General features: G+C 73.2%; 187 protein-coding genes and 10 pseudogenes (2 of these 197 running past the window's edge). 101 read left to right on the top strand and 96 right to left on the bottom strand.

What is annotated here, in order from left to right; all coding sequences use genetic code 11:
- From AB0N90_RS01910 to AB0N90_RS01880, 7 genes are all read left to right on the top strand, one after another.
- Positions 1-699 carry the 3' portion of a sugar nucleotide-binding protein gene (locus tag AB0N90_RS01910; RefSeq protein WP_365192269.1) on the top strand. It extends 192 nt beyond the left edge of the window, so 699 of the gene's 891 nt are visible here — the last part of the coding sequence; its start codon lies beyond the left edge, outside the window; it ends in the stop codon at positions 697-699.
- Positions 696-1,238: an NUDIX hydrolase gene (locus AB0N90_RS01905; RefSeq protein ID WP_365192268.1), complete on the top strand. Its 543-nt coding sequence runs from the start codon at positions 696-698 to the stop codon at positions 1,236-1,238. Before AB0N90_RS01910 ends, AB0N90_RS01905 begins: the two co-directional genes overlap by 4 nt.
- Positions 1,238-2,035, top strand: coding sequence for an HAD family hydrolase (locus tag AB0N90_RS01900; RefSeq protein WP_365192267.1), 798 nt, complete (start codon positions 1,238-1,240; stop codon positions 2,033-2,035). The genes AB0N90_RS01905 and AB0N90_RS01900 overlap by 1 nt, the downstream gene beginning before the upstream one ends.
- A gap of 128 nt (positions 2,036-2,163) precedes the next feature.
- Positions 2,164-3,099 (top strand): adenosine kinase, encoded by a 936-nt coding sequence (locus AB0N90_RS01895; protein ID WP_365192266.1) that lies wholly within the window; start codon positions 2,164-2,166, stop codon positions 3,097-3,099.
- Complete coding sequence (locus AB0N90_RS01890; RefSeq protein WP_365192265.1) at positions 3,096-4,589, top strand: GMC oxidoreductase; 1,494 nt, start codon at positions 3,096-3,098, stop codon at positions 4,587-4,589. The genes AB0N90_RS01895 and AB0N90_RS01890 overlap by 4 nt, the downstream gene beginning before the upstream one ends.
- The gene (locus AB0N90_RS01885; protein ID WP_365192264.1) at positions 4,586-5,545 is read left to right on the top strand and encodes an aldo/keto reductase; all 960 of its coding nucleotides are present in this window, start codon (positions 4,586-4,588) and stop codon (positions 5,543-5,545) included. Before AB0N90_RS01890 ends, AB0N90_RS01885 begins: the two co-directional genes overlap by 4 nt.
- A 167-nt stretch (positions 5,546-5,712) precedes the next feature.
- Positions 5,713-7,737, top strand: a complete 2,025-nt coding sequence (locus AB0N90_RS01880; protein WP_365192263.1) for a radical SAM protein — start codon at positions 5,713-5,715, stop codon at positions 7,735-7,737.
- Between the two features lie 63 nt (positions 7,738-7,800).
- Here the strand turns inward: AB0N90_RS01880 and AB0N90_RS01875 are convergent, their stop codons facing one another.
- The 4 genes and pseudogenes from AB0N90_RS01875 to AB0N90_RS01860 form a co-directional block, all read right to left on the bottom strand.
- Complete coding sequence (locus tag AB0N90_RS01875) at positions 7,801-8,568, bottom strand: glucose 1-dehydrogenase (RefSeq protein ID WP_365192262.1); 768 nt, start codon at positions 8,566-8,568, stop codon at positions 7,801-7,803.
- A gap of 293 nt (positions 8,569-8,861) precedes the next feature.
- Positions 8,862-10,295 (bottom strand): annotated as a pseudogene (locus AB0N90_RS01870) (ATP-binding protein); the annotation flags it as partial.
- A gap of 141 nt (positions 10,296-10,436) precedes the next feature.
- Positions 10,437-12,254, bottom strand: a pseudogene (locus tag AB0N90_RS01865) (serine protease); the annotation flags it as partial.
- Between the two features lie 5 nt (positions 12,255-12,259).
- Positions 12,260-12,589, bottom strand: coding sequence for a CU044_2847 family protein (locus AB0N90_RS01860; RefSeq protein ID WP_361670003.1), 330 nt, complete (start codon positions 12,587-12,589; stop codon positions 12,260-12,262).
- A 185-nt stretch (positions 12,590-12,774) separates the two neighbouring features.
- On the opposite strand from AB0N90_RS01860, the gene AB0N90_RS01855 reads away from it, so the two are divergent.
- Positions 12,775-13,338, top strand: coding sequence for a GNAT family N-acetyltransferase (locus AB0N90_RS01855; protein ID WP_365192261.1), 564 nt, complete (start codon positions 12,775-12,777; stop codon positions 13,336-13,338).
- Here AB0N90_RS01855 and AB0N90_RS01850 read toward each other — a convergent pair.
- The gene (locus tag AB0N90_RS01850) at positions 13,310-13,615 is read right to left on the bottom strand and encodes a DUF6308 family protein (protein WP_365192260.1); all 306 of its coding nucleotides are present in this window, start codon (positions 13,613-13,615) and stop codon (positions 13,310-13,312) included. The two genes, AB0N90_RS01855 and AB0N90_RS01850, sit on opposite strands and share 29 nt — an antisense overlap.
- Before the next feature lie 271 nt (positions 13,616-13,886).
- Between AB0N90_RS01850 and AB0N90_RS01845 the strand changes: the two genes are divergently transcribed.
- On the top strand, positions 13,887-14,111 hold the full coding sequence (locus AB0N90_RS01845) for a hypothetical protein (RefSeq protein ID WP_365192259.1): 225 nt from the start codon (positions 13,887-13,889) through the stop codon (positions 14,109-14,111).
- A 639-nt stretch (positions 14,112-14,750) separates the two neighbouring features.
- Here AB0N90_RS01845 and AB0N90_RS01840 read toward each other — a convergent pair.
- The gene (locus AB0N90_RS01840) at positions 14,751-15,929 is read right to left on the bottom strand and encodes an acyl-CoA dehydrogenase family protein (protein ID WP_365192258.1); all 1,179 of its coding nucleotides are present in this window, start codon (positions 15,927-15,929) and stop codon (positions 14,751-14,753) included.
- Positions 15,930-16,001: 72 nt separating this feature from the next.
- Entirely contained in the window at positions 16,002-16,376 is a 375-nt protein-coding gene (locus AB0N90_RS01835; RefSeq protein ID WP_365192257.1) for a ferredoxin, read from the bottom strand.
- A gap of 112 nt (positions 16,377-16,488) precedes the next feature.
- Here AB0N90_RS01835 and AB0N90_RS01830 point away from each other — a divergent pair, with 112 nt between their 5' ends.
- Positions 16,489-16,854, top strand: a complete 366-nt coding sequence (locus AB0N90_RS01830) for a DUF6479 family protein (protein WP_361669988.1) — start codon at positions 16,489-16,491, stop codon at positions 16,852-16,854.
- Between the two features lie 96 nt (positions 16,855-16,950).
- Here the strand turns inward: AB0N90_RS01830 and AB0N90_RS01825 are convergent, their stop codons facing one another.
- Both AB0N90_RS01825 and AB0N90_RS01820 read right to left on the bottom strand, forming a co-directional pair.
- Complete coding sequence (locus AB0N90_RS01825) at positions 16,951-18,198, bottom strand: ANTAR domain-containing protein (protein WP_365192256.1); 1,248 nt, start codon at positions 18,196-18,198, stop codon at positions 16,951-16,953.
- 219 nt (positions 18,199-18,417) lie between these two features.
- Positions 18,418-18,783 carry a DUF3040 domain-containing protein gene (locus tag AB0N90_RS01820; RefSeq protein WP_365192255.1) on the bottom strand — a complete coding sequence of 122 codons (366 nt, stop codon included), beginning with the start codon at positions 18,781-18,783 and terminating at the stop codon, positions 18,418-18,420.
- 451 nt (positions 18,784-19,234) lie between these two features.
- Here AB0N90_RS01820 and eccCa point away from each other — a divergent pair, with 451 nt between their 5' ends.
- The 15 genes from eccCa to AB0N90_RS01745 all read left to right on the top strand — a co-directional run bounded on the left by eccCa (position 19,235) and on the right by AB0N90_RS01745 (position 57,389).
- On the top strand, positions 19,235-23,230 hold the full coding sequence (gene eccCa, locus AB0N90_RS01815; RefSeq protein WP_365192254.1) for a type VII secretion protein EccCa: 3,996 nt from the start codon (positions 19,235-19,237) through the stop codon (positions 23,228-23,230).
- A gap of 97 nt (positions 23,231-23,327) precedes the next feature.
- On the top strand, positions 23,328-24,722 hold the full coding sequence (gene eccD / locus AB0N90_RS01810) for a type VII secretion integral membrane protein EccD (RefSeq protein ID WP_365192253.1): 1,395 nt from the start codon (positions 23,328-23,330) through the stop codon (positions 24,720-24,722).
- Positions 24,723-24,735: 13 nt separating this feature from the next.
- Positions 24,736-26,214: a type VII secretion protein EccB gene (gene eccB / locus AB0N90_RS01805; RefSeq protein WP_365192252.1), complete on the top strand. Its 1,479-nt coding sequence runs from the start codon at positions 24,736-24,738 to the stop codon at positions 26,212-26,214.
- 4 nt (positions 26,215-26,218) lie between these two features.
- Positions 26,219-29,608: a hypothetical protein gene (locus tag AB0N90_RS01800; RefSeq protein ID WP_365192251.1), complete on the top strand. Its 3,390-nt coding sequence runs from the start codon at positions 26,219-26,221 to the stop codon at positions 29,606-29,608.
- Positions 29,605-33,297, top strand: coding sequence for a right-handed parallel beta-helix repeat-containing protein (locus AB0N90_RS01795; protein ID WP_365192250.1), 3,693 nt, complete (start codon positions 29,605-29,607; stop codon positions 33,295-33,297). The genes AB0N90_RS01800 and AB0N90_RS01795 overlap by 4 nt, the downstream gene beginning before the upstream one ends.
- Positions 33,298-33,451: 154 nt before the next feature.
- Entirely contained in the window at positions 33,452-33,793 is a 342-nt protein-coding gene (locus AB0N90_RS01790; protein ID WP_361669965.1) for a WXG100 family type VII secretion target, read from the top strand.
- Positions 33,794-33,854: 61 nt separating this feature from the next.
- A complete protein-coding gene (locus tag AB0N90_RS01785) occupies positions 33,855-34,142 on the top strand; it encodes a WXG100 family type VII secretion target (RefSeq protein ID WP_085563136.1) in 288 nt (95 codons plus the stop codon).
- 3 nt (positions 34,143-34,145) lie between these two features.
- Entirely contained in the window at positions 34,146-34,700 is a 555-nt protein-coding gene (locus AB0N90_RS01780; RefSeq protein WP_365192249.1) for a hypothetical protein, read from the top strand.
- Between the two features lie 91 nt (positions 34,701-34,791).
- Positions 34,792-37,896 carry a WXG100 family type VII secretion target gene (locus AB0N90_RS01775; RefSeq protein WP_365192248.1) on the top strand — a complete coding sequence of 1,035 codons (3,105 nt, stop codon included), beginning with the start codon at positions 34,792-34,794 and terminating at the stop codon, positions 37,894-37,896.
- Positions 37,897-38,029: 133 nt separating this feature from the next.
- Positions 38,030-38,470, top strand: coding sequence for a YbaB/EbfC family nucleoid-associated protein (locus AB0N90_RS01770; RefSeq protein ID WP_365192247.1), 441 nt, complete (start codon positions 38,030-38,032; stop codon positions 38,468-38,470).
- 48 nt (positions 38,471-38,518) lie between these two features.
- Complete coding sequence (locus tag AB0N90_RS01765) at positions 38,519-38,884, top strand: hypothetical protein (RefSeq protein ID WP_361669955.1); 366 nt, start codon at positions 38,519-38,521, stop codon at positions 38,882-38,884.
- Positions 38,881-55,137 (top strand): hypothetical protein, encoded by a 16,257-nt coding sequence (locus AB0N90_RS01760; protein ID WP_365192246.1) that lies wholly within the window; start codon positions 38,881-38,883, stop codon positions 55,135-55,137. The genes AB0N90_RS01765 and AB0N90_RS01760 overlap by 4 nt, the downstream gene beginning before the upstream one ends.
- Positions 55,138-55,342: 205 nt before the next feature.
- On the top strand, positions 55,343-56,335 hold the full coding sequence (dhaK, locus tag AB0N90_RS01755) for a dihydroxyacetone kinase subunit DhaK (protein ID WP_361669949.1): 993 nt from the start codon (positions 55,343-55,345) through the stop codon (positions 56,333-56,335).
- 45 nt (positions 56,336-56,380) lie between these two features.
- On the top strand, positions 56,381-56,980 hold the full coding sequence (gene dhaL, locus AB0N90_RS01750; RefSeq protein WP_365192245.1) for a dihydroxyacetone kinase subunit DhaL: 600 nt from the start codon (positions 56,381-56,383) through the stop codon (positions 56,978-56,980).
- A gap of 1 nt (position 56,981) precedes the next feature.
- Positions 56,982-57,389 carry a PTS-dependent dihydroxyacetone kinase phosphotransferase subunit DhaM gene (locus tag AB0N90_RS01745; RefSeq protein WP_037655765.1) on the top strand — a complete coding sequence of 136 codons (408 nt, stop codon included), beginning with the start codon at positions 56,982-56,984 and terminating at the stop codon, positions 57,387-57,389.
- A 28-nt stretch (positions 57,390-57,417) separates the two neighbouring features.
- Here AB0N90_RS01745 and AB0N90_RS01740 read toward each other — a convergent pair whose 3' ends face one another.
- On the bottom strand, positions 57,418-58,278 hold the full coding sequence (locus AB0N90_RS01740) for a glycoside hydrolase family 75 protein (protein WP_365192787.1): 861 nt from the start codon (positions 58,276-58,278) through the stop codon (positions 57,418-57,420).
- A 464-nt stretch (positions 58,279-58,742) separates the two neighbouring features.
- Between AB0N90_RS01740 and AB0N90_RS01735 the strand changes: the two genes are divergently transcribed.
- Both AB0N90_RS01735 and AB0N90_RS01730 read left to right on the top strand, forming a co-directional pair.
- Complete coding sequence (locus tag AB0N90_RS01735; protein WP_365192244.1) at positions 58,743-59,720, top strand: fibronectin type III domain-containing protein; 978 nt, start codon at positions 58,743-58,745, stop codon at positions 59,718-59,720.
- Positions 59,721-59,929: 209 nt separating this feature from the next.
- A complete protein-coding gene (locus AB0N90_RS01730; protein WP_365192243.1) occupies positions 59,930-60,496 on the top strand; it encodes a hypothetical protein in 567 nt (188 codons plus the stop codon).
- A 56-nt stretch (positions 60,497-60,552) separates the two neighbouring features.
- Here AB0N90_RS01730 and AB0N90_RS01725 read toward each other — a convergent pair whose 3' ends face one another.
- The 4 genes from AB0N90_RS01725 to AB0N90_RS01710 form a co-directional block, all read right to left on the bottom strand.
- Positions 60,553-61,131, bottom strand: coding sequence for a PadR family transcriptional regulator (locus AB0N90_RS01725; protein ID WP_365192242.1), 579 nt, complete (start codon positions 61,129-61,131; stop codon positions 60,553-60,555).
- 31 nt (positions 61,132-61,162) lie between these two features.
- Positions 61,163-63,178: an NADPH-dependent 2,4-dienoyl-CoA reductase gene (locus AB0N90_RS01720; protein ID WP_365192241.1), complete on the bottom strand. Its 2,016-nt coding sequence runs from the start codon at positions 63,176-63,178 to the stop codon at positions 61,163-61,165.
- A gap of 209 nt (positions 63,179-63,387) precedes the next feature.
- A complete protein-coding gene (locus tag AB0N90_RS01715; RefSeq protein ID WP_365192240.1) occupies positions 63,388-63,762 on the bottom strand; it encodes a hypothetical protein in 375 nt (124 codons plus the stop codon).
- 111 nt (positions 63,763-63,873) lie between these two features.
- Positions 63,874-64,749: a hypothetical protein gene (locus tag AB0N90_RS01710; RefSeq protein WP_361669934.1), complete on the bottom strand. Its 876-nt coding sequence runs from the start codon at positions 64,747-64,749 to the stop codon at positions 63,874-63,876.
- Positions 64,750-65,061: 312 nt separating this feature from the next.
- Between AB0N90_RS01710 and AB0N90_RS01705 the strand changes: the two genes are divergently transcribed.
- On the top strand, positions 65,062-67,137 hold the full coding sequence (locus tag AB0N90_RS01705; RefSeq protein ID WP_365192239.1) for a SpoIIE family protein phosphatase: 2,076 nt from the start codon (positions 65,062-65,064) through the stop codon (positions 67,135-67,137).
- 21 nt (positions 67,138-67,158) lie between these two features.
- Here AB0N90_RS01705 and AB0N90_RS01700 read toward each other — a convergent pair whose 3' ends face one another.
- Both AB0N90_RS01700 and AB0N90_RS01695 read right to left on the bottom strand, forming a co-directional pair.
- Positions 67,159-67,722: a GNAT family protein gene (locus AB0N90_RS01700; RefSeq protein WP_365192238.1), complete on the bottom strand. Its 564-nt coding sequence runs from the start codon at positions 67,720-67,722 to the stop codon at positions 67,159-67,161.
- 48 nt (positions 67,723-67,770) lie between these two features.
- Complete coding sequence (locus AB0N90_RS01695) at positions 67,771-68,553, bottom strand: putative protein N(5)-glutamine methyltransferase (protein WP_365192237.1); 783 nt, start codon at positions 68,551-68,553, stop codon at positions 67,771-67,773.
- A 310-nt stretch (positions 68,554-68,863) separates the two neighbouring features.
- On the opposite strand from AB0N90_RS01695, the gene AB0N90_RS01690 reads away from it, so the two are divergent.
- Complete coding sequence (locus AB0N90_RS01690; RefSeq protein ID WP_365192786.1) at positions 68,864-69,262, top strand: MarR family winged helix-turn-helix transcriptional regulator; 399 nt, start codon at positions 68,864-68,866, stop codon at positions 69,260-69,262.
- 90 nt (positions 69,263-69,352) lie between these two features.
- Here the strand turns inward: AB0N90_RS01690 and AB0N90_RS01685 are convergent, their stop codons facing one another.
- The 3 genes from AB0N90_RS01685 to AB0N90_RS01675 all read right to left on the bottom strand — a co-directional run bounded on the left by AB0N90_RS01685 (position 69,353) and on the right by AB0N90_RS01675 (position 75,670).
- The gene (locus AB0N90_RS01685; RefSeq protein WP_365192236.1) at positions 69,353-70,090 is read right to left on the bottom strand and encodes a GNAT family N-acetyltransferase; all 738 of its coding nucleotides are present in this window, start codon (positions 70,088-70,090) and stop codon (positions 69,353-69,355) included.
- 253 nt (positions 70,091-70,343) lie between these two features.
- Positions 70,344-71,222, bottom strand: coding sequence for a serine peptidase (locus AB0N90_RS01680; protein ID WP_365192235.1), 879 nt, complete (start codon positions 71,220-71,222; stop codon positions 70,344-70,346).
- Between the two features lie 5 nt (positions 71,223-71,227).
- The gene (locus tag AB0N90_RS01675) at positions 71,228-75,670 is read right to left on the bottom strand and encodes a hypothetical protein (protein WP_365192234.1); all 4,443 of its coding nucleotides are present in this window, start codon (positions 75,668-75,670) and stop codon (positions 71,228-71,230) included.
- 266 nt (positions 75,671-75,936) lie between these two features.
- Here AB0N90_RS01675 and AB0N90_RS01670 point away from each other — a divergent pair, with 266 nt between their 5' ends.
- From AB0N90_RS01670 to AB0N90_RS01650, 5 genes are all read left to right on the top strand, one after another.
- Complete coding sequence (locus tag AB0N90_RS01670; protein ID WP_365192233.1) at positions 75,937-76,542, top strand: sulfite oxidase-like oxidoreductase; 606 nt, start codon at positions 75,937-75,939, stop codon at positions 76,540-76,542.
- On the top strand, positions 76,535-77,299 hold the full coding sequence (locus AB0N90_RS01665) for a ferredoxin reductase (RefSeq protein ID WP_361669916.1): 765 nt from the start codon (positions 76,535-76,537) through the stop codon (positions 77,297-77,299). Before AB0N90_RS01670 ends, AB0N90_RS01665 begins: the two co-directional genes overlap by 8 nt.
- A 188-nt stretch (positions 77,300-77,487) precedes the next feature.
- The gene (locus AB0N90_RS01660) at positions 77,488-78,066 is read left to right on the top strand and encodes a hypothetical protein (protein ID WP_365192232.1); all 579 of its coding nucleotides are present in this window, start codon (positions 77,488-77,490) and stop codon (positions 78,064-78,066) included.
- Positions 78,067-78,171: 105 nt separating this feature from the next.
- Entirely contained in the window at positions 78,172-79,140 is a 969-nt protein-coding gene (locus tag AB0N90_RS01655; RefSeq protein WP_365192231.1) for an acetylxylan esterase, read from the top strand.
- Between the two features lie 95 nt (positions 79,141-79,235).
- Positions 79,236-80,435 carry a serine hydrolase domain-containing protein gene (locus AB0N90_RS01650; RefSeq protein WP_365192230.1) on the top strand — a complete coding sequence of 400 codons (1,200 nt, stop codon included), beginning with the start codon at positions 79,236-79,238 and terminating at the stop codon, positions 80,433-80,435.
- Between the two features lie 14 nt (positions 80,436-80,449).
- Here AB0N90_RS01650 and AB0N90_RS01645 read toward each other — a convergent pair whose 3' ends face one another.
- A complete protein-coding gene (locus AB0N90_RS01645; RefSeq protein ID WP_365192784.1) occupies positions 80,450-81,193 on the bottom strand; it encodes a class I SAM-dependent methyltransferase in 744 nt (247 codons plus the stop codon).
- Positions 81,194-81,267: 74 nt separating this feature from the next.
- Here AB0N90_RS01645 and AB0N90_RS01640 point away from each other — a divergent pair, with 74 nt between their 5' ends.
- The 3 genes and pseudogenes from AB0N90_RS01640 to AB0N90_RS01630 form a co-directional block, all read left to right on the top strand.
- Positions 81,268-81,663, top strand: a complete 396-nt coding sequence (locus tag AB0N90_RS01640; RefSeq protein ID WP_365192229.1) for a nuclear transport factor 2 family protein — start codon at positions 81,268-81,270, stop codon at positions 81,661-81,663.
- 423 nt (positions 81,664-82,086) lie between these two features.
- Positions 82,087-83,235, top strand: a complete 1,149-nt coding sequence (gene rho, locus AB0N90_RS01635; protein ID WP_365192228.1) for a transcription termination factor Rho — start codon at positions 82,087-82,089, stop codon at positions 83,233-83,235.
- A 103-nt stretch (positions 83,236-83,338) separates the two neighbouring features.
- Positions 83,339-84,253: pseudogene (locus AB0N90_RS01630) on the top strand (serine hydrolase); the annotation flags it as partial.
- A gap of 86 nt (positions 84,254-84,339) precedes the next feature.
- Here AB0N90_RS01630 and AB0N90_RS01625 read toward each other — a convergent pair.
- From AB0N90_RS01625 to crcB (AB0N90_RS01580), 10 genes and pseudogenes are all read right to left on the bottom strand, one after another.
- Positions 84,340-85,647, bottom strand: a pseudogene (locus AB0N90_RS01625) (glycosyltransferase 87 family protein); the annotation flags it as partial.
- Positions 85,644-87,050, bottom strand: a complete 1,407-nt coding sequence (mptB, locus tag AB0N90_RS01620) for a polyprenol phosphomannose-dependent alpha 1,6 mannosyltransferase MptB (protein ID WP_365192227.1) — start codon at positions 87,048-87,050, stop codon at positions 85,644-85,646. The pseudogene AB0N90_RS01625 and the gene mptB, both read right to left, overlap by 4 nt.
- 938 nt (positions 87,051-87,988) lie before the next feature.
- Complete coding sequence (locus AB0N90_RS01615; protein WP_361669899.1) at positions 87,989-88,927, bottom strand: glutaminase; 939 nt, start codon at positions 88,925-88,927, stop codon at positions 87,989-87,991.
- 63 nt (positions 88,928-88,990) lie between these two features.
- Positions 88,991-90,397 (bottom strand): aspartate ammonia-lyase, encoded by a 1,407-nt coding sequence (aspA, locus tag AB0N90_RS01610; RefSeq protein ID WP_232988344.1) that lies wholly within the window; start codon positions 90,395-90,397, stop codon positions 88,991-88,993.
- 55 nt (positions 90,398-90,452) lie between these two features.
- Entirely contained in the window at positions 90,453-91,451 is a 999-nt protein-coding gene (locus AB0N90_RS01605; RefSeq protein ID WP_365192226.1) for an asparaginase, read from the bottom strand.
- Between the two features lie 211 nt (positions 91,452-91,662).
- A complete protein-coding gene (locus AB0N90_RS01600) occupies positions 91,663-92,340 on the bottom strand; it encodes a FadR/GntR family transcriptional regulator (protein ID WP_365192782.1) in 678 nt (225 codons plus the stop codon).
- 202 nt (positions 92,341-92,542) lie between these two features.
- A complete protein-coding gene (locus AB0N90_RS01595) occupies positions 92,543-93,379 on the bottom strand; it encodes an undecaprenyl-diphosphate phosphatase (RefSeq protein WP_361669894.1) in 837 nt (278 codons plus the stop codon).
- A gap of 81 nt (positions 93,380-93,460) precedes the next feature.
- Positions 93,461-93,829 carry a fluoride efflux transporter CrcB gene (crcB, locus tag AB0N90_RS01590; RefSeq protein WP_361669890.1) on the bottom strand — a complete coding sequence of 123 codons (369 nt, stop codon included), beginning with the start codon at positions 93,827-93,829 and terminating at the stop codon, positions 93,461-93,463.
- Positions 93,826-94,212: a DUF190 domain-containing protein gene (locus tag AB0N90_RS01585; protein ID WP_361669888.1), complete on the bottom strand. Its 387-nt coding sequence runs from the start codon at positions 94,210-94,212 to the stop codon at positions 93,826-93,828. Before AB0N90_RS01585 ends, crcB (AB0N90_RS01590) begins: the two co-directional genes overlap by 4 nt.
- Positions 94,209-94,673 carry a fluoride efflux transporter CrcB gene (gene crcB, locus AB0N90_RS01580; RefSeq protein WP_365192225.1) on the bottom strand — a complete coding sequence of 155 codons (465 nt, stop codon included), beginning with the start codon at positions 94,671-94,673 and terminating at the stop codon, positions 94,209-94,211. The genes AB0N90_RS01585 and crcB (AB0N90_RS01580) overlap by 4 nt, the downstream gene beginning before the upstream one ends.
- A 297-nt stretch (positions 94,674-94,970) precedes the next feature.
- On the opposite strand from crcB (AB0N90_RS01580), the gene AB0N90_RS01575 reads away from it, so the two are divergent.
- Both AB0N90_RS01575 and AB0N90_RS01570 read left to right on the top strand, forming a co-directional pair.
- Positions 94,971-95,327, top strand: a complete 357-nt coding sequence (locus AB0N90_RS01575; RefSeq protein ID WP_365192224.1) for a VOC family protein — start codon at positions 94,971-94,973, stop codon at positions 95,325-95,327.
- 43 nt (positions 95,328-95,370) lie between these two features.
- Entirely contained in the window at positions 95,371-95,769 is a 399-nt protein-coding gene (locus AB0N90_RS01570; protein ID WP_365192223.1) for a MarR family transcriptional regulator, read from the top strand.
- Between the two features lie 15 nt (positions 95,770-95,784).
- On the opposite strand, the gene AB0N90_RS01565 is transcribed toward AB0N90_RS01570, so the two are convergent.
- The 4 genes from AB0N90_RS01565 to AB0N90_RS01550 form a co-directional block, all read right to left on the bottom strand.
- Positions 95,785-96,882 (bottom strand): hypothetical protein, encoded by a 1,098-nt coding sequence (locus AB0N90_RS01565; RefSeq protein WP_365192222.1) that lies wholly within the window; start codon positions 96,880-96,882, stop codon positions 95,785-95,787.
- Between the two features lie 105 nt (positions 96,883-96,987).
- The gene (locus AB0N90_RS01560) at positions 96,988-97,386 is read right to left on the bottom strand and encodes an SseB family protein (protein ID WP_037655818.1); all 399 of its coding nucleotides are present in this window, start codon (positions 97,384-97,386) and stop codon (positions 96,988-96,990) included.
- 186 nt (positions 97,387-97,572) lie between these two features.
- On the bottom strand, positions 97,573-99,087 hold the full coding sequence (locus tag AB0N90_RS01555) for a cytosine permease (protein WP_365192221.1): 1,515 nt from the start codon (positions 99,085-99,087) through the stop codon (positions 97,573-97,575).
- Between the two features lie 81 nt (positions 99,088-99,168).
- Positions 99,169-99,318 carry a hypothetical protein gene (locus AB0N90_RS01550; RefSeq protein ID WP_365192220.1) on the bottom strand — a complete coding sequence of 50 codons (150 nt, stop codon included), beginning with the start codon at positions 99,316-99,318 and terminating at the stop codon, positions 99,169-99,171.
- 246 nt (positions 99,319-99,564) lie between these two features.
- Here AB0N90_RS01550 and AB0N90_RS01545 point away from each other — a divergent pair, with 246 nt between their 5' ends.
- Positions 99,565-100,665, top strand: coding sequence for an NAD(+)/NADH kinase (locus AB0N90_RS01545; RefSeq protein WP_365192219.1), 1,101 nt, complete (start codon positions 99,565-99,567; stop codon positions 100,663-100,665).
- A 253-nt stretch (positions 100,666-100,918) separates the two neighbouring features.
- Here AB0N90_RS01545 and AB0N90_RS01540 read toward each other — a convergent pair whose 3' ends face one another.
- Together AB0N90_RS01540 and AB0N90_RS01535 are read right to left on the bottom strand one after the other, a co-directional pair.
- Positions 100,919-101,401: a hypothetical protein gene (locus AB0N90_RS01540; RefSeq protein WP_361669867.1), complete on the bottom strand. Its 483-nt coding sequence runs from the start codon at positions 101,399-101,401 to the stop codon at positions 100,919-100,921.
- Positions 101,402-101,450: 49 nt separating this feature from the next.
- Complete coding sequence (locus AB0N90_RS01535; RefSeq protein ID WP_361669865.1) at positions 101,451-101,966, bottom strand: SHOCT domain-containing protein; 516 nt, start codon at positions 101,964-101,966, stop codon at positions 101,451-101,453.
- Positions 101,967-102,398: 432 nt separating this feature from the next.
- On the opposite strand from AB0N90_RS01535, the gene AB0N90_RS01530 reads away from it, so the two are divergent.
- Complete coding sequence (locus AB0N90_RS01530; RefSeq protein ID WP_365192218.1) at positions 102,399-102,965, top strand: ion channel; 567 nt, start codon at positions 102,399-102,401, stop codon at positions 102,963-102,965.
- Positions 102,966-103,023: 58 nt separating this feature from the next.
- On the opposite strand, the gene AB0N90_RS01525 is transcribed toward AB0N90_RS01530, so the two are convergent.
- From AB0N90_RS01525 to AB0N90_RS01510, 4 genes are all read right to left on the bottom strand, one after another.
- Entirely contained in the window at positions 103,024-103,221 is a 198-nt protein-coding gene (locus tag AB0N90_RS01525) for a hypothetical protein (protein WP_085563090.1), read from the bottom strand.
- 100 nt (positions 103,222-103,321) lie between these two features.
- Complete coding sequence (locus tag AB0N90_RS01520) at positions 103,322-106,159, bottom strand: LuxR C-terminal-related transcriptional regulator (RefSeq protein ID WP_365192217.1); 2,838 nt, start codon at positions 106,157-106,159, stop codon at positions 103,322-103,324.
- A 99-nt stretch (positions 106,160-106,258) separates the two neighbouring features.
- Positions 106,259-106,780 carry a peptide-methionine (S)-S-oxide reductase MsrA gene (gene msrA / locus AB0N90_RS01515; RefSeq protein WP_361669859.1) on the bottom strand — a complete coding sequence of 174 codons (522 nt, stop codon included), beginning with the start codon at positions 106,778-106,780 and terminating at the stop codon, positions 106,259-106,261.
- A 123-nt stretch (positions 106,781-106,903) separates the two neighbouring features.
- Entirely contained in the window at positions 106,904-109,111 is a 2,208-nt protein-coding gene (locus tag AB0N90_RS01510) for an MMPL family transporter (RefSeq protein WP_365192216.1), read from the bottom strand.
- A 200-nt stretch (positions 109,112-109,311) separates the two neighbouring features.
- On the opposite strand from AB0N90_RS01510, the gene AB0N90_RS01505 reads away from it, so the two are divergent.
- Entirely contained in the window at positions 109,312-109,935 is a 624-nt protein-coding gene (locus AB0N90_RS01505; RefSeq protein WP_365192215.1) for a TetR family transcriptional regulator, read from the top strand.
- A gap of 160 nt (positions 109,936-110,095) precedes the next feature.
- On the opposite strand, the gene AB0N90_RS01500 is transcribed toward AB0N90_RS01505, so the two are convergent.
- Entirely contained in the window at positions 110,096-111,811 is a 1,716-nt protein-coding gene (locus tag AB0N90_RS01500; RefSeq protein ID WP_365192214.1) for a sigma-70 family RNA polymerase sigma factor, read from the bottom strand.
- A gap of 313 nt (positions 111,812-112,124) precedes the next feature.
- Between AB0N90_RS01500 and AB0N90_RS01495 the strand changes: the two genes are divergently transcribed.
- The 3 genes from AB0N90_RS01495 (at position 112,125) to AB0N90_RS01485 (ending at position 118,913) form a co-directional block, all read left to right on the top strand.
- Positions 112,125-113,891, top strand: coding sequence for a carbohydrate binding domain-containing protein (locus AB0N90_RS01495; RefSeq protein ID WP_365192213.1), 1,767 nt, complete (start codon positions 112,125-112,127; stop codon positions 113,889-113,891).
- Between the two features lie 110 nt (positions 113,892-114,001).
- Positions 114,002-116,392, top strand: coding sequence for an FUSC family protein (locus tag AB0N90_RS01490; protein ID WP_365192212.1), 2,391 nt, complete (start codon positions 114,002-114,004; stop codon positions 116,390-116,392).
- A 163-nt stretch (positions 116,393-116,555) separates the two neighbouring features.
- Complete coding sequence (locus AB0N90_RS01485; protein WP_365192211.1) at positions 116,556-118,913, top strand: SpoIIE family protein phosphatase; 2,358 nt, start codon at positions 116,556-116,558, stop codon at positions 118,911-118,913.
- Here the strand turns inward: AB0N90_RS01485 and AB0N90_RS01480 are convergent.
- Entirely contained in the window at positions 118,908-119,717 is an 810-nt protein-coding gene (locus AB0N90_RS01480; protein ID WP_365192210.1) for an alpha/beta hydrolase, read from the bottom strand. The two genes, AB0N90_RS01485 and AB0N90_RS01480, sit on opposite strands and share 6 nt — an antisense overlap.
- A gap of 146 nt (positions 119,718-119,863) precedes the next feature.
- Here AB0N90_RS01480 and AB0N90_RS01475 point away from each other — a divergent pair, with 146 nt between their 5' ends.
- Entirely contained in the window at positions 119,864-120,748 is an 885-nt protein-coding gene (locus AB0N90_RS01475; protein WP_365192209.1) for an AraC family transcriptional regulator, read from the top strand.
- A 21-nt stretch (positions 120,749-120,769) separates the two neighbouring features.
- On the opposite strand, the gene AB0N90_RS01470 is transcribed toward AB0N90_RS01475, so the two are convergent.
- The gene (locus AB0N90_RS01470; protein ID WP_361669838.1) at positions 120,770-121,231 is read right to left on the bottom strand and encodes a MarR family transcriptional regulator; all 462 of its coding nucleotides are present in this window, start codon (positions 121,229-121,231) and stop codon (positions 120,770-120,772) included.
- A 91-nt stretch (positions 121,232-121,322) separates the two neighbouring features.
- Between AB0N90_RS01470 and AB0N90_RS01465 the strand changes: the two genes are divergently transcribed.
- Entirely contained in the window at positions 121,323-121,694 is a 372-nt protein-coding gene (locus AB0N90_RS01465; protein WP_365192208.1) for a VOC family protein, read from the top strand.
- Positions 121,695-121,719: 25 nt separating this feature from the next.
- Here AB0N90_RS01465 and AB0N90_RS01460 read toward each other — a convergent pair whose 3' ends face one another.
- Positions 121,720-122,586, bottom strand: coding sequence for a methyltransferase domain-containing protein (locus AB0N90_RS01460; RefSeq protein WP_365192207.1), 867 nt, complete (start codon positions 122,584-122,586; stop codon positions 121,720-121,722).
- A 137-nt stretch (positions 122,587-122,723) separates the two neighbouring features.
- Between AB0N90_RS01460 and AB0N90_RS01455 the strand changes: the two genes are divergently transcribed.
- A complete protein-coding gene (locus AB0N90_RS01455; RefSeq protein ID WP_365192206.1) occupies positions 122,724-123,308 on the top strand; it encodes a TetR/AcrR family transcriptional regulator in 585 nt (194 codons plus the stop codon).
- A 14-nt stretch (positions 123,309-123,322) separates the two neighbouring features.
- Here AB0N90_RS01455 and AB0N90_RS01450 read toward each other — a convergent pair whose 3' ends face one another.
- Entirely contained in the window at positions 123,323-124,048 is a 726-nt protein-coding gene (locus AB0N90_RS01450) for an FAD binding domain-containing protein (protein WP_365192205.1), read from the bottom strand.
- A 258-nt stretch (positions 124,049-124,306) separates the two neighbouring features.
- On the opposite strand from AB0N90_RS01450, the gene AB0N90_RS01445 reads away from it, so the two are divergent.
- Positions 124,307-124,696, top strand: a complete 390-nt coding sequence (locus tag AB0N90_RS01445) for a hypothetical protein (protein WP_365192204.1) — start codon at positions 124,307-124,309, stop codon at positions 124,694-124,696.
- Positions 124,697-124,869: 173 nt separating this feature from the next.
- Here AB0N90_RS01445 and AB0N90_RS01440 read toward each other — a convergent pair whose 3' ends face one another.
- The gene (locus AB0N90_RS01440; RefSeq protein ID WP_365192203.1) at positions 124,870-125,739 is read right to left on the bottom strand and encodes a universal stress protein; all 870 of its coding nucleotides are present in this window, start codon (positions 125,737-125,739) and stop codon (positions 124,870-124,872) included.
- Positions 125,740-126,042: 303 nt separating this feature from the next.
- On the opposite strand from AB0N90_RS01440, the gene AB0N90_RS01435 reads away from it, so the two are divergent.
- Positions 126,043-127,983, top strand: coding sequence for a PAS domain S-box protein (locus AB0N90_RS01435; RefSeq protein ID WP_365192202.1), 1,941 nt, complete (start codon positions 126,043-126,045; stop codon positions 127,981-127,983).
- Between the two features lie 52 nt (positions 127,984-128,035).
- Here AB0N90_RS01435 and AB0N90_RS01430 read toward each other — a convergent pair whose 3' ends face one another.
- From AB0N90_RS01430 to AB0N90_RS01415, 4 genes are read right to left on the bottom strand one after another with little or no spacing between them, the layout of a single operon-like run.
- A complete protein-coding gene (locus tag AB0N90_RS01430) occupies positions 128,036-128,947 on the bottom strand; it encodes a carbamate kinase (protein WP_365192201.1) in 912 nt (303 codons plus the stop codon).
- A gap of 3 nt (positions 128,948-128,950) precedes the next feature.
- Positions 128,951-129,973 carry an ornithine carbamoyltransferase gene (gene argF, locus AB0N90_RS01425; RefSeq protein WP_365192200.1) on the bottom strand — a complete coding sequence of 341 codons (1,023 nt, stop codon included), beginning with the start codon at positions 129,971-129,973 and terminating at the stop codon, positions 128,951-128,953.
- 22 nt (positions 129,974-129,995) lie between these two features.
- A complete protein-coding gene (locus AB0N90_RS01420; protein WP_365192199.1) occupies positions 129,996-131,210 on the bottom strand; it encodes an arginine deiminase in 1,215 nt (404 codons plus the stop codon).
- Positions 131,211-131,239: 29 nt separating this feature from the next.
- Positions 131,240-132,811, bottom strand: coding sequence for an amino acid permease (locus AB0N90_RS01415; protein WP_365192198.1), 1,572 nt, complete (start codon positions 132,809-132,811; stop codon positions 131,240-131,242).
- A gap of 226 nt (positions 132,812-133,037) precedes the next feature.
- Here AB0N90_RS01415 and AB0N90_RS01410 point away from each other — a divergent pair, with 226 nt between their 5' ends.
- Both AB0N90_RS01410 and AB0N90_RS01405 read left to right on the top strand, forming a co-directional pair.
- Positions 133,038-134,627: an oleate hydratase gene (locus AB0N90_RS01410; protein WP_365192197.1), complete on the top strand. Its 1,590-nt coding sequence runs from the start codon at positions 133,038-133,040 to the stop codon at positions 134,625-134,627.
- Between the two features lie 138 nt (positions 134,628-134,765).
- Entirely contained in the window at positions 134,766-135,170 is a 405-nt protein-coding gene (locus AB0N90_RS01405; protein WP_365192196.1) for a pyridoxamine 5'-phosphate oxidase family protein, read from the top strand.
- Positions 135,171-135,176: 6 nt separating this feature from the next.
- On the opposite strand, the gene AB0N90_RS01400 is transcribed toward AB0N90_RS01405, so the two are convergent.
- The 6 genes from AB0N90_RS01400 to AB0N90_RS01375 form a co-directional block, all read right to left on the bottom strand.
- Entirely contained in the window at positions 135,177-135,971 is a 795-nt protein-coding gene (locus AB0N90_RS01400; protein WP_365192195.1) for a 3-hydroxybutyrate dehydrogenase, read from the bottom strand.
- Between the two features lie 89 nt (positions 135,972-136,060).
- Complete coding sequence (locus AB0N90_RS01395; protein WP_365192194.1) at positions 136,061-136,540, bottom strand: NUDIX domain-containing protein; 480 nt, start codon at positions 136,538-136,540, stop codon at positions 136,061-136,063.
- Between the two features lie 50 nt (positions 136,541-136,590).
- The gene (gene lnt, locus AB0N90_RS01390; protein ID WP_365192193.1) at positions 136,591-138,201 is read right to left on the bottom strand and encodes an apolipoprotein N-acyltransferase; all 1,611 of its coding nucleotides are present in this window, start codon (positions 138,199-138,201) and stop codon (positions 136,591-136,593) included.
- Positions 138,202-138,264: 63 nt separating this feature from the next.
- A complete protein-coding gene (locus AB0N90_RS01385) occupies positions 138,265-138,819 on the bottom strand; it encodes a GNAT family N-acetyltransferase (RefSeq protein WP_365192192.1) in 555 nt (184 codons plus the stop codon).
- 59 nt (positions 138,820-138,878) lie between these two features.
- Positions 138,879-139,424 carry a hypothetical protein gene (locus AB0N90_RS01380; RefSeq protein WP_085563072.1) on the bottom strand — a complete coding sequence of 182 codons (546 nt, stop codon included), beginning with the start codon at positions 139,422-139,424 and terminating at the stop codon, positions 138,879-138,881.
- A gap of 106 nt (positions 139,425-139,530) precedes the next feature.
- On the bottom strand, positions 139,531-140,325 hold the full coding sequence (locus AB0N90_RS01375; RefSeq protein WP_365192191.1) for an aspartate/glutamate racemase family protein: 795 nt from the start codon (positions 140,323-140,325) through the stop codon (positions 139,531-139,533).
- Between the two features lie 39 nt (positions 140,326-140,364).
- Here AB0N90_RS01375 and AB0N90_RS01370 point away from each other — a divergent pair, with 39 nt between their 5' ends.
- The gene (locus AB0N90_RS01370; protein ID WP_365192190.1) at positions 140,365-141,558 is read left to right on the top strand and encodes a glycosyltransferase; all 1,194 of its coding nucleotides are present in this window, start codon (positions 140,365-140,367) and stop codon (positions 141,556-141,558) included.
- Position 141,559: 1 nt separating this feature from the next.
- On the opposite strand, the gene AB0N90_RS01365 is transcribed toward AB0N90_RS01370, so the two are convergent.
- Positions 141,560-142,894, bottom strand: a complete 1,335-nt coding sequence (locus AB0N90_RS01365) for a TerD family protein (RefSeq protein WP_365192781.1) — start codon at positions 142,892-142,894, stop codon at positions 141,560-141,562.
- 304 nt (positions 142,895-143,198) lie between these two features.
- Here AB0N90_RS01365 and AB0N90_RS01360 point away from each other — a divergent pair, with 304 nt between their 5' ends.
- From AB0N90_RS01360 to AB0N90_RS01345, 4 genes are all read left to right on the top strand, one after another.
- The gene (locus AB0N90_RS01360) at positions 143,199-143,639 is read left to right on the top strand and encodes a DUF6643 family protein (RefSeq protein WP_365192189.1); all 441 of its coding nucleotides are present in this window, start codon (positions 143,199-143,201) and stop codon (positions 143,637-143,639) included.
- A gap of 43 nt (positions 143,640-143,682) precedes the next feature.
- Complete coding sequence (locus AB0N90_RS01355; RefSeq protein WP_365192188.1) at positions 143,683-144,576, top strand: MOSC N-terminal beta barrel domain-containing protein; 894 nt, start codon at positions 143,683-143,685, stop codon at positions 144,574-144,576.
- A gap of 62 nt (positions 144,577-144,638) precedes the next feature.
- Positions 144,639-145,241: a hypothetical protein gene (locus tag AB0N90_RS01350; RefSeq protein ID WP_365192187.1), complete on the top strand. Its 603-nt coding sequence runs from the start codon at positions 144,639-144,641 to the stop codon at positions 145,239-145,241.
- 222 nt (positions 145,242-145,463) lie between these two features.
- Positions 145,464-147,905: a right-handed parallel beta-helix repeat-containing protein gene (locus AB0N90_RS01345; RefSeq protein WP_365192186.1), complete on the top strand. Its 2,442-nt coding sequence runs from the start codon at positions 145,464-145,466 to the stop codon at positions 147,903-147,905.
- 24 nt (positions 147,906-147,929) lie between these two features.
- On the opposite strand, the gene AB0N90_RS01340 is transcribed toward AB0N90_RS01345, so the two are convergent.
- On the bottom strand, positions 147,930-150,539 hold the full coding sequence (locus AB0N90_RS01340) for a hypothetical protein (RefSeq protein ID WP_365192780.1): 2,610 nt from the start codon (positions 150,537-150,539) through the stop codon (positions 147,930-147,932).
- A gap of 410 nt (positions 150,540-150,949) precedes the next feature.
- On the opposite strand from AB0N90_RS01340, the gene AB0N90_RS01335 reads away from it, so the two are divergent.
- Positions 150,950-151,843, top strand: coding sequence for a DeoR/GlpR family DNA-binding transcription regulator (locus AB0N90_RS01335; protein ID WP_365192185.1), 894 nt, complete (start codon positions 150,950-150,952; stop codon positions 151,841-151,843).
- Positions 151,844-151,946: 103 nt separating this feature from the next.
- Positions 151,947-152,408 carry an SRPBCC family protein gene (locus tag AB0N90_RS01330; RefSeq protein ID WP_365192184.1) on the top strand — a complete coding sequence of 154 codons (462 nt, stop codon included), beginning with the start codon at positions 151,947-151,949 and terminating at the stop codon, positions 152,406-152,408.
- Positions 152,409-152,623: 215 nt separating this feature from the next.
- Here the strand turns inward: AB0N90_RS01330 and AB0N90_RS01325 are convergent, their stop codons facing one another.
- Positions 152,624-153,334, bottom strand: coding sequence for an SDR family oxidoreductase (locus tag AB0N90_RS01325; RefSeq protein WP_365192183.1), 711 nt, complete (start codon positions 153,332-153,334; stop codon positions 152,624-152,626).
- 76 nt (positions 153,335-153,410) lie between these two features.
- On the opposite strand from AB0N90_RS01325, the gene AB0N90_RS01320 reads away from it, so the two are divergent.
- From AB0N90_RS01320 to AB0N90_RS01300, 5 genes and pseudogenes are all read left to right on the top strand, one after another.
- Entirely contained in the window at positions 153,411-154,226 is an 816-nt protein-coding gene (locus AB0N90_RS01320) for a helix-turn-helix transcriptional regulator (protein WP_365192182.1), read from the top strand.
- 126 nt (positions 154,227-154,352) lie between these two features.
- A complete protein-coding gene (locus AB0N90_RS01315; RefSeq protein WP_365192778.1) occupies positions 154,353-154,844 on the top strand; it encodes a DUF2975 domain-containing protein in 492 nt (163 codons plus the stop codon).
- Positions 154,844-155,125, top strand: a complete 282-nt coding sequence (locus AB0N90_RS01310; RefSeq protein ID WP_365192181.1) for a helix-turn-helix transcriptional regulator — start codon at positions 154,844-154,846, stop codon at positions 155,123-155,125. The genes AB0N90_RS01315 and AB0N90_RS01310 overlap by 1 nt, the downstream gene beginning before the upstream one ends.
- A gap of 74 nt (positions 155,126-155,199) precedes the next feature.
- Positions 155,200-156,356: pseudogene (locus AB0N90_RS01305) on the top strand (NAD(P)/FAD-dependent oxidoreductase).
- 29 nt (positions 156,357-156,385) lie between these two features.
- Positions 156,386-156,760, top strand: a complete 375-nt coding sequence (locus tag AB0N90_RS01300; RefSeq protein ID WP_365192180.1) for a hypothetical protein — start codon at positions 156,386-156,388, stop codon at positions 156,758-156,760.
- Between the two features lie 52 nt (positions 156,761-156,812).
- On the opposite strand, the gene AB0N90_RS01295 is transcribed toward AB0N90_RS01300, so the two are convergent.
- The gene (locus AB0N90_RS01295; RefSeq protein WP_361669772.1) at positions 156,813-157,937 is read right to left on the bottom strand and encodes a PLP-dependent cysteine synthase family protein; all 1,125 of its coding nucleotides are present in this window, start codon (positions 157,935-157,937) and stop codon (positions 156,813-156,815) included.
- 313 nt (positions 157,938-158,250) lie between these two features.
- Between AB0N90_RS01295 and AB0N90_RS01290 the strand changes: the two genes are divergently transcribed.
- The 5 genes from AB0N90_RS01290 to AB0N90_RS01270 all read left to right on the top strand — a co-directional run bounded on the left by AB0N90_RS01290 (position 158,251) and on the right by AB0N90_RS01270 (position 162,015).
- Complete coding sequence (locus tag AB0N90_RS01290) at positions 158,251-158,574, top strand: hypothetical protein (protein ID WP_085563057.1); 324 nt, start codon at positions 158,251-158,253, stop codon at positions 158,572-158,574.
- Between the two features lie 592 nt (positions 158,575-159,166).
- Positions 159,167-159,784: an ATP-binding protein gene (locus AB0N90_RS01285; RefSeq protein WP_365192179.1), complete on the top strand. Its 618-nt coding sequence runs from the start codon at positions 159,167-159,169 to the stop codon at positions 159,782-159,784.
- Positions 159,785-159,915: 131 nt separating this feature from the next.
- Positions 159,916-160,494 carry a TetR/AcrR family transcriptional regulator gene (locus AB0N90_RS01280; RefSeq protein ID WP_365192178.1) on the top strand — a complete coding sequence of 193 codons (579 nt, stop codon included), beginning with the start codon at positions 159,916-159,918 and terminating at the stop codon, positions 160,492-160,494.
- Positions 160,495-160,537: 43 nt separating this feature from the next.
- Positions 160,538-161,116: a DUF4865 family protein gene (locus AB0N90_RS01275; RefSeq protein WP_365192177.1), complete on the top strand. Its 579-nt coding sequence runs from the start codon at positions 160,538-160,540 to the stop codon at positions 161,114-161,116.
- Complete coding sequence (locus AB0N90_RS01270) at positions 161,110-162,015, top strand: phosphotriesterase (protein ID WP_365192776.1); 906 nt, start codon at positions 161,110-161,112, stop codon at positions 162,013-162,015. The genes AB0N90_RS01275 and AB0N90_RS01270 overlap by 7 nt, the downstream gene beginning before the upstream one ends.
- A gap of 355 nt (positions 162,016-162,370) precedes the next feature.
- On the opposite strand, the gene AB0N90_RS01265 is transcribed toward AB0N90_RS01270, so the two are convergent.
- From AB0N90_RS01265 to AB0N90_RS01255, 3 genes are read right to left on the bottom strand one after another with little or no spacing between them, the layout of a single operon-like run.
- Positions 162,371-163,609, bottom strand: a complete 1,239-nt coding sequence (locus tag AB0N90_RS01265) for an ROK family protein (RefSeq protein ID WP_361669763.1) — start codon at positions 163,607-163,609, stop codon at positions 162,371-162,373.
- A 47-nt stretch (positions 163,610-163,656) separates the two neighbouring features.
- The gene (locus tag AB0N90_RS01260; RefSeq protein ID WP_365192176.1) at positions 163,657-164,379 is read right to left on the bottom strand and encodes an alpha-ketoglutarate-dependent dioxygenase AlkB; all 723 of its coding nucleotides are present in this window, start codon (positions 164,377-164,379) and stop codon (positions 163,657-163,659) included.
- 15 nt (positions 164,380-164,394) lie between these two features.
- Entirely contained in the window at positions 164,395-165,633 is a 1,239-nt protein-coding gene (locus AB0N90_RS01255; protein ID WP_365192175.1) for an MFS transporter, read from the bottom strand.
- Between the two features lie 88 nt (positions 165,634-165,721).
- Here AB0N90_RS01255 and AB0N90_RS01250 point away from each other — a divergent pair, with 88 nt between their 5' ends.
- Positions 165,722-166,705, top strand: coding sequence for a winged helix-turn-helix domain-containing protein (locus AB0N90_RS01250; RefSeq protein ID WP_365192174.1), 984 nt, complete (start codon positions 165,722-165,724; stop codon positions 166,703-166,705).
- Between the two features lie 171 nt (positions 166,706-166,876).
- Positions 166,877-168,010, top strand: a complete 1,134-nt coding sequence (locus tag AB0N90_RS01245; RefSeq protein ID WP_365192774.1) for a methyltransferase — start codon at positions 166,877-166,879, stop codon at positions 168,008-168,010.
- Here the strand turns inward: AB0N90_RS01245 and AB0N90_RS01240 are convergent.
- Both AB0N90_RS01240 and AB0N90_RS01235 read right to left on the bottom strand, forming a co-directional pair.
- Positions 167,997-168,872, bottom strand: a complete 876-nt coding sequence (locus AB0N90_RS01240; protein WP_365192173.1) for a class II fructose-bisphosphate aldolase — start codon at positions 168,870-168,872, stop codon at positions 167,997-167,999. The genes AB0N90_RS01245 and AB0N90_RS01240 overlap by 14 nt on opposite strands.
- Before the next feature lie 225 nt (positions 168,873-169,097).
- Positions 169,098-169,973: pseudogene (locus AB0N90_RS01235) on the bottom strand (SIS domain-containing protein); the annotation flags it as partial.
- Positions 169,974-170,122: 149 nt separating this feature from the next.
- Between AB0N90_RS01235 and AB0N90_RS01230 the strand changes: the two are divergent.
- Complete coding sequence (locus tag AB0N90_RS01230) at positions 170,123-170,902, top strand: DeoR/GlpR family DNA-binding transcription regulator (RefSeq protein ID WP_365192172.1); 780 nt, start codon at positions 170,123-170,125, stop codon at positions 170,900-170,902.
- A 16-nt stretch (positions 170,903-170,918) separates the two neighbouring features.
- Here the strand turns inward: AB0N90_RS01230 and AB0N90_RS01225 are convergent, their stop codons facing one another.
- Together AB0N90_RS01225 and AB0N90_RS01220 are read right to left on the bottom strand one after the other, a co-directional pair.
- A complete protein-coding gene (locus AB0N90_RS01225) occupies positions 170,919-171,317 on the bottom strand; it encodes a luciferase family protein (RefSeq protein WP_158101463.1) in 399 nt (132 codons plus the stop codon).
- Between the two features lie 178 nt (positions 171,318-171,495).
- On the bottom strand, positions 171,496-172,353 hold the full coding sequence (locus AB0N90_RS01220) for a sigma-70 family RNA polymerase sigma factor (RefSeq protein WP_365192171.1): 858 nt from the start codon (positions 172,351-172,353) through the stop codon (positions 171,496-171,498).
- A gap of 78 nt (positions 172,354-172,431) precedes the next feature.
- On the opposite strand from AB0N90_RS01220, the gene AB0N90_RS01215 reads away from it, so the two are divergent.
- On the top strand, positions 172,432-172,782 hold the full coding sequence (locus tag AB0N90_RS01215; protein WP_365192170.1) for a DoxX family protein: 351 nt from the start codon (positions 172,432-172,434) through the stop codon (positions 172,780-172,782).
- Positions 172,783-172,807: 25 nt separating this feature from the next.
- On the opposite strand, the gene AB0N90_RS01210 is transcribed toward AB0N90_RS01215, so the two are convergent.
- Entirely contained in the window at positions 172,808-173,305 is a 498-nt protein-coding gene (locus tag AB0N90_RS01210) for an NUDIX domain-containing protein (RefSeq protein WP_365192169.1), read from the bottom strand.
- Between the two features lie 158 nt (positions 173,306-173,463).
- Entirely contained in the window at positions 173,464-174,186 is a 723-nt protein-coding gene (locus AB0N90_RS01205; protein WP_361669740.1) for a GntR family transcriptional regulator, read from the bottom strand.
- A 110-nt stretch (positions 174,187-174,296) separates the two neighbouring features.
- Here AB0N90_RS01205 and AB0N90_RS01200 point away from each other — a divergent pair.
- Together AB0N90_RS01200 and AB0N90_RS01195 are read left to right on the top strand one after the other, a co-directional pair.
- A pseudogene (locus AB0N90_RS01200) lies at positions 174,297-174,670 on the top strand (hypothetical protein).
- Between the two features lie 34 nt (positions 174,671-174,704).
- On the top strand, positions 174,705-175,583 hold the full coding sequence (locus AB0N90_RS01195) for a hypothetical protein (protein ID WP_365192168.1): 879 nt from the start codon (positions 174,705-174,707) through the stop codon (positions 175,581-175,583).
- A gap of 79 nt (positions 175,584-175,662) precedes the next feature.
- Here AB0N90_RS01195 and AB0N90_RS01190 read toward each other — a convergent pair whose 3' ends face one another.
- A complete protein-coding gene (locus AB0N90_RS01190; RefSeq protein ID WP_365192167.1) occupies positions 175,663-176,097 on the bottom strand; it encodes a nuclear transport factor 2 family protein in 435 nt (144 codons plus the stop codon).
- Between the two features lie 106 nt (positions 176,098-176,203).
- Between AB0N90_RS01190 and AB0N90_RS01185 the strand changes: the two genes are divergently transcribed.
- The 3 genes from AB0N90_RS01185 (at position 176,204) to AB0N90_RS01175 (ending at position 179,530) form a co-directional block, all read left to right on the top strand.
- Complete coding sequence (locus AB0N90_RS01185; protein ID WP_365192166.1) at positions 176,204-177,373, top strand: MFS transporter; 1,170 nt, start codon at positions 176,204-176,206, stop codon at positions 177,371-177,373.
- 240 nt (positions 177,374-177,613) lie between these two features.
- Complete coding sequence (gene trpS, locus AB0N90_RS01180) at positions 177,614-178,744, top strand: tryptophan--tRNA ligase (protein ID WP_365192165.1); 1,131 nt, start codon at positions 177,614-177,616, stop codon at positions 178,742-178,744.
- Between the two features lie 42 nt (positions 178,745-178,786).
- Positions 178,787-179,530: a maleylpyruvate isomerase family mycothiol-dependent enzyme gene (locus tag AB0N90_RS01175; RefSeq protein ID WP_365192164.1), complete on the top strand. Its 744-nt coding sequence runs from the start codon at positions 178,787-178,789 to the stop codon at positions 179,528-179,530.
- A 21-nt stretch (positions 179,531-179,551) separates the two neighbouring features.
- Here AB0N90_RS01175 and AB0N90_RS01170 read toward each other — a convergent pair whose 3' ends face one another.
- Together AB0N90_RS01170 and AB0N90_RS01165 are read right to left on the bottom strand one after the other, a co-directional pair.
- Complete coding sequence (locus AB0N90_RS01170) at positions 179,552-179,950, bottom strand: MarR family transcriptional regulator (protein WP_365192163.1); 399 nt, start codon at positions 179,948-179,950, stop codon at positions 179,552-179,554.
- 62 nt (positions 179,951-180,012) lie between these two features.
- Complete coding sequence (locus AB0N90_RS01165; RefSeq protein WP_365192162.1) at positions 180,013-180,699, bottom strand: TetR/AcrR family transcriptional regulator; 687 nt, start codon at positions 180,697-180,699, stop codon at positions 180,013-180,015.
- Positions 180,700-180,827: 128 nt separating this feature from the next.
- Here AB0N90_RS01165 and AB0N90_RS01160 point away from each other — a divergent pair, with 128 nt between their 5' ends.
- On the top strand, positions 180,828-181,283 hold the full coding sequence (locus tag AB0N90_RS01160) for a nitroreductase family deazaflavin-dependent oxidoreductase (RefSeq protein WP_365192161.1): 456 nt from the start codon (positions 180,828-180,830) through the stop codon (positions 181,281-181,283).
- On the opposite strand, the gene AB0N90_RS01155 is transcribed toward AB0N90_RS01160, so the two are convergent.
- Complete coding sequence (locus AB0N90_RS01155; RefSeq protein WP_365192160.1) at positions 181,273-182,541, bottom strand: geranylgeranyl reductase family protein; 1,269 nt, start codon at positions 182,539-182,541, stop codon at positions 181,273-181,275. The genes AB0N90_RS01160 and AB0N90_RS01155 overlap by 11 nt on opposite strands.
- Positions 182,542-182,710: 169 nt before the next feature.
- Between AB0N90_RS01155 and AB0N90_RS01150 the strand changes: the two genes are divergently transcribed.
- Both AB0N90_RS01150 and AB0N90_RS01145 read left to right on the top strand, forming a co-directional pair.
- Positions 182,711-184,063, top strand: coding sequence for a dipeptidase (locus AB0N90_RS01150; RefSeq protein ID WP_365192159.1), 1,353 nt, complete (start codon positions 182,711-182,713; stop codon positions 184,061-184,063).
- A gap of 132 nt (positions 184,064-184,195) precedes the next feature.
- Entirely contained in the window at positions 184,196-184,942 is a 747-nt protein-coding gene (locus tag AB0N90_RS01145; protein WP_365192158.1) for an MBL fold metallo-hydrolase, read from the top strand.
- A gap of 2 nt (positions 184,943-184,944) precedes the next feature.
- Here the strand turns inward: AB0N90_RS01145 and AB0N90_RS01140 are convergent, their stop codons facing one another.
- The gene (locus AB0N90_RS01140) at positions 184,945-185,988 is read right to left on the bottom strand and encodes an NUDIX domain-containing protein (RefSeq protein WP_365192157.1); all 1,044 of its coding nucleotides are present in this window, start codon (positions 185,986-185,988) and stop codon (positions 184,945-184,947) included.
- Positions 185,989-186,125: 137 nt separating this feature from the next.
- Positions 186,126-186,356 carry a hypothetical protein gene (locus AB0N90_RS01135; RefSeq protein ID WP_037659384.1) on the bottom strand — a complete coding sequence of 77 codons (231 nt, stop codon included), beginning with the start codon at positions 186,354-186,356 and terminating at the stop codon, positions 186,126-186,128.
- A gap of 124 nt (positions 186,357-186,480) precedes the next feature.
- Here AB0N90_RS01135 and AB0N90_RS01130 point away from each other — a divergent pair, with 124 nt between their 5' ends.
- From AB0N90_RS01130 to AB0N90_RS01120, 3 genes and pseudogenes are all read left to right on the top strand, one after another.
- A complete protein-coding gene (locus tag AB0N90_RS01130; RefSeq protein ID WP_330258267.1) occupies positions 186,481-186,834 on the top strand; it encodes a hypothetical protein in 354 nt (117 codons plus the stop codon).
- A 30-nt stretch (positions 186,835-186,864) separates the two neighbouring features.
- The gene (locus AB0N90_RS01125) at positions 186,865-187,626 is read left to right on the top strand and encodes a maleylpyruvate isomerase family mycothiol-dependent enzyme (RefSeq protein ID WP_365192156.1); all 762 of its coding nucleotides are present in this window, start codon (positions 186,865-186,867) and stop codon (positions 187,624-187,626) included.
- 174 nt (positions 187,627-187,800) lie between these two features.
- Positions 187,801-188,295, top strand: a pseudogene (locus tag AB0N90_RS01120) (alpha-galactosidase); the annotation flags it as partial.
- 24 nt (positions 188,296-188,319) lie between these two features.
- Here AB0N90_RS01120 and AB0N90_RS01115 read toward each other — a convergent pair.
- Positions 188,320-189,267, bottom strand: a complete 948-nt coding sequence (locus AB0N90_RS01115; protein ID WP_365192155.1) for an ROK family protein — start codon at positions 189,265-189,267, stop codon at positions 188,320-188,322.
- A gap of 217 nt (positions 189,268-189,484) precedes the next feature.
- Here AB0N90_RS01115 and AB0N90_RS01110 point away from each other — a divergent pair, with 217 nt between their 5' ends.
- Together AB0N90_RS01110 and AB0N90_RS01105 are read left to right on the top strand one after the other, a co-directional pair.
- Positions 189,485-190,534, top strand: a complete 1,050-nt coding sequence (locus AB0N90_RS01110) for a LacI family DNA-binding transcriptional regulator (protein ID WP_365192154.1) — start codon at positions 189,485-189,487, stop codon at positions 190,532-190,534.
- Between the two features lie 7 nt (positions 190,535-190,541).
- Positions 190,542-191,198: pseudogene (locus AB0N90_RS01105) on the top strand (hypothetical protein); the annotation flags it as partial.
- Between the two features lie 50 nt (positions 191,199-191,248).
- On the opposite strand, the gene AB0N90_RS01100 reads toward AB0N90_RS01105, so the two are convergent.
- The 5 genes from AB0N90_RS01100 to AB0N90_RS01080 all read right to left on the bottom strand — a co-directional run bounded on the left by AB0N90_RS01100 (position 191,249) and on the right by AB0N90_RS01080 (position 195,893).
- Positions 191,249-192,547 carry an aldolase gene (locus AB0N90_RS01100; protein WP_365192153.1) on the bottom strand — a complete coding sequence of 433 codons (1,299 nt, stop codon included), beginning with the start codon at positions 192,545-192,547 and terminating at the stop codon, positions 191,249-191,251.
- A 180-nt stretch (positions 192,548-192,727) separates the two neighbouring features.
- Entirely contained in the window at positions 192,728-193,690 is a 963-nt protein-coding gene (locus AB0N90_RS01095; RefSeq protein ID WP_365192152.1) for an electron transfer flavoprotein subunit alpha/FixB family protein, read from the bottom strand.
- Between the two features lie 53 nt (positions 193,691-193,743).
- A complete protein-coding gene (locus AB0N90_RS01090) occupies positions 193,744-194,529 on the bottom strand; it encodes an electron transfer flavoprotein subunit beta/FixA family protein (RefSeq protein WP_037659364.1) in 786 nt (261 codons plus the stop codon).
- 229 nt (positions 194,530-194,758) lie between these two features.
- Positions 194,759-195,268, bottom strand: a complete 510-nt coding sequence (locus AB0N90_RS01085) for a flavin reductase family protein (RefSeq protein WP_085562938.1) — start codon at positions 195,266-195,268, stop codon at positions 194,759-194,761.
- Positions 195,269-195,485: 217 nt separating this feature from the next.
- Positions 195,486-195,893, bottom strand: a complete 408-nt coding sequence (locus AB0N90_RS01080) for a thioredoxin family protein (protein ID WP_365192772.1) — start codon at positions 195,891-195,893, stop codon at positions 195,486-195,488.
- A 209-nt stretch (positions 195,894-196,102) separates the two neighbouring features.
- On the opposite strand from AB0N90_RS01080, the gene AB0N90_RS01075 reads away from it, so the two are divergent.
- On the top strand, positions 196,103-196,834 hold the full coding sequence (locus AB0N90_RS01075; RefSeq protein ID WP_365192151.1) for a lysophospholipid acyltransferase family protein: 732 nt from the start codon (positions 196,103-196,105) through the stop codon (positions 196,832-196,834).
- A 101-nt stretch (positions 196,835-196,935) separates the two neighbouring features.
- Complete coding sequence (locus tag AB0N90_RS01070; protein ID WP_365192150.1) at positions 196,936-197,940, top strand: hypothetical protein; 1,005 nt, start codon at positions 196,936-196,938, stop codon at positions 197,938-197,940.
- 60 nt (positions 197,941-198,000) lie between these two features.
- Here AB0N90_RS01070 and AB0N90_RS01065 read toward each other — a convergent pair whose 3' ends face one another.
- The 5 genes from AB0N90_RS01065 to AB0N90_RS01045 all read right to left on the bottom strand — a co-directional run bounded on the left by AB0N90_RS01065 (position 198,001) and on the right by AB0N90_RS01045 (position 203,185).
- The gene (locus AB0N90_RS01065) at positions 198,001-199,218 is read right to left on the bottom strand and encodes a hypothetical protein (protein WP_365192149.1); all 1,218 of its coding nucleotides are present in this window, start codon (positions 199,216-199,218) and stop codon (positions 198,001-198,003) included.
- 10 nt (positions 199,219-199,228) lie between these two features.
- Positions 199,229-199,822: a transglutaminase family protein gene (locus AB0N90_RS01060; RefSeq protein WP_365192148.1), complete on the bottom strand. Its 594-nt coding sequence runs from the start codon at positions 199,820-199,822 to the stop codon at positions 199,229-199,231.
- Between the two features lie 86 nt (positions 199,823-199,908).
- A complete protein-coding gene (locus AB0N90_RS01055; RefSeq protein ID WP_128788854.1) occupies positions 199,909-200,979 on the bottom strand; it encodes a low specificity L-threonine aldolase in 1,071 nt (356 codons plus the stop codon).
- Positions 200,976-201,740 (bottom strand): SDR family NAD(P)-dependent oxidoreductase, encoded by a 765-nt coding sequence (locus AB0N90_RS01050; RefSeq protein WP_256642413.1) that lies wholly within the window; start codon positions 201,738-201,740, stop codon positions 200,976-200,978. The genes AB0N90_RS01055 and AB0N90_RS01050 overlap by 4 nt, the downstream gene beginning before the upstream one ends.
- Positions 201,741-201,787: 47 nt before the next feature.
- Positions 201,788-203,185 (bottom strand): DUF6421 family protein, encoded by a 1,398-nt coding sequence (locus AB0N90_RS01045; protein WP_128788855.1) that lies wholly within the window; start codon positions 203,183-203,185, stop codon positions 201,788-201,790.
- Positions 203,186-203,579: 394 nt separating this feature from the next.
- On the opposite strand from AB0N90_RS01045, the gene AB0N90_RS01040 reads away from it, so the two are divergent.
- Positions 203,580-204,263, top strand: coding sequence for a glycerophosphodiester phosphodiesterase family protein (locus tag AB0N90_RS01040; RefSeq protein ID WP_365192147.1), 684 nt, complete (start codon positions 203,580-203,582; stop codon positions 204,261-204,263).
- Positions 204,264-204,299: 36 nt separating this feature from the next.
- Here AB0N90_RS01040 and AB0N90_RS01035 read toward each other — a convergent pair whose 3' ends face one another.
- A complete protein-coding gene (locus AB0N90_RS01035) occupies positions 204,300-204,842 on the bottom strand; it encodes a GNAT family N-acetyltransferase (RefSeq protein WP_365192146.1) in 543 nt (180 codons plus the stop codon).
- Between the two features lie 72 nt (positions 204,843-204,914).
- Between AB0N90_RS01035 and AB0N90_RS01030 the strand changes: the two genes are divergently transcribed.
- The gene (locus tag AB0N90_RS01030) at positions 204,915-205,307 is read left to right on the top strand and encodes a VOC family protein (protein WP_361669676.1); all 393 of its coding nucleotides are present in this window, start codon (positions 204,915-204,917) and stop codon (positions 205,305-205,307) included.
- A gap of 69 nt (positions 205,308-205,376) precedes the next feature.
- Here the strand turns inward: AB0N90_RS01030 and AB0N90_RS01025 are convergent, their stop codons facing one another.
- On the bottom strand, positions 205,377-205,955 hold the full coding sequence (locus AB0N90_RS01025) for a MarR family transcriptional regulator (RefSeq protein ID WP_037659336.1): 579 nt from the start codon (positions 205,953-205,955) through the stop codon (positions 205,377-205,379).
- Positions 205,952-207,616, bottom strand: coding sequence for an FUSC family protein (locus AB0N90_RS01020; RefSeq protein WP_365192145.1), 1,665 nt, complete (start codon positions 207,614-207,616; stop codon positions 205,952-205,954). Before AB0N90_RS01020 ends, AB0N90_RS01025 begins: the two co-directional genes overlap by 4 nt.
- A 201-nt stretch (positions 207,617-207,817) precedes the next feature.
- Here AB0N90_RS01020 and AB0N90_RS01015 point away from each other — a divergent pair, with 201 nt between their 5' ends.
- On the top strand, positions 207,818-208,396 hold the full coding sequence (locus tag AB0N90_RS01015; protein WP_365192144.1) for a DUF5134 domain-containing protein: 579 nt from the start codon (positions 207,818-207,820) through the stop codon (positions 208,394-208,396).
- 71 nt (positions 208,397-208,467) lie between these two features.
- A pseudogene (locus AB0N90_RS01010) lies at positions 208,468-208,938 on the top strand (hypothetical protein); the annotation flags it as partial.
- Between the two features lie 78 nt (positions 208,939-209,016).
- Here AB0N90_RS01010 and AB0N90_RS01005 read toward each other — a convergent pair.
- Complete coding sequence (locus AB0N90_RS01005; protein ID WP_365192143.1) at positions 209,017-210,453, bottom strand: FAD-dependent monooxygenase; 1,437 nt, start codon at positions 210,451-210,453, stop codon at positions 209,017-209,019.
- A gap of 130 nt (positions 210,454-210,583) precedes the next feature.
- Between AB0N90_RS01005 and AB0N90_RS01000 the strand changes: the two genes are divergently transcribed.
- The 4 genes from AB0N90_RS01000 to AB0N90_RS00985 all read left to right on the top strand — a co-directional run bounded on the left by AB0N90_RS01000 (position 210,584) and on the right by AB0N90_RS00985 (position 214,668).
- On the top strand, positions 210,584-211,549 hold the full coding sequence (locus AB0N90_RS01000; RefSeq protein WP_365192142.1) for an Lrp/AsnC family transcriptional regulator: 966 nt from the start codon (positions 210,584-210,586) through the stop codon (positions 211,547-211,549).
- A 103-nt stretch (positions 211,550-211,652) separates the two neighbouring features.
- Positions 211,653-212,588 (top strand): M56 family metallopeptidase, encoded by a 936-nt coding sequence (locus AB0N90_RS00995; RefSeq protein WP_365192141.1) that lies wholly within the window; start codon positions 211,653-211,655, stop codon positions 212,586-212,588.
- A 544-nt stretch (positions 212,589-213,132) separates the two neighbouring features.
- Entirely contained in the window at positions 213,133-213,843 is a 711-nt protein-coding gene (locus AB0N90_RS00990) for an HAD-IA family hydrolase (RefSeq protein ID WP_365192140.1), read from the top strand.
- A gap of 156 nt (positions 213,844-213,999) precedes the next feature.
- Complete coding sequence (locus tag AB0N90_RS00985) at positions 214,000-214,668, top strand: helix-turn-helix domain-containing protein (protein ID WP_365192139.1); 669 nt, start codon at positions 214,000-214,002, stop codon at positions 214,666-214,668.
- A gap of 136 nt (positions 214,669-214,804) precedes the next feature.
- Here AB0N90_RS00985 and AB0N90_RS00980 read toward each other — a convergent pair whose 3' ends face one another.
- Complete coding sequence (locus AB0N90_RS00980) at positions 214,805-215,305, bottom strand: DUF6214 family protein (RefSeq protein ID WP_365192770.1); 501 nt, start codon at positions 215,303-215,305, stop codon at positions 214,805-214,807.
- Positions 215,306-215,499: 194 nt separating this feature from the next.
- Here AB0N90_RS00980 and AB0N90_RS00975 point away from each other — a divergent pair, with 194 nt between their 5' ends.
- Positions 215,500-216,834 (top strand): FAD-dependent oxidoreductase, encoded by a 1,335-nt coding sequence (locus AB0N90_RS00975; protein WP_365192138.1) that lies wholly within the window; start codon positions 215,500-215,502, stop codon positions 216,832-216,834.
- A gap of 26 nt (positions 216,835-216,860) precedes the next feature.
- Here the strand turns inward: AB0N90_RS00975 and AB0N90_RS00970 are convergent, their stop codons facing one another.
- Positions 216,861-217,217 carry a helix-turn-helix domain-containing protein gene (locus tag AB0N90_RS00970; RefSeq protein WP_365192137.1) on the bottom strand — a complete coding sequence of 119 codons (357 nt, stop codon included), beginning with the start codon at positions 217,215-217,217 and terminating at the stop codon, positions 216,861-216,863.
- Positions 217,218-217,355: 138 nt separating this feature from the next.
- On the opposite strand from AB0N90_RS00970, the gene AB0N90_RS00965 reads away from it, so the two are divergent.
- Positions 217,356-218,435, top strand: coding sequence for an NADH:flavin oxidoreductase/NADH oxidase (locus tag AB0N90_RS00965; protein ID WP_365192136.1), 1,080 nt, complete (start codon positions 217,356-217,358; stop codon positions 218,433-218,435).
- A 3-nt stretch (positions 218,436-218,438) separates the two neighbouring features.
- On the opposite strand, the gene AB0N90_RS00960 is transcribed toward AB0N90_RS00965, so the two are convergent.
- The 3 genes from AB0N90_RS00960 to AB0N90_RS00950 all read right to left on the bottom strand — a co-directional run bounded on the left by AB0N90_RS00960 (position 218,439) and on the right by AB0N90_RS00950 (position 225,417).
- Positions 218,439-223,169, bottom strand: coding sequence for an HAD-IC family P-type ATPase (locus tag AB0N90_RS00960; RefSeq protein WP_365192135.1), 4,731 nt, complete (start codon positions 223,167-223,169; stop codon positions 218,439-218,441).
- Between the two features lie 10 nt (positions 223,170-223,179).
- Positions 223,180-223,701 carry a hypothetical protein gene (locus tag AB0N90_RS00955; protein WP_365192134.1) on the bottom strand — a complete coding sequence of 174 codons (522 nt, stop codon included), beginning with the start codon at positions 223,699-223,701 and terminating at the stop codon, positions 223,180-223,182.
- A 951-nt stretch (positions 223,702-224,652) separates the two neighbouring features.
- Positions 224,653-225,417, bottom strand: a complete 765-nt coding sequence (locus tag AB0N90_RS00950) for a PaaX family transcriptional regulator C-terminal domain-containing protein (protein ID WP_365192133.1) — start codon at positions 225,415-225,417, stop codon at positions 224,653-224,655.
- A gap of 72 nt (positions 225,418-225,489) precedes the next feature.
- On the opposite strand from AB0N90_RS00950, the gene AB0N90_RS00945 reads away from it, so the two are divergent.
- Together AB0N90_RS00945 and AB0N90_RS00940 are read left to right on the top strand one after the other, a co-directional pair.
- A complete protein-coding gene (locus AB0N90_RS00945) occupies positions 225,490-227,151 on the top strand; it encodes an acyl-CoA dehydrogenase family protein (protein ID WP_365192132.1) in 1,662 nt (553 codons plus the stop codon).
- A gap of 248 nt (positions 227,152-227,399) precedes the next feature.
- Positions 227,400-227,855, top strand: a complete 456-nt coding sequence (locus AB0N90_RS00940; protein WP_365192131.1) for a DUF6228 family protein — start codon at positions 227,400-227,402, stop codon at positions 227,853-227,855.
- Positions 227,856-228,047: 192 nt separating this feature from the next.
- On the opposite strand, the gene AB0N90_RS00935 is transcribed toward AB0N90_RS00940, so the two are convergent.
- Entirely contained in the window at positions 228,048-228,629 is a 582-nt protein-coding gene (locus AB0N90_RS00935; protein ID WP_365192130.1) for a hypothetical protein, read from the bottom strand.
- A 281-nt stretch (positions 228,630-228,910) separates the two neighbouring features.
- On the opposite strand from AB0N90_RS00935, the gene AB0N90_RS00930 reads away from it, so the two are divergent.
- Positions 228,911-229,540 carry the 5' portion of an exo-alpha-sialidase gene (locus AB0N90_RS00930; RefSeq protein WP_361669634.1) on the top strand. Its footprint extends 459 nt past the window's final position, so the window shows 630 of its 1,089 coding nt (coding positions 1-630); it begins with the start codon at positions 228,911-228,913; its stop codon lies beyond the right edge, outside the window.

Raw genomic sequence — 229,540 nt, 5'->3', positions numbered from 1 at the left:
CGGCTGGTGCTGGTGCACGGCCCCTCCGACGTGACCTGGTGCGAGGCCGACCCCGAGCGCGCGATCGCGCTGCACAGTGCCGCGGCCCGCCATCTGACGGCGGCCGCGCGGGGCCGTCGTACCGTGCTGATCTCCACGGACAACGTCTTCGACGGCAGCGGCGCCGACAATGATGAGGCCACCCCTACGGCTCCCGCGAACGCCTACGGGCGGGCCAAGCTGGCCGCCGAACGGATCGTGGCCGCGGCCCCCGACGCCACCGTGCTGCGGGTGAGCCTGGTCTACGGCTGGGAGCCCGCGGACCGCGCCAAGTGGCTGAACTTCTTCGCCGCCTGTGCCCACGGGCTGCGCGCGGGCGAGCAGGTGGCGGCGCCCTACGACCAGTGGACCACCCCGGTGCTGGTCGAGGACGTGGCCGCGGTGACCGCCGCCGTACTGGAGCCCGGCGCACCCGGGTTGCTGCATCTCGGCGGCCCCGACCGGGTCTCGCGGGCCGAGTGGGCGGCGGCGATCGCCGACGGTCTCGGCGTGCCCCGGGCGCGGGTGACCCCGGTGCCCCGGGCGGCGGGACGGTATGCCAGCCGGCCCGCCCACACCTGTCTGACCAGCACCCTCCTGGACGAGGTGCTGCGCTGGCACGGGCTGCGGGTGCGCGGTGTCGCCGAGGGGATCCGCGCCCTGCTGGAGGCCGCGCCGTGATCCGTACCGTGCGTTCCCGGGAGGTGTACCGCAACGCGTGGATGAGCGTCCGGGAGGACGACATCCGGCGCCCCGACGGCAGCGAGGGCGTGTACGGCGTCGTGGACAAGCCGGACTACGCCCTGGTGATCCCCCGGGACGAGGACGGCGCCCTGCATCTGGTCGAGCAGTACCGCTACCCCGTCGCGGGCCGCTACTGGGAGTTCCCGCAGGGCTCCTGGCCCGCCGGGCACGCGGGCGCGCCACCGCTCGAACTGGCCCGCGCCGAACTGCGCGAGGAGACCGGGCTGCGGGCCGCCCGGATGACGTACCTGGGCCTGGTGCACGTCGCCTACGGCTACGCCAGCCAGGGCTGCAACGTCTTCCTCGCCGAGGAGTTGACACAGGGCCCGCCCGAACGCGAGGCCACCGAGGCCGACATGCGCCAGCGCCGGGCGGCTCCGGCGCAGTGGCGCGACCTCGTCTGCTCCGGACGGATCACGGACGCGGCGACCCTGGCCGCGTACACCCTGCTGGGTCTGCACGGGGGCGGGTCCTGATGACGCCCCGGTACTCGGTCGTCGCCACCGATCTCGACGGCACCCTGCTGCGCGGGGACCTCACCGTCTCCCCGCGCACCAGGGCCGCGCTCACCCGGGCCGCCGCCCGCGGCGCCCGGCACCTGGTGGTGACGGGCCGCCCGGCCGCGGGCTGCCGGAGCCTGCTGGCCCCGCTCGGCTACCGGGGGCTCGCGATCTGCGGGCAGGGAGCGCAGCTGTACGACGTCGGCGCCGACCGGCTGCTGTCCTCGGCGACCCTCGACCGGGCTGTCGTACGGGCGCTGGTGGCACGGATCGCCGAGGCGGCGGGCCCCCTCGCGCTCGGCGTGGTGACCGCGGGGCTGGCCGGGGAGTTCCTGGTCACGCCGGGTTTCGGCGAGCGGGTGCGGCACGGCTGGCGGCTGGTCGAGGACGCGGAGGGGCTGTGGGCGCGGCCCGTGGAGAAGGTCCTCATCCGCAGCCGGACGCTGGACGACGACTCCCTCGCCGCGCTGGCGCTCTCCGTGTGCGCCGGACTGATCGGGGTCACCCATTCCGGTGAGGGGATGGTCGAGCTGCTGCCGGACGGGGTGGACAAGGCGAGCGGTCTCGCCGCGGCCGGGCGGCGACTGGGCTTCGACGCCGCTCACACGGTCGCGTTCGGGGACATGCCCAATGACATCCCGATGCTCGCCTGGGCCGGGCACGGCGTCGCGATGGGCAACGCCCACCCCGAACTCAAGCGCCACGCCGACGAGATCGCGCCCGGCAACGAGGAGGACGGCGTCGCGGCCGTCCTTGAACGCCTGTTCCCCTGAACGCACGCCCCCCGGTTGACCCACTCGCTGGTGCAACTTGCTGAAAATTACAGCAAGTTCTTGCCAGCCGGGTGGGCGGCTGCTTGACTCACCAACCCGAGCGACGCGAGAGAAACGAGCCGACTGCCATGACCACCGAGACCGACGTCCTCGTCCTGGGCGGCGCGGGCGTGGACACCGTCGTCCATGTGCCGGAACTGCCGGTCCCCTACGCCGACAGCTACATGATCCGGCCGGGCATCGTGACCCGCGCCGGGCAGAGCGGCGACTTCGTCGCGCTCGGGGTCAGCGCCCTGGGTCTGCGCGCCCACCACATCGACCTGGTCGGCGCCGACCCGGAGGGCGACCTGGTGCGCGCGCTGCACCGGGACCGGGGCATCCCGCTCACCGATGTGCCCTCGGCCGCCGGCACCAAGCGCGCGGTCAACCTGGTCGGCCCGGACGGACGCCGGCTGTCCCTGTACGACGACACCCGCAGCCAGGAGTCCGACCGGCTGCCCGAGGACACCCTGCGCGCCCTCGCCGCGAGCAGCCGGCACGCGCACGTGGTCATCACCCACCCCTGCTCGTACGCCCTGCCGGTGCTGCGCGAGGCCGGGCTGACCGTCTCGACGGACCTGCACAACTGGGACGGCGCCAACCCGTACCACGAGCCCTTCGCGCTCGCCGCCGACCTGGTCTTCCTGTCCACCACGGCGCTGGCCGACCCGGAGCACACCATGCGGGACATCGCGGCGCGCGGCCGGGCCCGGATCGTCGTGGCCACCGCGGGCGCCGAGGGCGCCTACCTGCTGGTCGACGGCGAGCTGACCCGGGTGCCCGCCGTCGCCCCGCCGTCGCCCGTCGTGGACTCCAACGGCGCGGGCGACGCCTTCGCCGCCGCCTTCCTGCTGGGCTGGCTGGACGGCCTGGACCCGCTGCGCTGTGCCCGCTACGGCGCGATCGCGGGCGCCCACGCCTGCACCGTGCCCTCGACGCGCGCCGACGCCATCTCGCGGGACCAGCTCCTCGCCCGGGTCGCCGAGTCGGACACCGACGAGCAGGCCGCCAAGGTGGGCGGATGAGCCCTGTCATGGGCCACCACGATGTGCTGGTGCTCGGCGGCGGCGTGGCCGGCTGTGTGCTCGCCGCGCGGCTCAGCGAGGACCCCGCCCGCACCGTCTGCCTGGTGGAGTCCGGGCCCGACCACGGCGCCGACCCGGACGACTGGCCGCGCTCGCTGCGCGACGCGCACGCCCTGCCCCGCGATCACATGTGGGAGCGCGGGGTCGCCGTGCACCGGCTGCGCGCCCGGGTCCTCGGCGGTTCCTCCTGCGTCAACGGCTGCTGGCACACCTGGGGTTCGGCCGCCGACCACGCGGAGTGGACCCGGGCCGGCGGCCCCCGCTGGTCGGCCGCCGCCATGGCGCCGTACCGGGAGCGGGCCGTCACGGCCATGCGGCTACGGCCCGTACCCGAGCGGGAGTTCAGCCTCTGGGCGCGCGCGGCGCTCGCCGGTGCCCGTGAACTCGGATACGCGGACGTGGACATGAGTGCCCCGGGCTCCCCTGGCTGCGGCACCCCGCTGCTCAACGCGCTCGACGGGCTGCGCTGGAACGCGGCCTTCGGCTATCTCGGCCCGGCCCGCGCCCGCGCCAACCTCACCGTCCTCGGCGGCACGACGGCGGACCGGCTGGTCCTCGACGGCGGCCGGGTCGTCGGCGCCGAGGTCGTCAGGGACGGGCGGCGCGCGACGCTGACCGCCGACACCTACGTCCTCGCCTGCGGCACCTTCGGCTCGCCCGGACTGCTGCTGCGCAGCGGCATCGGACCCGCGGACGAACTGCGCGCGCGGGGCCTGCGGGCCGAGGTGGACCTGCCGGGCGTCGGCGCCAACCTGTCGGACCAGCCCGGTGTGTTCGTCCCCCTCGCCCCGACCCCGGACCTCAACGCGGCGCTGGCCGCGCGGGAGAAGGAGGGCGAGCTGTACGTCAGCCGGATGCTGATCCGGGCGGCCAGCACGCACTGTCCGACGGACGGCTGGGACCTGCACATCCTGCCCTCCGCCGGTGACCCGCTCTTCGGGAGTCTGCCGCCGGGCGAGTACGAGGCCGGGATCTCCGCGTTCCTGATGAAGCCCACCTCCCGGGGCCGGGTCCGGCTGCGCTCGGCCGACCCCGCCGAACCCCTCGACATCGACCCCGGGTTCCTCACCGACCCGGACGGCCGGGACGCGGCGGTGCTGCGGGAGGGCCTGGAGATCGTCGAACGGCTCGCCGCCACCTCGGCGCTCGCCCCGCTGGCCGCCACCTCCGGTGCCTCCGCGTCCGGGCTGACCGACGCCGAACTGCGCGCCCGGCTCGGCACCTACTGGCACCCCGTCGGCACCTGCGCCATGGGCCCCGCGGCCGACCCGCTGGCGGTCACCGACGGCACGGGCCGGGTGCACGGCGTGTCCAATCTGCGCATCGCCGACGCCTCCGTGCTCCCCTCCGCCCCCGCGGCCAACACCCAGCTCCCGGTGCTCGCCGCCGCCGAACTGCTCGCCGACGCCCTGAAGGAGGCGGCCCGTTGACGACCGTATCCACCGATCCCGCCGCCCGCGCTCCCGAGGCGCGGCTGATCTACGGCTGCATGGGGCTCGGCGGCGGCTGGGACCGGGCGCCGTACACCGCCGAGGACGTCGACCGGGCGCAGACCGCCGTGGAGACCGCGCTGGAGTGCGGGATCACCGTGTTCGACCTCGCGGACATCTACCGGTTCGGCACCTCGGAGGCCGTGTTCGGCGAGGTCCTGGCCCGGACGCCGGGGCTGCGGGAGCGGATCACCGTGCAGACCAAGTGCGGGATCCGGCTCGCCGAGGGGGACCGGCCGGGCCTGTACGACCTGCGCGGGGACTCGATACTGCGACGGGTCGAGGAGAGCCTCGCCCGGCTGCGCACCGAGGTGATCGACACCCTGCTGCTGCACCGCCCCGACCCGCTGACCGGCCCCGACGAGATCGCCGCCGCCCTGCGCGAACTGCACCGGCAGGGGCTGGTGCGCCGCTTCGGCGTCTCCAACATGAGCGCAGCGCAGATCGCGCAGCTCCAGTCCCGGCTGGAACTCCCGCTGGTGGCGAACCAGTTGGAGATGAGCCTGGCCCGGCGCGACTGGGTCGAGGCGGGGGTGCTGCTCAACACCTCGGCGGCCACGTCCAACGGTTTCCCCGAGGGGACCCTCGAAGCGTGCGTCGACCGGGGGATCCAGCTCCAGGCGTGGGGCGCCCTGGCCCGTGGCCGCTACACCGGGGACGCCGACTCCCCCACCGCCGAGCTGCTGCGCCGGCTGGCCCGGAGCAAGGACACCACGCCCGAGACGGTCCTGCTGTGGTGGCTGGCCCGCCATCCCGCCGGGATCGTCCCGGTGATCGGCACCAGCCGCCCCGAGCGGATCCGCGCCTGCCGGGACGCGGCGCTGCGCGCACCGGACCTCACCCACGAGGAGTGGTACGAGCTGTGGATCACGGCGCGGGGCACCCCGCTGCCCTGACCCACCGGCCCCTGGGAGCCGCTCCCCCCAGGGGTCCGGCTCCCCCCTCAGGTGTCCGGCCCCGCCCCTAGGGCCCCGTCCCAGGGCCCGACGCCACCGCACCGGGGCCCCCGCCCGGAACCTCTCGCCCGCTCTCCCCCGCCGTACCGACCGACGGAGTACCGACCGTGACCGCGAGCACCACCACCGACCGGGGCCGGCTGACCTCGGCCCGCTTCTACATCACCTTCCGCTGCAACTCGCTCTGCGGCTACTGCAACGTCTGGCAGGACGACAAGTTCAAGGGCTACGAGGAACTCACCCTGGAGCGGGGCCGCCAGATCCTGGACGAGCTGTACGAACTGGGGGTGCGCTACGTCGACTTCACCGGCGGCGAGCCGGTGCTGCACCCGCACATCGACGGCATCGTGCAGCACGCCAAGTCGCTCGGCATGGCCGTGGAGATCACCAGCAACGGCATCCGCTTCGCCCAGCACATCGAGGCGATCGTGCCCTACGTCGACACCATGAACGTCTCCCTGGACACCCTGCGGCCCGACCGCTACCGGCAGATCCGGGGGGTGCCCACCCTGGACCGGGCCCTCGACGTCATCCAGAAGGTCATCGCCACCGGCAGCGGCAACCTCAAGCTGATCTGCGTGGTGACCCGGGAGAACGTGGACGAGATACCGGACCTGCTGCGCTTCGCCCATGAGAACCGGACCACCGTCTACTTCTCCGGGATGTTCGAGTACTTCGACGAGCAGGACACCGTCCGCGACACCAACCGTACGGCCCGCAAGCTGAAGCTGATCGAGCAGAACGGCAAGCCGCTCGCCGACGCCACGGCGGGCCGCGCCGGACGGATGGACGAGTCGGAACCGACCGGCGGACCGATCGCCGAGCAGCTGATACGGCTGCTGCATCAGCCGTACGCACTGGTCAACCTGCACTTCCGCAAGTACATGGAGACCCTGGACCCGACCGCGCCCACCGACTGCTACGCCAACAAGCGCATCCTGACCGTCGGCCCCGACGGGCGCCTCGTCCTGCCCTGCTACCACGCCTTCGACAACTCGGTCGCCTGGGACCGCCCGCTGCGCGAACTGGTCGAGGACCCCGAGTTCCTGCGGGTGCGGGACGAGGAGGTCGGCCACCGCTCGGAGTGCCGCAGCTGCACCGTCTTCCCGTACATCGGGCTGTCGTTCAGCCACCGCTTCGACAAGGTCTTCCTCTACCAGGCGCTGTCGGAGGAGATCGCCAAGGTCAAACGGCAGTTCACCGACCCGCTCTTCCCGCGCCTGCCGCTCGACCTCGATCGACTCCACTCCCGCTACGCGGAGCTGGAGCAGCTGATCGACCAGGTGCTGCCCACGCCCCGGCCCCCGGAGTCCGCCGACCACTTCTACCGCTTCGAGACCACCGGCACCGGGGTGCGCTCCGAGTTCGCCGCCGGGGAGCTGAGCGTCGCCGAGCTGATCGGGGACTACGCGCACGGCGAGTGCTGGGGCATCCAGCGCTCCCCGCACACCTGGATCCGCCTCGTCTACCGCGAGCTGGTCCCGGCCCTGCGCGAGCTGCTGCCGCAGGAGGCGTACGAGTCGGTGGTCGCCGAGCTGTACGAGGTCCAACTCGCCTGGTGGTACGCCTATTTGACGCGCTACTACCGGGGCACCGAGGACCTCGACGGCACGGCCGCGGAGAAGACCGTCGCCGGGTTCCTCACCCGCACCGGCGCCCTGCTGCCCGACGCGCCCGCCGCGACCCGGGTCCGCGAGGTGCTGCTGCACGCGGGCTGCGTCCTCGGCCTGTCCCCCGAGACCCTGGCCCCGCTCGCCGTACGCACCCCCTTCCCCGAGGCCGCCCTCATCGCCAAGCATCTGCTGCTGATCGCCCCGGACGCCGAACTCCCGCGCTACGCCGCACTGTTGCCGGAGGAGGCCGCCGAGCCCCTGCGTCGCGCGCCGCTCGCCCCGGCCGCCGAGAACCCGGGCCCGCTGGATGCGGAGACGGCCCGCCTGCTGGGCCAGGACCCTCTCCCGGCCATCGTCGACGGGGCCACGGCGGAGAAGCTGATCGCCGCGGTGACCGCCCTCGCCCCCGAGGACCGCGAGGGCCTCGCCGCCCGCCTGCTCGCCCATGAACTGCGCACCCCGGACGCCGTGCGCCGCCGGGGCGCGGAACTGAGGTCGCGGGGGACGGCCACCGGCTGAACCGGCGGGTCGATGCGGCGGCGAGTCGGGGAACCGGTGAAGCGACGGGGGTCGAGGGGCGGGTCAGGCGCCGGGGAAGAGCGGGCCGCCCGCCATCAGGCCCCCGTCCAGGGTGAGCGTCTGGCCGGTGATGTACGTCGACCTGCCGGAGCCGAGGAAGACCACGGCGTCGGCCACCTCCTCCGGGGTGCCCGGCCGGTGCAGGGGCAGCACGGAGTTCACCGCCTCGCGCGTCCGGTCGTCCCCGGTGACCCGCTCGTACATCCCGGTCCGGGTGAATCCGGGGGCGACCGCGTTCACCCGGATGCCGTGCGCGGCGCCTTCGAGGGCGGCCGCCTTGGTGATGCCGATGACGGCGTGCTTGCTGCCGGCGTACACGGCGACCTCCGGGTAGCCCATCCGGCCGTACACGCTGCTGACATTGACGATGCTGCCGCCGCCGCGCTCCCGCATGGCACGGAACTCGTGCTTCAGGCTCAGCAGGGTTCCCTTGACGTTGGTGTCGAAGGTGGCCGCGTAGTCGTCGTCCGTGACGGCGGTGATCGGGGCGGACCGTCCCTCGGTGCCGGCGTTGTTGAGGGCGACGTCGATCCGGCCGAAGCGGTCGACGGCCTGGTCGACGAGGTCGCGGACGTCGTCCTCCAGGCGCACATCGGCCTGCACGAACAGGGCCCGGCCGCCCAGGCCTTCGAGTTCCCCGGTGAGTTCCTTGCCGGGGTCCGGGTGCCGGCCCGAGACCACGACATCGGCGCCCTGCCGGGCGTAGGCCAGCGCGGTGGCACGCCCGATTCCGCTGAGCGCGCCGGTGATGACGACCACGGGAGCTGACATGGGTGAGTCCTCTCTCGGCCTCTCCGGGCCGCTGCGGACGGTGGACCGTGGCGAAGCGTAGAAGCGCATGACGGACAAAACGCGCACACCTCGCGGCCGACTGACCCGGACAGCGCACATATGTGCCAGAAAAATCGCACAGACTGCCCACGTCGCCGCCGAGGTGCCCCGGCTGCTGCCCGAGGAGTCGCAGTCCGCGCGGGCCGACGAGTCCATCGATGTCCCCGACACCGCCACGCACCCGATCCCGCGCCGCTTCGGCCCCGTACCGCCGGTCGGACAGGACCGACTGCTCACCCCGGGAACCGGCCGCCCGTACCGCCCTGTCCGGGGTGGTACGGGGACTCCTCCAGCCATCGCCGGATCTCGGTGAGCAGATGCTGGGAGTCGACCGGCTTCGTCATGAAGCCGGAGGCTCCGCAAGCGATCGCCTTCTCACGGTCCGCCTTCATCGCGTGCGCGGTCAGCACGATGATCGGCAGCCTCGTGAACTGCGGCATCGACCGGATGGCCCTGATCGCCGCGTGTCCGTCCATATGGGGCATGGCGATGTCCATCAGGACGAGCGAGGTATCGGTGTTCCGCTCAAGGATGGCGATGCCCTCCCTGCCGTCCTCGGCGTACACCACATTCACGTTGTGGGCCTCCAGCACCGTGGCGAGCGCGAACACGGTGCGGATGTCGTCGTCGACGATCAGCACCTTCTCGCCGCCGAACGCGCCGTCACGGTGGGGATGCGGGCCGACCGCCGCAGCGGCCCTTCGGAGCAGCGGAGTCGTCGTGGCCGACGCGTGACTCGCCGGATCAGGCGCCAGGGCGCGCAGCGGCAGGAAAAGGGTGAACGTCGAGCCTCGGCCCGGCTCGCTCGTCACGAAGATCTCGCCGCCGAGCAGCCGGGCGATCTCCCGGCTGATCGACAGGCCGAGGCCCGTACCGCCGAATTTGCGGTTCGTGGTGGCACCCTGTCTGACGAGTTGGAATATGGACTCCATCTTGTCCGGAGCGATGCCGATGCCGGTGTCGGTCACCGACAACGCGATCACCGCCTCGTCCTCCGCGTGGAGCTGCCCCGTCTCCAGGAACTGCTCCCGGATCGGCTCCGGCAGATCCGCGCCCGCCCACTGGATCACCAGGTCCACCGTGCCGGCCTCGGTGAACTTCACCGCGTTCGACAGCAGGTTGCGCAGCACCTGGAGGAGCCGCTGTTCGTCGGTGCGGAAGGTGGCGGGCAGTTCGGGCGAGACCCGCACCGAGAAGTCGAGCGCCTTGCCCTCCATCAGCGGCCGGAACAGCGCCTCCAGATGGTCGACCACTTGGACCAGCGCGATCCGTGTCGGTGACATCTCCATCTTGCCTGCGTCGACCATGGACAGATCAAGAAGGTCATTGAGCAGGTGGAGCAGGTCGGAGCCGGCCCCGTGAATGGTCTCGGCGTATTCGACCTGTACGGGCGTCAGGTTCGCGTCGGCGTTGTCAGCCAGCAGCTTGGCGAGGATCAGCAGGGAGCTGAGCGGGGTGCGCAGCTCATGCGACACATTGCCGAGGAACTCGGACATGTAGCGCATGGAGACCGCGAGCTGCTCGGCGCGTTCCTCCAGGACCTGCCGTGCCTCCTCCGTCTCCGTGTGCCTGAGCTCGATATCGCGGTTCTGCCGGGCGAGCAGCTCGGAGCGCTCGCGCAATTGCTCGGTCAATTCCTGTGACTGGCTCAGCATTTCCTGGGTCCGCTGCTGCTGGAGTATCTCCGAGCTGCTGTGTTCGATCAGTTCACGGACGGCCTCGGGGATGTCGGTGTGCCGTTCGCCGAGCCAGCGCTGTGCCTCGGCCACCCGGGTGGCGGACAGCAGGTCTCCCTCGCTCGCGCGCTCCTCCAGGACCGCGAGCCACTGCTGGAAGTCGGCGTCCTCGTCGACCCAGCCGGCCAGCCGCTTCCACTCGCGGATCAGTGCCTCGTGCGCGATCTCCGCGGTGTCGGCCCCGCCCGGCCCGATCACGACCAGCCGGTGTTCGGGCTGGGCGAGGAGCTGTGCGATGAACCAGTCGCCGCCCAGGTGGGCCCGGTGGGCGGTGACACGGACGGCGCTCGCGGAACCGCCGCGGGCCCTGACCATGGACAGCAGGGCCCGGCGGATCCGCGGTTCGGGGAACTGCTCGGCCAGGAAGGTGTACACGCTCTCCGCGTGCCGGTTCAGGGCTCCGGAGACGCCGTCGACACTGTGGTAGCCGTCGAAGCTGATGTGGCGGTCCCGTTGCAGCGGCCACAGTTCCGTCAGGGCGAATTCGAGCAGGGGCAGGCTTCCCGCGGACTTGCTCGCCTCGCAGGCGATGGCCTCGGCGAGACCCGGGGTGAACGCCACGCCCGCGCGTCTCGCGGGCTCGACGATCACCGTGGTGAGCGCGTCCTCGTCCAGCGGGGACACGTTCAGCTGGCGGTCCTGGAACCGCGAGCCCACGTCGGGGAGTTCGAGGAGATCGGGCAGGAAGTCCGCGCGGAGCGTGCAGACGAGTCTGACGTCGGGGCTCGGCAGGGAGTCGGCGGGCGGGAACAGATGCCGCAGGAACGCCAGCCGCTCTCGCGCGTCCGCCCCACCACTGAACACCTCTTCGAACTGGTCGCCGATGAACACCAGGCGTTTGCCGGTGAGAATGGCCAGGCGCTCGGCGACCTTCCAGAAGCCCTCCTCTCGCAAGGAGGCGGTACGGGACTCCAGTTGGTCGAGGGTGTGGGTCGCGTCGGGGTGTTCCAGATCCAGGATGGCGCGCGCGACGGACTCGTACGGAGATGCCCCGGGCCGGAACGCGGCCGCCACCCAGCCCTCCTCTTCGAGGGCCGGCTGGAGGCCCGCGGCGACGAGCGAGGACTTGCCGACGCCGGAGGGGCCGGTCACCATGGCGAGCGGCTGGGTCCGCACCATGTCCCGCAGGCGCTTGACCTCCCAGTCCCGGCCGACGAACAGGCCGGCCTCCGCGTCCGCCGCGGTGAAGGCCTGCAGCCCCCGGTAGGGGCAGGGTGGCAGGACGCTACGGCCGAGGGTCTCGGGCCAGGCGGAGGCGATCTCGGAGAGCGGCACCGCGTAGGCGTCCGCCGCCGTGCCGTCCTTGCTCGCGATGGTGAGCATCCCTACGACGGCGTCGCCCCACCGGTCCTTGGCCACGACCGGCGATCCGCTGTAGCCCGGCTGCGCGCGCAACGCCGCCTCGCTGCCGGCGTCCAGCTGGATCAGCCCGCCGCCGACCGTGCCGCGCAGCACACATGAGGTCCAGGCGCCGTTGACCCCGCGGGCGGGGGTGCGGGGATAGCCGAAGGCCGAGACGTCCGTGTCGCGCGCCTGCGCGTCGAGGAGGCGCGCCGGGCCCGCTCTGGAGGGCAGTTCGTCCCCACCGACGACGGTGAGACCGGCGACGTCGCGTCCCTCCGAGCCCGCGGCGGAGGGCGGATCCCAGGCGCTGATCCGGCAGTTGCGCACCGGACCGCCCTCGGCGTCGCCCAGCAGCACGAACTCGACCTGGACCCGGGCGCCTTCGGGTGGCTCGCTCCGGTCGGGCCTGTGTCGTCCCAATGCCACGTTGACGACATGGGCGCAGGTGACGATCCGCTTGTCGCCGACCACGAAGCCGACCCCGACGGCCTCGTCCGAGGTCCCGCGCCGGACTTTGACGATGAACGCCTCGCGTTGTACCCGCATGCGGCTCAGGCGGGGCGACGCCAGACCATGCGGACGGCGAAGTTCACCTCTGCCGTCCCCTTGGCGATGATCACGCCGGTCTCCCCGCCCATCTTCAGCCCGAACTGGATCTCCACCTCCTGCGGCCCCAGGTCCCGCGTCGTCTCGACGACCCGCGCCAGCACGGGCCGCACCTGGTCCAGCGCCTCGGACACCGACACCCGCGCCCTGCCGACAAGGTCCCCACCGGCCGCGAGTTCGAGATCGGAGCCGGTGAGGTCACCGTCCACCTCGAAGACGGCGATGTCCTTGCCCTCGCCGTCCAGAGCCATCGTGACCAACTGGCCTTCTGCCACCGCGTCCTCCCCCACCTTCCGGTGCCAGACCCCCTGGTACCGGACCACCCATCCTGGGACACGGAGCGCTTGGTGCGCAGCGATATGCGCGGGCTCGGCTCGACCGGTGCCGTGGGTGGCCGACGTAATGCGGCGTCATGGAAAAGCCGTTGGGGACCGTGCCCGGCTCGGGCATGATCTGTTCCGTGGACGTATATCTGGAGACCGAGCGCCTGACCCTGCGCCGTTTCACGGCCGATGACGCCGATCTGCTGATCGAACTGGACGGCAATCCGGCCGTGATGCGCTATCTGAGCGGGGGCGAGGCGACCGCGCCGGAGATCGTCCGCGAACGCCACCTTCCCTCCATCATCGCCGGTTACGAGAAGTGGGGCGGCGACCTCGGGCTGTTCGCCGCGCAGGAGAGGGACGGCGGGGCGTTCATCGGCTGGTTCTGCCTGCGCCCCGAGCCGGACGGCCCGCGGCACGAGGCCGAACTGGGCTACCGGCTGCGGCAGGCCGCCTGGGGCAGGGGTTACGCCACCGAGGGCTCGCGTGCCCTGCTCCACAAGGGCTTCACCGAACTCGGAGTGCGCACGATCTGGGCCGAGACGATGACCATGAACCGCGGTTCGCGCAAGGTCATGGAAAAACTCGGCATGACCCTCACGGACCACATCCCCACTCCCCCCGACATGCAGCTGGTCGAGGGCGCGGAGCACGGGGGCGTGCGGTACGAGATCACCGCGGAGCGGCGGGACCGAGGCTGACCCCGACCGGCTGCCTGGCTGGCTGACTGGCTGACTGGCTGACTGGCTGTTGCCAGGATCGGCAGCCTCTCTGTTGATGATCCGTACGGTGATGCATCCAGAGCACCACGTCGCAGACCCGCAACACACTGACGGTCGCAGGGAGTTCGGCGGCTTGCCTCAGGGCCATCAGTTCGCGGTGCAGCGCGTGGCTGTCGGCGCGCAGCAACCGCGGCCGCGAAACGGTAGACCCGTGATGCCCGGTCGCCCCGGCTTCGGACAGATTGCGCGATCTCACGTCGCCTTCCCGCCATCGGTGTCATGCCTCTTCTTCGGGCTTCTCCGGGAGCCGCAGCGGGCCAAGGTCGTCAGTCGGTCCTTGGTGCCGCTGTCGCCGGGCCGGTATGCTGCCGGGCAGGCGGCCGCGACCGCCGTCCGCTGAAGGGGTCTTCCGCTCACGCCGGAGCCCCTGTTGGTAGGCCAAGCCGTCCTTCGACGCATCGTGCATCCGACCCTGCCTGCCTTCTGAGCGGCGTGGGCGTGAGACGCGCTGCCGTACGGAGTCAGACATGTTCTCAAACCGGCCCAGGAAGTCGCGGAAGCGCACGCGGGAGCTCCGGGAGCAGATCCGGGCCACCGGCATGCGGTACACCGAGGCGATGCGGGCGAACGACCGTACGCGCGCCGACGGCCGGCAGCTGTCGGCGCCGCGGCCCGCCCCCGACCGCACCCTGCTGCTGCCACTCCCGCAGGACGCCCTGGCCGGTCTTTCGAACTGGATGGGCTGCTCCTGAGGCTCGGAAACGTCCTGATCCTGGACCAGGACGGGGAGATGACGGATGTCATGGGTCTTGCGGGGGTGCCGGTCCCCGGAGCGCCGATCGAGGACGTCGCAGACGCGTACTTCCGGGTGCGCGACGCGCTGCCCGAGGGGACGGCGGAGTTCGCCGCCGGGATGGTGGAGGAGTATCCGCCCATGTCCAAGGCGCTGCTGCTGATCGGGCCCGACGGCGGGAGGGTGGTGCATCTGACCGCCATCGAGGTGGCCGAAGCGGATCTCGCGCTGCTCGCCGGATTCGCCGACGCACTCGACCGCGCGGCAGGCGCTGTCGCCGGTCCTGCAGTCTCCCTTCGAGGGCCCGCACGGCGCCGCCGACCACGAGACGCTGGCCAACGTGCTGCGGTACGCCGAGGGCCGGGAGAGCGTCGAGTTGGACCAGGACGAGGAGGACGCCGCCGAGCGCGTGGCGTGGCGCATGGTGCGTACGGCGCTGTCGATCTGACGGGCGCCCGGGCGGGGCAGCCGTGGCGTGGACGCTGGCGCCCGGTTCAAGGAACCGCACGACGCGCCTGGCCTTCAGCCAGTTGTCGTACCAGCCTGCTCGTCCTATTACCGTGCTCAGGTGCCGACGGACATGCTCGGACACATCCCACTAGCGCCGCACCCTCGGCATCCCCAGTCCGATCCAGGAGATGATCTCGCGCTGGATCTCGTTGTTGCCGCCGCCGAAGGTGAAGATGACGGCTGAGCGGTAGCCGCGTTCGAGTTCGCCGTGGAGGACAGCGCCCGCCGAGCCCTCTTTGAGGGGGCCGGCGGCGGCGGTGATCTCCATGAGGGCGGCGTAGGCGTCGCGGCGGGCCTCGGAGCCGTAGACCTTGACGGCGGAGGCGTCCTGCGGGGTGAGGGTGCCGTCCTCGACGGCGGTGACCATCTGCCAGTTGAGGAGTTTGAGGGCCTCGAGACGGGTGTGGGTGCGCGCGAGCAGCCGGCGTACCCAGCCGAGGTCGAGCACCCTGCGGCCGTCGGCGAGTTCGGTGCGGGCGGCCCAGTGCTGGACGTCGTGCAGGGCGCGGACGGCCATCGTGCCGTGCGCCGCGAGCGTGACGCGTTCATGGTTGAGCTGGTTGGTGATCAGCCGCCAGCCCTGGTTCTCGGCGCCGACGCGACGGGAGACGGGGACGCGGATGTTCTCGTAGTAGCTGGCCGTGGTGTCGTGGGAGGCCAGGGTGTTGATGACGGTGCAGGAGTAACCGGGGTCGGAGGTCGGCACCAGCAGCATGGTGATGCCCCGGTGCGGCGGCGCGTCCGGGTCGGTGCGCACGGCGAGCCACACCCAGTCCGCGGTGTCGCCGTTGGTCGTCCAGATCTTCTGCCCGTTGACGAGGTATGTGTCCCCCTCGCGTACGGCCCTGGTCCGCAGCGCGGCGAGATCGGTGCCCGCCTCGGGCTCGCTGTAGCCGATCGCGAAGTCGATCTCGCCGGACAGCACGCGCGGGAGGAAGTACGTCTTCTGCTCCTCGGTGCCGAACTTCATGAGGGTCGGCCCGACCGTGTTCAGCGCCATCAGCGGCAGCGGCACGCCGGCCTGCGCGGCCTCGTCGAAGAAGATGAACTGCTCCATCGCCGACATGCCCCGCCCGCCGTACTCCTCGGGCCAGCCGACGCCGAGCCAGCCGTCGGTGCCGAGGGTGCGGATCGTGTCGCGGTAGAAGCGTTTGCGGGCGGCCGGGTCGGCATACCGGGCGTAGGCGTTGTCCGGGACCAGGCGGGCGAAGTAGGCGCGCAGTTCGGCGCGCAGTCGCTGCTGCTCGGGCGTGTGGTCGAGGTGCACGGCGCCTCCAGGCTCCCCAAGGGTGGTCCTGACGGCGCACACCGTAGAACGTGTTCCAGAAATTGGGAAGCGTCAGACCAGCGTCTCCAGGAAGTCGACGCAGGCGTCGGCACACGCCCGGCAGGCCGTCGCGGCCGATTCGGCACCCGGGTACTCCTCGAAGGCGCCGGCGCCTTCGAGGCAGGTCCGGCGGCACCGGTCCACCCGGCCCCGCAGCCCCTCCTCGTCCTGTCTGCTCTCCTCGCACAGCAGCCGGCAGGTGGCGTCGCACACCTCCGCGCACATGATTCCCAGTCGGCGCACCCGCTCCTGGCAGTCGGGGCCGCCCGGATCGACCAGGCTGACCCGTACCGAGCAGGCACGGGCACACTCCGTGCACGCCTGTGCGCAGCTGAAGCGGTCCTCCAGGAACCGGTAGAGCTGCTGCGGGGAAGCCTGCTGGGTCACAGGGTGCGGGTTGCCCCGGGAGACCGGGGCAAACCCCTGCCCCTGTGCCACCCAGGTCCCATTTATTTCATTTGTTCGATTCGTACGGTTATAGGAGGGGTATCCCTGTTCTATGAACACCGCATCGATGCAGCTGGCCGCGCCGAGCGGCCTGATGAGCCTCGTGCTCTTCGTCGTGGCCGTCGGGCTGCTGGCACTGCTCGCCGGCGGCTTCTGGCTGACCTCGCGCGTCAAGTCCCGCGAGCCCGCTCGCCCACGCCCCGAGGAGCAGCCCAAGCTGCCGCCGGAGGGCGCGGTGCACGAGATCCGGGAGAACCGGGACTACCAGGAGGTTCCCAAGACACCCAAGGGCGGCCGTCCGCTCACCCCCTACGAGCTGAGCAACATGGACTCCAAGACCAGCGAGGACCAGAAGCGTCCGCGCTGGAGCAGCGGGTCCAGCGGGTCCTTCGGAGGCGGGGGGCTCGGCGCTCACTGACGATCGGTGACCGTGGCCCGCGGCGACGCGGGCCACGTTTCGCCTGTCCGGGTTCCCGCGAGGCCCGGCCGGGCTCAGGGCCTGGGGTGCCGGGGCTCAGGTCCTCGGGTCAGCCGGCGATGCAGGTGTTCGAGGGCGTCGAGGAGGACCGTGCGGTGGTACCAGGCCAGCCAGGCCGCCGTGTCGGCGGCGAGCAGGCCGAGGGCCTGCCCGGGTGGAGGTCGGCCGGTGTCCGGCGTCCGGCCAGTGCACGGTGATCAGACCGGCGCAGCAGCCCGCCGAGGACAGGACCGGGACGCACTGGACGGCCCGCGCGCCCGTCGCGAGCAGGGCGTGCCGGCTGTCCTCGGAGAGCAGCGCGTCGGTGGCCACGTCGGGCATGCTCACGCGCCGCCCGCGGGTACGGGCGACCGCCTCGGCCGTACCGTCGTCGCGGCCGCGGCCCAGGTGGTCGAGGTAGGGGTCCGTGCCGGCGCCGTACCGGGCCTCCAGGGCGAGCGCGTTCACGGCGGGATCGACGGACAGTACGTGACCGGCCGGGGCGCGGGCGATGGCGAGCGCCTCGCGGAGTACGGCGTCGATCATCTGCCCGCGGTAGCGGGGGTCGCGGTCGGTGCGGCCGAGGACGCGCAGCGGGGGCACGGGCAGCGGGCGGCGGGCCGGGAACCAGGTGGTGCCGTCCGGTGGGCGGGCCACGACAACGGCTGAGGCGAGGACCCGCAGCGGCACGTTGAACCGCTGGGAGGTCTCCCGCAGCACCCGGAAGGCGCCGCCGGTCTCGGGCAGGGCGTAGCGGGCCAGGAGCATGCCCTGGGCCATGCCGATCACCGGGGCGGTGCGGACCCGGGCGCGCAGGGCGCGGACCTCCTGGTGCAGGTCCTGGTACGACGGTCGCAGCGGATCGGCCATCGGTGAGCGCCAGGCGGGCAGCTCCTCCACCTTGGCGGCGGCGCGGGCCAGTTCGCGTACGGCCTCGTCCAGGGTGGCGTACAGCTGGACGCCGTCCAGGCGGGCCAGGCGTACGGCCTCGCGGACACCCGGCCGGGCCCGCACGATGATCAGGTCGGGGCGGCCGGTGCGGACCCGGGTCGTCTCGCTGAGGGTGCGCAGCACGGCGGCGCCGCCGAGCTGTACGTGGGCCATGTCGAGGACGGGCCGCAGGCCGGCCCGGTCCGCCTGTTCCAGATGGCCGCGCAGTGCCTGCGACCAGGCGTGGGCGCCGTGCGCGTCCAGGGTGCCGGACATGCGCAGCAGCAGCGCGCCCTCGGCGGGCAGGCCCTCCACGACGGAGGACTCGATCACCAGGGGGGCCGGTGCGCCCGGCTGCGGCGAGAAGGCTTTCATGGCATCACCCGGGCAGGTCGGGCAGAGGCCGGCGCGGCCACTTCCTGACCATGAACCTGACCTTGGACCACCCACCATGCACGGCGGGCGCCCCGCTCTCAACCGGACGCGGCGAAGGGACGGAGGACAGCCGGAGGATACGGCCGTCAGGGTGCGGCGACCCTTGTCTCCGTACGGTCGGCCCGTGCGGCCCCGACCGCGAGGCCGCCGCAGCGCGGCTCAGAGCCAGGAGCTCGCCCGTTCCCCCACCCGCCCCCGCCGACGGGCCAGCCGGCACAGCAGCCGGAACGCCTGGAAGAGGGTGAGCGGCCACAGCACCGCGAAGCACCACAGCAGCCCGGCGTCCGCGGTGCGAATGCCCATGACCGCGCAGAACGCGGAGGCGAGGACCAGCAGCAGGACGCCCGCCGGCAGCCAGATCCGCCGGTGCGCCCGGTGCGCCCGTTCACGATGGGCCCCGCCGCCCATCCGGCGGGCGAAGCCCCGGTCCTCCCGAAGACGCGCCTCGATCTCCAGCAGCGCCAGCCGCTCGCGCGGTGACAGCCGGGTCCTCTCGCGCCTGTCCCACATCTCCCAGTCGTCCACGGCGACGGCACCTCCTCCGCGGTCGGCGGCATCCAGGTCTCCGAGTTCCCCGCGCACAGGCGCCGAAGCGGCATCACGGTGTGTGTCCGAGACGTCGCGCACGGCGATGGATGCGGCAATCGCACCATGTGTCCACGTCTCCGTAACCAGAGGTTCACTTTCCTCCGGCCGTACCCCGATGAACCTCAAGCGATCATCAACAACCCCTGGATCTCAAGGGAGTGAGCGCCAGTTATCGCGAAACGAGCCAATCATCTATTTCAAAAGCCAAGCAAAATTTCCGAGTTGGCGTCCCAGGGTCGAGATGTGTTCACCCGTCTCAGCCTTCCCGCGCTTATCATCTGCCCAGTAGTGGATCACTTCCCTCCACATCGCCAAGCATCAACCCGCACCCACGCACAAGTGGTTGACCAGCCATGCCCGCGTGAGCGTTTCAGAAAGGTCCCTGCCATTGAGCACCGTGGTGGCCAAACGTTCACCGCGCGCCGAGGGTCCGCAGCTCCCCGAGGGACAGGTCGAGCTGGCGGAGCCGCCGGTTCTGGGGGAGCCCGCGAGCGCCGATTTCGGATCGGCGCTGATGTATCTGCCCATGGCGCTGGGCAGCGGCGCCATGGTGCTGATGTTCTCCATGCGCAGCGCCGGACCGACGACGTACATGATGTCCGGGATGATGGGCGTCGCCATGGTCAGCATGACGCTGACCCAGATCGGCCGGGCCGGTGCCGAGCGGCGGCGCAGGATGCGGGCCGAGCGGCGTGACTATCTGCGCTATCTCGCGCAGAAGCGCCGGCAGGCCCGGCAGGCCGCCGAGCAGCAGCGGGCCGCCCTGCTCTGGGACAATCCCGAGCCGGGTCGGTTGTGGGCGCTGGCGATGGGCGCCCGGCTGTGGGAACGCCGCCCGGCGCACGAGGACTTCGGCCGGGTCCGCATCGGACAGGGCGTACGCCGCGCCGCGTTGGAGTTCCTGCCGCCGCAGACCAAGCCGGTGGAGGACCTGGAGCCGCTGACCGCGATCTCGCTGCGCCGGTTCACCAAGGCGCACCAGACGGTGCCCCGGCTGCCGATCCCGGTCGCGCTACGGCGGTTCACCAGTGTGGAGCTGGCCGGTGAGCCGGAGCCCGCGCTCGGGCTGCTGCGGGCGATGGTCGCGCAGCTCGCCGCGTTCCACTCCCCCGACGAGCTGCGGATCGCCCTGCTGGGCGGGGCGTCGGCGCGGGCCGAGTGGGACTGGCTCAAGTGGCTGCCGCACAACGCGCATCCGCACGAGGAGGACGACGCCGGTCAGGTGCGGCTCGCCGCCGAGGACCACGAGGCGCTGATGGACCTGCTCGGCACCGACGTGCGGGACCGGCCGGACCACGACCCGGACGCCTCGCCGAGCGTGGCCGAGCCGTTCGTGGTGGTCGTGGCGCAGGGCGTGCGGCTGCCGGAGACCTCGCGGCTGACGCACGGCGGGCTGCGCAACGTGGTGCTGCTGGACGCGACGGGTGCGATGACCGGCGGCCCGAAGGTGCTGCGGCTGACCACGCGGGGCGGCAGCGTCGAATTCCCGGCCGGTGACGACACGGTGACCGCCGAGGCCGACGCGCTGAGCCGCACGGAGGCGGACACCCTGGCCCGGCTGCTGGCGCCGATGCGCACCAGCGGCAGCGTGGACCTGGTGGACCGGCCGCTGGAGTCGGACTTCGATCTCACCGCGCTGCTGGGCATCCGGGACCCGCGCGGCTTCGACGTGGCCGCCAAGTGGCGCCCCCGGGCCACCCAGTCCGCCCGTCTCCTGGTGCCGTTGGGCGTCACGGAGGAGGGCGAGGTCGTCGAGCTGGACATCAAGGAGTCGGCGCAGGGCGGCATGGGCCCGCACGGTCTGCTCATCGGTGCCACCGGCTCCGGCAAGAGCGAGCTGCTGCGCACCCTGGTGATGGGCCTGGTCGCCACGCACTCCTCGGAGATCCTCAACCTGGTGCTGGTCGACTTCAAGGGCGGCGCGACCTTCCTCGGCATGGACCGGCTGCCGCACACCTCGGCGGTCATCACCAACCTGGCCGACGAGATCCATCTCGTGGACCGGATGCGGGACTCCATCAACGGCGAGATGATCCGCCGCCAGGAGCTGCTGCGCGAGTCCGGGTACTCCTCGCTGTTCGACTACGAGAAGGCGCGGGGCGCCGGGGTGAACCTGACGCCGCTGCCCTCGCTGCTGATCATCGTGGACGAGTTCTCCGAACTGCTCGCCAGCAAGCCGGAGTTCGTGGACCTGTTCGTCTCCATCGGCCGTCTCGGGCGCAGCCTCGGGGTGCATCTGCTGCTGGCCTCGCAGCGGCTGGACGAGAGCCGCATCCACAAGGTCGAGGGGCATCTGTCGTACCGGATCGCGCTGCGGACGTTCTCCGCGATGGAGTCGCGCAGCGTCATCGGCGTCTCGCACGCCTATGAGCTGCCGTCGGCGCCGGGCAACGGCTACCTGAAGGTGGACACCACCAACCTGGTCCGTTTCAAGGCCGCTTACGTCTCCGGGGCGGCCCCGGAGCCGGTGGGCGAGGCCGAGCACTCCGCGCAACTGGCCGCCGCCGGGCAGGAGATCACCCTGTTCGGGCTGGAGCGGCAGGGCACCCTGATGTCCGAGCGGATCGCCGAGCAGCAGGCGCTGGAGGCCGCCCGGGAGGCGTCGGCCGCCGCCGAACGCAAGGCCGCCGCGCAGGCGTCGGGCGGCGACCAGAACGAGGAGAGTCTCCTGGAGGTGCTGATCGGGCACCTGGCGGAGAGCGGGCCGCCGGCCCGGCAGGTGTGGCTGCCGCCGCTGACGGAGTCCCCGAGCCTGGACCAGCTGCTGCCGGGCATCGTGCCGGACCCGGTGCGCGGCATGAGCGCGGCGGACCATCCCTCGCTCAGCTCGCTTCGGGTGCCGCTCGGCATCGTGGACCGGCCCTTCGAGCAGCTGCGGGAGCTGCTGGTCGCCGATCTCTCCGGTGCCGACGGCCACATCGGGGTGGCCGGTGCCCCGCAGACCGGTAAGTCGACCCTGCTGCGCACCCTGATGCTGTCCCTGGCGCTGACCCACACTCCCGAGGAGGTCCAGTTCTACTGCCTGGACTTCGGCGGTGGCGGTCTGGTCTCCACGGCCGGTCTGCCGCATGTCGGCTCGGTCGCCACCCGCCTCGAACGCGACCGCGTCCTGCGTACGGTCGCCGAGCTGAGCCAGCTGCTGGAGAAGCGCGAGGAGGAGTTCACCTCGCGGGGCCTGGAGTCGATGGCGGCCTACCGCAGGCTGCGGGCCACGGGCGAGATCGACGACCCCTACGGCGATGTGTTCCTGGTGGTCGACGGCTGGGGCACACTGCGCCAGGACTACGAGGAGCTGGAGCCCCGGGTCATCGAGATGGCCGCGCGCGGGCTGTCGTTCGGTCTGCATGTGATCGGTTCGGCCGTGCGCTGGTCGGAGTTCCGGCCCCGGCTGCGCGACCTGCTGGGCACCAAGTTCGAGCTGCGGCTGGGCGATTCGATGGAGTCCGAGGTCGGCTCCCGGATCGCGGCGGCCGTACCGCACCAGCCCGGTCGCGGTCTGACCGCGGGCACCCACCACTTCCTGTCCGCGCTGCCCCGGCTGGACGGCTCCGGCGAGACCGGCGATCTCACGACGGCCACCAAGTCGGCCGTGGCGGAGATCGACACCTTCTGGACGGGCCGCCCCGCCCCCGGCGTACGGCTGCTGCCGACCCGCCTTCCGGTGACCGAACTCCCGGTTTCCGAGGGCGACTTCAAGGTCTGCCTCGGCTGGGACGAGCAGCGCCTCGAACCGGTCTGGCACGACTTCACCACCAACCCGCATCTGATGGTGTTCGGCGACGGCGAGACCGGCAAGACCAACGCGCTGCGCCTGATGATCCGTGCCATCACCGCCCGCTACACCCCCGAGGAGGCGCGCATCATGGTCGCCGACCCGGGGCGCGGGCTCCTCAACTCGGTGCCCGAGGCGTACCGGGTCGGGTATGTCGTGGACAGCGACGCGCTCGCCCAACTGGCCACCAGCGCCTCGGTGTCGGTGGGCAAGCGGGTGCCGGGTCCGGACATCAGCCCGGAGCAGCTCGCCCGCCGCGACTGGTGGGAGGGGCCGCTGCTGTTCGTCCTCATCGACGACTACGACCTGTTCTCCGGGGCACCGGGCGCCCCCTCCCCGATGGCGCCCCTGGTGCCGCTGCTCGCGCAGGGCCTGCACATCGGCATGCACCTGGTCGTCGCCCGCAGCACCTCGGGATCGATCCGCGCCATGATGGACCCGGTGCTGCGCCGGCTGTGGGAACTGGGCAACCCCGGCCTGCTCTTCTCCTACCCCAAGGAGGAGGGCAAGTTCCTCGGCGAGGCCAAGCCGCGCACGCTGCCCGCGGGCCGGGCCCAGCTGGTCACCCGGCGTTCGGTACGCCTCGTACAGACCGGGCTGGTGTCGTCATGAACAGCATGAACGGCACGAGCGGCATGCGCGGCACGAACGGTGTGCGCGGCATACGCACCCTCCCCACTTCTCCCTCCCTCTCCCCAGGAGCAGTCCGATGACCACAGCCCCCGCGGTCACCGCACCCGCCTCGGAGGTCTGCCGGGTCACGGTGGTGGGCCCCACCGGCCAGGCCGATCTGGCGATCCCGCTCACCACACCGGTCTCCGCGCTGCTGCCCGTGCTGGTGCGCCATGTGACGACGGAGACGGCCGACCGCGGCACGCCCTGGGTGCTGCAACGGCTCGGCGAGGACCCGTTCGACGCCGACGCCACCCCCGCCACCGTGCAGCTGCGCCATGGCGAGGTGCTCCATCTGCGGCCCGCCGACGAGCCGTTGCCCGCCCTGCACTTCGACGATGTCTCCGACGGGGTCGCGCATGTCGTGACAGCGTTGCCAGGCGGCTGGCGCCCGGCGCTGACCCGGGGCCTGGCACTCACCCTCGCGGTGCTGGCGCTGCCCGCGGTGGCGTGGGCGCTGCTGGGGTTCGGTCCGGGGCTCGCGGCCTCGGTGGGCGCCGGGGTGATCGCCGTACTGCTGGCCGCCGGATGCGTGGCCGCCGACCGGCTCTCCGCCGACCAGGGCAGTGTGCTGGTCGCCGGACTCGGCGCGCTCGCGTTCGGCGCGCTGGCCGGGCTGACGTTCCGCCAGGGGCCGCACGGCGGGTTCGCGCCGGGGCTGCCCGGGATGCTGGCCGCGGCGGGCGGTGTCGTGGTGGTGGCCGTCGCGCTGCTGGCGCTGCGCCCGCTGCCGCTGGTCGTCCCCGGCACCGCGCTGGGCACCGCGCTCGCCGCCGCCGTGGGCACCGGGCTGATGCGCGCCACCCACTGGCACGGCGGTCAGGCGGTCGCCGTGGTCGCGGTCGCGATGTTCGTGCTCGGCCACTTCGGGCCCCGGCTCGCGCTGCGCGCCGCACGGCTGCGGGTGCCCCTGCTCCCGCACAACGCGGCCGAGTTGCAGGAGGACATCGACCCGGAGCCGCAGGAGCGGGTGGAGCGCAGGGTCAAGGCGGCCAGCTCCTTCCTGGACACCCTCAGCGTGTCCTCCGCGCTCGTCTACGCGGCCGGGTTCTGGTACATGACCCGCGAGGGCGGCTGGATCGGCTGGCTGCTGCCGCTGGTCTTCGCGGCCGCGGTACTGCTGCGGGCCCGCGGCCTGAACCGGTCCGCGCAGCGCGTGCCGACCGTGCTCTCCGGTGCCGCCGGTCTGGTCACGGTGGCGCTCACCCGGTTCGCCGCGGCGGGCGACGGCGCCCGGGTGATCGTGGTGGCCCTGCTGCTCGCCGCGGTCCTCGCCCTGCTGGTGGCCGCGTGGCGGCTGCCGACCGGCCGGCTGCTGCCGGTGTGGGGGCACAGCGGCGACCTGCTGGAGACGGTCACCGCCATCGCGCTGCTGCCACTGCTGCTCCAAGTCCTGCACGCGTACGCCTACTTCCGCGCCCTGACGAGCTGAGAGGGGCCACAGCGTGCAGACCCGACGCGATCACATGCAGGCGTACCAGTTCGCCATGGGCCGCCTTGCGACCGCCCTCGTCACCGGCGACCCCGGCCGCGGCGACAGCCCCACCAAGCGGGCCGCGCTGGGCAGTTTCTTCGGCGCAGGACTCGTCGTCCTGCTGTCCCTGGGCTTCCTGGTCTACGGCAAGCTGTCGCCGGTGACCACGGCGGCCTGGCGCGAGCCCGGCTCGATCGTCGTGGAGAAGGAGACCGGCACCCGCTATCTCTTCCTCGACGGCAGGCTGCGCCCGGTGCGCAACTACGCCTCCGCGCTGCTGCTGACCGGCAAGGGCGCCGCCGTACGCACCGTGGCGGCCAAGGCGCTGAGCGACGTACCGCACGGCGCGCCGGTCGGTATCGACGGCGCGCCCGACTCGCTGCCCACTCCGGCCACTCTGCTGACCGGGCCCTGGACCGACTGCCTGCGCCCGGATCTGCCGTCCGGCCATGTGGTCGACTTCGCGCCGGGCAGGCACGCGAGCGCCTTCCCCGCCGGGCGGCAGCTGCTGTTGAAGGCTCCGAACGGTCAGCGCTTCGTGCTGTGGCGGGGCACCAAGTACCCGGTGCCCGCGCAGTCCGCGCTGATCGCGCTCGGTCTCGACGGCGACCGGCCGGTGTCCGCGTCCGCCGCGTGGCTGGCCGCCGTGCCGACCGGGGCCGCGCTCGCCCCGGCGAAGCTCGACCGGATGGGCGAGGCGGCCGGGCAGATCGCCGGACGGCCCGCCGCCGTGGGCCAGTTGTTCACCATGAGCGCGGCGGGCGCACGGCACACCTATGTCATGACCGCCGGTGGAGTGACCCAAGTCAGCGCCACCGAGGCCGCGTTGCTGGCGGCCCGGCCCGACGCTCCGGCCACCCGCCAGGTGTCGGTGACCGACATCGCCTCCGCCAAGGTCTCCGCCCATCACTCCCTGGACAGTGGGGTGCCGGACGTGCTCGGCGCCCCTGCGGTCGACACCTCCGGGCAGGCGGTGTGCCTGCGCGAGAGCACCCAGGGCGCCCGGCTCAGCGCGGCCGTGGTCGTGGAGAGCGGCGCCGCCGCGACGGGCAAGCAGCGGGTGCTGGTGCCGCCGTCGGGCGGTGTGTACGCCGTGGACCAGCGGGAGGTGGCCGCGCAGGTGGCGAGTCCGCACACCTTCCTGATCACCGACCAGGGCATCGTCTACCCGCTGGGCTCCTCCGCCGCGCAGTCCCTCGGCATCGGCGGCGGCACCGCGACCGCGCTGCCGGAGAGCCTGCTGGTGGCGCTGCCGCACGGGCCGGTCCTCGACCGCTCGGTGGCGGCGCTGACGGTCAAGGCGGGACAGGACGGGGCGACGGCTTCGCCCTCGGCCGACTCCCACCAGCCGCAGGGCACTTCGGGTGTCGGCGGGACCTCGGGCAAGGCCCCGGTCCCCGCGGTGTCCACCGATCCGTCCCCCACCGGCTCCGCCGCACGGGTGGGGTGAGCGGATGCGCAGAGGACTGGGTACCGCCCGGACGGGCGGGACGGCGTTGCAGTGCCGGGCCGAGGGCCGGGCACTGCTGGTGCACCCCAAGGGCGAACCCGACCCGGAGGCCGCCGCGTTCGCCGCGGGGCTCGCCGCCGACCCGCAGCACACCCTGGCCGTGGTGGATCTCCCCTACGGGTCGCTGGAGGGCTCGGCGGACGCGGTGGCACGGCTGCTGGCGGGCCGGGGCGAGAGCCTGCGCCTGGTCTTCGGCCGCAGCACGCCCCAGGAGGCGCGGCGCGCCGCACAGCGGATCGCGGACCGGCTCGACCGGCTGGTGCTCGCCCCGGACGGCGCGGTGCTGCCGACCGACGGCGGCGGCCTGTTCATCCCGAGCGACCACGGCGCGGGCTGGCTGCGGTTCCGGCCCGGCCGTTCGGCGGAGCGCGACTCGCGCCGATTCCCCAAGCCCCGCTGGGAGTTCTCCACCTTCGACCGCCCCTGGACCACCAGCGGCCACGGCATCGCCGAGCCGGCGCCCTGCGGGGTGTGGGTGCGCAGCCCGCACGACCATCCCGCCGCCGAGAGCGGCCGGCGCCTGGTGGACCGGCTGCCCAGCCATCCCGACATCCTCACCGTGGTCCTCGGCAGCCCCGGCGGCCCGCCGGTGACCCTGGCGGACGTGACCCGGCTGTGGGAGACGGTCCTGCCGTCCGCCCGCTCCTGGGTGCGCTTCCTGCACCTCGGTCCCGTCGCGCTGCCCGAGGGCGCCGAGGCGCTGGGCCAGGAACTCGCCGACGCGCTCGGCCAGCAGGTGGTGCTGTACGCGGGCGTGCCCGTCGAGTCGCGCGCCGGGCTCGCCTCGCCCGAGGTGGCGGCGGTACGGCCGGACGGCACGCTCGGCCACCACCCCTTCGTCAGCGAGCTGATGTACTTCCCGCGCACCGGGAGCGCCCCCGCCCCGCCCGCCCTCTTCGGGCTGCGCCGGCCCCTGTTCGGGGTGCCGGAGATCACCACCGGTGTGTACGAGTACGCCGCCGACGCGGTGCTCGAAGTGGTGCAGAGCGGGCTGTGGATGCGCCCGCTGGCCGAGCCCGCGGACGGCGACGCGGTACGCCGCATACCGGCCGCGCCCGGCTACGCCGCCATCCTCTACGACCGCAGCACGCCCGGCGCGGCCGACCGTATGCGCTCGCTCGCCGAGGACATGCTGTGGCGGCTGGACCCCGAGCGTCGCGAGGGCTTCACGATCGCCCCGGCCGACGAACCGGGCCATGTGGTGGTGACCTCGGACGACGCCGACCTGTGGTCGGCACCGGACGCCACGGCGACGGGCCCCCGGGCGATCGCCCCCACCGCGTCCCGGGGACAGGTCCGGGCCGCGGAGGCGGCGCCCTGGGGCACGGCGGCGCAGGCGGCAACTCCGGTGGCGGAGCGTGAAGTTGTACGAGATGAGGGGTCGGGTGGGGCTTCGGCGCTCGCGCAACTGGACCTCGACGAGACGACCGTCCGGGTACGCGGGAACGCGGCACCGGCGACACCGCCCGCGGTGGCACCCCCCGCGGCCAGGATCGAGTCCGAGATGCCGGCGGCCGGGCTGCCGCGGGTCGAGTCGGCCGACGGCGTCCAGGTGAGCGGAGCGCCCGGGGACGCGGGCACGGCCGGGCGCCCGGAGACCGTCACCACCGCGTCGGCGGCTACGGCGGCCGGGGGCCTCGCGCCCGTACCCGTGCCCGAGCCGGTGCGGGAGGCCCCGCGCCCCGGGCCGGAGCCGATACCCGACGCGCCGCGCACCGACGCTCCGGCGCCGACGCCCTTGGGACAGGGACCGGTTCAGGCCACACCCGTGGTCCCGGGACCCGCGTCGCCGGTGCCCGCGCCGCCTCGGCCCGCCGCGCCCGCGCGCCTTCCGCTGCCCGACCTTCCGGCCGTGTCCGAGCCGGGGAATCCGGGCGGCCCGGGGAACCCCGGCGAGCCGCCGAGGGAGAACCCGCGCCCGGCGGACGGTCCCGACGGCCGGGGGACGGACGGCCCGGCACGGACCGACGTACCCGCGCAGCCGTCCGCCCCGGAAGCGGAGCAGGGACCCGCGCCGGCGCAAGGACCTGGGCCGGAGCGGGGGCCGGAGCCGGAGCGGGAGCCGGAGCCGGTGACGTCGGCTCCGCACGCGCCCGACTCCCCCGGCGCCGCTCCGTCGGTGCCGCCCGCCCCGGCCCCCGCCGCCGAGAGGCCGGAGCCGGAGCCGGAGCCGCAGCCGCAGCCGCAGCCGCAGCCCATGGTGCCGCCGACGGTGTCGCCGATGGTTCCGCCGACGGCGCCCTCCGCTCCCCCGGCGTCCCCCGCGCCGACGGCACCCGCGCCCGCCGCGCGGCCCGCGCCGTTGATCCGGCTGGAGTCCGACTCCCCGGCCGCCGCTCCCGTGGCGCCCGCCGACACCGGCCGGGCCGACGAGCCGACGCCGCCCGCCCCCGACGCCGTACCCGGCGCCCCGGAGGGTCCCGAGCCCTCGGCGTCCGCCCCCGCGGCCGTCCCCGGTGTCCGTGTCCAGCCCACTCCCAAGGCGTCCGCCTGTGCGGTGCCGCCCGAGCGCGGCACCGAGAAGGAGCGGGACTGGGTGCGGCGGACGCTGAGCACGCAGTACAACGCGGTCGCGGGCACGGTGTCCCGGGTGATGTCGGAGTCGCCGGGACTGCGCGGCGGCGCGCGCGGCGAGGCGGCGGACGCGCTCACCGACCTGGTGGCCGTACGGCTGTTCCTGTCCGGGGACGGCGCACAGGTCAACGCGGCCGTACGCGCCGCTGCGGTCGGTCCGCATGTGCCATTGGCCCGCTGTGTGGCGGCCGGGCTGCGCAGGCTGCCGTCCTACCGGGGCGCCGCGCTGCTGCGGGCCCGGGCGAGCGCGGCCGAGCGGGCGTGGTTCCGGGAGGGCCGGCTGGTGACGGAGTGGGCGTTCTGCACGGCGTACGGCGCCCCGCGCCCCGGCCCGCACGACGCCACCGACTTCCTCATCTGGTCGATCACCGCCCGCCGTACGAATCTGATCGACCCCGCCGAGCCGGACCGCGTGGTGTTCCTGCCCGGCACCACGTTCAAGGTGCTGCGCCCCGCGGAGGGCGAAGGCCCGGTGCTGCTGCGGGAGTTGTCGCCGTCGGAGATCGCCTCCGACGGCAAGGTGGACGTCCAGCGGGTGCCGTTGGACGAGATGGCCCTGGACGGTCTTGAGCGCGCGGCCGCCGCGCTGCGCGCCGACGACGCCGCGGGCCGGGACGAGCGGGGCGGCCAGGACGGCCTCGGGACGCCCCCGGGTCTGATCGGCGGAGCACCGGCACCGCGGCAGCGCCCGCGCGGCGCCGGTGACGGCAACGGCAACAGCGGCGCCTTGAGTGCGCCTGACGAGGGAGCGAAACTGTGACCCGGCCCGTGCTACTGGTGTCCCCGGACCGCCCCGGGGCCTACCGCGCCATCGCCGACGCCCTGGCGGACGCCACCGACGGTGCGCTGATCACCGTCGCACCGGGGCGTTACGAGGAGAGCCTGTACATCAACCGCGCGGTGACGCTGGCCGCCGAGGGCGCCGGTGGCACGGTGGAGATCGCGGCGGCCTCGGGCAGCACCCTCGTCCTGGACGCGGAGGCGGTCCGGCTCACCGGCCTCCAGTTGTCCGGCACCGACCGCGAGGCGCCGGTGCTCGACGTGCGCCGGGGGCAGGCCGCGCTGGACGGCTGCCGGATCTCCGGTGAGGCGTGGGCGGCCGTGCTGGCCTGGCAGGACGGCGTGGTCGCGCTGCGGGACTGCCAGGTCACCAACGCGCAGGGCGCCGGGATCGTGGTCACCTCCGGCGGCGCCAACGCCGTGGAGGGCACGCACATCCAGGAGGTCGGCTCGTCGGCGGTCGTGGTGGCCGAGCACGGCCGGCTGACGCTGCGCGACTGCCGGCTCGACCGGGCCCGGGGCAACGGCGTCTGCGTCAACGGACAGGCGACGGCGGTGGTGGAGGCCACCCGGATCAGCGGCAGCGGCAAGCCCGCGCTCGCCGTGGAGCAGAACGCGCGCGCCACGCTGACCGGCGTCGAGGTGAGCGGCAGCGCGGCCCTGGACGCGTATCTGACCAGCGCGGCCGAAGTCGTCCTGAACCGCTGCTCGTTCACCGGTTCCGGCGGTCAGGCGGTCCGGGTCGGCGAGGGCAGCGCGCCGGTGCTGCGCGAGTGCCTGGTCGCCGGGGCCCGGCGGGAGGGCATCCATGTCTCGGCCGGTGCGCGGCCCCGCCTGGAGGACTGCCGGATCACCGGCACCCCGACCGGTCTGCTGGTGGAGGCGGGCGGGCAGGCCGAGGGCACGGGGCTGACCGTCGAGGGCGCGGGCACGGCGGCCGTGCATGTGGCGGACGGCGCGGTGGTGCTGGACCGGCTGACGGCCGACGCGGGCGGTACCGCGTTGCGCGGTGTCGGGGCCGAGGCGAAACTGACCGTGCGCGACGCCGAGTTGGTGACGGGCATCGAGCTGTCCGAGGGCGCCGCGGCGACGCTGTCCGCGCTGCGGCTGCGCTCCGGCGGCGGTACGGGCCTCGCCCTCGCCTCGGGCGCCCGCGCCGAGGTGTCCGCCTCGGCGTTCACCGGCTGCTCGACACTGGTCGGCGCGGAGGCCGAACTCGACGCGCAGGACAGCGAGTTCACCGGGGCGGACGGCGACGGCATCCGGATCAGCGCGGGCGGTGCCCTCACCGCGGTCGGCTGCCGGGTCAACGGCGCGCGCGGCCACGGGGTGAACGTGCAGGCGTCCTCGCGGGCCGAACTGACCAACTGCACCGTCTTCGACAACGGCGGCGACGGCGTGCGCTGCAACACCGACGAACCGGTACGGGTGCACGACTGCGAGATCCGCGACAACGGCGGCGTCCCGGTGCGCCAGCTCAAGACGGGCCAGGTCTCGGTGGAGCGCGTCGACACCGGCGGCGACCCCTCCGGCCGTACGACCAGCGCCTCCGCCGCCGGCGAGTCGGGCGCGACGGACGGCGAGGCGGCGACCCGGGCGGCCGCGCACACCGGCACCGGACCCCTCGCGGAGCTGGAGGGACTGGTCGGCCTGGAGAGCGTGAAGCTGGAGGTCACCGGGCTGATCAACCTCAACAAGATGGCGCAGCGCCGCCAGGAGATGGGCCTGCCGATGCCGCCCATGAGCCGGCACCTGGTCTTCGCGGGGCCGCCCGGCACCGGCAAGACCACGGTGGCCCGGCTCTACGGCGCGGTCCTCGCCGAACTGGGCATCCTCAGCCAGGGCCATATCGTCGAGGTGGCCCGCGCCGACCTGGTGGCGCAGATCATCGGCGGTACGGCCATCAAGACCACGGAGGTCTTCAACAAGGCCCTCGGCGGTGTGCTGTTCATCGACGAGGCGTACACGCTCACCAACCAGTCCCGCGGCAACGGCCCCGACTTCGGGCAGGAGGCCGTCGACACGCTGATGAAGCTGATGGAGGACCATCGCGACGAGGTCGTGGTGATCGTCGCCGGGTACTCCGCGCAGATGGAGCAGTTCCTCGCCTCCAACCCGGGCATGGCCTCCCGTTTCGCCCGCACCGTGGAGTTCCCCAACTACAGCGCCGAGGAACTGGTCACCATCGTGCGGGGCCTGTGCGCCAAGCACTACTACGAGCTGTCGGGCTCGGCGCTCGAAGCCCTGGACCGCTACTTCCAGGACGTGCCCAAGGGCGCCACCTTCGGCAACGGACGCGTCGCCCGCCAGGTCTTCGAGGAGATGATCAGCAGGCAGGCGTCCCGGCTCGCCGCCCAACCCCCGGGCGACGACACGGAGTTGTCCCGCCTGGACGGCGCGGACGTCATCACGGTGCCGGGCGGCGCGGCGGAGCCGCAGGGCGGCCCGGCGGCCCCGCCGAGTGGCCGGACCGAGCAACGGGCCGACCGAGGCGCCCGCCCCTCGCAGCCCGCGAGCCCGGCACCCGGCCCGTCCACGGCACTCGCTGCCGCACCCCAACAGTCTCCGGGTCTGCGGAAGTTGGCCGTGATGACCGGCCTCGAAGCGGCCCGCGCCGCCCTGGCCACCCGCGTCGCGGCGCTCGCCGGTGCCCCGCGGGAGCCCGGGCGGGCGGTGTCCGCGCAGGCCAACATCGTGCTGGAGGGGCCGCAGGGCAGTGGGCGCAGGGCGCTGGCCCGGGCGTATGCGCGGTGTCTGACCGAGGCGGGCCTGCTCGGCTCGGGCACCGTGCACGAGGTACGGCTGTCCGCGCTCCCGGCACGCTTCCCGAAGCAGCCCGCCCACCGGTTGGCGGCGGCCCTGGAGGAGGCGGAGGGCGGGCTGCTGGTGCTGCGCCTCGACGACGCCCTCGGCCGCCGTTCGCCCGCCGAGCGCGCGGCGGTCCTTGACGGACTGGCCCGGCTGGCCGGTACCCCCTGCGACACGGTGCTCGCACTGTGCGGCTCACCCGCCGAGCTGCGTGCGCTGGTGGGTGAACGGGCCGATATCGCCGGGGAGTTCGCCGAGTATCTGCGGCTCGACCCGTACACCGTGGAGCAGGCCATCGAGCTGGTACGACGCCGGCTGTGGGCCTTCGGCTTCCAACTGGCCGACGACGCGGCGGAGATGCTGGCCGCCGCCTTCCATGCCGCGCCGCCGCCCGGGGGCGCCTGGGAGGCGCACCGGCTGGCGGAACGGCTCGCCGCGTCCGCGCGCACCCGTACCGTCTCCGCGACCGATCTGCCCGGCCCTCCGGCATCCGACGCGACAACGGGGTCCGGCCCCGCGGGCGCGGCGGCATCAACGGGCTCGTCGGCCTCGGCGGCCTCAGCAGGCCCGTCGGCCTCGGCGGCCTCGGCGGGCGCAGCGACTTCGGCGGGCTCTGCGGCGGCGGGACCGGCGCCTTCGGCGAACGGCGCGCAGGTGCCCGAGGCCGCACGGACTGCCGTACCGCCCGAGGCCACGCGGGCAGCCGTACCCGCCGATCCGCCGCCGCGGGCGCACGGCGCGCACCCTCCCCACCCCGCACCGGACACGGCGTCGCGGCCGGTGAGCGCCCCGCACGCGGGGGCCGGCCTGCCGGGCACCACGGAGCCGCCGCCGCAGGCGAGGCCCCTGGTGCAGACATGAGAGACGTCCGCCCCCGGCGCCGCGCACGACCTCGTGCGCGGCGGCGGACGGCGGGTGAACCCCCCACCATCCGGCGCCGGCACGCACTCCCCGTGGGTGTGACATCGCTGTCAACGGCCAAGGCCGGCGCCACAGTTCGAGAGAGGACCATACGATGGCACTGACGTCAGTCGAACTACAGGGAATGACCGCCGCCCAGGGCAGCTTCCAGACCGCCCTGGACGAGACGACCGGCTCGTACTCGCAGATGGACGGCCAGATCGAGGGCCTGCGGGCGAGCTGGAGCGGCGAGGCCGCGAACATCTACCACACGGCCATGCAGGACTGGCTGACCGACTTCGACAAGGTCAACCAGGCGCTGCGCACCATGCTGGAGAAGCTGGCGCAGAACACCCACATCTACGCCAACACCCACGAGAACACCCAGCAGCAGGCCCAGCAGGTCGCGCAGCAGATCAGCTCGGGCAGCGTCGGTCTGCCGGGCTTCCCCTCCTGACCGGTCCCCGACCGACCCACCCCTTCGTACTCGCATCCGTTCCCAAGGAGCCGGACAGCAGATGACCACGTACACCGTCCAGATGGAGCAGGTCGACTACATCGTCGGCGAGATGAACTCCATCACGCAGCGCATCAACCAGACTCTCACCGAGCTGGACAACGCGGCGAAGATGCACCTCAGCGAGTGGACCAGCGACGCCCAGCAGACCTACCAGCAGGTCAAGGCGCAGTGGGACGCGGCCGCCGCGGACATGACCCAGAAGGCCGCCTCCGCCACGCAGATGCTCGGTGAGATCAACGAGTACTACTCAAGTGGCGAGCGCCAGGGCGTTTCGCTCTGGGGGTGACCGATGGCTGACCAACCCTTGCCGATCCCGGAGCCGCACACATCGACGCCGACTCCGGACCCGCAGCACTACGACGGTGGAACGACGATCGAAGCCGGGCACGGCACCGTGACCGCGTCCACCACCTTCAACCCGCCCAACGTACCGGGCGGTTCGGGTGACTCGGGCAGCGGTACCAGTGTGGACACCCCGTCGATGCTGTTGTTCGCCGACAACATCGACAAGCTGATCCAGCCGACGCGGGACGCCGCGACGGAGCTGGGGAAGGTGCAGGCCGAGCCGGGCGCGTTCTATCACGCGAACCAGATCCGGACGAAGGTCAACGGTCCGAACGCCGACTCCGGGCTCAAGGAGTCGTACATCAAGGTGTTCCAGGACCTGGCCCAGGGCCTGGGTGATCTGCGCGACGGCGTCAAGCAGTTGGCGCAGCACTACACCACTCTGGAAGACGCCGGGCGGATGAAGGCGACTGATCTGCAGAACGCCATGCAGAGCACGAGCAGCGACTTCACCAGCCTGGTGACCGACGCCGGCGGGTCCGGCGGCGGAGCAAGTTGACGGGTGGTCGCCGCCGCCCCCGGTGCCGTACGACGGTGACCGGGGGCGGCGGGGACCCTGACAGGGGCGCAAGCGGGAGACTGGGGCAAAGATGGGCAGCCCGGACTACAACACCGGCGGGTTCAGCGACAGCGGTGACGGCATCTTCGCCGATCCCGGGAACGATCCGGGGTCGATCGACGACTACAACTCGTGGGACTGGAAGCAGATCATGGCGGCCATCAATGGCATGTCCGCCGGCACCGGTTCCGACGCCAACGAGGAGCGTGCCAAGGGCATCTCCGACCCCCAGTCCCTGATGGACGCGGCGGGCCACTTCCTGAACGCCGAGGTGGTGCTCGCCGGCATCGCCAAGAGCCTCGCCGACCAGGCGAACGCGCTGGCCGGGGAGAACGGTCCCTGGAAGGGGGCCGCGGCGGACGCCTTCTGCGACATGATCAACACCTTCTCGCGCCAGGTGAAGGCGACCGCGGACGTACTCTCCGGCGGTGAAGCGGGCAACTCGGTGCCGCAGCAGCTCGCCGACAACTCGGTCAATCTGTACAACGCCCAGGTCAAGATCGCGGACATCGACGCCTGGTACGCCGACCAGGCAGTGAAGATGGGCGTCAAGCCGATGAGCAACGGCCTGATCCCGATCCACGAGAAGCCGCAGCTGGTCGAGATGATGACCAGCGACATGCGGGCGGTCCTCAAGAGCCTGGCGGGCGAGTACCAGGTCACCATCGACTCGGTGCACACCCCGCCGCCCGTGACCAGCCCCACGGACAGCCCGGATGTGCCGGACGACGTCCCGGACGTCCCCGATCCCGATCTGACCGACCCGAACCTGCCCAATGTCGACGCGCCGGATCCGCAGGCGTTCTCGTCGCCCGACACCTCGGGCCTCCCGGACCCGGAAATGCCCGGCGTGGACCCGATGAACGCGCTCGCCATGCCCTCGCCGTACTCCGGCGGCACGGGCGTGGACGGCGACGCGCCCGGTCTGGACGGGCTTCCGGACGACGCGCTCGGCAACGACACCCTGGACCCGAGCGCCCTCGACAAGGCGCTCAACCCGTCGGCGTTCCCCGGCGGTTCCGGCCTGGACGACAATCTTCCGACGTTCGCGCCCACCTCCTTCCCGGGCGGCCTGAACACCGGTACCGGCGACGGGAAGTTCCCCACGCTGGCCGACAACCTCGCCGAGGATCCGGCCAGTTGGTCGGACGCCGGTGGGCTTCCCGAGGACTTCCCCGGTGACACGGGGGTCGGTGGCACCGGCGGCCTGAACGCGGGCGAAGGGCTCGGCGATGTCGCCCCCGAGCAGTTCCCGGGCGGCCTCGGCACGGAGTCCGGACTGCCGGAGGGGCTCGCATCGCCGTCCCTCCTGGACAACGCGCTGGAGTCGCCGGCCCTCGACGGCCTGTCGGAGGGCGAACAGGGCCTCGGCACGGGCGGGATGCCGATGATGCCGGGCATGGGCGCGGGCGGCATGCCGCAGAGCGGCGCCCTCGACCCCAGCGATGCCAGCGGGCTGCTCGACAGCGAGGCCGAGCCCTGGAGCGGTGACCCGAGCGTGGCCGACGAGATCGGCGGCAGGGGCGCCGACGCGGGCGGCGACGGCCTCGGGCTGCCGCTGGACGAGGCGGAGGCCGCGGGCTACCCCGGCGACCTCTCCACCGAGGAGGGCCTCACCGGTACCGGCGCGGGCGGCATGCCCATGATGCCCGGCATGGGCGCGGGCGGCATGCCACAGAGCGGCGCCCTCGACCCCAGCGATGCCAGCGGGCTGCTCGACAGCGAGGCCGAGCCCTGGGTCGGCGACCCCGAGGTGGGCGAGGAGATCGGCGGTGCCGGCGCCCTGGCGGGCGGCGAGGGGCTGGGGCTGCCACTGGACGAGGAGGCGGAGGCACTGCCCGGCGCGCTCGCCGCCGAGGAGGCCGAGGAGGGCTCGGCCCTGGGCATGGGCGGGATGAACGGCATGCCCATGATGCCCGGCATGGGCGGCGGCGCCCCGGCCGGGCAGGGCACGACCGATCCGAGCGACGCCTCGGGGCTGCTGGAGCCCGAGGGCGAGCCGTGGAGCGGTGAGCCCGGGGTGCCCGAGGAGATCACCGGGGGCGCCGGAGCGGGTGGCGAGGGACTCGCCCTGCCCGAGCCCACCGAGGGTGTGATGATCGGCTCGGACGGGCTGCCCATCGCGCCGCGGCCCACGGCGGCGGCTCCCGTGGCGCGCCTCGCGGACGGCGAGGAGAGCGGTGCCGCTGTCGCGGGCGAGACCGAGGCGGCAGAGGCGGGTGCCGCCGTGGCGGGCGAGGCGGGTGCCGTCGCGGCGGGCGAGGGCGTGCCTGCGATGCCCGGCATGATGCCCGGTGCGGGCGCCGCCTCCGCCGGGGCGCGGGACGAGCGGTCGGACGCGTCCGGGCTGCTGACTCCCGACGCGCACGCCTGGACTCCGGAGGCGGAGGCCGACGGCGAGCGTCCGGTCGTGGCGGCCCACGAGGGCGTGGGCGAGGGCGCGTTGCCCGCCGTGCTGCTCGGGGCGGCGGCCGGGGCGACCGCCGCGGCGGTGGCCGGGTCCGGCCTCGGCGCGGGTACGGCGGGAGCGGAGGAGTCCGCCGAACGACGGCACCGGCGTCGGCACGAGGACGACGCGGCGGCGCTGGTCGTGCTGCCGGTGGGCGGCGACGACACCGCGCGGCAGCTCGGCGAGGACCGCCCCGACGAGCCGGACCAGCCCGAACTCCCCGACGATCACGTGGCGTTGGCCCCCGCCGCCGGGGCCGAGGCGGAGGACACGGCGGCGTGGGACAGCGCGGGAGCCGCGTTCGTGCCGCTGCTGTGGTCCGTGCCGACCGAGGACGAGGAAGAGGTCCTCGCGCCCGGCTACGCGACGGAGGACGCGAGCACCTGGTCAGGCGAGGCCGGTACGGCCGAGGAGGACGCGGACGGCCCCCGGCTCTCCACCTGGCGGCCCAACCGGAGCGGGCCCACCGGCCCCGGCGAGATGGTCGTCCCGGCCGTACGGCTGCGCTCGTTCGCCGGCGACCCCTCGGAGCTCACCGCCGAACTTCCCCCGCAGGACCCGGCGTTGGACGAGACGGAGGCCGAGGAGGAGCTCGCGCAGCCGTCCCGGGGCATCGCGGACCTGCTGGTCCAGGAGGGCGACACCTGGGGCACGGCGGCCTCCGACGGCTCGGGCGCGGTGCTGTGACCGCCCCCGGCCTCCGCCGCCTGCCCGGACCCCGCCACATGCCGGCCACCCGGCGCCTGCCCACCACCCGGCGGCCGTCCGCCACCCGGCGCCGCCCCGCCGCCGCACCATCGCACGACGCAAGGAGACTCGGATGAGCAGCCCCTACGACCAGGAGATAGAAGACCTGCTGGCGCTGTACCGCAAGCAGCGCACGGAGGCCGTGGAGACGCGGCGCCGGATCAACGAGGTGACCGGTACGGCGACCGCGCCCCGGCAGACCGTCAAGGCGACCGTGAACGCGCAGGGCGAGGTCACCGCGATCGAGTTCCCCACCGGCGCCTACCACCGGATGGCGCCGAAGGAACTCTCCGAGGCGCTGCTGTCCACCATCCGCCAGGCCCGCGCCAACGCGCTGGAGGCCGTCGCCGAGGTCGGCTCGCACGGGCTGCCGGCCGGGGTGCGGCTCACCGACCTCATCGAGGGCAAGGTCGACGCCACGGAACTGCTCGCGGAGGAACCGGCCATGCCCGCCGAGGTGCGCGAGTACATCGCCGAGGGACGGCCGGACGTACGACGCGGTGGCGGCCGATGACGCCGGGCACCGCACCCCACCACGACCACGGGATCCAGGGAGGAACGCATGGCTGACGGCGAGTTCTACGTCGACACCGCCGGGCTGCGCAACCAGCTGCCGTACGTGCAGCAGCTGGCGGCGCGGTTCCGGGACATCGGCAAGGGCCTGGAGGGGCGCCTTTCCGAGCTGGGCGAGTGCTGGGGCGACGACGCGACCGGGCGGCAGTTCTACGAGCAGTACGCCACGCCCCACAAGCAGATCATCGACAGCACCGGGCAGATGGGCCAGCTGGTCGACAGCATGCACGACGGCATCCGCACGATGGCCGTCAATCTCGAACGCATGGAGGACCAGAACGTCGAGGCGACCCGGCGGTTGCACACCACCGAGGTCCAGCCCACCGAGACACGGGTGAAGAACACCAAGTCATGAGCATCGAACTGCCCCCGGAACTGGACTGGGTCGCCAAGCTGGCCGTCGGACAGGACTGGCCCAAGGGTGACGAGGACAAACTGCGCAGCCTGGGCGCGGCGTGGGACGACGCCGCGCGCCAACTCACCGCCATCAGCCGGGAGATCGACCCGGCGACCAGCGGTGTGCTGCACAGTGTCGGCGGCCAGGTCGCCGACGAGTTCACCGCCTTCACCCAGCAGTTGAAGTCCAACATCCCCGACATGGCCGACGCGGCGGGGCAGTTGGGCGAGCTGGGCCGGAACACGGGGTTGCAGGTCGAGTACGCCAAGTACATGATCATCGCCCAGCTGGTGTGGCTGGCGGTGGAGATCGCCGAACTCGCCTTCTGGGCGCCGGAGGCGATCCCGGTCCTGGTCACCGGTGTGCGGGCGATCGTCAAGATGCTGCTGAAGCGGCTGCTGATCTCGATCGCCACCGGCGTCGGGTTCATGGTGGGCATGGACGCGGTGATCCAGGGGATCCAGTTCCTCAAGGGCGACCGCACCAAGTGGGACACCGCCGCCACGCTCCAGGCCCTGGAGGGCGGCGCGATCGGCGGTGCGATCGGCGGGATCTTCTCCGGGGCGGGCTCGGCCTTCGCGCCGAAGTTCGCGTCCTCGCTGATCGGCAAGGGCCTCATCGGCGGCGCTTCCAGCATCGTCACCACCGAGGTGATGTCCGAGATCTTCGGCGGCGAGAACGACATGGGTTCCGCGCTGACCTCGGGCATCATCGGCGCGATGGGCGGCGGCGGGGGCAAGCGCAGGTTCGGCGGGGGCGAACACACCGAGGTCCACACGCCCGACATCCATCTCCCGTCCGAGCCCGACCTGCATCTGCCGAAGCTCTCCTTGGACGGCGAAGGCCCGCATCTGCCCGGCATGGAGGACTTCGACACCAAGGGGCTTGGCGGCAAGGGCGTGGGCACCGGGGGCAGCACCGGTTCCGTCGAGTCGCCGGCCACGGGCGGCAGTCGTAGCGGAGAGGAGAGCGGCGACAGTACGGCGCACACCGCCCCGCACACCACGGTCACCGAGTCCGAGGGCCCGGTCACCGGCGCCACCCAGAAGACGGCCACGACCCCGCACGTCTCCACGGAATCGACCGGGTCCACCGAGTCCACCGAGTCGACTCATTCAACCGGCTCCACCACGTCGACCGGCTCCACCCGGACCACCGACTCCACCACCTCGACCGGGCCCACCCGGACCACCGACTCCACCACCTCGACCGGCCCCACCCACTCGACGGGCTCCACCACGTCCCACCGCTCCCCCACGACGGACTACGGCCAGGACGAGGTCGCCCCCCGGGCGCCCCGCGCCCAGTCGCCCACCGGCCAGAACCAGGCCCCGACGACCGGCGGCCTGAACGAGACACCCACCACGGGCGGCCAGAACGAGACCCCCACCACGGGCGGGCAGAACGAGTCCCCCACGACCGGCGGGCAGAACCACTCCCCGACCACCGGCGGCCAGAACCCGTCGCCGACCACCACCGAGCAGCACCAGTCCCCCACGACCACCGAACCACACCGGTCCCCGACGTCCGAGCAGGCGCCCTCCTTCCCTGACGTCCCCCGGCACGAGCCCGGTACGACCCCGCACGTGGACACCGAGTCCACGGCCCCCGACGCGCATGTCACCGAGCAGCTGCACCAGCTGGACTCCGTCGTCGTGCCCACCCATGACCCGAACCCGCTCCACCAGGCGCCGGCGCCCCCGACGGCCCGGCCGGTCGCACCCGACGCCGGCATCCGGCAGCGGGTCTCGGACCTGGACCGTGCCGCGCGGGCCGCCGGGATGTCCGACGCCGACCGCTCGGCGTACACCGGTGCCGTGCACAAGGCCGCCGCGTCCGGCGACTGGCAGCGCGCCGGGGAGCACCTGTCCGACTTCCGCGCCCATGTCGAGACCCGTGCCGCCCATCAGCGCTACGGCGCGTTCCACGCGCACACGCAGGGCGGCTTCGACCGGCTGACCAATTTCACCGGGTCCAGGCAGGAGTGGCAGAGCAAGGTCGACGCGGTCGAACAGGCCCGTCGCTCCGGGGACTCCGAGCTGCTGGACAGCAGGCTCAACGAGTACTCGTCGTATGTCGAGAGCCATGTCCCCGCCGCGTCGCTGACCGGCGACGACGCTCCGCGCCCCTTCCACCAGGATGTCGAGGACCTGCGACAGCGGCTCGCCCTGACCACCGACCAGCCCACCGCCGACCGGCTGCGCGAACAGCTGGGCTCGACCCGCCAGGACGCCGAACTGCACGACCGGCTGGTCCAGTTGCGGTCCACCTCCGACCCCGAGACCACCGCGCTCCACGAACGCCTCGACAACGCCCGCACCCCGGACGAGGCGAACCAGGCGCTGCACGATCTGGAGCAGCACCGCGAGGACCAGCGGCTGCAACAGCGCCTCGATCAGCTCAAGTCGGACGAGCCGACGCCCGACCGGCCCCCGACGCCGGGCAGCGACGCCGATCTCCGCCGGCGCCTGGACGCCCTCAACGACGGCGCGGACGAGCACGAGCGCGAGCTGCGCGAGCAGGTGGACCGCGCGGCCACCCCGCAGGAGGCCGACCAGGCACTGCGCGCCCTCCACGAGTACCGGGCGGACCAGCGGCTCCAACAGCGCCTGGACCGGCTGAAGTCGGACACCCCCGACCGCCCCTCCGAGCGCGAACTGCGCGAACGCCTCGAAGCCCTGCACGACGGCGAGGACGATCCCCGCGCCGCCGAGCTGCGCCGCCGCGCCCAGGAGGCGGCGAGCGAGCCCGAGGCCAGGGCGGCCCACGACAAGCTCGACCAGCATCTGCGTCAGCGCGAACTGGACCGCCAGGACAAGGTGCGTGAACTCGGCGACCGGCTGGAGCGGTTGCGGGAGGAGCACACCGAGCAGCTGCTCGGGATCCGCGAGGGCGCTCCGGAGGACACGTCACGCCGGATCGAGGACATCCGCACGGAGTTGTCCTCCCATCTGACGTACGACGAACGCACCAGCGCGCTGCGGCAGGAGCTGACCCGGCCGACCGTCGCCCCCGAGTCCCCCGGCCACCTCGACCGGATCACCACCGGGACCGACGAGCACACGAGGACCACCGAGGACAACACCCCCGCGTCGGACGAGGGCGACGCCCTCAAGGTCCCCACGGATCACACCCCGAGCACCGACTCCAACGACTCCATCAGTTCCACCGCTCATCAGACGACTCATGGGACGAGGCCCGCCCCCGAGCCGCAGCAGCAGCCCGCTCATCAGCCCCACCAGCAGCCGCACGAGCAGCACCGTCACCAGTCGCAGGAGGACCAGCAGCTCCAGGCGCAGAAGGAGCTGCCGCAGGAGGACCCGAACCACCCCTCCCGGCAGCACGCCCCCAGCAGCGAGGGGTTGGACGACCTGCGTCGGCAGGCCGCCGCCAACAGCCCCTCGGGGCCGCCGCCCCGGATGCGGCTCGACCGCACCCCGCGCTATGTGGTGCGCTCCGGCTTCGACCAGCGGCGCTTCACCGTGGGCGAGACGTCGTACACCGATCTCACCGTGCGGGTGGCGCTGCGGGAGGACGGTTCGGGCGCGCATGACGCCGACGACACCTGGAGCCGGGCGCAGGAGGGCGTGCAGCGGTACTTCAACGGCCCGCGGTACACGCTGCCCAACGGCGACCGCCTGCACGTCACCCTGGAGCGCGTCGGCCCCGGCGACAAGCCGCATCTGACCGTCGACCTGGTGGGCGCGGGCCATGACATGGACCAGCGCACCTGGGCGCCGGGTGCCCGGCCCGTCGAGTACGCGCACGAGATCTCCCACCAGCTGGGGCTGCGCGACGAGTACGCCGACGAGACCGCGCCGCAGCGCCCGCACATCCTCGGCAGCCTGCCGGGCGACGTCCACCGGGCCCCGGAGCACGACGGGCTTCCGCACGGCGGGCTGCGCGACCGCCACATCCAGCTCCTGGGCGCCCTGACGACGGGCCATGACGACCTGCTCGCCCAGCAGGGCGGGGGGCAGCACCCCCGGCACGAGGACACCGGGGACGGTACGGCCTGGCAGCAGGCGCGGGCCGAGGCGCCCGCGGTTCCCCGGCAGCACGCCTGGGTGGACCCGGTGTCCGACCCGACCCGGCAGCCCGAGCCCAAGCCGGGCGAGGTCGACGCGCAGACCGCGCGGGAGACGTACGGCATGCCGGAGAAGAACTTCAAGGGGTTCCGGCAGATCGCCCGCGAGAAGAACCTCGTCATCGACGTCCGCCCCACCAACCCGACCGCGCCGAAGTGGCTCGACGCCGGAGCCATGGCCAAGCCCCAGGCCATCAAGGCGAAGACCATCAACGAGGCCGACGTCCACCTCGGCGCCGATCCCGAGAACATCGGACTCGTCGGCTACTTCAAGCCCAAGACCCCCGACCGGACCACCGTCCCCGACGGGGACTGGGACAAGGTCCTCTCCCGCTACAACCAGCGCTCCACCGAATACCGCGAACTCAACGCCAAGATGGCGGTGTACGAGGCGGAGCACAAGTTCGCCGTCAAGGACGGCGTGGTCTACGGCATCGACGGCGAGGGCAGGCAGCGGCCCATCACCGGCGACCACGACCTGTTCGACATCTCCACCCCGGGCGGCACCCGCATCCCGCACCCCCAGCACGACGAACTCATCAAGGAGATGCAGGCCAAGGACATCGCCGTGATGCACGGCGCCCATATGTTCTGGGACCCGCCCTCCCCCTTCAGCAAGACCGTCTTCGACAAGATCGTGGGCTCGCACCAGGGTCCCGACGGCGAACCGCTGCTGCGCTTCCGGCCCGAGAACAAGCACGCCGAACTCACCTGGACCGAGCCGCTCAAGAAGGGTGAGGTCAACTCCTATACGGCGCGGCACACTTACGGCATCCCGGAGAAGAACTTCAAGGGGTTCCGGCAGATCGCCCGCGAGAAGAACCTCGTCATCGACGTCCGCCCCACCAACTCCACCGCGCCGAAGTGGCTCGACGCCGGAGCCATGGCCAAACCGCAGGACATCAAGGCGAAGACGATCAGCGAGGCGGACATCCACCTCGGCGCCGACCCCAAGAACATCGGACTCGTCGGCTACTTCAAGCCCAAGACCCCCGACCGGACCACCGTCCCCGACGGGGACTGGGACAAGGTCCTCTCCCGCTACAACCAGCGCTCCACCGAATACCGCGAACTCAACGCCAAGATGGAGCTGTTGGCGAAGAAGAACAAGTTCGTGGTGGTCGACGGCGTGGTCCACGGTGTCGGTGCGGACGGTACGCGGCGGCCCATCACCGGGGACCACGACCTGTTCGACATCTCCACCCCGGGCGGCACCCGCATCCCGCCGGAGGAGCACGAGGCGCTGATCAAGGAGATGCAGGCCAAGGACATCGCCGTGATGCACGGCGCCCATATGTTCTGGGACCCGCCCTCCCCCTTCAGCAAGACCGTCTTCGACAAGATCGTCGGCGCCCATCACGGCCCGGACGGCGAGCCGCTGCTCCGTTTCCGCCCCGGCCAGGAGAACGCCGAACTCACCTGGACGGAGAAGCCGCAGGAGCAGCCGAAGGCCGAGGAACAGCCGAAGGCCGAAGGGGACGCGAAGTCCGAAGAGGACCCGAAGGCTGAGGACGAAGCGAAGGCGAAGGAGGAAGCGAAGGCCGAGGAACAGCCTGAATCGCAGGAGCAGCCCAAGCCCCACGAGAAGCCGAAGCCCGAGGAGAAGCAGCCGGACGCCGTCCTGGACGGGCGGCACATTCAGGGCCTCGCCGGGAAGAAGATCACCGAGGACCCGGGGCCGAACGCCGTGCGCACCCGGGTCGAGACCCTGCTCGGCGGCCACTCCAAGGACACCTCCGTCGTCCAGCGCCTGGACGCGGCCCTCGACCCCGCCAACTTCCGCAAGCAGCACGGGCAGATGGTCAACGGCGGCTGGCGCTTCACCGTGCGGGTGGACGGGAAGCCGTACGAGGTCGAGGTGAAGGCGACCGCCTCCGCCTGGCAGCTGGACCCGACGAAGGACGCGGCGAAGGACAACGACGGGGACGGCTTCGACGTGCCCGTGGAGTCGACGCACGAGACCGCCCCGCGCAAGACGGAGATGACCTCCTCCGAGGCGGGCCTGGAATTCGGGCCGACCGTCGTACGGCCCGTCAACCCCCAGCTGTCCGCCCTGGTCACGCCGTCCGGCAAGCTGGGCGGCGCCACGCACGGGCGCGAGACCACGGTCAAGTCCTCGGCGCAGACGGCGAATCAGTTCGCCTTCACCGGCAAGACCGACAGCTACACCTCCGACTTCACCTACCAGGTGAAGGTCACGGACCACGAGGGCGCCCGGCTCGACGTCCCCGGCGCCGACGGCGACATCAAGGGGCAGGTCCGCGCCGATGTGCCCCGGCCGCAGGAACTGGACAAGGACCGGCCGCAAGCCTGGCAGGGCTGGGAGTCCGACCAGGCCAAGAACCACGCCGCCCGGCCCGCCTCCGGGCATCCGGTGTCCGTCACCGGCCTCGACACAGCCCGGAACGCCGTCTACGAGGCGCTGCCGCGCGAGGCGCGCCCCGACGGCACCGCGCACCAGGACATCGAGGACTTCTTCCAACCGTCCAACGTCATCAACGAGTTCGAGCACGCCTCGGGCGCCGGCCTGCTGTCGAAGCCGCTGACACTGAGCGACGGCGGCAAGGCCCATCTGCTGCTGACGGTGGAGCCGGACGACTCCCGGGCCCTGCACACCGTGGACGACAAGGCGACGCTGGGTTCGAAGTCGTCGGGCGAGCACGGTCAGAGCCGTACCGAGAACAGCTCCTGGTCGCTGGGGCTCAGCGGCGGTGCCACGGGTGAGGTGTGGAAGGCGACGGACGGCACCAAGGAGTCCACCTGGCTGACCGGCACCGCCGGCTACACCGGCTCCAGCAACCTCGCCCACGGCGTCAAGGGCAAGAACACCATCGGCACCGAGGCCAGCCGTGAACACACCGGCAAGGCCGACCTGGTCGCCACGAAGGTGCGGCTGCGGGTCCAGCTCATCCGGCACCACTTCGGGCCGGGGCCCGACGGGCTGCGCTCCACCACCACCACGAAGATCGGCGACCACAGCCCGCCGCCGTCCGTGAAGCAGCCGACGCCCGCGCCCGGCGACGTCGTCCTCACCATCGATCCGCAGAACGGCGAGGTGCTGCGCGCCGTCCCGCACGAGCTGCCCAAGGTCACCACCGGTGACCATCCGCAGCTGGCGCCCGCCCGGCTCACCGACCCGGTCGCCGCCCCGCGCACCACGATCCTCGACGTCCCCGGCTCCACGGAGCTGGAGGACCACATCGTGCGGGAGATGCATCAGGACCATCCCGGTGTGCTGCCGCCCCCGGAGGCGATCCGTCCCCCCAGCGGCGCCGCGACCCACCCCCGGGTCACGCCCGAGGCGTGGGAGAACCTGCGCGCGCTACGGCAGCAGCTCGCGCCCTCCCGGCTGCGCGGCGGCGGCGCCAAGCTGCTGGACGGCACCTACCGGATCGCCCTCAAGAGCCCTCATCTGCCGGGGCGTTCGGGCACCACGCACGAGATCCTCATCAAGGCCGAGCCCGGCAAGGGTGATCACCTGGGGTCCGGGAAGTCGACCACGAAGGCCGTGACCAGCCGGACCACCGGGGCCGACAAGTCCGTCACCCGCAGCGCCAAGCACGTCGTCAACCTCGCCGGAAACGTGCGCAGTTCACTCGACCACCCGGATGTGACCCGGGGCTTCACCATCGGCAGCCTCGACATCACCGCCCACAACCCCTCGCACGGGCTCACCATGGGCACCGAGACCGAGGTGAAGCGGCAGTTCTCCCTGGAGGCGGACACCGACACCTACGGCCACCCGGTGACGTACCACGTCATGGTCGGCGTCGAGGACCCGAAGCAGCCGACCACGCACCTGTCCACGATCGCGCCGTCCCCGCACATGCAGCGCATCAAGCAGGTGCGGCCCGGCGGTCATCTCACGGTCGAGGTCGCGCGTGAGCCGAAGGCTGCCGACAATCCGCCCCCGGCGTCCATCCCCAAGGTGGAGGTGCTGCCGCAGCGGCACGCGATCCGCCATGTCACCGGGTCCGACGGCTTCCGGACCACGGCCGAGCAGTCCCTGGCCAGCGCCTTCCAGAAGAAGGCCGGGACGTCGCAGGAGCACACCCGTGTGCCCGAGCTGAAGGACGCCCTGGACGGACTCACCGACGAGGACCATCTGCGGTCCCTGGTCTCCGCCTCGCACAGCGGCTGGGCCAACAGCGGTGACGAGCAGGTCGGTTCGGGCCGCAACCGCGACACCATCGGGCTGTCGACGCGCACCAGGCTGAGCAATCTCCGTTTCCGCGAGACGCTGCCCGGCGAGGGCAAGCTGGAGATCGAGACCAAGTCCAGTGTGTCCACGGCGGTCGCCGACAAGAACACCCGGGCGTTCAAGGCGGGCCTGGGCTTCGACGCCGGCCGCTTCCCGTCCAAGGACAGCCCCGACGCCTCCCTCCAGGTGCGCGGCGGCTTCAAGGGCAAGGGCGGCGCCGGGCAGAACAGCGGCGAGAACATCAAGCAGAAGATGACGACCTCGCGCAAGGCCGCGTACAAGGGCACCTGGCACCTGTACGAGGCCGACGCCGACGTCACCGTCCAGGGCCGGGTCACCGACGCCAAGGGGAAGATCACCCTCGGGGATCCGCAGCAGAGCAAGCACCGGGTGCTGGTGCTGCTCTCCGACGACGACGTACGGCGGCTCGGCGAGGACGCCTCGAAGGCACCGGACACCACCGGGACCCGCCAAGCCCCGCTGCTCTCCAAGGGGTTGCTGGGCGGTGCCACCGCCGAGATCCCCCGCTCCGACGAGATCCTCGGCGAGATCGACCGGCAGATCCGCGGTCTCGACACGGTCTCCGACGTGCCCGAGAGCGCGCTGCCGTTCGCCGACACCTTCTCGCCGGAGAACCTGTCGGCCAACTACGAGGACCTCGTGGGCCGGGGCGTCCTCGACTACCACGTGCAGGAGTCCCGCACCCAGCGGGTGATCACCGAGGTCCTGGTGCGGGGCGTGCCGCGGGACGAGTGGACCGACGAGGGCGACCACTCCACCGGGGACACCACCCGCAAGGTCGGCCTCACCGAGACCGTCAAGGGCAGCGCGGGGCACAACTGGTCGCTGGGCGCCGACGGCAACTTCCGTATCTCCTACGCCCCGGTGGTCAAGCCCAAGCCCGGTGAGGACGCCGCCGCTGTCAAGGCCGAGGAGAGCAAGTCCGGTCTGGGCAGCGTGGCTTGGGCGCCGTCCGGGGGCGCCGAGGGCAGCCGGAGCAAGAGCGCAGAGACCGGGGTCACCACCAAGGTCGAGCACAAGACGTCGAAGTTCGGCGACACGGTGCGGTTCGGCAACCGTATGCGCTTCGAGGTCACCGTGACCCGGCGTACCGAGTACGGACGCTTCGTGAACCTCGTCAGGCCGCGGCCCGTGGAGCCGACCTGGCGGGTGCACGTCGACGTGCCCAAGTCCCTGACGGAGACCGCCGAACAGGCGGCCGCCCACCCGAAGCAACAGCAGCAGCCACCGAAGGCGCAGCAGCAGGTCCTGGACGGCGGCGGCACCGTCGAGATGCGGCCCGTCGTCCCCAAGGCGGACCGGGACCGCTGGCAGGCGTCGCTGGACTCCGCCCATGACCTGGTGGGCTTCGACAACCACACCGGGCTGTACGACCAGGCGCAGACGGTGCTCACCACGCCCAGGCCCTGGGGCGACGGGGTGCTGGGCAAGACGGGCGCGGCCCTCTGCTGGGGCCTGGGCTCCGCCGCGACCACGATCGGCCACTGGGCCGGGGCCATGACGCCCGACGCGGCGACCAAGCTGCTCGGCTCCTTCGTCTCCGATCCCCGTCTCGATGCCTCCCACCCCCTGGTCAGCGAGCAACGCCTGCCGCTGGAACAGCAGTTCTCGCTGCGCCGGGCCCTGGGCTCGGGCACCCTGCCCACGGTCTTCCACCAGCTGAAGGACCCCGCGAGCGGCTATCGCACGGTGCCGCTCGGCAGCGACGGCAAGACCGGTGTCGAGGTGCGGCTTGAGCCGACCGGGGACGCGGTGGAGATCTCCACCCGGGACAACGGCAGCGACGAGATCACCGTGTCCACCGAGCACGAGTCGGCCACGACCGCGAGCAACGGCGTCAACGCCAGTCTGACGCCGCTGGCCGTGCCCGTGACCACCAAGAACCCGAGCGTCGTCGTCCCGATCCCCACCAACGCCCTGAAGCTGGACCGCGACCAGACCTTCGAGAGCGGTTCCCCGGTGACCCGCGCCCCGGGCGTCCCCACCCGCACCCTCGCGCCCCCGGTGCTGCCGCACGGCAAGACCGCCACCGAGCCGGGCAAGGCCACGGTCAAGGGCGCCCAGGTGCTGATGCGCCAGCCGGTCCGGCTGAGCACGCAGAAGTACGACGAGAGCGGCACGTACGGGAACACGGCGCACACGGACGGGCACGTCTACTACTGGGCGGCGAAGAAGACCGAGGACGCGACCACGACGACGACCACCTCTACGTCCACGGACACCACGACGCCCAAGGACACCGGCACGTCCAAGAACGACACGAAGACCACGGACGCGACCACGACCACCGTCACCAAGCCGGTGAAGACGCCCGAGAAGACCGAGCAGCAGGACACGACGCACAAGCCGGCCGAGACCCAGAAGCCCGTCGACACGAACAGGCCGGTCGATACGCACGAGTCCACCAAGCCCGCCCAGGAGAAGTCCGAGGACCCCAAGTCCACCGAGGAGAAGGCCCAGGCCCTCAAGCCCCCCACACCGAAGGAGCACACCCAGCAGGACCACAGCCATCAGGAGCACAGCCAGCAGGAGCACACCCTGCAGGAGCACACCCGGCTGGACGACACCGCCGAGGACCACACCGCCGAAGCCCCGCCCCAGCCCCGTGTCCCCGTCCCCGGTGACGGCCGCTGCCTGCTGTACTCCGTGCTCGCGAGCACCCCGCCCGAGCACTGGCCGAGCGCCCTGCACGGCGGTACGACCGACCACGCGCGCACCCAGCACGGGGCCGTCGTCCACCAGATCCGCACCCAGCGGGGCCGCGTCGGCGCCGACAGCCCGCTGGGCCGGGCCGCCCGCAGTCTGCACCAGATGGTGCTGGACCGGGTGCGGTCCTCCCGACCGGAGGATCTGCCGTTCGACGTCACGGAGTTGTACCGCCGCAGCCAGGAGAGCCAGCTGCGTCAGACGCTCCAGGGCGAGTCCTTCGAGCAGTTGCAGCAGCGGCTCAACGACGCCGGCGTGGACCATGTCACCTCGCACGACTGGCTCAGCCCGCAGGCGCTGCGCACCCTCTATGTCGACACGCGCGCCCAGGAGTTGACCGGCCCTCCCCATCAACTCTCCCCGCAGGACGCGGCCGACCGCGCCGCCGCCGAGGTGCCCGAGACCACGGACGAGCAGGGCCGCTGGAAGCTCGGCGACACCGCTCTCGCCCCGCACGCCCAGTTCGCGTACGTCACCACCCACTCCGGCCCGCTGAACCTGGACTACGTCGACAGCCACGACCGCCTCGTCGGCGCCGTCGTGGACACCGCGCTGCACCAGCCGCTCACGTCGGCCGAACACCAGGCGCTGATCCGGGCCGTGCAGAACTGGGTGCCGGGCAACGACGCCTGGAACACCGACGAGGGCGAGATGTTCCCCGGGCTCGTCGCCCACACCCTCGGAATCCAGCTGCGGACGTTCCAGTCGACCGGCGACGGCACGGCCCATCTGCGCACGGTCGGCCCGCAGGGCGGCAATCGCATGGTCGATGTGTACTACAACGGCCGTAACCACTACGACGCCAGCCGCACCCCGACGCATCCGGCCGACCAGAGCACCACCACCGTGCCGCCGAAGGCCAAGCCGCCGCTGACCGACCACGAGGCCGCGCCCAAGGCACCCAAGGCTCCGAAGAACCCCGAGACCAAGACGGCATCCCCCGAGTCCACGGCGGTCAAGGCGCCCGAGTCCGCGCACCGGACCGGGTCCGTCACCGCCCCGCGCCGCCCTCTCGACCGCACCCCCCGCTTCGTGGTCCGCTCCGCCTTCGACGCCCGCGCGTTCCGCGTCGGCGACACCAAAGTCACCGATCTGACCGTGCGGGTCGCCTTCCGGGACGGCTCGGGCCATGACCCGGACACCGCCTGGCACCGGCTCCGGCAGGGCGCCGAGGAGTTCTACAACCGCCCCGGCCACCGCCTCCCCGACGGAAGCCTGCTGCATGTGACGGTGGAGCGGGTGCCCCTGGAATCCGACCCCCATCTGGTGGTCGACCTCGCGGGCCACGACCGCCCGATGGACCAGCGCACCTGGTGGCCGGACGCCGAACCGGTCGCCTACGCCCATGAGTTGGGCCACCAGCTCGGGCTGCGCGACGAGTACCGCGAGGACGGCGAGGGGCCGGGCCGGGCCCAGGTGGCGGGCAGCCTGCTCGGCGACTTCCACCAGCCCGCGCCGCACGGCCTCGCCCAGGGCGGGCTGCGCGGCCGCCACCTCCAGCTGCTCGGGGCACTCGTCGGCGACGTACCCGAGTCCGTCGTGCACACCGGCGGGGAGCGGTCGCACAGCGCCGCGCCGGAGCGGGACCCGCGCTGGCAGCAGGCCCGTGCGGACGCCGAGCCCGTGACCCGGCGGCACGTCTGGGTCGACCCGGTGACCGACCCCGACCGCGGCTCCGGTGAGGAGCACACCGCCCAGGACCCGCGCATGCCGCAGTCCGAGAGCTCCGGGGAGCACCGCGACGAGGAGGATCTCGACTGGTCGGACATCCTCCAGGAGTACACGGTGGAGCGCCGGCGCGAGTACGAATGGCTGGACGGGCTGTACGGCGAGACGCTCGACCAGGAGTCGTACGACCGCGCCCATGACGCCCTGCTCACCCTCCAGTCGATGGATCTGGCGCACCCGGCGCCGGACGCGGAGCACCGGCCGCATCTGGAGCTGCTGGCCGAACAGGTGCTCCATCTGGACGGAGCGCCGAACGCGGACGACTACCGGTATCTGCTGGCCCTCACCGCGCACGCCGGGCCCGAGTCGACGCGGGACGCCGCCGCGCTCGGCGCGCACTACCTGGCCACCGAGCACAGCGCGCTCGACCACCACACCGCGCTGGTCGACGCCTCGGGACAGGTCACCGGCCGCGACTGGACCGGCGCGCGGGCGGTGCCGCCGGACCTGACGAGCTACACGGTGTCCAGCCCGGACGGAACGGCCACCGAGCACGCGGCGCCCTGGCGGGAGCCGTACGTCGTCACCGCCCTGGGCTCGCCGGGGAACGGCCTGTCCGTGCGGGTGGACGGCCGGACGATCCAGGTGTCCGGCCCGGCGGAGTTCGCCGAGCTCGTCGCCCGCGACCCGCTGCGCGGACCCGACCAGGACATCCTGCTGCTGGTCTCGCACGCACAGGACCAGGGGCTCGCGCAGCTCGTGGCGGACCGGGCCGGTACGGCGGTGTGGTCGACCGGCGCCGAGGTGCGTCCCATGCTCGACTGGCGCACCGGCGCCGAACGCCTCGATCTGCGCGGCGGCGACGGCGGCTGGTCGCTGCATCTGGGCAGCGCGCACGGACCGCTGGACCTGTTCGACTCCGCCACCCCGGAGCCCGACCCCGGCGGCCCCGACTACGCGGCCAAACTGCTTCCGCACCCGGGCGAGCACACCTCGCCCCTGACCCCAGCCGACCTGCTGGACCGGCTGCGCGCCCGCCCGCTGACGACCAGCGACTACGAGGTGATCGGCGCCGAACCCGACACGACGCTGTTCGAAGAGCCGACCGGCATGCAGCAGACCGGCTTCGACTACGACCGGGGCTCCGGTGACGTACCGCGGCTGATCGTGCCGACGCAGGGGCACCGGCAGACCCCGGTGAGCCAGCATCCGCCGCTCCATGTGTCGGGTGACCTCTCGCTGGCGCACCGCCAAGGCGGTTACGGGCAGCAGGTGTTCGCCTCCCCGAAGGCGATCGAGTCGGCCAACCACCAACTCGCCCTCGCGGGCAGCCTGGTACGGCTGAAGCCCGACGGGATCAAGCTGCGGGTCGGCGACGGCCAGGGCGGCCGTCGCGAACTGATGCGTGTCGTACCGCAGTTCCTCACCCGGTCCGGGAAGTCGGAGGAGGAGATCTGCCGGGACTTCGCCCAGATGGTCTCCGGCAATGTCGCCGCCTCGCACGTGGTCTTCCGGGGCCCCGACGGCACCGGGCTCGCCAAGGCACCGATCAACGCCCTTGGCCGTACGGAGGTCACCGGCATCCACCACCTCGCCGAGTCCCTCACCCTGGTGGCCGACGGCCGGCGGCCCGAGGCGCTGGATCCCTCGTGGGCGGCCCGGCAGGTGCGCCGGGACGACCGGTTCATCGCCGAGAGCGACGGCCCCACCCCGGGCAAGTCCTATGGCAGCGCGCTCAGTTACGACCCGCTGGACAATCCGCGCCGCGACAACCTGTCGGAGGCGGCGCGCGAGATCGGCATCAACGAGCACGCCTGGGCGAAGGTCGGCGAGGCGTATCTGGTGCATTCGATCAACGCCCTCGACGCGGACGGCCTGCCGAGCCTGGCGCACAACTACGCCAAGCCCGGCGAGCAGGACCACAGCCACTTCGGCTACCACTTCGCCGCCGTGGTGCTCGGCAGCGAGGACGGCAGGCACCAGATCACACTGGAGAACTTCGCCCGCCGCGCCCATGTCGCCGCCATCGTGAAGTCGGCCGTGGCGCACAACCTCCGGCACGCCACCCCGGACGGCTTCCACAAGCTGCACGAGGCCATCGGCGGGGAGCTGGCGAGCGCGCGCCGGAGCGCCGCCGACGAGACGCAGGTCAAGCGGCTGGAGCGGCATCTGGCCCTCGCGGACGCGCTCGCCAGGGCGGTGGACGCGCGGGAGGCCCGGAACGCGACCACCGAGGGCAGCCCCGAGGGCGTGGCCGCCGACGCCGCGTACGAGAAGGCGGTCAAGGTGGCCGAGGCGCGCATGAAGCAGGCGTCGGAGCTGGCCAAGGGCAGCGACCTGTGGCACTTCCGGATGTTCTCCCAGCGGCCCGGCGAGTCCATGCACGAGGTCAGCGCCGACTTGCTGACGAACGAACCGTCGGCCGAGGCCAACCCGCTGACCTCCGTCATCGTGCACGGCCACCGGCTTCCGCAGGTGGACATCGGGTTCCGCGAGGGCTCCCGGCAGATCAGCAGGGACGAGGGCCGCAAGCTCAACTACGTGGCCGAACTGGCGACCCGGACCGGGCTGTGGAACCACCACAACGGTCTGCCGCTGCCCCGGATCACCGTGACCGGGCGCGGCAACGCCCGCCGTCCCACGCTCGGCGGGGTCCTGCCCGAGGCCGCGCGGCAGCGGGCCGAGGCCGTGCACGGGGAGCTGCGGGACCGGCTCGACCGGTATCTCATCAACTACCAGCACGGCATCGCGCAGCGGCGGCTGACCGCGGCGGACTTCCCGGTCGCGGTCTCCACCGAGCACCCCACGCCGGGCGGCGACCGGGAGCAGGGCCGCCGGACGACGGTCACGGTGCACGATCCCCGGCCGGAGGACACCACCACCGGCACCACCACGACCCCGCCCCCGCCCCCGCCCCCGTCCTCGTCCTCGTCCTCGTCCGAGGCGGCACCCCGGGCACCCCGGGCGGCCCAGACACACCATCAGCCCCCTGGGCAACCGCACCACCCGACCACGGCCCCGGCACCCGCCCCGGCCCCCCACCCGGCCCCGGCGCCCCCGTCGTCGTACCGCAGTGAGCGCCTCACCATCGGCGGGGTCGCGTTCGCGGACAGCTCGGTGGAGCTGACGGCGGGGCAGCGGGAGACGGTGCACCGGCTGGCCGCCGAGGTGGCATGGGCGTCGGTGGCGAACACGCGTGCGGGTTTCCCGCCGCCCCGGGTGGTGGTGGTCGGCCACGCCAACGGGATGCGCGGCGGCCTTCCCCACTTCGGGGAGGCGCTGCGGCGGGGGCAGGCGCGCGCGGACGGGGTGGCGGAGGTGTTCCGCTCGGCGCTCGCGGTCCACCTGGCACGGCTCCAGGCCGACGGGGAGACCGTCACGCTCCTGGCGGACATCGAGGTCACCACCCGCTCCGAGGGCAACGCACCGCCCCCCGGGGCACCCTCGGACCCGGACGCGGCGGCCGCGCGCCGACAGGCGTTCGTCGTGGTCGAGCTGCCCCGGCCGGGGGGAGGTGACGCGCGGTGAGCGCGCCCGGTCCGCGCCACGACACGCCCCGCCGGGGCCGGTTCGGGCGGTGCGCGGCCGGGCAGAATGCCGCAGCGCACATGACCTTCACGGCCACAAGGCCGATACTGAGGTGCAAGGCTCCGACCACCTATCCGGTCCTACCCGGCCTGAGCAGGGAGAACGCCGGTCAGGGACCACCTGCTGAGCTTTCTGGGAGACGGGCATGAAGATGTTGATCAACGTGCCGGAGACCGTCGTGGCGGACGCGCTGCGCGGGATGGCCGCCGCGCATCCGGATCTGACCGTGGACGTGGAGAACCGGGTGATCGTCCGCCGGGACGCCCCGGTGCACGGACAGGTCGCCCTGGTCTCCGGTGGCGGGTCGGGGCACGAGCCGCTGCACGGCGGGTTCGTCGGCCCCGGCATGCTCTCCGCCGCCTGTCCGGGTGAGGTGTTCACCTCCCCGGTGCCGGACCAGATGGTGCGCGCGGCGGCCGCCGTGGACAGCGGCGCCGGGGTGCTGTTCGTGGTGAAGAACTACACCGGCGACGTGCTCAACTTCGACATGGCGGCGGAGCTGGCCGAGGACGAGGGCATACAGGTCGCCAAGGTGCTGGTGAACGATGACGTGGCGGTCACCGACAGCCTCTTCACGGCCGGCCGGCGCGGCACCGGCGCGACGCTGTTCGTGGAGAAGATCGCGGGCGCCGCCGCGGCCGAGGGCCGGCCGCTGGAGCAGGTGGAGGCGATGGCCCGCCGGGTCAACGAGAACTCCCGCAGCTTCGGCGTGGCGCTGAGCGCCGTCACCACCCCGGCGAAGGGCAGCCCCACCTTCGATCTCCCCGACGGCGAGCTGGAGTTGGGCATCGGCATCCACGGCGAGCCGGGCCGGGAGCGGCGCCCGATGATGACCTCCGGGGAGATAGCGGACTTCGCGGTGCACGCGATCCTGGAGGACATGCCCCCGCACAACCCGGTGCTCGTGCTGGTCAACGGCATGGGTGCCACTCCGCTGCTGGAACTGTACGGCTTCAACGCCGAGGTGCAGCGGGTGCTGGCCGAGCGCGGGGTCGCCGTGGTCCGCACCCTGGTCGGCAACTACGTCACCTCCCTGGACATGGCGGGCGCCTCGGTGACGCTGTGCCAGGTCGACCAGGAGATGCTCGGGTTGTGGGACGCGCCGGTGCGCACCCCGGCATTGCGCTGGGGGATGTGATACGGCGGTACACGTCTCAACGCCCTTACTATGTTTGGAGGTCCAGTGCTCGACGCCGACTTCTTCCGCCGTTGGATGACGGCGACCGCCGCGTCCGTCGACCGCGAGGCGGAACGGCTCACCGCCCTCGACGCGGCCATCGGGGACGCCGATCACGGCAGCAACATGCGGCGCGGGTTCACGGCCGTGCAGGCGGAGCTGGACAAGGAGACGCCGGGCACCCCGGGCGCCGTGCTGATGCTCGCCGGGCGCCTGTTGATCTCGACGGTCGGCGGCGCCTCGGGGCCGCTGTACGGCACGTTGCTGCGCCGCACCGGCAAGGCGCTCGGGGAGGACCCGGAGGTCACCGAGGAGCAGCTGGCCGAGGCGCTGCGGACGGGGGTGCAGGGGGTGATGAAGCTCGGTGGGGCGGCCGCGGGCGACAAGACCATGGTCGATGCCCTGCTGCCGGCCGTGGACGCGCTCGGCGACGGTTTCGCCGCCGCCCGCGCCGCCGCCGAGCAGGGCGCGGAGGCGACCGTCCCGCTGCTGGCCCACAAGGGCCGGGCGAGCTACCTGGGCGAGCGCAGCGTCGGGCACCAGGATCCGGGGGCCACGTCGTCGGCGCTGCTGATGGCCGCGCTGGCCGAGACGGCGGAGGGCTGACGTGAGCGAGGCGAAGCTGGTCGGGATCGTGCTGGTGTCGCACAGCGCGGAGGTGGCCGCCTCGGTCGTGGCGCTGGCCAAGGGGCTCGCGGGCGGCGCCGCCGCGGTGCCGGTGGCCCCCGCGGGCGGCACGGAGGGCGGTGGGCTCGGCACCAGCGCCGAGCTGATCTCCGCCGCGGCGGCCTCCGTCGACCGGGGTGCCGGGGTCGCGGTCCTCACCGATCTCGGCAGCGCCGTACTGACGGTGAAGGCGCTGCTCGCGGAGGACGAACTGCCCGAGGACACCCGGCTGGTGGACGCGCCCTTCCTGGAGGGGGCGGTGGCCGCGGTGGTGACGGCCTCCACGGGCGCCGACCTGGCCGCGGTGGAGGCCGCCGCGACGGAGGCGTACGACTACCGCAAGGTGTGACGGCTCATCAGGGCGCCGACGCGGCTGGTCAGTTGTCGGTCACGAACTGCCGGGCCAGCCGCTCCCCCGTCGACACCGCCGCCTGGTGGTCCTCGATGGGGTCCGCCTTGGAGTCCTTGAAGACGATGTAGGTGACCCCGGAGGGCACCCCGCCGTCGCTGGGGCCGGGACTGATGCCGAGGCCCCGCGCGGTGGCGTAGGAGGCCTCGCCGATGAGATCGCTCGGTCCGGTGTCACCGACGACCGCGTACTGCACCCGGTCCTGGTAGACGACGGCGGCGACGGAACCGCCCCGCACTCCGCTCGCACCGGGGCTCCAGCGGCTGCTCGCGGCCGGTACGACGATATAGGGCAGGGTCTCCGCGTTCAGCGGCCGTCCGTCGGACTGCACATAGGCGGTGCTGGGCGAGTACAGCGGGTCGGCCTGGCCGTTGCAGTGGACCGTCGCCTGGCCGTCGCAGTCGATGTCGAGGTCGGCCCGCCAGAAGACGGCACCCTGGGCGCCGCAGACGGGCACGGTCGCGGGGCTGTTCGCGTCGGTGCGGTAGCGGCCGTTGGAGATCTCGGTACAGGTGCCGACCTTGGCCAGCAGATCGGCGGCGGTCACGGCGCCCTCGGCGCGGTCCTGCCCGGTCCCGGCGGCCGTGCGGGGCGGGGCGGTGGTGGTCCTGCCCCGGCTGGGGGTGGTGGCGGCCCGCTCGGGGCGCGCGACGGCAGGAACGTCTCTGCTGGCGGCGGGCGCCGGGCCGGCCCCCTGTCCGGCGCCGGCGCCCTCGCCATGGACCGCGGTCCGTGCCTCGGGCGGAAGGGCCGCGGCGGCGCCGGGCAGCGTGGCGGGGGCGATCAGGGCGACACCGGCCGCGGCCAGCGTCAACGTCGGGACACGCACACGCACGATGAGGAACCCTCTCCTCGGGGACAAGTCCAGGCCACTGTGGTCCGCGGCCCGGACGCCCGGACGCCGGGGCCACCCCGAAGCGACCGGATGGAGCACGCTTCTGACAACCCATGAGGGAATATTTTCGGCATTTGGTGCACAAAGCGCATAAACGGAAGTGAGTGTCCGGGGACAACAGGGGCCGGGGACCCGGACCGGCCTCGATCCGGGCCCCCCGGCCGCCCGCGTCGGCGCGGATTCGGCGACGACAGCGTTTCCGCGCCAGGGGCATGAACTCCCCTGCTCTCGCGGGTAGTTCAGCCGTAGGGAGGTTCAGCATACGTAACTTCCGGGCGTGCTTCGAAACGGCCCCTTGCCGTGGGCACACCGGCCGGGCCATATTGGTCCGGACCATTGCCGGGACCCGTCGATGCCGAACTCGTCATCGAATGCCGAACAGCCGTGGAGGCAGAAGCGTGCGACGCGTTCCCCTTCCGCTCGTGCTGGTCGCCGGAGCCCTGCTGCTCCTCGCGTCCTGCGGCCTGAGCCGGGCCGACGACGGCGACGAGGGCCGGATGCCGGGCGCCCCGACCGGGGTCACCGCCCAGGCCGGCAGCGCCACCACCGTGCATGTGATGTGGAACGCGGTGCCCGACGAGGGCGCCGGCATCCGCTCCTACGAGGTCTACCGGGGCAACACCAAAGCGGCCGATGTGCCCGGCGCCGAGCGCATGGTGGACGTCATCGGGCTCAGCCCCGCCACCGCCTACTCCTTCACCGTGCGCGCCCGGGACAGGGCCGGGCGCCTGGGACCGCCGAGCCGGACGGTACGGGCCCGCACCCCCGCCCGGGTCGCGGCCGACCACTCGCCGCCGACCCGCCCCGGCGCCCCCACCGGACACCCCGTCGGCAGCCGCGAGGTCCAACTGGCGTGGGGTGCCGCCCGGGACGACCGGGGTGTGGTGTCGTACGACATCGAGCAGGGCGGTGTGCAGATCCACAGCGTCGGCGGGGCGCAGACCTCGACCGTGGTCACCGGGCTGCGCCCCGGCACCCGGTATGTGTTCACGGTGCGGGCCCGGGACGCGGCCGACAACCTCTCCCCCGCCAGCGCTCAGGTGCGCCTGACCACGCCGGGCACCGACGACGGCCGGGCCACCGCGCCGACCGGCTTCACCGCCGCGACCCATCGCACGGACGGCGCCTACTATCTGGACCTGGCCTGGGACCCGCCGGACACCGACGGGGTGATCACCGAGTACTCGATCCGGCTGGACCGCGCCACCACGACCTCGCTGGAGTGGGGCGGCACCCCGCCGCGCGGCCGGGCGCGCTACAGCTTCTATCTGGGCCGTACCGCCGGGGAGGAGCACCGGGTGCGGCTGCGGGCCCGGCTGCCGGACGGCACTTGGGGCGGCTGGTCGGCGGAGCGCACGGTGACCACGGGAGGCTGACTCGCGCGCGCCCCTGACCACAGGTCGGCGCCCGGCGCATCCCGGTGGGGCGCGGCCTGCGCCGGGCGTGGGATGCCGTCACCCGGCCGGGTGCCGCCGGGGTGCGCCGGGCGCCGGGGCCGCGTTGGCTGCTGACCAGGCAGCACGGATGTTCCCCGACCCTGGGCGGCGCATGGGACGTACCGCCGGCCGTGCCGCCGGAGGCCCCGATGCGCAACTCCATATCCATGCTCCGCTTCGCTCCGACCCTGGCGGCCGCCGCCGTGCTCCCGGCCGTGCTCGCGGTGCCCTCGGCCGCGGTCTCCGGCATCTCCGTCAGCACCACGGGATCCAGCGTCTCCGTGGTCACCAGCGCGTGCACCCAGATCAACGGCAGCTGGGGCACCGCGGCCCTGCTCACCAGCAGCCAGGCGAACTTCGCGCAGGGCCGCCAAGTGGCCCTGTCGGGCACCACGATCAGCCAGTCCGCGGCCTGGTCCAAGGTGAGCCCGGGGACGTACACCGTGGTGGTGGTCTGCTCCAGCGGCAGCACGGCGGGCAGCCAGTCGGTGATCGTCTCCGCCGGTTCCTCGCCGACCCTCGCGGCGACCTCCCGGCCGGGTACGACCACGTCGACGACCAGACCGGCGCCGAACCGGGGCGTGAACGGCGGACTCGGCGGCGCCACCCGCGACTACGGCCCACTGACGCTCGGCGCCGGCGCGGCACTGGTGGGCGCGAGCGCCGTCACGACCGCCTGGTACCTGCGCCGCCGCACGAAGCCGCACCGGTACTGAACCCCTCCGGGAGCGCCGGGCCCCGGTCGGCTCCGCTCGGGCTCGGGCGGCGCTGCCTAGGAGCGGTAGGCCTCGGGTGGCTCGGGTCCGGTCGGGGGCGACGGCAGCTCGGCGAACTCCGTGAGGGCGTGGGTGAGCCACTGGGTCCAGAAGGTCTCCAGGTCGATGCCGGCCCGCAGCACCAGGTGGCGCAGCCGGTCCTCGGGGGCGTCCCGGTCCGGTGGGAAGTCGCGCTTCTCGATCCCCTCGTACTCGGCCAACTGCCGCTGATGCAGCTCCAGATGGCGGCGCAGCTCCGCCTCCAGGCCGGCCGTGCCGACCACCGCCGAGGCGCGCAGCCGCAGCAGGAGCGTGTCCCGCAGCGGCTTGGGGTCCTGCCCGGCGGCGGCCCAGCGGGCCAGTTCGGCGCGGCCCGCGGGCAGGACCTCGTAACTCTTCTTCTGCCCGCGGGACGGCTGCGCGTTCGGCAGCGCCCGGATGAGCCCGTCGCCCTCCAGCTTCCCCAGCTCGCGATAGATCTGCTGATGCGTCGCGGACCAGAAGTAGCCGATCGACTTGTCGAACCGGCGGGTCAGCTCCAGCCCCGACGACGGCTTTTCCAGCAGGGCGGTGAGGATCGCGTGCGGGAGTGACATGGTCTCATCCTAGGGATCCCCCGCAGGGGACCTACAGCGCCGCCGCCACCTCGGTGCCCTGCTTGATGGCGCGCTTGGCGTCCAGCTCGGCCGCCACGTCCGCGCCGCCGATCAGATGGGCGCTGCGCCCGGCGGCGACCAGCGCCTCGTACAGGTCGCGGCGCGGCTCCTGGCCGGTGCACAGGACGACGGTGTCGACCTCCAGGACCGTGCTCTGCTCACCGACGGTGATGTGCAGTCCCGCGTCGTCGATCCGGTCGTAGCGCACGCCCGGGACCATGGTGACGCCGCGCTGCTTCAGCTCGGTGCGGTGGATCCAGCCGGTGGTCTTGCCGAGCCCGGCGCCGACCTTGGTGGTCTTGCGCTGGAGCAGATGGACCTGGCGCGGCGGGGCCGGGCGGCGCGGCTCGGTGAGGCCGCCGGGCGCGGTGTACTCCATGTCGACGCCCCAGTTGCGGAAGTACGTCTGCGGGTCCTCGCTCGCCTTGTCGCCGCCGTCGGTGAGGAACTCGGCGACATCGAAGCCGATTCCGCCGGCGCCGAGGACGGCGACCCGCTCGCCGACGGGGGCGCCGTCGCGCAGCACATCGAGGTAACCGAGCACCCGGGGGTGGTCGACGCCCGGGATGTCGGGGGTGCGCGGGGTGACACCGGTGGCGACGACCACCTCCTCGTAGCCGGCCAGGTCCTCCGCGCCGACCCAGGTGCCGAGTCGTACGGCGACCCCATGGGCGTCGAGCTGGTGGCGGAAGTAGCGCAGCGTCTCGTCGAACTCCTGCTTGCCGGGGACCTTGCGGGCGACGTTGAGCTGCCCGCCGATCTCGCTCGCGGCGTCGAACAGGGTGACCTCGTGGCCGCGTTCGGCGGCGCTGACGGCGCAGGCGAGTCCGGCGGGTCCGGCACCGACCACGGCGACCCGCTTCTTCGTGCGGGTCGGGGAGAGCACCAGCTCGGTCTCGTGGCAGGCGCGCGGGTTGACCAGGCAGGAGGTGAGCTTGCCGCCGAAAGTGTGGTCCAGGCAGGCCTGGTTGCAGCCGATGCAGGTGTTGATGGCCTCGGGGGTGCCGGCGGCGGCCTTGGCGACGAAGTCGGGGTCGGCGAGCATCGGCCGGGCCATGGAGACCATGTCGGCACAGCCGTCGGCCAGCAACTCCTCGGCAAGGTCGGGGGTGTTGATGCGGTTGGTGGTCACCAGGGGGATCGTCACCTGGCCCATCAGCTTCTTGGTGACCCAGGTGTAGGCGCCGCGCGGCACCGACGTGGCGATGGTGGGGATGCGGGCCTCGTGCCAGCCGATGCCGGTGTTGATGATCGTGGCGCCCACGGCCTCGACGGCCTTGGCGAGGGTGACGACCTCGGCGTGCGAGGAGCCGCCGGGGACGAGGTCCAGCATGGACAGCCGGTAGACGATGATGAAGTCCTCGCCCACGGCCTCACGGACCCGGCGCACGATCTCGACCGGGAAGCGCATCCGGTTCTCGTAGGAGCCGCCCCAGCGGTCGGTGCGGTGGTTGGTGCGGGCGGCGATGAACTCGTTGATCAGATAGCCCTCGGAGCCCATGATCTCGACGCCGTCGTATCCGGCGTGCCGGGCCAGGCGGGCGGCGCGCACATAGTCCTCGACGGTCCGCTCGACATCGGCGTCGGACAGCTCACGGGGCGTGAAGGGGCTGATCGGCGCCTGGAGGGGGCTCGGGGCGACCAGGTCCTGGTGGTAGGCGTACCGACCGAAGTGCAGGATCTGCAGAGCGATGCGGCCGCCCGCGCCGTGCACGGCCTCGGTGACGACCCGGTGCCGCTCGGCCTCCGCCTCGGTGGTGAGCATGGCCCCGCCCTCGTACGGCCGGCCCTCCTCGTTCGGCGCGATGCCCCCGGTCACGATGAGTCCGACGCCGCCGCGTGCCCGGGCGGCGTAGAACGCGGCCATCCGCTCGAACCCGCGCTCGGCCTCCTCCAGGCCCACATGCATGGATCCCATGAGCACCCGGTTGGGCAGCGTGGTGAATCCCAGGTCGAGCGGGGTCAGCAGGTGGGGGTAGCGGCTCATGTCAGGCCCTCCGTGCACAGATGCGGTCGCATCTTGTTGTAGAGCACCCGCACCCGTTTATGCAACTAGTTGCACAACGATGTGATGCGCACCGCTCCCCCGCCCGCGTCCACGTCCGCCGGCACGACGGAAGCGGACGGACGCGGACGCAGTACGCCCCGGCCGGTACGGGACCGGCCGGGGCGTCGGGGGGCGTTGTCCGCGTCGGATCAGAGACTCTCCAGACGCAGATGCAGATCGCGTTCCTGGTCACCGGAGGCCGTGCAGGTCTCCTGGACGGTGAACATGGAGTCCAGGGTGTGGCGGAAGCGGTCCACGGCCCAGTAGCCGCCCTGGACGTCCGCCTGGACGGACGAGCCGAGGTGGACCGGCGGGCAGCCCTGGCGCCGGGCGTCCCCGACCTCGTAACTGCCGAGCCACACCATCGGGCGGGTTTCGTGGAGCTGCTGGGGCACCTCGTCCTTGCCCCGGTCGGATGCGAAGCACGCGCTCAGCGCCTCGAAGACGAGACGCGCGTCCTCCTTGGAGCATCCGCTGATCTCCACCATGACGGTTTCCGGATGCGACCGGTCCTCGTTCGCCATTGATCGCTCCTTTCGCGGCCGCTTTGCGCTGCCCGGAGTACCCCGCCGCGCCGCGCCCATCCCCCGCCCAGGAAAACACCGCCCCCCTTCACCCGCACGCGCTGCGCGGGATCAGCCGAGGGAGAACTTGTACGTCTTGCTGTCGGTGAGCACACAGATGCTCGGCGACACCACGATCACGCGCAGGACGCCGCTGCGCCGGTCGTAGTCGATGCCCTCCGCCTCGAAGGTGCCGGAGCACGCGCTGCGCAGCGGCAGCTGGCGCAGGGCCGTGACATGCCCGGTGACATCGGCGGAGCCGTTCGGCGGGGCCGACAGCTCGATCTGGAGCAGCGGCTTGGTGATGCCGAAGAGGCTCCCGTCGGAGTCGTCGGAGGAGCAGAGCAGGGTGGTGGGGCCGGAGAAGTCGCAGCCCTGCACATCGCTGACGGCGTGGTCCAGGTGCACCGTGGCGGCCTGCGGGAGGTTCGCCGAGGGCGAGGTGCTGCGGTTCTCGCCCGGTGTCGGGAAGACCAGCAGCCGGTTCATCGTGCCCCACTCGCCGGACAGCATCCACTGCCCGTCCGGGGTGATCGCGTCCCAGGAGTTGTTCAGGGCCTCGCCGGGGCTCAGCTGGTGCACGTACTCCGACCAGGAACCGTCGGGCGCCTGCACGCGGTACATCTTCGCGTTGCCCGAGTCCTCCTGGTAGGGCTCGATGTAGTAGCCCTCGTACGACGCGTCGGGGTCGCCGACGTGGTTCCAGCCCCGGACGGAGTCGCTGAGCGGGATGGTGCCGATGCCGGTGTAGCGGTTGGGGCTGCCCGCCGGGACCTCGATCGAGGCCAGCCCCTGGCTCTCGGTCAGCGGATCGGCGCGGTCCGAGCCGGTCTCCGTCCAGGTGCCCGCGGCAGAGGCGGGCGCGGGCACGGCGAGGGACAGGGCGGCGGCGAGGGCGCCGAGTGCGGCGAGGGCTCCGTTGCGGCGTAACCGGGCGGACGCGGGCATGACCAACTCCTCGAACGGGCGGTGGGGACACTCGAACGGCGCACAGTCTGGCGTGGCGTGATCGTCATGTACAGGCCAATGCAGCAACATGGACATGAACTCTCCCGGCGCCCCCGACCGCGCGGTACGGTCCGCGCGAGCGGTCCCGGCGCCCCTGTCGGGCGCCGGTTCGGGCGGACGCCCGCCGCCGGGTTGAGAGATGGTGGAGGTTGACGGCAACGGCGTCGGAGAGTCGGATGTGAGCGCGACAGGACGTGGGGAACGGGCACGGGGGACGGCGTGCCGTGCGGACGGGCGAAGGCGGTGCGTGGCATGAGTGCAGCCGGGGCTGCGGCGACGGAGGGCGGCGAGCCGGCCCGCGGACCCGTGCCGCCGGGCGGCCTCCTCGACGTGCTCGCGGTGGCCTCGGTGGTCCTGGACACCGACGGCCGGATCGCGCTGTGGAGCCCCCAGGCCGAGGAGCTGTTCGGCTACACGGCGGCGGAGGCGCTCGGCCAGTACGCCGCCCGGCTGATGGTGGACGAGCGGCACATGCAACTGGTCGGCAAGCTCTTCGCCGATGTCATGACCACCGGGCAGAGCTGGGCCGGCGGCTTCCCGGTCCGGCACAAGGACGGCACCACCCGTCTGGTGGAGTTCCGCAACATGCGGCTGCTGGACGCCCGCGGCAAGGTGTACGCCCTCGGGCTCGCCGCCGACCGCTCGACCGTACGGCGCCTCGAACAGGACGTGGCGCTGTCCGAGCGGATGGTCATGCAGTCCCCGGCCGGGCTCGCCGTGTTCGACACGGAGCTGCGGTTCGTGTCGGTCAACCCCGCCCTGGAACGGATCAACGGGCGCCCGGCCGCCGAGCACCTGGGACGCCGGATGGCCGAGGTGGTGCCACTGCTGGACACCGCCCGCATGGAGGCCGGCGCCCGCGGGGTGCTGGAGACCGGCACCCCGCTGATCGACGACACCATCGTCGGCCGTACGCCCGCCGACCCGGACACGGACCACTACTGGGCGGTCTCGCTGTACCGGCTGGACGACGCGGCGGGCCATGTGCTGGGCGTGGCCTGCTCGGTGGCCGACATCACCGAGCAGCACCGGGCCGCCCTGGAGGCGGAGGCGGCACGGCGCCGGCTCGCGGTGATCGCCGACGCCGGGGCCCGGATCGGTACGACGCTCGAACTGGACCGTACGGCCTGGGAGTTGGCCGAGGTCGCGGTGCCGGAGCTGGCCGATGTGGCCGCCGTGGACCTGCTGGAGGCGGTGGTGGAGGGCCGGCCCAGCACCCTGGGCCCCGCGGATGCGGCGGTGCTCCGGGCCCTCGCGCTGCGCCCCGAGGACGGCTCGGACGCCGTACGGGCCGCGGACACGCCCGGCAGGATCGCCCGGTACGCGCCCGACCGCCTGGTCACCGAGTGCGTGCGCATGGGTGAGGCGGTGCTGGTGCCACGGGTGAAGGACGAGGACCTGCCGCGCATCGCCCGCTCCCCGGAGGCGGCCGTGCTGCTGGGGCGGGCGGGGCTGCACTCCTATCTCGCGGTGCCGCTCATCGCGCGCGGCGAGGTGCTGGGCGCGCTCGACCTCAAACGGACCGTCAACGCGCGGCCGTTCGACGCGGACGACGTGCTGCTCGCCCGGGAGCTGGCGGCGCGCGCGGCGGTCCAGATCGACAACGCCCGCTGGTACCAGAACGCCCGCAACACCGCGCTCACCCTCCAGCGCAGCCTGCTGCCGAGCAGCCCGCCGGTGACCACCGGGCTCGAAGTGGCCTCGCGCTATCAGCCGGCGGGGGCCACCAGCGAGGTCGGCGGGGACTGGTTCGACGTCATCCCGCTGGAGGGCGGGCGGACCGCGCTGGTGGTCGGCGATGTCATGGGCAGCGGGATCGGGGCGGCCGCGACGATGGGCCGGCTGCGCACCGCGACCACCACACTGACGGCGCTCGGCCTGGACCCCGCGGTGCTCCTGGCGCACCTGGACAAGACCACCTCGGCCCTGGACCACTCCATCGCGACCTGCGTGTACGCCGTCCACGATCCGCGGCTGCGGCAGTGCCGTATCGCCAACGCCGGCCATCTGCCCCCGGCCCGCGTCCGCCCCGGCCACCCCCCGGAACTCCTCGACCTGCCCACCGGCGTCCCCCTCGGCGTCGGCGGCGTCTCCTTCTCCACGGTCACGGTCGACTTCGCCCCCGGCGACGAACTGGTCCTCTACACGGACGGACTGGTCGAGACCCGCCGTCACACCCTGGACGAACGCCTGGACCTCATGCTGTCCCTGCTGACCGACCCGACCCGCCCCCTGGAGGAGACCTGCGACCTCCTGCTGCGCACGCTCCACCACCCGGACAACCACGACGACGTGGCCCTGCTCATCGCACGGGCCAAAGAATGCTGACGGTACGTCAACTCCCGTCCGTCACGCCGTCGTCGCGTCGGTGATCCGCTCCCACTCCTCGCTCAGCATCCCGAACAGCACGCTGTCGTACCACCGTTGCCCCACCCGCACACTGGAGCGGCGCCGCCCCTCCTCGACGAACCCGGCCCTGCGGAAGGCGCGGACCGCGCGTTCGTTGCCGCTCCAGGTGTCCAGCTCGACGCGCCGGAACCCGCAGGCGCCGAAGAGGTGGCCCAACAGCAGCCGCAGCGCCTCGGAGCCGTAGCCGCCGCCCCAGTGGTCGCGCTCGCCGATGGTGATGCCGGCCGTGACCCGGCCGGCGAACGGGTTGACGTCGCGGTAGTCGACCATCCCGATCGGCCGGCCGTCGGCCAGGTCCTCCACGATGAACGTGCCCTCGACGCGTGGGTCCTGACGGAGCTGGGCGTCATGGAAGCGCTCCAGGGACTCCCGGGTGACGGGCCCGAAGTGCGGGTCGCCCCCGGTGGCCCAGTGCACCACCTCGGGGTCGTTGCGCCAGCGCAGCTGGACGTCCAGATCCGCGGCGCGCGGCGCCCGCAGTCGTACAAGCGTTCCCTCGATCATGTCCCGATCATAGGGAAGATGATCACGGGGCTTCGTCCCGGACGCCGATCACCGCACGCCGATCACCACATGCGCCGACCACTCCTCCGAGACCGCCACATGCGCGTTCAGGCCCGCCTCGGTGAAGGCGGCGACCGCGGCCGGGGCCTGGCGTTCGCTGGTCTCGGACAGCAGCCGGCCGCCGGGGGCGAGCCAGTCGGCGGCCTCGGCGGCAACACGGCGCAGGACGGCGAGGCCGTCCGGACCGCCGTCGAGGGCGGTGGACGGCTCGTGGTCGCGGGCCTCGGCGGGGAGCAGCGGGAGATCGGGGGTGGGGACGTAGGGCACGTTGGCCGTCAGGAGACCGACCCGGCCGCGCAGGGCAGTGGGCAGGGCGGCGTACAGATCGCCCTGGTGGGCGTGGCCGCCGTAGGGGGCGAGATTGCGGCGGGCGCAGTGGACGGCGGCCGGGTCGATGTCGGCGGCGTGCACCCGCGCCCCGTCCAGCGCGGCGGCGAGGGCCGCGCCGAGCGCGCCGGAGCCGCAGCACAGGTCCACCACGACGGAGGCGTCCGGGACTTCGGCCAGCGCCCGGTCCACCAGGAACTCGGTACGGCGGCGGGGGACGAACACCCCGGGCTCGACGGCGATCCGCAGCCCGTGGAACTCGGCCCAGCCGAGGACGTGTTCGAGCGGCAGACCGGCCGCGCGGCGGTCCACCATCGAGGCGAGTTCGGCGGCGTCACGGGCGGTGGCGAGTATCAACTCCGCCTCGTCCTCGGCGAACACGCACCCGGCGGCACGCAACGCGGAGACGACGGCGGCAGGGGAAAGGGAAGAGGGGGTGGGCATGTGAGGACGGATGCCTTTCGGGAGCGCGAGACCACAGGGCGCTCCCGCGGTCACCGCTGCCGGTGCACCGCGCCGTCACGAGGAGGGAGCACCCCGGCTGACACAGCGGATATGGGTCCCACCTCCTCGCACTCGGGGCCGCGGACCTCCGCGACCGGACGGTCACCATACCCCACCGGACCTGGCCGGGTTCGGCCCCCTGACGTCGCGAGTTGTACTCTGCAACCGGAATGCGGACCACCGCGGAACGCCGTAGGAGGGAGGTCCCGTGCACACAGCCCAGACGGCCGTCGAGACGATCCAGCGCGAGATGACGGTCTTCGCCCGCCGGGCCCGCGCCTCGGCGGGCCGTATGCACCCCGAGCTGTCCCTGGTGTCATACACCCTGCTCGGCCATCTGGAGGAGAGCGGCGGCTGCCGGGCCACCGATCTCGCGGCGCACTACGCCCTGGACAAGTCGACGGTGAGCCGCCAGGTCGCCGCGCTGGAGCGGGCGGGCCTGATCGAGCGCCGCCCGGACCCGGAGGACCACCGGGTCCAGGTGCTCCAGCTGACCGAGGCCGGACAGGAGATCCTCGCCCAGGTCACCCGGCGCCGCCGCGCCGCCTTCCGGGAGCGGCTCGCCGAGTGGCCCGAGGAGGACCTGGTGCGGTTCGCGGCCTATCTGGAGCGCTACAACGCGGGAGCCGAGGGCATCGGCGCCGACTGAGTGCTCCGTCCGGCGCCGTCCACACGTCGTACGACGAGGCCGGCGCTCACGTCGTACGACACCTCCGGCCGGTACGACGATCACCCCGCATCACCCCACCGGCACCGCAGCCCGTCCGTCCGTCAGCCGTTCCGGGGCCTTCGCCGCCAGGAACGACGTGGTCCTGCGCAGCCGGAAGCCCAGGGACTCGTACAGCCGGATGGCGTTGGTGTTCTTCGCGCTGGTGTGCAGGAACGGGGTGTCGCCGCGCTCCCGGATGCCGTGCGCGACGGCGCGGATCAGCCGGCTGGCCAGGCCCTGGCCGCGCACCGTGGCGTCGGTGCAGACCGCGCTGATCTCGGTCCAGCCCGGCGGCCGCAGCCGCTCTCCCGCCATGGCGACCAGCGCGCCCTCGCGGCGGATGCCGAGGTAGGTGCCCATCTCGACGGTGCGCGGCAGGAACGGCCCCGGCTGGGTGCGCGCCACCAGGTCCAGCATCTCGGGCACGTCGGCCGGGCCGAGCCGGACCGCCTCCGCGTCCGGCGCCGCGGCCAGACCGTCGTCCACGAGCTGGACGCCGCCCACATGGAAGGTGATCTCCCAGTCCGCCGGGACGTCCCCGCAGTAGCCGTTCAGCGGGACCTCCACGCCCGCCCCGGCCAGCGCGGCGAGGTCGGCCCAGTCCCGGGCCGCCGGCTCGTCGGGCAGCGCCAGCCACGGGGAGACGTCGACCGGGTAGCGCAGCACCCGGCCGCGCCGCTCGGCGAAGCGGGCGTGCGGGCCGGTGAGGGAGGCGAGGGCCGGGTTGTCGAGGACGTGCGAGGGGGACCGGGGACCGATGACGCTCACGCGGCCACCTCGATCACCGTGCCGGAGCCGTACGCCTTGCGCATTCTCATCCCTCGCTTCTCTCGCACCGTCCCCGGCGCACCACGGCCGGTACCGATCGCCAAGGACCGTCCCGCGCCCGGTATTCCCGCTCCCCCACGCTGTTCATACGACCGCAACGATCCACCCCGGGGCCGGGCACCGGGGCGGTGACCAGGAATGTCGCCGCTCTGGTCCCGACGCTCCCTTGCGGAGCCGCCCCTCCTTCGCGGCTTTACGGCGCGGACTCGGTGTGCGGCCCGCCCGCCGGTTCACCGGCGGCGCAGTGCGGGGCAAGCGCCGCGGCGGTCAGGCCGCAGGCGAGGTACATGTCCAATGTGTGGAAGTCGGCCGATGCCATGTGGACTTCTTCGTGGACATCGACGGGGAACCGGTCGCCGAGCCGTCGGGGAAGCGCCACGAGATCACCGGCGTCGGCGATGTTGATCCAGTGCCGGAGCCCCGGCGGACGGCTGCCGAAGCCGTCGGCGGGGGCGGGATCGAGCATGTCGAACACGGCTCCGGACAGCCCCAGCGGCGACCCCAGGGTGATGAACGACTCGACGCCGAGCCCGTCGAAGGCGTGCAGGGCCTCATAGGCGACGACCGATCCGAGGGAGTGCGCCACGACCACCTTGCCCCCGGATTCCGCTATGGCTCGGGCCACGGCTTCCCGCGCCTGCCGACGGCGGTGGGGTGAGGCGAGATACCGGTAGACCTCCGGCATGAAGGCGACGGCGATACGGGCCAGGGTCTGGGCCGCGACACCCCGTTTGCGGGCGACGAGGTCGATCGCCTGACGCAGCGGCAGGCCTCCCCAGGACTGGCCTTCCGCGGGCTCCTCCGGCATGCCCAGGGCGCCGAGCCAGTCCAGCACGGCGCTCTGCTCCACAGCCGAGAGGTCTTCCAACCCATGGGCCGTGCCCTGAGCCTCACTGTCGTGAAGCGTATGGGCGTAGTACGCAGCGGATATCTCGGGTACCGCGAGGTGTTCGAGGCGCGCGTCGCGATAGCCGGCGACGAGCTGCCGCGACCATGCGGCGGCCAGCTTGTCCGCGGCCGCGGCCGGGGAAAGGCCCCGCTGGTAATTGCGGACGCCGTGGACGACGACCATCCGACTCATGTGCCCCTCTTCCCATCGACCGGATCAGACAGTTGCGCAAGGTCAGCCCAGGTGAAGAAGGCGACGCGGCTTCCGAACCCCGTGAACACCCCCGCGTCGCACGCGCTGACGCCGGCCAGCGTCTCGGGGAAGGCGGTTGCCCCGAGAAGGGTTCCCGGGCGCCGGGGGTCCCAGATACGGATGGTGTCGTCCGTACCGGAGGACACCAGCAAGGGGATGCCGTGCGGCTGGACGAAGGCGAGTGTCCGCACCGCGCCCTCATGTGCCGGAAAGCGGTGCAGCTCCTGGCGGGTCTCCAGGCATACGGCCGCGACGAACCCTTCCTCGTCGCCGTAAACAGCCGCGGTGGCCGTGCCCCACGGGCCCACCTCCGTGCAGCCGATGTACACATCGCTCGTGGCCAGCACGCAGCTCTTACCGGATGATCGGTGCAGCGTCAGCAGCGCTGGATCTTTCGGGTTGACTTCCGCCATCCAGGAGCGCGAGGTGCCGACGACCGTGATGTCCTGCCCGCTGTGAGAATGCCGGGCATAGCAGCGGATCGCGGTTTCTTCTTTTTCGTCGGTGTCAAGTCTCGAAGTCGAGCCACCGGGCTGATAAGTGAACATTCCGGTAGGCGCCTGGACGGTCAGTTGCGGTGATCCATTGATGACGTCGATCGACAAGCCGTCCACTGCGGTGTCCCACTTCAAGGCATCACCATCGGACAAGGGATCACCGAGGTCGATGATATCGGTCCATGTGTCCTTTCCCCAGCCATGCGCCAGAGCTACGACGCTCTTGCCCGCGAGGGTCCCCGCAGCCACCGCGGTGATATTGCCGTGGTTTCCCCGCCACAGCACCGAGCCGGTCGCCGCGTTCCATGCCACGAAGCATCCATCCGCGTCCACACTGATGGCAGGTGTGATACCGGTGCTGCCCGCCTCGCCCACGGCGACCAGCTCCACTTCCGTATCGTGCCCTGTCCACGCGTGCAGCGTCCTCTCGGGACAGCCGTCCGCCTGGAAGAGGAATTCTGACCGGTACGGCGCCGACCCCACTGCGGCACATCGGGACGCCGACATCGCCAGTGCCCGAACACCAGAAATATCTTCAGGCAGCTCGTAAAAGAGGTCGGTAAGAAGAGGGCCGTCCTTGATGTCTTGAAGGACTATTCCAGCGCCCTTGCTGAAATGGGCAAGGCGGGGATTTCCGGCGTCGTCGAGCAGCGGGAATCCCGTGTCGTGGCCGACGGTCCTCAGCGGCCGGTGCGTGCCCGTACGGATGTCCCACAGCCTGCCTCTGTCTTCACCACCCGTGAACACGAACGGCCCGCCAGGCCCTTCCAGGATCTGCAAGGAATGGATCCGGCCGGTGCCGCCCGGCCAGATGCGATGGTGCCGTCCGCCGGCCTCCCAGACATGCAGAGAGCCGTCGACCGCCCCGGCAACGAAGACAGGAACGCCGTCCAGCGTGGTGGTGGCGACAGCCGTGCAGTCGTACCCCTCGATGTCCTGATCGGGTTCCCACAGGTCGCCGACGGCACCCTCGGCCTCCAGCGAGGTGAGCCATCCGCCGAGTACGTCCAGTGAGGCGACCCGTCGTCCCGACAGGTCGTAGGCGACGACTTCGCCCGCGCCACACGCGACCACGAGATCTTCGCCCGCCCACCGGACGACGCTGACGGCGACAACGGAACCGGCATCCGTTTGGATCTCCACCCGCAAGGCGCCCGTGTCGAGATCCCACACGTCGATATGGCCCTCGCCCGTCCCGGCGGCCGCCAGTGTCCCCACCGAGCTGTGCCATGTACACAGAGAATGCAGCGCGGGGCCCTCGGCGGTGTCGAGGGGGAAGAGATGCACACCGGTACGGACGTCCCAGACGTTCGCACCGCCCTCGAAATCGCTGACAACCGCCAGCCAGCGGTCCGCATGACGGATGAGTGACACCTCGTCCACATCGAACGGACCGCCGGCGCGGTCGCGGCGATCGGCCGTACCCCAGTGGAATTCCAGAACGGGGGGCTTCGAAGACCGCGCCGTGTGCTCGTCAAGCGCGTCGAGTGCCTTCACCAGCCAGGTCTCTCCCCAGACCACGGCGGTGTTGCGCAGCCACTGGCGGCGCTGCCACGGCTCATGGAGCGGGGACAGTGCCGAGTCGCTGATGATCGCCGAGATCTCGGTGCGCACCGTCCCGGCCGCCAGATACTCGCGCAGCAACTGCGGATCACAGTGGATCAGGAAAGAGGCGGACAGCAGCAACTGGTCCAGCATGCGGGCGTCGTGGGCGTGCTGCGCCGCGTGCCGCAGCACGTAGGGCAGAGCGAGCCCGAACCGGCGAGAGACCGGTTCGCCCGGGCCCGGCACCGTGTCCAGCACACGAGCGCAGATGTCACGCCGGCTGACGTGCCCGTACTGACGGCGCAGGTGGTCGACCAGGCTCTGGTGATAGAAGCGGTACAGGCGCTGTCCGTCGCTGTCCGTGTCGAACCGCAGATAGAACGAGGCCGCTTGGAGTGCCTTGCGGATGTCGTCCACATCCGGTTTCGTCGTACCGGCCGGAAGAAACGCCGTCGTGACATGCTCGATGACTTCCAGCGGCATGCCCTGGCCGTAGCCGTGCGCGATGGCAGCGAGTATGGCCGGCACGGCCGGATGCTCGCGTCGCAGCACCTCCAGGTGCAGATCCAGCATGCCCGGCAGATGGGCGGGGACGCGCTCCATCACCTGTTCCACCGGCAGGGCCGTGTCCTGATGGGCGAGGTAGTGCGCGAAGAGCGACGCCAGCAGGAAGGCGCCACGATCGTGATGCGCGCCGAGCCGTCGGGCCACGGCGGCGGCCGTGGCCTTGCGCAGATCCGCGACCGCCACCCCGCTGTACACGTTTGACGCGGCCAGCACGTCGCACAGGTAGTCGGTGAGCTCACCGGTCCGCTGCTCGACAGAGATCTCGTCCAGATCGACGAGCTGTCGAGTGCCGTCCAACTCCTCTAGCAGTCGCCCGTACTGGTCCCACCAAGGTCGTGTGCCGATGAGCACCCGGCACAGCACGGGATGCTTCCCGGGCTCCTTGTCGTCGGTCCGGCGGCGCCTGCGCGCCAGCGGAATGAGGACCTCGTTGAGGAGCGTCCGGTCCAGGGACGCTTCGTCCAGGGCGTCCACCACCACCGTGACGGGGCTTTCCCGCTGCTCCGCGATCCGGTCCAGCACCGCGCGAGTGGTCCAACCCCGGCTGGGTTCGTCGCCGAGCCCCAGTTGCGTCGCCAGCGATGACAACACCTCGCTGGGGCCCCGTTGACGGGCGTGAACGGCGGCCAGGTCCGTCATGGGCTCGGGTCTGGCGTCGCGGTCCACGACGGCCGCGATCTGCCTCGTCACCTCGCGCAGTTGCGGATGGGCCAGGCACGCCACCACACCCAGCAGTGCCGACTTCCCCGATCCCGGGCTGCCCGTGACCACGAGGAGCGAGGGCCCATCGGTGTCCTCGAGCCACTGTTTGATCGTCCTGAGCTGCTTCGCCCTGCCGGTGAAGAAACAGCCCTGCCCGAGCCCCTGCTGCTGGGGCGCGCCGGAGGCCCGCGAGATGAAGTGCAGCGGGTCGAGCCCCGGGTCCACGGCAGCCGCGAACTGCCACAGCCCGGTCTCCACCGCCTGCCGGAACTGCCCCCCGGGCGTCTCCCGGTACGAGGGGTTGAGGAGGAACGGGGGAACCGGGGCACGGGCTTCGGGATGGGTGGTGCGCAGCACGCTCTGGGGCGGACAGTCCTCGGCGGCCGCCGACCTCGCCAACTCACGGTCGATCTCTCGAGCCAGCGTCTCGACCGGCACATGCTCCACGGCCGGTGACAGGTCGAGCCACCCCTGGCGCAGCCGCTCCAGCACGGCGGCGGTCGCGGTCGTGAACCGCGCCCGGTACGTCTTCTCGTCGGGAGCGCACGCGGCGATGATCCAGGCACGCCGGTCCTCGGCCCGTACGCCGTCGAGGAGTTGCTGCACCACCGCGCGCCCGGCTCCGCACACGTCCAGCAGAAGCAGGACGGGCGACCCCATCGGGGAACTCTCGGCCTCCCCGAGCCAGGTGCTCACCTGCGGCGCGGTCGACCAGGCGTTGTTCCGGTCGGTCTCCCGGGTGGCCAGGAACAGTGTCTGGTTGCCCGGACCCGGGATGCCGTGTCCCGCGAAGTGCACGATCAGGGCTTCCGAAGAGCCGTCGCCGGACATCTCCTGGCAGGCGCCGCGCCACAGCCGGGTGAGCGTCGCCAGGTCCGGATCGTGCGATGCCCCGCCGCCCAGCACTCTCAGCCCGGGCGTCTTGCTCAATTGCACAGCCAAATGGGACACGGCAGGCGCGACAGAGGGCAGAGGGTCGAGATCCTTCGGAACGGCAAGAGGGTCCGCGCTCTCGTCACAACCGTCGCTGTCGAAGTCTCCGACACCGACGACGAGCACTTGTGCCACAGGCTGACCTTCATCTCTTCCCGTTTACCTCGCGCACATACTACGAGGCGGCGGTCGGGACAGGACCGGACACGATGGGGAAGCGACGGGGCTTCGGGGGGCCGGATCCGGCCGGCCTCCGGTGTCCGCTCCTCGTCGTGCTTGATCCCGTAGGCCTTGGCAAACTCGTCCAGGTCGTCGATCACGAAGAGATCGCTCGACCACTCGCCCGGCCGGGGCCGTTTGCGGCGAACAGGGCATCCGTCCGGACAGCGTACGGTTGAAGGATGAACGTCACGCGAGGCTTCACGGGTCGCGCGCGCGAGCACAAGCCGGGGCTGCCGCCCGGTCAGTACGACGCGCGCGAGGACTGGCCCGTCCTGTCCGCCGAGGTCACCCCCGACCTCGCACCCGCCGACTGGACCTTCCGCGTCGACGGGCTGGTCGAGCGGCCGTACACCTGGGACTGGGACACGGCGCACACGCTGCCCGCCTCGGCGTACGAGGGTGACATCCACTGTGTCACCGGGTGGTCGAAGTTCGGGGTGCGGTTCGGCGGGGTCTCGCTGGACGCCTTCCTCGACGTGGTGCGGCCCGCCGCGGGCGCCACCCACGCGGTCGCCCGCTCCCACACCGGCTACACCGCCGACCTGCCGCTGGCCGACCTCACCGGCGGCCGCGCCTGGATCGTCTGGGAGTACGGCGGCATGCCGCTGCCGGCCGAGCACGGCGGACCGGCGCGCCTGGTGGTGCCCCATCTGTACTTCTGGAAGAGCGCCAAGTGGATCGCGGGCATCACGCTCCTCGACCACGACGAGCCGGGCTTCTGGGAGGGCAACGGCTACCACGCGCGCGGCAACCCCTGGGAAGAGCAGCGGTACGCCGGTGACTGAGACGACGACCATGCCCGGTGGGACGCCCCGGTTCGCGGTGCCCGGCCGGATCGCCGTGAACGAGCAGGCCGAGTCGATGTGGCAGCAGGCCACCCTGACGGAGATCCGCCGCGAGACCCCGTACGCGGCCACGTTCCGGCTCGCGGTGCCCCGGTGGGCGGGGCATCTGCCCGGCCAGCACCTGATGCTGCGGCTGACCGCCGGGGACGGTTACACGGCGCAGCGCCACTACTCGATCGCCTCCGCGCCCGATGACAGCGGGCATATCGAGCTGACCCTGGACCGGGTGCCGGACGGCGAGGTCTCCGGCTGGTTCCACACCGTGGCAAGGCCCGGTGACACGATCGACGTACGCGGCCCGCTCAGCGGCTTCTTCGCCTGGCCCGGCGACCGGCCCGCGCTGCTGCTCGGCGCCGGTTCCGGGGTCGTACCGCTGATGTCGATGATCCGGCACCACCGGGCGCGCGCCCTCGAAGTGCCGCTGCGGATGCTGGTGTCCGCGCGCAGCCCCGAGGAACTGATCTACGCGGCCGAGCTGGGCGCGGAGACGACCCCGGTGTTCACCCGCAGCGCCCCCGCCGGGGTGCCGGTGGGACGGGTGACGGCCGCGCATCTGGCGCCGCTGCTGGCCGAGCGGCCGCCCGGCGGGTGGGAGGCGTATGTGTGCGGGTCCAACGGGTTCGCCGAGCATGTCTCGCGGCTGCTGGTCCGCGCCGGTCAGCCGGCGGACCGGATCCGCATCGAACGCTTCGGCTGAGGCGCGACACCGGCGCGTTCGCGGGGCACCTGGCTCGAACGTGCCTCAAGTGGGCCTGAACTCGCGGCTCACCGGGTGGGCCGGGTGCGCCGTACGGGGTACGAGACGGGTGAGGACGCTCGTGCGCGTACACCGGAGCGGGTGGCGGCGCGGGCGGGCGGCCGGTCGGCTTCGGCGAGGAGGCGGACATGCGGACCCGGGTGCGTGTGCGTGGCTGGCGTTGGCGGCGCAATCCGCTGCGGCGGCGCTGTGATGTCGTCGAGGCGTGGACGGTGCTGGTCGTCGCCGTGCTGCTGTTCGTGGTGGCGCCTCTGGTCGGGGCGGCCGCGGGGCTGCACACCCAGAGCCGGGACGCGGCGACCGCGGCGGCGCAGCGGGCCGCGCGCCACCGGGTGACGGCCACGGTGTCCGACGGTCCGCCCGCCGTCCGGGTCGAGCGCGGGCATCTGCACCGCACCGAGATCCACTGGACCGAGCCCGGCCGGGGGACCAGGACGGCCTGGGCGCGGGTGCCGGCCGGGGCCCGGACCGGGGACACGGTCCCGATCTGGGTCGACTCCCGGGGCCAGGTCGTCACCGCGCCGTCGTCCGGTACGGAGATCCTCCAGCACGCGGTGACCGTCGGGGTGTGCGCGGCGGCCTGTGCCGGGGGCGTGGTGTTCCTCGGGCACACCGTCGCCCGCCGGATCGCGCTGCGCCACCGGCTCGCCGAGTGGGAGCGGGCGTGGGCCCGCACCGGGCCGAGGTGGACCCAGCCCAGGGCGTGAACAACCGCGCGACGAGCCATGGTCGGCCGGCGCGCCGCCCTCATACGGTGGGCTCCCCGCACCCTGATCCCCCGCACCCTGCTCCCCCGGCGAAGGCGGTGGCCGATGGCCCTGTTCGACCTGCCCCTGTCCGAACTCCGCGCCCACCGGAGCGAGTCCGCCGAACCCGAGGACTTCGACGCCTTCTGGGACGCCACCCTGCGCGAGGCGCGCGCGCACGAACTCGCCGTCCGTTTCGAGCCGGTGGAGTCCGCACTGGCCACGGTCGAGGTGTACGACGTGACGTTCGCCGGGTTCGGCGGGCACCCGGTCAAGGGCTGGCTGCGGCTGCCGGCCGGCGCGCGCGAACCCCTGCCGCTGGTCGTGCAGTTCATCGGGTACGGCGGCGGGCGCGGGCTGGCGCACGAGGATCTGCTGTGGGCGTCGACGGGCCGGGCGCACTTCGTGATGGACACCCGGGGGCAGGGCAGCGTGTGGGGCGGCGGGGGCGGCACCGCGGACCCGGTGGGTTCCGGGCCCGCCCACCCCGGCTTCCTCACCCGGGGCATCGACGCGCCCGAGAACCACTACTACCGGCGGGTGTTCACGGACGCGGTACGGGCGATCGAGGCGGCCCGTGCCCATCCGCTGACCGACGCGGCGCGCACGGTGGCGCTCGGCCACAGCCAGGGTGGCGGCATCACCCTCGCGGTCGGCGCGCTGGTCCCCGATCTGGCCGCGGTGGCGCCGGACGTGCCGTTCCTGTGCGACTTCCCGCGCGCGATCACCCTGACGGACCGCCACCCCTACCGCGAGGTCGCCCTGTTCCTGAAGACCCACCGGGGCCGGACGGCGCAGGCGCTGCGCACCCTCTCCTACTTCGACGGCGTGCACTTCGCGGCCCGCGGCCGGGCACCGGCCCTGTTCTCGACGGCTCTGGAGGACGAGACCTGCCCGCCGTCGACCGTGTTCGCGGCGTTCAACTCCTGGGCGCACCCGGACAAGACGATCGAGGTGTATGAGTTCAACGACCACGAGGGCGGCGGCCCCTTCCATGACGCGGTGAAGATGCGCTGGCTGCGGTCGTACGCCTAGATCACCTCTTCCTCGATGCCCGACCGGTCGGTATGTTCAGGGTGCCCGGTCCGGGGCCGACGCGGGCCGGGCGTTCCCGCGACCACGGAGGGCCCATGTCAGCCACGCACGACGTCCAGCAGACCCCGCCGGCTCCGCGGGCGGCCGGGGTGCACGGCTTCTGCGATCCCCGGTTCACGGCCGTGCGCGAGGCGTTCGAGGAGAACTTCCGCACCCGGCGCGAACTCGGCGCGGCGGTGGCGGTCACCCTCGACGGGGAGACCGTGGTGGATCTGTGGGGCGGCTGGGCGGACGCGGCCCGCACCCGGGCCTGGGAGCGGGACACCCTGGTGAACGTGTGGTCGACCACCAAGGGCCCGGTGGCGCTGTGCGCGCATCTGCTGGCCGACCGGGGACTGCTCGACCTGGACGCGCCGGTGGCCCGGTACTGGCCCGAGTTCGCGGCGGCCGGCAAGGAGAAGGTGCTGGTACGGCATCTGCTGTCGCACCGCGCCGGGCTGTGCGGACTGCGCGAGCCGCACAGCCTCCAGGACCTGTACGACTGGGAGTCGACCACCGCGCGGCTCGCGGCCACGGAGCCCTGGTGGGAGCCCGGCACCCGGTCCGGGTATCACGCGGTGACGTACGGCTTCCTGGTCGGCGAGGTCGTACGGCGGATCACCGGGCTGAAGCCGGGGGCCTTCCTGGAGCGGGAGGTGACCGGGCCGCTCGGCATCGACTTCAGCGTGGGCCTGCCGGTCGAGGAGTACGGTCGGGCCGCCGAGCTGACGCACACCCCGGCCGCCTCGGACGACCAACGCTCGCCCACCTTCCGCCACTTGAACCGGCTGACGCTCGCGGCAATGGCCAACCCGGCGATCGGCGCGGCCCACGCGAACACACCCGCGTGGCGGGCGGCGGAGGTCCCGGCGGGCAACGGGCACGGCACCGCGCGGGCGGTCGCGGCGCTGTACGGCGTCTTCGCCGGGCGCGGCTCCTTCGGCGGGCGGCAGATCCTGTCGCCCGAGGCGGCGGAGCGGGTGCGCGAGGGGCAGGGCAGCTGTGTCGACCTGGTCCTCGGGGCGGGCCTGGGCGGCGAGAGCGAGGCCGGGCTCGGCCTGTGGCTCAGCGGGCCGCAGGGCGCGTACGGGCCCAATCCACGGGCGTTCGGCCATGACGGGTTCGGCGGTTCGTGCGGGCTCGCCGATCCGGAGGCGGGGGTGTCACTGGGCTACGTCATGAACCGGATGGGCCCGCGCATCATGGACGACCCCCGGAAAATGGCCGTGATCGACGCCCTGTACGGCGCCCTGTGATCAGCGGCCGGGGCTCAACTCCCCCGCTCCGGCACGGGCTTGGTGGCCACCACCAGCCGGGCGCGGGGGCTCCCGTCGTCGCGCCGCCCGAACTCGGGCAGGGCACGCAGCTCGGTCGTGAACCCGGCGCGCGCCAACTCCGCCAGCACCGTGCCCAGTCGGAACGTCCGGTAGTACATGACGAACGGCGGCCGCCACAGCGCGTTGCGCACCCGCATCACCGCGTCGAAGCCGAGCAGGGTCCAGAACGCGCGATGCTTCGCCGGGACGGGGGCGCCCAGCGGGAAGGCGAAGCCCCCGCCGGGCCGCAGCACCGAGTGGACCTGGGCGAACAGACCGGGCAGCTCGCGGGGCAGGAAGTGGCCGAACGCCCCGAAGCTGACGACGAGATCGAAGGCGCCGGCGAACGGCAGCGCCCGCGCGTCGCCGCGCACCCAGCCGATCGCGGGGCCGTCCCCGGAGCGGACCCGGCGCCGGGCGACGTCCAGCATCCCGGCACTGAAGTCGACGCCCACGGCGCTACGACGGCACAGCCCGGCCAGCACCCGGACACCGGCGCCGGTCCCGCAGCACAGGTCGAGGCCGTCGTCGAACGGTCCCAGCGGGGCGAGCGCCCGCGCCACCGCGTCGAGCACCCGGCCGGGGGTACGGAAGGGCGTGTGGTCGAACTTCGGCGCGAGCAGGTCGTATCCGTGCTCGACGGAGGACAGCGCCTGGACGGCGAGTTCGCGCAGCGAGGGGCCTTCGGGTCCGAACATGTCCGTCAGCCCGTCAACTCTCGTACCCATTGATCAGTTTCATCCGCACCGATCCAACCTACAGGGGTGATCCCATGCACGCGTTCCGTTCGGCAGTCGAGGCCGGGGACCTGGACGCCGTGGCGGCGCTGCTGGCCGAGGACGTCGTCTTCACCAGTCCCGTCGTCTTCAAACCGTATACGGGCAAGGCCATCACCGCCGCGATCCTGCGCGCGGTCTCCCAGGTCTTCGAGGACTTCCGGTACGTCCGTGAGTTCGGCGCCCCCGACTCCCCCGACCACGCGCTGGTCTTCACCGCCCGGGTGGGCGGGCGCGAGCTGACCGGCTGCGACTTCCTGCACGTCAACGAGGAGGGGCTGATCGACGACCTCATGGTCATGGTCCGCCCACTGTCGGGCGCGCACGCCCTCGCGGAGGCGATGGGGGCGAGGTTCGAACAGATCGCCGAGGAGGCGCAGGCGCGTTCCTGACGCCAGACGCGTTCCTGACGGCAGGCACGTCCCTGACGCCAGGCACGTTTCTGACGCCTGGCGGGGGCGGTCCGTACGGGGCCGCCCCAGCCGTTTTGCCGGTCCTGTGGGTCCGCCCCCGGGAATAGCCCCGCGCACCGATCTGTTGACGCCACCGAGCGCACCGGTATAGTGCGAACAGCGCATGTGCGTGCCCCTCGTACCGGCACCGATGTCGCCGTCTTCTCTCCAGCCCCTCGGCCGAGCCGTTCGCACGGCCCCGGGCTTCTTCCTCGCACCACCTCGTGACCAGGGCTTTCGCCGTCGTGTCCGGGGTGTGGTTCCCGCCGCCCGGAGGCAGGTCGTATCCGCCTCCCGCTCGCGGCCGCTCCCCCCTTCCCACGCGCTTCTCTCCGCTCTTCGTCCGCGAAAGGACACCCCTCCATGACCACCACACTCGAACACCCTCCGGTCGAGCTCCGGGCCCCGGCCGCCCGGCTCGTCACCGGCGTTCTCGACATCGACAATCACGGCAAGGGGCACCTGCGGGCCGCCGACCTCCTGCCCACCCCCGCCGACCCGCAGGTACCGGCCGCGCTGATCCGCAAGTACGGGCTGCGCAGGGGCGACCTGGTCGAGGGCGCCCGGGGTGCGCAGCGCGCGTTGACCGAGGTCGCCCGGGTCGAGGGCCGCGCGCCCGGCGACCTCGCCGCCCGCCGGAACTTCCGCGACCTCACCCCGCTGCATCCGCGCCGCCGCCTGCGCCTTGAGCACCCGGACGCCGGCCTCGCCGGCCGGGTCGCCGATCTGTTCACGCCGGTCGGCAAGGGCCAGCGCGGCCTCCTCGTGGCCCCGCCGAAGAGCGGCAAGACGGTCCTGCTGCGGCAGCTGGCCGCGGCCGTCGCCGGGAACCACCCCGAGTGCCGGCTGATGGTGCTGCTGCTGGACGAGCGCCCCGAGGAGGTCACCGAGATGCGCCGCACCGTGCACGGCGAGGTGTACGCTTCCACCTTCGACCGCACCGCCAAGGAGCACATCGCCCTCGCCGAACTCGTCGTCGAACGGGCCAAGCGGCTGGTCGAGGCGGGCGAGGACGTCGTCGTGCTGCTGGACTCGCTGACCCGGCTGTGCCGGGCGCACAACAACGCCTCCGGCGCGGGCGGCCGTACCCTCAGCGGCGGTGTCGACGCGGGCGCGCTGATCGGCCCCAAGCGGTTCTTCGGCGCCGCCCGCGAGGCCGAGGAGGGCGGCTCGCTCACCATCCTGGCCACCGCCCTGGTGGACACGGGCTCCCGTGCCGACGGCTACTTCTTCGAGGAGCTGAAGAGCACGGGCAACATGGAGCTGCGGCTCGACCGGGAACTGGCCGGGCGGCGCGTCTTCCCCGCCGTGGACCTCGAAGGCTCCGGCACCCGGCGCGAGGAACTGCTGCTCACCCCGGCCGAGTTGGGCGCCGTCCACGGGCTGCGCCGCGCCCTGCGCTCGCGCGAGGGCGGCCCGGCGGGCCTGGAGACCCTGCTGGAGCGGATGCGGCGCACCCCCGGCAACGCGGCCTTCCTGCGGCAGGTCCTGCCGACCCTGCCCACGAGCTGACCGGGTACGGCAACCGGGTTGCTCCGCTGGCATCCGGGTTGCTCCGTTGGGCCGGACGGCGCGGCCGACGCGCGCACACCACTCCCATTCGTACGTTGATCATATGATCACCAGATTCAGATATCGGGCGGTCGTACCCGCCTGTTCCCTGTGTGTGGCGGGCCTGCTGGCGTTCACCCCGGCCCTGGCCGGCGCCGCACCGGCCGCCGCGCGGCACCGGAGCGCCACGCTGCCGCGCAACGGCGAGCCCGCGCCGCCCGCGCCCCGGGCGGCCACCCCGGCCCCGGCCCTGCTCTACCGCTCGGGCACGCAGGTACGCCCACGTAAGAGCGCCCCCGAGCTGCCGGACGTCTCCGCGCTGTCCTGGCTGGTCGCCGACGCGGGCAGCGGGCAGGTGCTGGCCGCGAGCGAGGCGCACCGGCCGCTGCCGCCGGCCAGCACCCTGAAGACCCTGTTCGCCCTCACCGTGCTGCCGAAGCTGCCCAGCGGGATGCAGCACACCGTGCGCTACCAGGAGTTGGCCGACGTCGCCGAGGGCAGCAGCCTGGTCGGGGTCGAGGAGGGCCACAGCTACCGGGTGGCGGACCTGTGGCGGGGGGTCTTCCTCAGCTCCGGCAACGACGCGGTGCATGTGCTCGCCTCCCTGAACGGCGGCTGGGAGACCACCGCCAAGCGGATGCAGACCAACGCCCGCGCCCTGGGCGCCCTGGACACCCATGTGCTGTCCCCGGACGGCTACGACACCCCCGGCCAGGTGTCCTCCGCCTACGACCTCGCCGTGTTCGGCCGCGAGGGCCTGCGCAACCCCGACTTCGCCAAGTACTGCTCCACCGCGCAGGCCGAGTTCCCCGGTGACGGAGCGCCGTTCGGCATCGAGAACACCAACCGGCTGCTCACCGGCGCCGACGGCGTGGCGCCCTACCCGGGCCTGATCGGCGTCAAGAACGGCTACACCACCAACGCGGGCAACACCCTGGTGGCCGCCGCCCGGCGGGGCGGGCGCACCCTGGAGGTGACCGTGATGAACCCTCAGGCGGGCGACGGCTTCGAGGTGTACGAGGAGGCGCGCCAGCTGCTCGACTGGGGTTTCGCGGCGGACGGTCAGGTGGATCCGGTGGGCTCGCTGGACGGGCTGCGTCCCAAGCCCCGGCCGACCGCTTCGGCCGCGCCGGTGGCGGCGGCCACGTCCGGGGCGCCGGACGACGACGACTGGTCCGGCACCGCCGTCGGGGCGGGACTCGCCGGGCTGGGCGCAGCAGCGATGGCACTGGCGCTGCGGGCCAGGGGCAAGGGCAGGGCCGCGCGGGGCTGACCGATCGGCAGACCGAGCAGCAGGCCCAGGGTGATCCAGGTGTAGAGGTTGCTGCCGAGGAAGCCGTCGAGGCCCGAGGCGTCGTCGAACCACAGCCAGACCACGCTGGTGCACAGCACCGCGTACAGCGCGCCCGCGAGGCGCCGGTGCCCGGCGCGCAGCAGGACCGCGAAGGAGGGCAGCAGCCACACCAGGTGATGCACCCAGGTGATCGGGCTGACCAGGCAGGCGGCCGCCCCGGTGAGGGCGAAGGCCGCGGTCCAGTCACCGGCCAGCGCCGCCCGGCGGCCGCGCCACGCCCAGACGCACAGGGTGCCCAGCACCGCGAGCGCCCACAGCGGGCGGCCGGTCTCGCCGAGCCGGGCCAGCACGCCCTGGAGCGACTGGTTGGAGACGTAGTCCAGGCGGCCCACCCGGCTGGTGTCCCACAGCGCCCGGGTCCAGTAGAACCGGGAGGCGGCCGGGTCCACCAGGGCGGCGAGCGCGGTCACGGCGGCGGCCACGGCGGTCGCCTGCGCGGCGGCCCGGCGCCGCCCGGCGAGCAGCAGCAGCCCGATGAACAGGGCCGGCGTCAGCTTGACGGCCGCCGCGAGCCCGATCCCGGCGCCCGCCCAGCGGCCCCGGCCGCTCGACAGCAGCCGGGCGTCGGTGAGGACGAGGGCCAGGAGTACGACATTGACCTGGCCGAAGCTGAAGGTGTCCCGCAGGGGTTCGAACAGCGCGAGCGCGCACAGGGCCAGCGACCAGCGGTACCAGCCGTGCCGCCGCCAGTCGTCACCGGCCAGGACGCGCAGCACCACACCGAGGGCGGCCGCGTTCACCACCAGGGAGGCGGCGATCGCGGTGGTGCGGCCCAGCGGGGCCAGGGGCAGCATCAGGACCGCGGCGAACGGCGGATAGGTGAAGCCGTACTGCGTGCCCGGCACCCGGTAGTCGTAGATCAGGCCGCCGTGGTGCACCCAGGTGTGCACGGTGCCGTAGTAGACGCGCAGGTCGAAGAAGCCGCGCAGCAGCGGCACGGTCGCGGTGAACGCGGTCACGGCGGCGGCGAGGGCGAGGACCAGCAGCAGTCTGCCCCGCTCGGTGCGCGGGCCCCTCATGCGGCGCGCCCCGGGGCCGGGGACACGGCGGGCGCCTGGGCCGCCTGGTGGGCCTGCCACAGGACGACCACGCCGAGCAGCCCGCCGCAGACGGCGAGCACCAGCTGGCCCGCGTCGGCGGGGCCGCCGCCGGGCAGCACGGCGAGGGCGAGCACTCCGGCGAGGGCGGCGACCCGGTGCCGTACCGAGGTGCTGGGCGCGGCGGCGGCGATCAGGAACAGGCCCCACAGCACGTACCAGGGGCGGATCGCCGGGCCGAACACGGCGACGACGAGCAGGCTCAGGCCGAGCGCGTACACCGGTTTGAGACGCAGGCGCAGCCATATGAGGAGGATGGCGACGGCGGTGGCGGCGAGGCCGAGCAGCTGCCAGCCGGGGACGGCCAGCGGGGCGAGGCCGCTGCCGAGCCGGTCGAGCAGGGCGCCGGTGGCCCGGCCGAGCAGGCTGGTCAGCGCCCAGTTCTGCGGGGAGACGGGGGTGTCGAGGGCGCCGATCCAGCCGTAGCCGGTGCCGGCCGTCACGGTGGCGGCGACCGTGGTCGCGGCGGAGACGGCCGCGGTGGTCAGGGCGGCGGGCAGCGGGCGCCGACCGGCGCGGGTCTGGAACGCCACCACGGCGAGCAGACCGAGCGCGGCGGGCGCCTTGACCAGCGCGGCGAGGGTGACGAGTACGGCGCCCAGAATGGGTCTGCGGCCCCGGGCTGCGACCAGGCCGAGCCCGAGCAGTCCGAGCATCAGGGCGTCGTTGTGGGCGCCCGCGACCAGGTGCAGCAGCACCAGCGGGTTGAGGGCGCCGAGCCAGAGCGCGGCGGCCGGGTCGGCGCCGCTGTGCCGGGCGAGCCGGGGCAGCGCGAACGCCATCAGGGCCACGCCGATCAGCGCGAGCAGGCGCATGCCGATCAGGCCCGCGGGCAGCTCGCCCCGGGTGAGGCCGGACAGCGCGGAGGCGAGGCCGAGGAAGGCGGGGCCGTACGGCGCTCCGGTGTGCTGCCACATGGGGGCCACCTGGTCGGCGAGCGGACCGCCGAGGGCCGCGGGGCCCTGGGTGTAGACGTCCATGTGCGCGTCGGCCATGGCGCCCTGCGCGAGATAGCTGTAGACGTCCCGGCTGAACAGCGGCGGGGCGAGCACCAACGGGGCGGCCCAGACGGCCAATACGAGCAGCAGGGCGCGCGGCGCGGGCGGCCGCGGCCCGCGCACCAGGCGGCCCAGGAGCACCCAGGCCGCTATCAGCAGCACGACGCCGAAGTACACCGCGACCAGCCCTGTCGCCGCCTGCGCCGAGGCGGGCGCCGGCAACTCCGCCACGGGCAGCGCACCGGCGCTCTCCCCGCCGAGCGCGAGAAACGCGGTACCGACCAGCCCGAGCAGCCGACACCGACGCAGATCGAAGGGAAACGCCATGGCCAACACTGGCTCAGCGTGACAACGCCGAATGTCCACCAGACGACGACAGCCCGTCCGAACGGGGGCGGAGGTGTGGCCGGGGCGTGGTGGGCGGGGGAGGCGGGCCGGTGGCCGGGGGGCCGGGGCGGCGCCCGGCCGATTCTGCGTCCGGTACTCGGGAGATTCCGAGCCGGTGCCCAGGAGCTTCTGGGGCCGGTGGCCGGGAGTTTCCGGGGCCGGCACCCGATGGCCTCCGCGGCCGGTGACACGGATTCCAGCGTCAGTGCCCGGGAGATTCCGGGGCCGGTGGCGGGGAGACTCCGGGGCCGGCACCTGGTGGCTTCCACCGCCGCTGCCAGGCCATTACAGGGTCGGTGCCCAGCAGATTCCGAGGCCGACGCCCGGCAGCTTTCGGGGCCGACGCCCGATGGCTTCCACCGCCGCTGCCGGAAGATTCCAGGGCCAGTGCCCGAAGGATTCCGAGGCCGACGCCCAACGGCAACCGCCGCCGCTGCCAGGACATTACAGGGTCGGTGCCCGGCGGATTCTGCGGCCGATGCCCGAGAGATTCCGGGCCGATGCCCAGAAGCTTCTGGAGCCGACGGCCGGGAATTGCCGGGACCGGCACCCGATGCCTTCCACCGCCGCTGCCAGAGCATTCCAGGGCCAGTGCCCGAAGGATTCCGAGGCCGATGCCAAACGGCAACCGCCACCGCTGCCAGGCCACTACAGGGTCGGTGCCCGGCGGATTCTGCGGCCGATGCCCGGCAGGTTCCGCGGTCGGTGCCCGATGCGCTCCGCCGCCGGTATCAGGGGGGCTCCAGGGCACCGGTGTCTGTCCCCTGGCCTCCGCCGTCGCCGCCCCGGCGGATTCCGCAACCGGTGTTCGGTGACTCCCAGGACCGACGCCCGGCGGATTCCGGGATCGGCGCTCGGCGGATTCCGTTGGCGTGGGTTCAGAAGACGGAGAGGCCGGTCAGGGTGGTGAAGCGGTCCAGGGCGGCCACGCCGGCCACGGAGTTGCCGCGTTCGTCCAGGCCGGGGCTCCAGACGCACAGGGTGCAGCGGCCCGGTACGACGGCGATGATGCCGCCGCCGACCCCGCTCTTGCCGGGCAGGCCGACCCGGTAGGCGAAGTCGCCCGCGGCGTCGTACGTGCCGCAGGTCAGCATCACCGCGTTGACCTGCTTGGCCTCGCTGCGGCTGAGCAGCCGGCTGCCGTCGGCGCGGATGCCGTGCCGGGCGAGAAAGCCGGTGGCGAGGGCGAGGTCGGCGCAGGAGGCGGCGATGGAGCACTGTCGGAAGTACTGGTCGAGCAGGACCGGCACCTCGTTGTCGATGTTGCCGTAGGACGCCATGAAATGGGCGAGCGCGGCATTGCGGTCGCCGTGCGCGGTCTCGGAGGCGGCGACCTCCTGGTCGAAGTCCAGCGCGGGGTTTCCGCTCTCGGCGCGCAGGAAGCCGAGCAGTTCTCCGGCCGCGTCCCCGGTACGGGTCTGGAGGCGGTCGGTGACGACGAGCGCGCCCGCGTTGATGAACGGGTTGCGCGGGATGCCGTTCTCGTACTCCAGCTGCACCAGGGAGTTGAACGGGTTGCCGGAGGGCTCGCGGCCGACGTGCTCCCACAGTTCGTCGCCCTCGCGGGCCAGGTCCAGGGCGAGGGTGAACACCTTGGTGATGGACTGCGCGGAGAACGGCTGCTGCCACTCCCCCACCCCGTACACCGTGCCGTCCAGCTCGGCGACGGCCATGCCGAAGGTGCGGGGGTCGCACGCGGCCAGCGCCGGGATGTAGTCGGCGGCGCGGCCGCGGCCCGGTGTGTGCTCCAGCTCCTCGGCTATGCGCTCCAGGACCGGCAGGAAGGTGTGGGACGACGTCGTTGTCATGATCACCATTGTGCCTCCGTACCGCTCCCAAAGCCCACTCGCCCCTGCCCCGGAATCGTTCGTAACCGCAGGTCAGGCGGCCGGCGCCCCGCTGCCCGCGATGATCTCGGGGCGCAGCAGCGCGGCCAGCGTCCCGGCGGGCAGCAGGCCCTTCTCCAGGACCAGCTCGGCGACCCCGCGCCCGGTGGCGAGGGCCTCCTTGGCGATCTCGGTGGCCGCCGTGTAGCCGATGTGCGGGTTGAGCGCGGTGACCAGTCCGATGGAGTTCTCCACGCTCGCGCGCAGCCGCTCGGTGTTGGCGGTGATGCCGTCGACACAGCGCTCGGCCAGCGTCAGGCAGGCCCGCTCCAGATGGGTGACGGACTCCGACAGGGAGTGCAGGATGATCGGCTCGAAGGCGTTGAGCTGGAGCTGTCCGGCCTCGGCGGCCATGGTGATGGCGACGTCGTTGCCGATGACCTCGAAGGCGACCTGGTTGACCACCTCGGGGATGACCGGGTTGACCTTGCCCGGCATGATCGACGAACCGGCCTGCACCGGCGGCAGGTTGATCTCCCCGAGCCCGGCGCGCGGACCGGAGGACAGCAGCCGCAGATCGTTGCAGCTCTTGGAGAGCTTGACCGCGATCCGCTTGAGCACCCCGGACATCTGCACGAACGCCCCGCAGTCCTGGGTGGCCTCGACCAGGTTGGCGGCGGTGACCAGCGGCAGCCCGGTGATCGCGGACAGATGCCGGCGGGCGGCCTCGGCGTACCCGGACGGAGCGTTGATCCCGGTACCGATCGCCGTGGCGCCCAGGTTGATCTCATGGATCAGCTCGACGGCCTCGGCGAGCCGGCTGCGGTCCTCCTCGATCATCACGGCGAACGCGGAGAACTCCTGACCGAGCGTCATCGGTACCGCGTCCTGCAACTGTGTACGGCCCATCTTGAGCACGTCACGGAACTGCACGGACTTCCCCGCGAAGGAGTCCTGGAGCACAGCCATCGCCTTGAGCAGTCCACGGACCGCGAAGACCGTCGCTATCTTGACGGCGGTCGGGTAGACGTCATTGGTCGACTGGCTCAGGTTGACGTCCTCGTTCGGGTGTACATACATGTACTCGCCCTTGGCGCGGCCGAGCAGCTCCAACGCCCGGTTCGCGACGACCTCGTTGGCGTTCATGTTGGTCGAGGTGCCGGCCCCGCCCTGGATGACGTCCACGACGAACTGCTCGTGCAGCTCGCCCCGCCGGATCTCCCGGCAGGCGGTGACGATCGCGCGGGCCTTCTCCGGTGCCAGCAGGCCGAGTTCCTCGTTGGCGAGCGCCGCGGCCTCCTTCACCGCGGCCAGGGCGTCGATCAGATGCGGGTACGCCGAGATCGGCATGCCGGTGATGGCGAAGTTCTCGGTCGCCCGCAGGGTGTGGATGCCCCAGTAGGCGTCGGCGGGCACGTCCCGATCGCCGAGGAGATCGTGTTCGCGCCGGGTGGTGGTCATGAGAGGTGATCCGCTTTCTTGGCTTCGGGAGGGGAAACGTCGGCGAGGGGTGATCTCAGGCGGGCCCGGGCTCGTCCACCACCTGTACGGCGCCCACCGGGACCCCGCCGCCGAGCAGCGCCTGCCCCGCGAAGCCGGTCAGCAGGGCCGGGTCCACCCCGGCCCGCTCCAGTGCCCGTGCCGCGACCGGTATCCGCGCGCGGTCCGCCCCGTCCGCTATCTTCACGGCCACCGCCCGCCCGTCCGGCAGCGCGGCGACCTGGACGCCCTCGAAGCCGTCCTTGGCGAGCAGCCCCGGCACGGCCCGCATCAGCGCGGCGACATCGCGGCTGGTGCCGGACGCCATCTCCGCGTGGCCGCGCATCGCGTCGGCGACCTTGGCCTCCGCCGTGCCGGGCGCCGCCGAGGTGATCCGGGACAGCGCGCGGGCGAGCCCGTGCAGGGAGATGGCGAACAGGGGCGCTCCGCAGCCGTCCACGGTGGTGTGCGCGACCCGCTGTCCGGTGAGGTCCTCGACGGTCTCCCGGATGCTCTGCTGCAAGGGGTGCGCGGGGTCCAGGTAGTCCGGCAGGGACCAGTCGTTGAGGCGCGCGGTCCACAGCATCGCGGCGTGCTTGCCGGAGCAGTTCTGGGCGAGCCGGGAGGGCGTCCGTCCGGCGCGCACCCAGGTGTCCCGGACGGCGGGGTCGAAGGGCAGGTCGGGGACGTTGCGCAGATCGTCCTCGGCGAGTCCGCCCAGTTCGAGGATGCGCCGGGTACCGGCGAGGTGGCGCTCCTCACCGGAGTGGCTGGCGGCGGCCAGGGACAGCAGTTCGCCGTCCAGCGGCAGCCCGGCCCGCACCATGGCGACGGCCTGGAGGGGTTTGACGGCCGAACGCGGGTAGAAGGCGGCCTCGATGTCGCCGACGCGGTGGCCGACGGTGCCGTCGGCGCCGAGGACGACGACGGAGCCGTAGTGGATGCCCTCGACCACACCGCCGCGGACGAGGTGGGCGACGGGGGCGTGGCCGGGTGCGCGGACGACGGGCGCGTCGGCGGGGAAGCTGATGTCCATTTCTGCCTGCATCAAGGAGTCGGGGCGGCCGGTTCGCGGGTCACGCGGCGGCACGCCGGTCGGGGGCGCGGGATGCGGATCACACGGGGTCGGGCACGGGCGTCGTACGGACCGCGCCCGGTGCTGTGGCGGCCGGCGGCGGAGGGGCACGGTGATGCGTCCGGTGCCGGCGTCGGGGTGTCCGGGGGTCGGGGTCAGGGGTGGGCGGCGCTCATGCCTCGGGCGCGCCGCTCGTGGCCGGGTCGAGCTGTCTGGGGCGCACGATGTCGGTGAGGCTGCGTTCGACGCGGTCCAGGTGATGGCTCATGGCCGCGAGGGCGTCGTGCTCGGAGCCGTCCACGAGTGCTTCGAGGATGGCGCGGTGCTCGCGGTTGGACTGCTCGCGGCGGCCGCCCAGCTCGTTGAGGAAGGCCGACTGGCGTGCCAGGGCGTCGCGGATCTCCTCGATGACCCGGCGGAAGACCGGGTTCTGGGCGGCCTCGGCGACGGTGAGATGGAAGAGGGTGTCCATCGCGACCCAGGCGGTGGTGTCCGTCTCCCGTTCCATGCGGTCCAGCAGATGGGCCAGCCGGTCCAGGTGGTCGGGGGTGCGGCGCAGGGCCGCGTAGCCGGCGACCGGGATCTCGATGTGCCGGCGGACCTCCAGCAGGTCGCTGGCCGCGTAGTCGCCGAAGGTGGGGTCCTCCACGGCGTTGGCGACGACGAAGGTGCCCTTGCCGGTCCGGGAGACCGTGAGGCCCATCGCCTGGAGCGCGCGCAGCGCCTCGCGCAGCACGGGCCGGGAGACCTCCAGGGTACGGCCCAGCTCGGCCTCGGAGGGCAGTTTGTCGCCGATGGCGTAGTCGCCGCGTTCGATGGCGCCGCGGAGGTGGCCGAGGACCGCTTCCATCGCGCTCACGCGCCGCGGACCGAGACCACCTGTCTGGCTGTCTGACAGGTTCACGGGCCGATCCTGCGCGCCGCCCGCCCGCTCTGTCAAGACGGCCGGTTCACACCCGCGCCCGGGACGCCGAAGCTCCGCGAAACGCGCACGGGGTGCGGCGCCCGTCTTCGGGCGTCCGCACCCCGCGGGGTGGCCGGGAGGTCGCGGCTCAGGCGTTGAGCGCACCGGTGGTGAGCAGGCCGATCAGGCCCAGCCCGATGATGATGCGGTAGATCACGAAGGCGTTGAAGGAGTGCTTGGCGACGAACTTCAGCAGCCAGGCGATCGAGGCGTAGGCCACGATGAAGGAGACGAGGGTGCCGACGGCCAGCGGGGCGGCGCCCACGCCCGCGCCCAGGGCGTCCTTCAGCTCGTAGATGCCGGCGCCGGTCAGCGCGGGGATGCCGAGGAAGAAGGAGAGGCGGGTCGCGGCGACGCGGTCCAGGTCCAGGATGAGCGCGGTGGACATGGTGGCGCCGGAGCGGGAGAAGCCGGGGAAGAGCAGGGCGAGGATCTGGGAGCAGCCCACCCACATCGCGTCCTTGAAGGACGTGTCGTCCTCGCCGCGCTTGTGGCGGCCCATCTGGTCCGCGCACCACATCACACCGGAGCCGACGATCAGCGACCCTGCCACCACCCACAGCGAGGCCAGCGGCCCGTCGATCAGCGGCTTCGCGGCAAGACCCACCAGGACGATCGGGATCGTCGCGGCGATCACCCACCAGGCGAACTTGTAGTCGTGGTGGTAGCGCTCCTCGCGGTTGGTCAGACCGCGGAACCAGGCGGAAACGATCCGCTTGATGTCCTTGAAGAAGTACACGAGCACGGCGGCGATGGCGCCGACCTGGATGACGGCGGAGAACCCGACGACGGACTTGTCGTCGACGGGAATGTTCATGAGCCCCTCGGCGATCTTGAGGTGGCCGGTGGAGGACACGGGGAGGAACTCGGTCACCCCCTCGACGACTCCGAGGACGACGGCCTGACCGACAGAGATGGCGCTCATGGGATCCAGTTCTGAGGAGAGTAGGTCGACAGTGTTGTAGACAGTACTTGCTGCGCCCGGCGGGGTGCCAAGCGCCCGGGTCTACACAGCGCCGGCGAGCCAGTACCCGGCGAAGGCCGCGGCCAGCCCGGCCGCCACGCTGGCGACGACGTTCACCGAAGCGTAGAGGCCGGAGCCGGCCTCGGTCAGCCGCAGGGTCTCGTAGGAGAAGGTCGAGTACGTGGTCAGCGCCCCGCACAGACCGGTACCGAGCAGGAGTTGCAGATGGGGCCCCGCGGCCCCGGTGGCGACGGCGCCGGTGACGAGGCCGAGGACCAGGCTGCCGACGACGTTCACCACGAAGGTGCCCCAGGGGAAGACCGAGTCGTGCCGGGACTGCACGGCGCGGTCGGTGAGGTAGCGCGCGGGCGCGCCGACCACGGCTCCGGCCACGACGAGCAGCCAGTTCACAACGGTTCCTCACCTTCCGGCCCGGCCGTGGCGGGGTCCGGTCCGGGCGCCCGGCCGACGTACCGTACGACCTCGCACTCGTCCAGCGTGACCAGGCCCTCGCGGACCAGTTCGTCCAGCTGGGGCAGGAAGGCCCGGACGCGCTCCTCGGTGTCCACGACGACCACCGCGACCGGCAGGTCCTCGCTGAGCGAGAGCAGTCGGGAGGTGTGGATGCGGGAGGAGGCGCCGTAGCCCTCGATGCCCCGGAAGACGCTGGCGCCCGCGAGCCCGGCGGCGTGCGCGCGGTGCACGATCTCGCTGTAGAGGGGCTTGTGGTGCCAGGTGTCGTCCTCGCCGATGTACACGGTCAGCCGCAGCGCGCGGCCGGTGAGCGAGGTCATGCCTGTTCCCTCCTGGTCAGCACCCGGCGGACGGTGGCCGAGGCGAGCCAGACCGCCGCGAGGGCCGCGCAGGGCGTCGCCACCAGATAGACGAGGCCGATCCCGGGGCGGCCGGCCTCGACCAGGCGGCGGATGTCGACGGTGTACGTGGAGAAGGTGGTGAAGCCGCCAAGGACACCGGTGCCGAAGAAGGGGCGGACGAGGCGGTGGGCGGCCCACACCTCGGTGATGAACACCATGAACACGCCCATCACGGCGCAGCCGATGAGGTTGGTCCAGAAGGTCGCCCACGGGAAGGCGTCGGGCCCGGTGGGCCAGGCGAGGCTGAGCCCGTAGCGGGCGCAGGCACCGAGGGCACCGCCGACGGCGACCACCGCCACGACGGGACCCTGGGCACGCCACCGCGTCCGCCGGCGCGGGGCGAGGCGGGCGCGAAGGGTGTCGGCTTCGGGGGTTGTCATCGTTCTTACGTCTCCTGCTCGGCCGACCCCCGGTGGGTGATCACGGCCGGGCACCACAGTACCGCCGGATCGGCCGCGCCCCGGCCATGCCGTGGTCCGTCTGCCGAACCGTTCACCCGCCCTTCTCCGGCGGGGAACCCCACGGTCACCGCGACCGGTCGGGCCGGGGCCGAACCGGTCAGGATTCGAGAAGCCGGGGCGGGCTCCCCCGGCCTAGCGTGGGAGCACCGAAGGGGAGCCCGCCGGGCCTCGCACCCCTGACCCTTTGACTCGTATGACTCGTAAGGAGTGAGTTACATGACCGCCGGTATGCAGACGATCATCTACCCCGTCAAGGACCCGGAGCGGGCCAAGGCCCTGTTCGGCGCGCTGCTGGGCGTCGAGCCGTACGCCGACGAGCCGTACTACATCGGGTTCAAGGCCCAGGGCCAGGACATCGGCCTCGACCCGAACGGGCACGCGCAGGGCCTGACCGGGCCGGTGCCGTTCTGGCATGTCACCGATCTGCGGGAGCGGCTGGCGGCACTGGTGGCGGCGGGCGCGGAGATCGTCCAGGACGCCCGGGACGTCGGCAACGGCCGGCTCGTGGCCTCCGTGAAGGACGCGGACGGCAACATGGTGGGCCTGCTCCAGGATCCCGCCACCGAAAAGTAGTTGCACACTCAACGAGTGGCTGGATCGGTGCTACGGTGCCGGTATGGCAGTGAAATCGGCCGATGCCCGGCTCGAGGAACGCTGGCGGGACATCCTCGCCGTGCACGCCCGCACGATGTGCGGGATCGACCGTGCGCTGCACCCCTACGGGCTGGGCGCCAGCGACTTCGAGGTGCTGGACATCCTGGCCGCCGAGTCACCGCGCGACGGCGACCACTGCCGGGTGCAGAACCTGGTCGGGCGGGTGCATCTCAGCCAGAGCGCCCTGTCCCGGCTGATCGGCCGGCTGGAGAAGGACGGCCTGGTGGAACGCTCGGTGTGCGCCGAGGACCGCCGGGGCGTCTGGGTCGCCCTCACCGCCAAGGGCCGCGCCCTGCACACCGAGGTACTGCCGGTCCAACGGGCCGTCCTCGGACGGATGTTGACCGAGCCGGAGCACTAGGGCCTCTCGTCCGGGTCAGACGTCCTCCGGTGGGTCGTCCGGGCGGCGGTCCACCGGGCGGCGTGGCGGGATCGGGGTCGTCGGGAAGTCGCGGGGGCCGGTCCACAGGGACGGTACGGCGTCGCAGCGGCGGCACAGTTCATAGGCGACGGCCTCGTAGTTGACCCGCCAGCCCCGGAAGTGGGGCCAAGCCTCCTCGGGGGTGCGCTCGGCGCGGAAGCCGGTCGAGTCCAGCATCGCCACGGCCGCGTCGAACTCGGCGTAGGTGAGCCGGATCGGTGCGTTCGGCGCGGGGTCCTCCTCGAAGGGGGCTCGCACCGAGCGGGCGATGTCGCGCAGCGCGCTGAACCCGGCCCGCAGCACCAGCCGGGCCTCCGGCGGCGCGGTCTTCGGGTCCAGGGCGAGCTGAAGCGCCGCCGCGTCCATCACGGCGACCAGCCCCACCAGCCAGCTGCGGTACGGGCGCGGGGAGCGGAACGTCAGCAGCACCGGATAGGTGGAGTGGCTCTCGCCCATGTCCGAGGCCAGCCGCTCCCAGGCCCGGTACAGCTCCGGCAGCGCGGTCTCGGTGTCGACCAGCCACTGCCGGGCCAGGATCTCCGGGCCCCAGGAGGGCTCGCCCGCCCTGGCCTGGAGGAGGGTGACCTCGACCTCGCGGCGGTTGTAGGCGGCGTAGAGCGTGGGCAGGTAGGCGATCTGGAGGGCGATCAGGACCGGTCCCGTGGCCGCCGCGACGAAGTCGAGGACCGACAGCTTCCACCGGGCGCCGCTGGCGAAGCCGAGGGTGAACAGGCTGGAGCCGGCCTCGCGGAACGCGGTCGCCCAGGTCAGGGAGGACAGCGCGAACAGCAGCAGGCCGTATCCGAGCAGGGCGCCGATGAGCCAGCCGGCGAGCATGCCGATCAGCATGAGGGGCGCCAGCCAGGTCTGGGCGCGGTCGATGGCCTCGTAGTCACCGCGCGGGGTGGTCAGCCGCAGGAGTCTGCGCAGCAGCCACCACAGGCGGAAGACCAGCGTGGAGTAGAGGCCCCTCGGGACGACGAGGGTGCGCAGGATGCTGCTCAGCACGGCGAGGAGCAGCAGGGCGCCCGCCGTGCCGGCGATGTATTCCATGAGGGTATTTTGGCGCCCGCGGGGGATGGTGATCGACTTCGGGCGCGGCTGCCTGCCGGTTCGTGATGGCCTGCGCCGCGCTCCCCCGGCCCCTTGCGGGCGCCCTCAGCGGGCCAGCAGGGTCCGCACCCCCTGGGACGTCAACGTGAGCGCGTGCTCCGAGCTGCCGTCTATCGCCAGGGAGATCTCCTCGTCCGGCCACTGCGAGGCCAGCGCGCCCAGCGGGATGAGGCGGTAGCGGGAGACGAAGGGCAGGAGTTCGGCCATCTCGTTCTCCGTGGTGAAGACGGGGACGACCGGGTCTCCCCCGGGCTGTTCCAGGATGGGCAGGGCCACCGTCGTGGCGTCGGCGCCCTCGCCGTCGATCGCGTCGTCCGGCACGGGGACGAGCACGTCGCTGTGGGCGAGGGTGTCCAGGGCCCTCTGGTCCTCGGCGTTGGCGACCAGATCGTCCAGCGCCTGCTGGGCCGGCGTCGGAAGGGCGTCGTGTGCGGGTGTCTCCATGGCAGATCCCCAGGTAGCGGTGGTCGTACGGGCCACCCGGACGGACTGCCCGGGCGGGCTCCCGCCTCGCGTACCCGGTGCGGACCCGGGGCATGCGTGCGAACCGGAAGAGGCGCGGGACGGGGCATGGACTCGGGCAAATGTGCGAAATGGAGGGTGTCCGGTGCACGGGACGCGAGGCCGTGCTCAGGCCCTGAGGACCTCCTCGCCCGGCGCCGGGCTCGGGGCCAGGGCCTCCTGGGCGCGCACCCGGCGCCGGCCGAGGAGCAGGGTGCCGCAGAAGGAGAGGACGAGGGCGACCACGACGCCCAGGTTGGCGTACGCCCACGCGCCGGTACGGCCGCCGAGGCCCAGCGGTCCGAGGAGATAGCCCTGCCAGCCCAGCCAGTGCGCGGCGGTGTTGGTGACCAGGCCCCAGCCGACGGCCGTGGCGGCGAGGGTGAGCAGCGGGGGCACCAGCGGGACGTCGCCGTAGCGGCCGTGCGGGCGGAACAGGTCGCCGTCGTCGTAGTTGCGGCGGCGCAGCGCGAGGTCGGCCAGCATGACGCCGGACCAGGCGGCGATGGGCACCCCGAGCGTGGTGAGGAAGCCCATGAACTGGCCGAGGAAGCCGCCCGCGAAGAACACGATGTAGATCGACCCGGCGATCATCAGGCAGCCGTCCCAGAGCGCGGCCAGATAGCGGGGCACGCGCAGTCCGGCGGAGAGCAGGGCGAGGCCGGAGGAGTAGATGTCGAGGACGGCGCCGCCGACCAGGCTGAGCACGGCGACCACGGCGAACGGCACCAGGAACCAGGTGGGCAGGATGGTGGTCAGGGCGCCGATCGGGTCGTCGGCGATGGACCGGCTCAGCTGCGGTGAGGACCCGGCCAGCAGTACGCCGAAGACCAGCAGCAGCACGGGCGCGAGCGAGCCCCCGAAGGTGGTCCAGCCGATCACGCCCCGGCTGGAGGAGTCGCGCGGCAGATAGCGGGAGTAGTCGGCGGCGGCGTTGATCCAGCCGAGGCCGAAGCCCGCCATCATGAACACCAGCGCGCCGATCATCTGCTGCGCGGATCCGCCCGGCACCGCCTTGACCGCGTCCCAGTCGACCTGATGGGCGACGAGACCGACGTAGACGAGGGTCAGTACGCCTGTGACCACGGTGATGACCGTCTGGAGCCGCATGATCAGGTCGAAGCCGATGACACCGGCGACGACGGTCAGCGCGGCCACCACCATCAGGGCGACCACCTTGGTCTCGGTGCCGCCGCCCCAGCCGAGGCTGGTGAAGACGGTCGCGGTGGCCAGGGTCGCGAGCGAGATGAGGGCGGTCTCCCAGCCGACGGTGAGCATCCAGGAGACCACCGACGGCAGCCGGTTGCCGCGCACCCCGTAGGCGGCGCGGCTGAGCACCATGGTGGGCGCCGAGCCGCGCTTACCTGCGACCGAGACGAAGCCGCACAGCAGGAAGGAGACGACGATGCCGATGGTGCCCGCGACGAGTGCCTGCCAGAAGGAGAGGCCGAAGCCGAACGCGAAGGCGCCGTAGCTGAGCCCGAGCACGGAGACGTTCGCCCCGAACCAGGGCCAGAACAGCATGCGCGGGGTACCCCTGCGGTCCGCGTCCCCGATCACGTCGAGCCCGTGTGTCTCCACCTGGATCGGGCGGCCGGCGGCTCTGTTGTCGGTGATGCCGAGGGGGTCGTGCGGATGCGTCATCACGGCCTACCTGTCTGACGTGTCGAGATCACGCTAGGTCGGCACCGCGGGGGCCGCAACGCAAGGCACTCGGGATTATCGTCAGTCGCGGCCCTCCGCCGCGTCCTGCTCGGGGTTCTCCTCGGCGGGCCCTTCCGCCTGGGACGGAGTGGTGCGGGTCGGCTGCGCCGCCCCCATGTCCTCCGGCTCCCGCTCGCCCTCGGCCTGGGAAGGGGTGGTGTATTCGCTCATCGGGGCCTCCCCCGCCGTACGTACGTCTGTGGGCACGCCCCGAGTACCCGCCCGGCGGGGGTGTCATGAGGGGTCGGACGGGTGAACCGCTTCGCCACGCCCCCGGATCGACGCCGCCACGCGGCCCTGGGTCGGCGGGAGGTGCGCGCGCCGATGGCCCCGGCGGCGTGGCGTGCGCGAGCCCCGTGCCGTCCCCGGCGAGGATGGCGCTCGGCAGAGGCCGGCTCGGAGGCGGGTGGTGCGGAGATGACGGTGAACCGTGTCGGCCTGGTCGTGCACGGCGGGCGCGCCGAGGCGCAGACGGCCGCGGTGGCGGTGCGCGACTGGTGCGCGGAGCACGCGGTGGAGTGCACCGACATCGACGTATGGCAGGAGGGCGCCCGGCACAGCGCCCGCGCGGAGGTCGACGCGGCGGGCGACCCGGACCTGATCGTCACGCTCGGCGGCGACGGCACCTTTCTGCGCGGCGCCCGGCTCGCCGCGGAGAACGACGCCCTGGTGCTCGGCGTGGACCTCGGGCGGGTCGGCTTCCTGACCGAGGTGCCGGCCCCCGCCGTACGGGCGGCGCTGGACGCCGTGCGCGAGGAGCGGATCACCGTGGAGAGCCGGATGCTGCTCACCATGCGGGCGTCGTGCCGGCTTGAGGTGCCGGCGCAGATGGAGGCGCTGATGCGGTACGGCCGCGGGCCGATGCTGCCGCCGCCCCGGGTGCGCGTGGACTGCGCGGCGGGCGGCGACTGGGGAGTCGCGCTGAACGTCACCGCGCTCAACGATGTCGTCCTGGAGAAGCTGGCCCGGGACCGGCAGGTGTCGGTCGCGGTGTATCTGGCCGGCCGGCTGCTCGCCTGCTACTCGGCGGACGCGCTGCTGGTCGCCACGCCCACCGGCTCCACGGCGTACAGCTTCGCCGCCGGGGGCCCGGTGGTCTCGCCGCGCGCGGAGGCGCTGGTCTTCACGCCGGTGGCCCCGCACATGGTGTTCAACCGCTCGGTCGTGGCCGCCCCGGACGAGCCCGTCGCCCTGCGGGTGCTGGAACGCTCGGGCCAGGCCGCGGTCAGCATCGACGGCCAGCTGCGCGGGGTGCTGAGCCCCGGCGACTGGATCGGCGTGTACGCGGCACCCCGGCGGCTGAAGGCGGTGCGACTGGGCCCGATGGACTTCTACGGCCGGCTGCGTGAGCGGATGAACCTCACCGACGCGCCGGCCGCGCTCGCCGACGGCCGGGCCGCCCCGCTGTGGCCGGTGTCCTCGCCGCGCCCGGCCGACCTCGCCCATCTGGCCCTGCCCGGCGCACCGGACGCCACCGCCGATCCCCCTCCTGGAGGCACGCCGCCCCCTCCGGCGTGACCCGGTCGGTGCGCTCGAAGCCGCCGGCCCTCCCCGTCCGGGCAGGTCGGTTCGGTCGGCGCGGCCGTCTCCGGCAACCGGGGCGCGTGCCGCGCGGCCTCTTACACGGTCCGCCGGGCACCCTCGCGGGCGGCGTCCGCGAGCCGGTCGCGTTCCTTCGCGAACCGGGGCGCGGGCGTCGCCCGGAGGGTCCCGCCGTCCCACCGCAGGCCGGGTTGTTCCATCACGGCGCCGACCGCGCGGCGCGCGCGGTTCAGTCGAACAGGCCCTGGTTGCCTTCCTTGCGCACCACGCACAGCGCCCAGATGGTGAACGCGGCGAGGGCGATCATCACGATCGACCAGACCGGGTAGTACGGCAGGGACAGGAAGTTGGCGATGATGATCAGCGCGGCGATCACCACGCCGGCCGCCCGCGCCCAGGTCGACACCTTCATGAGTCCCAGGCCGACGATGACGGCCACGGCACCCAGGATGAGGTGCACCCAGCCCCAGCCGGTGAGGCTGAACTGGAAGACGTAGCTGCGGGTGGCGAGGAAGACATCGTCCCGGGCGATCCCCATGATGCCGCGGAAGATGTCCAGGACGCCGGTGAGCAGCAGCATCACCGCGGCGAACGCGGTCAGCCCGGTGGCCCACAGTTCCTTGGTGGTGGGCTCGCGCGTGGTGCCGGCGCCGGTGCCGGCACCGGGGCCGCTGCCAGGGCCGGTGTTGTGGTGTGCGTGGGGTGCGGTCATCGTGCCACCTCGATTCTCTCCGGTGTGCGGTAGTTCGGTGCGGGGCGGTTCAGCGCGGGGTGGTGGAGGAGACGCTTCCCGAGCGGCCGGATCCGGGGGATTCCGGGCCCGTGCCGCCGGGGGCGCCCGCCGCCGTGCCCGTGGCCGGTCCGTGGGCGGCGAACACCATGTCCTTCGCCTTGCGGAACTCGTCCTCGGTGATGTCGCCGCGGGCCTTCATCTCGGACAGCCGGGTGAGTTCGTCGGCGCTGGAGGTGCCGCCCCGGGCGGTCTCGCGGATATAGCTGTCGAACGCGCGCTGCTGGGCGCGGGCCTGCTCGACCTCGCGGCGGCCCATGCCCTTGCCGCGCGCGATCAGATAGACGAAGACGCCGAGGAACGGCAGTACGACGACGCACACCAGCCAGGCCGCCTTTGCCAGGCCGCCCATGGAGTCGTCGCGGAAGATGTCCATGACCACCCGGAAGAGCAGCACGAACCACATGATCCACAGGAAGAACACCAGCATGGACCAGAAGACACTCAGCGCCGGATAGTCGTACGCGAGGTAGGTCTGAGCGCTCATGTCGCTCCCTCCGTCCCGGGTCCGCGCCCGGTAGTCGGTCGTCCACCGTCCCCAGGCTGCGCTTGCGCGGGAGAAGGACGCTTCACCCTGCGCGGGTGAACGGCGACCGGCTCCGGGGCCCGGAAGGCTCCGGTGCGCGGTCGTCGCAGAGGTGCGGCCCCGCCGGGATCGTGCTCCGGTCCGGGGACCGGCCGTGCGGGCCGTACGGACCCGGGTCGCGCGAGGGAGGTCATGGCTCCTCCGTCCCGTGCCCGAGGCCGCTCCCGGCCGGCCGACGGGGCCTTGTGCGGGGACCTCACCAGGACAGCGTGGCTCCTGACGACCCGTACGGGATCACCCCTGGCGGGTGATCCCGTACGGGGGCCGGGGCGCTGAGGTGGGTAGCGGGCGCAGGCGGGCCCGCCTGCGGAGCAGCGGCGGAAGAGACACGCGATGACCGAGCCAGCGAGGCGCGCCCCGTCGAAGGACGCCCGGCGCTCCCTGTACAGCGGGTCGGAACGCCGGGCCGCGGCCGCGTCCTGCGCGCGCACGGCGGCCATCCTGACCGCCCTGACCGTGGCGTACTACCTGGTGCCGCTGGACACCCGCACCACCCTGGCGACGGCCTTCCTGCTGCTGTGCGGGCTGCTCGCGGTCGCGCTGGTCTTCGGCTGGGAGGCCTGGCTGATCATGAACGCGCGGTACCCCCGGCTGAAGGCGGTGGAGGCGCTGGTCGCCACGGTGGGCCTCTATCTGGTCGTCTTCGCCAGCGTCTACCACATCATCGAGCGCGACACCCCCGGCTCCTTCTCCGAGCCGCTGACCCGGACCGACGCCCTGTACTTCACGCTGACCACGTTCACCACCGTGGGGTATGGCGACATCACAGCGCGCTCGGAGGCGGGCCGGGTGGCGGTGATGTGCCAGATGGCGTGCGGACTGCTGCTGGTGGGGGTGGCCGTACGACTGCTCGCGGCGGCGGTGAACGCGGGGCTGCGCAGGAAGGGACGGGAGCCCTAGGGACTCCCCAGGGGCTGAAGGCGCCCAAGGGTAGGGGGGCCTGAGGAGGTGCAGGGGCTCACTGCGGGGCCTGGCGCATCTCCAGGACGCGCAGGCCGAGGGACTGGCAGCGGGCCAGCAGGCCGTACAGATGCGTCTCGTCCAGGACGCGGCCGAACAGGATGGTGTGGCCGGACACCACCACGTGGTCCAGCTCGGGGAACGCCTTGGCCAGCGTCTCCGTCAGCTCGCCGTCGACGCGAATCTCGTAGCGCATGAGGTGCCTTCCCCGCGTGCCGCGGACGGGCGTACCCGGCCCTCCTCCTGCGATCCTGCGCCCCCGGCACGGCGCCGGGCTTCACCCATCGCAGGTGATGTCACAGCAGGCCCAGTCCGCGGGCGCGGTGCACGGCGTCGTGCCGGCGGTTCACGCCCAGCTTGCGGTAGGCGCTCTTGAGGTGGGTCTTGACCGTGTTGACGGAGACGAAGAGGTCGGCGGCGATCTCCTCGGTGGACATCATCTCGGCGAGCCGGACCAGCACATCGCGTTCCCGGCCACTCAACTCCTCCACCATCGGCGGCGGTTCGGGCACCGCCGCGGTGCCGTCCGGGGAGCCGGCGCCGGGCAGCAGCCAGCCCTCGGCGAGCGGGCGCAGTGCCGGGGTGGCGAGCAGCGGCCGCAGCCAGGGTCCGGCCTCCTTGAAGGGGCGCCGCAGCCGGTCCCGCCGGGCCTCGCGCAGCGCCTGCGCCACCAGCCGGCGCCGGGCCTCCCGGTCGCCCTCGACCCCGGCGAGCTCCGCCTCGACCAGGGCCGACCGTACGGCGATCAGGGGGCCGGGGGTGTGCTGCGGGCGTATCCGGCCGAGCAGGTCGAGGGCGTGCCCGGGACGGCCCGCCGCCAGCTCCGCCTGGGCCGCGCCCACCAGGCACAGCGGGTCCTCGCCGGGCAGTTCCGTCAGCAGCTTGACGGCCAGCTCGGGCCGCCCGTCGGCGAGGTGGGCACCTGCGGCCACCAGCGCCGCGTGCGCCTCGGCCCAGGGCGACGGCTCCTCGGCGGCGACGGTCCGGTCGGCCGCCTCCAGAGCGCCTTCGGTGTCGCCGCGGGCGAGCAGGAGGCGCGCGGTGACCAGGGCGTGCAGCGCCTGGGTCACCGGGTCGCGCGCCGGGGGCCGGGCATCGGCCGCGTCGGGCGGCGCGCCCAGGAGCGCCTCGGCCCGGTCAAGTTCGTCGCGGTCCGTGGCGACGGCGGCCAGGACGAGGGTGGCGGGGCCGATCCCGGGGAGCGTGGAGGGGTCCGTGTGGTCGGCGGCGGCGAGCGCGGCGAGGGCCTTGCGTTCGGCGCGGCCGGGGCGGCCGTCGAGGTGGTCGAGCAGGGCGAGATGAGCGAGGCACTCCTCGCGGACCTGGGCCGTCGAGGGGCGCCCCGGTGCCACCGGGGTGCGCGTCCTGACCGGGGACGCCGGTTCCACGGCCCGTATCTGTGCCGATGCCGTCGGTGTCGTACGGCCGTGGTCCGTCACCGCGGTCAGGGCCGCGCGCGCCTGCGGGAACCGTCCGGCCCACAGGCGGGCCGCGCCGAGGTGGGCGCGCAGCAGGGCGGTCAGCTCGGGGTGCCGGTCCAGCAGCCGGCCGGGGACCTCCTGCTTCAGCTCCTCGGCGCGGTGGGCGGCGGCCTCGGCGCGCGCGGGAGAGCCGGTCAGCCGGGCGGCGAGGACGTGCAGGAGGGCGCAGCCGAGCCGGGCGGCGGCCGGTCCGGCCGGTTCCGCCGGTTCGGGCTGCTCCTGGTGCTGCTCGGGGGCGAGCCCGTCCGGGTTCCGGGTCGGCCGGTTCATGGCACTCTCCAGCTCCCGCGTGGCCCGTTCCAGATGGGGCAGGCCGCGGTCGAGGTCGCCGAGGGAGAGTGCGCGGGCGGCCCGGACGAGGTCGGTGGCCGGGGTCCGCGGCTCGGGTCCCATGGCGGCGAAGAGCGCGGCCAGGGGCTCGGCGCGCGGTCCGGTGAGGAGTTCGCCGAGGGCGAGGTCACCGACGAGGGCACCGGCGGCGGCCGCCCAGTCGCCCGCTGCGGCCGCGTGCTCCAGGGTCTCGCCGAGCGGTCCGTGGCGCCGCAGCCAGGCCGCCGCCCGGCGGTGCAGCTCGGTCTCCAGGCCGGGGTGGCGGGCCCGCAGATGGGCGCGCAGGATCTCCCGGAACAGCGGGTGCAGCCGGAACCAGGAGTGCCCGAGGTCCTCCACGAAGGCGTTCTCGCGGTGCAGCGCGGTGAGGATCAGCTCGGCGTCGGCGCGCCCGGTGAGCGCGTCGGCGAGGGCGGGGCAGAACCGGTCGAGGACGCTGATCCGCAGCAGCAGGTCCTGGGTCTCGGCGCGCTGCCGCCTCAGCACCTCGGCGATCAGATAGTCGCCGATGGTGGTGCGGTCGGCCTCGAACTCCTTCAGATACGACCGCGGGTCGCGCTCCCCCTGCGCGGCCAGGGCGCTGAGCCGCAGGCCCGCCGCCCAGCCTTGGGTGCGGGCCAGCAGCGCGCCGATCTCGTCGGGCGGCAGCCGCAGGCCGTGCAGGGCCAGCAGGTCGCCGGCCTCCTCGGGGGTGAAGGCCAGTTCGTCGTTGCGGATCTCGGTGACGGCGCCGGCCGCCCGGTAGCGATGCAGCGGCAGCAGCGGCTCGGTGCGGGTGACGAGGACCAGGCGTACGCCGGTGTCCGCGTGCCGGAGCACGAACTCCAGCTGGTCGGCGATCTCCGGGTCGGTGACCCGGTCGTACTCGTCGATGACCGCGGTCACCGGTGCCTCGCGGGCGCTGAGTTCCGCCGCGAGCCGGGTGAGCAGCGCGTCGTCCACGCGGCCCGCCTCGGCGGGCAGGCCCACCTCGGCGGACAGGGTCACCCCGGCCAGCCGCAGGGCCTGGAGGAGGTAGGCCCAGAAGGTGCCGCGGCCCTTGTCGGCCATCTGCGCGGTGAGCCAGGCGACCGGGGTCCGCCGGGTCGCGGCCCAGTCGGCGACCAGCAATGTCTTGCCCGCCCCGGCCGCCCCGCCGACCACGGTCAGCGGGGCGGCCGGGGCCCGGTCCAGCTGCCCGAGCAGCCGGTCGCGGCGCAGATAGGTCACCGGGAGGGTGGGGATCGCGAACCGTGTCCGCAGGAACGGATCCCCACAGGGATCGGCGGGCCCGCGGGGGTCCGCTCCGGTCTCGTCCGGCACGCCCATGGTGGTCACCACCATCGTCGTCGGGTCGCGGACAGCGCGCTCCGCTCCTCCCCCCAGGATCACCCCTGGGGGGCGGCGCGCCACACGAGCCGGTGGTGCCCAGTGCGGGGCGGCTCAGTCCGCGGTGGACGAGGCGCGGCGCGGCAGCTTCCAGTTCGGGCGCGGGAAGTGGCAGGTGTAGCCGTTGGGGTAGCGCTCCAGGTAGTCCTGGTGCTCGGGCTCGGCCTCCCAGAAGTCGCCGACCGGCGCCAGCTCGGTGACCACCTTGCCGGGCCACAGTCCGCTGGCCTCGACGTCCGCGATGGTGTCGACGGCGGTGCGGTGCTGCTCCTCGCCGTCGTAGAAGATCGCGGAGCGGTAGCTGCGCCCGATGTCGTTGCCCTGGCGGTCCCGGGTGGTCGGGTCGTGGATCTGGAAGAAGAACTCCAGGATGTCGCGGTAGCTGGTGACCGCGGGGTCGTACAGGATCTCGATGGCCTCGGCGTGGTCGCCGTGGTCCCGGTACGTGGCGTTCGGGGTGTCGCCGCCGCTGTAGCCGACGCGGGTGGCGACCACGCCGGGCTGCTTGCGGACCAGATCCTGCATGCCCCAGAAACAACCGCCCGCCAGTACGGCTCGCTCGGTTCCCGCTGTCATCGGTCGCTCCCTGTTTCGTCCGGCCCCGCACCCCTGTTGACGTGCCGGGGGCACGGTCATCCAGCGTAATACCGCCCGCGCGTAAGGGGCGAAGGGCCACCGGTTCGCGCGCGGGCGGCGCGATCAGGCGCGCACGCGGGGCAGCAGCCCGTCCAGACGGCGCGGTATCCACCAGTTGGCGCGGCCCAGCAGGACCATCGCGGACGGCACCAGGACCAGCCGGACCACCGTGGCGTCCACGATCACGCTGATCGCGAGGCCCAGCGCGAGCATCTTGACGACCACGGTCGGCGAGGCGGTGAAGGACAGGAACACGGCGGTCATGATCAGGGCCGCGGCGGAGATCACCCGGGCGGTGGCGGACAGCCCCTCCCCCACGGCGATCCGGTTGTCGCCGGTGCGGTGCCAGGCCTCGGCGATCCGCGACAGCAGGAAGATCTCGTAGTCCATGGACAGCCCGAACACGATCGCGAACATCATCATGGGGACGTACGACTCGATGGGCACCGGTTCCGACAGGCCGAGCAGCGCGTCGCCCCAGCCCCACTGGAAGACGGCGACGAGGACGCCGTAGGACGCGGCCGTGGTGAGCAGGTTGAGGACGACGGCCTTCAGCGGGATCACCAGGCTGCGGAAGACGACCAGGAGCAGCAGGAAGGCGAGGACCAGCACGATCCCGATGACGAGCGGCAGCCGCTCGCCGACGGTGGCGCGGAAGTCGGCCTGGCCGGCCACGGTGCCGGTGAGATAGGCGCGGGCGCCGGTGCCGTGCAGGGCCCGGGGCAGGGTCCGGTCGGAGAGGGTGTCGAGCAGGGTGCCGGTGGCGGCGTCCTGGGGGCCGGTGGCCGGGGTGAGCGTGGTGACGAGGATGTCCCCGTCGGGGCTGGCCCGTACGGGGGTGAAGGCGGCGACCCCGTGGGTGGCCCTGAGGGCGTCGGTGACCTCGGTGGTGATCCGGTCGGCGGGGGTGTGCGCCCCGCTCAGGTCGATCACGGTGACGACCGGGCCGTTCGCGCCCTTGCCGAAACCGGGTCCGTCGGCGGCCGCGATCCAGTCGTAGGCCGTACGGGTGCTGCTGCCGGGCCGGTCCGCGCCCGCGTCCACATGGCCGAGGCGCAGCGAGAGCGCCGGTGCGGCGCAGACGGCGAGGACGGCGGTGCCGGTGGCGAGGAAGAGCCAGGGGCGGCGGGCGACGAGCGCGGCGTAGCGGTTGCCGCCGGGGCGTGCGCCGGTGCCTTCGGCGACGGGGCGGCGGCGCAGCCCGACCCGGTCGATCCGGGTGCCGACCATGCCCAGGGCGGCCGGGACCAGGGTGAGGGCCGCGGCGGCGGTGACGACGACGGCGAGGGTGGCCGCGAGCCCGATCCGGCCGATGAAGCTCAGTCCGCACGCGTAGAGGCTGAGCATGGCGACGGCGACGGTGAGGGCGGCGATCAGCACCGCGCGGCCGCTGGTGCGGGCCGTGCGGGCGGCGGCGGTCACGGGGTCGTGGCCGTCGATCAGGTCCTGCCGGAAGCGGGTGGTCAGGAACAGGGCGTAGTCGATGCCCACGCCGAGGCCGATCATGCCCGCGAGGGTCATGGCGGAGGTCGCGAAGGAGACCACACCGGCGACGACGCCGACCACGCCGAGTCCTGTGCCGACGCTGATCAGCGCCGTGGCCAGGGGCAGCAGCGCGGCCAGCACGCTGCCGAAGGCGAGCAGCAGGATGACGAGGGCGGTGACGACGCCGACGCCCTCGCTGAGCCTGTCGTTGGCGGGCTGCCGTACGACCTGGTCGAGATCGCCGCCGTAGGCGACACCGAGGCCCGCCGCGCGGGCGGGTGCGGTCGCCGCGTCGAGCCGGGCGGTGTAGTCGTGGCCGAGGTTCTTCAGCTGCTCGTCGAAGGTGACGGTGGTCTCGGCGGTGCGCCCGTCCGTGCTGGTCACGGGCGCCCCGACGGCCGTGACATGGGGCAGCCCGCGCAGCTCGGCCAGGGTGCGGTCGAGCCCGGAGCGCCGGTCGGCCACGGTGCCCGTCCCGGTGTGGAAGACGACCAAGCCGCTGGGGCGGCCCGCCTGCGGCAGGGAGCGGGCGAGCAGGTCGGCGCCGGTGTGGGAGGCGGTGCCGGGCAGGCTGACCTGGTCGCTGAAGACGGGCCCGACGAGGTGCCGGCCCGCGAGGGCGGCGACGAGGATCAGCAGCCAGACGGCGATGACGGTCAGGGGACGGCGGGCGCAGCGACCGCCGAGGCGGCCGAGAGGGCCGAGGTCGGCGGGGTCCGGGGCGTTCTCAGGGGCGGTCGGGCCCGGTTCGGGGGGCGCCGAGGGTTGTGAGGTGGTTCGGGGCACCGGGTCTCCAAAGCTGTCCGGGAAAAGTGTCACGACTGACACGAACTCTAGGGAGGAGATGTCATGCATGACAATTGGCACTCATGACAGTTTAGGGAAGGTTTGCGGACGCGATCGCGCCGCGGAGGGGTCACGGGGTGGCGCGGAGGTGGCACGCGTGCCGATTGACAGTCGCGACACCCGGACGGGAGGCTTCGGCCATGACCAGTGAGACCACCCCCGCCGGACTGCGCGAACGCAAGAAGGAGGAGACGCGCCGCCTGCTGCTGGAAGGGGCCGCGCGGCTGTTCGGGGAGCGGGGGTTCGAGGGCACCACGGTCGCGGACATCGCCGCGTACGCGAACGTCTCCGTGCGCACGTTCTTCCGCTATTTCGAGAGCAAGGAAGAGGTGCTGCTGCCGGACGGCATGCAGATCTTCGCGTACGTGGAGCGGGCGCTGGCCGCGCGGCCGGCGGACGAGGAGCCGCTGGACGCGGTGTGCGCCGCGCTGCTGGAGGCGGCGGGGCCGTTCTCGGCGTCCACGCTGACCGCCCTGACCCGGCCGCTCGGGGACGTGGAGAACGTGGTCACGGCCCGGCTCGTGCAGGCCTTCGCCGACTTCGAGGAGCGGCTCGCGGTGCTGGTGCGGGACAGGCTGCCGCGGGACACACCCGACGCCGAGCTGCGGGCGGCCGTGATCGCGGGCGCCGCGCTCTCCGCGGTGCGCGCGGTGCTGCGCACCCGGCGGGCGAACCGCGCGGCGGGCGTCGAGGACCCGGAACCGGCGCCGCTGCGGCGGGCGTTCGGGATCCTGCGGGAGATCGGCGGCCGGGAGGGGGCGTGAGGGCGGGCGGGGGCGGCGGTGAACGGGCCTGACGGCGGGGCGAGCCGACCGGCCGCCGGACCGGTCCGCGACCGCGCCCCGCTCCCCCAACGGCCGTGCCGAAGCTCCGGGTCGACACCCTGGGCGGCCCCCCCGCCCAGGGGGTGTCAGCCGGGCCGGGTCACATCTTCGCGCCGAAGTCCTGGGTCCACCAGGGGCCGCCCGCGCCCTTGTGCACGCCGACACCGATGTTCTTGAAGGCGCAGTTGAGGATGTTGGCCCGGTGCCCGGAGCTGTGCATCCAGGAGTCCATCACGGAGGCCGGGGTCTGCTGCCCCATGGCTATGTTCTCGCCGTACGTCGACCACCGGTAACCGGCGGCGGTGATGCGCTGCCCGGGGTCCGCGCCGTCCGGGTTGACGTGGTCGAAGAAGTTCCGCGCGGCCATGTCGTCGGAGTGCGCCTGCGCCGCCTGCTGGAGCTGCGGATCCGCCGTCAGCGCGGAGCAACCGGCGCTCGCCCGCTCCTTGTTGACCAGCGCGATCACCTGGCTGACGGTGTCACCGGCCGGTGCCGGCGCGGTGGTGCGCACCGGGGCCTGCGGGATGGTCGGGCGCGGCGTCGGCGTGCTCTTCCTCGTCGGGCTCGGACTCGGGCTCCTGGTGGCCTTCTTCTTCGGCTTCTTCGGCTTCTCGGACTTCGAGGCGGACGGCGAGGGCGATGCCGAGGTGGGTACGGCGCTGGGCGCGGAGAGGTCGGCCACGGAGGCGTTCGCGCTCCGCTCGGCGGTGGTGTCACCGCCGCCGGAGCCGGTGTCCATGCCGAAGTACCAGAGGCCGCCGCCCGCGACACAGGCCACGACGACGCCGCCGACGACCCGGCGCCGCATGCGCCTGCGGCGGCGGGACGCGCCGCGGGTGGCGCCGCGTCCGTCGCCGGGCCCGCCCGAACGGCCCCGCGCGGCCCGCCGCCCGCCCCCGGAACCGGAGACCGAGCCCGAAGCCGAAGCCGAGCCTCCGCCCGAACCCGGACCGCCGGACCCGGCCGGCGAGGCGTCGAACGGGAAGTCCGCCGCGACCGGCGCCATCCCGGCGAAGGCGGACGCGGAGCGCAGCGCGGCGAGCAGCGCGGGCGCCGCGGCGACCAGCGCGAGTCCGGCCAGCAGCCCCTCCGCGGGCATCAGTCCGCTCCACAGCCCGGAGCAGCGCGAGCAGCCGCGGGCGTGCCGGGCGATGCGCTTGCGCCACAGCGCCGAGGGCTTGCCGTCCCAGGCGGCCAGCACGCCCCGCAGCTCCTCACAGCGCGGCCGTGCGTCGAGCGCCCGTACCACCACCCGGGCCGCCTCCAGCTGGGCCTTCATCCGCTGCACGCGGACCGCGGTGTGCTCCGGCGTCAGCTCCAGGGCGGCGGCGACCTCGGCGCGGGTCAGCTCGCCCGCGCACTCCAGCCACCACAGCGACAGCAGCCCCCGGTCGTCGGGCTCCAGCCAGCGGGTGGCGTGCGCGGTCTCCTGGCGCTGGCCCGACAGCTGGAGCTGCACCACCGTCAGGTCCACGAAGTCGGCGCCCGGGTCGGCCAGGTCGTGGGCCTCCTCCACGGCGGCGGGCGCGGACTGCCGGTCCTGCCAGTGGCTGCGGACCTGGTTCATCGCGATCGCGACGAGCCAGGAGCGGAAACGCTCGGGAGCACGCAGCCCGCCCAGGCCGTCGAGGGCGCGCAGCATGGTCTCCTGCACCACGTCATCGACGTCCACGGAGCCGTTCAGCGCCCGCCCCACGATGTTGTAGACCAGCGGCAGATAGGCGCTGATCAGGGCGTCCTGGGCCGCCGCGTCGCCCTCGCGGGCCGCGATCACCAGGGCCGCCGTCTGCACCGCGTCCGTATGCCGTGTGCTCATCAGATGTTTCCCGTCCTCGACGCCGAACGATTGTTCCCGATGACTGGGAGACCGTTCGAAGCGGCCCGGATAACAGTTGTCGGGCGGCGAATTCCGGTCGCTTCCGGCGACGGGTTCCCGACAGGGGGCGCGGGGGCGCGGCGCGGATCAACTCCGGCCGGGGGCCGCCAGGTTCACAGGTTCAAAGTTGGTCTAGTCCTCTTGACGGAGGGGGGCGGCGGCGGTTTGGTATGTACCAACATCCCCGCCGTGCACGGCACCATCACCCCACCACCCCACGCCCTAGGGGCATCCCCGAGAGGGGCACACTGTCATGCACCTGGCAAGACTGGGCGGACTCGCCGCCTCCGCCTGCGCGTTCGCGCTCGCGGCCACCGGCGCGGCCGTCGCCCTCGCCCCCGCGAGCAACGCGGCGGCGAACAACACGGTGAACAGCGCGGCGACGAGCAGCGCCGCGGGAAGCAGCGTCTACTCCGTCGCTCCCTACGTCGACATGTCGAACGGTCAGGAAGGCCTGCTCGACACCGCGATCACCGGGCACCACCTCAAGGCCTACACGGCCGCCTTCGTCCTCGGCGAGGGCTGCAACCAGGTCTGGGGCGACACGCTCCCCATCGGCAACGACTCCTACACCGACCCCGAGATCGCCAGGGCCAGGTCCGAGGGCGCCTCGGTGATCATCTCCTCGGGCGGCGCCAGCGGTCTGCCGCTCGCCTGGACCTGCACCACCCAGAGCAGCATCGACGCCGGGTACCAGGCCCTCATCGACGACTACGGCGTCACCCAGCTGGACTTCGACGTCGAGGGCGCCGCCGTCGCGGACACCGCCGCCGCGGCCCGCCAGATGCAGGCGATGAAGGACCTCAAGGCGGCCAATCCGAACCTCCAGTTCTCCATCACCCTGCCGGTGCTGACCAGCGGGCTGACCAATGACGGCGTCAACATCCTCAAGGCCGCCAAGAACGCGGGCGTCAAGATAGACGTGGTCAACATCATGACCATGGACTACTACGCCGGCACGGGCGCCGAGATGGGCCAGGGCGCGATCGACGCCGCCAAGGCCACGCTCGCGCAGATGCAGTCCGTCGACTCCGGGTACGGCTACGCCAATCTCGGCATCACGCCGATGATCGGCAAGAACGACGACGGCTCCACGTTCACGCTGGCCGACGCGCAGACGGTCGAGAGCTTCGCCGCGCAGAACGGCGTGGGGCGGCTCGCCTTCTGGTCGGTCAACCGGGACCAGCCGTGCAGCGGCAGCGCCAACTCCCTGCCCACGTGCAGCGAGATCAGCCAGAGCAGCCTGGCGTTCACGGACGCTTTCGTGCCGTACGAGGGCACTTCGGGCGGCGGGGGCGGTGGCGGCGGTACGAGCAGTGACTTCTCGGTGTCCCTCTCCCCCGGCTCCGCCTCGGTCGCCCAGGGCGGCTCCGCGACCGCGAGCGTCGCCACGGCCACCACCTCGGGCAGCGCCGAGTCCGTGGCCCTCACCGCCTCCGGCGCGCCCTCCGGCGTCACCGTCTCCTTCAGCCCGGCATCGGTGACCTCGGGCAGCTCCTCGACCCTGACGGCGGCCGTCGGGTCGTCCGTGGCCGCGGGCACCTATCCGATCACGGTCACCGGCACGGGCAGCGGCGGCACCCACAGCGCCACCTACACGCTCACCGTCACCAGCGGCGGCGGGAGCGGGGGCGGTGGGGGCTCGCTGACCAACGCCGGGTTCGAGACCGGGAGCCTCGGCCCCTGGACCTGCACCGGCGGCAGCACCCTGGTCTCCACCCCGGTCCACTCGGGCGCCCACGCCCTCCAGGTCACCCCCGACTCCGGGGGCACCGGCGAGTGCGACCAGACCGTCACCCTGTCCCCCAACCACAGCTACACGCTCACCGGCTGGGTCCAGGGCTCCTACGCCTACCTCGGCGTCAGCGGCGGCGCCACCGCCAGCGCCTGGTCGAACAGTTCGAGCTGGAACCAGCTGAAGGTCTCCTTCACGACCGGCGGCAGCGGCACCGTCACGGTGTACGTCCACGGGTGGTACGGCCAGGGCAGCGTGTACGCCGACGATCTCGCCCTCGGCTGAGCAGCACGCCCTGTAGGGGGCGTCCCCTAAAGGGGTAAGGGTCCCCCCGACCGCGCGCCCGGTGCCTGTCCGCAGGTGCCGGGCGCGCGGTGATGCGTGAGCCTGGAGGGGTGTCTGGTGTTCCCGCCGGCCGGATCCCCGCGCCGTACGCCGCCCCGGGGCGCCGGGCGGTCCAGGTGACGCTGGTCGCCGCGGCCGGTTTCTATCTCTTCCGCTACGGCCTGGACCGCCCCGTCGCCGCCACGTACGCCCTGTTCGCCGCGGTGGCGCTGGGCGGGCTCTCCAGGATCCCGGGCACCGGTCGGCAGCGCGCCGTGGTGGTGCTGCGGCTGATCCCGGTGGGCTGGCTGCTGGTGCTCGTCGGGACGTATCTGTCGGTGCGGACCTGGAGCGCCGTCGTCGGCATGCTGGTCGTCGGTTTCGCGCTGGCCTTCTCCGCCGTGGGCGGCCCGCGCCCGGCCGGGGCCGCGCCGGGGCTGCAACTCCTGTACATCCTGCCCTCGTTCCCGCCCTACGACCCCGGCCAGCTCGGCGACCGGCTGCTCGGTACGACCACCGGCATGGCCCTGCTCGTGCTCGCCGAGGCCCTGCTCTTCCCCGAGCCGACCCCGGCGCCGTACCGGGCGCGCGCCGCCCACGCCGCCGCCGTCGCGGCCCGCTGCACCGCCCTGCTCGCCGCCCCGCCGTACACCCTCTCCCGGGCCGAGATCCGTACCGCCCGCGAGGCGGGACACCGGCTGCGCTCCCTGACCGTGCCCGAGGCGGACCGCCCGGCGGGCCCGGGCGTACGGGACCGCGCCCTGTCCCACACGGGCCTGGCGACCCGGGCGCTGCTGAGCAGGCTGCCCCGGCTGTCGGCCATGTCGGGGGGCGGGGTGCGGCCACCGGCCACACCGGGCGGCGGCGATGTCCGGCCGCCGGCCGCGCCCTGCTGCCCGCCCGACGCCGTCGCGACCGCCGTACTCGACGCCGTCGCGCGGCTGGCCACCGCCACCGCGGGCTGTCTGCGCGAGGGCGCCTCGCCCCTGGCCGCGTACCAGGAGCTGGCCGCGGTCCGTGCCGTGCTGTCCGCCCGGTCCGCGGCCCACCCGGGGGAAGCCGAGACACCGGCGCCGGACGTGCTGCGGCGGCACGCGGCCGTACTGGAGGTCGCCGATGCCGCGCTGGCGATGGGGGCGGCGGCCGATCTCGCGGCGCACGGCCGGCGGGCCTCGGTGACCGGGCCGCCGGAGCGCTTCTGGTACGCCGCCACCCGGGGCCCCGCGCTGTGGTGGCACCGGGTGCGCGGGCATGCCGGACGGCGCTCGGTGTTCTTCCAGAACGCGGTGCGCATCGCCCTGGCGCTGACGGCGGCGCGGCTGGTGGCGGGCGTGGACACGCTGCCCCACGGCTTCTGGGCGACCCTTGCGACCCTGACCCTGACCCGCACCACCATGGACGAGACCTGGAGCACCATCAGGTCCGCGCTCGCCGGCACCCTGGCCGGCGCCCTGGTGACCGGCGGCACGCTGGCCCTGGTCGGCACGCACACCAATGTCTACGCCGTGCTCCTCCCCCTGTGGATGCTGTTCGCCTTCACGGTCGGACCGGTCAAGGGGGTGGGCTGGGCGCAGGGTCTGTTCACCGTGCTGGTGGCCCTGGTCTTCGCCCAGCTGGCGCCGCCGACCTGGCGGCTGGCGGAGGTACGACTGCTCGATGTGCTGGTCGGCAGCGCGATCGGCGCGGTGTTCGGGCTGCTGGCCTGGCCGCGCGGCGCCCATGACGAGTTGCGGTACGCGACGGCGGAGCTGCTGCGCAGGGCGGCCGAGATCGTGGTGGTGACCAGTGCCTCGGTGGCCCTGGAGGGGCCGCTGCGGCGGGCGGGGCAGACGCTCGTCCCGGCGGGGATGCCGGGGCACCGCTCGCTCCAGCACGCCGTGATCCTGGCGGAGTCCGCGTACGGGCAGTTCCAGAGCGAGCCGACGCCGTTCGGCGGCCGGGGACGCGGGCCGGTGCTGCCCGCGGTGGACTGGCAGGCGGCCCTGATGGCCGGGCATCACACCCTGTGGGGTTCGGAACGGCTGCTGGAGCCGCCGTGCACCGGCCTCGGCCCCGCCGCCGCGGCGGTCAGCGGTCTCGGGGACCGGGTGGCCGGACGCATGCTGCTGGTCTCGGCGGCCCTGGATCCCGGCGGCGACACCCCGACGGGTCCGGTGCCCCGCCTCGCCCGGTCCCTGGCGGGCGCCGACGCGGAACCGCCCGGAGCGCCCCGGCTGTACTACGCCACCGTGTCCTGGCTGGACTCCCTCATGGCCGATCTGTCCAGGATCGCGCGCGCGGGCGGGGAACTCGGTACGGACGAGGACGGAGCGGATGAGGGCCGACCGGGTGGTGCCGAGAGCGGTCCCGGGGACGCCGGGGACGGGGCCGCCACCACCGGAAACAGGCCCGAGGACCGCGGGGACACGGCCCGCGGTCCCCGCGGCGGTCCGGCCGGTCCCGGACCGGTTCCCCCGCACTGACCCCTACGGGCCGCTGCGGATCGCCCGTCCACGGGTAGGCGTGAGATGAGGCCCGGCCCGGTCTCATCCGCGTACGGCGCTCACCACGGTGCGTGCCCCGCCGGGCGCCGAGGGCCGGACACAACGGCGCCGGCCCGGCGGGGCGGCGGAAGGAGCGAGTGGGATGAGCGGAGGGCCGCGGCACCCGGACCCGGACCAGCCCGAGACGGAGCGGGCGGAGCCGGGGCCGGACCGTGCCGCCGAGCCCCGGCCGGACCCGGCCGCGGAGCCCCACGCCGACCGGTCCGCACACCCCCGGACGGACCCGGTCGACCCCGTTGGCCCCGTCGACGCGGTCACGGAATCCCGCGCCGACCACGCCACGGCCCCCGAGGACGACCAGGACCGGCCCGTACGGCCCCGGCCGGAGCACACCGAGGCACCGGACCAGGCCACCAGGCCCGGGACGGACCGCGCCACCCCGCCCCGGACGGACCGCGCCACGGAATCCGGGACCGAGCAGCCGACCGGCCTCTTCGACCTCCTGGGGGTGGCCGCCGTACTCCTGGAGGCCGACGGCCGGATCGACATGTGGAGCCCCCAGGCCGAGGAGCTGTTCGGGTACGACCGTGCGGAGGCGGTCGGTCAGTACGCGGCGCTTCTGCTGCTGAGCCCCGAGAACCGGGACGCGGCGATCGAGCTGTTCGCCGAGGTGATGGAGACCGGCCGGGGCTGGGCCGGGGCGTTCCCGGTGCGGTGCAAGGACGGCGGCACCAGGACCGTCGAGTTCCGCAACATGCGGCTGACCGACCATCTCGGCGATCACTACGCGCTGGGGCTGGCCACCGACCGCTCCACCCTGCGCCGGGTGGAGCGCGATGCCGCCCTGTCCGCCCGGCTGGTCACCCAGGCCCCGATCGGGCTGGCCGTCCTGGACACCGAGCTGCGGTACGTGGCCGTCAACCCCGCCCTCGCGGCCATGCACGGACTGTCCGAGGCCGACCATGTGGGCCGGCGCCTCGGGGAGCTGTTCCCCGACACGGCGTTCCAGGCGCTCGAAGGTGCCATGCGCCGGGTGCTGGACACCGGCGTCCCCCTGGTGAACCAGGAGGTGGTGGGGCGCACCGCCGCCGACCCGGGCAGCGATCACGCCTGGATGACATCGCTGTACCGGCTGGAGGACCACCAGGGGCACACGCTGGGTGTCGCCAAGGTGGCGGTGGAGGTCACCGACCGCTATCGCGCCGCCCAGGAGGCCGAGCGGGCCCAGCGGCGGGTGCGCCTGATCGCCCGCGGCTCGGCGCGCATCGGCACCACCCTGGAGGTGGAGCGCACGGCTCAGGAACTGGCCGACGTCCTGGTGCCCGGCCTCGCCGACATGGCCGCGGTGGATCTGCTGGACAGCATGCTGCGTACGGGCCGTACGGATCCGGGCGAGGGCCCCCCGCTGTTCCGCGCGCTGGCGGTGAAGACCGCCTACCCGACCGACGCGGCCGGGGCGCTGGTGCCGCCCGGACGGCTCACCGTCTACCACGCCGGTCATCCCGCGGCGCAGAGCGTGCGCACCGGGCGTCCCGTGCTGATCACCCATCTGGACAGCGGCGAGGTCGGCCGGGTGGCCGCCGACGCCGAGGCCGCCCGGCTGCTGGCCCGGGCCGGGGTGCACACCGACATGGCGGTCCCGCTGATCGCCCGCGGGCAGTGCATCGGCGTGATGGGCCTGGCCCGCGCCCGCAATCCCGCGCCCTTCGACGCCGACGATCTGGAGCTGGCCTGCGAACTCGCCTCGCGCGCCGCGCTGAGCATCGACAACGCCGTGCTGCACCAGCACACCCGCAGCACCGCGGAGGCCCTGCAGCGCAGCCTGCTGCCCCGGCTCTCGCCGCACCACCCGGGCCTGGAGATCGCCGCCCGCTACCGGCCGGCGCAGGCGATCGGCGAGGTCGGCGGCGACTGGTACGACGTCATCCCGCTGGACGGGGACCGCACCGCCCTCGCGGTGGGCGACGTCATGGGCAGCGGGATCGCGGCCGCGGCCACCATGGGCCGGCTGCGCACCGCCACCTCCACACTGGCCGATCTCGATCTCGACCCGGCGCGCGTCCTCACCCACCTCGACCGGATCACCCTCGGCCTCGACCCGTACATCGCCACCTGCGTGTACGCCGTGCACGATCCCCGGTCGGCCCGCCTGGAGGTGGCGTCCGCCGGGCATCTGCCACCCGTCCTGATCCCCTCCGACGGCCCGCCCCGGCTCCTCGACCTGCCGACCGGCACCCCGCTGGGCGTCGGCGGTGTGCCCTTCGAGTCCACCACGCTCGCACTGCGGCCCGGCGATCAACTGGTGCTCTACACCGACGGCCTGGTGGAGACCCGCGACGACCCGATCGACGCCCGCCTGGACGAACTGCTCCGGCTGCTCTCCGTGCCCTCCCCCTCGCCGGAGGACACCTGCGACCGCCTGCTGCGCGAACTGCGACACCCGGCCGGGCACGACGACGTCGCCCTCCTCATCGCCCGGGTGCTGCCGCTGGGCTCATAGCCGCCCCGGCAGGCGTGCGAGAAAGTCACCGAGGGCGGTCGCGACGGCGCCGGGGGCTTCCAGGGGGAGCAGGTGGCCGACTGCGGGGACGGTGGTGAGGGCCGCCTGCGGGAGGTGCGGCAGGAGGTGCGCGCGCAGGATGTCCGGCGGTTCCACCAGGTCGCGCGCACCGGCCAGCACGGCCACCGGGACCGCGATGTCGCGCACGGCGCCGGTGATGTCCCGCGCGATGCCGTGCTCGGGCCACTCCCGCCGCGCCTCGGCCCCGGCGGCGAGGCTGTCGCGCAGCACGGCGGCCACGACCGTCTCGGGCAGCGGCGTGGCGGTCAGGACATGGGCGAGGGCGTGCCGTACGGACTCGGGTGAGTCGTACGCGTGCGAGAGCCCCCGCCGGTACTCCTCGGTCACCGTGGCGGGCGGCTCGGGCGGTGCGGGCGCGACGAGGACCACGCCCCGCAGACCGGCCGGCCGGCGGGCGGCGAGAAGCTGGCTCACCTTGCCGCCCATCGAATGCCCGACGAGCACGAACGGCCCCGGCACACACGCCTCCACCACGCGCGCGAGATCGTCGGCGAGCCGGTCCAGGTCGTACGGCCCGGGCAGCTCCCGCGAGAGGCCCCAGCCGCGCTGGTCGAAGCGGACGGTCGGCTGTCCGGGCGGCAGGTGGCCGATCACCTCGTCCCAGGTGCCCGCGGAGCCACCCCAGTAGTGCACGAACACCAGCGTCGGACCGGTACGGCCCCCGCCCCCGATCCGTACCTCAAGAGACCCGCCCGGCACCGCAACCAGCGTTGTGTTTTCCATCGTCGTCCTCTCTCACCCGCCTGCTTCTGAGCTGACCGGCAGCGCGGCGGCCGGGGCCCGAACAAGTAATCTGACCTGCCCGTAAGGCGTACTTCGACCGTACGGCGGGCGGGATCCGCTTCCTGGTGGAAAGGAACACGGTGCTTGTGGAAAACGGACACGATGCCGTACGGCAGCTGCGCTATCTCCCCGCCGTCGGCTCGGCGCACGGCGTGGAGGTCCTCGACTTCGCCGCCCTGCGCCGCATGGACGCCCGGCGCCTGCGCGCGCTCCCCCAGCGCCCCGACTTCCATGTCCTCGCCCTGATCGCCTCCGGCACCGGTGACCACGAGGCCGACTTCCGCGACTACCGGCTGACGGAGGGCAGCGTCGTATGGATCCGGCCCGGCATGGTGCACCGCTGGCGCGACGTCGATTGCTGCGACGGCCCGCTGATCCTCTTCCGGCCCGGGTTCCTCGCCGGATTCACCGCGGCGCAGGCCACCGTCCCGGCGTGCTGGCAGCTGGACGAACAGCGGCTGCCGCTGGCCCTGTCGGCGGCCGAACACCTCGGCCGCGAGCAGGTGGCGAGCGCGCGCGACCCGCGCCTGGCGTCTCCCGCGCTGCTCGCCCACCTGCTGGCGGCACTGCTCCTGCGGGTACTTCCCGAGGCGCCCGCCCGCACCCAGACGGTCCCGCCCGGCGACCGGTCCGCGGACGTCTTCCGCGCCTACCGGGCCGCCGTGGAGGAGCATTTCACCGAGTGGCACCATGTGGCCGACTACGCCGGGGCACTGGGCTACGACGTACGCACCCTCACCCGGGCGACCCGCGCCGGCGCCGGCACCGGTGCCAAGACGTTCCTCGACCAGCGCCTCCTGCTGGAGGCCAAGAGGCTCCTCGCGCACACCGGCCTGCCGGTCACCGGCTGCGCCCGGCGCCTCGGCTTTCGCGACGCGGGCAACTTCAGCACGTTCTTCCGGCGCCAGACCGGCACACCCCCGGCCACCTGGCGCGCCGCCTATGGCACGGCCGACGCCTCCGGAACCTGAATCGCTGTCTCGGCGGGCCGGTCACGCCTCCAGGTTTCCGGTCATCGTGTCGAGGTCGGCCAGCAGCGCCGTCAGCCGACGCGCGGGGATGTTTTCGATCATGCGCTCCTCGATGGCGTACACGGCACCGCGCGCGGCGTGCAGCCGCTCCTGTCCGGCCGCGGTGAGGTGGACGGGCAGGGCCCGGCCGTGGTCGGTGCTGGTCGCCTGGGTGATCAGGCCGGCCTCCTTCAGACCGCGCAGGACGACATTGGCCGACTGCCGGGTGACGAAGGTGCCGCGCGCGAGGTCGGCGTTGGACAGGCCGGGCCGTTCGTCGAGGAGTTCCAGGCAGGAGTACTGCGGGACGGTGAGGCCGTGCTCGCGCAATGCCTTGTCCATGGCGCCGCGCAGCGCGGCCGAGGCCTTCTTCAGGCGGTATCCCACGTGCTCGGTGACGTCCTGTGCGGGATGGGGCGAGGGGACGGGGGCTCGATCTTCCATGTCAGCATTTTGACATGCCGGAGACCGGGCCTCTACTGTCGTTATGTCAAAGCTCTGACATACACACCGACAGACCACCTTGGGAGTCACCATGACCGCCACCGTCGAAGGCCCTGATTTCATCGCCCTCCAGGTGAGGGACGTACCGGCCGCGGCCGCGTTCTTCGAGGAGCGGCTCGGACTGCGGCGGGCGCCGGGCGGACCGGCGAACGCGGTCGTCTTCGCCACCAGCCCGATCCCGTTCGCCGTCCGCGAGCCGCTGCCCGGCGTCGATCTGGACGGCGCCGGACACCCCGGCCTCGGTGTCGCCCTGTGGCTGCGCACCACCGACGCCCCCGCCCTGCGCGAGCAGCTCGTCGCGGCGGGCACGGCCGACGTCACCCCGCTCCAGGCGACCCCGTTCGGCCCCTCCTTCTCCTTCACCGGCCCCGAGGGCTACCGGCTCACCGTCCACGGGGACTGACCGGGACATCCTCCGAAGGCGGACGTCAGGGCCGCTCCCCTGGTACGGCCGGGCGCACCGCCGTGACCAGCCAGGACGTGCTCGGGAGCCGGACCGTGCCGTCCTCCGCCTCATGGGGGCGCAGCCGGTCCGTCAGGATGCGGCGGGCCTCGGCGCGGGTCGCCGTGTCGGCCTGCCGCATCAGATGGCTGCCGGGGCCGGTGCCGAGCAGGAAGTCGGCGGCGTCCTCGGCTCCGTCGCCCCAGATCCCGTCCGCCCGCACCTCGTCGATCGTGACGCCGGTGAAGCCGGCCGCGGCGAGGACCTCGCGGACGCGGTCCGGGGCGGCCAGCGAGAACATGCCGGGCAGCCCCGGCCTTCCTAGGTCGCCGAACGGCAGGATGTCGCGCAGGGACGCCAGCGCCGCCACCCCGCCGTTGAGCGTGGCGTCGGCCGGGCAGACGAACGCCAGGCGGCCGCCGGGCCGCAGCGCCCGGCCGATGTTGCCGAACGCCGCCACGGGGTCGGCGAAGAACATCACCCCGAAACGGCTGATGGCCACGTCGAACGCGCCCGGTTCGAACGGGTGCACCTGTGCGTCGCCCTGCGCGAAGGACACGTTGGCGACGCCCTCCCGCTCCGCGCGGGCCCGCGCCTCGGCCAGCATCGGCCCGGACAGGTCGAGACCCAGCGCGCCGCCCCGGGGTGCGCGGAGCGCGGTGAGCCGGGTGGTCCGCCCGGCGCCGCAGCCGAGGTCGAGGATCCGGTGTGCCTCGGCGAGGGCGGCGGCTTCGAGCAGCGGCTCGTCGAAACCCTCGTTCACGGCGTTCCAGCGGTCCTGGTGACGCGCCCAGTGGACGCCTTCCGGTCCGTTCCATGCCTGCGCCTGCTCGGTGTTGACGATGTCCGGCACGGGTGCCTCCTGCGGTGGACGGCCAAGAATGGGCGTGTGCCCAAACTGTATGGGCGCGTGCCCATACCCGCAATCCCCGTTACCATCCGAGGAGTTGCGCCCTTGCGGGCGAGGGCGGCGGAGCGGAAGAGAGGCCCATGTCACCGCGTGGAGTGGCGACGCCGGATGTGCGCGAGCGGCTGTTCGCGGCGGCCGAGCGCGTCGTCGAACGGGACGGTCCCGGCGCGCTCACCAGCCGTGCCGTCACCACCGAGGCGGGCTGCGCCAAGGGGCTGCTGCACACGCACTTCGCGGGGCTCGACGAGTTCGTGGCCGAGCTGTGCCTCGACCGGTTCGCGCGGACGGCGACGAAGGCGGGGGCCCTGGCGGGGCTCGCCGGGCAGGGCACGGTGGTGCGGAATCTGGACGCCGTCGTGCTCGCGCTGTTCGACTCCGGTGGTCCGGCCCTGTCGGGTCTGGCCATGACGCGCCCCGGCGCCGCGGCCCTCATCCGCGTGGCGCTGGAGGGCGGGGCGCCGGGCTTCACCGCGATCCAGGAGGCCGTCACCGGCTATCTGGAGGCCGAACAGGGGCTCGGCAGGGTGGCGAGGTCCGTCGATCCGGGCACCGCGGCGCTCGCGATCGTCGGTACCGCCCACCACCTCCTGATGACCAGTCGGCCCGGCACACCCGACCCCCGGCCCGCGATGACCCGTCTGGTGGCCGCCCTGGTCGGCGGATAGGGCGGCTCGGCGGGCTACCGCTCGCGCGCCAGCAGGTCGAGCACCTGGGGTCGTACGACCCGCCACGCGGCGGCGGGCAGTTCGCCGAGGGCGGTGGCGCGCAGGGACTCCAGGGTCTCCTCGGGGTCGGCGCCGTGCACGGCGCTGCCCTCGAACACCTCGTAACCGTCCCGTGCGGCGACCCGGACGCCGTACCCCGTGCCGCCCGCCGCCTCTCCTGCGTGCAGGGCCGAGGCCACCACGAGGGGTGGCGGGGCGCCCGCGTCGGCGGGGAGCTTGCGGTAGGCGCAGGCGAGCGGGGCGGGCCAGCGCAGGCTGAGCAACAGGGGCCGCTTCGCGACGACTTCGGCCAGGTCCGTCTCGCGGACGCCGTCGGACTCCAGCACCGTGGCCCGTGCGTCGAGGACCAGCGCGGCCGGGAGCAGACAACGCAGCGCGCTGCCCACGAGGTTGCCGCCGACCGTCGCCGCGCGGCGCACCGCCCCGGTGCCCACCGTGCCGGCCGCGCGGCGCAGCACGTCCGGCACCCGGCCGTCCATCTGCCCGAGCAGCACGGCGGCGCCCAGCCGCTCGGCGCCGATGACATTGGCCTGCGGCAACTTCCTTAGCGACATGGCCAGTTCGGGGAACCCCTCGCGCTGCCACGTGGCCCACACCAGCGTCGCCCCGCCGACCGGGACCGCCCCCTCGGCCAGGCACTCCTGCGCTTCGGACACGGACGTGGGCAGACGCAACAGCATGGCGACCGACCTGCCTTCCTCGGAGAGACCGCAGTCTGCTCGCGTACGCGGGGGCGCGTCCAGGGCTCACGCATGCACAGGCGCCACATCATGCCGATTCGAGGAAAGTCGGCCGGTTCCGGAGTGCGGGTCCGACGGACGGGACCACCGGCCCAGGCCCCCGGGTCGGGCGGCCCTGGGGGCGGGGGCGGTGCGCGGGAGACGCTGGGTGCGCTGCACCGAACGATCAGCACGCAACGATCAGAAGGAGTGGAGCAGATGACTGCCAGGGACACCGGCGTCCGCGCCCCCGAGACCGCCGTCGCCGTCCGCGTACGGGTCGACGGCGAGATGCCCGAGGAGGACCTCGCCTATCTCCGGGAGAAGATGGACGCCGTGCTCGGCCGGCCGGGCCTGCCGCCCGTGAGCGGCGAGATCCGGGTCGGCAGGGCGGCCGCCCATCATGTCGGGCAGCCCTGGACCGCCGGTGCCGAGATCCGGGTGGGCCACTACCTCGTCGTCGTCCACGCCCGCGAGCACAGCGCCCGCGAACTCGCCGACCGCCTCCAGGACCGGCTGCGCAGCCGCACCGACCGCGTCGTCCACCGCACGCACGGCACCCGCAGGACCGCGACGCCGCCGCCGTGGCGGGGCGGCGGGACCTCGTGAACAGTCAACAGAGCAGGGGGAGTTAGACACTCACCGACAAAAGGCTTCGGGGCGCTCCGCCATACCGGCACGACACGGTACGACGGGGCGCCCCGCCGGCGCCGCCCGGGAACCCCACGCGCCCCACCCGAATGAACTCGGGTGGGGCGCGCCGCAGTTCCTGTTCGTCACCCTCAGTCGTGAGGCACCACCGCCACGGGCACCGTCGCGTGGTGCAGCACCGCATGCGTCACCGTGCCGATGTGCGTGCCGAACGACGCGGGGCGGCGGCGCCGGCCGACGACCACGAGTCCGGCACCGTGCGATGCCTCGACCAGTTGCAGGGAGGCGCTCCCGTACCCGCACTCCTCGGTGACCTCGACACTCGGGTACTTCTGCCGCCACGGCTTGAGCACCTCGGTGAGCGCGGCCTCCTCCTGCAGCGACCACTCCTGGTCGAAGGTGGGGTCGGCGGCGAATCCGTAGACGTAGTACGGCGGCATGGACCAGGTGCGCACGGCCCGTACCGACGTCCCGCGCCGCTCGGCCTCCTCGAAGGCGAACGCGAACACCGTGTCGTCCGGCGCGGTGGTGTCGACGCCGAGGACGACCGGGCCCTCGGGGGCGTCGCCGTCGGGCTGCCAGCCGGACCGCACCAGCACCACGGGGCGGCCGGCCCGCGCGACCACCGAGAAGCCGACGGAGCCGACGAGGTAGCCGCCGACCCGGCCGAGGCCCCGCGAGCCGAGCACCAGCAGCTCGGACTCCTCGGCGGCCGCCGCGAGCAACTCGCCCGGGAAGCCGTCCTGATGCTCCGCCAGCACCTCCAGGTCGGGGTGGCGCAGCCGCAGTTCCTCGGCCGTCTCGCGCGGGACCCGCTCGGTCCAGTGCCGCTGGGTCGCCACGCCGATGACCGGATCCTGCGCCATGGACTCCGTCACCGGCTCCCACACATGCACCAGGCGCAGCGGCAGACCGCGCAGCCGCGCCTCGCCTGCCGCCCACTCGGCGGCGGTACGGCTCTCGGGGGAGCCGTCGAGGCCCACGGTGACGGTGCGGGACATGACGTCCACCTCCTGTTGTCGGACATCCCGTTCGGGATCTCCTCAAGTCTCTTCGTGGCGGCCCCCTGCGGGCAGGGCCCTCAGGGTCCCTGTCCGGGGCCGATCGGCCCTGGGCCCTCCCGGGGCCGGGCACCCTGACGGAGGCGACCGCTTGTGCTCGACCGGGACCGGTCCTGCACAGGTTCGTCCGCCGTGGGGATGTGTTCCGGCCAGGACGCGACAAGTCACGGCGGTGGGAGGCCGGTTGCGCTGGGATGTCCGTAGCATCACGAGCGACATGGCGGGGTAGATATGAATGGTTGCGTGGACGAGCCGGCCTGTGCGGCGGACCCCGCGGTCCCTCGGCGGTGCCGGTGCGGAGCCCCCGCGCCGGGTGCCGGTCCTTCGACGGCCGAGGAGCGGTTCCGGGGGCTGCTGGAGGCGGCGCCGGACGCCATGGTGATCGTCGACGACACCGGTGTCATCCGCCTGGTCAACGCCCAGACCGAGGCCCTGTTCGGCTACTGCCGCGAGGAACTGCTGGGCCGCCCAGTCGAGTTGCTCGTCCCGCACCGCTTCCGCGATCACCACACCCGGCACCGCGACGGCTACGCGGCCAACCGGCAGGTGCGGCCGATGGGCGCGGGGCTCGAACTGCACGGGCTGCGCAAGGACGGCAGCGAGTTCCCCGTCGAGATCAGCCTGAGCCCGCTGGAGACGGCGGACGGACTGCTGGTCTCGGCCGCGGTGCGCGACGTCAGCGACCGCAAGGCGGCCGAGGCCCGGATCAATGAACTCGCCGCGCTCGTGGAGTCCTCCCAGGACGCCATTCTCGCCAAAACCCTCGCCGGCGAGATCACGTACTGGAACGCGGCCGCCACCGAGCTGTACGGCTACAGCGCCGAGGAGGCCATGGGCCGGCACGTCTCCATGCTCGCCCCCACCGAACTCCAGGACGACATCTGGGCGTTGCTCGAACGCCTGCGCCACGGGGAGAAGGTCGAGCACTTCGAGACGCTGCGGGTCACCAAGGACGGATCGCTGCTGGACGTCGATGTCACGCTGTGGCCGACCCGGGACACCGCGGGCAAGATCATCGGGGCGTGCGCGATCGTGCGGGACATCAGCGACCGCAAGCAGGTGGAGGCGGAGCTGACGGCCCTGCTGGAGCAGCAGCGGCACATCGCCCTCACCCTCCAGCGCAGCCTGATGGGCACACCGCCCGCGCTGCCCGGTCTGGACACCGCGAGCCGCTACCGGCCCGCCACCCAGGGCGCCGGTGTCGGCGGTGACTGGTTCGATCTGATACCGCTGGGCGCCGGCCGGGTCGGCGTCCTGATCGGCGATGTGATGGGCCGCGGTCTGGAGGCGGCGGCGGTGATGGGCCAGCTGCGCTCGGCCGCCCACGCGCTCGCCAAGACGGGCATGCAGCCGCGCCAGTTGATGCAGGCCCTGGACACCGTGGTCGGCGACCTGGATGTGCCGGACCAGTTGGTCACCTGCTGCTATCTGGTCATCGCCCCGGACGCGGGCACCGTCACCGTCTGCTCCGCCGGGCATCTGCCGACCCTGGTCGCCGGCCCCTGGGAGGGCGTCCGCGCGCTGCCCGCGCCGGTCAACGCGCCGCTCGGGGTGGGCGGTGTGCTGTACGAGCAGGCGTGCTTCGACATCGCGCCGGGCGCCACGCTCGTGCTGTACACCGACGGTCTGATCGAGACGCCGGGCAGCGACATCGAGGCGCGGGTCGGTGAACTCACCGCCGTCCTGGACTCGTTCTTCCCGCACTCCGCGAGCCTGGAGGCGGCGGCCGACCATGTGCTGGCCGAGTTGCTGCCGGACGTCGACGGCCATGACGACGATGTGACGCTGCTGTTCGCGCGGCTCCCGGCGGCGCCGCTGGCCGCCGTCACCACCGATCTGCCCGCCGCCCCCGCCTCGGTCCCCGAGGGCCGGGCCTTTCTGCGCCGGACGCTGGCCTCCTGGGAGTGTCCCGCACCGGCCGACGACGCGCTTCTGCTGCTCTCGGAGACCCTCACCAACGCGGTGCAGCACGCCGAGGGCCCGGTGGGGCTACGGCTGTGCCGTACGGCCACGGATCTCACCGTCGAGGTCAGCGACCGCAGTCCGCAGCTCCCCCAGCCCCGGCACGCCGCCGGGGACGAGGAGCACGGGCGGGGCCTGTTCCTGGTCCGTACGCTCGCCGACGGCTGGGGGGTACGGCCGACCGACGAGGGCAAGACGACCTGGTTCACGCTGAAGCTGTGAACGCCGGTGCACCGGTGGGCCGTTGGGGCACACCGGTGCGAGGGAGTGGACGTCACGGCTCGGGTCGTACCAACGTGCCCGCCCTGCCGTGGACGATCTCGTACGCCGCGTCGAGGGCGCCGATCGCGGCGAGGCCGCCGGTGCGTTCCACGAACCGGGCCGCCGCCCTTGTCTTGGGGCCCATGGAGCCGGCCGGGAAGTCCCCGGCGCGCAGTTCGGCGGGTGTGGCCTCCAGGACGGGGCGCTGGTGGGGGCCGCCGTAGTCGGCGTACACATGCGGCACATCGGTGAGGATCAGCAGGAAGTCCGCCTTGAGGTCCTCCGCGAGGAGCGCCGCGGTCAGGTCCTTGTCGACGACGGCCTCCACCCCGCGCAGCCCGCCGCGCTCGCCGTCCACGACCGGGACGCCGCCGCCCCCGGCGCACACCACGAGGGTGCCGAGGCCCAGCAGATCCTGGACGGTGCCGGTCTCCAGGATCCGCTCGGGCGCCGGGGAGGGCACCACGCGGCGCCACCCGGTGGTGTCCCGGGCGATGTGCCAGCCCCGTTCGCGGGAGAGCGCGCGGGCGGTCTCCGCCGGGTACACCTGGCCGATGAACTTCTCCGGGTGCCCGAAGGCCGGGTCGTCGGCCCGCACCTGGGTGTGGGTGACGAGCGCGGCGACCCGCCGGCCGGGCAGCGCGTCGTACAGGGCGCGCGCCAGCAGGGAGCCGATCATGCCCTGGGTCTGGGCCCCGAGCAGATCCAGCGGGTAGGGGGCGGTCAGTGCCGCGTCGGCCGCGCTCTCCATGGCGAGCAGCCCGATCTGCGGGCCGTTGCCATGGGTGACGACGACCTCGTGGTCCTGGGCGAGGGCGGCGATCGCGAGGGCCACGCGGTCGATGTTGGCCTGCTGGACGGCGGCGTCGGGGCGTTCGCCGCGGTGCAGCAGCGCGTTGCCGCCGAGGGCGATGACGATGCGCATCGGTCAGCGCTCCGCGGTGTGGGGCCGGTCCGTCAGGGTGGCGACCAGGATCGCCTTGATGGTGTGCAGCCGGTTCTCCGCCTGCTCGAAGACGAGCGAGCGGGGCGAGGAGAACACCTCGTCGGTGACCTCCAGGCCGGTCAGGCCGTAGGTGTCGCGCAGTTCGCGGCCGAGGCGGGTGCGGTCGTCGTGCAGGGAGGGCAGGCAGTGCATGAAGGCGACGTCGGGATTGCCGGTCGCGGCCAGCGTCTCGGCGTTGACCTGGTAGGGCAGCAGCAGGTCGATGCGTTCCTTCCAGGTCTCGGCGGGCTCGCCCATGGAGACCCAGACATCGGTGTGCAGGAAGTCGGCGCCGCGTACGGCGGTCTCGACGTCCTCGGTGAGGGTGATCCGGGCCCCGCTGCGCTCGGCCAGCGCCCGGCAGGTGGCGACCAGGCCGGCGGCGGGCCACAGGGCGCGGGGCGCGGCGATCCGGAGGTCCATGCCGAGCAGGGCGCCCATGGAGAGCAGCGAGTTGCCCATGTTGTTGCGGGCGTCGCCGAGGTAGCAGTAGCTGATCTCGGACAGCGGCTTGGTGCTGTGCTCGCGCATGGTGAACACGTCGCACAGGCTCTGGGTGGGGTGCGCGGTGTCGGTGAGGCCGTTGTAGACGGGGACGCCGGAGTGCGCGGCGAGTTCGGCGACGACGGCCTGGGCGGAGCCCCGGTACTCGATGCCGTCGAACATCCGGCCGAGGACGCGGGCGGTGTCGGCGACGGACTCCTTGCCGCCGAGGTGGGTGTCGCCGGGGCCGAGGTAGGTGGTGGCGGCGCCCTGCTCGCGGGCGGCGACCTCGAAGGCGCAGCGGGTGCGGGTGGAGGTCTTCTCGAAGATCAGCGCGAGCTGCCTGCCGGTCAGCCGGGGGTGTTCGGTGCCGGCCCGCCGGGCCGCCTTGAGGTCGGCGGCGAGATCGAGGAGGTGGCCGATCTCGGCGGCGGTGAAGTCGAGTTCGCTCAGGTAGGAGCGGTCTCGCAGATCGATGGTCATCTCTGGTGTCCTCGGGGAAGTGTCAGGCGACCGGGTCGCGTTCGATCGGGCAGCTCATGCAGCGCGGGCCGCCGCGGCCGCGGCCGAGTTCGGCGCCGGCGACGGTGACGATCTCGATGCCCTGCTTGCGCAGATAGGTGTTGGTGGTGACGTTGCGCTCGTAGCCGACGACGACACCGGGTTCCAGGGCGAGGAAGTTGCTGCCGTCGTCCCACTGTTCGCGCTCCGCGCCCCGGATGTCCTGCGGCGCGGACAGCATCCGCACCTTGTCGAGGTCGAGTGCCTCGGCGAGGGCGGTCGCGAGGTCCGGGTTCGGGGTGACCGCGAAGCGGACCGGGCGGGCGTCGCTGGGTGTGAGGGTCCATGAGCGCAGGGGGTCGGCGAGGCCCGGGTAGACCACGAAGGCGTCCCGGTCGACCATGGTGAGCACGGTGTCCAGGTGCATATAGGCGCGCCGGGCCGGGAGTCGGACGGCGATCACCTTGGTGGCCGTACCGGCGGCGAACAGCCGGGCGGCCAGGTTCTCCACGGCCTGGGCGGTGGTGCGCTCCCCCATCCCGACCATGACGGCCCCGTTGCCGAGGACATGGACGTCGCCGCCCTCCAGGGTGCCCACCGGTCCGTCCAGGACCGGCTGGGGTGCCTGGGCGGCGAACATCGGGTGGAAGCGGTAGATGGTCTCGGCGTGCAGGCTCTCGCGCCGCCGGGCCGCCTTGGCCATCGGGTTGATGGACAACCGGTCGTAGATCCAGCAGGAGTTGTCGCGTGGGAAGAGGTGGTTGGGCAGCGGGGCGAGGGCGAAGTCCTCGTCGTCCAGGGCGTTCCAGACCAGGCTGTGCGGGCTGGCGAGCGGCAGGTCGCTCTTCAGCAGCCCGCCGATGAGGTACTCGGCGAGGGTCTCGCCGTCGATGCCCGCGCACAGTTCGCGTACCGGTTCCACGAGCGCCGGGCCGACGGTGGCAATGGTCACCACCCGGTCGAGGAGCCAGTCGCGGGCGCCGGGGATGTCGAGGCTCTGGGCCAGCAGATCGGTGAAGTAGTGCACCCGGGTGCCGTGGTCGCGCAGCGCCTGGGCGAAGGCGTCGTGCTCCTCGCGGGCCCGCTTGGCCCACAGGATGTCGTCGAAGAGCAGGGCGTCGACGTTGCGCGGGGTGAGCCGGGAGAGTTCGAGTCCGGGCCGGTGCAGGACGACCTGGCGCAGCCGGCCGGCCTCGGAGTCGACGTGGAAGGTGGTCATGGCGGTGTCCTTCGAGGTGTTCCGTGGGATCAGTGGTGGTGGCGCAGGGGGTTGAGGCGGTGCGCGCGGTCGGCCCAGGGGCGCCGGACGGCTCGGTCGGCCGTCGGTGTCTCGGGGGCGCGGGCCCCGGTCGTCGCGGCCGGCACCGTCGCGGCCGGCACCGTCTCGCCGTACTCGCCGTACTCGCCGCGGTCGCGCTTGAGCCAGATGTAGACCGGCAGTCCGAGCAGGATCACGAACAGGCCGTAGTAGACGGTCTGGTAGCCGCTGCCCTGGATCGACCAGTAGGAGAAGGCCATCGCGAGCGCGGCCACGACGGTGTCCCGGGCGAGGCGTCCGGGCTTCAGGCTCGCCCGGCCGCGCACCAGCAGCCAGTACAGCTGGGCGGCGGCGGAGAAGAGGTACGGGATGACCGCGGTGAGCACGCTGAGCAGCACGATCTTGGTGAAGACGTCCTGGAAGCGGGTGTAGCTGAACACCGTGATCAGCGAGGCCAGCACGGTCGAGGCGATGATTCCGAAGACCGGTACGTCGTTCTTGCCGCGCAGCCGGGCGAAGGCGCCGGGGAAGAGTCCGTCGCGGGCGGCGGCGTACGGCATCTCGGCGCACAGCATGGTCCAGCCGTTCAGCGCGCCGATGCCGGAGACGATGGCGGCCACCGCGACGGCGTCGCCGGCCCAGCCGCCGCCGAAGATGTTGTTCGCGGCGTCGCTGAACGGTGCGGTGGAGGAGCCGAGTTGACCGTGCGGCACGGTGCCGAGAACGGCGAGGGTGCCCAGGATGTAGATGACGGCGCAGGCGAGGGTGCCGTACACGGTGGCGCGCGGCACGTTGCGCCCCGGTTCGCGCACCCGCCCGGCCACCACCGAGGCGGCCTCCAGGCCGAGATAGCTGAACAGGGCGATGGCCGCGGCGGCCGAGATCGCGCCCGGCGCGGACTGGTGACTGGCGTTGAACGGGCCGAAGTTGTCCGCCTTGACGAACAGCAGCCCCACGGTGGCCATGAAGACCAGCGGGACGAACTTCAGTACCGTGGTGACGACTTGGAAGGCGCCGGTGTTGCGCATCCCGGTGAGGTTGACCGCGGCCGGTATCCACAGTCCGGTGAGCGCGATGAGCAGCGAGATCCCGGTGCGGTGCCCGGTGTTGACGAACACCTCGACATAGCCGACCCAGGCCACCGCGATCGCGGCGTTCCCGGCCCAGGCGGTGATCCAGTACGACCACGCGTTGAGGAACCCGGCGAACTCGCCGAACGCCTCCCTGGCGTAGACGTAGGGACCGCCGCTGCCGGGGACCCGCCCGGACAGCGAGCCGAAGGTCATCGCCAGCGCGAGCGCGCCCAGGGTGACGACACCGAAGGCCACCAGGGCGATCGGCCCGTAGGGGGCGAGGGCGGAGGGGAGCGCGAAGACCCCGGTGCCGATGATGCTGCCGATCACCAGGGCGGTGGCGGCGGGCAGCCCGAGGGCGGCCGGTGGAGCGGGTACCGGTGGAGCGGGTACCGGTGGAGCGGGTTCCTCTCCGCCGCGGGGTGCTCCCCCGCCGCGGGACTCTTCCCCGCCGCGGGTGCCTTCCCCGCCGCGTGTGGTGGTGGACATGCCTGTGCTCCTTGTGCGCCTCGACGGGCTCCGGTGCTGGTGCGCCACCGATCCTGCTGGTCACCGGGGTGCGGGCCGTACGGCAACCGGTCCCCACTTGGGCGCCCAGGGGCCCCACGGCCGGGGACGAACGGCCCTGCCCCGCGGGGCACCCGGGGTGTTGGCTGGATGCCGTACCACTTTCGGCCGTCCCGGTCCGCCGGGGCGCACAGAACGGAGGAACGTCATGGCAGACGCTCCGCGGCAGTCCCGGGTCCATCTCGTCGGCGGGGGCATCGCCTCGCTCGCGGCGGCGGTCTTCCTGATCCGCGACGCAGGGCTTCCCGGCGAGAACATCCGGGTCCTGGAGGAGCTGCCGGTGGCCGGCGGCTCCATGGACGGCGGCGGGGAGCCCGCCGGCTATGTCACCCGCGGCGGGCGGATGCTGGAGGAGGAGGCGTACACCTGTCTGTGGGACCTGCTGGAGACGATTCCGACCCTGGACGACGAGACGGTCTCGGTGCGCCAGGAGATCATCGACTTCAACGAGAAGTGGCCCACCGAGGCCAAGGCCCGGCTGATCGGCGCGGGCGCGCGGATCCTGGACGCCGCCGACTACGGCCTCGACACCCATGACCGGCTCGAACTGCTGCGGCTGCTGATGCTGCCCGAGCGGCTGATCGGCGCCCGCCGTATCGAGGACTTCTTCTCCCCGCACTTCTTCGGCACCCACTTCTGGACGATGTGGCGCACCACATTCGCCTTCCAGAACTGGCACAGCGCCATCGAACTGCGCCGCTACCTCCTGCGCTTCCTCCAGGAGTTCCCGCGGATGCACACCCTGTCCGGGGTGCGCCGCACCAAGCTCAACCAGTACGACTCGATCATCCGCCCGGTGCGGGCCTGGCTGGCGGCCCGCGGGGTGCGCTTCGAGTACGGGGTGCGGGTCACGGACGCCGACTTCGACACCGACGAGCAGGGTGTCCGACGGCTGCGGCGGCTGCACCTGGAGCGTGCGGGCGTGCCGGAGACCTGTGAACTGGGCCCCGACGACCACGCGTTCCTGACCCTCGGCTCGATGACCGCCGACGCCACGTACGGCGGCGACGACCGGGCGCCCGAGCTGGTGCGGGACAAGCGCGACGGCGGCTGGCGGCTGTGGGAGGCGGTCGCGGCCAAGGCGGACGACTTCGGCCGGCCCGCGGTGTTCAACGGCGACGTGGACGAGGCGAAGTGGGAGTCCTTCACGCTCACCATGCGCTCCCCGCGGCTGCTGCACCGCATCGAGGAGCTGTCGGGCAATCTGCCCGGCACCGGCGCGCTGATGACCTTCACGGACTCCGGCTGGCTGATGTCCGTGGTGGTCCCGCACGCCCCGCACTTCGCGGACCAGCCCGAGGACGTGTACACGCTGTGGGGCTACGGCCTCTTCCCCGACCAGCCCGGCGACTTCACCGGCAAGCCGATGGCCGAGTGCACCGGCCGCGAGATCCTGACCGAACTCCTCGGCCACCTCGGCATGTCCGACATCGAGGAGAGCGTGGCGGCGACCACGACCGTGATCCCGGTCATGATGCCGTACATCACCAGTCAGTTCGCGCCGCGCGCGGCCGGGGACCGTCCCCTCGTGGTCCCGCGCGGATCGGCGAACTTCGCCTTCCTCGGCCAGTACACCGAGGTCCCGGAGGACGTCGTCTTCACCGTCGAGTACTCGGTGCGCGGCGCGATGCACGCGGTGTACGAGCTGTTCGACGTCGACCGCGAGATCCCCGGCATCCACCACGCCCTGACCGACCCGCGCGGCGCGTTCGATGTGCTGCGGGCCGCGCTGGTGTGAGCCATGGCCGCGCGGACCCGGCCGGGCGGCGCCGAGGCACCCGGTGCACGGAGCCTCGGCGGCGAGGGAGGCCACGAAGGCAGGGACAAGGGCCGACCGGCCCTATCCCGGCCGGGTCCGCGCGGGCACGATGGACCGGTGCTCCAGAACGACGGCTTTCGCGCGCTCGACCGGGGGACCTGTCTGCGCCTGCTGGCCGGGGTGCCGGTCGGCCGGGTCGTGTACACCAAGCAGGCGCTCCCCGCGGTCCTCCCCGTCAATTTCTGCCTCGCCGCGGACTCCTCCGTGCTGCTGCGCACCTCGGCGGGCTCGGACCTGGTGCGCGCCATCGACGGTGCCGTGGTCGCCTTCGAGGCGGACGAGTTCGACGCGGCGACCCGCTCCGGCTGGAGCGTGGTCGTCACCGGCCGCGCCATGCTGCTCCCGGACCCCGACGGCCGGGAACTCCTCGACGGCCCGGACTCCTGGATGCCGGTCCGCGACGACGTGCTCGTGCGGATCGACTCCGAGGTGGTCACGGGGCGTGAGCTGACCGGCGTGTGAGCGTGCTCAGTGGGCGGTCCAGCCGCCGTCCAGGACCAGGGACGTACCGGTGACGAAGGACGCCTGGGGGCCGCACAGGTAGGCCACGGCCTCGGCGACCTCCTCCGGCTCGATCAGACGCCGCAGCGCGCTGTCCTTCAGCAGCACCTCGGACAGCACCCGCTCCTCGGGGATGCCGTGGGCCGCCGCCTGGTCGGCGATCTGCTTCTCCACCAAGGGGGTGCGGACGTAGGCAGGGTTCACGCAGTTGGAGGTGACGCCGTGCGCGGCCCCCTCCAGCGCGGCCGTCTTGGACAGGCCCTCCAGACCGTGCTTGGCGGCGACGTACGCGGACTTGAACGCGGAGGCGCGCAGCCCGTGCACCGAGGACACATTGACGATCCGGCCCCAGCCCTGGCCGTACATGTGCGGCAGGGCGCCGCGCACCAGGCGGAAGGGCGCCTCCAGCATCACGGTCAGCACCGTGTGGAAGACGTCCGGCGGGAACTCCTCGATGGGGCGCACCAGTTGCAGCCCCGCGTTGTTGACCAGCACATCGGTGCCGGCGGCCGCCGCCTCGGCCGCGTCCAGGTCGGTGAGGTCGAGGACATGCGGGACGACGGCGCCCGCGAGGTCCGGGAGGTGCCGCGCCTCCTCGGCGAGTCCGGCGAGCCCCGCCGCGTCCCGGTCGACGGCTCTCACCCGGGCCCCGGCCGCCGCGAGACGCAACGCGCAGGCGCGGCCGATTCCGCTCGCGGCACCGGTGACGAGGGCGGTGCGACCGGCGAGATCGAGGGCGAGGGGCTGGCTGCGGGAGGTCATGGGCCGACCCTAACGAAGGCCGTCGGCCCCGGCGCGGAGCGTCCCGGCCACGGGTGCCGTGCCCGGGTGCCGTGCCCTTCGTGCCGGGGTCAGCCGAGCGTGGCCGGTTCGAACCAGGTGGGCTCCTCGGCCATGGCCCGCTTGATCCGGGTGAGCGCGAACTCGTTCAGTTCGGGCAGCGCGTCCACCGCGAACCAGCCGACGTCCAGCGACTCGTCGTCGTTGACCCGGGCCTCGCCGCCCACGGCCCGGCAGCGGAAGGTGATGTCCATGTACTGGCAGACATCCCCGTTGCCGTACCTGACCGGCTGGAGCGCCTGGACCAGGACGACCCGCTCGGGCAGGCACCGTACGGCCGTCTCCTCGAAGACCTCCCGCACCGCGCAGTCCGCGGGCTGCTCGCCCGGCTCCGGGATGCCGCCGATCACCGACCATTTCCGGGTGTCGGTGCGCCGGCCGAGGAGCACCCTGCCCGCGTCGTCGAAGACGATCGCCGTGACCCCGGGCAGCCAGAGCAGCTGGTGGCCGGCCGAGGCCCGCAGGGTGCGGATGAAGTCAGGAGTAGCCATGGGACCGACCCTAACCGGGCGCCGTCCCTGCGCCCCGCGCCGCCGGTGCGCTACGCCTCGCCCGCGCGGCGCGCCCGCAGCCCGCTCCCGATCGCCCAGCCGATGCCGCCCACGGCGACGAGCACGAGCGCCATCTCGGGCAGGATGCCGAGGTCGGTCGCGGGCGTGGTGGAGGTGCGCAGCGGCACCTTCTGCTCCAGGTAGGCGGGCACGAACATGCCGGTCCGCTGGGTGATCTTCCCGTCCGGCATGATGATCGCGCTGACGCCGCTGGTCACCGGGACGGTCACGGTGCGGCTGTGCTCGACGGCGCGGATCCGGGACATGGCGAGCTGCTGGTAGGTCATCTCGCTGCGGTCGAAGGTCGCGTTGTTGCTCGGCACGGAGATCATCTCGGCGCCGTGCGTCACGGTGTCCCGCACGTCCCAGTCGAAGGCGGCCTCGTAGCAGGTGGCGAGCCCCACCTTGGCGCCGTCCATGTCGAACACACCCGGCTTGGTGCCCCGGCTGAAGTCCTGGCGGAGCATCGTGGTCCAGTCCTTGTTGATGGCCCCGACGAACCCGCGCAGCGGCATGTACTCGCCGAACGGCTGGATCTGCCGTTTGTCGTACGTCTGCGTCGGGCCCTTGGCCGGGTCCCACAGGATCTGCTCGTTGAGCTGCTTGCCGTCCTTGTCCACGACGGCGCCGACCGAGATGGGCACCCCGATGGCGGCCGACGCCTCGTCGATGACGGCGGCGGCGTCCGGGTCATTGTAGGGGTCGAGGTCGGAGGAGTTCTCCGGCCAGAGCACGAAGTCGGGCCTGGGGACCTTGCCCGCCTTGACGTCGGCGGCGAGCTTGAGGGTCTCCTTCACATGGCGGTCCAGCACCGCACGCCGCTGGGCGCTGAACTCCAGTCCCTCGCGCGGCACATTGCCCTGGATCACCGCGACCGTCCTGGTGCCGTCCTCGGCCTTGTCGCTGACCAGACCGCGCGCGGCGAACGCCCCGGCCACCGGCACGGCCACGCTGAGCAGCGCGGCGGCGGCCGCGGCCCGGCGCACGGTGCCCGAGCGGCGCCGTTCGGCCAGGAGGCGGGCCGCCTCGTACAGGCCGAAGCCGCACAGCACGACCGCGAAGCCCAGGACGGGGGTGCCGCCGACCGCGGCGAGCGGCAGGAAGACGCCGTCCGCCTGGCCGAACGCGATCTTCCCCCAGGGGAAGCCCCCGAAGGGCACCCGCGCCCGAACGGCCTCGCCGGTGATCCAGATCGCCGCGGCCCACACCGGCCAGGCGGGCAGCCGGGACACGGCGGCGACGCCCACGCCGACCAGGGCGACGAACACGGCCTCCACCGCGACCAGGGCCAGCCACGGCAGGTAACCGACCTCCACGCCGGTCCACACCAGCAGCGGCAGTAGGAAGCCGAGGCCGAAGAGATAGCCGAGCCCGAGGGCCGCCTTCCAGCCGCGCCCCCGCAGCACCCAGCCGAACCCGGCGAACGCGGGGAGCGCCAGCCACCACAGGGGGCGTGGCGGGAAGCTGACATAGAGCAGCACCCCGCACAGGGCGGAGGCGAGGGCCGGGACCAGGCGCAGCAGCCGGCGACGCCATGCGCCGGGCGCGGGGGACGTCCGGAGCCGGTCCGGCTGGTCCACGGAAGTTGCGGTGACGGTCACCCGGGTGAGTGTACGGCCGCTGACCTCGGCGTCGACAGCCACGGTCGGCGGGCGCCCACCGTCTCAACCCGGCTGTGCGGCGACCGGGGACCACACCCCGAACCACTGCTCGGCGCCGTACTCCTCGAACCGCTCCACCTCGGTGAACCCGAGCTTCGCCGCGAGGCGCATGGAGCGGGCGTTGGCGGTCTGGGTGGTGAGCACCACGGGCTCGCCGGGCAGCGCGTCCGCGAACCAGTCGAGCGCCGCCGTACACGCCTCGGCCGCGTAGCCGTGTCCCCACGCGTGCGGCAGGAACATATAGCCCAGCTCCGCCTCCCCGCCCGCCGGGCGGACATGGCCGGGGCGCTCCGGGGCGCGCCGGTCGAGCAGCTGGATGAAGCCGATCATCGTGCCGTCGAGCTCGACCACGAAGACGCCGGGCCGCCGCCCGGGCACCTCGGGCACCACGCGTTCGAGTTCCGCGCGGGGCCGGGCGCCACCGACGTAGGTGCCCACCTCCGGCGAGGCCGACAGGTCGATGAACGCCGCCCGGTCCCGGGCCTCCGGCTCACGCAGCACGAGCCGCTCGGTCGTGATCGGGGCGGGCGGCCAGGCGGCGGATCCGGGTTCGGTCATGACGGGCAAGCTATCGGGGCCGCCTCGGAAACCGCCATGCGGTCCGCCCCCCGGATCCGCTACGCGGCCGTCCCCGGGGTGATCGAGCGCAGCCGCGCCCTGATCACCCGCACCGCCGATTCCGCGTTGTCTACGGTGACGGTGAAGGTGTGTCCGTCCCACAGGCTGAGCACGATGCCCTCGCCCCGGCGTACGACGACGGCGGTGCCCTTCTCGGGGCGCCAGCGGTAGCCCCAGCCGCCCCATTGCCGCGGGGTCACCAGGGCGGTGAAGTCGGCGCCCGCCACATGGGAGAGCGGGATGCGGCGGCGCGGCAGCCCGATGTGGCCGCAGCGCACCTCGACGCACTCCCGGTCGAGTCTGAGGTCGACATGGACGAAGGCGAGGGTGCCGAAGATGACCAGCAGCCCGGCCGCGATGCAGCCGACCACGGACATCGTCAGCGCGGTGATCCCGGACGTCCACGCGGAGTCCACGGCCAGCTTGATCCCCAGGGCCAGGCAGGCCGCCCCGGCCAGCGCCAGCAGCCACTGCACCCGATTGGTGGCGCGTCCGGTCCAGATCTCGGGGGTGGCGTCGTCCTCGGTATGGGGCTGGTCCCTCATGACTACGAGATTACTCAGGATTCCCCGCGCGGGTACCGCCTCTCGGCCCGCGCCCGCCCCCGTGCGGCCCTGGACGGCGGAAGCGGAACGGGTGAGCGCGGCAGGATCAGTGGCGGTCGGCGAACGGTTCCACCGCGGGCAGCAGCCGTCCCTCGGCGTAGTGCAGCGCCGCCGCGGGCAGCTCGCCCTCGCGGCCGCTGAGCAGCACCGTGAGGCCGCCCTCGGCGGGCGCCCCCGAGGCGGGAAGTTCGCCCAGTCGGCGCAGTGCCTGCGCGGCCACCGCGCCGGCCGAGCCGTGCAGGACCAGCGGGGCCGCCCCGGGGCGCTGCACGGCGGCCCGGATGCGCTCGGCGACCAGCTCGTAGTGGGTGCAGCCGAGGACGACGGTCGTCACCTCCGCCGGCGTGAGCGCGGCGGCCGCGGCGACGGCCGCCTCGATCGCCGCCTCGTCCGCGTGTTCGATGGCCTCGGCCAGACCCCAGCAGGGCACCTCCGTCACCGGCACGCCGTCGGCGAAGTCCGCGATGAGTCCGCGCTGGTAGGCGCTGCCGGTGGTGGCGGGGGTCGCCCAGATCGCGAAGGGTCCGCCGCCGGCCGCGGCCGGCTTGATCGCCGGGACGGTGCCGATCACCGGGATGCCGGGCTCCAGGCGGGCGCGCAGCGCGGGCAGGGCGTGCACGCTGGCCGTGTTGCAGCCGACGATCAGCGCGTCGGGACGGCGGGCCGCGGCGGCCTCGGCGACGTCCAGCGCGCGCCGGGTGAGGTCCTCGGGGGTGCGTGGCCCCCAGGGCATGCCGTCGGGGTCCAGGGAGAGAACGAGATCCGCGTCGGGCCGTAGGCGTCGTACCGCGGCCGTGGCCGCGAGCAAACCGATTCCGGAGTCCATGAGCGCGATCTTCACCCGGCCACGATAGACGATCCGCTCATGTGAACGGCCCGGGTGGGGCAGACTGCGCCCGTGAGCGCCTTCCTGTGGATCACCGTCGTCTCGCTGGCCGCCTGGTGCTGGCTGCTGCTGTGCCAGGGCTTCTTCTGGCGCACGGACGTCCGGTTGCCGCGGCGCCGGGAACCGGAGGCGTGGCCGTCGGTCTGCGTGGTCGTACCGGCCCGCGACGAGGCCGCCGTACTGCCCGCGAGCCTGCCGTCGCTGCTCGCGCAGGACTATCCGGGGCGGGCCGAGGTCTTCCTGGTGGACGACGGCAGCACGGACGGCACCGGGGAGCTGGCCCGCGCGCTGTCGGAACGGCACGGCGGGCTGCCGCTCACGGTGGGCTCGCCGGGCGAGCCGCCCGCGGGCTGGACGGGCAAGCTGTGGGCGGTACGGCACGGCATCGCGCTGGCCCGCGCGCGCGGTCCTGAGTACCTGCTGCTGACGGACGCGGACATCGCGCACACCCCGGACAGCCTGCGGGAACTGGTCGCGGCGGCCCATGGCGGCGGCTTCGACGTGGTCTCGCAGATGGCGCGGCTGCGGGTGGAGAGCCGCTGGGAGCGGCTGGTGGTCCCGGCGTTCGTGTACTTCTTCGCGCAGTTGTATCCCTTCCGGTGGATCGGCCGGGAGGGTTCGCGCACGGCGGCCGCGGCGGGCGGCTGTGTGCTGCTGCGCGCCGGCATGGCGGAGAAGGCGCGGATCCCGGACGCCATCCGGCACGCGGTCATCGACGACGTCGCCCTCGCCCGCGCGGTCAAGGGCGCGGGCGGGCGGGTCTGGCTGGGCCTGGCCGACCGGGTGGACAGTGTGCGGCCCTACCCCCGGCTGGGCGACCTGTGGCGGATGGTCTCGCGCAGCGCCTACGCCCAGCTGCGGCACAGCCCGCCGCTGCTGCTCGGCACGGTGGCCGGGCTCGCGCTGGTGTACCTGGTGCCGCCGGTGGCCGTCATCGCGGGCGCGGCGGCGGGCAGCGCGCCGGTGGCCGTCGTCGGCGCGCTGGCATGGGCGGTGATGGCGGGCACCTACCTGCCGATGTTGCGGTACTACCGGCAGCCGCTGTGGCTCGCCCCGCTGCTGCCGTACACCGCGTTCCTGTATCTGCTGATGACGGTGGACTCGGCCGTGCAGCACTACCGGGGGCGCGGGGCCGCCTGGAAGGGCCGTACGTACGCCCGTCCCGACGCGGTCGCCGACGAGGGGTGAGTCACTTGCGGCCGGGCGTCCAGTTCATGCCCCAGCCGTAGGCGCGGTCCACGGTGCGCTGCGGGCTCACCCCGCGCTCCGGTACGAGGTAGCGGGCCTCGCGCCGGACGACGAGATCGCCGCCCGTGTTGGTGATCAGGGCGAGCGCGCACACCGTGGAGGGGGCCGTGCACTCGTCCAGCGCGAAGTCGACGGGGGCGCCGTACTGCGGCTGGAGGGTGACGGTGGCGTGCAGTCCGGCGAAGGACGACGCGCCCTCGTAGACGGTGACGAAGACGAGGACGCGGCGCAGGTCCGTCAGGTGGTCGAGGTTGATGGTGAGGTTCTCACCGCTCGCCGCGGCGCCGGTGCGGTCGTCGCCGTCGAGATGGATGTACGGCGGCCGGTGCAGCGATCCGAAGGAGTTGCCGAGCGCCTGGACGACGCCCTTGCGGCCGTCGGCGAGTTCGTACAGGGCGCACAGGTCGAGGTCGAGGTCCCCGGACCCGCCACCGCTCCAGCGCGCGCCCCAGCCCGAAAGCTGTTTGCGCATCTGCCAGTTGAGGTTCACCCGCAGGACGCCCGAGGTACCGCCCTGCTTCGCCAGCGAGACGGAGGGGGCGGCCTTGGTGAGGGTGATCTTCGCGAGGCGGACCGGGGGTGCGGCGGGTGGCGGGGGCGGCGGCACGTCGCTCACCCGGGCCCAGGCGGGCGGGGGCGGCGCGTCGGCGAGGGAGGACGGTGCGGGTGGGGGTGGTACGACCGTCGGCGGGGCCGGTGGGGGTGGCGGTGGTACGTCCGCCACCGGGGCCGGTGCGGGTGGGGGTGCCGCGTGCTGCGGCTCGTCCACGGTGATTCCGAACTCCGTGGCAAGGCCCTCCAGTCCGCTGTCGTAGCCCTGGCCGACGGCGCGGAACCGCCAGCCGCCCTGGCGGCGGTAGAACTCACCGAGCAGGAAGGCGGTCTCCACGGTCGCGCCCGGACTGTCGAAGCGGGCGACGACCTGGCCGGACGCGGGGTCGGTCACCTCGATGTACAGGCCCGGGACCTGCCCGAACGTGCCGCCGTCCGCCGAGGCGGCGAGGACGATCCGCTCGATCGCGCCCTCCACCCGCGCCAGGTCCACGGTCAGGGTGTCGACGGCGAGCGCGCCCTCGGTCCGCTTGCCCTCATGGCGCACCGCGCCCGAGGGATGGGCGGGCTGGTTGTAGAAGACGAAGTCCGCGTCGGAGCGGACCTTCCCCGCGGCGAGCAGCAGCGCGGAGGCGTCCGCGTCGGGCACTCCGGGCCCCTGGCGCCGCCCCAGCTCGACCCGCAGCGCGGTGGCCGGAACCGGTGTGTTCGATCCCTTCGCCATCGTCATGTCGACCCCCTCGCTCCCGTCCGCGGTGTCCACGGACGTCCGGATCATCCCCGCATGCCCAACCTATGCCCGGCCCCGCCGAACTCCCCTGGGCCGCGCGGGCAAAGACGCAGGAAGATCGCCGGTCGACCGCCGGTAACCCGCCCGGGAAGTCCGTTCCTTACATGATCTATACGTGAACCGCTGCCCCTTTTCGACAAGTTCGCTCTGATTGAGTATCCCCGGTCACCGCCGACACGGAAAACAACCCTCTTATCGGTCTCCCCAACCAGCACATCGTGGGCTTAACTTATGTGCCATGACCTCCCCCCGCTCCACCTATGGCGGCGGCTATTACTCCGCCTCCTTCCGGGACACTCCGATCTACGACGCCCTCGTGGCCGAGCGGGGAACCCCGCAGATCGCCCCGATCCGGGTCCCCGCCGCCTACGACATGGGCAGCAACCTGCCCGCCCTGCCGTCGGCCCTCCCCGCCCTGCCGGCCGCGCCCTCCCCGCAGCCCCAGGTTCCCGGCTACGGCTATCCCCAGCAGCCACAGCCCGCCCCGTTCCAGCAGGCGCCCACGGCGTACATCCCGCAGCAGGCGAGCGCCCCGCGCGGCTACCCCGGCCCACAGGCACCGCAGCAGCGCCCGATGCAGCCCGGCACCGGCTACGAGGCGATGCGCCCGGCCGCGCCCCGGCCCGTGCAGGCGCCGTACCAGGACCCGTACAACAACCCTCAGCAGCGGGGTTACTGATCGAAGCGCCCCCGCTGTCGGTGGCACCTGGCACGATGGCGACATGGAACTCGCCGAAGTGCAGTCGATCCATCTCTACCCGGTCAAGGCGTTCCAGGGCCTTGCGGCCGACGCGGCCGCGGTGGAGCCCTGGGGGCTGGCGGGAGACCGGCGCTGGGCACTGATCGACGCCGGGGGGAAGGTCGTCACCCAGCGGGAGCAGCCACGTCTCGCCCTGGCCGCCGCCGAGCCTCTGGCCGGCGGCGGTCTGCGTCTGTCGGCGGCCGGGCGAGCGGCGATCACCATCGAGGTGCCGGAGCCCTCGGACACCGTGCCGGTGAACATCTTCGGGCAGAAGATCGAGGCGGTGCCGGCCGCGGCGGTGGCGCACGCCTGGTGCAGCGCCTATCTCGACCGGGACGTGCGCCTGGTGCATCTGGACGACCCGGCCACCCGCCGCCCCGTCGACCCGGACTACGCGCTGCCGGGCGAGACGGTCAGCTTCGCCGACGGCTATCCCCTGCTCGTCACCACATCGGCCTCGCTCGACGCCCTCAACTCCCTGATAGCCGAGGGCCGGCACGCCGCCGAGGGGCCGCTGCCCATGAACCGGTTCCGGCCCAGCGTCGTGGTCGGTGGCACCGAGGCGTGGGCGGAGGACGAGTGGGCGCGCATCTCGGTCGGCGAGGTCGTCCTCCGTGTCGCGCGCACCTGCGGGCGCTGTGTGGTGACCACCACCGACCAGGGCACCGCCGCGCGCGGCCGGGAGCCGCTGTACACACTGGCCCGGCATCGCAGGTTCGGCCGGAGTCTCGTCTTCGGGCAGAACCTCGTTCCGCTCACGCCCGGGACGATCCGGGTCGGCGATCCGGTACGGGTGCTGGAGCGCGACGGGAGCGGGCCGGCCGGAGATCGGCGGATCGGGGAACCCCGGAGGCGTTCCCGGTCGTTGGGGTGACATGAGAAATGCGTGAGACGTCGCGGCCGTGACCGGCCGCGGGGGACGTGGGGGGTGGGGAGATGCGGGCAGTCACGGGTCTGTGGCGCTGGAGACGCAATCCGCTGTGCCGCGCGACCGATCTGGCCGAGGCGTGGGTGGCACTGGTGGCGCTGGTGCTGATCACCGTGGTGGCGCCCGTGACCGGTGCGCTGACCGGCTTCGTCGCCGAGGACTCCCTCCAGCGTGCCGCGCGGATGGAACAGCACACCCACCATCTGCTCACGGCCACCGTGGTACGGCCGCTGGGCCGGGCTCCCGAGGGCGATCCCGACACCGCCGGCGCGCACGAGGCCCGCAGCCGCGTCCTCGCCGACTGGTCCGCGCCGGACGGCACCGCGCACCGCGGCCCGGTCCTCGCCGACCTCAAGTCCCCTCGCGCCGGGGACCACTTCGGGCTCTGGACGGATCCGCAGGGCCGAATAACCACCCGCCCGCTGGACTCCGTCACGGCCACGGCGCACGCCGTCCTGGCCGGATTCGGCGCCGCCCTGCTGACCGCGGGCCTGGTCGAGACCGCCCGGCGGCTCACCGTCTGGCGCATGGTCCGCCGCCGGTACGCACGCTGGGAGCAGGCCTGGGACCGGGCGGGCCCGGACTGGGGCAAGGCGGGCACCGGCAGCTGAGCACGGGCAGGCTGTGGTCAACCCACCCCGGGCGCACACGCTACGGTGGACCGGCCGAAGCGCTTTCGGCGACAACCCGCGGACGGGCGCACGTCAGGGACTCGCACAGACGCGGGGACACGGACGGGCAGGCCCGGGGGCCGGGCACGCGCACGGACCCGGCAGCGCCGCCCGTACGGGGCGGCGGCCATCAGTACGACGAGGTGGGGGCACGGCAACGCCATGGCACAGGGCACGGTCCAGGTGACGCACACCGGTACCTCGCGGTGGCGGCGCCGCACGGGTGAGTACGCATCGCTCGCCGCCGCCCTGGAGGCCGCCGCCGACGGCGACGTCCTCACCATCGCCCCCGGCACCTACCGGGAGAACCTCGTGATCCAGCGGGCGGTGACGCTCCGCGGTCCGGACGGCTCGCCCGGCTCGGTGCGGATCGCGCCGGTGGACGGGGTGCCGCTGACCGTGCGGGCCTCGGCCGTGGTGCACGACCTGCATGTGGAGGGCCAGGACGCGGCGGCGCCCGCGCTGCTGGTCGAGGAGGGCACGCCCGAGCTGACGGACGTGCGGATCGTGACCCGCTCGGCCGTCGGCGTGGAGGTGCGCGGCGCGGCCCGTCCGACCGTGCGCCGGCTCACCGTGGACAACCCGGCCGGTATCGGCATCGCCGTACTCGACGGCGGCAGCGGGGTGTTCGAGGAGTGCGAGATCGTGGCGGCCGGACAGGCGGGCGTGGCGGTGCGCGGCGGCGGCCATCCGCGCCTGGACCGCTGCCGGGTGCACCACGCCTCGGGCACCGGGTTCACCGTGACCGGTGAGAACTCCGCGCTGGAGGCGGTCGGTTGCGAGATCTACGAGGTGCGCGGCTCCGGGGTGCAGGTCACCCAGCGGGCCGCCGCGCAGCTGACCGACTGCGATGTGCACCGCACCACCGGCGACGGCGTCACGCTGGACACGGACGCGGTGCTCACGCTGGAGGACTGCCGGATCCACGACATCCCGGAGAACGCGGTCGACCTGCGCTCGCGTTCGGTGCTCACGCTGACCCGCACGACGGTCCGGCAGTTCGGGCGCAACGGGCTGTCGGTGTGGGACCCGGGCACCCGGGTGGACGCCAATCAGTGCGAGATCTTCGACAGCACCGGTGACTATCCGGCGGTGTGGGTGAGCGACGGCGCCACCGCGGTGCTGGACTCCTGCCGGGTGCACGATGTGCCGGACGCGCTGTTCGTGCTGGACCGCGGCTCGCGCGTGGACGTGGTGGACAGCGATCTGTCCCAGGTGCGCAACACGGCCGTGTCGGTGAGCGACGGAGCGACGGCGCAGCTGGACGACTGCCGGATCCGGGACGCGGCGACCGGTGCCTGGTTCCGGGACCACGGCAGCGGCGGCACCCTCAACAACTGCACCGTCGACGGCACCCAGACCGGTGTGATCGTCACCAAGGGCGCCGACCCGACCATCGAGCGCTGCACCGTCGACTCCCCCGCCGAGGCCGGCTTCTACGTCTCCGCGGGCGGCCGGGGCAGCTTCCTGAACTGCCGGGTCAAGGGGAGCGGCGGCTACGGCTTCCATGTGATCGACGGCTGCCGCACCACGCTGCGCAAGTGCCGCACCGAGCGCTGTGCGCGCGGGGGTTACGAGTTCGCCGAGGGCGGCGCGGACGCCGGGTCGGGTTCGGGTCCGGTGGTGGAGGACTGCACCAGCGACGAGAGCGGCAGCCTAAGACCCCCGGCGACGCGGGAGACGGCCGTACAGACGGTGTCGCACTCCCCCGGGCTGCTCGGCTCGATCCCCGGGCAGCGCAGCACCGAGCAGGAGCCGTCGGTCACCGCCGCGGAGCCGGTGGAACCGGCGCGTACGTCGAAGGACGTGCTCGGTGAACTCGACGCGCTGGTGGGCCTGGAGAGCGTCAAGCGCGAGGTGCGGGCGCTGACCGACATGATCGAGGTGGGCCGGCGCCGGCAGCGGGCGGGCCTGAAGGCCGCGTCCGTCAAGCGGCATCTGGTCTTCACCGGTTCCCCCGGCACCGGCAAGACGACGGTCGCCCGGCTCTACGGCGAGATCCTCGCCTCCCTCGGCGTGCTGGACAAGGGCCATCTGGTCGAGGTGTCCCGGGTCGACCTGGTCGGCGAGCACATTGGCTCCACCGCGATCCGCACCCAGGAGGCGTTCCAACGGGCGCACGGCGGGGTGCTGTTCATCGACGAGGCGTACGCGCTCTCGCCGGAGGACGCCGGGCGTGACTTCGGCAAGGAGGCCATCGACACGCTGGTGAAGCTGATGGAGGACCAGCGGGACGCGGTGGTGGTGATCGTCGCCGGATACACCGCGGAGATGGAGCGCTTCCTGTCCGTCAACCCCGGTGTGGCCTCGCGTTTCTCCCGCACCATCACCTTCGGCGACTACGGCCCCGAGGAGCTGCTGCGGATCGTGGAGCAGCAGGCCGACGAGCACGAGTACCGGCTCGCCCCCGGCACCGCCGAGGCCCTGGTCGGCTACTTCACCACCCTCCCCAAGGGTCCCGCCTTCGGCAACGGCCGCACCGCCCGCCAGACCTTCGAGGCCATGGTCGAACGCCATGCGAGCCGCGTCGCCCAGCTCCCCGACCCGACCACCGACGACCTGACCCTGCTGTATCCGGAGGACCTGCCGGGTCAGCAGTCCTGAGCGGCGCCGTCGCCGCGTGGGGCATCAGATCGCCGACTCCCCGCGCGGAGCCGGGAGTTCGGTGCGCAGTCGGGTCAGCAGGTCCGCCCGTACCTGGGCGAAGGCCGGGTCGCTCTGGTAGCAGGAGTGGCCCAGGATCGGGGTGGGAAGCGGGTGCTCGGGGGTGCGTCCGTAGGTGAGGGGGTCTCGCAACGGCGGCCGGTCGACGGGCGGTTGACCGTCGGCGGGCAGGCACACCGGGCCGCCGATCGGGTCGGTACGGCGGTAGAGGTTGTGCCAGCACGCCATGTCCCGGTGCAGCCCGGCGAGCGCCGCGGGCCCGAAGTGGGCCGGGAACCAGCGGCCGTACAAGCGCTCCAGCGGTGAGCCGTACGTCAGCAGCGCGATCCGCGCCCGGGCGGCCGGCGTCAGCTGCCAGGCCGCCGCCGCGGCGAGCACGCTGCCCTGGGAGTGGCCGGAGAGCACCAGCCGGCCGCCGGTCGCCTCGGTCCAGGTCGCCATCCGCCAGGTCAGGTCGGGCACCGTGCGCTCGGCGTAGCACGGGGGCGCGAAGGGGTGTGCGGCGCGCGGCCAGAAGGTGCCGACGTCCCACAGGATGCCGACGGTGCGCCGGGCGCCGCGGTCCTTGTAGGCGCGCCGCCCCCAGGTGACGAACAGCAGGAAGCCGAGCCCGACCAGCCATGAGCCAAGACCCTGGGAGATCCCTGCGGCGATCTGTACGGCGGCCGCGGTGCCGCCCGCCGCGCCGTCCGGCGACCGCCCGCTGACCAGGGCCCCGGCCATCGCCCCGCCGCCGAGCACCAGGGCGGCGGCGGAGAGCACGGTGAGGACGAGCGGGGCGCGATCGGTGAGCGCGGCCATGGCCCGGGCGTGGGCGATGGCACGGGTACGGGCCGGATCCTCGGGCTCCCCCGGATGCTCCCGGCGCACGCGGTCGCGTTCGGCACGGGCGAGCCGCGCGGTACCGGCGGCGAGCCGGCCGGCCAGCCCCAGCAGCACCGCGAGCAGCGGCGGAATCATGGACGCCTGCCAGGTCAACGCGACCGGCGGCCCGGAGATGACGCTCCCGGTCCCATCCAGCCAGTCCGCCACCCGCTGCGCGACCCCACCGGACATCACCCCACCCAACGCACAACCGACCAACACCGTGGCAGGCCCCCCGAGACCACGGGTACCGGGGGCGGGCCGGGGCTCGGAGTGAGGGCTGAGGCCGGGGTTGGCACCGAGGTCGAGGGCGGGGCCAGGGCTGACGCCGAGGTCGAGGCCGAGGTCGATGTCGGGGTCGAGGCCAAGGTCGGGGCCGGGTCCGGGGTCGTAGTCGGGTCCGAGGTCGGGATCATGGTTGAGACCTGAGCCAGGACCGGGGGCGCGGCCGGAGCCGAATCCAAAGCCGGGGCCGGGGACCGAGCCAGAGCCGACGGCGGGGGCCGGGCCGGAGCCGGAGCCGAGGCCGCAGGCCGAGGCGGAGTCGGAGTCGGAGTCGAGACCGCGGGCCGAGTCGGAGCCGCAGTCGAGGCCGGTCTCGGTGGTCGGGGTCGGAGGTGTCAGCCCCCTGTGGTACATCCCCCACGCGAGCGCCCCGAGGGCCACCACCAGCGCACCCTGCGCCAGCATCAGGCCGCCGAATGCCGGGTCTCCGGGGAGGCGGCCCGTCGAGTGCCAGTCGGGGCGGGACCAGCCGGTGTAGAGCGCGGTGAGGAGGAGCAGGGCGAGCGCGCCGAGCGGGAGCCGGCGGAGCAGGTGCGGGTCGAGCCGCTGGTCGACGCGGTGTTCGTCGCGGCCCCGACGGCACACCACGGCCACCGTCATACCCGCCCCGGCCAGCAGGCAGACGGTCAGCAGCCGGCCGAGGGCGTCCAGCACCCCGGGCCCGCCGGGCCGGTGGTCGAAGCGGACCGCAGGCACGGCGAGGGCGGCGGCGACCGTCAGCAGCCCGGCCGCCGTGTGGGCGGCGCGCAGCCGGGCCACCAGTCGGCGCCCGTACCAGAAGCCGGGCCGCGCCAGGGCGCTGTCGTCGGGGTCCGGCGCCGGGTCCGGGCCCCGCACCAGCGGCCGGTGGGACTCGTACGCACTCCAGGTGCGGTGCGACAGATACCAGAGCAGGAGGATCAGCCCGCCCGGCACCAGCGCCGCGAGCGCGAGCCGCCGTCCCGGCTGGGCCCACCAGCCGCCGGATGTGCCGAGCAGTTCCGCCCACCGGCGTACGCCGGGACTCTGGGCCGCGTCCGGGGTGAGGAAGGCCAGCCAGAAATGGCGCCGGGCGCAGCCGTGGGCACCGGCGCACTGCCAGGCGACCAGGTCGAGGGCCACCTCGCACGCGGCCGCCACCAGCAGCACCGTGAGAGTGAGGGCGGCGAGCCGCACCAGCAGGCCGTAGAGGCGGACGGCGCGCGGCCGGGCCGGGGCGGCGGGGCGCATCCAGTGGGCGAGGTTGACCACCATGAACGGCAGCAGCAACAGCCACAGGGCGCGGCCCGCGTCACCGGAGGTGAGGTTGCACCAGACGTACGCCTCCTGCACCGGCCCGCCCCCGCCCCGGGGCCCCGGTCCGGCTCGGGAGACGTCCTCGGCGCGGCGGAAGACGGCCGCCGTGTCGTCCCCGGCGATCCGCACGGTGCGCGCGTCGCCCAGCATCTCCTCCGGGGTCGTACCGCCGACCCCGTGCACCAATAATTCGAGATCGACCGGCTCGGGTGATTCAAGATCGACCGGCTCGGGCGCGCGGCCTTCGGTGGGCTGTCCGCTGGGGCGTTCCTGAGCGCGTTCCACACTTCCCCCGTGACGCCGTACGGCCTGTGTCCGTGCCCGCTCCAGGATGTCCGCTTCCGGCGGCCTGCACACCGCTCGTCACAGAATCTCCCCGATCGGTGCGGCGGTGACCGTGCCCCGGGCCGCCCGCCCGCGTGGCGCCGGGCGGTGGCGCACCCCGTGCCGTCCCGTGAAAAGATGGGACGCCCGCGCACCTCCGGACGGACGAACGCACTGCTCGCAGGCGGATGCGCCGGGTGTGTCGAACGGTTGGCGGCGAAAGGACCGGAGCGTACGTGAGCGAGAATCAGCACCTCCTCGCGGAGCAGCGCCGCGCCCTGATCCTGGACGAGGTCCGGCGCCGCGGCGGTGCCCGGGTCAATGAACTGACCCGCAGGCTCGGGGTGTCGGACATGACCGTGCGCCGCGACCTGGACGCGCTGGCCCGGCAGGGTGTGCTGGAGAAGGTGCACGGCGGCGCGGTCCCGGTGGTCGAGGCCAGCACCCATGAGCCGGGCTTCGAGGCCAAGTCGGGCCTGGAGCTGTCGGCCAAGGAGGACATCGCACGGGCCGCCGCCGCCCTGGTCACCCCCGGCACCGCGATCGCCCTGTCCGGCGGTACGACGACGTACGCGCTCGCGCAGCATCTGCTGGAGGTGCCGGACCTGACCGTGGTGACGAACTCGGTGCGGGTCGCGGACGTCTTCCACGCGGCGCAGCGCACCTCGGGGCAGCGGCAGGGCGCGGCCACGGTGGTGCTGACCGGCGGGGTGCGCACCCCGTCCGACTCGCTGGTGGGCCCGGTGGCCGACCAGGCGATCGCGGCGCTCCACTTCGATCTGCTCTTCCTCGGGGTGCACGGCATATCGGTCGAGGCGGGCCTGTCCACGCCGAACCTGGCGGAGGCCGAGACCAACCGCCGTCTGGTGCACTCGGCTCGGCGCGTGGTGGTGGTCGCCGACCACACCAAGTGGGGCACGGTGGGCCTGAGTTCGTTCGCCACGCTGGGCCAGGTGGACACGCTGGTGACCGACGCGGGGCTGCCGCAGGAGGCCCGCACCGAGGTCTCCGAGCGGCTGCGGCGGCTGATCGTGGCCGGGGAGCCGGACATCGAGGACGCGGCCGGGGACGGCGAGGAACCGGACGGCGACACCGCCGCGGAACCCGCCGACGGCGCCGAGGACAACTGACACCACGTCAACTACGCTGCTGCCACGGCCCGTCCGCGCGGAAGATGACCGACACTCGTCAACGCCCTACCTCCGTGCGGGACTTCACGAGGAGGTTGCCGCCATGGCCCAGCATCTGCGTCCGGTCGGCCCGGACTTCGTCGACCGTGCGCCCGTACGGCTGGTGTTCGGCCGGGACCTGAACGCCGCCCCGGATCTCGTCTACCGGGCCCTCGTCGAGGACGTGGCGAGCATGCCGCAGTGGTTCTCGGCCGTGGCACGCGCCCGGTCGACGGACGGCGGGCGCGATGTCCGGCTGCGCGGCGGCATCCGCTTCAAGGAGACCGTCCTGGTCGCCGAGAAGCCCGAGCTGTACACGTACCGCGTCGACGTGACCAACACCCCGGGCGCCCGCGCCTGGGTGGAGGAATGGCGCCTGACCCCCGTCGGCACCGGCACCCGTATCCGGGCGGTCTTCGCCCTCGACGGGACCACCGCGTTCCGCCTCGGCTGCCGACTGGCCGCGCCGGGCGTGGGCCTCGCCATCCGGCGGGCGGCTGGGGCGCTGGACCGGCATCTGGCCTAGGGTCGGGTCTTCCACCCGGACCGGGCCGGACACAGGCCGCACAACCCCGCCCGGACCGGGCCGAGCACAGGCCGCACAGCCCCGCCCGGATCAGGCCGGGCATAGGCCGCACAGCCCCACCCTGACCAGCCCGGGCACAGGCCCGCACAACCCCGCCCGGACCAAACCGGACGCGGGCCGAGCGGCCCGGCACGATCCGCGCGGGCGACCCGGGGTCACCAGGGCACGGGCGTTCCGTCCCAGGAGAAGAACGCGCCGGTCGGCCCGTCGTCCGGCAGCAGCGCCAGGCGTACGGCGCCCTCGGCGGCCTCCGCCGGGTCCCCGCCCGCCGCCGCCCGGGAGTTGAGGTCGGTGGCCCGCAGCCCGGGGGCGAGCGCGTTGACCTTGATGCCGTCCTCGGCCAGCGTCTGGGCGTACAGGACGGTGAGGGCGTTGAGCGCGGCCTTCGAGGACCGGTACGCGGCCGCGCCACCGCCGGGCGCGAACTGGGGGTTCGGCCCCGTGCTCCAGGCCAGTGAGCCGGTGCCGCTGGAGATGTTGACGATCCGGGGGTGCGGGGAGCGGCGCAGGGCGGGCAGGAAGGCGTTGGTGACCGCGGCGACCCCGAACACATTGGTCTCGTAGGTGCGCCGGAACTCGTCCGTGCCGGTCTCGGCGGCCGGGGCGAGCGAGGTCGAGACGCCCGCGTTGTTGACCAGGACGTCGAGGCGTTCCACCTGGCCCGCGGCCGCGGCGATGCCGTCCGGGTCCGTCACATCGAGGACCAGGAGCCGGGCATTGCGGCCGATCTCCTCGACGGCCGCCCGCCCGCGCCCGGCGTCGCGGGAGCCCACGTACACCGTGCACCCCTCGGCGGCGAGCAGACGGGCGATCTCCTTGCCGATTCCCTTGTTGGCACCGGTGACCAGTGCTGTGCGATCGTTCATGGCAGCCACGGTCCCCCGGCACCGGCCACCGCGCCAGGGACCACCTGTACCAGGCGATGGACGGAGCTGAGGCGGTATGGCGCGGCCCGAGCTGGCCCGCTTCCTGCGGGAGCGCCGCGCGGCCCTGCACCCGCGGGAACTCGGCCTCCCCACAGGCTCCCCGCGCCGTACCCCGGGCCTGCGCCGCGAGGAGGTGGCCGACCTGGCGCACATCTCCGTCGACTACTACGTGCGGCTGGAACAGGCCCGCGGTCCCCGGCCGTCGTCCCGCGTCCTGGACGCGCTGGCCGGGGCGCTGCGTCTGACACCGGCCGAGCGCGGCCATCTGTTCCGGCTGGCCGGGACGAGCGCGCCGCCGCCCGCCACCGGCGCCGTACGGCGGGTACGCCCGCATGTGGAGCGGATGCTGCGCCGCCTGCCGGAGACCGGTGCGATCGTCACCGACGCGGCCTACGGGGTCGTCGCCTGGAACCCGCTGGCCCAGGCCCTGCTGGGCGGTGGCCTCGGACAGGGGACGACGAACCTGGCCCGGCGCCGCTTCCTCGGCGCGGGCGGCGGATACGAGAACTCCGGTGCCGAGGAGTTCGGGCAGATCGCGGTGGCGCGGCTGCGCCGGGCCGCCGACCGCTATCCGCATGATGCCCGGCTCGCCGCCCTGCTGGCCGAACTGCGCGCCGGCAGCGAGGAGTTCGGCCGGCTCTGGGAGACCCGGCCGGTGCACGCCCCCGGGCACCGCACCAAGACGATCGTCCATCCGGCGGCGGGTCGGCTGCGGCTGAACTGCGACGTCCTGCTCGTGCCCGAGGACGACCAGGAGGTCGTCCTGATCACGGCCGACCCCGGCTCCCCCTCGGCCCGGGCCCTGCGCGGACTGGCGACGACGGCGGCCTAGGTCAGGTCGTCACACCGTGGTCATGTGAGATCACTGCCCAGCACAACCATGCCGCCGACGGAACCGACTTGCCACACCTATCGATATTCGATAGTTTTCTATCGCGATTCGATCAAGGGAGTGACATTGGGCAAGGTGACAGTGCTCGCGCTGCGCGCCGTGATGGTGGTACTGCACGCCGGGGCGGTCTCCGCCCAGGCGGTGATGGTGGCGATGCTGACAGGCGCCATGGCGGACAGCGTCCTCCCCGACCGCCGCACCCCGGCCCTCGTGATCACGATCATGGGCGTCGTGACGGTCCAGGTCGTGCTGGTCTGCGTGTGGCGGCTGGTGACGATGGCGCAACGCGGAACCGTGTTCTCCCCCACCGCATTCCGCTACGTCCATCCCGTGATGGGCGCGTTCGTGGCGGCCGCGCTCCTGGTGCTCGCGCTCGGGTCGGTCCTGGCCCCTGGCGATGTCGTTCCCCCGGGCGTTGTGGCCCTGTTGGGCGGCGTCAGCCTGGCGATCTTCGGGAACGCGCTCATCGTGCTCGTGCTGCGGATGCTGCTCGCACAAGCCGTCGCACGCGACGTCGAGGCGTCGCGGCTGGGGGCCGAGCTGGCCGAGGTGATCTGATGCCGATCGCCGTCGACATCGACGTGATGCTCGCGAAGCGGAAGATGTCCGTGGGTGAACTGGCGGACCGCGTGGGGATCACACCCGCCAACCTGGCGGTGCTCAAGAACGGCCGGGCCAAGGCGGTGCGCTTCACCACGCTCGCCGCGCTGTGCGAGGTGCTCGAGTGCCAGCCCGGAGACCTGCTGCGCTGGGAGCCCGGCGGCCCCGGGGACAGGGACGGGGACGGGGCCGCGCACGAATCCGGAGCGTCCGTCCCGGCCGGCTCCCCGCCTCGGTGACCACAGGCGCGGCAGTCGGCGCCCGCCGCCCGCCGCGCCGGCCGATGACGGACTCCACAACGAACAGAGCAGATATGACGACAGCGCGCCTCTCCTACCGCGTCGGGAGCACGGACAGGGCCGACGTCCTGGTGGTCGGGGCCGGCCTGGCCGGACTCAACACCGCCACCCTCCTCGCCCGACAGGGCCACGACGTGCTCCTGGTCGAACGCCGAACGAACCTCGCCGGCGCGATCCGCACCACAGGAATCTTCGTACGGAAGACACTCGACGACTTCCCGCTGCCCCCCGACTGCCTCGGGCCACCGATCCGACGCGTGGTCCTCTACCCCCTGACCTGCGCCGCCCGGTCAGCCTCACCAGTCCCCGCGACGAATACCGGGTGGGCGACATGGCGCCGCTCTACGAAGCGACGGCCGCCACCGCGGTCGGCGCCGGCGTACGCGTCGCACTGGGCACGCGCTACACCGGCCGACAGGGCGACATCTTCCACCTGGCCGGTCGCGACGGACCCGCCACGGCACGGGCCCGCTTCATCGTCGGCGCCGACGGGGCCCGCTCAAGAGTCGCCCGCGACCTCGCTCTCGACCGCAACCACCACCTGATCGTCGGCGCCGAAGAGATCTTCGAACTCCCCGGAAGCGACCAGCCACCGACATTCCACTGCGTACTCGACCCCTCGCTCGCCCCCGGCTACCTGGCCTGGGTGATCAACGACGGGCAACACGCCCACGTCGGAGTCGCGGGCTACGCCGACCGCTATCCGGACGGTCTTCGCCGGGCGATGGAGCGGTTCAGCGTTTCAGCGCCCGGACTGACCGGCGTCGAGCGTCCCGAGACGGTGGAGCGGCGCGCGGGTCCCATACCCGTCGGCGGCCTGCTGCGCCGGATCAGCTGCGCCGACGGACTCCTCGTGGGGGATGCGGCAGGCGCGGTCTCCCCGCTCACCGCCGGCGGCCTGGACCCGTGTCTACGACAGTCGCAGCTCGCGGCCGAGGTCCTCCACGACGCGCTGCGCACCGGAAATCCGGGCGCGATGACCGACTACGACGGAGCCGCGCTCCGCCCCCACTTCCGCGGACGACTCCTGCTGCGCGGGATATCGGCCCGCGTACGGACGCCTGCCGCGGCAGCAGCGGGATTCACCCTGCTCCGCACACCGTTCGGCCGGGCCGCGGCAAGCCGAGTCCTCTTCGGCGACAGATCCTTCCCCGACCCCACAACCAAGTGAACTCACTGAACGAGAGGCCGCATCACATCATGCCCACCTTCCCCGTACCGGCAGCCGCGAAGCTCATCACCACGGTGGCGGGGCTGGCCGTCGCCTGCGGACTCCTTACGGGTTGCGGTGCCAAGAGTCCCGACGTGACGTACAAGGCCTGGACCGAAGGAGGCGATCTGCGATCCGTCAGGCACGACTACATCGATGGCCCCAACGGCGCGGTGAGCATGCCGGCCAAGGTGAGCGGAGCGACGTGGAGCACCCGGGAGGACGGCGGGCACAACCCGCGCATCGAGGCCGTGCCCACCGGCAAGGGCGTGGCGCACTGCCTCCTGCGGGAAGGCGACCACCATGTCCTGGACCAGCAGACGGGAGCAGCGGGCCGGCCGGTGACATGCTCCGCCCACCGGTAGCAGGGCCCACCGGTAGCAGGGCGGCGCGGGCGCGCCCCCCGGTGCCCGTCGCTCACTCGGGCCAGACCCCGGTGGCCAGCAGCGTCTCGATCGCCGTCGTGTACGGCGCGATGTCCAGACCCTGCTCGGTGAGCCACGCGTCCGAGTAGTACTTGTCGAGGTACCGGTCGCCCGGGTCGCACAGCAGGGTGACGACGCTGCCGGTACGGCCCTCGGCCACCATCTCGGAGACGATCTTCAGCGCGCTCCACAGTCCGGTCCCGGTGGAGCCGCCCGCCTTGCGGCCGATGACCCCTTCCAGGGCCCGTACGGCGGCGACGCTGGCCGCGTCCGGGACCTTCATCATCCGGTCGATCGCGCCGGGCACGAAGCTCGGCTCCATGCGCGGCCGGCCGATGCCCTCGATCCGGGAGCCGCAGTCGCAGGTGACGTCCGGGTCGCCGCTGGTCCAGCCCTCGAAGAAACAGGAGTTGTCCGGGTCGGCGACGCAGATACGGGTGTCGTACTGCATGTAGTGCACATAGCGGGCGAGCGTCGCCGAGGTACCGCCGGTGCCCGCCGTGGCGACGATCCACGCCGGCTCCGGGAAGCGCTCCAACTCCAGCTGGCGGAAGATCGATTCGGCGATGTTGTTGTTGCCGCGCCAGTCGGTGGCCCGCTCGGCGTAGGTGAACTGGTCCATGTAGTGGCCGCCGGTCTCCACCGCGAGGCGGGCGGACTCCTCGTACATCTTCCGGGAGTCGTCCACGAAGTGGCAGCGGCCGCCGTGGAACTCGATGAGGCGGCACTTCTCGGCGCTGGTCGTGCGGGGCATGACCGCGATGAAGGGCACCCCGATCAGCTTGGCGAAGTACGCCTCGGAGACGGCGGTGGAGCCGCTGGACGCCTCGATCACCGGGCGGCCGGGGCGGATCCAGCCATTGCAGAGGCCGTAGAGGAACAGGGAGCGGGCGAGGCGGTGCTTGAGGCTGCCGGTGGGGTGCGTCGACTCGTCCTTCAGATACAGGTCGATGCCCCAGCGCTCGGGCAGCGGAAAGCGCAGCAGGTGGGTGTCGGCCGAGCGGTTGGCATCGGCCTGCACCTTGCGGACGGCCTCTTTCAGCCAGTCCCGATAGGCGGGGTCGGTACGGTCGACATCGAGGGTGGCGCCGGTCCTGGCCTGGTGGGTGATGCTCACGTCGGTGCTCCTTACGCTCTGCGCCGACGGCGCCTCGGGCGGGCCGGCACTTTCGAGCATAGGCATCTTTCAGACCGCTTCCCACCTGCATAAACGCATCTTTGGGCGGCCCAAAGGGACCCTGGGGCACAGGCGTACGAGCGGGTCGGGCGCGCCGTCGCGTGTGCTCCGGGCCGCTGTCGTGCGCGCCCCCGCGCGCACTGGTGCTCCGCCCCGCGGCGCGGCAGACTGCACGCGTCGGGACAAACGTCCCGTACGCGGACGGGGGCGCACACCGGAACACGGGAACACGCGCGCAAGGGGGCGGCGAGGGATGGCGGAGCCGGAGTTCACGGCCAAGGGCGTGCGGATCGGGAAACGCATGCGCTCGCTCACCCGGGCCGGACAGGTCCGGATCAATGACGGCAGGGTGGAGTTGCTCAACAGTTACGGCAGCGAGATCGACAGCGCGCCGGTGCAGGCGGTGCGCGCCTCCAAGCCGTGGTTCGCCCCGGACGACAAGGCGCTGGCCGACATCAACGGCCAGCGGTACCTGCTGACCCTGGCCGACCAGGACCCCGCCCCGGGCGAGACGGGCACCCCCGCGGCCCGCCGCTTCATCGAGGCGGTCCGCCGGGCGGCGGGCCGCGGCGGCTGAAGGGAGCCGAAGCCCGCGGCGGGCTCGGGCGGCGTGGGTCGCCCTAGGGTGTCGTGGGGTGTCGTGTCGTGCGTGCGGCAGGGAGCGCGTGGCATGTCATGCCGGGGAGGCGTACGTCGTCAGGGCGGCGCATCGTTCGGGGCGGCACCCGGTGCCCCGTCCCCCGGCGCGAAGGAGCGCGCCATTCGGTGCGCATGTCACGACGTCCGACGGGCACTCGGCGTCCCGGACGGCATGCGATGTCCGGACGGCGTACAGTGTCGGGTCGGCACGCGGTGCCCGCAGGCCGGGCGGCCCCAATCCGCAGAGGGGCACCCGGTGTTCGGGCGATCGGCACAGCGCCGGACAGCGGCGATCAGGGCACCGGAATCCACCATCCGTATCCATCCGGACGCGGCGAGTTGCGTCGCCCCGCCCCCTGCGCCACGCTGGTCTCACGTCACTCTGGGTTTACCGGCGACAACGCTGCGAACCAGCCCGCCGGCCACCGACAGCAGGCGGCCGCTTTCCCGGGGCCGGGGGGTCTGCTGGATCCGTTGTTCTCCGTGTTTTTCCGGTTCCGTTCCGGACCTCACATCGGGGAGTCGCAGCCGTGATCAGTCACCCAAGCAGGCACTGCACGGTGGAGCTCCAAGCCCTGCCGTCGCGGATCGGCCAGGTCCGCAGAATCGTATCTGCGCAATTGCGCTACTGGCATCTGGATCCCTTGATAGACCGAGCCGCGCTCGGTGTGACGGAGCTGCTCAGCAACGTCCACCGACATGCCAGGCCCGACAAGTCGTGCACCGTCGAGCTGGAGCTGCGACCGGACCGGCTCACCGTGTCGGTGCGCGATCACGATCCCCGGTTGCCGGTACCCGCCGACGACGCGGACATGGACGCGGAGGACGCAGAGGACACCACACCGCTCGCCACCTGCGGGCGGGGCCTCGCCATGGTCGCCGCGGTCAGCGAGAGCTGGGGCGCGCGGCCGGACGGCGAGAACGGCAAGGTCGTCTGGTTCACCCTGCCCGCGACGCCCGGCCTTCCGGCCCGCGTGCCGCACCGCACCCCGGAACACCAGCCGACGCCCACCCCGGTCGCGACGGGTGCCGTCGGCACGGCGGTCCCCGCGGCCCCGCCGCGGGCCCCGGTTCCGGCAGCGGTCACGACCGCCCCCGGCGCGCAGGAACTGGCCGCCACCCACCCGGTCGCGGCGGGCACGGGCTGAACGAACCGGACCGGTGGGCAGGCGTACGGCGGCACGGGTGCCCGGCGAGCGGCGACGAACCGCCCGCCGGACATCCGCACGCCCACGGGACGAGCGCCTCCGCATCCACCAGCATTTCTGTATCTACCAGTATGTACACTGATCTCATGAGCACCTCCGAACGACTCATCGAGTCGACCCGCGACCTGCTCTGGGAGCGCGGCTACGTGGGCACCAGCCCCAAGGCGATCCTGGAGCGCGCGGGCGCGGGCCAGGGCAGCATGTACCACCACTTCAAGGGCAAGCCGGATCTCGCCCTGACGGCGATCCGGCGCACCGCCGAGCAGCTGCGGGCGACGGCCGAACGCTCGCTGGAGGGTCCCGGCACACCGTACGAACGCATCGAGGCGTATCTGCGCCGCGAGCGCGAGGTGCTGCGCGGCTGCCCGGTCGGGCGGCTGACCATGGACCCGGACGTGATCGCCAGTGACGAGCTGCGCGCGCCGGTGGACGAGACCCTCGCGGCGATCCGGGAGCGGATCGCCGGGATCGTCGAAGAGGGCAAGCAGCAGGGGCAGTTCGCGCCGGAGCTGGACGCCGGGCGGATCGCCGCGACGATCCTCGCGACCGTGCAGGGCGGCTATGTGCTGGCCCGCGCCGCCGGTTCCCCCGCCGCCTTCGACGCGGCCGTCGACGGGCTGCTCGCCCTCCTCGCGCCCCGAACCGCCTGAGCCGCCCGAACAGCCCGAACAGCCTGAGGAAAAGGGCCATTTGATGCATGCCATGCAGTACGAGGTGACGCTGCCCGCGGACTACGACACGGGCATCATCCGCTCCCGTGTCGACCGCCTCGGGCATCTGCTGGACGACTGGGAGGGGCTCGGCCTCAAGGCGTATCTGCTGCGGGAGCGCGGTGTGCACGGCTCACCGGTCAACCAATACGCGCCGTTCTATCTGTGGCGCACGGTCGAGGGCATGAACCGCTTCCTGTGGGGCGGCGGGTTCCAGCGCCTGGCCGATGACTTCGGGCGTCCGGCCGTACGCCAGTGGACGGGGCTCGGGTACGCCGAGGGCACCGGCGCCCGTGCCGCGTTCGCCGTGCGGCACAGGCAACCGGTCCCGGAGGGGGCGGACCTGCCGTCCCTGATGGCGGAAGCGGCGGGCGCCGCCGAGCGGTTGGCCGCCGAGGACGGTGCCGTGCTCGCCGCGACGGCCGCCGACCCGCACCGCTGGGAACTGGTCCACTTCTCCCTCTGGGAGCACGACACCCCCAAGGCCGAGGGCGAGCTCTACCGGGTGCTGCATCTGTCCGCCCCCGGCCGCGACCGGCTCCCGCGCGGGCGGCACTGGTGATCCGTACGGTCCTCGGTGACATCCGCCCGCAGGAGCTGGGGGTGTGCGACGCGCACGACCATCTCTTCCTGCGCAGCAGGCAGTTGCCGGGCAGGGAACTGGACGACGTCGCCGCCGCGCGGGCCGAGCTGGAGGCGTTCCGGGCGGCGGGCGGTGCCGCCGTCGTGCAGTGGACACCGCACGGCATGGGCCGCCGCCCGGCCGATCTCGCGATCCTGTCCCGGGCCACCGGGGTGCACCTGGTCTGTGCGACGGGGCTGCACCAAGCCCCGCACATGGCACCGGAGTTGCTGGAGGGACTGCGCGGCCGGCTGGCCGAGGTCTTCGTCACCGAGCTGACCGAGGGCATCGGTACGACCGGTGTGCGGGCCGGGCTGATCAAGGTGGCGGGCGGGTTCCACACGCTTGACGCGCACGCCCGCTGGACCATGGCCGCGGCGGCCGAGGCGCACCACGCGACCGGCGCGCCGATCGCCGTCCATCTGGAGCTGGGCACCGGCGCCCTCGACGTACTCGACCTGCTCTGCGGTGAGTTGGGCGTTCCGGGTGAGCGGGTGATCCTCGGCCATCTGAACCGCTTCCCCGATCCGGTGACGCAGCGGCAGGCCGCCGCCTCGGGCTGCTGGCTCGCCTTCGACGGCCCCTCGCGCGCCCATCACGCCACCGACTGGCGGATGCCGGCCGGTGCCCGCGCCCTCGTGGAGGCCGGCTTCGGCGACCGGCTGCTGCTCGGGGGCGACACGGTGACCGCGGGGGCCCGCTCGGTCGACGGCGGCCCGGGGATGCCGTACCTGCTGCGGCGCCTGCGCCCGCGCCTGGCGGCGGAGTTGGGCACGGAACTGGTCGACCGGATCCTCACCGCACACCCGGGGAAGGCATTCTCCGTCGACTGGGCGTGACGGTCCGGGCATCATGTCCGGTATGACGCCGGCGCACCACGAGTGGATCACCGTCGCCGCGTACGAGAACGTGCCGGGCCGGCCGCGCCCGCTCGCGGCCGCACGCGCTTGACCGCGTGAACGCGGCATCGACCGGATGCCGTTCGGGCCCGAGGAGATCGGCTGGGGGCTCGCCCGCGGGATCGGCGCCGACGGCCACGGGCACGGCTGGTACGACGTCCGGGTGCGCGCCGACGCCCTGTGGCGGCTCGGTCCGCACCCCGGTCGGGCCACGGCCCGGGTCGACGGGCCGTCCCCGCCCGGCCGGTGGCATGCCGGGGCCGAGCGGCGCGGACGGCTCCCGCCGCCGAGGTGTTCAGCGCAGTGCGGCCAGCGGGTCGTCCAGGACCGGCTGCCAGGCCAGTTCGGCGGCGCCCACCAGGCTGTTGTGGTCGAGGGTGCACGGCAGGATCGGGACGCCGCCGCTCTGGCCCCACAGGCTGCGGTCGGCGACCACCGCGCGCAACCGGCTCGGATCGGTGTCCAGCAGCGTGCGGTGGAGGCCGCCGAGGATGATCCGGTCGGGGTTGAGGATGTTGACGAGACCGGCGAGTCCGAGGCCCAGCCGGTCGATCAGGGCCTCGGCGGCGCGGCGCACGGCGGGGTCGTCGTACTGGTTGCGCAGCAGATCGTCGGCCTGCTTCAGGAGCGAGTCCTCGGGGCCCGGTTCGCGGCCGGCCTCCACGAGCAGCGCCAGCGGGTCGGCCTCGACGTCCAGACAGCCCCGGCCGCCGCAGTGGCAGGGGCGGCCCTCGGGGTTGACGGTGAGGTGCCCGACCTCCAGGGCAAGCCCCGAACTGCCGGTGTGCAGACGGCCGTCGAGGACGAGCGCGCCGCCGACACCCCGGTGCCCGGTGGCCACGCACAGCAGATCGCGGGCGCCCCGGCCCGCGCCGTGCCGGTGTTCGGCGAGCGCCGCGAGGTTGACGTCATTGCCGGTGAACGCGGGCCCCGGGATGCCCGCCGCGCGCACGCACTCCTCGAACAGCCGGCGGACCGGCGCCCCGACGGGCCAGGCGAGGTGCAGCGGGTTGAGGGCGAGGCCCTCGGGCTGGGCGACGGCGGACGGCACGGCGAGCCCGGCGCCCACACAGCGGCGGCCGGTGGTGCGCAGCAGTTCCGCGCCCGCCTCGACCACCGAGCCGAGCACCTTCGCCGGGTCGGCGGCCACGGTCTCGCAGCCGGGCGCGGTGGCCACGATCCGGCCGCCGAGGCCGACCAGCGCGGCCCGGAAGCCGTCGGCGTGCACCTGCGCGGCCAGCGCGACCGGGCCTTCCTCGGCGACATCGAGCCGGTGCGAGGGGCGGCCCTGGGAGCCGGCCGCGGCGGCGGGGCGGGCGTCCACCCGGATCAGGCCGAGGGCCTCCAGTTCGGCGGCAACCGCGCCGGCCGTCGCCCGGGTGACGCCGAGTTCGGCGGTGAGCACGGCCCGGGTCGGCGCCCGTCCGGTGTGCACCAGTTCAAGGGCGGGTCCGAGCGCGCCCCGGCCCCGGTCCAGCCGCGCCCTCGTGGGGGTCCTCTCCCCCGCCGCCCGGGGTTCCGCCTCGCCGCTCATGAGGGCGAGTCTCCCATGATCCGGATCGCTCGTGGCCCGTGCCGCCGTCACAGCCCGCTCACCCGCAGTGTGATGTTCAGGCGTCCGGCCAGCCCCAGCCAGGGCGGTGCCGTGCCCGGGTGGACCCGGGGCACCCCGTGGTAGGCGGTGCGGGCGGGGCCGCCGAAGACGAACAGGTCGCCGCTGCGCAGCTCGACGTCGGTGTACGGCCGGGTCCGCGTCTCGGTGTTGCCGAACCGGAAGACGCAGGTGTCGCCGAGGCTCAGCGAGACCACCGGTGCGTCGGCCCGTTCATCGCCGTCGCGGTGCATGCCCATGTGAGCGGCGCCGTCGTAGAAGTTGATCAGCGCGACGTCGTACGGCGGCCCGGGTACGGCCGCCGGTCCGAGCGCGTCGGCCACCGCGCGCCGGGCCGTCTCGCCGAGCCGTCCGGGGAAGGGCTTGACCGGGGCGCCGTCGCCGTCGATGGCCGTAGGGGTGTACGCGTAGGGGTACTGATGGGGGCCGGGGCACCCGGGGTTGTCCCGTACGGGCCGTCCGCAGGCAGGACAGGCGCGTACGACGCCCCAGTGCAGGCCGAGGCAGACCTGGCGGGCGGTCATGGTGCCGCCGCCCGGGGTACGCACCGTGCGCAGCCCGGCCGGGGGCCGTGCCCAGTCCCGGCAGGCGGCGAGGAGTTCACGCTGGCGCTCGGCCGGCAGCCAGTCCGGGACGTGCGCGGCGCCCGGTGCGAGCTCCGCGCGCTCCCGGGGGAACAGTTCCGCGTCCACGTACCCCATCCTGCCTCACGGAGCCTGCCGCCAGCCGAGGATCCAGCCCGCGGTCAGCGCCGCCGCGCCGCCCGCCAGGGCGATCGCGCCGCCCGTTCCGATGCCCTCGGCCACCGAGCCGAAGCAGACCGGGCCGATGCCCTGGAGCGTCATGTTGCCGGAGCCGAGCAGTCCGAAGGCCTGGCCCTGGCCGTCCTGCGGCAGGGCGTCCAGGAAGGCGCGTTGCAGACCGAGGCCGTAGGCGAAGCCGGAGCCGGTGAGCAGCAGCAGAGCGCACGAGACGCCCACGCCGGGCTCGGCGGCGAAGCCGATCAGCGGCAGTCCCATCAGGACGACCAGCGGGACGACCAGCCGCTCCCGGGTGGACGGCCGCAGCAGCCGCCCCACCAGCAGGTCGCCGATCAGCATGCCGACCGGCAGACAGCCCATCAGCACCGCGTACCAGCCGGGCGCGAAGCGCCGGCCGCCCGCGTAGGCGACGATCAGTCCCTCCGCGCCCGCCACGAACGCCGACGGCAGCCACTGGGCCAGCATCAGACGTCGTACCGTACGACCGCGCAGCAGCAGACCGGCGCCGCGCAGGCTGGCCCGGACGGCACCGCCGTCGCCCCGCGCGCTGCCGGAGGTGCCGTCGGACACCCCCGGCTCCAGCCGGGGCAGCCGCAGGCGGACGGCGAGCGCGCAGCCGAGGTAGAGGGCGGCGCTCACCGCGAGCGCCCGGTGGACGCCGAGCACCGCGACGGCGGCGCCGCCCAGCGCCAGGCCGAAGAGCTGCGCGCCGGAGGAGGCCATGTTGTTCAGTGAGCGGCCCAGGACATAGGCATCGCCCTTGAGCCATCGCGCGACCAGCCGGCTCGACGCGCCGCTGAACAGCGGGGTGGCGAGGGCGATCAGGGCCACGACGCAAAGACTCGCCGCGATCGGCATTTGCACCAGGGCGAGCAGCACGGCGGCGGCGCACTCCAGGCCGTAACCGCCGACGATGAGCGCGCGGGGCGGCAGCCGGTCGGCCAGGGAGCCGAGCAGCAGCGAGCCGAACAGCTGCGGGAGGAAGCTGATGCCGAAGGCCAGCGCGCTGAACAGCGCGGAGCCGGTGGCCGTGAAGACGAGCACGGAGAACGTGGTGATCCGCAGCGAGTCCGCGGTGATCGCGACGGTACGGGTCGTGAAGAGCAGCCGGAAGCGTGGCTCGGCCAGCACTTCACGGTAGGTGGCTCGATGGTCGCCCTGGACGGGTTCGGCGGTGGTGGTCACGCCGGACAGCCTCGGCGGGCGGCCCCTTGGGCTCCAATGATTCGTCCCTGGACGAATCGAAGCGGGCGTCCCGCGGTAGCGTGACGGGGTGCTCCGCTTCGAAGTCTCCGTCGAGGACCTGCTGCGCAGCCGGTTCGCGCTGTCGCCCGCGATGGAACTCTCCGCGCTGCTGCGCTCGCTCACCGACCGGAACCGGCCGCTGCCGCGCGCCTGGGCGGCCCGGCTCCGGCCGGCCTTCGAACGGCTTCGCCGCGAGACCGAACTGGACGCCGTCCTCGCCCTGCACACCGCCCGATCCGGCGCGGACTTCGTCGCCCCGCCGCCGCGCGGCCTCGGCCAGACCTGGGCGGACGACCTGGCCGCGATCCGGGCCACTCCCGCGGCCGCGGCCCGCCGCGAACTCCTCGCCGCCGCGGCCCGGCCGACCGGCCGTGCTCCCCGGGTACGCGCGGTGCTGGACTCGGCGGACGCGGTCCCCCGGATCGCCGCGGCGATGGACCGTGCCTGGCGGGAGCTGCTCGCCGCGGACTGGCCGCAGCTGCGCGCGATCTGCGAGCGCGATGTGGTGCACCGGGTGGGGGTGATCGGGGAACACGGCTGGGCCGCGGCCATCGAGGGCCTGCACCCGGGCATCGCCTGGCGCGCGGGCGGTATCGAACTCGGCTTCTTCCCGGCGGGTGACACGGTCCGCCTGGTCGGGGACGGGCTCCTGCTGATCCCCTCGGTCTGCGTCGGGCCGTCCGTCGCCGCCCACTTGGAGGACCCCTGGCCCAGGACCCTGGTCTATCCCGCTCGCGGCACCGCCGCCCTGTGGGACGCGCCGGAGGCCGCGCCCGGACCGGATGCGCTGACCGCCCTGGTCGGCCGGGCCCGGGCCCGGCTGCTGATGGCGCTGGACGCCCCGGCCAGCACCAGCCATCTCGCCCGGAGCCTCGCGATGGCGCCGGGCGCGGTGGGCGACCATCTCGCCATCCTGCGCGCCGCGGGGCTGCTCGTGCGGGCGCGCTCCGGACGGTCGGTGCTCTACCGGCGCACCCCGCTGGGCGAGGCGCTGGTGGGCGGTTCGGGCTGAGGGCGTGGATCGGCGCCCCGCCGATATCGGTACGAGGAGAACACAAGCCGACAAGCAGTCTTTCTCGGTGGCCGCTCCTTGTCGCCCCTTGTCCGAGAAGTCTCCATGGGGCCCCGGCCGTACAGGTCCTGATCTGCGGTTCAGCTAGCCTGGGGCGCGATGAGCGACCGTATGACGACACCGTGGGGCGAGGTCGAGCTGTCCCGCTTCCCCGAGGATCCCCGCGACCGGCTGCGTGCCTGGGACGCCTCCGACGCGTATCTGCTGCGCCACCTGGCCGACGAGAACGTGCCGCTGACCGGCGCGGTGGTGGTGCTCGGGGACCGCTGGGGCGCGCTGGTGACGGCGCTGGCCCAACACCGGCCGACGCAGATCACCGACTCCTTCCTCGGTCAGGAGGCGAGCCGTGCCAACCTGGCGCGGGCCGGTGTCGAACCGGGCGCGGTGCAGCTGCTGACCACCCAGGACGAGCCGCCCGAGCGGATCGACGTCCTGCTGGTGCGGGTGCCGAAGAGCCTGGCGCTGCTGGAGGACCAGCTGCTGCGCCTGGCGCCCGCCGTGCACCCGGGCACGGTGGTGATCGGCACCGGCATGGTGAAGGAGATCCACACCTCCACCCTTCAGCTCTTCGAGCGGATCCTCGGCCCGACCCGGACCTCGCTGGCCCGGCAGAAGGCCCGCCTGATCTTCTGCACCCCCGACCCGGCGACGGAGCGGCCCGCGAACCCATGGCCGTACCGCTACGACCTTTCCGCCGGCGTCGGCGCGATCTCCGGCCGCCCGGTCGTCAACCACGCGGGGGTCTTCTGCGCCGACCGGCTGGACATCGGCACCCGCTTCCTGCTCCAGCACCTGCCGGCTCCCGGCCCGGCCCGGGTGGTGGACCTCGGCTGCGGCAACGGTGTGGTCGGTACGGCGGTGGCGCTGGCCGACCCGGCGGCCGAAGTGCTGTTCGTGGACGAGTCGTTCCAGGCGGTGGCCGCCGCGGAGGCCACCTACAAGGCCAACGGGGTACCCGGGCATGCCGAGTTCCGGGTCGGCGACGGGCTCACCGGGGTGGCCCCCGACAGCGTGGACCTCGTCCTGAACAACCCGCCGTTCCACTCCCACCAGGCGACGACGGACGCGACCGCGCGGCGGATGTTCACCGGCGCGCGGCGCGCACTGCGGGCGGGCGGCGAGCTGTGGGTGATCGGCAACCGGCACCTGGGATACCACATCACCCTGAAGCGGGTGTTCGGCACCTGCGAACTCGTCGCCAGCGACGCGAAGTTCGTGCTCCTGAAGGCGGTCAAGAAGGGCTAGCGGCTCCGGCGGCGCCGGTCACGACCCCGATGAGGCGCCGCACCTCCAGGGCCATCGCCTCCCGGCCGACGCTGAGGTACTTGCGGGAGTCGACCGCCTCCGGGTGCGCGGCGAGGAACTCCCGGATCGCGCCGGTCATGGCGATGTTCAGCGCGGTGCCGACGTTGACCTTGGCGATGCCGCCCGCGACCGCCTCGACCAGTCCCGCGTCCGGCACGCCGGAGGAGCCGTGCAGCACCAGGGGGACGGACAGCGCGGCGGACAGCCGCTTGAGCAGGGCGTGGTCGAGGGCGGCGGTGCGCGTGGTCATGGCGTGCACACTGCCGACGGCGACGGCCAGGGCGTCGACCCCGGTGCCGCCGACGTAGTCCCGCGCCTGCGCCGGGTCGGTACGGGCGCCGGGCGCGTGCGCGTCCAGCGGGGGCCGCCCGTCCTTGCCGCCGACCTCTCCCAACTCGGCCTCGATGTAAAGCCCTTGGGAGTGCGCCCAGTCGGCGGCCGCCCGGGTCGCGGCGAGATTGTCGGGGTACGGCAGCCGGGCCGCGTCGTACATCACCGAGCTGAACCCGGCGCCGGGGGCCTGGCGCAGCAGGTCGTCGCTCTGTACATGGTCCAGGTGCAACGCGACGGGTACGGCGGCCCGTTCGGCGGCGGCGCCGGCCGCGCGGGCGAGCGGCAGCAGCCGTCCGTAGCGGAACTTGACCGCGTTCTCGCTGACTTGCAGGACGACGGGGGCGCGTGCCGCCTCGGCACCGGCGATGACGGCCTCGATGTGTTCCAGCGTGATGACATTGAACGCGGCGACGGCCGAGCGGTCTTCGACGGCGCGGGCGACCAGCTCGCCGGTGGGCGCGAGGGGCACTTCGGGTGTCCTTCCGGGGCGCGGTACGGCGGGGACGGGTCAGGCGGGGTCGGAGGGGTCGGCGGAAGCGGAGGAGGCGGCCTCGGGAGCGTCACGGGGATCGCGGGGCCCGGGGACCTCAGGGGACCCGGCGGAGCCGAGGACCCCGGCCGCACCGGCGGAATCAGCCACATCGGCCACGCCCGCCACGCCCGCCGCATCCGCCGCATCCGCCGCATCCGCCGTGAGGATCACCGAGCGGGTGAGGTGGCGCGGCCGGTCCGGGTCGAGGCCGCGCGCGGCGGCGACGGCGACCGCGAGCCGCTGGGCGCGGACGAGTTCGGCGAGCGGGTCGAGGCCGCCGTCGACCCACAACCCGCCGGTGTCGCGGACCTGTTCGGCGAGCCCCTCGGGTGCCTCGCCGAACATCCAGGTGGCGGTGCCCTTCGTGGTGATGCTGATCGGGCCGTGCCGGTACTCCATCGCCGGGTACGCCTCGGTCCAGGACAGGGACGCCTCGCGCATCTTCAGCCCGGCCTCGTTCGCGAGTCCGACCGTCCAGCCGCGCCCCAGGAAGGTGAACTGGGTGCAGTCGACCAGGCCTTGGGGCAGCCGGGTGGTGAGCGCGGTGCGGCCGTCGGCGACCACGGAGTCCGTGTGCAGGCCGAGGTGGGCGCGCAGCAGGGTGAGGGCGGTGGTGGCGAACCGGGTCTGTACGACGGATCGTTCATCGGCGAAGTCCAGCACCACGAGATCGTCGGCGGCGCTCATCACGGGCGTCGCGGGGTCGGCGGTGACGGCGGTGGCGCGGGTCGCCGTACCCCGCAACCGGCCCAGCAGTTCGAGCACTTCGGTGGTGGTGCCGGAGCGGGTGAGGGCGATCACCCGGTCGTACGACCGCCCGTACGGGAACTCCGAGGCGGCGAAGGCGTCGGTCTCGCCCTGCCCGGCGCCCTCGCGCAGGGCGGCCACCGCCTGCGCCATGAAGTACGAGGTCCCGCAGCCCACGACCGCGACCCGCTCACCCGCCGCCGGCAGCGCGTCCCGGTGCCGTCCCGCCTCCTCGGCGGCCCGCGTCCAGCACGCGGGCTGGCTGTTCAGCTCGTCCTCGACATGGGTCATGCCCACACCCTCCCCTGGCCTGGCTGATTGTTCCTGCAAGATATAGCGAGCTTTCGAGCACAATCAAGCATTCTTGTGGGACCGGGGGCGCACTACGGGGGTGCGCTAGGGTCACCGATCGGGGAACGAATGGAGAACGGAGGCCGCGGATGTCCCGGGACGCCCGGTGGAAGGCGCTGCTGGAACTGCTCGTGGAGCGCGGCCGGCTGGACGTCGAGGAGGCGGCGGCGGAGCTGGCGGTGTCGGCGGCGACGATCCGCCGGGACTTCGACCAGCTCGCCGAGCAGCAGATGCTGGTCCGCACCCGGGGCGGCGCGGTGGTGCACGGGGTGTCGTACGAACTCCCGCTGCGCTACAAGACCGCCCGCCGCGCCTCCGAGAAGCAGCGGATCGCCACCGCGGTGGCCGATCTCGTGGCGCCGGGCGAGGCGGTGGGACTGACCGGGGGTACGACGACCACGGAGGTGGCCCGCGCCCTCGCCGTGCGCGGCGATCTGGCCACCGGCTCCCCGGCGTTGACCGTGGTCACCAACGCGCTGAACATCGCCAATGAGCTGGCCGTGCGGCCCCAGTTCAAGATCGTGGTCACCGGCGGGGTGGCCCGCCCGCAGTCGTACGAGTTGATCGGACCGCTCGCGGACGGGGTGCTCGGGCAGATCAGGCTGGATGTGGCGGTGCTCGGAGTGGTCGCCTTCGACGTGGTGCAGGGCGCGGCGGCGCACGACGAGGCGGAGGCGGCGATCAACCGGCTGCTGTGCGAGCGCGCCGAACGGGTCGTGGTCGCCGCGGACTCCAGCAAGCTGGGCCAGCGGGCGTTCGCCCGGATCTGTCCCGCGCACCTGGTGGACACCCTGGTGACGGACACGGCGGTCGACCCGGAGGCGGTCCGCCGCTTCGAGGAGGCCGGGATCCGCGTCGTCGCCGTATGACGCGCGAGCCGTCGGGCTACCAGAGGGCGCCGCGATCCACCTTCACGAATCCCGCGCCGCGCTGGTCGTTGCAGCCCATCAGGGGGCGGTCGACCGTGTCGGGCGGGAACTGCTGCGCCTGGAGGGCCACGCTGACCAGGGTCAGCAGCAGATCGACATCGCTCGCGGCGTCGAGGCGCAGGGTCACCCACGGCGAGCCGGGCACGATCCTGATCACGCCGGAGCGTTTGAGGTCCCTGGCGAACCGCCGGATGGCCCGGTCGGTCAGCCGCAGATCGACATCGCGGTCCGAATGGAAATGGACGATCTCGCCCTTGGCGGACACCACCGCCTGTCCCTGACCGCAGCTCGGCACGGCCTGTCTCAGGTCCGGCCAGGTCGCCAGTTGCGCGCATGCGCGCGAGGCCAACGTCATGGGCCCATCATGACGCGCTCACCCCGTTGCAACCAGCGCGTGAGCAAGCATTAACCGACCTGTATCCGGACCGGGTTGCCGCGCCCATACACGCGTACGAACACAACGCAAGCGCCCGGCTTGCCAATTCGGCCCGCCATCCGGCCAAACCCCCACGTCCGGACCCCGCTTAACCGGTTCATGGCTCCACTCGCGGCGTGAATACATCCGTGGGCCGTACCGGCCGCAAGGTGATCCGGGTGACCTGGCCGCGTTCGGTGCCGATGTGGAGGACGGCGAGCGGATGGCCGCCGGGTGCGATGAGGTGTGCGGGGGCGCCGTTGACGGTGAGCCGGCAGATCGCTCGGATACGGTCGGCGAAGCGCACGGTCTCGGTGGCGATGGCGGTCGCGCCGGTGACGACCGTACGCGCTCCGGGCGCAAGGAGTGCCGCGTCGGCGTCGCGCACGCTGTCGGGGGCCAGGAGCCGGATCATCTCGCGGGTGTCGCCGGTGCGGGCCGCGGCCAGGAACGCTTCGACGATCTCGCGGTCCGGTACGTGTCGATGCGTCTCGACGGGTGCCGGGGAGTGCAGGCGCTGCCGGGCCCGGCTGGCGTGCTTCTTGGCGCCGGGTACCGTCACGTCGAGGACCTGGGCGATCCGGTCGAACGGCACGGCGAACAGATCGTGCAGGACGTAGGCGACGCGCTGGGGCGGGGTCAGTTGCTCCAGGAGGACCAGCAGAGCGCGCGAGACGTTCTCGGTCCGCAGGACCGCTTCGTCGGCGGACAGCTGCTCGGCCGGGATCGCGTCCGCGAGCAGCGGTGCTTCGCCGCGCCGACGGCGGGCGCGCAGTTCGTCGAGACAGACCCGGGCCGTGACGGTGGTCAACCACCCGGCCGGATTGTCGATCCGCTCCGAGCGGTGGCCGGCGGTGGCGCGCAGCCACGCGGTCTGGACGGCGTCCTGGGCGTCATGGACCGAGCCCAGCATGCGGTGGGCGACCGACAGCAGCTGGGGCCGGGCGGCCTCGAAGTCCTCGACCGTGATCGGCACGGGTGTCACCTTTCGGAGTTCGCGAACGTCAGGAGGGTCGGTTCAGCCCGTCCCTGTTCGCACCCCGAGGAGACCCTCATGAGTCTACAGATCGCGTTCGCCCTGACCGTTCTGTGTGCCGCCGCCAACGCGTTCATCGCGATCGCCGACTACCGGAGGGCCCGGTTCGTGTCCGCCAACGCCGCCCTGGTCGGTGTCCCGCCCACCGCCGTGCCCTACCTGGCCACCCTGAAACTCGCCGGCGCGCTCGGCCTCGCCGCCGGACTGCTCGGCGCGTCCCGGCTCGGCCTCGCGGCGGCCGCCGGCCTGACCGCGTTCTTCATCGGCGCGGTCATCACCCACGTCCGTGCGCATGTCCTGCACAACATCGCGTTCCCGGGCGGGTATCTGCTGCTGGCCGTCGCGGCGACCGTCTACTTCGCGCGCTGAGCCCGGGGGCCGGTCGTCGCCGCGTTCACAGACCGAGCCGCACCACTTCGCCCGGAGCCCGGCCGGCGATCAGCGCCGCCAGCGGTGTGGCCAGGTCGCGCGGGGAGAACAGGTCCGTACCCCGGTATCCGGCGATGTCGTGCAGCTCCCACCAGCGAAAGCCCTCGATGTTCTCGGCGGCGAGCTCGTCGTCGGACAGTGCGCCGCGCGGGTGGAACGACGCGGTGCGCACGAGGAAGTAGTCGTTGATCACCCCGTCATGGCCCACCGCGTGTCCTGGGTCGACGACCTCTTGGTGCCAGACATGCGGCGGCGCGCCGTCAAGGGCGAGCCCTGTCTCCTCGCGCAATTCCCGGCGCAGCGCGGCGAGGGCGGACTCGCCACGCTCCACACCGCCACCGGGCGCCGCCCACACGACGACCGGCCCGTCCGGCTGCGGAATGACAAACCGGCACAGCAGGACGCGGTCGCCCTCATCGAGAACGATCGCCCGGACCGAACGACGCAGACGCACCGGGGCCATCGGCGCATGCTAGCCGTCCGCCCACGAGCGGGAAGCCCCCTGGAAGCGATCACCCGCAATCAGCCAAGCACCGGCCACGCCCGAGCCACGCTCACGGGTCGTCAGTCATCGCCTGGCAGCCGGACAGCAGGGCAGCAGGGCAGCAGGGCAGCCGGTGCTCAGAACCTGCTCTGGATGCTCCGCCCCGAATCGTCGGCCCGCCCCGAATCGTCGGTCAGAGCGGCCGCGGTCAAGGTGAGATGCCGGACCAGGACCTCGGCCGCGGTGTCGGCGTCGCGGGCCAACGCGGCCTCCTCCAGCCTGCGGTGTTCCTCGGCGCCGTCCCGACCGGGGTCGCGGTGCGCCGACCAGCGGCGGGCCAGCTCGCTCGCGGTCCACAACCGGTCGAACGTCTCCAGCAGTGCGCGATTGCCGCACGCCTCCAGCAACGTGCGGTGGAAGGCCCTGTGCGCCTCGGCCCAAGCGCCGGTGTAGTGCTCGCCCTCCTCCGGCGCGTACGCCGGAGTGCGCGCCAGACGATGGTGGGCAGCCCGTACACGGGCCTCCCAGTCGACGTCGCCACGCTCGATCGACATGCGCAGAATGGCCGGTTCGACGGTCCGGCGGGCCTCCGCGATCTCCTGCCAGCGGCGGTCGGAGAAGGACGGCACCGCGAAACCGCGGTTGGGCAGCCGGTCGGCGAGCCCCTCGCCGACCACCCGCACGAGCGCCTCGCGCACCACGGCGAGGCTCACGCCCTGCTCCTTGGCGAGGTCCTGCGGCTTGAGGGGGGCGCCGGGGGCATGGTCCCCGCGCATGATCGCGTCCCGCAGGTGCGCGTAGACCTGCTCGGAGAGCATCTGCTTCCCCGGCGGGGTCGAGGAGGGCGCCGTCTGAGTCATGCGCTCATCCTAGTCGACGGATAGACGATTCCTTGGATAATCGATTATTGCTGCTAGAGTCGATTTCGTACTCGACCAAGGACCTCATCGTCCGGACAGGAACGACCGCTGTGCCTGCCAACAACACCGCTGTACCTGCCGACAACCCCTTCGCCCGCCTCCCTGAGGCGGCTTCCTTCACCGTCACCAGCACCACCGTCGACGACGGTGCCGCCTGGCCACCCGAGCAGCACTCCTCCGGCCTGCCCGGCGGGAAGGACACATCCCCGCAGCTGTCCTGGAGCGGCGCACCGGAGGGCACCAAGAGCTACGCCGTCACCGTCTACGACACGGCCCGCACCGCTACTTCGTCGTGGTCCACGCCCTCGACATCGCCTCGACAGGCGTTCCCGCCGACGCCACACCGGCCGTCCTCGGGTTCACCATGGCCGGTCACACCCTCGGACGCGCGGTGTTGACCGCCACTGCCGAGACCCCCGCCTGACCGCGCCACCCGACTCCCCGGAGACACCATCACCATGCAGCTCCACACCCTCCCCGCCCCCACCCGCCGCGGTGACGGCCCGATGGACCTGGACACCGTCCGCGCCGTCAGCCGCGCCGTCACCGCCGCCCATCTGTTCATCTATCTCGTCCCCGAGACCGCCGAGGAGGCGGCCGAGCTGGGCGTGACCGACCCCGGGCCGGCGTATCTGGCCTTCCGGTCCGCCGCGATGGGCGCGGTTCCGTGGCAGGTCACACTCGGGGCCTTCTACAACTTCAGCCCGCGGGCCGTGCGGGCCATGGCGGGCGTATGGGACGCCGCGCCGCCCGAGCAATGGCAGGCCGCCCGTTTCCTGGCCGCCGGAAGGGCGATGCGGCGCGTCGGCGTCCGCCTCACCGGCGATCACATCGCCGAGGCGCGCTCGCTGATCGACCCGGTCGTCGCCGGTGCCGACTACGCCGGCAAGGTGCTGGCCGCCGCGAACGCCTCGGTCGCACTTCCCTCCGACCCGCTCGTCGCGCTCTGGCAGCAGATCACGGTGGCGCGAGAGTGGCGCGGCGACGCACATCTCGTCGTACTCGCCGACAACGGCCTCGGGCCGTGCGACTGCCTCGTCCTGCACACCGCGACCGGCCGCCTTTCCACAGCCCTCGCGCGGGCGACCCGACAGTGGGACGACGAGGAGTGGCACGCGGCAACGGCACGACTCGTCGCACGCGGCTGGCTCGACTCCGACGCAGTACTCACCGACGCCGGCAGCGCGGCCCGCGAGCGCATGGAAGCGGAAACCGACGAGCACTGCGCCGCACTGTGGGCGCCGATCGGCAACGCGGGCGCCCACCGCTTCGCCTCACTCATCGAGCCGATCACCGACGCGTTCACCGCAGCGGGGACGTTCCAGACCGTCCGCTGACGGCCTGAGGGCCGAGGGGGCGCGGTGCGCGGGCCGCGCCCTACACCCGCGAGTGTTCCCTCACACCGCACGTACCCTCTCACACCCACAAATGCCCCCTCACCTCCCCCACAAGACGAATCCGCACCCTCCGCTCCACGAACCCCCACCGCCCTCCCCTGCGTTCGAAACGGTCCTCGTACCGCCCCGCGGCGATGGCCTGCAGCGGCAGTTCGGGCAGGGCCTGGAACACCGTGACGTAGGAACGCGCGGTCGCGGCCCCCGACTCCTCGTCCACCTCGACGGCGAGGTTCGACACGGCATGGTGGGTCCTGGGCGTGCCGTCCTCGTAGAGGATCACGGTGTCCCGGAGCATCCTCTCGACGGCCGCGGCGCCCTCGGCCGGTTCACCGCTGCCGATGAACACCGCGTCGGCGAACAGCTCCCCGACCCCGGCGAAGTCACCGTTGTCCACCAACTCGGCATACCTGGCGATCAAGTTCGGCACGGCGGTCGTGCCCACGGCTGCGCTCATGGACCCGAGGGTATGGGGCCGCGGGACAACCCCCTTGCTCCGCGCCTCGGCCGCCCCCTACGCTGAGTTTGTGCCGCTAATAAACAAAACCCGAACGCACAGTGTCGTGCCGGGCCGGGAGCTCGTCGGGCTGCGGGTCGCGATCACCGCGTTCTTCGCCCTGGACGGCTTCATATTCTCCGGCTGGGTGGTGCGGATCCCGGACATCAAGCACCAGACCCATGCCTCCGCCGGTGCCCTCGGGCTCGCGCTGCTCGGGGTGTCCGCCGGGGCCGTGCTGACCATGATGCTGACCGGGCGCCTGTGCCGCCGCTACGGCAGCCATCCGGTGACCGTGGTCTGGATGGTCGTCCTCGCCCTCAGCGTCGCCCTCCCCCCGCTCACCCACTCCGCGCTCGCGCTCGGCGCCGTACTCCTCATCTTCGGGGCCGCATATGGGGGCGTAAATGTCTCCTTCAACGCAGCCGCCGTCGATCTCGTCGCCGCCGTACGACGGCCCATCATGCCCAGTTTCCACGCCGCGTTCAGCCTCGGCGGAATGGTCGGCGCGGGCGTCGGCGGGCTGGTCGCCGCGCACCTCTCCGCCACCCGCCATCTGCTCGGGATCACCGTGCTCGGGCTGCTCGTGACGGCCGTCACCGGGCGGAGCCTGCTGCGGCACGAGCCCCCGGTGCCGCCCGGTGACGACCGGGAGCCCATGGCGGCCGGTGACGGCCGGGCGGCCCGCGTCGCCGGGCGCTGGCTCGTCGTGGGATTCGGTCTGGTCGCGCTGTGCGACGCGTACGGCGAGGGCGCCATGGCCGACTGGGGCGCGCTGCATCTCAAGCAGGACCTGACGGCCTCCGCGGGGACGGCCGCCGCCGGGTACGCCTGCTTCGCGCTCGCCATGACCGCGGGGCGGCTCTCGGGCACGGCGCTGCTGGGACGCCTCGGCCGGGCCCGCACGGTGATCGCCGGAGGCGCGGTCGCGGCGGTGGGCATGCTGCTCGGTTCGCTCGCGCCGTCGGTCTGGATGGCGCTGGCCGGCTTCGCGATCACCGGGCTCGGGCTCGCCAACATCTTCCCCGTCGCCATCGAGCGCGCGGGCGCGCTGGCCGGTGCGTCCGGCGTCGCGATCGCCTCCACCCTCGGGTACGGCGGCATGCTCCTCGGACCGCCCATGATCGGGTTCATGGCCGACTGGTTCTCCCTGTCCACCGCGCTCACCAGCGTGGCCGCGCTGGCCGCCGTGGCCGCCCTGATCGGGGTGGCGACACGCCGGGCCCTGAACGGCTGACCCCCGCCGGCGGGTCCGCGCCGACCGGTGGCCGGACCGACACCGGCCGTCCACCGCACGCCTCCGCTATCATCGCCTCATGCATCTTTCGCCGTGTCTGTGCTGGTGGCGCTCCTCGTAGGAGCGGCCGCCACACAGGCATGAAGCGGGCCGTTCGCAAGGACGGCCCTTTTTTCATGTCCCTGGATCCAGGGGGCGGGGCGTCCCGACGGCCCGTCCGACCACCACCAGGAGACCGAGATGAATCCCCACCCGCAGGCCGCGCCGTCCGAGGCCCCGTCCGCCCCAGAGGCCCCGTCCGCCCCCGATGCCCCCGACGCGCTCGGCACCTCCGCCGCGCGGGCCCGCAGCGCGGAGCTGGAGAAGCTGATCGCCGAGGATCCGGGGAAGTTCCGGATCCTGACCGGCGACCGGCCCACCGGAAGACTGCACCTCGGCCACTACTTCGGCACCCTCCACAACCGGGTCCGGCTCCAGAACCTCGGCGTGGAGCTGTTCGTGATCATCGCGGACTACCAGGTGCTGACCGACCGCGATGTCGCGGACGACCTCCAGTCCTACGTCGACGAGCTGGTCCTCGACTACCTCGCCATCGGCGTGGACCCGGAGCGCAGCACGATCTTCACGCACAGCGCCGTCCCCGCCCTCAACCAGCTGATGCTGCCCTTCCTCAGCCTGGTCTCCGTCGCCGAGCTGAACCGCAATCCCACGGTCAAGGACGAGATCGCGCACTCCCGCCAGTCCGCCGTCAGCGGGCTGATGTTCACCTATCCCGTGCACCAGGCCGCCGACATCCTCTTCTGCAAGGCCAACCTGGTCCCGGTCGGCCAGGACCAGCTGCCGCACCTGGAGATCACCCGGACCATCGCCCGCCGCTTCAACGACCGCTACGGCCACGGCACCCCCGTCTTCCCCCGGCCCGACGCCCTGCTGTCGGAGGTGCCGCTGCTGCTGGGCACCGACGGCACCAAGATGAGCAAGAGCCGCGGCAACTCCGTCGTCCTGGCCGCCGACGCCGATGAGACGGCGCGGCTGCTCAAGGGTGCGAAGACCGACTCCGAGCGGCACATCAGCTACGACCCCGCCACCCGCCCCGAGGTCTCCTCGCTGCTCCTGCTGGCGGCGCTGTGCCAGGGCCGGACGCCCGAGGAGATCGCCGCGGACATCGGCTCCGCTGGCGCGGCGGCGCTGAAGAAGACGGTGACCGAGGCGGTCAACGAGTACCTGGCGCCGATCCGGGCCCGCCGCGCCGAGTACGCCCGGGACCGCGGCGAGCTGCGCCGCGTGCTGCGCGCGGGCAACGAGCGGGCGAACGCCGTGGCCGACGCCACTCTCGCCGAGGTGCGTGCCGCGATGAACAGCGACTACTGAAACCGGGTGCGGCGCGGCGGGCGGGTCCGGCAGGATCACCCCATGCAGACCGTCGATTTCCGCCATGCCCTCGAACGCGAGGGCCGGTCGCTCGCCGCGGCCGCCGAGCTGGCCGGCACCGACGCCGAGGTGCCGACCTGCCCCGAGTGGCGGGTGCGGGACCTGCTGCGGCACATCGGGACGGTCCACCGGTGGGCCGCGGGCTTCGTCGCCGAGGGGCTCACCGGGCCCCGGCCGATCGACGAGGAGCCGGATCTCGACGGTGCGGGGCTGGTGGCCTGGTACCGGGACAGCCACCGCCTGCTGGTCGACACCCTGTGCGCCGCCCCCGCCGACCTGGAGTGCTGGACCTTCCTCCCGCTGTCCGGCCTCTCGCCCCTGGAGTTCTGGACGCGGCGGCAGGCGCACGAGACGACCGTGCACCGGTACGACGCCGAGGCCGCCCGGGGCGGTACGCCCTCCCCGATCGCCGCCGACCTCGCGGCCGACGGCATCGACGAGTTGCTGCGCGGCTTCCACGCGCGGCCCAGGAGCCGGGCGCGTACGACGGAACCGAAGGCGCTGCGGGTCCGGGCGACGGACGCGGGACCGGAAGCGGTGTGGACCGTACAACTCGGCCCGGACGGACCTCCGGTGACGACGCGTCGGGCGACCGGGAGCGCCGATGCCGAACTCTTCGGTCCCGCGGACCAGTTGTACCTGGCCCTGTGGAACCGCGCGCCCGCCCCGGGGGTCTCCGGCGACCGGTCCCTCGCCGACCTGTGGCAGGAGACCTCGGGCATCTGACGCCCCATCAGGACTAAGGGGTCAGTCCGTCTCTTCGGTCAACATCCGCGCCAGTACCGCGCGTTGCTCCGGCCGTACCTCGGCGTGCAGCGCGCGGCCCTTCGAGGTGAGGGCCACCCGGACACCTCGGCGGTCCTCCGCGCAGGCGCCCCGCTCGACCAGGCCCTCCTTCTCCAGGCGGCCGATGAGCCGGGAGAGCGCGCTCTGGGTGAGATGGACGCGCTCGGAGATCTCCTGGATGCGGTAGGCGCAGCCGTGCGGGCCCCGGCGCTCGGCCAGCAGGTCCAGGACCTCGAAGTCGCTGGCGCACAGGCCGTGGGCGCCCAGGGTCCGGTCCAGTTCGCACTGGGTGCGGGCATGCAGGGCCAGGATGCCCCGCCACTGTGCCACGAGTGCCCGCTCGTCCGTCGTCGACGTCATCGACGCACCGTAGCAGTCCCATGGGCGGGTAAAGAAAGTCGGCGTCGGACGCCCCGGAGCGGCTATCGCAGCCCGGCCCCGCGCGCCAGACCCGTCACCGCGTGCCGGAAGAACCGCTCCCGGTCCTCGATCACGTTGTTGAACTGGCCGAACAGTTCGAAGCTCACCAGCCCGAACAGCTGCGCCCAGGCGGCGACCATGGCTGCGGCCACCTCCGGGGGCAGATCGGGGGCGATCTCGGCGGCCAACCGCGCGGCCTCGGGGCGCAGTTCGGCAGGCAGCGGCAGTTCGTCCAGACCGGGACCCTGCCGGGCGTCGCGGAAGATGCCGATGAGAACCATGCCGGTGCGGGCGGCGGCCGGGACGGTGGTCTGGGGGGCGGCGTAGCCGGGCACGGGCGAGCCGTAGATCAGCGCGTACTCGTGCGGATGAGCGAGCGCCCAGGTCCGTACCGCCTCGCACACCGCGATGAAGCAGTCCACGGGCGCGGCCTCGCCTGCGGCGTCCCGGGCCTTCTCCGCGGCCGCTCCCAGGGCGTCGTACGCGTCGATGATCAGGGCCGTCAACAGCTCGTCGCGGCTGGGGAAGTAGCGGTAGAGGGCGGAGGAGACCATGCCCAGCTCGCGGGCGACGGCCCGCAGGGAGAGCTTGGCCGCGCCCTCGGCCGCCAGTTGTCCGCGGGCCTCTTCCTTGATGGCCGCGGTTACCTCGTTCCTGGCCCGCTCACGGGCTCCCTGTGCGGTGGTCATGGCCCTCATTCTGCCACGCGCGAGAGCGGTGCACACAAAAAAGAGCACTGCTCTTGCTTCGGAGCACCTGTCTCCCGCATGCTGGTGTCGACCGAGAGCACCGCTCTCCCGAACCATGGGGGTCCACCATGTCGTCGTCCACGCCGTACTACCTCAAGGGCAGCCCGCTGAATGTGCGGCTGAACAGCGTGATCGGCTGGCTCGCCCGGCACGGGATCAGCCTCGCGGGCACCGCCGAGCTGTCCGTGAAGGGCCGCAAGAGCGGCGCGATGCAGCGCGTCCCGGTCAACCCGCACACCTACGAGGGCGGGCAGTACCTGGTCTCGGCGCGCGGCCACTCGCAGTGGGTGCGCAATATGCGTGCCGCGAACGGCGGTGAGCTGCGCGTCGGGCGCAAGGTGCGCACCTTCACCGCGGTGGAGCTTCCCGACGCCGAGAAGCTCCCCGTCCTGCGGACCTATCTGGAGAAGTGGGGCTGGGAGGTCAACCAGTACTTCGCCGGGGTGACCGCCGCCTCCACGGACGAGGAGATCGCCGCCTGCGCCGGCGACCACCCCGTCTTCCGGATCACCGTCAGGAAGTGACGGGCTCCTCCTCCGACTCGGCCGGTTCCGCGGTGTCCGCCGCCTGCGCCGGACCCGGGTCCAGCACGGTCAGGGCGCGCTGGGCGAGCGGGTGGGAGCGGACCAGCTCGCCGAGGGAGGTGGCGCCCCGGGTGATGTTGCGGAACGCGTTCCAGGCCGGGCGGAAGCCGGTGAGGGCGGCGTGGAAGAGGCCGGGCCGCCGCTCGAACGCCGCGAGCAGGCGTCGGCCGACGCCCATCTCGACGCCGAGCCCGGCCTTGACGGCGAAGGCGTAGTTCAGGGCCTGGCGGCGGGTGTCGACGGCGTCGTGCGCCTCCGCTATGCGCACCGCCCACTCGCCGGCCAGCCGGCCCGAGCGCAGAGCGAAGGAGATGCCCTCGCGGGTCCAGGGCTCCAGGAGCCCGGCAGCGTCGCCGCAGACCAGGACCCGGCCGCGGGAGAGCGGCGAGTCATCGGCCCGGCAGCGGGTCAGGTGCCCGGAGGAGACGGCCGGTTCGAAGCCGGCGAGGCCCAGCCGGGCCACGAAGTCCTCCAGGTAGCGCTTGGTCGCGGCCCCCTGGCCGCGGGCGGAGATCACCCCGACCGTCAGCGTGTCGCCCTTGGGGAACACCCAGCCGTAACTGCCGGGCATGGGGCCCCAGTCGATGAGCACCCGGCCCTTCCAGTCCTCGGCGACCGACTCGGGGACCGGGATCTCCGCTTCGAGACCGAGGTCCACCTGGGCCATCTTCACGCCCACATGGGCGCCTATCCGGCTGGCGCTGCCGTCCGCGCCGACGACCGCGCGGGCCAGGACCGTCTCGCCGCCCTGGAGGACGACGGCGACCGTACGCCGGTCGGGGACCGCCGAGCCGTGCTGCTCGACGCGCTGCACGGTGACGCCCGTACGCAGTTCGGCGCCCGCCTTCTGGGCGTGCTCGACCAGCTGCTGGTCGAACTCGGGCCGGTTGATCAGCCCGAACAGCATCTGCCGGGAACGGCGGGTGCGGGTGAAGCGCCCGTTGTTGGAGAAGGTGACCGCGTGCACCCGGTCCCGCAGGGGCAGTTCGAAGCCCGGCGGCAGGGAGTCACGCGAAGGGCCGATGATGCCGCCGCCACAGGTTTTGTACCGGGGCAACTCGGCTTTCTCCAGCAACAGGACGCGGCGCCCCGCGACCGCCGCCGCATAGGCGGCCGAGGCCCCCGCGGGTCCCGCGCCCACCACGACGACGTCCCACACTCGCTGCACGTCGTCCGCCGAAGAGTTCTCGCCGCTCACGATGGTCTACTGCTCCGATCAAGCCGCTGCCGCTCCCCGTACCCGCGACATGCCGCGAGCAGGGGGTTACCCGATGTACTCGCATCCTACGGCCGCGAGCGCAGTGCGCCGCTGTGGGAGGATCGATCCACCCAGCAGGTACAACGTCGCACCTACGAGGAGCGTGCCCATGTCGTCGAATCCGGTCGCCGAGACCGTCGCCTCTCTGATGCCCCGGGCCAAGGCGGAGCTGGCCGAGCTCGTCGCCTTCCGGTCCGTGGCGGACTTCGAGCAGTTTCCGAAGAGCGAGAGCGAGGCCGCCGCGAACTGGATCGCCGACGCACTGCGCGCCGAGGGATTTGTCGACATCGCCCTGCTCGACACCCCCGACGGCACCCAGTCGGTGTACGGCTACCTGCCGGGCCCGGAGGGTGCCAAAACGGTTCTGCTGTATGCGCACTACGACGTGCAGCCGCCGCTGGACGAGGCCGGCTGGACGACTCCGCCGTTCGAGCTGACCGAGCGCGACGGGCGCTGGTACGGCCGGGGCAGCGCGGACTGCAAGGGCGGTGTGATCATGCACCTGCTCGCCCTGCGCGCGCTGAAGGCGAACGGCGGCGTCCCGGTGCACGTCAAGATCATCGTGGAGGGCTCCGAGGAGCAGGGCACGGGCGGCCTGGAGCGGTACGCCGAGCAGCACCCGGAGGTGCTGACCGCGGACACCATCGTCATCGGTGACGCGGGCAACTTCCGGGTGGGCCTGCCGACGGTGACCACGATCCTGCGCGGCATGACGCTGGTCCGGGTGGGTGTCGAGACCCTCGCGGGCAATCTGCACTCCGGCCAGTTCGGCGGCGCGGCCCCGGACGCGCTGGCCGCGCTGATCCGGGTGCTGGACTCGTTGCGCGCGGCGGACGGCTCCACCACGGTGGACGGTCTGGACGCGTCGGCCGCGTGGGACGGCCTGGAGTACACCGAGGAGCAGTTCCGTTCGGACGCCAAGGTGCTGGACGGCGTGGGCCTGACCGGCTCCGGCTCGGTCGCCGACCGGCTGTGGGCCCGTCCCGCGGTCACCGTGCTCGGCATCGACTGCCCGCCGGTCGTCGGCGCCACCCCCTCGGTGCACGCCGGGGCCCGCGCGCTGGTCAGCCTGCGGGTGCCGCCGGGCGTGGACGCGACGGAGGCGAGCAAGCTGCTCCAGGCCCACCTGGAGACGCACACCCCGTGGGGCGCCCGGGTCACCGTGGAACAGGTCGGCCAGGGCCAGCCGTTCCGCGCCGATGTCTCCAGCCCCGCCTACCAGGCGATGGCCGACGCGATGGCGGCCGCCTACCCGGGCGAGACCATGCAGTACGCCGGGCAGGGCGGCTCCATCCCGCTGTGCAACACCCTCGCCGGCCTCTACCCGGACGCCGAGATCCTGCTGATCGGCCTCAGCGAGCCGGAGGCCCAGATCCACGCTCTCAACGAGAGCGTCTCGCCCCAGGAACTGGAGCGCCTGTCGGTGGCGGAGGCGCTGTTCCTGCGGAACTACGCGGGCTAGAACGGCAAGGTGGCGGGGCCGCGTCCTTTCGGGGCGGCCCCGCCGGCCGTGCGGTTACGCCTTGGGCGGACACCCGTCCGCCCAAGGCGTAGCACCCTCCTTCCCGCTCCCGCCCCGGCCTACGGTCGCGGCATGGACGTGATCGAGCTTCTCCCCCGGTTGCATCTGCTGCGCTTCCCGGTCGGCCAGGCGTATCTCTGGCGGGACGGCGAGGAGTTGACGCTGATCGACGCGGGGACGATCGGGGCGGGGCCGGTGATCGCCGAGGCGATCAGGGCATGGGGCCGCGCCCCCGAGGACGTACGGCGCATCGTGCTGACCCACTTCCATGAGGACCATGCGGGCGGGGCGGGCGAGTTCGCCGCACTGAGCGGGGCCGAGGTGCTGGCCCATCGCCTGGACGCGCCGTTCGTACGAGGTGCGGAGCCGGGCCCCGCGCCGCGGCTCGCGGAGTGGGAGCTGCCGATCCGGGCGCAGGTCGCCCGGCGGCTGCCCGAGGGCACCCCGCTGCCGCCGCCGTCGGTCACGGAGGTGACGGACGGCGAGGTGCTGGGCTTCGGCGGCGGGGCACAGGTGGTGCACGTCCCCGGGCACACGGACGGCAGCATCGCGCTCCATCTGCCCGCCGAGGGCGTGCTGTTCACCGGGGACACCGTGGCCGCGCTGCCTGCCGAGGGCGTGCTGTCCCCCGGGGAGCCGGTGCCGACCGGCCCCGTCGAACACACGCTGATCCCGGGCGTGTTCAATCTCGACCGGCCCCGACTCCTCGACTCCGTACGGCGGTTGGCGGACCTCGGCGCCGAGGTGGCGTGCTTCGGTCACGGCGACCCGGTGCTGCGGGGCGCCGCCGCCGAACTGCGCCGGGCTGCCGCGATGTGAGGTCAGCCGAGCGGCACCCCGGCCTCCAGGTACAGGGCCTTCCCGCGCTCACGAGCACGCAGCGCCCAGCGCAGCCGCTCATAGCGGACCGGGGGCAGCATCCCGGCGGCCTCCTGCTCGGTGGCGAACCGCCAGCCGCGCAACTCCGGCCCCGGGAGCACCACTTGGGCCGCCTCGGCGGAGGGGAGCCGGCCGCCGTCGAAGAGCAGCCGGAGCCCGCCGTAGCCGGGCGGCACGGGCCGTTCCCAGTCCACCACCAGCAGCCGGGGCACCTCCCGCAGCCGTATCCCGGTCTCCTCGGCGACCTCGCGCATCCCCGCGCGGGCCGGGGCCTCGCCGCGCTCCACCACACCGCCGGGGAACTCCCAGCCGGGCTTGTAGGTGGGGTCCACGAGCAGCACCCGGTCCTGCTCGTCGAAGAGCAGCACCCCGGCGGCGAGGGTCTCGGCGGTGGGCTCGGGGGTCTGCACGATGTCGCAGGGGGTGAAGTCACCCCTGCCGACCGACTCCGCGATCCGCACGGCGGTCTCGTACGGGGTCAGCGCGCTGGTGTCGATCAGATGGGCGTCGGCGGTGAGCCAGGAGGCGAGGGCCGCGTGGTACGGCTCGATGTGGTCGTAGCACCACTGCCGTACCCGTATCTCCCCGTCGGGCAGGTCGGGCGGCACCTCGCGCCCGGCTATGCGCGCACGCAGGATCGTTTCGGCCGGGGCGAGGACCAGGTGCTGTACGGGAATCCGGCGGGCGGCGAGGCCACCGAAGATCTCGTCGCGGTGCTCCTGGCGCAGCAGGGTCATCGGCACGACGAGGGTGCCGCCCAGTTCGGCGAGCATCGCGGCGGCCGTGTCGACGACGAGCCGGCGCCAGATCGGCAGATCCTGGAAGTCGCCGACCTCGGCGAGGCGCTTGGGCGGCAGCAGGTGCGCGAGCGACCCGCCGATGACCTCGGGGTCGAAGAGCGTGCTGTGCGGGATCAGTTCGATCAGTTCCCGTGCGGTCGTGGTCTTTCCCGCACCGAACGCGCCGTTGATCCAGACGACGGTCACGGACTTCCCCCTCTTCTGTTGGCCCCCTGAGGCTTGCCCGCTCCACCCTGCCACGGAAACCCCGCCGCGGTGAGGGTGCGGTAAAGCGCGGTGCCGGTGCCCTCGCGGCGGGGCACCGGCACGCATACGCCGCTGTCCTAGTCCTGGCCGGCGGCCAGCCCGGGGGCGTGTCCGGTGGTGTGTCCGGTGGCCGGGGAGTCGGCGGGGGCCAGGCTGTCGTGGCTGACCAGATCGCCGGCCGAGTGCAGGGTGCCGGAGACGTCGAGACCGTCCAGCGGCCCCTTGTCCGCGGCGTGGGACGGGGTGATGGCGGCCACGACGAAACCGGTGGCCAGGGAGGCGAGGGCGAGCATGCTGCGCTTCTTCATGTGCGGATCAACTCCCCGAAGGGGTCCGGGGTCACGCGGATACCGCCCGAACGCCGAAATCCCCTGGCCGGGGCGCCGGCGGGGCCGATACCGTCCGGGGCGACGACACCGGAGGACCGACATCATGACCCGCACCCGCCCCACCACCACGCTCTGGCGCCCCACCGGCCCCGTGGAGCTGGATCTGGTGCGCGCCTCGGACTGGCGGGCCTGGCCGCCCCGGCTCCCGGAGCAGCCGATCTTCTATCCGGTGCTCGACGAGGACTACGCGATCCGGATCGCCCGGGACTGGAACGTACGGCACGACGGCGCCGGGTTCGTGACCCGCTTCGAGGTCGACACCGCGTTCCTCGACCGCTATCCGGTACGGCAGGCCGGTGGCCGGACCATCCTGGAACTGTGGGTGCCCGCCGAGGAGTTGGACGAGTTCAACGCGCATATCGTGGGACCGATCGAGGTCGTGCACACCTTTCGGTGAGCCACGGCACCCGCACGGCGAGGAGTACGCGTGTCCCCTGTCTTCCCCTCCGGCACGGTCGGCGCCGGAGTCGGTGATGTGATCGAGGACGTCGTACGGTCGGCCGACCGGCTCGCCGCGGCCGCGGCCGGGCTGTCCGAGGCCGTGGTGCGGGCGCCTTCGGGGCTGCCGGACTGGACCCGGGGGCGGGTGCTCGCCCATGTCGCCTACAGCGCCGACGCGTACACCTGGCTGCTGGAGCTCGCCCGCACCGGCCGCGAACCCGGTCCGCGCGCGGATCCGGCGCGGGTGGCGCGGGACGCCGTACTGCCCGCCGGGCCGCTGGCCGAACGGCTGCGGGAGAGCCTTCGCCGGTTCACGGACGGGGCGTGCGCGTTGCCCGCGCCCGCCTGGGAGCGGCTGGTCCCGGCGCTGGCCGGCTGGCGCCACCCCGCCTGGTACCTGCTGCTGCGCGGCCTGCGGGAGCTGGAGACCCACCACTTCGACCTCGGCGTCGGGTACGGCACCGAGCGCTGGCCGGACCGGTATGTGCGCTGGGCCCTGGACGACACCCTCACCACCCTCGCCGCCCGGCGCTTCCCGCTCACCACCGTGACGGCCGTCGATCCGGAACGGCGCTGGACGGTCTCGGCCGAGGGGCCAAAGGTGAGCGGGGAGGGGCACCGCCTGCTCGGCTGGCTCACCGGACGGCTCCCGGCCGACGGGCTGCGGACCTCCTCCGCCCTCCCCGCCCCGCTCCCCTGGCCCCAGCCCCCGCTCCCCGGCTGGGGCCGCGTCGGCGACGACGGGTAGACCACCAAAGCGCACACGTCCGAACGGCGACGGGCGCACCGGCCGTACCCCTTCCAACACACTCGGACACGTTCTACCGTGAACGCCCGCCGATCCCGAGCGAGTTGGAGGAACGTCGACCATGCGCACATCCTCGACCCGCACAACCCACCGGAAGGCAGCCGGAGTTCTGCTCGCCGGATGCGGGACGCGCTGAAGGCGACCGGGCGGCCGATCGTCTACAGCGTCTGCGAATGGGGCGAGAACAAGCCCTGGGAGTCGGCCCCGGACGTGGGCGACCTGTGGCGCACCACCGGTGACATCAGCGACAGCTGGTCCGCCATGCTGTCGATCGTCAAGCAGAACCTCCCGCTCGCCCCGTACGCCGGTCCGGGCCACTGGAACGACCCCGACATGCTGGAGGTGGGCAACGGCGGGATGACGGACACCGAGTACCGCGCCCACTTCTCCCTCTGATCGGTGATGGCCGACGGCAGCCGCGCGGTCGCCCTGTTCAACGAGTCCGGCACCGCGCAGCGCATCACCACCACCGCCGCTGCCGTAGGTCTGCCCGATGCCGGGTCCTACACCCTGCGGGACCTGTGGCGGCACACCGACGGCCACTGCGCCGGGACGATCACGGCCACCGTCCCGGCCCACGGCACGGTCCTGCTGCGCGTCTCGGCCGACACGGACTGAGCCGGCCGGCAGGGCCTAGAGCCGCACCAGCCCCGGCCCCCTGATCAGCGCCGCCGCCGCGGCCCCCACCAGCCCCGCGTCCGTGCCCATCTGCGCGGGCACCACCGTCAGCCGCCGTACGAACGACAGCGTGGCGTAGTCCGCGAGCGCCGCGCGCAACGGGGTGAACAGGACGTCGCCCGCGTTGCCGACTCCGCCGCCGATCACCGCGATGTCGATCTCGACCAGGGTCGCGGTGGCCGCGATCCCGGCGGCGAGCGCCCGCGCGGCCCGCCGGAAGGAGGCCACGGCGACCGGGTCGCCCGCCCGTGCCGCCGCCGCCACCGCGGCGGCCGAGGCATCGCCGTCCGGGCCCGGCCGCCAGCCCTGCTCCAGGGCGCGGCCGGCGATGTTCGGGCCACTGGCGATCCGCTCCACACAGCCGCGTGAGCCGCACGGGCAGGGGTCGCCGTCGAGGTCGACGCTGATGTGCCCGATGTGCCCGGCGTTGCCGGTCGGGCCGGGGTGCAGCTGTCCGCCCAGGACCAGGCCGCCGCCGACTCCCGTCGAGACCACCATGCACAGCGCGTTGTCATGGCCCCGGGCGGCGCCCTGCCAGTGCTCGGCGGCGGTGATCGCGACGCCGTCGCCGATCAGCTCGACGGGCAGTCCCCCAGTCGCCGCCCGGACCCGTTCGACCAGCGGGAAGTCCCGCCAGCCCGGCACGTTCACGGGGCTGACGGTGCCCGCGGAGGCGTCCACCGGGCCCGCGCTGCCGATGCCGACGGAGCGGACGTGTTCCCATCGGGGCGAGGCGGCGAGTTCGCCGAGCACCTCCTCGACGGCCCGCATGACCGTCTCGCCGTCCTGCCGGGCGGGCGTGGCGCGCTGGGCCCGCTCCAGGATCAGTCCGCGGCCGTCCACAAGACCGCCGGCGATCTTGGTGCCGCCGATGTCCAGCGCTGCCACGAGGTCGGTGCGCATCAGTGTGTGATCTCCCCGTCGAACGATCGAAAAGCAGGAACCCGGGCGGGGCGGCCGGGTGGTGGGGGCACGGTCCCGCACAGAGCGGTCGACAGTCTCTCGCGCACCTGACAACGTTGTCCAGGCTCTATGCTCGACGCCACATCCTCATACAAGCCCATGGGCCGCCCGCATCACACCCCATGGGACCGCGGACCACAGGACAGGACAGCGCATCGTGCCCAAAACCACCCACCGCGCGGATCGCCACCCCGGAAGCCGCTACGGCAACCGGCCGACGATGAAGGACGTGGCGGCGCGGGCCGGGGTCGGGCTGAAGACGGTGTCCCGGGTGGTCAACGGCGAGCCCGGGGTCACCCCGGACACCGAGCGCCGGGTGCAGGAGGCGATCGACGCGCTGGGCTTTCGCCGCAATGACAGCGCGCGGGTGCTGCGCAAGGGCCGCACCGCGAGCATCGGCCTGGTCCTGGAGGACCTCGCGGACCCCTTCTACGGCCCGCTGAGCCGCGCGGTGGAGGAGGTCGCCCGCTCGCACGGCGCCCTGCTGATCAACGGCTCCAGCGCCGAGGACCCGGAGCGGGAGCGGGAGTTGGCGCTCGCGCTGTGCGCACGCCGGGTGGACGGCCTGGTGGTGATTCCGGCGGGGGACGACCACCGCTATCTGGAGCCGGAGATCCGGGCGGGCGTGGCGACCGTGTTCGTGGACCGCCCGGCCGGGCGGATCGACGCCGATGTGGTGCTGTCGGACAACTTCGGCGGGGCCCGCGACGGCGTGGCCCATCTGATCGCGCACGGCCACCGCAGGATCGGGTTCATCGGGGACATGCCCCGCATCCACACGGCGGCCGAGCGGCTGCGCGGCTATCGGGCGGCCATGGAGGACGCGGGGATACCGGTCGAGGACCGCTGGATGTCGCTCGGGGTGACGAGCCCGGAGCGGGTGCGCCGGGCCGCGCAGGAGATGCTGTCCGAACCCGAGCCCGTCACCGCGGTGTTCGCGGGCAACAACCGGGTGACGGTCACCGTGGTCCGGGTCCTCGCCGAGCGGTCCCGGCAGGTGGCCCTCGTCGGCTTCGACGACTTCGAGCTGGCCGATCTGCTGCGGCCGGGCGTCACGGTGGTCGCCCAGGACTCGGCCGCCCTCGGCCGTACGGCGGCGGAGCGGCTCTTCCGCCAGCTGGACGGCGGTCTCGTCGCACCGGAGCGGATCGAGCTGCCGACCCGGCTGATCACCCGCGGCTCGGGCGAGCTGCCCCCGGCCGGCTGAGCCGCCCATGGCCACACTGGAGGAGCTGGGGCCGGCCGGGGCGCCGCGCGCGGACCCGCCGACGTATCCGGGTGCCCGGCCCGCCCGTTCGGGGCTGCCGCACGGCGACCGGACGCTGCCGCTGACCCGGCTGGTGTACGATGACCGGACGCCGGTGCTCGCGGTCGGCTCCAATGCCTGCCCCGGTCAACTGCGTGGCGTCTCCGCGCATGTCAGCCGCATGGGCCAGGTCTCCGCCTCACCGGTCAAGTCGCCTTTTGTCACACGGGAGTTGTTCCTGCTGTGGCTGGACCGGCGGCAGCTGGACGTGATCGACGCCGGCGAGGGGGCACCGCTGCCGGACGGCACCTTCCGGCGGGCCTGGCCGCCCGCGCCGGACGGCCAGGCCCGACTGGCCGACGCCACCGTGCTGTCGGGGGCGTACGCCTACGTCAACCGGCACGGAGTCCTGCACGACGGCACCGGCGCGCCCCGCCGCCACCTGGGCCGGCGCCCGCTGCTCACCGAACTCCTCGCCTCCTCGGCACGGTTGCGGGAGCTGTTCGGAGCGAGACCGGAGGAGTTCAGTGAACGGGCGCGCGGCGATGCCCGGTTGTGCGCGCGGGGCACCCGGCTGTTCGCCGAGCGCGCGTGGGTGACGGGCTCGGGGCTCGAACCGTACGTCGCCCCGCAGCCCGCAACCACCGCGAGCCCGGTGAACCCCGTGAGTCGCCGCTACTGCGCCGAGGCCGTGAGATCGCCGCGCCTCGGCGCCGCGAAGCCCTCAAGTCCCGCGCGGGTCAGCCCCGTACGCTCGGCCACCTCCGTGAGGTCGAGGGCGCCGCAGTCCAGGCCGCGCAGCAGATAGCCGCTGAGGGCCTTGGCGGTGGCGGGCTCGTCCATGACGTCGCCCGCGGTGCGGTCGGCGTAGCGGGCGAGGCGGACCGCGGCCTGCTCGAAGCCCTCGCGGTAGAAGGCGAAGACGGCCGCGTAGCGGGTCGGGATGTGGCCCGGGTGCATGTCCCAGCCCTGGTAGTAGGCGCGGGCGAGGGCGCGCCGGGTGAGGCCGTAGTGCAGCCGCCAGGCGGCGTGCACCTGCTCGGTGGGGCCGACCGGGAGGACATTGGTGGAGCCGTCCGAGACGCGTACGCCGGTGCCCGCGGCGGCGACCTGCATGACCGCCTTGGCATGGTCGGCGGCCGGGTGGTCGCTGGCCTGGTAGGCGGCGGAGACGCCCAGGCAGGCGCTGTAGTCGAAGGTGCCGTAGTGCAGCCCGGTGGCGCGGCCCTCGGCGGCCTGGATCATACGGGCGACGGTCGCGGTGCCGTCGGTCGCCAGGATGGACTGGCTGGTCTCGATCTGTATCTCGAAGCCGATCCGTCCCGCGTCCAGGCCGTGCGCCTCCTCGAACGCCGCCAGGAGGCGCCCGAAGGCGGTCACCTGCTCGGGATAGGTCACCTTCGGCAGGGTGAGCACCAGCCCCTCGGGCAGTCCGCCCGCCGCCATCAGGCCGGTGAGGAAGATGTCGAGGGTGCGGATGCCCCGCGCCCGCACCGGGGCCTCCATGCACTTCATGCGGATGCCCATGTACGGCGCCGCGGTCCCCTTCGCGTACGCCTCGGCGATCAGCCGGGCCGCGCGGGCCGCGGTCGCGTCCTCCTCGGCGTCGGGGCGGGGGCCGTAGCCGTCCTCGAAGTCGACCCGCAGGTCTTCTATCGGCTCGCGCTCCAGCTTGGCGCGGACGCGGGAGTACACCGGCTCGGCGAGGGCGTCGGCGAGGCCGAGGACGGCGGCGAAGGAGGCGGCGTCCGGGGCGTGTTCGTCCAGCGCGGCGAGGGCCGTATCGCCCCAGGAGCGGACGGTGTCGGCGGTGAAGGCGTCCCCGGGGACGTAGACGGTGTGCACGGGCTGCCGGGTGCCGGGGTCCCCGGGGTAGCGGCGTGCCAGTTCCGCGTCGACCGGGGCGAGCGAGGCGCTGATCTCCTCGCCGACGGCGCCGGCGAGGCTGGTCGCCACCTTCTCCTGCTGACCCATCCCACACCCTCCAATATCCACTGCAATTCCGCTTTGCGGAATCAACAATCCGTAGAATGAAGTTATCCGGCGCGGTTCCGGCTGGTCAACACCTCGCCCCAGGGCCCCTGTCGCCTTCAGGATGCACCGAGGCCCCCATGACCGCGCGGGTCACGGGGGCCTCGGACAGCCGCTCGGCGATCAGCCCTTGCGGGTCTTGATCTCCTCGGTCAGCTGCGGCACGACGTCGAACAGGTCGCCGACGACGCCGTAGTCGACCAGCTCGAAGATCGGGGCCTCGGCGTCCTTGTTGACGGCCACGATGGTCTTCGAGGTCTGCATGCCGGCGCGGTGCTGGATGGCGCCGGAGATGCCGTTGGCGATGTACAGCTGCGGCGAGACCGACTTGCCGGTCTGGCCGACCTGGTTGGTGTGCGGGTACCAGCCGGCGTCGACGGCGGCACGCGAGGCACCGACGGCCGCGCCGAGCTGGTCGGCGAGGGCCTCGATGATCGCGAAGTTCTCGGCGCCGTTGACACCGCGGCCGCCGGAGACCACGATCGCGGCCTCGGTCAGCTCCGGGCGGCCCGTGGACTCGCGCGGGGTGCGGGCGGTGACCTTGGTGCCGGTGGCCTTGTCGGAGAAGGTCACGGCGAGGGCCTCGACCGCGCCCGCGGCCGGGGCGGCCTCCACGGCGGCCGAGTTCGGCTTGACCGTGATGACCGGGGTGCCCTTGATGACACGCGACTTGGTGGTGAAGGACGCGGCGAACACCGACTGGGTGGCCACCGGACCCTCGGCGCCGGCCTCCAGGTCGATGGCGTCGGTGATGATGCCGGCGCCGATGCGCAGCGCCAGGCGGGCGGCGATCTCCTTGCCCTCGGCGGAGGACGGGACCAGCACGGCGGCCGGGGAGACGGCCTCGTGGGCGGCCTGGAGGGCGTCCACCTTCGGCACGACCAGGTAGTCGGCGTACTCGGACGCGTCGTGGGTGAGGACCTTCACCGCGCCGTGCTCGGCGAGGGTGGCGGCGGTGTCGGCGGCACCGTTGCCCAGCGCGACGGCGACGGGCTCACCGAGGCGGCGGGCCAGGGTCAGCAGCTCAAGGGTGGGCTTGCGGACGGCACCGTCCACGTGGTCGACGTAGACGAGGACTTCAGCCATGGGATTGCTCTCCTGCGTAACGAAGTTGAGGGGCGGTCGGCGGGCGCGAACCCTTAGATGAACTTCTGGCCCGCGAGGAACTCAGCGAGCTGCTTGCCGCCCTCGCCCTCGTCCTTGACGATGGTGCCGGCCGTGCGGGCCGGACGCGCGTCGGCGGTCTCGACCTTGGTGAACGCGCCGTCCAGGCCGACCTCTTCCGCCTCGATGTCGAGGTCCGACAGGTCCCAGGACTCCACCGGCTTCTTCTTGGCCGCCATGATGCCCTTGAAGGACGGGTAGCGGGCCTCGCCGGACTGGTCGGTCACGGAGACCAGGGCCGGCAGCTGCGCCTCCAGCTGCTCGGAGGCGGCGTCGCCGTCGCGGCGGCCCTTGACGGTGCCGTCCTCGACCGAGACCTCGGACAGCAGGGTGACCTGCGGGACACCAAGGCGCTCGGCGACCAGCGCCGGGACGACGCCCATGGTGCCGTCGGTGGAGGCCATGCCGGAGACGACCAGGTCGAAGCCGGCCTTCTCGATGGCCTTGGCCAGCACCAGGGAGGTGCCGATGGCGTCGGTGCCGTGCAGGTCGTCGTCCTCGACGTGGATGGCCTTGTCGGCACCCATCGACAGGGCCTTGCGGAGCGCGTCCTTGGCGTCCTCGGGGCCCACCGTCAGCACGGTGACCTCGGCGTCGTCCGCCTCGTCCGCGATCTGGAGGGCCTGCTCGACCGCGTACTCGTCCAGCTCGGAGAGCAGACCGTCCACGTCGTCGCGGTCGACGGTCAGGTCATCGGCGAAGTGCCGGTCGCCAGTGGCGTCGGGCACGTACTTCACAGTGACAACGATCCTCAAGCTCACGCCGGCTCTCCTACTGCATCGTGATTTCCTGGCTGCCTCTTGCAGGCAGCATAGGCGCCTGAAGCGGCCGATCCCGGTCGGGGCGTCAGCGCGCTCCGACCGGAATATTACTCGTCAGTACACCCAGTTCGTTCCCGCTAAGCAAGCGCTTTGAACTGTGACCTTCGCAACGCAGCGTAATCGGGAATCGACCGCCGTGCAGGGAATCGGAGCGTGATCCACGCCGCAATCAGTCGCGCAGCGCGGTGAAGCGGCCCTGGTGATAGAGGAGGGGGCGGCCGCCGCCGCTGGGATCGCCGAGGACGACCTCCGCGAGCACGATCCGGTGGTCACCTGCGGGCACGCGGGCGACGATCCGGCAGACCAGCCAGGCGAGCACGTCGTCGAGCACGGGCACGCCCTCGGGGCCGTCGCGCCAGGCGGTGGGCGCGCCGAAGCGGTCGGCGCCGCTGCGGGCGAAGGTGGCGGCCAGGTCGCCCTGGTGCTCGCCGAGTATGTGCACGCCGATGTGGTCGGCCTCGGCTATCGCGGGCCAGCTGGAGGCGCCGGTGCCGACCCCGAAGGAGATCATCGGGGGCTCGGCGGAGACCGAGGTGAGGGAGGTGGCGGTGAAGCCGACCGGTCCGGTGGCGCCGCGCGCGGTGATCACCGCGACACCGGCGGCGTGCCGGCGGAAGGTGGAGCGCAGCAGATCGGGGGAGGCGAGCTGGGGGGTGCCGAGTCCGGGCAGGGCCGTCATGGAGTTGTCCTTCTGTTCGGGAGGGCGAGCGGGTCCGTGGCTGCTCAGCGATCCGGACAGCAGGCGCTCGCGGTGCGCGCGAGGTCGACGTGGGCCCGCCCGTGGAGAAGGAGTTCGGTCGGCATACGGTCAGGCTGACGATAGGTGGCGCGTGCAGTCAAGTGCGGTCCGGGAACTGGGATGTCTCTCACCTGGCGCTCCCGGTGCTGAGGCCCCCTCACACCGCCTCCCCCAGCGCCGCGATGACATCGGCCCTGCGGGGCTGTCCGGCGGCGCGGCGCACCTCCCTGCCGTGCGCGTCCAGGACGAGGACAGTGGGGGTCTTGAGGATCCCGAGGGCGCGTACGAGGTCGAGGCGGTCCTCGGCGTCGATCTCGATGTGGGCGACGCCCGGCACCATCGCGGCGACCTCGTCGAGGACGCGCCGGGTGGCGCGGCAGGGCGCGCAGAAGGCGCTGGAGAACTGGACCAGGGTGGCCCGTTCGCCGAGAGTGCCGCCGAGTTCGGCCGCGTCCGGTCCGGTTCCGCTCCCGCCCGCTTCGGCGTCGTCGCGCCCGCTCACCCTCGCCCTCCCGCTCCGCCGCCGATGCGGCACTTCACAGGCGCCCGCTTCCACGGGCGTCAGGAGGCAAACAACCGGCGCGCCGTAGAGATTCCCGGCGCCTGGGTGAATCCTGTGCGGACGTGACGAGGATCTCGCCGCGGCCGGGCACCAGAGCTGGCTCCCCGCACGTTCTTGGGGCACGATCTGCGAGACGCCGTAAACCTACGGCTGCGTAACTTGTCCGCCGGGAGCCCCTTTCCCGAGCAGAGCAGAAAGGGTTCATCCCGCCCATGGCAGAGCTGGTCTACCGTCCCGTCATCGGATTCGCCAAGACGCTGTTCAAGGTCTGGGACCTGAAGATCGACTGCCAGGGGTCCTCGAACATCCCGCGCTCCGGCGGCGCCGTGCTGGTGAGCAATCACATCAGCTATCTGGACTTCATCTTCGACGGCCTGGCCGCGCTGCCGCAGAAGCGCCTGGTGCGGTTCATGGCGAAGGATTCCGTCTTCCGGCACAAGATCTCGGGCCCGCTGATGCGCGGCATGAAGCACATCCCGGTGGACCGGGGGCAGGGCGAGGCCGCGTACGCGCACGCGCTGGACTCGCTGCGTTCCGGTGAGGTCATCGGGGTCTTCCCCGAGGCCACCATCTCGCAGTCGTTCACCCTGAAGAGCTTCAAGTCGGGTGCGGCCAGGCTCGCCCAGGAGGCCGGGGTGCCGCTGATCCCGATGGCGCTGTGGGGCACGCAGCGGCTGTGGACCAAGGGGCACCCGCGCGACTTCAAGCGCAGCCACCTGCCCGTCACCATCCGCGTGGGCGAGGCCGTGGAGGCGCCGCGCGACCAGTACGCCGGGGCCATCACCCGCCGGCTGCGCGAGCGGGTGCAGGAACTGCTGGAGGCCGCCCAGCGCGCCTATCCGGGCCGCCCGAAGGGCGCCGAGGACTCCTGGTGGCTGCCGGCCCACCTGGGCGGTACGGCTCCGACGGCGGAGGCGCTGCGGACCACCGCGCAGGTGCACTGACACCCGGACCGGTGCCGCCGCGCCCCGCCCGATAAGGTGCCCGCTCATGACGGGAGGGCCACTCGGCCCTCGGGTACCGATCGCTGTACGGGGGCCGGGCGATGCGGCGTTGGTGGAAGCTGTGGTGCGCGGCGGTGGCCGTGCTGGCGCTGGCGGGCTGGCTGTGCGCGCCGTATGTCAAGGACCGGTGGCTGCTGCGCACCGCCTGCGACGGAGCGCTGCCGTCGGGTCCGGTACGGCAGCTGGCGGCGGGCGGCGGCCACTTCACCGGGGCGGACACCACGGAGCACGCGGGGCTCGGTGACTACGGGTGCGGCCTGCGCTACGCCGGGCACGGCGACGCCACCTGGGTGGTGCGGATGTCCGCGTACACCCGGCGCGACGACCGGGACGCCGAGTTCCTGCTCTCCTTCCCCCAGGACGGCTTCTCCCCCGTCTATCCGCTGGCGGGCGATCTGCCCGGCATCGTCGACGACGCCGGCGAGCTCCAGTTCCTGCTGCGCTGCCCGGCCCTCGGCAAGGACGCGGCGGGCCGGCCGCGCCGGATGCTGGTGGTCGCGACTCCCGGCAAGGACACCACCCGCGCTCCGCGCGCCGTGTACGAGACCGTCGTACCGCTCGTCAATTCGGCCTCGCGCCACCTGGGTTGCGGCGCGCGGCCGCTGACGGTGCCCAAGGACACCGGGAGCGTGCTGCCGGACTCCGCGCACCCGCCGCGCAGCATCCCGGTGTCCGGGGCGGCCGGCACCGGCTGCGGCTGGGCGGCCCGCGCCAGGCTCCCCTGGAGCGGGGACTGGCAGGTCCAGCCGCTGTTGAACGACGCCTCGCCCGGGGGACGTTGTGATCTGACGCTGCGCAACGGCCCTGCGGGACAGGCGCAGTTGAGCCTTGCCGCGTGGTACGGCGACTGGAGCGACCGCCTGGTCACCGACAGCGGGGTGCGGATGCCGCTGACCGCGACCGCCCGCTGCGACGGGGAGGCCGCCAACTTCGCGATCCGGGCCTCGAAGTCGATCGACGACGCGCGACGACGGGTGCTGCTGCGGTCCTTCGCCGAGGACCAGGTGGAGCGGCACGGCTGCTCTGGGCTGCGGCTGACCGGCTGAGCACGGCGTGCGGGCGGGCTCGCCACGGGAGCCCGGCGACGGCCGGGCCGCCCGCACCTGTCAGGTCGACCCGCCGCGGAAGGCCCATATGTAGCCGTCGTCGAGGAGCTGCCGCATGGCCGCCGCCCGTGCCGCCGGGACCGTGCGGTCCTTCGCCCAGGCGTCCAGCGTCCGGGACAACTGCTCGCGCCCGTCCATGAGATCGCCGCGCACGGGCCCGCTCACCGGGCGGCCCGCGATGCCGCCCATCGGGGGCCGGGCGGTCAGCCGGGTCGGCGCCGCTTGGTAGGCGCCCCGGGTGTGCCGTCGTACGGACCGGTCGTAGGCGGCGAGGTCGATGTGCCCGGCGCGGGCGGCGCTCGTCCGGATGCGCAGCAGGGCGCCGACGCGGCGGGCGATGTCGTCCAGGTCGCTGTCGACTTCCCGGGTCTCGGGGTTCGTCCGCCCCTTCGGTGCCTTCCCGGGGCGGTAGCCGGGGACGGTGCCCTTGTCGGTGAGGCGTTCCAAGTAGTGGGCGAGGTAGGCCCGTTCGGCGCCGTAGAGGATCGCGAACGCCTGCGGGTCCCCGGCGAGTCCGTCGAAGAGCGGGCCCAGGGGGACGCTCACCTCATGGTCCTGGTTGAAGGCGAAGTCCGGGTGCGCGTCGCCGGGCGAGAGGAAGGTGCCGAAGCGGGAGCCGCCCGTCTCGTCCGTCGCCGTGGCCGAACGGGCCGGGACGGCGGGTGTCTTGGCGTCGAGGCTGACGGCGGAGGCCCGTGTCGTGTCGGCTATGTAGCCGGCGAGCATCCGGGCCAGTCCCGGCTCGGCGCCGGGCGGCACCTCGGCCCCGCCGTAGACGACCACGACCGCCCAGACGGCGCGCGCCTGGGCCGGGGTGTGGTCCGTGCCGGTGGCGGTGGTCCCCGCGTCGGCCGTCCCCGTGGCCTCGGCCACCACCGTCCCGAGCACCCGGCCGCCGTCCCCGCACAGCCTCCCGGTCGGCAGCAGCGCACGCAGGGCGGGAAAGCCGGACATGTCGTCCCGGGGATCGAGGGCCTTGGTCGCCGCCGCCGGGTTTCCCGCCAACGCCCTTGTAGAGGAGGGGAGTTGCTTGCAGGTGGGACCTCCGCCACCGAGTGCCAGCGGCACCGCGACACCGCCCGCGACGACGGCCAGGGCCAGGGCGGAGGCGAGCCATGGATGCCCGCGCGGCCAGGAGAACCGCCCTCTCGCATGCTCCGCCCCGGCGGCCGGACGGACGCCGTCGGCCTCTTCCGCTGCTGCTCCCCCGTGCGTCATGCCGGGGAGATTACAGGTCGCCCGGCAGCGCCCGGCCCAGGGCCTCGCGGTCGGGGGCGGTGCGCAGGGCGTCGAGGACGGCCGGGTGCGCGGCGGCGTACAGCAGCGGATGATCCAGTTCGCCGGCGGCCGGGTCGGGGGTCCAGGCGAGCCGCTCGCCGGTCAGGGAGAACCGCGCGTCGACGCCGGGCTTGTTGCCGCGCGGGTCCTGGCGGTGCCAGGCGCCGTGGAAGCGGACGGCGATCAGGCCGTGCAGCACATGACCCTCGCGTTCGTCGTCGCGCAGGCGCTGGTAGCACAGGGCCGTCGGGATGTCCTCGGCGCGCAGCAGGGCCGCGAGCGCATGCACCTTGGCGTGGCAGATGCCGGTCCGCCGGGTGAGGACGTCGGAGGCGCGCCAGGTGACGCGGAGGTCGCCGGTGTCGGCGGAGTGCGGGACGGTGTCGCGAACGAACTCATAGGCGAGGTGCGCATAGGCATACGAGTCGGCCGCCTGAGCCGCCAGCCGGGCGGCCGTCTCCCGGACCATCGGATGGTGATGATCGATGACCTCGTCCGCGGCCAGGTAGGCGGAGAGGTCGGCGGTTTCCTGGATCAGCTGCATGTCCGCAGAGCATAGGAATGCGGCCACCCGTCAGTCAATGACTTTTCAGGCGACCGCATACCTATGCATTCAGTCAGGCGCCTGTCTCAGCGCGCCATCTCCTCCTTGACCGCCGCCACGAAGGTGTCGACGTCCTCCTCCGTGGTGTCGAAGGAGCACATCCAGCGCACCGTGCCCGCGGCCTCGTCCCAGAAGTAGAAGCGGAAGCGCTTCTGCAGCCGCTCGCTCACGTCGTGCGGGAGCTGGGCGAAGACGCCGTTGGCCTGCACCGGGTAGAGGATCTCCACTCCGTGCACCGCGCGCACGCCCTCGGCGAGCCGCTGGGCCATCTCATTGGCGTGCCGGGCGTTGCGCAGCCACAGATCCTTGGCCAGCAGGGCCTCCAACTGCACCGAGACGAAGCGCATCTTGGAGGCGAGCTGCATGGACAGCTTGCGCAGATGCTTCATCCTGCGCACCGCGTCCTGGTTGAGGACCACGACCGCCTCGCCGAACACGGCGCCGTTCTTGGTCCCGCCGAGCGAGAGGATGTCGACGCCGACCGCGCTGGTGAACGTGCGCATCGGCACGTCCAGGGAGGCGGCCGCGTTGGCTATCCGGGAGCCGTCCAGGTGCACCTTCATGCCGTGCGCGTGGGCGTGCTCGCAGATCGCGCGGATCTCCTCGGGCGTGTAGAGGGTGCCCAGCTCGGTGGACTGGGTGATCGAGACGACCTGCGGCATCGCCCGGTGCTCGTCCTCGAAGCCCCAGGCCTGCCGGTCGATCAGCTCGGGGGTGAGCTTGCCGTCCGGCGTGGCCACGGTGAGCAGCTTGAGCCCGCCCATCCGCTCGGGCGCCCCGCCCTCGTCCACGTTGATGTGCGCGCTCTCGGCGCAGATCACCGCGCCCCAGCGGTCGGTGACCGCCTGGAGCGCGACCACGTTCGCGCCGGTGCCGTTGAAGACCGGGAAGGCCTCCGCGGTGGCACCGAAGTGGCTGCGGATGATCCGCTGGAGGTTCTCGGTGTACTGGTCCTCACCGTAGGCGACCTGGTGGCCGCCGTTGGCCAGGGCCAGGGCGGCCATCACCTCGGGATGCGCCCCGGCGTAGTTGTCACTGGCGAAACCGCGGACCTCCGGGTCGTGATGGCGACGCGCGTCGGTCCTGGGAGGGTTCACGGCTTCTCGGTCAGCCACAGACGGTTTCCGTTCAACTCGGCGGCGGACTTGCTCCAGACGCCCTCGATGGCCTCGGCCAGGTCCTTGACGTCCGTGAAGCCCGCGAACTTCGCGTTGGGGCGTTCGGCGCGCATCGCGTCGTGCACCAGCGCCTTGACCACGAGGATGGTAGCCGCGGAGGTCGGGCCCTCGGCGCCCTCCGCCTTGCCCGCCTTGCGGAAGTAGTCCCCCATGGCCAGCGTCCACGCCTCGGCGGCGGCCTTGGCCGCGGAGTAGGCGGCGTTGCCCGCGGTGGGCTTGGTCGCGCCGGCCGCGCTGATCAGCACGTAACGGCCGCGGTCGCTGCGCTGGAGGGCCTCGTGGAAGGCGAGCGAGGTGTGCTGCACGGTGCGCACCAGCAGCAGCTCCAGGAAGTCCCAGTCGTCGAGGCTGGTCTTGGTGAAGGTCTCGCTGCCGCGCCAGCCGCCGACCAGGTGCACCAGGCCGTCGACGCGCCCGAAGTCCTTCTCGATGTGCTCGGCCCACTCCCGGGTGGACTGGAGATCGAGGAGGTCCACGGTGTCCCCCGTGACCGTGGCGCCGCCGGAGGCGTAGCGGGCCGCGTCCACGGCCTCCGACAGCCGCTGCGGGTCGTTGTCCGCTCCGACGACGGTCGCCCCGGCCTCGGCCAGGCGCAGCAGCGTCGCCTGGCCGGCGGGTCCGCCCGCGCCGGCCACCGCGATCACCGCACCGCTGAGCGCCCCGTTCGACCCGTTCCCCATGATCTTCCCCTCTGCAGCAGTGATGTGTGTGGACGGTGCGCCGTCAGTCACGCGGCGAGCCGCTCGGCGCCGTCCGCCGTGATGCCCTTGGTAGAGGCGATCACATTCTTCAGCTTCTTGGACAGGGCTTCAAAGAACATGCTCAGCGGAAACTCGTCCGGGAGCACGTCGTCGACCAGCTTGCGCGGCGGCAGCGTCAGGTCGAGGGCGTCCGGACCCTTGGCCCACTTGGAGCCGGGGTGCGGGGCCAGGTACTCGGACACCAGCTGGTAGCCGGCGAACCAGTGCACGAGCTTGGGGCGGTCGATGCCGTCCCGGTACAGCTTCTCTATGTCGGCGCACAGCTGGTTGGTGACCTGCGGGGCACGCTCCCAGTCGATGGACAGCTTGTTGTCCGTCCAGCGCACGACGTCGTGCTTGTGCAGGTAGGCGAAGAGCAGCTGGCCGCCGAGACCGTCGTAGTTGCGCACCCGGTCGCCGGTGACGGGGAAGCGGAACATGCGGTCGAAGAGCACCGCGTACTGCACGTCGCGGGCCTGCGGGACGCCGTCCGCCTCCAGCTTCACGGCCTCCTTGAAGGCGGTGAGGTCACAGCGCAGCTCCTCCAGGCCGTACATCCAGAACGGCTGGCGCTGCTTGATCATGAACGGGTCGAACGGCAGGTCGCCGTGGCTGTGGGTGCGGTCGTGGACCATGTCCCAGAGCACGAACGCCTCTTCGCAGCGCTTCTGGTCGTGGACCATCGCGGCGATGTCCTCGGGCAGCTCAAGGCCCAGGATGCCGACGGCGGCGTCGGTGACCCGGCGGAAGCGCGCGGCCTCGCGGTCACAGAAGATGCCACCCCAGGAGAAACGTTCCGGCGCCTCGCGGACGGCGATGGTCTCCGGGAAGAGGACGGCCGAGTTGGTGTCGTAGCCCGAGGTGAAGTCCTCGAACGTGATGCCGCAGAACAGCGGGTTGTCGTACCGGGTGCGCTCCAGCTCGGCCAGCCACTCGGGCCAGACCATGCGCAGCACGACCGCCTCCAGATTGCGGTCCAGGTTGCCGTTCTGCGTGTACATCGGGAAGACGACCAGGTGCTGGAGGCCGTCCGCGCGCTGCGCCGCGGGGTGGAAGGCCAGCAGGGAGTCCAGGAAGTCCGGCACCTCGAAGCCGCCCTCGGCCCAGCGGTGCAGATCCTTCACCACGGCCTCGTGGTAGGCGGCGTCGTACGGCAGGAGCGGCGAGAGCTGCTCGACGGCCTCGGCGACGCGGCGTACGGCGGCCTCGGCGTCGGCCTTGGCGGGCGCGCCCTCGGCGTCGAAGTCGATCGAGCCGTCCGCCGACTGCCATGGCCGAATCTGCTCCACGGCATCCTTGAGCACGGGCCAGGCGGGGTGCTCAACCACCCTGGCCTGCGAAGAAACCTGTCCCTTCGGACCCGACTGCACAAGAATTTCCGTCATTTTCCATCCTCCACGGGACAACCTCGCGTATGGACACCGTATGCATACCCTGATTCCCCCATCAAGAGGCAGTGCAGGAGATTTTTCTGTCCGGAGACATGGTCACCGACATTTTTCCTGCCGTAAACCGTGACGGCGCTCACTTTCGACCGTCGGTCTCGCGGCTTGGGAGGGGCGGGATTCGGCCTGTCAAGCGTGCGGGTGACGCGCCCACGCGTGGGTGATGTCGCAACGGGGTAGCAGCCAGTCACCGCCCGGGGCGCGTCCAGATCGTCCGCGCGCATGCGGGTTCATCCCGGGTCGGGGCCGTTAGGCTGCGACCTGCCCGCACGGACGACGGCGTCCGCCCGTCGCCGCGCGTGCCGAGCCGCCGTCGACGGAAGCGAGTCGAACCTTGAACTTCCTTACCATCGGTCACCGCGGGGTCATGGGTGTGGAGCCCGAGAACACCCTTCGCTCCTTCGTCGCCGCGCAGCGGGCCGGCCTCGACCTGATCGAACTGGATCTGCACCTCAGCAAGGACGGCGCCCTGGTCGTCATGCACGACGCCGAGGTGGACCGCACGACCGACGGCTCCGGGCCGATCGCCGAGAAGACCCTCTCCGAGCTGCGCGCGCTGGACGCGGGGCGCGGGGAACGGGTGCCGGTGTTCGAGGAGGTCCTGGAGGCGGTGGGCACACCGCTCCAGGCCGAGATCAAGGACGTGGCGGCGGCGCGGGAGCTGGCGCGGGTGATGCTGGAGCGGGATCTGGTCGCGCGGGTGGAGGTGTCCTCGTTCCATGACGAGGCGGTCGCCGAGATCGCCCGGCTGGTGCCCGGGGTGCGCACCGCGCTGATCGCCGGGCGCTACGGCCCCGAGGTGGTCGAGCGCGCCGTCGCGGTGGGCGCGCCGACCCTGTGTCTGGACATCCGCCGGATCACCCTGGAGACCGTGGAGCACGCGCGCGCGGCCGGGTTGCGGATCATCGGCTGGACCGTCAACACGCAGGAGCAGCTGCGGCTGGTCCGCGCGCTCGAACTCGACGGCGCGACCACGGACTTCCCGGAGATCAAGCGCACCGGACGGTTCACGGCGTAGGCGGGCGCGGCGGGGCCGGGTGGGCGCCGCGCCGGTTCAGCCGAGCTTCTTGACCAGCAGCTCGAACTGGAGGTCGGCGCGCTGCGGGATGCCGAAGCGCTCGTCGCCGTACGGGAACGGGGACATCTGTCCCGTACGGCGGTAGCCGCGGCGCTCGTACCAGGCGATCAGGTCCTCCCGTACGGAGATCACGGTCATGTGCATCTCACTGATGCCCCATGCCGCACGGGCCTGCCGCTCGGCTTCGGCGATGACGATCTTGCCGAGGCCCTCCCCCTGGAGGGTGGGGCTGACCGCGAACATGCCGAAGTAGGCGTGGTCGCCGCGGTGTTCGAGCTGGCAGCAGGCGACGACGAGGCCGTCGCGCTCGACGGTGAGCAGCCGGCTGTCCGCCGACTTGATCACCTCAAGGACGCCCTCGGGGTCGGTGCGCTGCCCCTCCAGGATGTCCGCCTCCGTGGTCCACCCGGCCCGGCTGGCGTCGCCCCGGTACGCCGACTCGATCAGCACGACCAGCGCGTCGACATCGGCGTCGGTGGCGTCTCGGAAGGTGAGGCCGGGGGTGGCGGCGCTGTGCATGGGGGCGGTTCTCCGATCTCGGGCGTGGCTGGGCCTGGGACGAGGGTAACTGTGCCACTAGGCTGCGCGGGCATGGTGCATGTGCTCAGCAGCCGGACACTTCTGCGACCCACCGACCCCGAACGCAGCCGCGCCTTCTACGGCGAACGGCTGGGCCTTCCCGTCTACCGCGAGTTCGGTACGGGTCCCGAGCGGGGGACGGTGTACTTCCTCGGCGGCGGCTTTCTGGAGGTCTCGGGCCGCGCCTCGGAGCCGCCCTCACCTGCCGTGGCGCTGTGGATGCAGGTCGAGGACGTGACGGCGGCGTACGAGGAACTCCGGGCGAAGGGCGTCGAGATCACCCGGCCGCCGGTGCAGGAGCCGTGGGGGCTGGTCGAGATGTGGCTCGCGGATCCGGACGGCACGCGGATCGTCCTGGTGGAGGTGCCGGGGGACCATCCGCTGCGGTATCGGGCGGGGGTCTAGGGCTTTCCAGGGCTTTCCAGGGCTTCTCTTCCGGGTCCTGTCGGGATCGCGGGGGCGCGCCCCCGCGCCTCATCCCCCGGCCCGCAGCGCGCCCATCCGGCCCTCAAGGCGGCTGAGCAGTTCCGCCAGCAGACCGGCCAGGTCGTCGCGCCCGGCCGGCGCCAGCACCGAGAGGACCGCGGTCTCGTACGCGAGCTGCTCGGGCAGGACCCCGTCGACCAGGTCGCGCCCGGCGTCGGTGAGGCGGACATGGGCCACCCTGCGGTCCCGGGTGTCACCGCGGCGTTCGACCAGCCCCCGCTCGGTCAGCTGCTTGATCCGCTTGGTGACGGCGGCCCCGGAGGAGAACGTCTCCCGGGCCAGCTCGCCCGGTGTCAGCTCGTGCCCGGTGCGGCGCAGCGCGCCGAGCAGGTCGAACTCGGGGCGGCTGAGCCCGGCCCGGCGCAGCGGCGCGTCCTCGGCCTGCTGGAGCAGCGCCGCGCACCTGTTGATGCGCCCGATGACCTCCATCGGCCCGGTGTCCAGCTCGGGATGGACGGCCCGCCACTGCCGTACGACCGCGGCGACCGTGTCGGCCGTGGACGCCTCGCGCCGCGCTGACGTGCCGCTCGCGTCCCCGGCTGCCGGTGTGCCGTTCGTCGCCGTCATGGCCGTATGTCCTCCGTCGTCGTACCCGGGTCGTGCTGACGCGGCGCGAGCCCCTGGCGTCGTACCGTCGCCGCGAGCGTACGGTGTCCGGCCTGTTCGGCGAGCACGACCCGGTCCTCGGGCAGGGCGCGCTGCCACCATTCGCCGGCCGCCGCGTCGGCGGTGGCGCGCAGGTCCACCAGGGCGGTGGCGAGCCCGCGGCGGGCGCCGCCCAGGGCCCGGGGCTCCGGGTGCGCCTCGGCGAGCAGCCGGGCGGCGTTCTCGCGGGCGCGTTCCGCCTCGGTCAGCGCGTGTTCCAGGCGGTCTCCTGCGCGCCGGTTGGTGACGGCGACGGCCGCGACGAAGCCGACCAGCGCGCCGACGAGGGTGTCCACGACCCGGTCGGTCATCAGCGCGGTGGAGTCCTGGCTGCGGGCGAACTCGGTGATGAGCAGGGCCATCGGGGTGACGCAGATGCTGCCGAGCCAGTAGTTGCGGCCCATCAGCGCCTCCGCGCCGAAGTTCAGGGCGACGCAGCACAGCACCAGGGCCACCGCGTTGAGGTGGGCGAGCGGGGCGAGGACGGCGAAGGCGAGGACGCCGAGGACGTTGCCGACGACGCGCTGGACGCCCCGGCGCCAGGTGAGGGTGACGTTTGCCTGATAGAGGGAGGCCGCGGTGACCAGGGCCCAGTAGGGGCGGCCGACGCCGAGGGCCAGGGAGGCGTACCCGGCGAGGGCGCAGCCGATGGCGGTGCGGGCGGCGATGGGGGCGAGCGGCGCGAGGCGGCGGCGCAGCGAGGGGCGCGGCAGGGCCAGCTCGGTGGCCAGGCCGAGCAGTTCGTCGGCGTGCTCGCCGGGGATGTCGAGGCTCAGGGTGCGGCGCAGGCCGCGCAGCTCGCGGGCCCAGGCACGCAGCCGTGCCGGGTCGGTGTCGGCGGGGGCGGCGAGGGCGACCTCGGCCCGGACGAGGAGGCGTTCCAGGGCGCGCCGGGTGGTGTCGGGGCGGTCACCGACGGCGAGCAGCGACTGCCAGGCGGCGTGGATGGCGGCGGCGCTCGCGGCGCGGGCGGGGGCGTGTCCCTCGCCGGTGCCGCGGGTGTCGGCGTAGGCGGCGGTGGCGTTCAGGGCCGCCGCGGTGGCCCGGCGCTCGGGGCCGTGCGGGCGGACCAGTCCGGGGGCCATGCCGACCAGCCAGGACCAGGCGCCGGCCGCGAGGGCGAGCCCGAGGTGGCCCGGCACCTGGCCGAGGGTCTGGGGGGCGAACAGGGCGGCGGAGCTGATGAAGGTGAAGATCACATTGGCCGGCGGGCCGATCCGGGTTGCGTCGCAGGCGGCCTTCTGGACCGCCGCGAGCACGGCTCCGACGGTCACGAGGAGCACGGCGTCGGAGGTGAGCGAGGCCGTGACCAGGGCGACGGCGACACCGGCGACCATGCCGAGCACCACCCAGGCCAGGGCCCGCGCCCGTGCGGCGTAGGGCCGGTTGTGGCCGTAGAGGGCACACAGCGATCCGGCCATCGTGTACATGGCCAGGTCGAGGCGGCCGAGCGCCAGCAGGATCAGGTTGGGCGGGGCGACCGCGGCGACCACGCTCAGGGCGGGCTTGAACCAGATGTCCGAGGGGCGGCCGAGGCGGAGTATCCCGGCGAGGGGAAGACGGTGACGGGTCGCGCTGCTCATTCATCAAACTTAGCATGTGTTTTATCTGTAAAACATATGCCTCGATGACTGCCCCGTCACACCTCCGTGCCGGGCACACGGCTCCCTTGCCCACCCGCCGTGCCCCCGTCGGCGCTCCCGTGCACCCCCCTGCGCCCGCATGCGCCCCGCTCCGGCTGGGCATCGCATCCCTCGACCGACCGTCGAGCGGGGGAGGTACCCGTGCACGGACCCGTGTCGGCCGCCTGGTCGCTGGTCGCGCTGTGCGCGGCGACCGGGGCCTACTGTCTGCTGCGGATGCGCAGCGCCGTCGAGGAGCAGCGCCGGTCCGCCGGTGGTGAGGCGCTGATGGGCTTCGGGATGGCCGCGATGGCGGTGCCCGCGGCGGCGTTCACCCCACCGGACTGGGCCTGGCCGGTGTACGCGGCCGTCTTCGGCCTGGCCGCGCTGCGCGCCCTGTGGGCCGCGCGCCGCGACCGGCATCATCTGCACCACCTGGTGGGCGCCGGGGCGATGGCCTACATGGCGGCCGCGATGGCCGTGGCCCCGCCCGCCGCCCACTCCATGGAGGGCATGTCCATGGAGGGCATGCACGGCGGCACCGGGGTCCCCGCGGTGACCGGCGCGCTGCTCCTGTACTTCACGGGCTACGTACTGCTGTCCGGCGCCCGCCTGGTCCCGGCCGCCGTCGCCGTCGGCGGCCCCCCGCCGCCCGCCCGCTGGGGCGACCGCCCGGAACTGGCCCTCGCGTGCCGGCTGTCGATGGCGATAGGGATGGTGGCGATGCTTCTGACGATGTGAGGGGCGATGAGCGACGGGTGAAGGGTGACGGGTCCGGTGGCGGCAAGCCGGGGAACGCGGCGCCGAAGGCCGTGCGGAACTTCGTCGGGATGGGCCTCCAGTCCGCGCAGGACGCCGCGCAGGCCGACGGTTTCTCCTCGCTGAAGTCGCACGACGCGCTCGGCCGTGACCGTATGCAGGCCCTCGACCGGAACTGGAAGGTGCGCTCCCAGAACGTGACCGCGGGCAGGCCGGTGCCGACGCGTACGACGCTGGACTTCGGCGCGGTGAAGCTGGCGGAGTCCTGCCCCGGGACGGACCGGAAGGAGCCGACCGTGCGGGGCTGCAGGATGCCCGACTTCAAGGGCACGTCCGTGAAGGCGGCCCGCGCGGCCCTGGACTCGGGGACCTCGCTCACGGTCAAGGACGCCTCCGCGGACGGTCGTTGGGTCCTGGTGGAGAGCAACTGGCAGGTGTGCACGCAGACTCCCGCCGCGGGCAGCGCGCTGCGTGGGCGGCCGGTCACGTTCACCGCGGTCAAGTTCGTTGAGAGCTGCCCGTAGTCGGAGCGACGACGCCCCGCCGCCCGCCGCGGCGGGGGCAGGGCGCCACCTCGGCGTCCGCGGCGGCCGCCGGTCTGCTCAGCGGGGCTCGCCGAACCAGTGGCGGAGCGCAGCTTCCGGATCGTCCGCGCCCGCCCAGCACACATAGCCGTCCGGCCGGAGGAGCATCGGTTCGATGCCGGCGCCCTTGCCCGCCCGGTCCACCCGGTCCGCCCAGGGACCGGCGACCTCGGCGAACGCGTCGGCCGGGTCCAGCAGGACGCCGCGCCCGGACCGCAGCAGCTCGTGCACCCGGGCCGGGCCGAGGTCCAGGTCCGGTGCGGGACGGCCGACGAGCGGATGGGACTCGGTGCCGGGCATCGGGTAGCGGACGGCCATCCCGGACATCAGGTCGCCGAGATAGCCCTGGGCCTGCGGGAGTTGGGCCATGGCCGTGAAGATCTCCCGGGCGGCCAGCACCTCCGGATCGCGGGTGCCGGCCCAGTCCATCAGCAGGCTCTGCGCCCGGACGTTGCGCAGGACGGCGGCCCCGGCCGGGTGCCGTTCCGCGTGATACGTGTCGAGCAGGTTCCCCGGCGCCCAGCCGTGCACGGCGGCGCCGAGCTTCCAGCCGAGGTTGAAGGCGTCCTGCATCCCGGTATTCATGCCCTGCGCGCCGAGCGGAAGATGCACATGGGCGGCGTCGCCCGCCAGGAACACCCGCCCGTGCCGGTATTGCTCGACCTGCCGGGAGGCGTTGGTGATACGGCGGGCGTAACGCAGTTCGAGCAGCTCGACCCGCGTTCCGAACACGGTGCGCAGACCGTCGCGGATCTCGTCCTCGGTGACCGGGACCTCCCTCGGCAGCGACCGGCCCGGCCCGCCGAGTACCAGCCGCCGCAGCTGCCTGCCCTGCGGATCGGTGCCGAGCGGGAACAGCGCCGCCCAGTGCCCGTCCTCGCTCCAGGTGTGCGAGGTGGACGGGTCGCTGCCGCCCAGCCGTACGTCGGCGGCGACGATCGTCAACGTGCCTGCTTCACCGGGGAATTCGGCCCGCAGCAGCGACCGTACGGTGCTGTGGGCGCCGTCGGCCGCGACGAGGTGGCGGGAGCGGAGGGCGGTGCCGTCGGCGAACGTGGCGGTGACCCCGTCGTCGTCCTGGGCGAGGCCGACCAGTTCATGGCCCCTGCGGGCGTGCAGGCCGTGCGCGGCGAGATGCCACTCGAAGAATCCCTCGATCACCACCTGCGGCACGGACCGCCAGGGCAGACAGTGCCGTTCGGCCTGGAGCGGGAGCGGGATACCGGCGAAGTGGCCGGTGGTGACGGGATGGTCGCCGGTGGCCAGCAGGGGTTCGAGTAACCCTCGCTGGTCGAGCGCCTCCAGGGTGCGGGACTGTACGCCGCCCGCCCTGGAGAGGTCGCTGCGCCGCGCGAGCCTGTCCACCAGCACGGTCGAAACCCCTGCCAGCAGCAGCTCGTTGGCCAGCGTCATGCCGGTCGGGCCGGCGCCGACGATGAGCACATCGGTGTCCATGGACACTCCTTCGTCTGTATCGGATCTGTCTGTGCCGATCGGGACAGCGGCAACGCTCCGCCGGTCGAGCCGCCCGGACCAGAAACCGGATCGATCGCGCCGGGATCCGACACCGGCTAGCCTTGAAGCGGTGGAATCCGACTACGACGAGCTGGACCGTCGGCTCGTACACGCGCTGCAGATCGACGGCCGTGCCCCGTTCAGCACGATCGCCGAGGCCCTCGGCGTCTCGGACCGCACCGTCGCCCGCCGCTACGCCCGGTTGCGGTCGGCCGGGGCGATCCGGGTGCTCGGCGGCTTCGACCCCACCGCGCTGGGCGCCGTCCTGTGGTTCCTGCGGGTGCGCTGTGCGCCCGCCGCGGCGCTCCCGGTCGCCGAGGCGCTGGCCGGGCGCCCCGACACCTCCTGGGTGAGCCTCAACTCCGGTGGTACCGAGATCACCTGTGTGGTCCGGACCGAGAGCGAGGCGGACAGCGAGGCACTGCTGCTGGCCAAACTCCCCCGCACCCCGCGTGTGGAGGGCGTGACCGCGCACTCCGTGCTGCACGCCTTCTACGGCGGCCCCGACAACCTGGTGGGAAAACTCGGGTGGTTGGACGCGGCGGCGATCGAGCGACTGCGCCCGCCGCCGCTGCCGCACCGGCCGGGTCCGGTACGGCTGGACGACGGTGACCGCAAGCTCCTCGCGCTGCTCGCCACCGACGGCCGGGCCGGGTTCGAGCAGTTGGCCGCGGCGACCGGCTGGTCGCCGACGACGGTCCGGCGCCGGATGACGGAGCTGCGCGAACACGGCGTGCTCTATCTGGACCTCGACGTCGACTGGCGCGTGTTCGGCGGGAACGCCCGGACCCTGCTCTGGCTCTCGGTCGCCCCCGCGCACCTGGAGGAGGCCGGCCGGGCACTGGCCGGACACCCGGAGATCGCGTTCGCCGCGGCCACGACCGGCCCGACCAATCTGTACGCGAGCGTGGTCTGCGCGAACCATCGGGAGCTGTACCGGTACCTGACCACCCGCATCGCCGCGCTCCCGGCCATCACCCAGCTGGAGACGGCACCGGTGATCAGGACCGTCAAGCAGGCGGCCAACCGGATATAGCGGAAGCGGTACGGCGGGACGGGCGGCCGGGGCGCGTTGCCTGCGTCACTTCGGCGCGACGGACCGTACCGCCGGGTGGCCCCGCGCTCATAGGGTGCTGCCCATGATGGTCCCGGTGGCCCTTTTACTGCTCGGCGCTCTCACCGCCGTCCTCGGTCCGCGGCTGCTGGCCCGCGCCGACTGGCCGGACCGTGAACCGGTCGTCGCGCTGTGGGCGTGGCAGTGCGTGGTGGCGGCCGTGCTGCTGTGCTGCGCGCTGTCGATGACGCTGAGCGCCGCCGCGGCCTGGGCGCCGGTGCGCGGGCAGGTGTTCGCGCGGGCGCCGCGCGCGGTGGTGGACGCGTACGCCCTCGGCACCGCGAGCCCCTGGGCGGCCACCACCGCCGTACTGCTGGCCTGCGCCGGGCTGTGGAGCGCGGCCATGCTGGTGCGGGAGGTCGTACGATCCGGCGCGCGACGACGGGCGCAGCGGGCCGAACTCCTGGTGCGCGCACCGCTGTTGCCCGGCGAGGAGCCGGGAGCGGGGCGGCTGGTGGTGCTGGAGGAAAGGCGCCCCGACGCCTGGTGGCTGGCCGGTACGACGCCCCGACTGGTCGTCACCACCGCCGCGTTGGGCCGCCTGAAGGAGCGTCAGCTGGACGCGCTGCTGGCCCATGAGCGGGGGCATGCGCAGGCGCGGCACGACTGGCTGCTGCACTGCTCGGCCGCGCTCGCGGACGGGTTCCCCCAGGTGCCGGTGTTCGCCGCGTTCCGGGACGAGATGCACCGGCTGGTGGAGCTGGCCGCCGACGACACGGCCTCCCGGCGCTTCGGCCGGCTGACGACCGCGCTCGCACTGGTCGAACTCAACGAGGAACGGGGCGTGTTCGGGCCCGCCCCGACCCCCGAGGCGCATGTGCCGCAGCGGGTGGACCGGCTGCTCACCCCACCCGACCGCCTCCCCGCCCTGCACCGGCTACGCCTCACCGCGGTCGCCGCACTGGTACCGGCCCTCCCGGTCCTGCTGACCCTGGTACCGGGACTGCGGGCGCTGGGCTGAACGCGGTCCGCCACCTCCGGCGGAGCACGCCTGCGAGCGAACCCGGACAGAGTCCGCCGCATGGCTGCCGCGCTGTTCGGCCTCTCCGGGACACGGTTCTGCGTCGAGCCCACCGACCCCTGGCTGCGCGCGATGCCGAATGAGGCCGAGCGGGGCCTTCCCGTGCCCGAACTGACGGGGGCGAAACCGGCGTTGGGGGACGGCCCACGCTGCCGGGCGGGGCGGCACGGACACGGGACTCTGGAGCGACCCCGATAAAGTCCGCGCCATGACTGCCGTGCTGTTCGACTTCTCCGGGACGCTGTTCCGCGTCGAGTCCACCGAATCCTGACTGCGTGCGGTGCTGGGCGAGACCGGGCGGGACCTTCCCGGGCCCGAACTGACGGAGACGAAACCGGCGTTGGGGGACGGCCCACGCTGCCGGGCGGGGCGGCGCCGGTACGGGGCTCCGGCGCCGGGACCCCGGACGCTCGACCGAGCACGCCCCCCTCTCCGCCGAGCACCACTCGACTCCGCTACGAGCGGCCCCGATAAAGTCCGCGCCATGACTGCCGTGCTGTTCGACTTCTCCGGGACGCTGTTCCGCGTCGAGTCCACCGAATCCTGGCTGCGTGCGGTCCTGGAGGAGGCCGAACGCGATCTTCCCGAGCCCGAACTGATGGAAGCGGCGCGGGCGTTGGAGGCGGCCGGGGCGCTGCCGGGTGGGGTGGCGCCGGTGCGGGTGCCCGAGGAGCCGGCCGGGCTGTGGGCGCGCCGGGACGAGAGCGCGGAGCTGCACCGGGCGGCGTACACGGGCATGTCCCGGCTGGTGCCGCTGCCCGATCCGGGCCTGCACGACGCGCTCTACGCACGGCACATGTCCCCCACCGCCTGGACCCCCTACCCGGACGCCCGGCAGGTGCTGCGCGCCCTGCGCGAGCGCGGGATCGGCGTGGCGGTGGTCAGCAACATCGGCTGGGACCCGCGTCCGGTCTTCCGCGCGCACGGCCTCGACCCGTTCGTGGACGCGTATGCGCTGTCGTACGAGCACGGGGTGCAGAAGCCGGACCTCCGGCTGTTCTCGGTCGCCTGCGCGGCGCTCGGTGCGGATCCCCGGCGGACGCTGATGGTCGGCGACAGCAGGGAGGCGGACGGGGGCGCGGCGGCGCTCGGCTGCCGGGTGCACTTCGTGGAGCATCTGCCGGCCGCCGACCGTCCCGACGCGCTGCTGCCGGTTCTCGGCCTGCTCCCGGGCCTCGCCTCGGACCCGGCCTGACCGTTTCCTGACCGGTTTCCCGGTGTCCGACGGAGCGCGCCGTCCGCCGAGGTGATCCCCCGCGTCACCCCGGCAGACGGCAGCTCGGACCGGACCCGTGGGTTCCGGATGCGTTGAGTATAGTTGGCTGGCAGCCAGTCAACGCAGGAGTCCAGCATGTCCCCGCGCAGCGCCTCGGTCAATGAAGAGTTGCGAAGGCGTTCCCGGGAGCGGCTGCTGCAGGCCGCCGTGGAGCTGGTGGACGAGCGGGGCTTCGAGGCCACGACGCTCGGCGACATCGCGGACCGCGCCGGTTCCGCCCGCGGTCTGGTGTCGTACTACTTCCCGGGCAAGCGCCAGCTGGTGCAGTCCGCCGTGCACCGGCTGATGCACCGCACGCTGGAGGAGGCACTGGAGCGGGAGCCGCGCAGCGAGGACGGGCGGGAGCGGCTGGCCCGTGCCGTCGACGCGATCCTGGGGCTGGCCCGCGACCGGCCGGTGCTGATGCGCCAGCACATGGCGGGGCTGCTCCAGGCCGAGGGCTTCGTGGAGTGCCCGGAGCAGCGGCGGCTGTCGGAGCTGCTCGGCGACACGGTCGCCCGGTACGGCTCCGCGGATGTGACGGCCGACTATCCGATGCTGCGGGCCCAGCTGATGGGCGCGGTGTACGCGGCCCTGGTCCCGGGCGTGCCCATGCCCGTTCCGGCACTGCGCGCCGAGCTGTTCCAGCGCTACGGGCTCGACTGGGAGCTGGGGGTACCTCCGGAGCGGGACGCCGGGTGCGGGGCCGCGGAGCGCGATCTGTCCCGGTTCTTCGCGACCGGGGAGTGCCCGGAGGGGTCGTAGCGCAGCTGACCCGAGGGCCGGGGCGACCCCTGTCGGCGGGCGTGGTTCAGTGTCGGCGGACGCGCACGATGCCGGGACCGGGACCGCCGTGGTCCACCACGGCACCCGGAGGGGACAAGCGGGCCGGGGACGGCTCTCAGCGGCGCGCATGCCTCGGTGTCAGCAGGCCCGCGTCCCTGGCCCGGGCGATCAGGCCGAGGGAGCGCCGGCGGCCGTGTCCGGTGGCCCGCATCACGGCGAGCACCGGGTCCGCGCCCGCGGCCTGTGCCGCGCGGTACTCCCGCGCGAGCAGCAGCCGGCCCTCGGCCCCGCGCGGCCAGGCCGGGCGGGCCCGGCGCCGGCCCCGCCCGGTGCCGGGGTCGTCGTGGTGCGCCGCCGGGACCGGGGCGCGGCCCGCGGTCCGCTCCCCCGCCCAGAACGCCTCCAGGAGCGGCTCCTCGATCCAGTCCGCGAGGACGGTGAGGTCGTCCAGGGAGAGCGCGGGGCGGGCCCGGATCTCCTCGACGCAGACGCTGCCCCCGTCGCTCACCACGGCCAGCGCGTCCACCCCGGCGCCGTCGGGGAAGTCCAGCCGAACGTACAGCCAGGACAGGGTGCCGCCGTGCTCGCGCACCTCCCACGCGGGCCACACGGACAGCGCGCCGTCCTCCGCGTTCCGCTCGGAAAGATCAAGAAAGGATGCTTCGAGCACCTACGCAACGTATCCGCGCGCACACCCTCCATACGGTGGGACACGCGCCCGCGTCACCCGGCGGGCTCTGCCCCCGGGGGCTCCGCGGTGGGACTCTGGAGTTGTCCGCGCACTCTCCTTTCGCCGTCAGGAGTACCGCCGTGCTGCGAGTCGCCGTCGTCGGATCCGGACCGAGCGGGTGCTACACCGCCCAGCAGCTCGTCCAGCAGGACCCCGAGGTGCGCGTGGACGTACTGGACCGGCTGCCGTGCCCGTACGGCCTCGTCCGGTACGGCGTCGCCCCGGACCACGAGAAGATCAAGTCGCTCCAGGCGAGCCTGCGTACGGTGCTGGAGCACGAGCGGGTGCGCTTCCTCGGCGGGGTGCGGGTGGGCGGCCCCGGCGGGGTGCCGGTGAAGGTGCTCCGGGGGCTGTACGACGCGGTGGTGTACTGCGTGGGCGCCGCCACCGACCGCCATCTCGGCATTCCCGGCGAGGAGCTGCCGGGCTGCTGGTCGGCGACCGAGTTCGTGGCCTGGTACAGCGCGCACCCGGACGCGGCCGACGCGGGTTTCCTGCGGGGCGTGCGCTCGGCGGTGGTGATCGGCGCGGGGAACGTGGCGGTGGACGTCACCCGGATGCTGATGCGCGGCGCGGCCGAGCTGCGCCCGACGGACATGCCGCAGGGGGCGCTGGACACGCTGGCGGAGAGCGGGGTCGGCGAGGTGCGGATGGTGGCGCGGCGCGGTCCCGCGCAGGCCCGTTTCACCACCAAGGAGCTGCGGGAGCTCGGCACCCTGCCCGGCACCCAAGTCCTCGTGGAACCGGGCGACTTGGCGCTCGATGCGGCCGACCCCGAGGCGCTGCCCGCGGTGCAGCGGCGCAATCTGGAGGTGCTGCGCGACTGGGCGGAGCAGCCCCCTTCGGGGACCGGCCGGCACATCCGGCTGCGCTTCTTCCTGCGTCCCGTGGAGCTGCTGGCGGACGGCGGCCGGGTGGGCGCGGTCCGCTTCGAGCGCACAATGCCGGACGGACGGGGCGGGGTGACGGGGACGGGGCGGTACGAGGAGGTGCCCGCGCAGCTGGTGCTGCGCTCGGTGGGCTATCGCGGGGTGCCGCTGGAGGGGCTGCCGTTCGACGAGCCGAGCGGTACGGTCCCGCACCTCGCGGGGCGGGTGGTGCGCGACGGCGTGGCCTCGCCCGGGGAGTACGTCGCCGGGTGGATCAAGCGGGGTCCCTCGGGTGTGATCGGCACCAACCGGCCGTGTGCCAAGGAGACGGTGGCCTCGCTGCTCGCGGACGCCCCCGGGCAGGCGCGCTCCGATGCGCCCGAGGACGCGGTCCCCGCGCTGCTGGCGGCCGGGATCGAGCCGGTGGTCTGGGACGGCTGGCTGGCGATCGAGCGGGCGGAGGCCGAGCTGGGCGCGCGCCTGGGCCGGGGTGTGGTCAAGCTGGCGGACTGGGACACCCTATTGGCGGTGGCCCGGTCGTCGTAGCCCCGTCGCGGCCCCGGGCCGCGTACTCAGGCGTCGTCGCCCAGGCGGGCGTGCTGCCCCTTGGCGGCGGCGAGAAGGGCGTCGAGCAGGCCGGGGAAGAGGTCGTCCAGGTCGTCCCGGCGCAGGCCGCTCATCTTGGCCGTGCCCCGGTAGCACTGCCGGATGACGCCGCTCTCGCGCAGCACCCGGAAGTGGTGCGTGCTGGTGGACTTGGTGACCGGCAGGTCGAAGCGCGAGCAGGACAACTCGTCGGCGGCCGTGGAGAGTTCGCGGACGATGCGCAGCCGTACCGGATCGGACAGCGCGTGCAGCACGGTCTCCAGTCGGATCTCCGCCCGGTCGGGGTGCGGCAGCACCCGGCCGGGGGCGGCGGTCTCGGTCACGGCGGCCCACCTTCGTCGCTGGAGTCATGAAACCTTTACGTCCCCGTATTGTACGAGAGCCATCGTAGTTTGACATCTCTCGTACTACGAGGTCTATCGTACGAGCAGACCTGCGGTCCGTGATGAAGGGAGTCCGTCGTGAGCGTGCTGTTCGAGCCCGTCACCCTGCGCGAGGTGACCATCCCCAACCGGGTGTGGATGCCCCCGATGTGCCAGTACTCGGCCGAGCCCGCGGGGCCACTGGCCGGCGCCCCGAACGACTGGCACTTCGCGCACTACGGGGCGCGGGCCACCGGCGGCACCGGTCTGATCGTGGTCGAGGCCACCGCGGTCTCCCCCGAGGGCCGGATCTCCCCCTACGACCTCGGCCTGTGGAACGACACCCAGGTGGAGGCGTTCCGCCGGATCACCCGCTTCCTCTCCGCCCAGGGCACGGTGCCCGCCGTGCAGCTGGCGCACAGCGGACGCAAGGCCTCGACCGAGCGGCCCTGGAAGGGCGGCGCGCCGATCGGTCCGGAGGGCCACGGCTGGGGGCCCCTCGCCCCGAGCCCGCTGCCCTTCGCCGAAGGCCACCCGGTGCCCAGCGAGTTGACGGTGGACCAGATCGGGCAGATCGCCGGGCAGTTCAAGGAGGCCGCGCGCCGGGCTCTGGAGGCGGGCTTCGAGGTCGTGGAGATCCACGGCGCCCACGGCTACCTGGTGCACGAGTTCCTCTCCCCGCACTCCAACCACCGCACCGACGCCTACGGCGGCTCGTACGAGAACCGCGTCCGCTTCGCGCTGGAGATCGTGGACGCCGTACGGCAGGAGTGGCCCGCGGACAAGCCGCTGTTCTTCCGGGTCTCGGCCACCGACTGGCTGGAGGAGGGCGGCTGGACCGCGGACGACACGGTCCGGCTCGCCCGCGAGCTGCGCGCCCATGGCGTCGACCTCCTCGACGTCTCCACCGGCGGCAACGCCTCCGGCGTCCACATCCCGGTCGGGCCCGGCTACCAGGTCCCGTTCGCCGCCCGGGTGAAGGCCGAGACCGGCCTTCCGGTCGCGGCCGTCGGTCTGATCACCGAGGCCGAGCAGGCCCAGAAGATCGTGGCGAACGGCGAGGCCGACGCCGTCCTGCTCGGCCGCGAGCTGCTGCGCGACCCCTCCTGGGCCCGGCACACCGCACGGGAACTGGGCGGCGACGTACGGGTGCCGGAGCAGTATCTGCGCTCGGTGTGAGCCTCAGGCCGGCAGCAGTCGTACGACCGTCTCCTCCAGGCGGGGCAGCGCGCGCTGCCCCGCCAGCGCGAGCGCGATGGCGACGGCCACACCGGCCCAGGCGAACGGCCCGAGCGGGGTGCAGCCGAAGGCGCGGCTGAGCACCGGGGTCTGGACGACGGCGACGAGCACCGCGGCCGAGCCCAGCGAGGTGATCTGCACCAGCCGGCTGTCGCGCCGGTCCAGGAGGGTCTGCACCAGCTGGGTGCCGACCACCCCGCACAGCGCCATGGTGCTGGAGCGGCGGGCGGTGCCCGGGGTGAAGCGGCCGATCAGCCAGGCGGTGAGCGCGCCCAGACAGGTGGTCAGCGCCCGGTGCCTGATCTGCCGCAGCAGCGGGTCGCCCAGCACCCCGGCGGCCTCCTCCACATGGGCGAGGTCCGCCTCGCCCTCCTTCTCCGTGACGGCGACGGCCATCGACGGGAACAGGTCGGTGAACAGGTTCACCATCAGCATCTGCCGGGTGGACAGCGGCGCCCGCCCGGACACCAGGGTGCCGATCAGACCGAAGCCGACCTCGCCCGCGTTGCCGCCGATGAGGATGGCGATGGCGTCGGCGACGCTGTGCCACAGGGCGCGGCCCTCGCCGACCGCGTCGATCAGGACCGTGAGGTCGTCGTCGGTGAGCACGATGTCGGCGGCGTTGCGGGCGGCGGCCGAGCCGCGGGCGCTGATGCCGACGCCGATGTCGGCCGCGCGGATGGCCGCGGCGTCGTTGGCACCGTCGCCGACCATGCCGACCACCCGGCCCGCGTCCCGCAGCGCCTCCACGACCTGGAGCTTCTGCTCGGGCGCCACCCGGGCCACCACGCCCGCGTCGCGCAGCATCCGCGCCCGCGCCGCCCGGTCGGCGGCGGCCAGTTCGTCGCCGGTGACCACCACGGTGTCCTCCGGCCAGCCCAGTTCGGCGGCGATGGCGCGCGCGGTCTGCGGATGGTCGCCGGTGAGCACGACGGGTCGTACGCCCGCCTCCAGCAGCCCCTTCACCAGTGCCGTGGAGGTGTCGCGCGGTACGTCGGACAGCGCCAGCACTCCGGTGAACTCCAGCTCCTGGAGCGGTTGTTCGAGTACGGCGGACTCGTCCTGCCCGTCGTCCAGGCGTCGTTCGGCCACCGCCAGGACCCGCAGTCCCGAACCGGCCAGCTCCTGGGCCGCGTCGGCGGCGCCCGCGGGGAGGCCGGTGCAGGCGGGCAGTACGGTCTCGGGGGCGCCCTTGACCACCAGGACGCGGGAGCCGTCGGCGGTGCGGCCGACGGCGGCCGCGTAGCCGCGGGCGGCCTCGAAGGGCAGCCCGGCGAGCTGCGTCCAGCCGGGGTCGGGGCGGGCCGCGTCCAGGACGGCCTCGTCGGTGGCGTGCACCGGCCGCTCGGTGCCGCCGTTGAAACGGGGGCAGGCTCGCGCGGCGGACCGTACGGTGTCCGCGGACCCGGCGGCGGCCACGGCGCGTACGGTGCCCTCGGCGTCGGAGACCCGCACCAGGCGCAGCCGGTTCTCGGTGAGGGTGCCGGTCTTGTCGAAGCAGATGGTGTCCATCCGGCCGAGCGCCTCCAGGGTGCGCGGGGTGCGCACCAGGACGCCGCCGCGGCTGAGCCTGCGGGCCGCGGCCAGCTGGGCGACGGTGGCCACCAGGGGCAGCCCCTCCGGTACGGCGGCCACCGCGACCGCCACACCGCCGCTGACCGCCTCCCGGATCGGGGTGCCGCGCAGCAGTGCGAGACCGGTCACCGCGGCGCCGCCCGCCAGGGTCAACGGCAGTGCCTTGCGGGTGAGTTCCTGGAGGCGGGCCTGGACGCCGGCGGCCGGGGGCGTGCGCGCGGCGAGGTGCACGGCGCGGGCGGCCTCGGTGTGCTCGCCGGTGTCGACCACGACGGCACGGGCCTCGCCCGCCACCACGGTCGTACCCTCGAAGACCATGCAGCTGCGGTCGGCGACCGGGGCGTGCGGGGTGGGGTCGGTGTCCTTCTCCACCGGCAGGGACTCGCCGGTCAGCGCGGACTCGTCGACCTCCAGGCCCTCCTGCCACAGCAGCCGGGCGTCGGCGGGCACCACGTCGTCGCCCTTGAGCTGGATCACATCGCCCGGTGTGAGCTTGCCCGCCTCCACGGTGCGGGTGCCGTCGGCCGGTGCCTCCGCCGCCGTGGGCACCACGCGCGCCTTGCGCTTCTGGTCCGCGACCAGACCGGACAACGCCCGCTCGGCGCGCAGCCGTTGGACCCCGCCGACCAGGGCGTTCAGATCGAGGGCGCCGACCACGAGCAGGGCGTCCACCGCCGAGCCGAGGATCGCGGAGGCGGCCGAGCCGACCGCGAGGACCGGGGTGAGCGGGTCGTGCAACTCGCCGCGGACGGCCTGGCCCAGCTGGTAGGACCAGCGCACGGGGGCGACGAGCCGATGCCGGTAGACGTCGTCGGCCGCCGTGCGCAGCCCCTCGGCCAGCGTGCCCAACGGCGTGCTCTCGGCGCCGGGTTGGTGTTCGAGCCGGTCCCTGGCCTGGTCCGGGTCCAGTTCGTGCCAGTGCACCCGGGGGCGGGGGTGCGGGGCGCGGGCCACCGCCACGCCGAGCGCGGCGCGCGTCCCGGACAGCAGGGCGAGGACGGCGGCCAGGTCGACGGGCGCGTGCCGCAGCCCCGGCAGCACGGCGAGCCGTCGCCGGCCGCCCTTGGCCTCGCCGACGGCCACGAGGAGTCCGGACAGCGCCGCGCCGGACCGGGCCAGGGTCTGGGACCGCCCGCCGACCGCGCGGGCGGCCGGGATCGCGATCAGCACCCGCCACACGTCGGGCAGCCCGTGCAGGGCCAGCATGTCCGCGCCCCACACCACCGCACCGTCCCGGTCGGTGAGGGCGACGGCGACATCGCTGGCGCGCAGCGCGGCCAGCACGTCGCTCTCCTCGGCCGAGCCCACCCGGGCGACGGTCAGCACGGTGTGCGTCTCACCGCGCGCCTCGTAGACGACGTCGTCCAGCGGCCGGCGGGCGTCCACGACCTGGTCGGCGAGGCCGGTGAAGTCCTCCAGGGCGGGGTCGTCCACCAGCACCACCCGCAGCCCGGCCCGGCGGGCGGCGTCCAGCACCGGTTCGGCCCACGGGTCCGCCTCGCCGTCCGCGCCGCGCAGCGCTCCGGCGTGCAGGACGACGGTCCCGGCCAGGTCCAGCCGGCGCAGCCGCTCCGGGTCGCGGACCAGCACTCCGGTGCGGGACAGGGCGGCGCTGAGGACGGCGTGGAAGGCGGCGGGACCATAGCGGGCGGCCTTGGGGGAACCGGCGAGCACCGCCTCGGCCGCCTCGGTGCCGTCGTGCTTGACCAGCAGGGTGGCCACGGCGCCCAGCACACTGCCGGCCGAGGCGTGGGAGGCGTACTCCTGGGCGGGCGACTCGCGCAGCGGCGGCCGGGGCTCGCCGCCGGGGGCGAGGCTGACGCGGTCGGGCGCGCACAGGTCGTCGTGCACGGCGTCGAAGGCGGCCGCGCGGGCCACGGTCTCGGCGACCTGGCAGGCGCGCAGGGTGCCGTCGAGCAGCAGCGAGGAGGGGGTCTGCCCGGCGCCGTGCGCGGCGGCGTTGGCGGTGGCCAGCAGCAGGTCCATCCGGTCGGGTCCGAGGCGGCCGCGCAGCCAGGCGCGGAACCGCGGGTTCTCCCGCAGCAGCGTCACCACGGCGGTCAGCAGCCGGGGCGAGGGCGGCAGCCGCAGCGCGTATCCGGTGACCGCGACGGCGGTGCCCAGCACGTCGACCCCGAACGCGGCCACGGCGGTACGGACCCCCGCGGGGTCGGCCGGGTGGGTGGTCTCCTCCACGTCCCCGGCGGCCAGTTCGAACCCGTGCCGCGCGGCGAGCCGCGCGGCGTGCTCGACCACGTCATCGGTGGCCTCCTCCTCGGTCACGCTCACCACGAGCCGGCCGAGGCCGTCGTCCCAGTACGCGAAGAGCACATCGGGGCGGTCGGCGAGGATCTCGGCGATACGACGGGCGATGTGGGGCGTGGGGAGGGGGGACGGAGGCTCGGGGCGGGGCGGGGGTTCGGGCGGCGGGGGCGCGGTCGCGGGGGGTTCGGGGGCGGGGGGTGTGGTGTCGGCCGAACGGTCGGGGGCGGGGGGTGTCGTCGCGCCGGTGGGACCGGGGGTGGACTCGGGGGGCGGGGGTGGAGTGGCTTCGCTCGGCGGAGGCTCGGGGGGCGGAGGCTGTGCGCCGGGGGTACCGGTGGCGGGGCCGGGAGACGGGGGTGGGGTGGCTCCGACCGGGGGCTCGGAGGCTGGAGGCTGCGCACTGGGGGCACCGGCGGCGGACCCGGGAGGCGGGAGCGCGGTGGCTCCGCCCGACGAGGGCTCGGAGGGCGAGGGCTGCGCGCCGGTCGTACCGGTGGCAGACCCGGGAGGCGGAGGCGCGGTGGCTCCGCCCGACGAGGGCTCGGAGGGCGAGGGCTGCGCACTGGGGGCACCGGCGGGCTCGGGGGTGGCGGGGCGGAGGGCGAGGTGGGCGCGGGTGCCCGAGCGCCAGTGGTCGCCGGAGCCGGGGAGGGTGTTGCGGGCGACGCGGGCGACCCGCACGGCGGCGTCCGCGCCGCGCACTCCGGCACGCGCGGCGCCCGCGGCAGCGCCGGCGGCCACCCCCACGGTGGGCGCGGCGGCGCGGGCAAGCAGACGTGGCGCCGCGGGCAGCAGCCGGAGGGTGGCCCGCGGCACGGTGAACAGACCTGGCAAGGGGCTCTCCTCAGCGGGTGGTGCGGTCGGGGCGCGCGGTGGGCCCGAGGGGGCCGGTCACCGTCTTCGGGGTGCTGTCCTGGGAGCCGTCGGCGGGTACGGGCCCGGATCCGGGTCGATGCCCGTGTCCGTGCCCGTGTCCGCCCTCGCCGTGGTGCCGGTGGGGCTGCTCCTGGGGTCCGTGGGTATGCGTGTCCGCGCCGGACCGGAGCGCGGCGGTACCGAGATCATGCGGCGCCGCGGCCTCTTCCCCGCCGGTCCCGTTGCCGTGGTGGCCGGGCCGGGACTGGGTGAGCCAGGCCACCGCCGCGCCGGTCAGTGCCACGGGCCACTCCACGACGCCCGCCGCGCCGAGCACGCCCGCTCCGGCGTACACCGCGATGCGCCGCCCGCGCGGGGAGACGGCGCCCACCTTGTCCAGGGTCTCCCCGGCGGCGCGGCCCACCGCCGTGGCACCCGGCACCTTGCGCAGCACCGAGGCGGCACCACGCAGGGGCGCCGTGAGGGCCGACGACGCGTTGTGCTCAGCCATGACTCTCCTCGGGTGAGATCGTCCAACCCCCGCCGAGTGCCCGCGACCGTGCCGGTCATCCTCCTGTCTCCCAGGGAACGCCCTGTACGTCGGGCGCGCCACCCGCTGGGTGGGGCGGCGCGGGGTGGTCCGGTCACCGGGGGCGTTGAGCCGTCGTGGCCGAGGCGCCCGGAGGACCGGTGGAGAGCGGGTGCGGGGGTTGCTCCGCACGGGGTGGGGCGGGGGTAGTGGGCGGGCGGTGGGTGCCGTGAGTCGGGCGGGCGGTGCGGGGATCGGTGACGGGGCGTGCGTCTCTCCAGCCGTGAGGCCGGGCCCGTCTTCAGCCGCGAGGCCGTGCTCGATGGCGGGCAGAGTTCTCACGCGGGCCATGCCACGTTCGGCGACCGGGCGTGCGGCTTCCCGGGGACGCACGGCCGGTGAGCAGCGCCGGGCCCGACGGCAGACAGAGTTCCCACGCGGCCCACGCCACGTTCGACGACCAAGCGCACGGCTTCCCCGCGACACGCGGCCAGTGGGCGGCGCCGGGCCCGACGGCAGACAGAGTTCCCACACGGCCCACGCCACATTCGGCAACCAGGCGCACGGCTTCCCCGCGACACGCGGCCGGTGAGCGGCGCCGGGCCCGACGGCAGGGGCGGCAGGGACGGCAGGGAGTGGAGTGGGGTCGCGGCGGGCGGCGGAATTCCCTGCGGCCTCCGGCCGATCGGCGGCCCGCCTCACCCCGCCGACAGCGACTCTCACCGTCGAGCGCCATCCTCCTCAGGGCCCGCCCCAGCCCCTCCCCCACGACTCCCCGAGCCGCCGTCCACCAGCCCACCCCCGGCGGCCCCGGCCCGGCCCCCGCAACAGCTCGCGCCCGCCCGCGTCGACGCGCGAGCGCACCCGTCGTACCCGCTCCGCACCGTACTCGCTCCGCGCCGTACCACCACCCGTACGAAAGCCCGGCCCCCGTCAGCAGCCCCGCATCCTCGCCTCCACCCCGACCGACGCCACCACCTCCCGCTGATACCCGGCGTACGCCGTGCGCAGTTCGGAGCCCGGCCAGGTCGGGGGGAGGAGGGCCGGCGGGAGGACGGGGTCGCCGAGGAGATGGCGGACGATCGCGGCGAAGGCGGTGAGGCGGTCGGCGGGGCGGGGGGCGTCGGAGGCGGAGGTGAGCAGGGTGCGGGCGGTGCTCGCCCAGGTGGACAGGGGCCACAGGCGCGCGACAAGATCGTGCGCGGGCTCGTCCGGGCGGGCCGTGTACGTCACCGCCACCCGGTGGAGTCCGTCCGGCAGCGACCGGTCCAGGTTGGCCGGGCGCAGCCACACGCCCTCGCGCAGCTCGGCCAGCCGCAGCGCGGTCAACCGGGTGCGCAGCTCCGCGCGTTCGGCCGCGCCGCGCCCCGTCGCCGTGATGACCACCATCTCCCAGTCACCGTCCCACGCCCGGGTGCGGGGATGGACCGCGTCGTCCTGGCGGCGCTGTCTGGCCAGCAGCCGGTCGCTCAGCCCGTAGACCGCGTCCGTGCGCCACAGATCGCCCGCGGCCACCATCCGGCTCAGCGCGGCCCGCAGGGTGGAGCCGCCGACGCCGAAGGGCTCGACCAGCCGTATGAGGTCCTTCACCGGCAACTCCGGCGGGTGCACGGCCAGGAGCATGCTCAGCACGACCGACCGGGCGGACAGGGGCCGCAGGCCGGCCGTCTCCGGCCCGGTCGACACGTTCATGCGCATGGGCACGTACTTTACGTGCGCCTCCATGTTGCACTATTGCTACAGCCGCAGAGAAAGCGCAACATGACGCGTATGGCCTCCACGCAGACACAGACGCAGCCGCCCATCGCGACCCACGACGTCACCAACCAGCCCCCGCCCCTCGCCCCCTACGACTCCTCCGACGACACCGCCCTCCTGGAGGGCCTGCGCCGCGAGGGTGCCGGGTGGACCGAGGAGGAGATCCGCCGGCTCGGCGCCCGCGCCGGCAGCGCGGCGGCCCAGGAGTGGGCCGAGCAGGCGAACGTGAACGAGCCGGTGCTGCGCACCCACGACCGCTACGGCAATCGCGTCGACGAGGTGGACTTCCACCCCAGTTGGCACCATCTGATGCGGGCCGCGGTCGAGGCGGGCCTCGCCGGTTCGGCCTGGGCGGACGAGCGGCCCGGCGCCCATGTGGCCCGTACCGCGGGCGGGTTGGTGTGGGGGCACACCGAGGCGGGGCACGGCTGTCCGACGTCGATGACGTACGCGGCCGTACCCGCCCTGCGCGCGCAGCCCGAACTGGCCAAGGTCTACGAGCCGTTGCTCACCAGCCGGATGTACGAGCCCGGCCTGCGGGTGCCGACGGAGAAGCCCGGACTGATCGCCGGGATGGGCATGACCGAGAAGCAGGGCGGCTCGGACGTGCGGACGAACACCACGACGGCCACGCCCGCCGCGGAACCCGGCGTGTACACACTGCGCGGGCACAAGTGGTTCACGTCGGCGCCGATGTCCGACGTCTTCCTCGTCCTGGCGCAGGCTCCCGGCGGGCTGTCCTGCTTCCTGGTGCCGCGCGTTCTGCCGGACGGCAGCCGCAACACCTTCCGCATCCAGCGTCTGAAGGACAAGCTGGGCAACCGTTCCAACGCCTCCTCCGAGCCGGAGTTCGACCGGACCGTGGCATGGCTGGTGGGGCCCGAGGGGCGGGGTGTGAAGACCATCATCGAGATGGTCAACTGCACACGGCTGGACTGTGTGATGTCCTCGGCGACGCTGATGCGCAAGACGCTGGTCGAGGCCGGTCATCACGCCCGCCACCGGAGCGCGTTCGGTGCCCGGCTGTTCGAACAGCCGCTGATGCGCAATGTGTTGGCGGACCTGGCGCTGGAGTCGGAGGCGGCGACCACGCTCACACTGCGGCTGGCCGGGGCCGCGGACCGCGCGGTGCGCGGGGACGCCGGGGAGCACGCCTTCCGGCGGATCGCCACGGCCGTCGGCAAGTACTGGGTCACCAAGCGGGGGCCCGCGTTCACCGCCGAGGCCCTGGAGTGCCTGGGCGGCAACGGGTACGTGGAGGACTCCGGCATGCCCCGGCACTACCGGGAGGCCCCGCTGCTGTCCATCTGGGAGGGCTCGGGCAACGTCAACGCGCTGGATGTGCTGCGCGCCCTCGGCCGCGAACCGGGCGCCGCCGACGCCCTGTTCACCGAACTCGACCTCGCCCGGGGCGCGGACGCCCGCCTGGACTCCGCCGTGGCCGCCCTCAAGTCCGAGCCGCCCCGGGCCGATCAGCTCAGCGCCCGCCGCCTGGTCGAGCGCATGGCGCTCGCCCTCCAGGCGTCCCTCCTGGTCCGCCACGCCCCCCGCCCGGTCGCGGACGCCTTCTGCGCGACCCGCCTGGCCGGCGACTGGGGCCACTCCTTCGGAACCCTGCCCCCCGGAACGGACCTGAACACCATCCTGGACCGGGCCCTGCCCGACCACGACTGAGCCCGACCGGCCTCCGCCGACATCCGGCAGCGCCCAGCGGCACAGCACCGTTCGGTTCATGCAACTGAGAAAAGAAATCGCCCTGTTGACCGTCAGGAGCGAGACCGTTCACAGCCCGATCATCTCGAACGGTGAGCAACGGCCTCCGGGTGCCTGCCTTGTTCTGCAGGTTCGTACGTACTCGGCTCTGCACATGCGCGAGTACGCCGACGGCCGGCATGCTGAGGCCGCATGCGTATCCTTCGGGCGTGAGTCTGATCGAGGCGGGTTCCGGGCGGATCGAGCTTGCCGTTCGCGGAGCAGCGGGTTCGCCGGATGCGCGGGTACGACTGTTCGACTGGGCGAGGGAAGACGAGTACCACGTTGTCTTCGGAGTCGAGGCCACGGATGCCGGTGTGCAGGCTCGCATCGAGACAGTCGAGGTGACGGTCTGGGACAGGCTGGACGACTTCTTCGACGGCCTCGCGCAGGACTTCCGCGGCTGGGACGGCGAGAGGGTCTGGACGAACAATCGCCTTGTCGTTGCCGCCACCTTCAACCGTGGTGGTCACGTGTGCGTGCGCTGGACGCTCCGGGTCGATGTCTTCGACAACGGCTGGGAGTGCACCGTGTCGACCGTGGTCGAGGGCGGCGAGGAGATGACGGCGCTCGCTGCCGATCTGCGGGCATTCCTCGGGCAGGGACAGGCCGAGAGACAACCGTGACCGGGGCACCACATGACGTGACGTCAGTCATGTCACGTCATGTCACGCGCCGGGCTCCGCAACGGAACACGCTGATGTGTCGAGAGACGACACACCGGACACCGTCGGGCCCCGGCGGCAGGGCGGAGCGCCCCAGCTCCCCTGGGGCGCGCCCCGTACGGGCGGTGGTGGAACGTCTCCACCGGGCCGCCCTCAGACCATGCGTCCCCACTGCGGTCCCAGCCGGGCCCATTCCGTGTCCCAGGCGGTCAGCCGGCGGCGCTCCAGCCGGGTGCGCAGCAGGAGTCCGCCGGCGAAGGGGACGAGCGCGGCGCCGAGGCCCGCGAGGGTTCCGACGAGATCGGCACGGAAGGCGGCCTGGCCGGGTGTGACCGGGCTGCCGACGAGGTGGCCATGGGAATCGGTCCAGACGGTGACCTTGGTCCCGACCCTGTTCCTGGCCGCCGCCCGGACCCGGCCGGTGTGCACCGAGCCGTCGGCGACCGTCCAGCGCACCTCGGCCCAGCCCCGGGCGTCGTGGGACATGTGCCGGCGCCCGGCGGGCGCGTCCGGGACCTCGGCGACGATTCGGGCGACGGCGGGGCGCCAGTCGGCGCGCTCGCGGGCCAGTCCCTGCGCCACCGACCGGGCCACCATGAGCCCGGCGAGCACCCCGGCGAGCACGGTCAGCAGCCCGACGCCGAGCACCACCCAGCCCTCCACCACGTCCGCCCGGCGCTTGAGCGGATTGCGCCGCCACCGCCACAGCCACACCTTGGCACTTCGGAACGCCATCAAGGGCATCCTCCTCGCGACCGCAAAGACCGGCCGGACCGTCCTCCTCGGGGGAGGGATCGTTCCGTTGCTCATGACAAGCCGTCCTCGACGTTCGCACGAGAGGCCCGCCTCGCGCAGGCGCATCGGGGAACGGACCTCCCGGATCCTCCCCGAAAGCCGACGACACCCTCGCTGACCTGGGGCGATGACCGCTCCAGGGGAGACTGTCAGTGGTGGGGTGCAGACTGGCCGATATCTGACGGCGACCCTGGGCAATGGCGCCCCGGGAGGTGATCGGCATGACCGAGGTACTGCTGGCGGTGGGCACCCGCAAGGGCCTGTTCATCGGACGGCGGCGAGGGCAGAACCCATGGGAGTTCGACGAGAGCCCGTACTTCAACGCGCAGGCGGTGTATGCGGTCGCGATCGACGCCCGGGGACCTCGTCCGCGGCTGCTCGCGGGGGGCGACAGCGCGCACTGGGGGCCGTCGGTGTTCCACTCCGACGACCTCGGCCGCACCTGGACCGAACCGCCCCGGCCCGCCGTCAGATTCCCCAAGGACACCGGCGCCTCCCTGGAGCGCGTCTGGCAGCTGCACCCGGCCGCCGCCGAGCCCGAGGTGGTGTACGCGGGCACGGAACCGGCCGCGCTGTACCGCTCGGTGGACCGCGGCGAGAGCTTCGAGCTGGTGCGGCCGCTGTGGGAGCACCCCACCCGCTCCCGCTGGGTGCCCGGCGGCGGCGGTGAGGGGCTGCACACGGTGCTCACGGACGCCCGCGACAAGGCGGCGCTCACGGTGGCCGTCTCCACGGCCGGGGTGTTCCGCACCACCGACGGCGGGGCGAGCTGGGCGCCGTCCAACTCCGGTGTGGCCGCGGTGTTCCTGCCGGACCCGGACCCGGAGTTCGGCCAGTGCGTGCACAAGGTC

Origin of the sequence: Streptomyces sp. NPDC093018 (assembly GCF_040684035.1) — a bacterium.
Taxonomy (GTDB): domain Bacteria; phylum Actinomycetota; class Actinomycetes; order Streptomycetales; family Streptomycetaceae; genus Streptomyces; species Streptomyces murinus.
The sequence above is the reverse complement of the archived record's forward strand: the minus strand, read 5'-3'. Positions and strand labels throughout refer to the sequence as shown.

What these genes read in the sequence shown, in the direction of transcription:
- AB0N90_RS01280 (WP_365192178.1), top strand. Translation starts at nt 159,916, where the DNA reads ATGTACACTGATCTCATGAGCACCTCCGAACGACTCATCGAGTCGACC.
- AB0N90_RS01135 (WP_037659384.1), bottom strand. Translation starts at nt 186,356, where the DNA reads ATGAAGAAGCGCAGCATGCTCGCCCTCGCCTCCCTGGCCACCGGTTTC.
- AB0N90_RS01585 (WP_361669888.1), bottom strand. Translation starts at nt 94,212, where the DNA reads ATGACCTCGCTCACCGGCCGCGCGCTGCGGCTGACCGTGTACATCGGC.
- AB0N90_RS01570 (WP_365192223.1), top strand. Translation starts at nt 95,371, where the DNA reads ATGGCAGTGAAATCGGCCGATGCCCGGCTCGAGGAACGCTGGCGGGAC.
- AB0N90_RS01710 (WP_361669934.1), bottom strand. Translation starts at nt 64,749, where the DNA reads ATGCCCGCGTCCGCCCGGTTACGCCGCAACGGAGCCCTCGCCGCACTC.
- rho (WP_365192228.1), top strand. Translation starts at nt 82,087, where the DNA reads ATGACCACCACACTCGAACACCCTCCGGTCGAGCTCCGGGCCCCGGCC.
- AB0N90_RS01360 (WP_365192189.1), top strand. Translation starts at nt 143,199, where the DNA reads ATGACCTCCCCCCGCTCCACCTATGGCGGCGGCTATTACTCCGCCTCC.
- AB0N90_RS01555 (WP_365192221.1), bottom strand. Translation starts at nt 99,087, where the DNA reads ATGACGCATCCGCACGACCCCCTCGGCATCACCGACAACAGAGCCGCC.
- AB0N90_RS01655 (WP_365192231.1), top strand. Translation starts at nt 78,172, where the DNA reads ATGGCCCTGTTCGACCTGCCCCTGTCCGAACTCCGCGCCCACCGGAGC.
- AB0N90_RS01245 (WP_365192774.1), top strand. Translation starts at nt 166,877, where the DNA reads ATGACGACACCGTGGGGCGAGGTCGAGCTGTCCCGCTTCCCCGAGGAT.
- AB0N90_RS01525 (WP_085563090.1), bottom strand. Translation starts at nt 103,221, where the DNA reads ATGCGCTACGAGATTCGCGTCGACGGCGAGCTGACGGAGACGCTGGCC.
- AB0N90_RS01005 (WP_365192143.1), bottom strand. Translation starts at nt 210,453, where the DNA reads ATGGACACCGATGTGCTCATCGTCGGCGCCGGCCCGACCGGCATGACG.
- AB0N90_RS00945 (WP_365192132.1), top strand. Translation starts at nt 225,490, where the DNA reads ATGGCCTCCACGCAGACACAGACGCAGCCGCCCATCGCGACCCACGAC.
- AB0N90_RS01650 (WP_365192230.1), top strand. Translation starts at nt 79,236, where the DNA reads ATGTCAGCCACGCACGACGTCCAGCAGACCCCGCCGGCTCCGCGGGCG.
- AB0N90_RS01700 (WP_365192238.1), bottom strand. Translation starts at nt 67,722, where the DNA reads ATGATCGAGGGAACGCTTGTACGACTGCGGGCGCCGCGCGCCGCGGAT.
- AB0N90_RS01030 (WP_361669676.1), top strand. Translation starts at nt 204,915, where the DNA reads ATGGTGCATGTGCTCAGCAGCCGGACACTTCTGCGACCCACCGACCCC.
- AB0N90_RS01540 (WP_361669867.1), bottom strand. Translation starts at nt 101,401, where the DNA reads ATGACCGCACCCCACGCACACCACAACACCGGCCCTGGCAGCGGCCCC.
- AB0N90_RS01575 (WP_365192224.1), top strand. Translation starts at nt 94,971, where the DNA reads ATGACCGCCGGTATGCAGACGATCATCTACCCCGTCAAGGACCCGGAG.
- AB0N90_RS01175 (WP_365192164.1), top strand. Translation starts at nt 178,787, where the DNA reads ATGCAGACCGTCGATTTCCGCCATGCCCTCGAACGCGAGGGCCGGTCG.
- AB0N90_RS01530 (WP_365192218.1), top strand. Translation starts at nt 102,399, where the DNA reads ATGACCGAGCCAGCGAGGCGCGCCCCGTCGAAGGACGCCCGGCGCTCC.
- AB0N90_RS01365 (WP_365192781.1), bottom strand. Translation starts at nt 142,894, where the DNA reads ATGGCGAAGGGATCGAACACACCGGTTCCGGCCACCGCGCTGCGGGTC.
- mptB (WP_365192227.1), bottom strand. Translation starts at nt 87,050, where the DNA reads ATGGCGTTTCCCTTCGATCTGCGTCGGTGTCGGCTGCTCGGGCTGGTC.
- AB0N90_RS01775 (WP_365192248.1), top strand. Translation starts at nt 34,792, where the DNA reads ATGGGCAGCCCGGACTACAACACCGGCGGGTTCAGCGACAGCGGTGAC.
- AB0N90_RS01300 (WP_365192180.1), top strand. Translation starts at nt 156,386, where the DNA reads ATGCCCACCTTCCCCGTACCGGCAGCCGCGAAGCTCATCACCACGGTG.
- AB0N90_RS01695 (WP_365192237.1), bottom strand. Translation starts at nt 68,553, where the DNA reads ATGCCCACCCCCTCTTCCCTTTCCCCTGCCGCCGTCGTCTCCGCGTTG.
- AB0N90_RS01190 (WP_365192167.1), bottom strand. Translation starts at nt 176,097, where the DNA reads ATGAGCGCAGCCGTGGGCACGACCGCCGTGCCGAACTTGATCGCCAGG.
- AB0N90_RS01380 (WP_085563072.1), bottom strand. Translation starts at nt 139,424, where the DNA reads ATGAGGGACCAGCCCCATACCGAGGACGACGCCACCCCCGAGATCTGG.
- AB0N90_RS01070 (WP_365192150.1), top strand. Translation starts at nt 196,936, where the DNA reads ATGCGGCGTTGGTGGAAGCTGTGGTGCGCGGCGGTGGCCGTGCTGGCG.
- AB0N90_RS01690 (WP_365192786.1), top strand. Translation starts at nt 68,864, where the DNA reads ATGACGGTCTTCGCCCGCCGGGCCCGCGCCTCGGCGGGCCGTATGCAC.
- AB0N90_RS01340 (WP_365192780.1), bottom strand. Translation starts at nt 150,539, where the DNA reads ATGCTGGGCGACGCGCGCACCGTGCGGATCGCCGGGGACGACACGGCG.
- AB0N90_RS00935 (WP_365192130.1), bottom strand. Translation starts at nt 228,629, where the DNA reads ATGGCGTTCCGAAGTGCCAAGGTGTGGCTGTGGCGGTGGCGGCGCAAT.
- AB0N90_RS01565 (WP_365192222.1), bottom strand. Translation starts at nt 96,882, where the DNA reads ATGGAATACATCGCCGGCACGGCGGGCGCCCTGCTGCTCCTCGCCGTG.
- dhaK (WP_361669949.1), top strand. Translation starts at nt 55,343, where the DNA reads ATGAAGATGTTGATCAACGTGCCGGAGACCGTCGTGGCGGACGCGCTG.
- AB0N90_RS01765 (WP_361669955.1), top strand. Translation starts at nt 38,519, where the DNA reads ATGGCTGACGGCGAGTTCTACGTCGACACCGCCGGGCTGCGCAACCAG.
- AB0N90_RS01205 (WP_361669740.1), bottom strand. Translation starts at nt 174,186, where the DNA reads ATGACTCAGACGGCGCCCTCCTCGACCCCGCCGGGGAAGCAGATGCTC.
- AB0N90_RS01545 (WP_365192219.1), top strand. Translation starts at nt 99,565, where the DNA reads ATGACGGTGAACCGTGTCGGCCTGGTCGTGCACGGCGGGCGCGCCGAG.
- AB0N90_RS01455 (WP_365192206.1), top strand. Translation starts at nt 122,724, where the DNA reads ATGTCACCGCGTGGAGTGGCGACGCCGGATGTGCGCGAGCGGCTGTTC.
- AB0N90_RS01720 (WP_365192241.1), bottom strand. Translation starts at nt 63,178, where the DNA reads ATGAGCCGCTACCCCCACCTGCTGACCCCGCTCGACCTGGGATTCACC.
- AB0N90_RS01170 (WP_365192163.1), bottom strand. Translation starts at nt 179,950, where the DNA reads ATGACGTCGACGACGGACGAGCGGGCACTCGTGGCACAGTGGCGGGGC.
- AB0N90_RS01060 (WP_365192148.1), bottom strand. Translation starts at nt 199,822, where the DNA reads ATGCAGCTGATCCAGGAAACCGCCGACCTCTCCGCCTACCTGGCCGCG.
- AB0N90_RS01355 (WP_365192188.1), top strand. Translation starts at nt 143,683, where the DNA reads ATGGAACTCGCCGAAGTGCAGTCGATCCATCTCTACCCGGTCAAGGCG.
- AB0N90_RS00995 (WP_365192141.1), top strand. Translation starts at nt 211,653, where the DNA reads ATGATGGTCCCGGTGGCCCTTTTACTGCTCGGCGCTCTCACCGCCGTC.
- argF (WP_365192200.1), bottom strand. Translation starts at nt 129,973, where the DNA reads ATGACCATCGATCTGCGAGACCGCTCCTACCTGAGCGAACTCGACTTC.
- AB0N90_RS01075 (WP_365192151.1), top strand. Translation starts at nt 196,103, where the DNA reads ATGGCAGAGCTGGTCTACCGTCCCGTCATCGGATTCGCCAAGACGCTG.
- AB0N90_RS00950 (WP_365192133.1), bottom strand. Translation starts at nt 225,417, where the DNA reads ATGCGCATGAACGTGTCGACCGGGCCGGAGACGGCCGGCCTGCGGCCC.
- AB0N90_RS01085 (WP_085562938.1), bottom strand. Translation starts at nt 195,268, where the DNA reads ATGACGGCCCTGCCCGGACTCGGCACCCCCCAGCTCGCCTCCCCCGAT.
- AB0N90_RS01440 (WP_365192203.1), bottom strand. Translation starts at nt 125,739, where the DNA reads ATGTCCCGCACCGTCACCGTGGGCCTCGACGGCTCCCCCGAGAGCCGT.
- AB0N90_RS01410 (WP_365192197.1), top strand. Translation starts at nt 133,038, where the DNA reads ATGGCAGACGCTCCGCGGCAGTCCCGGGTCCATCTCGTCGGCGGGGGC.
- AB0N90_RS01150 (WP_365192159.1), top strand. Translation starts at nt 182,711, where the DNA reads ATGTCGTCGAATCCGGTCGCCGAGACCGTCGCCTCTCTGATGCCCCGG.
- AB0N90_RS01395 (WP_365192194.1), bottom strand. Translation starts at nt 136,540, where the DNA reads ATGGCTACTCCTGACTTCATCCGCACCCTGCGGGCCTCGGCCGGCCAC.
- AB0N90_RS01100 (WP_365192153.1), bottom strand. Translation starts at nt 192,547, where the DNA reads ATGGGTCAGCAGGAGAAGGTGGCGACCAGCCTCGCCGGCGCCGTCGGC.
- AB0N90_RS01520 (WP_365192217.1), bottom strand. Translation starts at nt 106,159, where the DNA reads ATGGTGGTGACCACCATGGGCGTGCCGGACGAGACCGGAGCGGACCCC.
- AB0N90_RS01210 (WP_365192169.1), bottom strand. Translation starts at nt 173,305, where the DNA reads ATGGCCCCGGTGCGTCTGCGTCGTTCGGTCCGGGCGATCGTTCTCGAT.
- AB0N90_RS01050 (WP_256642413.1), bottom strand. Translation starts at nt 201,740, where the DNA reads ATGGGGAACGGGTCGAACGGGGCGCTCAGCGGTGCGGTGATCGCGGTG.
- eccD (WP_365192253.1), top strand. Translation starts at nt 23,328, where the DNA reads ATGACCACAGCCCCCGCGGTCACCGCACCCGCCTCGGAGGTCTGCCGG.
- AB0N90_RS01600 (WP_365192782.1), bottom strand. Translation starts at nt 92,340, where the DNA reads ATGGAAGCGGTCCTCGGCCACCTCCGCGGCGCCATCGAACGCGGCGAC.
- AB0N90_RS01290 (WP_085563057.1), top strand. Translation starts at nt 158,251, where the DNA reads ATGGCGGAGCCGGAGTTCACGGCCAAGGGCGTGCGGATCGGGAAACGC.
- AB0N90_RS01020 (WP_365192145.1), bottom strand. Translation starts at nt 207,616, where the DNA reads ATGAGCAGCGCGACCCGTCACCGTCTTCCCCTCGCCGGGATACTCCGC.
- AB0N90_RS01780 (WP_365192249.1), top strand. Translation starts at nt 34,146, where the DNA reads ATGGCTGACCAACCCTTGCCGATCCCGGAGCCGCACACATCGACGCCG.
- AB0N90_RS01670 (WP_365192233.1), top strand. Translation starts at nt 75,937, where the DNA reads ATGAACGTCACGCGAGGCTTCACGGGTCGCGCGCGCGAGCACAAGCCG.
- AB0N90_RS01550 (WP_365192220.1), bottom strand. Translation starts at nt 99,318, where the DNA reads ATGAGCGAATACACCACCCCTTCCCAGGCCGAGGGCGAGCGGGAGCCG.
- AB0N90_RS01680 (WP_365192235.1), bottom strand. Translation starts at nt 71,222, where the DNA reads ATGGTCGTCGTCCACGGCGTCCGCAATTACCAGCGGGGCCTTTCCCCG.
- AB0N90_RS01430 (WP_365192201.1), bottom strand. Translation starts at nt 128,947, where the DNA reads ATGCGCATCGTCATCGCCCTCGGCGGCAACGCGCTGCTGCACCGCGGC.
- AB0N90_RS01480 (WP_365192210.1), bottom strand. Translation starts at nt 119,717, where the DNA reads ATGGAAAACACAACGCTGGTTGCGGTGCCGGGCGGGTCTCTTGAGGTA.
- AB0N90_RS01900 (WP_365192267.1), top strand. Translation starts at nt 1,238, where the DNA reads ATGACGCCCCGGTACTCGGTCGTCGCCACCGATCTCGACGGCACCCTG.
- AB0N90_RS01845 (WP_365192259.1), top strand. Translation starts at nt 13,887, where the DNA reads ATGTTCTCAAACCGGCCCAGGAAGTCGCGGAAGCGCACGCGGGAGCTC.
- AB0N90_RS01485 (WP_365192211.1), top strand. Translation starts at nt 116,556, where the DNA reads ATGAGCGGAGGGCCGCGGCACCCGGACCCGGACCAGCCCGAGACGGAG.
- AB0N90_RS01310 (WP_365192181.1), top strand. Translation starts at nt 154,844, where the DNA reads ATGCCGATCGCCGTCGACATCGACGTGATGCTCGCGAAGCGGAAGATG.
- AB0N90_RS01535 (WP_361669865.1), bottom strand. Translation starts at nt 101,966, where the DNA reads ATGAGCGCTCAGACCTACCTCGCGTACGACTATCCGGCGCTGAGTGTC.
- AB0N90_RS01420 (WP_365192199.1), bottom strand. Translation starts at nt 131,210, where the DNA reads ATGACCACCTTCCACGTCGACTCCGAGGCCGGCCGGCTGCGCCAGGTC.
- AB0N90_RS01115 (WP_365192155.1), bottom strand. Translation starts at nt 189,267, where the DNA reads ATGCGCACCGACCTCGTGGCAGCGCTGGACATCGGCGGCACCAAGATC.
- msrA (WP_361669859.1), bottom strand. Translation starts at nt 106,780, where the DNA reads ATGACAGCGGGAACCGAGCGAGCCGTACTGGCGGGCGGTTGTTTCTGG.
- AB0N90_RS01330 (WP_365192184.1), top strand. Translation starts at nt 151,947, where the DNA reads ATGGCCCAGCATCTGCGTCCGGTCGGCCCGGACTTCGTCGACCGTGCG.
- AB0N90_RS01145 (WP_365192158.1), top strand. Translation starts at nt 184,196, where the DNA reads ATGGACGTGATCGAGCTTCTCCCCCGGTTGCATCTGCTGCGCTTCCCG.
- AB0N90_RS01445 (WP_365192204.1), top strand. Translation starts at nt 124,307, where the DNA reads ATGACTGCCAGGGACACCGGCGTCCGCGCCCCCGAGACCGCCGTCGCC.
- AB0N90_RS01660 (WP_365192232.1), top strand. Translation starts at nt 77,488, where the DNA reads ATGCGGACCCGGGTGCGTGTGCGTGGCTGGCGTTGGCGGCGCAATCCG.
- AB0N90_RS01640 (WP_365192229.1), top strand. Translation starts at nt 81,268, where the DNA reads ATGCACGCGTTCCGTTCGGCAGTCGAGGCCGGGGACCTGGACGCCGTG.
- AB0N90_RS01095 (WP_365192152.1), bottom strand. Translation starts at nt 193,690, where the DNA reads ATGGCTGAAGTCCTCGTCTACGTCGACCACGTGGACGGTGCCGTCCGC.
- AB0N90_RS01730 (WP_365192243.1), top strand. Translation starts at nt 59,930, where the DNA reads ATGCGCAACTCCATATCCATGCTCCGCTTCGCTCCGACCCTGGCGGCC.
- AB0N90_RS01130 (WP_330258267.1), top strand. Translation starts at nt 186,481, where the DNA reads ATGACCCGCACCCGCCCCACCACCACGCTCTGGCGCCCCACCGGCCCC.
- AB0N90_RS01165 (WP_365192162.1), bottom strand. Translation starts at nt 180,699, where the DNA reads ATGACCACCGCACAGGGAGCCCGTGAGCGGGCCAGGAACGAGGTAACC.
- AB0N90_RS01760 (WP_365192246.1), top strand. Translation starts at nt 38,881, where the DNA reads ATGAGCATCGAACTGCCCCCGGAACTGGACTGGGTCGCCAAGCTGGCC.
- AB0N90_RS01225 (WP_158101463.1), bottom strand. Translation starts at nt 171,317, where the DNA reads ATGACGTTGGCCTCGCGCGCATGCGCGCAACTGGCGACCTGGCCGGAC.
- AB0N90_RS01560 (WP_037655818.1), bottom strand. Translation starts at nt 97,386, where the DNA reads ATGGAGACACCCGCACACGACGCCCTTCCGACGCCGGCCCAGCAGGCG.
- AB0N90_RS00990 (WP_365192140.1), top strand. Translation starts at nt 213,133, where the DNA reads ATGACTGCCGTGCTGTTCGACTTCTCCGGGACGCTGTTCCGCGTCGAG.
- AB0N90_RS01320 (WP_365192182.1), top strand. Translation starts at nt 153,411, where the DNA reads ATGGCGCGGCCCGAGCTGGCCCGCTTCCTGCGGGAGCGCCGCGCGGCC.
- trpS (WP_365192165.1), top strand. Translation starts at nt 177,614, where the DNA reads ATGAATCCCCACCCGCAGGCCGCGCCGTCCGAGGCCCCGTCCGCCCCA.
- AB0N90_RS01790 (WP_361669965.1), top strand. Translation starts at nt 33,452, where the DNA reads ATGGCACTGACGTCAGTCGAACTACAGGGAATGACCGCCGCCCAGGGC.
- AB0N90_RS01045 (WP_128788855.1), bottom strand. Translation starts at nt 203,185, where the DNA reads ATGACGGAAATTCTTGTGCAGTCGGGTCCGAAGGGACAGGTTTCTTCG.
- AB0N90_RS01345 (WP_365192186.1), top strand. Translation starts at nt 145,464, where the DNA reads ATGGCACAGGGCACGGTCCAGGTGACGCACACCGGTACCTCGCGGTGG.
- AB0N90_RS01875 (WP_365192262.1), bottom strand. Translation starts at nt 8,568, where the DNA reads ATGTCAGCTCCCGTGGTCGTCATCACCGGCGCGCTCAGCGGAATCGGG.
- AB0N90_RS01025 (WP_037659336.1), bottom strand. Translation starts at nt 205,955, where the DNA reads ATGACGGCGACGAACGGCACACCGGCAGCCGGGGACGCGAGCGGCACG.
- AB0N90_RS01415 (WP_365192198.1), bottom strand. Translation starts at nt 132,811, where the DNA reads ATGTCCACCACCACACGCGGCGGGGAAGGCACCCGCGGCGGGGAAGAG.
- crcB (WP_365192225.1), bottom strand. Translation starts at nt 94,673, where the DNA reads ATGACAACCCCCGAAGCCGACACCCTTCGCGCCCGCCTCGCCCCGCGC.
- AB0N90_RS01800 (WP_365192251.1), top strand. Translation starts at nt 26,219, where the DNA reads ATGCGCAGAGGACTGGGTACCGCCCGGACGGGCGGGACGGCGTTGCAG.
- AB0N90_RS01605 (WP_365192226.1), bottom strand. Translation starts at nt 91,451, where the DNA reads ATGGACATCAGCTTCCCCGCCGACGCGCCCGTCGTCCGCGCACCCGGC.
- AB0N90_RS01160 (WP_365192161.1), top strand. Translation starts at nt 180,828, where the DNA reads ATGTCGTCGTCCACGCCGTACTACCTCAAGGGCAGCCCGCTGAATGTG.
- AB0N90_RS01195 (WP_365192168.1), top strand. Translation starts at nt 174,705, where the DNA reads ATGCAGCTCCACACCCTCCCCGCCCCCACCCGCCGCGGTGACGGCCCG.
- AB0N90_RS01895 (WP_365192266.1), top strand. Translation starts at nt 2,164, where the DNA reads ATGACCACCGAGACCGACGTCCTCGTCCTGGGCGGCGCGGGCGTGGAC.
- AB0N90_RS01035 (WP_365192146.1), bottom strand. Translation starts at nt 204,842, where the DNA reads ATGCACAGCGCCGCCACCCCCGGCCTCACCTTCCGAGACGCCACCGAC.
- AB0N90_RS01450 (WP_365192205.1), bottom strand. Translation starts at nt 124,048, where the DNA reads ATGCTGTTGCGTCTGCCCACGTCCGTGTCCGAAGCGCAGGAGTGCCTG.
- AB0N90_RS01705 (WP_365192239.1), top strand. Translation starts at nt 65,062, where the DNA reads ATGAGTGCAGCCGGGGCTGCGGCGACGGAGGGCGGCGAGCCGGCCCGC.
- AB0N90_RS01495 (WP_365192213.1), top strand. Translation starts at nt 112,125, where the DNA reads ATGCACCTGGCAAGACTGGGCGGACTCGCCGCCTCCGCCTGCGCGTTC.
- AB0N90_RS01400 (WP_365192195.1), bottom strand. Translation starts at nt 135,971, where the DNA reads ATGACCTCCCGCAGCCAGCCCCTCGCCCTCGATCTCGCCGGTCGCACC.
- AB0N90_RS00955 (WP_365192134.1), bottom strand. Translation starts at nt 223,701, where the DNA reads ATGGCTGAGCACAACGCGTCGTCGGCCCTCACGGCGCCCCTGCGTGGT.
- AB0N90_RS01890 (WP_365192265.1), top strand. Translation starts at nt 3,096, where the DNA reads ATGAGCCCTGTCATGGGCCACCACGATGTGCTGGTGCTCGGCGGCGGC.
- AB0N90_RS01595 (WP_361669894.1), bottom strand. Translation starts at nt 93,379, where the DNA reads ATGAGCGCCATCTCTGTCGGTCAGGCCGTCGTCCTCGGAGTCGTCGAG.
- AB0N90_RS01615 (WP_361669899.1), bottom strand. Translation starts at nt 88,927, where the DNA reads ATGGTGATCATGACAACGACGTCGTCCCACACCTTCCTGCCGGTCCTG.
- AB0N90_RS01065 (WP_365192149.1), bottom strand. Translation starts at nt 199,218, where the DNA reads ATGACGCACGGGGGAGCAGCAGCGGAAGAGGCCGACGGCGTCCGTCCG.
- AB0N90_RS01465 (WP_365192208.1), top strand. Translation starts at nt 121,323, where the DNA reads ATGACCGCCACCGTCGAAGGCCCTGATTTCATCGCCCTCCAGGTGAGG.
- AB0N90_RS01715 (WP_365192240.1), bottom strand. Translation starts at nt 63,762, where the DNA reads ATGGCGAACGAGGACCGGTCGCATCCGGAAACCGTCATGGTGGAGATC.
- AB0N90_RS01230 (WP_365192172.1), top strand. Translation starts at nt 170,123, where the DNA reads ATGTCCCGGGACGCCCGGTGGAAGGCGCTGCTGGAACTGCTCGTGGAG.
- AB0N90_RS01500 (WP_365192214.1), bottom strand. Translation starts at nt 111,811, where the DNA reads ATGAGCACACGGCATACGGACGCGGTGCAGACGGCGGCCCTGGTGATC.
- AB0N90_RS01350 (WP_365192187.1), top strand. Translation starts at nt 144,639, where the DNA reads ATGCGGGCAGTCACGGGTCTGTGGCGCTGGAGACGCAATCCGCTGTGC.
- AB0N90_RS01265 (WP_361669763.1), bottom strand. Translation starts at nt 163,609, where the DNA reads ATGAGCGGCGAGGCGGAACCCCGGGCGGCGGGGGAGAGGACCCCCACG.
- AB0N90_RS01770 (WP_365192247.1), top strand. Translation starts at nt 38,030, where the DNA reads ATGAGCAGCCCCTACGACCAGGAGATAGAAGACCTGCTGGCGCTGTAC.
- AB0N90_RS01645 (WP_365192784.1), bottom strand. Translation starts at nt 81,193, where the DNA reads ATGTTCGGACCCGAAGGCCCCTCGCTGCGCGAACTCGCCGTCCAGGCG.
- AB0N90_RS01785 (WP_085563136.1), top strand. Translation starts at nt 33,855, where the DNA reads ATGACCACGTACACCGTCCAGATGGAGCAGGTCGACTACATCGTCGGC.
- AB0N90_RS01505 (WP_365192215.1), top strand. Translation starts at nt 109,312, where the DNA reads ATGACCAGTGAGACCACCCCCGCCGGACTGCGCGAACGCAAGAAGGAG.
- AB0N90_RS01825 (WP_365192256.1), bottom strand. Translation starts at nt 18,198, where the DNA reads ATGAAAGCCTTCTCGCCGCAGCCGGGCGCACCGGCCCCCCTGGTGATC.
- AB0N90_RS01385 (WP_365192192.1), bottom strand. Translation starts at nt 138,819, where the DNA reads ATGACCGAACCCGGATCCGCCGCCTGGCCGCCCGCCCCGATCACGACC.
- aspA (WP_232988344.1), bottom strand. Translation starts at nt 90,397, where the DNA reads ATGACCACCACCCGGCGCGAACACGATCTCCTCGGCGATCGGGACGTG.
- AB0N90_RS01725 (WP_365192242.1), bottom strand. Translation starts at nt 61,131, where the DNA reads ATGTCACTCCCGCACGCGATCCTCACCGCCCTGCTGGAAAAGCCGTCG.
- AB0N90_RS01470 (WP_361669838.1), bottom strand. Translation starts at nt 121,231, where the DNA reads ATGGAAGATCGAGCCCCCGTCCCCTCGCCCCATCCCGCACAGGACGTC.
- AB0N90_RS01275 (WP_365192177.1), top strand. Translation starts at nt 160,538, where the DNA reads ATGCATGCCATGCAGTACGAGGTGACGCTGCCCGCGGACTACGACACG.
- AB0N90_RS01830 (WP_361669988.1), top strand. Translation starts at nt 16,489, where the DNA reads ATGAACACCGCATCGATGCAGCTGGCCGCGCCGAGCGGCCTGATGAGC.
- AB0N90_RS00985 (WP_365192139.1), top strand. Translation starts at nt 214,000, where the DNA reads ATGTCCCCGCGCAGCGCCTCGGTCAATGAAGAGTTGCGAAGGCGTTCC.
- AB0N90_RS01325 (WP_365192183.1), bottom strand. Translation starts at nt 153,334, where the DNA reads ATGAACGATCGCACAGCACTGGTCACCGGTGCCAACAAGGGAATCGGC.
- AB0N90_RS01215 (WP_365192170.1), top strand. Translation starts at nt 172,432, where the DNA reads ATGAGTCTACAGATCGCGTTCGCCCTGACCGTTCTGTGTGCCGCCGCC.